This is a genomic window from Streptomyces sp. NPDC025784 (assembly GCF_055558435.1).
The window spans coordinates 227953-455435 of record NZ_JBVHMN010000002.1; the positions used below are offsets into that span (position 1 = coordinate 227953).

197 protein-coding genes, 6 tRNA genes, 1 pseudogene and 1 riboswitch (2 of these 205 only partly in view) are annotated in these 227483 nt (G+C 71.9%); of the genes and pseudogenes, 85 read left to right on the top strand and 119 right to left on the bottom strand.

Translation table 11 applies throughout. From position 1 onward, the window contains the following. The 6 genes from ACZ4IF_RS07060 to ACZ4IF_RS07085 form a co-directional block, all read right to left on the bottom strand. Positions 1-117: the start of an SRPBCC family protein gene (locus ACZ4IF_RS07060; RefSeq protein WP_028798840.1), read on the bottom strand. Its footprint begins 363 nt before the window's first position; 117 of the gene's 480 nt are visible here — the first part of the coding sequence; the start codon lies at positions 115-117; its stop codon lies off the left edge, out of view. Between the two features lies 1 nt (position 118). Then, complete coding sequence (locus ACZ4IF_RS07065) at positions 119-376, bottom strand: phosphopantetheine-binding protein (RefSeq protein WP_359487939.1); 258 nt, start codon at positions 374-376, stop codon at positions 119-121. Between the two features lie 25 nt (positions 377-401). After that, positions 402-1649 carry a ketosynthase chain-length factor gene (locus tag ACZ4IF_RS07070; RefSeq protein ID WP_467560316.1) on the bottom strand — a complete coding sequence of 416 codons (1248 nt, stop codon included), beginning with the start codon at positions 1647-1649 and terminating at the stop codon, positions 402-404. Then, positions 1646-2923, bottom strand: a complete 1278-nt coding sequence (locus ACZ4IF_RS07075) for a beta-ketoacyl-[acyl-carrier-protein] synthase family protein (protein WP_467560318.1) — start codon at positions 2921-2923, stop codon at positions 1646-1648. The genes ACZ4IF_RS07070 and ACZ4IF_RS07075 overlap by 4 nt, the downstream gene beginning before the upstream one ends. Beyond that, a complete protein-coding gene (locus ACZ4IF_RS07080; RefSeq protein WP_467560320.1) occupies positions 2920-3402 on the bottom strand; it encodes a cupin domain-containing protein in 483 nt (160 codons plus the stop codon). The genes ACZ4IF_RS07075 and ACZ4IF_RS07080 overlap by 4 nt, the downstream gene beginning before the upstream one ends. A 67-nt stretch (positions 3403-3469) precedes the next feature. Beyond that, positions 3470-4594: a SchA/CurD-like domain-containing protein gene (locus tag ACZ4IF_RS07085; RefSeq protein WP_467560322.1), complete on the bottom strand. Its 1125-nt coding sequence runs from the start codon at positions 4592-4594 to the stop codon at positions 3470-3472. A 235-nt stretch (positions 4595-4829) separates the two neighbouring features. Here ACZ4IF_RS07085 and ACZ4IF_RS07090 point away from each other — a divergent pair, with 235 nt between their 5' ends. Next, positions 4830-6695 carry an FAD-dependent oxidoreductase gene (locus ACZ4IF_RS07090; protein WP_467560324.1) on the top strand — a complete coding sequence of 622 codons (1866 nt, stop codon included), beginning with the start codon at positions 4830-4832 and terminating at the stop codon, positions 6693-6695. A 121-nt stretch (positions 6696-6816) separates the two neighbouring features. On the opposite strand, the gene ACZ4IF_RS07095 is transcribed toward ACZ4IF_RS07090, so the two are convergent. The 3 genes from ACZ4IF_RS07095 to ACZ4IF_RS07105 form a co-directional block, all read right to left on the bottom strand. Next, on the bottom strand, positions 6817-8631 hold the full coding sequence (locus tag ACZ4IF_RS07095; RefSeq protein WP_467560326.1) for an ABC transporter ATP-binding protein: 1815 nt from the start codon (positions 8629-8631) through the stop codon (positions 6817-6819). Between the two features lie 435 nt (positions 8632-9066). Then, a tRNA-Pro gene (locus ACZ4IF_RS07100) sits at positions 9067-9140 on the bottom strand. Positions 9141-9271: 131 nt separating this feature from the next. Beyond that, positions 9272-10195 carry a LysR family transcriptional regulator gene (locus tag ACZ4IF_RS07105; protein ID WP_467560327.1) on the bottom strand — a complete coding sequence of 308 codons (924 nt, stop codon included), beginning with the start codon at positions 10193-10195 and terminating at the stop codon, positions 9272-9274. Positions 10196-10266: 71 nt separating this feature from the next. Between ACZ4IF_RS07105 and ACZ4IF_RS07110 the strand changes: the two genes are divergently transcribed. Beyond that, positions 10267-11154 carry an SDR family NAD(P)-dependent oxidoreductase gene (locus ACZ4IF_RS07110; protein WP_467560329.1) on the top strand — a complete coding sequence of 296 codons (888 nt, stop codon included), beginning with the start codon at positions 10267-10269 and terminating at the stop codon, positions 11152-11154. A 73-nt stretch (positions 11155-11227) separates the two neighbouring features. On the opposite strand, the gene ACZ4IF_RS07115 is transcribed toward ACZ4IF_RS07110, so the two are convergent. The 4 genes from ACZ4IF_RS07115 to ACZ4IF_RS07130 all read right to left on the bottom strand — a co-directional run bounded on the left by ACZ4IF_RS07115 (position 11228) and on the right by ACZ4IF_RS07130 (position 15277). Next, entirely contained in the window at positions 11228-11995 is a 768-nt protein-coding gene (locus ACZ4IF_RS07115; RefSeq protein WP_467560331.1) for an NPP1 family protein, read from the bottom strand. Between the two features lie 240 nt (positions 11996-12235). Continuing rightward, positions 12236-13666 carry a hypothetical protein gene (locus tag ACZ4IF_RS07120; protein ID WP_467560333.1) on the bottom strand — a complete coding sequence of 477 codons (1431 nt, stop codon included), beginning with the start codon at positions 13664-13666 and terminating at the stop codon, positions 12236-12238. 295 nt (positions 13667-13961) lie between these two features. Beyond that, positions 13962-15047 carry a maleylacetate reductase gene (locus ACZ4IF_RS07125; RefSeq protein WP_467560335.1) on the bottom strand — a complete coding sequence of 362 codons (1086 nt, stop codon included), beginning with the start codon at positions 15045-15047 and terminating at the stop codon, positions 13962-13964. Beyond that, positions 15044-15277: a dioxygenase gene (locus ACZ4IF_RS07130; protein ID WP_467560337.1), complete on the bottom strand. Its 234-nt coding sequence runs from the start codon at positions 15275-15277 to the stop codon at positions 15044-15046. The genes ACZ4IF_RS07125 and ACZ4IF_RS07130 overlap by 4 nt, the downstream gene beginning before the upstream one ends. A gap of 317 nt (positions 15278-15594) precedes the next feature. Here ACZ4IF_RS07130 and ACZ4IF_RS07135 point away from each other — a divergent pair, with 317 nt between their 5' ends. Next, complete coding sequence (locus ACZ4IF_RS07135) at positions 15595-16131, top strand: NUDIX hydrolase family protein (protein WP_095937919.1); 537 nt, start codon at positions 15595-15597, stop codon at positions 16129-16131. 64 nt (positions 16132-16195) lie between these two features. On the opposite strand, the gene ACZ4IF_RS07140 is transcribed toward ACZ4IF_RS07135, so the two are convergent. Then, a tRNA-Pro gene (locus tag ACZ4IF_RS07140) sits at positions 16196-16272 on the bottom strand. A 100-nt stretch (positions 16273-16372) separates the two neighbouring features. Between ACZ4IF_RS07140 and ACZ4IF_RS07145 the strand changes: the two genes are divergently transcribed. From ACZ4IF_RS07145 to ACZ4IF_RS07155, 3 genes are all read left to right on the top strand, one after another. Further along, complete coding sequence (locus ACZ4IF_RS07145) at positions 16373-16897, top strand: DUF309 domain-containing protein (RefSeq protein ID WP_467560339.1); 525 nt, start codon at positions 16373-16375, stop codon at positions 16895-16897. A 78-nt stretch (positions 16898-16975) separates the two neighbouring features. Continuing rightward, a complete protein-coding gene (gene cobF / locus ACZ4IF_RS07150) occupies positions 16976-17746 on the top strand; it encodes a precorrin-6A synthase (deacetylating) (RefSeq protein ID WP_467560341.1) in 771 nt (256 codons plus the stop codon). 112 nt (positions 17747-17858) lie between these two features. Continuing rightward, positions 17859-18647 carry an HAD-IIA family hydrolase gene (locus ACZ4IF_RS07155; RefSeq protein WP_467560343.1) on the top strand — a complete coding sequence of 263 codons (789 nt, stop codon included), beginning with the start codon at positions 17859-17861 and terminating at the stop codon, positions 18645-18647. On the opposite strand, the gene ACZ4IF_RS07160 is transcribed toward ACZ4IF_RS07155, so the two are convergent. The 3 genes and pseudogenes from ACZ4IF_RS07160 to ACZ4IF_RS07170 form a co-directional block, all read right to left on the bottom strand. Continuing rightward, a complete protein-coding gene (locus ACZ4IF_RS07160) occupies positions 18636-19409 on the bottom strand; it encodes a sulfite exporter TauE/SafE family protein (RefSeq protein WP_467560345.1) in 774 nt (257 codons plus the stop codon). The genes ACZ4IF_RS07155 and ACZ4IF_RS07160 overlap by 12 nt on opposite strands. Positions 19410-19484: 75 nt before the next feature. Further along, positions 19485-19732 (bottom strand): annotated as a pseudogene (locus ACZ4IF_RS07165) (AMP-binding enzyme); the annotation flags it as partial. A gap of 90 nt (positions 19733-19822) precedes the next feature. Further along, positions 19823-21010 carry a thiolase family protein gene (locus tag ACZ4IF_RS07170; protein ID WP_467560347.1) on the bottom strand — a complete coding sequence of 396 codons (1188 nt, stop codon included), beginning with the start codon at positions 21008-21010 and terminating at the stop codon, positions 19823-19825. Between the two features lie 307 nt (positions 21011-21317). On the opposite strand from ACZ4IF_RS07170, the gene ACZ4IF_RS07175 reads away from it, so the two are divergent. Then, complete coding sequence (locus ACZ4IF_RS07175; RefSeq protein WP_467560349.1) at positions 21318-22130, top strand: SAM-dependent methyltransferase; 813 nt, start codon at positions 21318-21320, stop codon at positions 22128-22130. A gap of 89 nt (positions 22131-22219) precedes the next feature. On the opposite strand, the gene ACZ4IF_RS07180 is transcribed toward ACZ4IF_RS07175, so the two are convergent. Beyond that, positions 22220-22789 carry a MarR family winged helix-turn-helix transcriptional regulator gene (locus tag ACZ4IF_RS07180; protein ID WP_467560351.1) on the bottom strand — a complete coding sequence of 190 codons (570 nt, stop codon included), beginning with the start codon at positions 22787-22789 and terminating at the stop codon, positions 22220-22222. Between the two features lie 198 nt (positions 22790-22987). On the opposite strand from ACZ4IF_RS07180, the gene ACZ4IF_RS07185 reads away from it, so the two are divergent. Next, complete coding sequence (locus tag ACZ4IF_RS07185) at positions 22988-23536, top strand: YceI family protein (protein ID WP_467560353.1); 549 nt, start codon at positions 22988-22990, stop codon at positions 23534-23536. Between the two features lie 162 nt (positions 23537-23698). On the opposite strand, the gene ACZ4IF_RS07190 is transcribed toward ACZ4IF_RS07185, so the two are convergent. Further along, positions 23699-23772: transfer RNA gene (locus tag ACZ4IF_RS07190), tRNA-Pro, on the bottom strand. Between the two features lie 151 nt (positions 23773-23923). On the opposite strand from ACZ4IF_RS07190, the gene ACZ4IF_RS07195 reads away from it, so the two are divergent. Further along, a complete protein-coding gene (locus tag ACZ4IF_RS07195) occupies positions 23924-24625 on the top strand; it encodes a transketolase (protein WP_467560355.1) in 702 nt (233 codons plus the stop codon). Positions 24626-24648: 23 nt separating this feature from the next. Further along, entirely contained in the window at positions 24649-25560 is a 912-nt protein-coding gene (locus ACZ4IF_RS07200; RefSeq protein WP_467560357.1) for a transketolase family protein, read from the top strand. A gap of 49 nt (positions 25561-25609) precedes the next feature. Here ACZ4IF_RS07200 and ACZ4IF_RS07205 read toward each other — a convergent pair whose 3' ends face one another. From ACZ4IF_RS07205 to ACZ4IF_RS07270, 14 genes are all read right to left on the bottom strand, one after another. Then, entirely contained in the window at positions 25610-27025 is a 1416-nt protein-coding gene (locus ACZ4IF_RS07205) for an MFS transporter (protein WP_467560359.1), read from the bottom strand. A gap of 120 nt (positions 27026-27145) precedes the next feature. Continuing rightward, positions 27146-27505: an MmcQ/YjbR family DNA-binding protein gene (locus tag ACZ4IF_RS07210; protein ID WP_467560361.1), complete on the bottom strand. Its 360-nt coding sequence runs from the start codon at positions 27503-27505 to the stop codon at positions 27146-27148. Between the two features lie 30 nt (positions 27506-27535). Continuing rightward, on the bottom strand, positions 27536-28096 hold the full coding sequence (locus tag ACZ4IF_RS07215) for a GNAT family N-acetyltransferase (protein ID WP_467560363.1): 561 nt from the start codon (positions 28094-28096) through the stop codon (positions 27536-27538). Further along, positions 28093-28653: a helix-turn-helix domain-containing protein gene (locus tag ACZ4IF_RS07220; protein WP_467560365.1), complete on the bottom strand. Its 561-nt coding sequence runs from the start codon at positions 28651-28653 to the stop codon at positions 28093-28095. The genes ACZ4IF_RS07215 and ACZ4IF_RS07220 overlap by 4 nt, the downstream gene beginning before the upstream one ends. Positions 28654-28714: 61 nt before the next feature. Then, entirely contained in the window at positions 28715-29620 is a 906-nt protein-coding gene (locus ACZ4IF_RS07225) for a LysR family transcriptional regulator (protein ID WP_467560367.1), read from the bottom strand. Positions 29621-29651: 31 nt separating this feature from the next. Next, a complete protein-coding gene (locus ACZ4IF_RS07230) occupies positions 29652-30845 on the bottom strand; it encodes a glycine C-acetyltransferase (protein ID WP_095937904.1) in 1194 nt (397 codons plus the stop codon). Positions 30846-31005: 160 nt separating this feature from the next. Beyond that, a complete protein-coding gene (gene tdh, locus ACZ4IF_RS07235; protein WP_467560369.1) occupies positions 31006-32034 on the bottom strand; it encodes an L-threonine 3-dehydrogenase in 1029 nt (342 codons plus the stop codon). Between the two features lie 146 nt (positions 32035-32180). Next, the gene (locus tag ACZ4IF_RS07240; RefSeq protein ID WP_467560371.1) at positions 32181-33374 is read right to left on the bottom strand and encodes a Gfo/Idh/MocA family protein; all 1194 of its coding nucleotides are present in this window, start codon (positions 33372-33374) and stop codon (positions 32181-32183) included. Positions 33375-33576: 202 nt separating this feature from the next. Then, entirely contained in the window at positions 33577-34203 is a 627-nt protein-coding gene (locus ACZ4IF_RS07245; protein ID WP_467560373.1) for a GAF domain-containing protein, read from the bottom strand. Between the two features lie 60 nt (positions 34204-34263). Beyond that, positions 34264-34863, bottom strand: coding sequence for a GTP-binding protein (locus ACZ4IF_RS07250; protein WP_345656621.1), 600 nt, complete (start codon positions 34861-34863; stop codon positions 34264-34266). Further along, on the bottom strand, positions 34841-35212 hold the full coding sequence (locus tag ACZ4IF_RS07255; protein WP_028798869.1) for a DUF742 domain-containing protein: 372 nt from the start codon (positions 35210-35212) through the stop codon (positions 34841-34843). Before ACZ4IF_RS07255 ends, ACZ4IF_RS07250 begins: the two co-directional genes overlap by 23 nt. Positions 35213-35214: 2 nt before the next feature. After that, positions 35215-35649, bottom strand: a complete 435-nt coding sequence (locus tag ACZ4IF_RS07260) for a roadblock/LC7 domain-containing protein (protein ID WP_467560375.1) — start codon at positions 35647-35649, stop codon at positions 35215-35217. Between the two features lie 71 nt (positions 35650-35720). Continuing rightward, positions 35721-38246 (bottom strand): ATP-binding protein, encoded by a 2526-nt coding sequence (locus tag ACZ4IF_RS07265; protein WP_467560377.1) that lies wholly within the window; start codon positions 38244-38246, stop codon positions 35721-35723. Positions 38247-38589: 343 nt separating this feature from the next. Then, positions 38590-39807 (bottom strand): MBL fold metallo-hydrolase, encoded by a 1218-nt coding sequence (locus ACZ4IF_RS07270; RefSeq protein ID WP_467560379.1) that lies wholly within the window; start codon positions 39805-39807, stop codon positions 38590-38592. A 428-nt stretch (positions 39808-40235) separates the two neighbouring features. Here ACZ4IF_RS07270 and ACZ4IF_RS07275 point away from each other — a divergent pair, with 428 nt between their 5' ends. From ACZ4IF_RS07275 to ACZ4IF_RS07295, 5 genes are all read left to right on the top strand, one after another. Continuing rightward, positions 40236-41393: an acyl-CoA dehydrogenase family protein gene (locus tag ACZ4IF_RS07275; RefSeq protein WP_467560381.1), complete on the top strand. Its 1158-nt coding sequence runs from the start codon at positions 40236-40238 to the stop codon at positions 41391-41393. After that, positions 41393-43264, top strand: a complete 1872-nt coding sequence (locus ACZ4IF_RS07280; protein WP_467560383.1) for a thiamine pyrophosphate-binding protein — start codon at positions 41393-41395, stop codon at positions 43262-43264. The genes ACZ4IF_RS07275 and ACZ4IF_RS07280 overlap by 1 nt, the downstream gene beginning before the upstream one ends. Further along, on the top strand, positions 43261-44439 hold the full coding sequence (locus ACZ4IF_RS07285) for a glutamate dehydrogenase (protein ID WP_467560385.1): 1179 nt from the start codon (positions 43261-43263) through the stop codon (positions 44437-44439). Before ACZ4IF_RS07280 ends, ACZ4IF_RS07285 begins: the two co-directional genes overlap by 4 nt. Further along, a complete protein-coding gene (locus ACZ4IF_RS07290; protein WP_467560387.1) occupies positions 44436-46490 on the top strand; it encodes an acetate--CoA ligase family protein in 2055 nt (684 codons plus the stop codon). The genes ACZ4IF_RS07285 and ACZ4IF_RS07290 overlap by 4 nt, the downstream gene beginning before the upstream one ends. A gap of 167 nt (positions 46491-46657) precedes the next feature. Continuing rightward, a complete protein-coding gene (locus ACZ4IF_RS07295) occupies positions 46658-47077 on the top strand; it encodes a hypothetical protein (RefSeq protein WP_467560389.1) in 420 nt (139 codons plus the stop codon). A 121-nt stretch (positions 47078-47198) separates the two neighbouring features. On the opposite strand, the gene ACZ4IF_RS07300 is transcribed toward ACZ4IF_RS07295, so the two are convergent. Further along, on the bottom strand, positions 47199-48752 hold the full coding sequence (locus ACZ4IF_RS07300) for an APC family permease (RefSeq protein WP_467560391.1): 1554 nt from the start codon (positions 48750-48752) through the stop codon (positions 47199-47201). A 282-nt stretch (positions 48753-49034) separates the two neighbouring features. Here ACZ4IF_RS07300 and ACZ4IF_RS07305 point away from each other — a divergent pair, with 282 nt between their 5' ends. Continuing rightward, complete coding sequence (locus ACZ4IF_RS07305) at positions 49035-49655, top strand: TetR/AcrR family transcriptional regulator (RefSeq protein ID WP_467560393.1); 621 nt, start codon at positions 49035-49037, stop codon at positions 49653-49655. Positions 49656-49760: 105 nt separating this feature from the next. On the opposite strand, the gene ACZ4IF_RS07310 is transcribed toward ACZ4IF_RS07305, so the two are convergent. The 4 genes from ACZ4IF_RS07310 to ACZ4IF_RS07325 all read right to left on the bottom strand — a co-directional run bounded on the left by ACZ4IF_RS07310 (position 49761) and on the right by ACZ4IF_RS07325 (position 54772). Then, positions 49761-50024 (bottom strand): SIMPL domain-containing protein, encoded by a 264-nt coding sequence (locus ACZ4IF_RS07310; protein ID WP_467561096.1) that lies wholly within the window; start codon positions 50022-50024, stop codon positions 49761-49763. Between the two features lie 173 nt (positions 50025-50197). After that, positions 50198-50983 carry an SGNH/GDSL hydrolase family protein gene (locus ACZ4IF_RS07315; protein ID WP_467561097.1) on the bottom strand — a complete coding sequence of 262 codons (786 nt, stop codon included), beginning with the start codon at positions 50981-50983 and terminating at the stop codon, positions 50198-50200. Positions 50984-51339: 356 nt separating this feature from the next. Further along, the gene (locus ACZ4IF_RS07320; protein ID WP_467560395.1) at positions 51340-52224 is read right to left on the bottom strand and encodes a peptidoglycan DD-metalloendopeptidase family protein; all 885 of its coding nucleotides are present in this window, start codon (positions 52222-52224) and stop codon (positions 51340-51342) included. 4 nt (positions 52225-52228) lie between these two features. Further along, positions 52229-52402, bottom strand: a riboswitch (cyclic di-AMP (ydaO/yuaA leader). Positions 52403-52687: 285 nt separating this feature from the next. After that, positions 52688-54772, bottom strand: a complete 2085-nt coding sequence (locus ACZ4IF_RS07325) for an alpha-galactosidase (RefSeq protein ID WP_467560397.1) — start codon at positions 54770-54772, stop codon at positions 52688-52690. 189 nt (positions 54773-54961) lie between these two features. Here ACZ4IF_RS07325 and ACZ4IF_RS07330 point away from each other — a divergent pair, with 189 nt between their 5' ends. Then, positions 54962-55759 (top strand): tyrosine-protein phosphatase, encoded by a 798-nt coding sequence (locus tag ACZ4IF_RS07330; RefSeq protein WP_467560399.1) that lies wholly within the window; start codon positions 54962-54964, stop codon positions 55757-55759. Positions 55760-55793: 34 nt separating this feature from the next. Here ACZ4IF_RS07330 and ACZ4IF_RS07335 read toward each other — a convergent pair whose 3' ends face one another. The 20 genes from ACZ4IF_RS07335 to ACZ4IF_RS07430 form a co-directional block, all read right to left on the bottom strand. Then, complete coding sequence (locus tag ACZ4IF_RS07335) at positions 55794-55910, bottom strand: DUF6126 family protein (RefSeq protein ID WP_467561099.1); 117 nt, start codon at positions 55908-55910, stop codon at positions 55794-55796. A 32-nt stretch (positions 55911-55942) separates the two neighbouring features. Beyond that, positions 55943-56599: a helix-turn-helix domain-containing protein gene (locus ACZ4IF_RS07340; protein WP_467560401.1), complete on the bottom strand. Its 657-nt coding sequence runs from the start codon at positions 56597-56599 to the stop codon at positions 55943-55945. Between the two features lie 180 nt (positions 56600-56779). Next, positions 56780-58180, bottom strand: a complete 1401-nt coding sequence (locus ACZ4IF_RS07345) for an aspartate aminotransferase family protein (protein WP_467560403.1) — start codon at positions 58178-58180, stop codon at positions 56780-56782. Further along, complete coding sequence (gene dxs, locus ACZ4IF_RS07350; protein ID WP_467560405.1) at positions 58177-60075, bottom strand: 1-deoxy-D-xylulose-5-phosphate synthase; 1899 nt, start codon at positions 60073-60075, stop codon at positions 58177-58179. Before dxs ends, ACZ4IF_RS07345 begins: the two co-directional genes overlap by 4 nt. A 28-nt stretch (positions 60076-60103) precedes the next feature. Next, positions 60104-61261: a flavodoxin-dependent (E)-4-hydroxy-3-methylbut-2-enyl-diphosphate synthase gene (ispG, locus tag ACZ4IF_RS07355; RefSeq protein WP_095937884.1), complete on the bottom strand. Its 1158-nt coding sequence runs from the start codon at positions 61259-61261 to the stop codon at positions 60104-60106. 4 nt (positions 61262-61265) lie between these two features. Then, positions 61266-62288 carry an adenosyl-hopene transferase HpnH gene (gene hpnH, locus ACZ4IF_RS07360; protein ID WP_028798885.1) on the bottom strand — a complete coding sequence of 341 codons (1023 nt, stop codon included), beginning with the start codon at positions 62286-62288 and terminating at the stop codon, positions 61266-61268. A gap of 5 nt (positions 62289-62293) precedes the next feature. Then, entirely contained in the window at positions 62294-62938 is a 645-nt protein-coding gene (locus tag ACZ4IF_RS07365) for a phosphorylase family protein (RefSeq protein ID WP_345655830.1), read from the bottom strand. Next, a complete protein-coding gene (gene shc, locus ACZ4IF_RS07370; protein WP_467560409.1) occupies positions 62938-64941 on the bottom strand; it encodes a squalene--hopene cyclase in 2004 nt (667 codons plus the stop codon). Before shc ends, ACZ4IF_RS07365 begins: the two co-directional genes overlap by 1 nt. A gap of 148 nt (positions 64942-65089) precedes the next feature. After that, complete coding sequence (locus ACZ4IF_RS07375) at positions 65090-66220, bottom strand: polyprenyl synthetase family protein (protein ID WP_467560411.1); 1131 nt, start codon at positions 66218-66220, stop codon at positions 65090-65092. Further along, entirely contained in the window at positions 66217-67635 is a 1419-nt protein-coding gene (gene hpnE / locus ACZ4IF_RS07380) for a hydroxysqualene dehydroxylase HpnE (protein WP_467560413.1), read from the bottom strand. The genes ACZ4IF_RS07375 and hpnE overlap by 4 nt, the downstream gene beginning before the upstream one ends. Further along, positions 67632-67772, bottom strand: a complete 141-nt coding sequence (locus tag ACZ4IF_RS07385) for a DUF6380 family protein (RefSeq protein WP_257005046.1) — start codon at positions 67770-67772, stop codon at positions 67632-67634. The genes hpnE and ACZ4IF_RS07385 overlap by 4 nt, the downstream gene beginning before the upstream one ends. Next, a complete protein-coding gene (gene hpnD / locus ACZ4IF_RS07390; protein ID WP_467560415.1) occupies positions 67772-68722 on the bottom strand; it encodes a presqualene diphosphate synthase HpnD in 951 nt (316 codons plus the stop codon). The genes ACZ4IF_RS07385 and hpnD overlap by 1 nt, the downstream gene beginning before the upstream one ends. Beyond that, entirely contained in the window at positions 68719-69621 is a 903-nt protein-coding gene (gene hpnC, locus ACZ4IF_RS07395; RefSeq protein WP_467560417.1) for a squalene synthase HpnC, read from the bottom strand. Before hpnC ends, hpnD begins: the two co-directional genes overlap by 4 nt. A 357-nt stretch (positions 69622-69978) precedes the next feature. Then, the gene (locus tag ACZ4IF_RS07400; protein ID WP_095937877.1) at positions 69979-70752 is read right to left on the bottom strand and encodes an ABC transporter ATP-binding protein; all 774 of its coding nucleotides are present in this window, start codon (positions 70750-70752) and stop codon (positions 69979-69981) included. Beyond that, the gene (locus tag ACZ4IF_RS07405; protein ID WP_467560419.1) at positions 70745-71674 is read right to left on the bottom strand and encodes an ABC transporter permease; all 930 of its coding nucleotides are present in this window, start codon (positions 71672-71674) and stop codon (positions 70745-70747) included. Before ACZ4IF_RS07405 ends, ACZ4IF_RS07400 begins: the two co-directional genes overlap by 8 nt. A gap of 97 nt (positions 71675-71771) precedes the next feature. Beyond that, positions 71772-72656 (bottom strand): glycosyltransferase family 2 protein, encoded by an 885-nt coding sequence (locus ACZ4IF_RS07410; protein WP_467560421.1) that lies wholly within the window; start codon positions 72654-72656, stop codon positions 71772-71774. Continuing rightward, on the bottom strand, positions 72653-73432 hold the full coding sequence (locus ACZ4IF_RS07415; RefSeq protein ID WP_432188573.1) for a CDP-alcohol phosphatidyltransferase family protein: 780 nt from the start codon (positions 73430-73432) through the stop codon (positions 72653-72655). The genes ACZ4IF_RS07410 and ACZ4IF_RS07415 overlap by 4 nt, the downstream gene beginning before the upstream one ends. Next, the gene (locus ACZ4IF_RS07420) at positions 73410-74471 is read right to left on the bottom strand and encodes an iron-containing alcohol dehydrogenase family protein (protein ID WP_467560424.1); all 1062 of its coding nucleotides are present in this window, start codon (positions 74469-74471) and stop codon (positions 73410-73412) included. The genes ACZ4IF_RS07415 and ACZ4IF_RS07420 overlap by 23 nt, the downstream gene beginning before the upstream one ends. Continuing rightward, positions 74459-75211, bottom strand: coding sequence for a phosphocholine cytidylyltransferase family protein (locus ACZ4IF_RS07425; protein ID WP_467560426.1), 753 nt, complete (start codon positions 75209-75211; stop codon positions 74459-74461). Before ACZ4IF_RS07425 ends, ACZ4IF_RS07420 begins: the two co-directional genes overlap by 13 nt. Next, positions 75208-77004 carry a DUF5941 domain-containing protein gene (locus ACZ4IF_RS07430; protein ID WP_467561101.1) on the bottom strand — a complete coding sequence of 599 codons (1797 nt, stop codon included), beginning with the start codon at positions 77002-77004 and terminating at the stop codon, positions 75208-75210. The genes ACZ4IF_RS07425 and ACZ4IF_RS07430 overlap by 4 nt, the downstream gene beginning before the upstream one ends. 340 nt (positions 77005-77344) lie before the next feature. Between ACZ4IF_RS07430 and galE the strand changes: the two genes are divergently transcribed. The 4 genes from galE (at position 77345) to idi (ending at position 80638) form a co-directional block, all read left to right on the top strand. Further along, on the top strand, positions 77345-78325 hold the full coding sequence (gene galE, locus ACZ4IF_RS07435) for a UDP-glucose 4-epimerase GalE (RefSeq protein ID WP_467560428.1): 981 nt from the start codon (positions 77345-77347) through the stop codon (positions 78323-78325). A 133-nt stretch (positions 78326-78458) separates the two neighbouring features. Further along, positions 78459-79397, top strand: a complete 939-nt coding sequence (locus tag ACZ4IF_RS07440; protein ID WP_467560430.1) for a cation diffusion facilitator family transporter — start codon at positions 78459-78461, stop codon at positions 79395-79397. Continuing rightward, positions 79394-79921, top strand: a complete 528-nt coding sequence (locus ACZ4IF_RS07445; protein WP_467560432.1) for a GNAT family N-acetyltransferase — start codon at positions 79394-79396, stop codon at positions 79919-79921. The genes ACZ4IF_RS07440 and ACZ4IF_RS07445 overlap by 4 nt, the downstream gene beginning before the upstream one ends. A gap of 123 nt (positions 79922-80044) precedes the next feature. Further along, positions 80045-80638, top strand: coding sequence for an isopentenyl-diphosphate Delta-isomerase (idi, locus tag ACZ4IF_RS07450; RefSeq protein ID WP_095937868.1), 594 nt, complete (start codon positions 80045-80047; stop codon positions 80636-80638). 54 nt (positions 80639-80692) lie between these two features. Here the strand turns inward: idi and ACZ4IF_RS07455 are convergent, their stop codons facing one another. Beyond that, positions 80693-81199: an ATP-binding protein gene (locus tag ACZ4IF_RS07455; RefSeq protein WP_467561103.1), complete on the bottom strand. Its 507-nt coding sequence runs from the start codon at positions 81197-81199 to the stop codon at positions 80693-80695. 303 nt (positions 81200-81502) lie between these two features. On the opposite strand from ACZ4IF_RS07455, the gene ACZ4IF_RS07460 reads away from it, so the two are divergent. Continuing rightward, on the top strand, positions 81503-82252 hold the full coding sequence (locus ACZ4IF_RS07460; RefSeq protein WP_467560434.1) for an enoyl-CoA hydratase/isomerase family protein: 750 nt from the start codon (positions 81503-81505) through the stop codon (positions 82250-82252). A 32-nt stretch (positions 82253-82284) separates the two neighbouring features. Here the strand turns inward: ACZ4IF_RS07460 and ACZ4IF_RS07465 are convergent, their stop codons facing one another. Together ACZ4IF_RS07465 and ACZ4IF_RS07470 are read right to left on the bottom strand one after the other, a co-directional pair. After that, on the bottom strand, positions 82285-82920 hold the full coding sequence (locus ACZ4IF_RS07465) for a DJ-1/PfpI family protein (RefSeq protein ID WP_345655794.1): 636 nt from the start codon (positions 82918-82920) through the stop codon (positions 82285-82287). Between the two features lie 28 nt (positions 82921-82948). After that, the gene (locus tag ACZ4IF_RS07470; protein WP_467560436.1) at positions 82949-83902 is read right to left on the bottom strand and encodes a GlxA family transcriptional regulator; all 954 of its coding nucleotides are present in this window, start codon (positions 83900-83902) and stop codon (positions 82949-82951) included. A 112-nt stretch (positions 83903-84014) separates the two neighbouring features. Here ACZ4IF_RS07470 and ACZ4IF_RS07475 point away from each other — a divergent pair, with 112 nt between their 5' ends. Continuing rightward, positions 84015-84881, top strand: coding sequence for an SCO6745 family protein (locus ACZ4IF_RS07475; protein ID WP_467560438.1), 867 nt, complete (start codon positions 84015-84017; stop codon positions 84879-84881). A 167-nt stretch (positions 84882-85048) separates the two neighbouring features. Next, a complete protein-coding gene (locus ACZ4IF_RS07480; RefSeq protein WP_467560440.1) occupies positions 85049-87436 on the top strand; it encodes a Tex family protein in 2388 nt (795 codons plus the stop codon). Between the two features lie 1156 nt (positions 87437-88592). Here ACZ4IF_RS07480 and ACZ4IF_RS07485 read toward each other — a convergent pair. Next, positions 88593-90239 (bottom strand): ABC-F family ATP-binding cassette domain-containing protein, encoded by a 1647-nt coding sequence (locus tag ACZ4IF_RS07485; protein WP_467560442.1) that lies wholly within the window; start codon positions 90237-90239, stop codon positions 88593-88595. A gap of 48 nt (positions 90240-90287) precedes the next feature. Further along, complete coding sequence (locus tag ACZ4IF_RS07490; protein ID WP_467560444.1) at positions 90288-91307, bottom strand: oxidoreductase; 1020 nt, start codon at positions 91305-91307, stop codon at positions 90288-90290. A gap of 66 nt (positions 91308-91373) precedes the next feature. On the opposite strand from ACZ4IF_RS07490, the gene ACZ4IF_RS07495 reads away from it, so the two are divergent. After that, positions 91374-92339: an FAD-dependent oxidoreductase gene (locus ACZ4IF_RS07495; protein WP_467560446.1), complete on the top strand. Its 966-nt coding sequence runs from the start codon at positions 91374-91376 to the stop codon at positions 92337-92339. Positions 92340-92516: 177 nt separating this feature from the next. Here the strand turns inward: ACZ4IF_RS07495 and ACZ4IF_RS07500 are convergent, their stop codons facing one another. After that, positions 92517-93791 carry a M14 family metallopeptidase gene (locus ACZ4IF_RS07500; RefSeq protein ID WP_467560448.1) on the bottom strand — a complete coding sequence of 425 codons (1275 nt, stop codon included), beginning with the start codon at positions 93789-93791 and terminating at the stop codon, positions 92517-92519. Beyond that, the gene (locus ACZ4IF_RS07505) at positions 93788-95752 is read right to left on the bottom strand and encodes a Xaa-Pro dipeptidyl-peptidase (protein ID WP_467560450.1); all 1965 of its coding nucleotides are present in this window, start codon (positions 95750-95752) and stop codon (positions 93788-93790) included. The genes ACZ4IF_RS07500 and ACZ4IF_RS07505 overlap by 4 nt, the downstream gene beginning before the upstream one ends. Positions 95753-95933: 181 nt before the next feature. Between ACZ4IF_RS07505 and ACZ4IF_RS07510 the strand changes: the two genes are divergently transcribed. Continuing rightward, on the top strand, positions 95934-97424 hold the full coding sequence (locus ACZ4IF_RS07510) for a M1 family metallopeptidase (protein WP_467560452.1): 1491 nt from the start codon (positions 95934-95936) through the stop codon (positions 97422-97424). Positions 97425-97616: 192 nt separating this feature from the next. On the opposite strand, the gene ACZ4IF_RS07515 is transcribed toward ACZ4IF_RS07510, so the two are convergent. Together ACZ4IF_RS07515 and ACZ4IF_RS07520 are read right to left on the bottom strand one after the other, a co-directional pair. Further along, positions 97617-98570 carry an adenosine kinase gene (locus ACZ4IF_RS07515; protein WP_467560454.1) on the bottom strand — a complete coding sequence of 318 codons (954 nt, stop codon included), beginning with the start codon at positions 98568-98570 and terminating at the stop codon, positions 97617-97619. Positions 98571-98828: 258 nt separating this feature from the next. Further along, positions 98829-100295 carry an amino acid permease gene (locus ACZ4IF_RS07520; RefSeq protein WP_467560456.1) on the bottom strand — a complete coding sequence of 489 codons (1467 nt, stop codon included), beginning with the start codon at positions 100293-100295 and terminating at the stop codon, positions 98829-98831. Positions 100296-100603: 308 nt separating this feature from the next. Here ACZ4IF_RS07520 and ACZ4IF_RS07525 point away from each other — a divergent pair, with 308 nt between their 5' ends. After that, entirely contained in the window at positions 100604-101302 is a 699-nt protein-coding gene (locus tag ACZ4IF_RS07525) for a MerR family transcriptional regulator (RefSeq protein ID WP_359488084.1), read from the top strand. Between the two features lie 39 nt (positions 101303-101341). On the opposite strand, the gene ACZ4IF_RS07530 is transcribed toward ACZ4IF_RS07525, so the two are convergent. Further along, positions 101342-102067, bottom strand: coding sequence for an SDR family NAD(P)-dependent oxidoreductase (locus ACZ4IF_RS07530; protein WP_467560458.1), 726 nt, complete (start codon positions 102065-102067; stop codon positions 101342-101344). Between the two features lie 134 nt (positions 102068-102201). On the opposite strand from ACZ4IF_RS07530, the gene ACZ4IF_RS07535 reads away from it, so the two are divergent. From ACZ4IF_RS07535 to ACZ4IF_RS07545, 3 genes are read left to right on the top strand one after another with little or no spacing between them, the layout of a single operon-like run. Continuing rightward, positions 102202-103230, top strand: a complete 1029-nt coding sequence (locus tag ACZ4IF_RS07535; RefSeq protein WP_467560460.1) for an ABC transporter permease — start codon at positions 102202-102204, stop codon at positions 103228-103230. Between the two features lie 34 nt (positions 103231-103264). After that, positions 103265-104320, top strand: a complete 1056-nt coding sequence (locus ACZ4IF_RS07540) for a sugar ABC transporter substrate-binding protein (protein ID WP_467560462.1) — start codon at positions 103265-103267, stop codon at positions 104318-104320. A gap of 1 nt (position 104321) precedes the next feature. Continuing rightward, complete coding sequence (locus tag ACZ4IF_RS07545) at positions 104322-105794, top strand: sugar ABC transporter ATP-binding protein (protein WP_467560464.1); 1473 nt, start codon at positions 104322-104324, stop codon at positions 105792-105794. A 139-nt stretch (positions 105795-105933) separates the two neighbouring features. Here the strand turns inward: ACZ4IF_RS07545 and ACZ4IF_RS07550 are convergent, their stop codons facing one another. The 8 genes from ACZ4IF_RS07550 to ACZ4IF_RS07585 form a co-directional block, all read right to left on the bottom strand. Then, positions 105934-106668, bottom strand: coding sequence for an IclR family transcriptional regulator (locus tag ACZ4IF_RS07550; RefSeq protein WP_467560466.1), 735 nt, complete (start codon positions 106666-106668; stop codon positions 105934-105936). 63 nt (positions 106669-106731) lie between these two features. Beyond that, positions 106732-108357 (bottom strand): thiamine pyrophosphate-binding protein, encoded by a 1626-nt coding sequence (locus tag ACZ4IF_RS07555; RefSeq protein ID WP_467560468.1) that lies wholly within the window; start codon positions 108355-108357, stop codon positions 106732-106734. A gap of 146 nt (positions 108358-108503) precedes the next feature. Beyond that, positions 108504-110678, bottom strand: a complete 2175-nt coding sequence (locus tag ACZ4IF_RS07560; protein ID WP_467560470.1) for a 3-hydroxyacyl-CoA dehydrogenase NAD-binding domain-containing protein — start codon at positions 110676-110678, stop codon at positions 108504-108506. A gap of 47 nt (positions 110679-110725) precedes the next feature. Next, on the bottom strand, positions 110726-111940 hold the full coding sequence (locus tag ACZ4IF_RS07565) for an acetyl-CoA C-acetyltransferase (protein WP_467560472.1): 1215 nt from the start codon (positions 111938-111940) through the stop codon (positions 110726-110728). A gap of 21 nt (positions 111941-111961) precedes the next feature. After that, positions 111962-113104 (bottom strand): acyl-CoA dehydrogenase family protein, encoded by a 1143-nt coding sequence (locus ACZ4IF_RS07570; protein ID WP_359488098.1) that lies wholly within the window; start codon positions 113102-113104, stop codon positions 111962-111964. Between the two features lie 15 nt (positions 113105-113119). Beyond that, positions 113120-114133 (bottom strand): LLM class F420-dependent oxidoreductase, encoded by a 1014-nt coding sequence (locus ACZ4IF_RS07575; RefSeq protein WP_467560475.1) that lies wholly within the window; start codon positions 114131-114133, stop codon positions 113120-113122. Then, positions 114133-115269, bottom strand: a complete 1137-nt coding sequence (locus ACZ4IF_RS07580; protein WP_467560477.1) for a CaiB/BaiF CoA transferase family protein — start codon at positions 115267-115269, stop codon at positions 114133-114135. The genes ACZ4IF_RS07575 and ACZ4IF_RS07580 overlap by 1 nt, the downstream gene beginning before the upstream one ends. Positions 115270-115497: 228 nt before the next feature. Beyond that, positions 115498-115878, bottom strand: coding sequence for an MmcQ/YjbR family DNA-binding protein (locus ACZ4IF_RS07585; RefSeq protein ID WP_467560479.1), 381 nt, complete (start codon positions 115876-115878; stop codon positions 115498-115500). Between the two features lie 138 nt (positions 115879-116016). Between ACZ4IF_RS07585 and ACZ4IF_RS07590 the strand changes: the two genes are divergently transcribed. Next, positions 116017-117189 (top strand): saccharopine dehydrogenase family protein, encoded by a 1173-nt coding sequence (locus ACZ4IF_RS07590; RefSeq protein WP_467560481.1) that lies wholly within the window; start codon positions 116017-116019, stop codon positions 117187-117189. 168 nt (positions 117190-117357) lie between these two features. Here ACZ4IF_RS07590 and mmpA read toward each other — a convergent pair whose 3' ends face one another. From mmpA to ACZ4IF_RS07605, 3 genes are all read right to left on the bottom strand, one after another. Then, the gene (gene mmpA / locus ACZ4IF_RS07595; RefSeq protein ID WP_467560483.1) at positions 117358-117504 is read right to left on the bottom strand and encodes a morphogenic membrane protein MmpA; all 147 of its coding nucleotides are present in this window, start codon (positions 117502-117504) and stop codon (positions 117358-117360) included. A gap of 142 nt (positions 117505-117646) precedes the next feature. Then, entirely contained in the window at positions 117647-118348 is a 702-nt protein-coding gene (locus ACZ4IF_RS07600) for an endonuclease V (protein ID WP_467560485.1), read from the bottom strand. Positions 118349-118683: 335 nt separating this feature from the next. Further along, on the bottom strand, positions 118684-119775 hold the full coding sequence (locus ACZ4IF_RS07605; protein ID WP_467560487.1) for a WD40/YVTN/BNR-like repeat-containing protein: 1092 nt from the start codon (positions 119773-119775) through the stop codon (positions 118684-118686). Positions 119776-120056: 281 nt separating this feature from the next. On the opposite strand from ACZ4IF_RS07605, the gene ssgD reads away from it, so the two are divergent. Continuing rightward, on the top strand, positions 120057-120473 hold the full coding sequence (ssgD, locus tag ACZ4IF_RS07610) for a spore wall synthesis regulator SsgD (RefSeq protein ID WP_467561105.1): 417 nt from the start codon (positions 120057-120059) through the stop codon (positions 120471-120473). Positions 120474-120516: 43 nt separating this feature from the next. Here ssgD and ACZ4IF_RS07615 read toward each other — a convergent pair whose 3' ends face one another. Next, positions 120517-121371 carry an isocitrate lyase/PEP mutase family protein gene (locus ACZ4IF_RS07615; protein ID WP_467560489.1) on the bottom strand — a complete coding sequence of 285 codons (855 nt, stop codon included), beginning with the start codon at positions 121369-121371 and terminating at the stop codon, positions 120517-120519. A 96-nt stretch (positions 121372-121467) separates the two neighbouring features. Then, positions 121468-122127: a GOLPH3/VPS74 family protein gene (locus ACZ4IF_RS07620; RefSeq protein ID WP_467560491.1), complete on the bottom strand. Its 660-nt coding sequence runs from the start codon at positions 122125-122127 to the stop codon at positions 121468-121470. Positions 122128-122442: 315 nt separating this feature from the next. Here ACZ4IF_RS07620 and ACZ4IF_RS07625 point away from each other — a divergent pair, with 315 nt between their 5' ends. The 4 genes from ACZ4IF_RS07625 (at position 122443) to ACZ4IF_RS07640 (ending at position 127210) form a co-directional block, all read left to right on the top strand. Beyond that, positions 122443-124110, top strand: coding sequence for an ABC-F family ATP-binding cassette domain-containing protein (locus tag ACZ4IF_RS07625; RefSeq protein WP_467560493.1), 1668 nt, complete (start codon positions 122443-122445; stop codon positions 124108-124110). Between the two features lie 165 nt (positions 124111-124275). Beyond that, the gene (gene ddaH / locus ACZ4IF_RS07630) at positions 124276-125052 is read left to right on the top strand and encodes a dimethylargininase (protein WP_467560495.1); all 777 of its coding nucleotides are present in this window, start codon (positions 124276-124278) and stop codon (positions 125050-125052) included. Positions 125053-125262: 210 nt separating this feature from the next. Next, a complete protein-coding gene (locus tag ACZ4IF_RS07635) occupies positions 125263-126240 on the top strand; it encodes an acyl-ACP desaturase (RefSeq protein WP_467560497.1) in 978 nt (325 codons plus the stop codon). Positions 126241-126346: 106 nt separating this feature from the next. Then, positions 126347-127210, top strand: coding sequence for a hypothetical protein (locus ACZ4IF_RS07640; protein ID WP_467560499.1), 864 nt, complete (start codon positions 126347-126349; stop codon positions 127208-127210). Positions 127211-127308: 98 nt separating this feature from the next. Here the strand turns inward: ACZ4IF_RS07640 and ACZ4IF_RS07645 are convergent. Then, positions 127309-127384, bottom strand: a tRNA-Trp gene (locus tag ACZ4IF_RS07645). A gap of 88 nt (positions 127385-127472) precedes the next feature. Here ACZ4IF_RS07645 and ACZ4IF_RS07650 point away from each other — a divergent pair. Both ACZ4IF_RS07650 and ACZ4IF_RS07655 read left to right on the top strand, forming a co-directional pair. Next, on the top strand, positions 127473-128870 hold the full coding sequence (locus ACZ4IF_RS07650; protein ID WP_467560501.1) for a DUF2201 family putative metallopeptidase: 1398 nt from the start codon (positions 127473-127475) through the stop codon (positions 128868-128870). Positions 128871-129062: 192 nt separating this feature from the next. Beyond that, on the top strand, positions 129063-130799 hold the full coding sequence (locus ACZ4IF_RS07655; RefSeq protein ID WP_467561107.1) for an AAA family ATPase: 1737 nt from the start codon (positions 129063-129065) through the stop codon (positions 130797-130799). 19 nt (positions 130800-130818) lie between these two features. Here ACZ4IF_RS07655 and ACZ4IF_RS07660 read toward each other — a convergent pair whose 3' ends face one another. From ACZ4IF_RS07660 to ACZ4IF_RS07670, 3 genes are all read right to left on the bottom strand, one after another. Then, positions 130819-132147: an SDR family oxidoreductase gene (locus ACZ4IF_RS07660; protein ID WP_467560503.1), complete on the bottom strand. Its 1329-nt coding sequence runs from the start codon at positions 132145-132147 to the stop codon at positions 130819-130821. Positions 132148-132181: 34 nt separating this feature from the next. Then, positions 132182-132253: transfer RNA gene (locus tag ACZ4IF_RS07665), tRNA-Gly, on the bottom strand. A gap of 87 nt (positions 132254-132340) precedes the next feature. Next, positions 132341-132412 (bottom strand) — tRNA-Ala (locus tag ACZ4IF_RS07670). Between the two features lie 488 nt (positions 132413-132900). On the opposite strand from ACZ4IF_RS07670, the gene ACZ4IF_RS07675 reads away from it, so the two are divergent. The 4 genes from ACZ4IF_RS07675 to ACZ4IF_RS07690 all read left to right on the top strand — a co-directional run bounded on the left by ACZ4IF_RS07675 (position 132901) and on the right by ACZ4IF_RS07690 (position 137707). Then, positions 132901-133458: a toxin-antitoxin system, toxin component gene (locus ACZ4IF_RS07675; RefSeq protein WP_467560505.1), complete on the top strand. Its 558-nt coding sequence runs from the start codon at positions 132901-132903 to the stop codon at positions 133456-133458. A gap of 3 nt (positions 133459-133461) precedes the next feature. Further along, complete coding sequence (locus ACZ4IF_RS07680; protein ID WP_467560507.1) at positions 133462-134664, top strand: MAB_1171c family putative transporter; 1203 nt, start codon at positions 133462-133464, stop codon at positions 134662-134664. A gap of 594 nt (positions 134665-135258) precedes the next feature. After that, positions 135259-135597: a hypothetical protein gene (locus ACZ4IF_RS07685; protein ID WP_467560509.1), complete on the top strand. Its 339-nt coding sequence runs from the start codon at positions 135259-135261 to the stop codon at positions 135595-135597. Positions 135598-136309: 712 nt separating this feature from the next. After that, positions 136310-137707, top strand: a complete 1398-nt coding sequence (locus tag ACZ4IF_RS07690) for an FAD-dependent oxidoreductase (protein ID WP_467560511.1) — start codon at positions 136310-136312, stop codon at positions 137705-137707. Positions 137708-137803: 96 nt separating this feature from the next. Here ACZ4IF_RS07690 and ACZ4IF_RS07695 read toward each other — a convergent pair whose 3' ends face one another. Further along, on the bottom strand, positions 137804-138049 hold the full coding sequence (locus tag ACZ4IF_RS07695; RefSeq protein ID WP_359488144.1) for a WhiB family transcriptional regulator: 246 nt from the start codon (positions 138047-138049) through the stop codon (positions 137804-137806). Positions 138050-138322: 273 nt separating this feature from the next. Here ACZ4IF_RS07695 and ACZ4IF_RS07700 point away from each other — a divergent pair, with 273 nt between their 5' ends. Then, entirely contained in the window at positions 138323-139114 is a 792-nt protein-coding gene (locus tag ACZ4IF_RS07700) for a VOC family protein (protein WP_467560513.1), read from the top strand. 187 nt (positions 139115-139301) lie between these two features. Here ACZ4IF_RS07700 and ACZ4IF_RS07705 read toward each other — a convergent pair whose 3' ends face one another. Beyond that, positions 139302-140141 carry a patatin-like phospholipase family protein gene (locus ACZ4IF_RS07705; protein ID WP_467560515.1) on the bottom strand — a complete coding sequence of 280 codons (840 nt, stop codon included), beginning with the start codon at positions 140139-140141 and terminating at the stop codon, positions 139302-139304. A 140-nt stretch (positions 140142-140281) separates the two neighbouring features. On the opposite strand from ACZ4IF_RS07705, the gene ACZ4IF_RS07710 reads away from it, so the two are divergent. Next, a complete protein-coding gene (locus ACZ4IF_RS07710; RefSeq protein ID WP_467560517.1) occupies positions 140282-140947 on the top strand; it encodes a TetR/AcrR family transcriptional regulator in 666 nt (221 codons plus the stop codon). A gap of 114 nt (positions 140948-141061) precedes the next feature. Here ACZ4IF_RS07710 and ACZ4IF_RS07715 read toward each other — a convergent pair whose 3' ends face one another. Continuing rightward, complete coding sequence (locus ACZ4IF_RS07715; RefSeq protein ID WP_467560519.1) at positions 141062-142108, bottom strand: LacI family DNA-binding transcriptional regulator; 1047 nt, start codon at positions 142106-142108, stop codon at positions 141062-141064. A 322-nt stretch (positions 142109-142430) separates the two neighbouring features. On the opposite strand from ACZ4IF_RS07715, the gene ACZ4IF_RS07720 reads away from it, so the two are divergent. Next, positions 142431-143324 (top strand): SH2 domain-containing protein, encoded by an 894-nt coding sequence (locus ACZ4IF_RS07720; protein WP_467560521.1) that lies wholly within the window; start codon positions 142431-142433, stop codon positions 143322-143324. A gap of 60 nt (positions 143325-143384) precedes the next feature. Here the strand turns inward: ACZ4IF_RS07720 and ACZ4IF_RS07725 are convergent, their stop codons facing one another. Further along, a complete protein-coding gene (locus ACZ4IF_RS07725; protein WP_095937828.1) occupies positions 143385-144353 on the bottom strand; it encodes a multicopper oxidase domain-containing protein in 969 nt (322 codons plus the stop codon). Between the two features lie 274 nt (positions 144354-144627). Here ACZ4IF_RS07725 and ACZ4IF_RS07730 point away from each other — a divergent pair, with 274 nt between their 5' ends. The 3 genes from ACZ4IF_RS07730 to ACZ4IF_RS07740 all read left to right on the top strand — a co-directional run bounded on the left by ACZ4IF_RS07730 (position 144628) and on the right by ACZ4IF_RS07740 (position 151479). Beyond that, entirely contained in the window at positions 144628-147057 is a 2430-nt protein-coding gene (locus ACZ4IF_RS07730) for a ThuA domain-containing protein (RefSeq protein ID WP_467561109.1), read from the top strand. After that, positions 147057-149282 (top strand): OmpL47-type beta-barrel domain-containing protein, encoded by a 2226-nt coding sequence (locus ACZ4IF_RS07735; RefSeq protein WP_467560524.1) that lies wholly within the window; start codon positions 147057-147059, stop codon positions 149280-149282. Before ACZ4IF_RS07730 ends, ACZ4IF_RS07735 begins: the two co-directional genes overlap by 1 nt. A gap of 100 nt (positions 149283-149382) precedes the next feature. After that, the gene (locus tag ACZ4IF_RS07740) at positions 149383-151479 is read left to right on the top strand and encodes a HEAT repeat domain-containing protein (protein WP_467560526.1); all 2097 of its coding nucleotides are present in this window, start codon (positions 149383-149385) and stop codon (positions 151477-151479) included. 54 nt (positions 151480-151533) lie between these two features. Here the strand turns inward: ACZ4IF_RS07740 and ligD are convergent, their stop codons facing one another. Continuing rightward, positions 151534-152550, bottom strand: coding sequence for a non-homologous end-joining DNA ligase (gene ligD, locus ACZ4IF_RS07745; protein WP_467560528.1), 1017 nt, complete (start codon positions 152548-152550; stop codon positions 151534-151536). A gap of 74 nt (positions 152551-152624) precedes the next feature. Between ligD and ACZ4IF_RS07750 the strand changes: the two genes are divergently transcribed. Then, positions 152625-153695 (top strand): ATP-dependent DNA ligase, encoded by a 1071-nt coding sequence (locus ACZ4IF_RS07750; protein ID WP_467560530.1) that lies wholly within the window; start codon positions 152625-152627, stop codon positions 153693-153695. Between the two features lie 341 nt (positions 153696-154036). Then, positions 154037-155047, top strand: a complete 1011-nt coding sequence (locus ACZ4IF_RS07755; RefSeq protein WP_467560532.1) for a DUF3048 domain-containing protein — start codon at positions 154037-154039, stop codon at positions 155045-155047. A gap of 30 nt (positions 155048-155077) precedes the next feature. Here the strand turns inward: ACZ4IF_RS07755 and ACZ4IF_RS07760 are convergent, their stop codons facing one another. Continuing rightward, the gene (locus ACZ4IF_RS07760) at positions 155078-155542 is read right to left on the bottom strand and encodes a MarR family winged helix-turn-helix transcriptional regulator (protein ID WP_467560534.1); all 465 of its coding nucleotides are present in this window, start codon (positions 155540-155542) and stop codon (positions 155078-155080) included. Positions 155543-155790: 248 nt separating this feature from the next. On the opposite strand from ACZ4IF_RS07760, the gene ACZ4IF_RS07765 reads away from it, so the two are divergent. The 8 genes from ACZ4IF_RS07765 (at position 155791) to ACZ4IF_RS07800 (ending at position 163160) form a co-directional block, all read left to right on the top strand. After that, positions 155791-156573 carry a CoA transferase subunit A gene (locus tag ACZ4IF_RS07765; RefSeq protein ID WP_359488168.1) on the top strand — a complete coding sequence of 261 codons (783 nt, stop codon included), beginning with the start codon at positions 155791-155793 and terminating at the stop codon, positions 156571-156573. Continuing rightward, complete coding sequence (locus ACZ4IF_RS07770) at positions 156573-157244, top strand: CoA transferase subunit B (protein ID WP_467560536.1); 672 nt, start codon at positions 156573-156575, stop codon at positions 157242-157244. Before ACZ4IF_RS07765 ends, ACZ4IF_RS07770 begins: the two co-directional genes overlap by 1 nt. Then, entirely contained in the window at positions 157241-158443 is a 1203-nt protein-coding gene (locus tag ACZ4IF_RS07775; RefSeq protein ID WP_467560538.1) for a thiolase family protein, read from the top strand. Before ACZ4IF_RS07770 ends, ACZ4IF_RS07775 begins: the two co-directional genes overlap by 4 nt. Positions 158444-158453: 10 nt before the next feature. Then, positions 158454-159224, top strand: a complete 771-nt coding sequence (gene pcaH, locus ACZ4IF_RS07780) for a protocatechuate 3,4-dioxygenase subunit beta (protein WP_359488174.1) — start codon at positions 158454-158456, stop codon at positions 159222-159224. A 2-nt stretch (positions 159225-159226) separates the two neighbouring features. After that, positions 159227-159790 (top strand): protocatechuate 3,4-dioxygenase subunit alpha, encoded by a 564-nt coding sequence (gene pcaG / locus ACZ4IF_RS07785; RefSeq protein WP_467560540.1) that lies wholly within the window; start codon positions 159227-159229, stop codon positions 159788-159790. Beyond that, complete coding sequence (pcaB, locus tag ACZ4IF_RS07790) at positions 159787-161133, top strand: 3-carboxy-cis,cis-muconate cycloisomerase (protein ID WP_467560542.1); 1347 nt, start codon at positions 159787-159789, stop codon at positions 161131-161133. Before pcaG ends, pcaB begins: the two co-directional genes overlap by 4 nt. Continuing rightward, entirely contained in the window at positions 161130-162272 is a 1143-nt protein-coding gene (gene pcaDC / locus ACZ4IF_RS07795) for a bifunctional 3-oxoadipate enol-lactonase/4-carboxymuconolactone decarboxylase PcaDC (protein WP_467560544.1), read from the top strand. The genes pcaB and pcaDC overlap by 4 nt, the downstream gene beginning before the upstream one ends. Positions 162273-162368: 96 nt before the next feature. Continuing rightward, positions 162369-163160 carry an SDR family NAD(P)-dependent oxidoreductase gene (locus tag ACZ4IF_RS07800; protein WP_467560546.1) on the top strand — a complete coding sequence of 264 codons (792 nt, stop codon included), beginning with the start codon at positions 162369-162371 and terminating at the stop codon, positions 163158-163160. Between the two features lie 45 nt (positions 163161-163205). On the opposite strand, the gene ACZ4IF_RS07805 is transcribed toward ACZ4IF_RS07800, so the two are convergent. Continuing rightward, positions 163206-165872, bottom strand: a complete 2667-nt coding sequence (locus ACZ4IF_RS07805; protein ID WP_467560548.1) for an ATP-binding protein — start codon at positions 165870-165872, stop codon at positions 163206-163208. A 260-nt stretch (positions 165873-166132) separates the two neighbouring features. Between ACZ4IF_RS07805 and ACZ4IF_RS07810 the strand changes: the two genes are divergently transcribed. From ACZ4IF_RS07810 to ACZ4IF_RS07820, 3 genes are read left to right on the top strand one after another with little or no spacing between them, the layout of a single operon-like run. Beyond that, positions 166133-167461, top strand: a complete 1329-nt coding sequence (locus ACZ4IF_RS07810) for an MFS transporter (RefSeq protein WP_467560550.1) — start codon at positions 166133-166135, stop codon at positions 167459-167461. Positions 167462-167465: 4 nt separating this feature from the next. Then, positions 167466-168620, top strand: a complete 1155-nt coding sequence (locus tag ACZ4IF_RS07815) for an anhydro-N-acetylmuramic acid kinase (protein WP_467560552.1) — start codon at positions 167466-167468, stop codon at positions 168618-168620. 54 nt (positions 168621-168674) lie between these two features. Then, on the top strand, positions 168675-169622 hold the full coding sequence (locus ACZ4IF_RS07820) for a DUF2510 domain-containing protein (RefSeq protein WP_467560554.1): 948 nt from the start codon (positions 168675-168677) through the stop codon (positions 169620-169622). A 182-nt stretch (positions 169623-169804) separates the two neighbouring features. Here the strand turns inward: ACZ4IF_RS07820 and ACZ4IF_RS07825 are convergent, their stop codons facing one another. After that, complete coding sequence (locus tag ACZ4IF_RS07825; protein WP_467560556.1) at positions 169805-170422, bottom strand: TetR/AcrR family transcriptional regulator; 618 nt, start codon at positions 170420-170422, stop codon at positions 169805-169807. A gap of 282 nt (positions 170423-170704) precedes the next feature. Between ACZ4IF_RS07825 and ACZ4IF_RS07830 the strand changes: the two genes are divergently transcribed. Then, positions 170705-171676, top strand: a complete 972-nt coding sequence (locus tag ACZ4IF_RS07830) for a phosphatase PAP2 family protein (RefSeq protein WP_467560558.1) — start codon at positions 170705-170707, stop codon at positions 171674-171676. Next, on the top strand, positions 171673-172629 hold the full coding sequence (locus ACZ4IF_RS07835; protein ID WP_467560560.1) for a DMT family protein: 957 nt from the start codon (positions 171673-171675) through the stop codon (positions 172627-172629). The genes ACZ4IF_RS07830 and ACZ4IF_RS07835 overlap by 4 nt, the downstream gene beginning before the upstream one ends. 70 nt (positions 172630-172699) lie before the next feature. Here the strand turns inward: ACZ4IF_RS07835 and ACZ4IF_RS07840 are convergent, their stop codons facing one another. Both ACZ4IF_RS07840 and ACZ4IF_RS07845 read right to left on the bottom strand, forming a co-directional pair. Next, positions 172700-173539, bottom strand: coding sequence for an LURP-one-related family protein (locus ACZ4IF_RS07840; protein ID WP_467560562.1), 840 nt, complete (start codon positions 173537-173539; stop codon positions 172700-172702). A 52-nt stretch (positions 173540-173591) separates the two neighbouring features. Next, positions 173592-175643, bottom strand: coding sequence for a phosphocholine-specific phospholipase C (locus tag ACZ4IF_RS07845; protein WP_467560564.1), 2052 nt, complete (start codon positions 175641-175643; stop codon positions 173592-173594). A gap of 324 nt (positions 175644-175967) precedes the next feature. Here ACZ4IF_RS07845 and ACZ4IF_RS07850 point away from each other — a divergent pair, with 324 nt between their 5' ends. From ACZ4IF_RS07850 to ACZ4IF_RS07860, 3 genes are read left to right on the top strand one after another with little or no spacing between them, the layout of a single operon-like run. After that, entirely contained in the window at positions 175968-177032 is a 1065-nt protein-coding gene (locus ACZ4IF_RS07850; protein WP_467560566.1) for an aromatic ring-hydroxylating dioxygenase subunit alpha, read from the top strand. Then, positions 177029-177199 carry a hypothetical protein gene (locus ACZ4IF_RS07855; protein WP_359488204.1) on the top strand — a complete coding sequence of 57 codons (171 nt, stop codon included), beginning with the start codon at positions 177029-177031 and terminating at the stop codon, positions 177197-177199. Before ACZ4IF_RS07850 ends, ACZ4IF_RS07855 begins: the two co-directional genes overlap by 4 nt. Beyond that, positions 177196-178131 carry a PDR/VanB family oxidoreductase gene (locus ACZ4IF_RS07860; protein ID WP_467560568.1) on the top strand — a complete coding sequence of 312 codons (936 nt, stop codon included), beginning with the start codon at positions 177196-177198 and terminating at the stop codon, positions 178129-178131. The genes ACZ4IF_RS07855 and ACZ4IF_RS07860 overlap by 4 nt, the downstream gene beginning before the upstream one ends. Here ACZ4IF_RS07860 and ACZ4IF_RS07865 read toward each other — a convergent pair. After that, entirely contained in the window at positions 178082-178897 is an 816-nt protein-coding gene (locus tag ACZ4IF_RS07865; protein ID WP_467560570.1) for an IclR family transcriptional regulator domain-containing protein, read from the bottom strand. The two genes, ACZ4IF_RS07860 and ACZ4IF_RS07865, sit on opposite strands and share 50 nt — an antisense overlap. Before the next feature lie 186 nt (positions 178898-179083). Between ACZ4IF_RS07865 and ACZ4IF_RS07870 the strand changes: the two genes are divergently transcribed. Genes ACZ4IF_RS07870 through ACZ4IF_RS07885 form a run of 4 tightly spaced genes read left to right on the top strand, consistent with a single transcriptional unit; the run spans position 179084 to position 182479 of the window. Beyond that, a complete protein-coding gene (locus ACZ4IF_RS07870) occupies positions 179084-180055 on the top strand; it encodes an ABC transporter substrate-binding protein (protein ID WP_467560572.1) in 972 nt (323 codons plus the stop codon). Then, positions 180052-180825 carry an ABC transporter permease gene (locus tag ACZ4IF_RS07875; protein ID WP_467560574.1) on the top strand — a complete coding sequence of 258 codons (774 nt, stop codon included), beginning with the start codon at positions 180052-180054 and terminating at the stop codon, positions 180823-180825. The genes ACZ4IF_RS07870 and ACZ4IF_RS07875 overlap by 4 nt, the downstream gene beginning before the upstream one ends. Then, the gene (locus tag ACZ4IF_RS07880) at positions 180822-181640 is read left to right on the top strand and encodes an ABC transporter permease (RefSeq protein ID WP_467560576.1); all 819 of its coding nucleotides are present in this window, start codon (positions 180822-180824) and stop codon (positions 181638-181640) included. Before ACZ4IF_RS07875 ends, ACZ4IF_RS07880 begins: the two co-directional genes overlap by 4 nt. Before the next feature lie 20 nt (positions 181641-181660). Next, positions 181661-182479, top strand: coding sequence for an ABC transporter ATP-binding protein (locus ACZ4IF_RS07885; protein ID WP_467560578.1), 819 nt, complete (start codon positions 181661-181663; stop codon positions 182477-182479). Here the strand turns inward: ACZ4IF_RS07885 and ACZ4IF_RS07890 are convergent. The 16 genes from ACZ4IF_RS07890 to ACZ4IF_RS07965 form a co-directional block, all read right to left on the bottom strand. Next, positions 182451-184598: a discoidin domain-containing protein gene (locus ACZ4IF_RS07890; protein ID WP_467560580.1), complete on the bottom strand. Its 2148-nt coding sequence runs from the start codon at positions 184596-184598 to the stop codon at positions 182451-182453. The genes ACZ4IF_RS07885 and ACZ4IF_RS07890 overlap by 29 nt on opposite strands. An 82-nt stretch (positions 184599-184680) precedes the next feature. Next, entirely contained in the window at positions 184681-186291 is a 1611-nt protein-coding gene (locus ACZ4IF_RS07895; RefSeq protein WP_467560582.1) for a glycoside hydrolase family 13 protein, read from the bottom strand. A 28-nt stretch (positions 186292-186319) separates the two neighbouring features. Beyond that, complete coding sequence (locus ACZ4IF_RS07900; RefSeq protein WP_359488224.1) at positions 186320-187195, bottom strand: carbohydrate ABC transporter permease; 876 nt, start codon at positions 187193-187195, stop codon at positions 186320-186322. After that, positions 187192-188163, bottom strand: coding sequence for a carbohydrate ABC transporter permease (locus ACZ4IF_RS07905; protein ID WP_467560584.1), 972 nt, complete (start codon positions 188161-188163; stop codon positions 187192-187194). The genes ACZ4IF_RS07900 and ACZ4IF_RS07905 overlap by 4 nt, the downstream gene beginning before the upstream one ends. Positions 188164-188171: 8 nt before the next feature. Next, positions 188172-189524 (bottom strand): ABC transporter substrate-binding protein, encoded by a 1353-nt coding sequence (locus tag ACZ4IF_RS07910; protein WP_467560586.1) that lies wholly within the window; start codon positions 189522-189524, stop codon positions 188172-188174. Positions 189525-189678: 154 nt separating this feature from the next. Then, positions 189679-190677 carry a LacI family DNA-binding transcriptional regulator gene (locus ACZ4IF_RS07915; protein WP_467560588.1) on the bottom strand — a complete coding sequence of 333 codons (999 nt, stop codon included), beginning with the start codon at positions 190675-190677 and terminating at the stop codon, positions 189679-189681. Between the two features lie 104 nt (positions 190678-190781). Further along, the gene (locus ACZ4IF_RS07920; protein WP_467560590.1) at positions 190782-191471 is read right to left on the bottom strand and encodes a GntR family transcriptional regulator; all 690 of its coding nucleotides are present in this window, start codon (positions 191469-191471) and stop codon (positions 190782-190784) included. Between the two features lie 109 nt (positions 191472-191580). After that, positions 191581-192582, bottom strand: coding sequence for a proline racemase family protein (locus tag ACZ4IF_RS07925; protein WP_467560592.1), 1002 nt, complete (start codon positions 192580-192582; stop codon positions 191581-191583). A 22-nt stretch (positions 192583-192604) separates the two neighbouring features. Beyond that, positions 192605-193513 carry a dihydrodipicolinate synthase family protein gene (locus tag ACZ4IF_RS07930; RefSeq protein ID WP_467560594.1) on the bottom strand — a complete coding sequence of 303 codons (909 nt, stop codon included), beginning with the start codon at positions 193511-193513 and terminating at the stop codon, positions 192605-192607. A 147-nt stretch (positions 193514-193660) separates the two neighbouring features. Next, positions 193661-195130, bottom strand: coding sequence for an FAD-dependent oxidoreductase (locus ACZ4IF_RS07935; RefSeq protein ID WP_467560596.1), 1470 nt, complete (start codon positions 195128-195130; stop codon positions 193661-193663). After that, positions 195123-195422: a (2Fe-2S)-binding protein gene (locus tag ACZ4IF_RS07940; RefSeq protein ID WP_359488240.1), complete on the bottom strand. Its 300-nt coding sequence runs from the start codon at positions 195420-195422 to the stop codon at positions 195123-195125. The genes ACZ4IF_RS07935 and ACZ4IF_RS07940 overlap by 8 nt, the downstream gene beginning before the upstream one ends. Then, on the bottom strand, positions 195419-196576 hold the full coding sequence (locus ACZ4IF_RS07945; protein WP_467560598.1) for an NAD(P)/FAD-dependent oxidoreductase: 1158 nt from the start codon (positions 196574-196576) through the stop codon (positions 195419-195421). The genes ACZ4IF_RS07940 and ACZ4IF_RS07945 overlap by 4 nt, the downstream gene beginning before the upstream one ends. A gap of 66 nt (positions 196577-196642) precedes the next feature. After that, the gene (locus tag ACZ4IF_RS07950) at positions 196643-197458 is read right to left on the bottom strand and encodes an ABC transporter permease (RefSeq protein ID WP_345655632.1); all 816 of its coding nucleotides are present in this window, start codon (positions 197456-197458) and stop codon (positions 196643-196645) included. Positions 197459-197468: 10 nt separating this feature from the next. Then, complete coding sequence (locus tag ACZ4IF_RS07955; protein WP_467560600.1) at positions 197469-198359, bottom strand: ABC transporter permease; 891 nt, start codon at positions 198357-198359, stop codon at positions 197469-197471. Positions 198360-198368: 9 nt separating this feature from the next. Beyond that, on the bottom strand, positions 198369-199568 hold the full coding sequence (locus ACZ4IF_RS07960; protein WP_467560602.1) for an ABC transporter substrate-binding protein: 1200 nt from the start codon (positions 199566-199568) through the stop codon (positions 198369-198371). A 36-nt stretch (positions 199569-199604) separates the two neighbouring features. Beyond that, entirely contained in the window at positions 199605-200642 is a 1038-nt protein-coding gene (locus tag ACZ4IF_RS07965; RefSeq protein WP_467560604.1) for an ABC transporter ATP-binding protein, read from the bottom strand. Positions 200643-200776: 134 nt separating this feature from the next. Here ACZ4IF_RS07965 and ACZ4IF_RS07970 point away from each other — a divergent pair, with 134 nt between their 5' ends. Both ACZ4IF_RS07970 and ACZ4IF_RS07975 read left to right on the top strand, forming a co-directional pair. Further along, positions 200777-201583, top strand: coding sequence for a FadR/GntR family transcriptional regulator (locus ACZ4IF_RS07970; protein ID WP_467561111.1), 807 nt, complete (start codon positions 200777-200779; stop codon positions 201581-201583). Then, on the top strand, positions 201540-202319 hold the full coding sequence (locus ACZ4IF_RS07975) for a cache domain-containing protein (protein WP_467560606.1): 780 nt from the start codon (positions 201540-201542) through the stop codon (positions 202317-202319). The genes ACZ4IF_RS07970 and ACZ4IF_RS07975 overlap by 44 nt, the downstream gene beginning before the upstream one ends. A gap of 4 nt (positions 202320-202323) precedes the next feature. Here the strand turns inward: ACZ4IF_RS07975 and ACZ4IF_RS07980 are convergent, their stop codons facing one another. Continuing rightward, positions 202324-202986 carry an MmyB family transcriptional regulator gene (locus ACZ4IF_RS07980; RefSeq protein WP_467560608.1) on the bottom strand — a complete coding sequence of 221 codons (663 nt, stop codon included), beginning with the start codon at positions 202984-202986 and terminating at the stop codon, positions 202324-202326. Positions 202987-203208: 222 nt separating this feature from the next. Between ACZ4IF_RS07980 and ACZ4IF_RS07985 the strand changes: the two genes are divergently transcribed. Genes ACZ4IF_RS07985 through ACZ4IF_RS07995 form a run of 3 tightly spaced genes read left to right on the top strand, consistent with a single transcriptional unit; the run spans position 203209 to position 205652 of the window. Next, the gene (locus ACZ4IF_RS07985; protein ID WP_467560610.1) at positions 203209-203859 is read left to right on the top strand and encodes a helix-turn-helix domain-containing protein; all 651 of its coding nucleotides are present in this window, start codon (positions 203209-203211) and stop codon (positions 203857-203859) included. A gap of 32 nt (positions 203860-203891) precedes the next feature. Further along, the gene (locus tag ACZ4IF_RS07990) at positions 203892-204422 is read left to right on the top strand and encodes a toxin-antitoxin system, toxin component (RefSeq protein WP_095937784.1); all 531 of its coding nucleotides are present in this window, start codon (positions 203892-203894) and stop codon (positions 204420-204422) included. A 12-nt stretch (positions 204423-204434) separates the two neighbouring features. Further along, entirely contained in the window at positions 204435-205652 is a 1218-nt protein-coding gene (locus tag ACZ4IF_RS07995; RefSeq protein ID WP_467560612.1) for an MAB_1171c family putative transporter, read from the top strand. 24 nt (positions 205653-205676) lie between these two features. On the opposite strand, the gene ACZ4IF_RS08000 is transcribed toward ACZ4IF_RS07995, so the two are convergent. Continuing rightward, positions 205677-206720: an alpha/beta fold hydrolase gene (locus tag ACZ4IF_RS08000; protein ID WP_467560614.1), complete on the bottom strand. Its 1044-nt coding sequence runs from the start codon at positions 206718-206720 to the stop codon at positions 205677-205679. 383 nt (positions 206721-207103) lie between these two features. On the opposite strand from ACZ4IF_RS08000, the gene ACZ4IF_RS08005 reads away from it, so the two are divergent. Next, positions 207104-207340: a hypothetical protein gene (locus tag ACZ4IF_RS08005; RefSeq protein WP_467560616.1), complete on the top strand. Its 237-nt coding sequence runs from the start codon at positions 207104-207106 to the stop codon at positions 207338-207340. Here the strand turns inward: ACZ4IF_RS08005 and ACZ4IF_RS08010 are convergent. Both ACZ4IF_RS08010 and ACZ4IF_RS08015 read right to left on the bottom strand, forming a co-directional pair. After that, positions 207331-208020, bottom strand: a complete 690-nt coding sequence (locus ACZ4IF_RS08010) for a 4'-phosphopantetheinyl transferase family protein (RefSeq protein WP_467560618.1) — start codon at positions 208018-208020, stop codon at positions 207331-207333. The genes ACZ4IF_RS08005 and ACZ4IF_RS08010 overlap by 10 nt on opposite strands. Beyond that, positions 207968-208867, bottom strand: a complete 900-nt coding sequence (locus tag ACZ4IF_RS08015) for a metallophosphoesterase family protein (protein WP_467560620.1) — start codon at positions 208865-208867, stop codon at positions 207968-207970. The genes ACZ4IF_RS08010 and ACZ4IF_RS08015 overlap by 53 nt, the downstream gene beginning before the upstream one ends. 263 nt (positions 208868-209130) lie before the next feature. Between ACZ4IF_RS08015 and ACZ4IF_RS08020 the strand changes: the two genes are divergently transcribed. The 3 genes from ACZ4IF_RS08020 (at position 209131) to ACZ4IF_RS08030 (ending at position 213303) form a co-directional block, all read left to right on the top strand. Next, entirely contained in the window at positions 209131-210303 is a 1173-nt protein-coding gene (locus ACZ4IF_RS08020) for an ATP-grasp domain-containing protein (RefSeq protein ID WP_467560622.1), read from the top strand. A gap of 142 nt (positions 210304-210445) precedes the next feature. After that, positions 210446-212134 carry a carbohydrate binding domain-containing protein gene (locus ACZ4IF_RS08025; RefSeq protein WP_467560624.1) on the top strand — a complete coding sequence of 563 codons (1689 nt, stop codon included), beginning with the start codon at positions 210446-210448 and terminating at the stop codon, positions 212132-212134. Between the two features lie 155 nt (positions 212135-212289). Further along, complete coding sequence (locus ACZ4IF_RS08030; protein ID WP_467560626.1) at positions 212290-213303, top strand: D-cysteine desulfhydrase family protein; 1014 nt, start codon at positions 212290-212292, stop codon at positions 213301-213303. Positions 213304-213731: 428 nt separating this feature from the next. Here ACZ4IF_RS08030 and ACZ4IF_RS08035 read toward each other — a convergent pair whose 3' ends face one another. The 3 genes from ACZ4IF_RS08035 to ACZ4IF_RS08045 form a co-directional block, all read right to left on the bottom strand. After that, positions 213732-216779, bottom strand: a complete 3048-nt coding sequence (locus ACZ4IF_RS08035) for an alpha-mannosidase (RefSeq protein ID WP_467560628.1) — start codon at positions 216777-216779, stop codon at positions 213732-213734. A gap of 25 nt (positions 216780-216804) precedes the next feature. Further along, entirely contained in the window at positions 216805-218142 is a 1338-nt protein-coding gene (locus tag ACZ4IF_RS08040; protein WP_467560630.1) for a 6-phospho-beta-glucosidase, read from the bottom strand. A 642-nt stretch (positions 218143-218784) separates the two neighbouring features. After that, on the bottom strand, positions 218785-219534 hold the full coding sequence (locus ACZ4IF_RS08045; protein ID WP_028798993.1) for a DeoR/GlpR family DNA-binding transcription regulator: 750 nt from the start codon (positions 219532-219534) through the stop codon (positions 218785-218787). Between the two features lie 126 nt (positions 219535-219660). Here ACZ4IF_RS08045 and ACZ4IF_RS08050 point away from each other — a divergent pair, with 126 nt between their 5' ends. The 6 genes in view from ACZ4IF_RS08050 to ACZ4IF_RS08075 are tightly spaced (at most 45 nt apart) and all read left to right on the top strand, a layout consistent with a single transcriptional unit that may run on beyond the window. Further along, positions 219661-220725 carry a carbohydrate kinase family protein gene (locus ACZ4IF_RS08050; protein ID WP_467560632.1) on the top strand — a complete coding sequence of 355 codons (1065 nt, stop codon included), beginning with the start codon at positions 219661-219663 and terminating at the stop codon, positions 220723-220725. A 45-nt stretch (positions 220726-220770) separates the two neighbouring features. Beyond that, positions 220771-222057 (top strand): ABC transporter substrate-binding protein, encoded by a 1287-nt coding sequence (locus ACZ4IF_RS08055; protein ID WP_467561114.1) that lies wholly within the window; start codon positions 220771-220773, stop codon positions 222055-222057. Between the two features lies 1 nt (position 222058). Next, positions 222059-223021, top strand: coding sequence for a carbohydrate ABC transporter permease (locus tag ACZ4IF_RS08060; protein WP_467560634.1), 963 nt, complete (start codon positions 222059-222061; stop codon positions 223019-223021). A gap of 12 nt (positions 223022-223033) precedes the next feature. After that, complete coding sequence (locus ACZ4IF_RS08065; protein ID WP_359488282.1) at positions 223034-223870, top strand: carbohydrate ABC transporter permease; 837 nt, start codon at positions 223034-223036, stop codon at positions 223868-223870. Next, positions 223870-226884 carry a glycoside hydrolase family 2 TIM barrel-domain containing protein gene (locus ACZ4IF_RS08070; protein WP_467560636.1) on the top strand — a complete coding sequence of 1005 codons (3015 nt, stop codon included), beginning with the start codon at positions 223870-223872 and terminating at the stop codon, positions 226882-226884. Before ACZ4IF_RS08065 ends, ACZ4IF_RS08070 begins: the two co-directional genes overlap by 1 nt. 36 nt (positions 226885-226920) lie before the next feature. After that, positions 226921-227483, top strand: partial view of a LamG-like jellyroll fold domain-containing protein gene (locus tag ACZ4IF_RS08075; RefSeq protein WP_467561116.1) — the start only. Its footprint extends 1279 nt past the window's final position; 563 of the gene's 1842 nt are visible here — the first part of the coding sequence; it begins with the start codon at positions 226921-226923; the stop codon falls past the right edge of the window.

Genomic DNA, 227483 nt, shown 5'->3' on the forward strand with positions numbered 1-227483 from the left:
GTCGACGGACGCGTACTCGCTGAACAGGCGGGGCCAGTTCTCGATGTCGTTGGTCATGTCCCAGACCAGGTCGAGAGGGGCGTCGATGGTGATGCTGTTCTCGGTGTGTCCGGCCACTTCAGGCTCCAGTCTTGAGGGTGGTGTTCACGAGGTCGAGGAACTCCCGCGGCGTCCTGCAGCGCTCCGCGTCGACGGGCAGCGGCCGGCTGTACTGGTTCTCCAGTTCGCCGACGATGCCCAGCAGGCCGAGCGAGTCGAGTCCGAGGGTGCCGAACGGCGAGTCGGACGACTTCGCGAGCTCCATGGGGTCGACGGTTACACCGGCCGCCTTCTTCATCAGCGTGGCCAGTTCGCCGACAGTCACTTCGGTGATCATGTCTGTTCTCCCTTCCCGCCCGGTCCTACCGGGCGGAGTCGCCGCCGCGGCGCACGACCAGCGCCGCGTTGGAGCCCATGAGTCCCCGGGAGAGGACCAGGGCCGTGTGCAGCTCGGCGGGGCGAGCCTTGGAGGTCACCAGGTCGAGGTCGTGGCAGATGTCGAACACGTTCGGAGTGGGCGGTACCTGACCGTGTTCCATGGCGAGCACCGCCGCCGCCGTGTCCAGGACGGGTGCCGCGCAGTAGCTGCGCCCGATCCCGGTCTTGGGGGCCGTGACGGGCACGCGGGTACCGTGCGCGCCCAGCGCGTCGGCGATGGCCAGCGCCTCGGCACGGTCCGCCTCGGGGATGCCGAAGGCGTCGGCGAAGACGACGTCGATCTCCTCCGGCGCGCAGCCCGCTTCGTCGAGGGCTACCCGGATGGCCTGCGCGAGTCCCTCACGGGACTTGTCCCAGCGGGAGGCTCCGGTGAAGGTGGCACCGTGTCCCGCGACGGTGGCCCGGACGGGCGTGCCGCGCTCGCGGGCGTGCTCCTCGTCCTCCACGACGAGGATGGCGCCGCCCTCCGCGGGTACGAAACCGCAGGCACCCGAGGTGAAGGGCCGGTAGGCCCGCTCGGGGTCCTCCACGGTGCTGAGCTCGGGGTAGCCGAGCTGGCAGACCATCGAGTAGGGGGCGAGGGGCGCCTCCGCGGCACCGACGACCACCGCGTCCGTGCCGCGCCTCACCACGCGGGCCGCGAGCGCGATGGAGTCCAGGCCGCCGGCCTCGTCGCTGGCGACCACACCGCAGGGACCCTTGAAGCCGCTGCGGATGGAGATCTGGCCGGTGCTCGCGGCGTAGAACCAGGCGATGGACTGGTACGGGCCGACGAAGCGGGAGCCCTGTCCCCACAGCTTCTGGAGTTCCCGCTGACCGAACTCACCGCCGCCGGACCCGGCCGCGGTGACCACGCCGATCGAGTAGGGCTCCGCGGTGTCTCCCTTTCCGAGCCCGGCGTCCTCGAGGGCGAGGGCGGCCGCGGCCATCGCGAAGTGGCTGAACCGGTCGGTCTGGACGAGGAACCGCTCCTCGATGAGGGCCGCGGCGTCGAAGGTCCGGACCTCGCCCGCGACGCGGAGCGGAAGGTGCCCGCATCCCTCGCGGGTGATCCGGTCGAGTACGCCGAGGCCTTCTCTGACGGACTTCCAGTAGGCTTCGGCGCTCAGGCCGTTGGGCGCGATCACACCGATGCCGGTGATGGCCGCACCCCGGGGGCGCTCAGTGCTCATCTTGTCCTCCCGCTCCTCCCGCCCGGCCCGGTCAGGAGCACCGCGGACTGGAAGCCGCCGAATCCGCTGCCCACGGAGAGCACGTTGTTCAGCTTCCGTGGACGTGCGGTGCGCGGCACGTAGTCCAGATCGCACTCGGGGTCGGGGGTCTCGTAGTTCGCCGTCGGCGGCACCACCTGGTTCTTCAGTGCCAGGACGCAGGCGACCACCTCGATCGCGCCGATCGCGCCGAGCGAGTGGCCCACCATGGATTTGATGGAGCTCATGGGCGTGTCGTAGGCGTGCGCACCCAGGGACCGCTTGACCGCCGCGGTCTCGTGCCGGTCGTTCTGCCGGGTGCCGGAGCCGTGCGCGTTGACGTAGTCGATCAGGGTGGGGTCGAGACGGGCCTGGTCGAGCGTGGTGTCGATCGCCCGGGCCATCTCCAGTCCCTCGCTGGTCAGACCGGTCATGTGGTAGGCGTTGCCGTAGGTGGCGTAGCCGCTTATCTCGCAGTAGATGTGCGCGCCGCGGGCACGGGCGTGCTCGTACTCCTCCAGGACGAGGACGGCGCCGCCCTCACCCATGACGAAGCCGTTGCGGTGCGCGTCGAAGGGCCGGGAGGCGTGCTCCGGGTCGTCGTTGTTGGGCGACGTCGCCTTGATGGCGTCGAAGCAGGCCATGGTGATCGGGGATATCGGGGAGTCGGACGCGCCGGCTATGCAGACGTCCGCACGGCCCTCCTCGACGGTGTGGAAGGCGTAGCCGACGGCGTCGAGTCCGGACGTGCATCCGGTGGAGACGGTCTGGACGGGCCCCTGGGCACCGAACTGCTCGGCCACGACGGAGGCGAGCGTGCTGGGCGAGAACGCCTTGTGCAGCTGCGGCTCGGCCCTGCGGTGGTCCACGTCCCACCGTCGGCCCCGCTCGCTGACCAGGACGTAGTCGTGTTCCAGGCGGGTGGTGCCGCCGACGGCGCTGCCCAGTGAGACGCCCACGCGCCAGGGGTTCTCCTGGCCGGTGTCGAGGCCGGAGTCGCGTACGGCTTCCCGGGCTGCGACGACGGCGAACTGTATGTACCGGTCGGCGTGGTCTCGCAGGTCGGGGTCGAAGCCCTGCTCGAGCGGGTCGAAGTCGCATTCGGCGGCTATGCGCGAGCGCAGACCCGCCGGATCGAACAGCGTGATGCCGCGGGTCGCGGTGCGGCCGTTGGCGAGGAGGTCCCAGAACGCCGTCGCTCCGGTGCCGCCCGGAGCGACCACACCGATACCGGTGACGGCCACCCGCCGGGTCACTTTATGGCCCCACTTCGCTCGGACGGCCGTCCGTTGTCTGGCGCGGACAGGTCCGCTCCGGCGGTGGCCATCGCACGGCCGGACACGGCGTCGTCGGTCTCTTCGGTGTCGACGTGACCGAGGCTCGGACGGGGAGCGAGCGGGCCCAGGTGGAAGACCATGCGGGCTTCGGTGTCGCCGACGTTGCGGAAGCGGTGCCGCATGTTGATCGGGATCAGGAGGCCCTGATCGGGCTGCAGCGCGTAGGCCTCGTCGTCCAGGTCCACCTCCAGCTTGCCGTTGACGACGTACACGAACTCCTCGGAGTACGGGTGGTAGTGCTCGCCGATGCGCTCGCCGGGCTGGATGATGGCCAGCCCCATGAAGCCGCTGGTGGAGCCGGCGGTGGCGGGCGTGAGCATGGCCCGGATGTCGCCGCCGCGCCTGGTGTTGGGCTCTGTCTCGCTCAGGTCCACGATGCGTGGATGCTTCTTGATCATGGTTCTTCCCTCCGGTGTTGCAGTGACGGACGGGTGGGGCGGCCCCGGTGCGGGGCCGCCTTGTCCGTCAGGAGTCGGCCGAGCTGCGGTCGGTGATGGGCAGCATGTCGGCGTGCGACAGGAGACGGTTGATGTTGCGCTCCGTCTCCAGGGAGCCCTCGACGCCGATGGCCGCACCGTCGAGGAGTCGCTCCAGCTCCGCCGCCTTCTTCTGGCCCTTGAGGCCGAGGGAGGCGATGGGGTCGGCGTCGAGGTCGCCCACGACGTCGATCAGACGGACGACGATGTCGTCCCGCTGGAACACGGTGCTGCCGTACACGGGGCTCTTGGGGTCGTCCGCCGCCGCCTCGTCCTGATGGGCGAGGAGCCGGGCCAGGTCCATCCCGCAGCCCCGCTTGGCCGGGTAGAACAGCGCGTGGCGCCGCAGATCGGCCGGGGCCGGCCCGCCGGACACCACGTGGTGCACCGCCGGGAGCGCCGCCCGGGTGAAGAAGACCCGCGCCGAGTCGTCGTCGGTCAGGTCCCGCTCCTGCTCCAGGTACGGGTTGATGGCCTCCTCGACCGCCCGTACCTCCGGCTGCCGCGCCACGTGACGCAGGGCCACGAGCAGGTCTCCCTCGACCTCGACGGCACGCACGACACGGTTGCCGTGCATGAACAGAGAGGTACGGCGCAACCGGGTGGTGTCGTCGACCCGTGCCTCGGGGGACTGGTATCCGGCGAGGATCTCGGCGACCTTCGACTCCGAACCGGGCTTCACGGTGAAAGTGAGGGCGTGGCGTGCCACACCGTCACCCACGCGGGCCTCCACCTGCCTGTCCGGCCTGCCCGGCGTCGTGTCGTGCGGCTGGCCCGGGCTGGTCTCCCGCAGAATGCTGTAGCGCATCGAACGGGTGTCCCGAACGCAGTTGTGCATCGGCCGCACGGTCTCGACGTGCTCCTCGCTGTTCACCCAGGCGAGGAAGGGCGGGGCGCTCTCCCACTCACTGGTGATGAGCCACTGCGAGGGGTTCTCGATCGACTGGCAGAGCTGGTCGCTGATGTGGCCGGGGACCGAAGCGACCTGGTTGCGCATGTGCTCGTACGCGTCCAGGAATTGCTGCTGGGCACCTTCGTACAGGTCCAGCAGCAGGATCACCCGAAGCCTGGAGCCGTCGAACGCCGACTGCGATATGCGTCCCGAAGTGGTCATCCGGCACACCTCTTCTCTTCTTTCACGATTGGTCAGGAACGACCGCCGTACCCGAAAGGCCGGGGTCGCCATGAGCCGATCGTTAGTGGGAGTCCCGAAGTGCGCGAGCCCCACGGTGCGGACGAGTGAACCGCGTGTCATACGGGTGCCCCGACCGCGCGAACGGGCCCGCACAGGGCATGGAACCTGCATCCCCATCCCTGACTCGTGTCGCAGGTGACACTGGAGGCGATCAATGAACCGATTGGAAGAGGCCGGCGAGGTCGGTCACCACACGCCCGTCCTCATCGTCGGCGGATCCCTGGTGGGGCTGTCCACCTCGTTGTTCCTGGGGCGTCTGGGTGTGCCGCACACACTTGTCGAGCGCCATTCGGGGACGTCGATCCATCCCCGCGGGCGCGGCAACAACGTGCGCACGATGGAGCTTTTCCGGGTGGCCGGGGTGCAGCGGCGCATCGAGGAAGCCGCGTCGATCCTGGCCGAGAACCACGGCATCATGCAGACGCCGAGCCTGGTGGGCGATGCCGGTGAGTGGCTGTTCAAGCAGATCGACCCGGGTGGCGGGCTCGCCCGCTTCAGCCCCGCGGCGTGGTGCCTGTGCAGCCAGAACGACCTCGAGCCGGTGTTGCTGCGCAGTGCCCGGGAGCTGGGCGGAGACCTGCGCTACTCCACGGAGTTGATGTCGTTCGAGCAGGACTCGGACGGGGTCACCGCTCGGGTGAAGAGCCGCGAGACGGGCGAGCACACGACGATCCGCGCGGACTATCTCGTCGCCGCGGACGGTCCGCGCAGCCCGATCCGGGAGAGTCTGGGCATCGGACACACCGGCCCGGGTGACCTGTTCCACAACGTGAGCGTCACCTTCACCTCGCGCCGCCTCGCGGACTTCGTCGGCGACCGGCGCTTCATCGTGTGCTATCTGACCAGCGAGAACGCCGACGGTGCCCTGCTTCCGGTCGACAACAAGGAGCACTGGGTCTTCCACGCCCCCTGGCACCCCGAACACGGTGAGACGCTGGAGGAGTTCACCGACGAGCGGTGCGCGGAGCACATCAGGCGGGCCGTGGGCGTACCGGACCTCGATGTGGAGATCACCGGCAGGGCCGCCTGGCACGCGGCCGAGCGGGTCGCCGAACGGTACGGCGAGGGGCGGGTGTTCCTCGCGGGCGACTCCGCCCACGAGATGTCCCCGACCGGCGCCTTCGGCTCGAACACCGGTATCCAGGACGCCCACAACCTGGCCTGGAAGCTGGCCGCGGTACTGGGTGGCTGGGCCGGTCCCGAGCTGCTCACGTCCTACGACGCCGAGCGCCGTCCGGTCGCGCAGGCGACGAGCGCGCGGGCCTCGTCCCGTTCGGTCGAGCACAGCCACCCCGGCTACACGCCCGAGCCGGGAGTCGGCGGCCCCGTGGGCCCGGGTGGTCCCGATGCGGCTGCCGGCCGTGGTCCGGGACGACCGGGCGGACCCGGCGGACCCGGCGCGGCTGCCGGCCGTGGTCCGGGCGGACCCGGCGGACCCGGCGGACCCGGCGGACCCGGTGGACCCGGTGCGGCTGCCGGCCGTGGTCCGGGCGGACCCGGTGGACCCGGTGGACCCGGTGGACCCGGTGGACCCGGTGGACCCGGTGGCGGGATCCTCAACGTGGCGCTGGCCTACCGGTATCCGCGGGGCGCGGTCCTCGGTGCCGACCCGGCGCTGCCGATCGTGCCCGAGGGCATGCGTCTGAACGGCGAGCCCGGCAGCCGCGCGCCCCACATGTGGCTCGACAGCTCCGGTGCGAGGGTCTCCACCCTCGACCTGTACGAGCGGACGCCGGTGCTGCTGAGCGCGGCGGGCGGCGCCTGCGACTGGCACGCCGCGGCGAAGGAGGTCGCGCGGCGGATGTCCGTGCCGCTCGAGTCGTACCGGGTCGGCGCGGGCCCCGACGCGGAGCTGATCCCGGAGGGCGACTCCGACTGGGCCGCGGTCCACGGCGTCACCGCGGACGGTGCGGTGCTGGTCCGTCCGGACGGATTCGTCGCCTGGCGCTCGGAAGGGGCGGTGGCGGACCCCGCGACGGCGCTGCGTGAGGTTCTCGCGGCGGTCCTGGACCGCCGCTGACCCTCGCTCACGCCCTGCGGCCCGACCAGGAACGGGAGGCCGTGCCGGAGCAGTCCGGCACGGCCTCCCGTGTGCGTCCGTACTTGTACGGCCTTGCCCGTGCGGCCCCCGCCTCCCGTGGTCAGCGCAGGTCGGCGCGGGCCGGGTTGTCGTCGAGGAAGCCGCCCGACTGGTGCTGCCACAGCTTCGCGTAGGCGCCCTCCGAGGCGAGCAGCTCCTGGTGGGTGCCCTGCTCCACGATCCGGCCCCGGTCCAGGACGACGAGCCGGTCCATCGCGGCGACCGTGCTCAGCCGGTGCGCCACCACGAGCGTGGTCCGCCCCTCCATGAGCCGCCACAGCGCCTCCTGCACGAGGATCTCGCTCTCCGAGTCCAGCGCGCTGGTCGCCTCGTCGAGCAGCAGGACCGGGGCGTCGCGCAGGATCGCCCGGGCGAGGGCGACGCGCTGGCGCTGCCCCCCGGACAGCTTGACGCCGCGCTCGCCCACCATCGTGTCGAAGCCGTCCGGCAGCGCGTCGGCGAACTCCGTCACGTGGGCCGCCTCGGCCGCGCGGCGCATCTCGGCGTCGGTGGCGTCGGGACGGGCGAACACGATGTTGTCCCGCAGCGTGCGGTGGAACATCGCCGGGTCCTGCGGGACATAGGCAATCAGGCTCCGCAGGTCGGCCTGGCGCAGTCTGCTGATGTCCTGACCACCGATCAGGATCCGTCCGCCGTCGATGTCGGTCATCCGCAGCAGCAGTCGGGTGAGCGTGGTCTTCCCGCCGCCGGAGCGGCCGACGAGGCCGATCTTCGCCCCGCTGCGCACGGCCAGGTCGAGGTCCGCGAAGAGCGGCTCCGCGCCCGCGTGGGCGAACGTCACCTTCTCGAAGCGGACGTCCGAGGCCCGGGACGTCAGCGGTTCCGGCGTCGCCGGGTCGAGCACGGTGGGCGGTGTCAGCAGCAGTGCGGTGAACTGCGCGGCCTCCGTCATCGAGCTCTCCAGGCGGCGGTAGATCTGGTTGAACTCGAACATGATCCGCGTCGCGTTCGTGTAGTACGTGAAGGCGACGACGACGGTCTCCACGCCCTGTCCGCTGCCGCTGAGCGTGACCGCGAGCAGCAGGCCCAGCGCGTTGGTCAGCACGGACATCGGCGCGACGAACGTGTCGATACGCAGGTTGCCGTAGTCCCACGACCGCAGAGTGAGCCGCCGCGACGTCGCGACGCGGGAGCGGTGCTCGGCGGCCTCGCGCTCCTCGGCAGCGAAGGCGCGGACCGTGTCCATGTTCATCAGGCTGTCGGCGACATGGCCGGACACCCGGGCGATCGCCTCCTCACGCTGGTCGACGAGGGTCTGCCGGCGACGGATGAGCGGCGCCGCGCACAGCGCCGTCAGCGCGATCATCAGCAGGAGCCCGACGACGAGCAGCGGTTCGTAGCGCCAGAGCACGACCGACCCGAACAGCAGTGGCACGAACCTGCCCACCACCTGGAAGGTCATCGTGTCGACGAACTCCTCGAAGCGGGAGGCGAAGCTCAGGACCCGCTTGGTCAGCGCCCCGGCGAAGTTGTCGTGGAAGAACGCGGCGTCCTTGGCGAACAGCTCGTCCATACCGATCACGTAGAGCCGCTCGACGCCGTGGGCGGCGAGACGGTTCAGGCAGTGCAGTCCGATGCGCCAGAACGTCTCGGCGAGCAGCAGCACTCCGGCGAAGCCGAGGACGTAGGGCAGTGTGGAACCGAAGCCGGTGTCGGCGTCGTCGGCGATCCGGCCGACGAGCTTCGCGACGACCAGCGGCGCCACGTAGTTGATGCCGATGTTGCCGAGCGCCGGCAGCAGCATGGCGGGCAGCGTCAGCCGCCGGAGCCGGGCCAACTCCCGTCCGTAGTAGCGAAGGGCGAGGAGCACCGAGCCCCTGCCCGGGGAGACCTCGCGCGATTCAGGCGATCCCATCCCAACCCTGTGTCGTCGTGTGGCAGCCCGCCACGGGAGCTCCCGCGGAGCTGCGGTCGCCTCGATGGCCGTGCGGAACTGCGGTCCAAGTAAGCGCCCCTGCCCGGGGCACCCTCCGACCGGCGGGGCACGTCGACGGACCCTTCTCGGGGGCGGCGATGTGCGCGTACAGGCAGGTCGGACATCGCATTTTCCCGCGAGGGCACCTGGTCGGGCCAAGCGTTTTTCTCGGCCATCGGCACCTCACGCTCCGGTGCGTCCACGGGTGGACGGGGGCGAGTTCGCGGGTGTCCGGTGTGTCCGGCCGTCAGCAGTGCGCCGGACGGGGCGATCGCGGCGGGCCCGGGGCGGCGCGGCGGCACGCCCGGCACCAGGCCGGATGACGACGTGCGAAGGGCCCCCGCGGACTTCCGCCCGCGAAGGCCCTTCATGCTGTCGGGACGACAGGATTTGAACCTGCGACCCCTTGACCCCCAGTCAAGTGCGCTACCAAGCTGCGCCACGTCCCGATGCGTACCGCCCGGGTCGCCCCGGGTGATCGTGCAGGTAAACCCTACCGCACGTGCGTGGATGGCCCTGCACACGTCGTGACGGCCGCCTCCGCCGGTCCGGGGCGTGGAACCGTGCGGGCGACGGGCGGTCAGTCCCCGCCGTGCAGGTCGGCGGCCGCGGCCCGCAGTGCCTCGGCCAGGCGCGCCGCCGGTTCCGGCAGGGGACGCGGGAGGCGGGCCAGGACGAGTCGGCGCCGCTCCTCGGGTCCGCCGTGCACCGTCACGATCCGTACGCCGGGCGGGGCGGCCGGAGCCAGTGCGGCGGGCACGGTGGTCAGGCCGCAGCCGGCCGCGACGAGGTGCAGCTTGGCCAGCCAGTCACGGGCGGTGTGCGCGATCTCGGGGCGTTCGTCCAGGCCCGGCCAGACGCCCATGAGTTTCTCCTCACCGGCGGACGGGCCAGCGATCCAGCGCTGTCCGCGCAGGTCGGCGACGTCGACGTGGTCGCTCGCGGCGAGCGGATGGTTGACGGGCACCGCGAGCCGCAGAGCGCGTTCGGTGAGCGTCCGCAGGACCAGCGGGGGCGTCTCCGTGTCGAAGGGACGAAACGGCGGTGCGGAGGCGAGCAGTGCCAGGTCCAGGGTGCCGGCCCGCAGCGCGCGGACCAGGGCGGGGGTGGCGCCCTCCCGGGTGGTGACCGTGATCGCCGGGTGGCTGCGGCGCAGCGCCGCGACGGCGCGGGGCAGCAGGACGGCTCCGGCGCTGGCGAACCAGCCCAGCCGGACGGTCCCGGCCTGGGCGGGCAGTCCGGCGAGTTCCCGGGCCGTCGCGTCGATCTCGTCGAGCACCGTGACGGCGCGGCGCAGTACGACGTGTCCCGCCGCGGTCAGCCGTACGCCGTCCCTGCGCCGTTCCAACAGGGGTGACCGGGCGGCCCGTTCGAGTGAGGCGATCTGCCGGGAGACGGCGGACTGGGTGTAGCCGAGGGCTCCCGCCGCCGCGGTGAGGGTGCCCCGCTCGGCCACCTCGCGGAAGACGCGGAGCGCGACCAGGGAGACGTCGCTGAAGTCCATGACGTTTACGCATACCAGACCTGAGAAGCTTTCGTTGGACGCATGGTCGACGCGTTCCTAGCGTGGACGGCATGACAGAACCACGCATCGCGCTGGTCACCGGCGCCAATCAGGGGCTCGGACACGCCCTCGTCGAAGGTCTCGCCGCTCGTCTGGGCCCCGACGACCTGGTCCTGCTCACAGGGCGGAACGAGTCTCGGGTCACGGACGCGGTCTCACGTGTCGGGCAGGCGGACGCCACCAGGAGCCGGGTGGAGGGCCGGGTGCTCGACGTCACCGACGCGGAGGCCGTCCGACGGCTGGCCACCGAGCTCGCCGGCCGGTACGCGGGGGTGGACATCGTGGTGTCCAACGCGAGCGCGCCGCTCACCCCCGACCGGTCGCAGGCCGAGCAGGCCGACGCGTTCATCGACGTCGCGAACGGGGGCGCGCACGCGGTCCTGCGCTCCTTCGGCCCGGTGCTGCGACCCGGTGGACGACTGGTCGTCGTCTCCAGTTCGCTGGGCACGCTCGGCCATCTCGATCCCCGGCTGCACCACTTGTTCGACGGCGCGTCGCTGAAGGAGGTCGAGGCGGCCGTCGCGTCCTGGCGGGCGGCCGTCCACGACGGCACCGCGGAGGGCCTGGGCTGGCCCCGCTGGATCAACGTGCCGTCGAAGGTGGCACAGGTCGCTGCGGTACGGGCGGTGGCGGCGGAGCGGCGGGACGCCGACCTGGCGCGCGGCACGCTGGTCGCGGCGGTGTGCCCGGGCCTGGTGGACACGGCGCTCTCGCGGCCGTGGTTCGCCGACTTCAGCCAGGCGCAGACCCCCGCGCAGGCCGCGGTCGCGGTGCTCGACCTGCTGCTCGCCGAGAAGGCCGATCCGGCGGCGTACGGCGAACTCGTGCGGTTCGGGGAGGTGCTTCCCTGGCGTGCCGGAAGCCCACCACGGCAGCAGGAGGGTCTCCTGCTGCCGTGACTGGGGTGCGGCCCCGTGACCAGGGGCCGGTGGCGAGGGCACCCGAGGCGCCGACCGCCACCGGCCCCGCCGGTCAGGCGTTGGGGTCGAAGGGGATACCTGCCGGCTTGGCCTTCTCCAGGTGGGAGTTGAAGTTGCCGTCCTTGAGGCCGAAGTGGGCGCTGCCGAAGTCGTAGGCGCTCAGCTTGTCGCGCAGTCCGGCGGGGTAGCCGTTCCAGCCGACCAGGGTGGGGAACTGCCAGGTGTGCTTGTGGTTCTCCGGCGGTTCGTCGTTGGAATTGGCGGGCCGGAAGCAGTGGGTGCCGATGCCGTCCTTGTGGTAGACGACCTTGGGGTGCGTGCCGTCCCAGCGGATCTGGTCACGGCCGTAGACGTTGAAGTCGCCGTGGGCCGAGGTGGACACGTACTTGGCCTCGTTGTCCTGGACCCACACCACGACGTGCTCCCAGTCGTTGCGGTGTCCGCCGAGGCCGCTGCCGGCGACGGCCTGGTCCTTCTCGAAGTAGAGCCCGTACATGATGGCGCACCAGCCGTTGTTGCACTTCTCGCGGGAGTAGCCGTTGGTGTTGTCCAGGTCCCAGGAGTCGTGGCACTGGCCGTTGAGGGCGCCGGACGGCTTGAGCCCGCCGTTGATGGTGCCGTCGGGGCCGATGGCGGGGGTCGGATAGCAGCCGTCGGTGTCGTAGTCGTACGCCGGCTGGAACGTCTGCTCCAGTCCGTCCGCGTTCGCGGGCAAGGACTTCGGGGGGTCGGCGAGCGCGCTGCCGGGGACGGCGACGACCAGCGCGACGGCGCTGCCGAGGACGAACGAGGCCTTGCGGATCCGCGAGCTTCTCTTCACTGCGTCCTCCTGATGGACCGCGGCGTGGGGGCAGGCAGGCCAGGCGGTCATGTTGGCATGCCCAGATCAGCTTTCCAGGGCACATGCGGAAAACACCAGCGTCAGGAGGTGTCCCAGCGATGAAGTGAGGACCAATTGACAGATGGAACAGCCCGGTTGACCGTGCGACGGCACGCGAGGAGCGCCCGGTCCGGCGGCTGTCGTGCCGCCGGACCGGGACGATTGTGACGACCGTTCCGGCTACGCCCTGCCCTCGGCGAGCGTCCACTCCCGGTGCAACGTGCCCAGCGGGATGCTGCGTTGGAGGACCGGAGTGCCGAAGACACTCAGCTGGACGCGCAGCGTGCCGGTCAGGTCCACGCCGCCGTGCACGGACCACGATCCGCCGGACCCGGCACCGGCCTTCGCCACGGACCCCGCCGAACCCCCGGACGCCGCAGCGGAGTTGCCCCCGAAGGCACCCGCGGCCTCGGCGCGCAGATACGGCGCCAGATCGGCGGTGACGCCCACCGTGCCGTACAGGCCGACCGTGGCCTCCGCTCCGAGGGACGCCTTGACGCGGCCCGCCGCCGTGACGGAGGTGCGCACCGGACTGCTCGTCATGTGCGACTCGTCGACCGGAGTCCACCCGTTGGCCGTGCCGAAGGTGCCGCCCGCCTTGAAGTCGCCCTTGAGATCCTGCTCGACGTCGACGGTGACAGTGCCGTCGGCGGCGATCTGGAAGTAGCAGGTCAGGTCGAGGTTCACCACGACGGGGATCGGCCCGACCTGGAGCACGGGGTCGGCGTGCAGCTTGGCGAACGGCACCCGGACCGGGTCGGCGGACGCGGCGGCGCGTCCCTTGAGCGCCCACTTCGAGGTCCAGTCCCCCGAGACGCCGAGATATGCGGCGCCGGGTCCGGAGCCGGCCGCCCCGCCGCCGTAGGAGAAGTCGACCTCGGGCGCGACCTGGACGAAGCCGGAGACGGACGCCGAGGCCTCGGCGGACGCGCCCGCCGCCGTGCCGATCCGGGCACCCACGTCGATGCGCAGGCTGCCGAGCGGGACCCTGGCGCCCTCGGGGCCCGCGTGCACGTTCCCGGTCTTCGCCCACGAGACCTTGACGTCGGGCAGCAACCGGTCGACGTCGAAGGACGCCGGGTCGACGGGCACGGTGCCCTCGGCGTCGTCGTCGCCGAGGAGGGCGTCCAGGGTGCTCGGCGCCGTCTGGACCTCGGTGCCTTCGTCGCTCTCGGCGATCACCCTGGTGACCTTGGCGAGGAGTCCGTCGGGGGCGCCCGGCACGGGGGCACTGGCGATGACGTCGCCGACGGCGGCGCGGTGCGGACGCTCGGGGCTCCCGCCGGTCGGGGACGGCGAGGAAGGGACCTTCCCGCCGGAACCTCCCTTGTCCGGGGTGGATATGACGGCCCGTCGGGTTCGGCTGTCGTAGGACCTCACCTTCATCGAGGTCTTGCGGGCCTTGCCGCCGGCCACACCCGCCCGCGCGACGGCGGTCGAGGTGGCCGCGGGCTCGGGGGCGGCGACCACGGCCGCCGCCGGGCGGTCGGCGCCCGCTGCCGCGGTGCCGGAGGTGTCGGCGCCCCGGGAGTGTCCGGGTGCCGGGGAGGCCGCGGGCTCCGAGGAGCAGCCGACGGCGAGGAAGAGAGCGGATGCGGCGAGTGCGGGCATGACGGCACGCAAGGGCCGCTTGCGCATAGGCAAGTTCAGTCCTGAGGGGTGGGGGGTGACAGTGGATTACCAGCGGGTAACCAGTGGTGAGCCTGTCATGAACCCGTGAAGAACTGCTCCACCTTCGGTCCGTTCAGGGGGTGATGTGCGCCACGTCCCCGACGAGCTGCGACCGAACGGCCCCTTTCGCACCAACCACGCTCGTGCTTACAGCAGTTGACGACCCCTCAGGCCGAGTGCGACGACCGCTCGGGCCGAGTGGGCGACGACCGCTCGGGCAGGCTTCGCCGCGCCCTCAGCGCGACGTCTCGCTCCGCGGGTCCCAGCCCTCGTAGGCCGCCGTCAGCAGCCCCAGCACGCCGTTCGCGGTGACCTCACGGGGGTTGGGGTACGTCTGGGCGGCGGTCTGCGCGGCCGCCACCGTCAAGTCCGCTTCCTTCAGACCGAGTTCCGCGAGGGATTGCGGAGCGCCCAGCGTTCCGGCCAGTTCGCGCAGGGCGCGGGGCACGTCGTCGGCCCCCAAGGCGCGGGACAGCGCCGTGAGCGCGCCGGGTGCCGCGGACGCGTTGTAGGCGAGCACGTACGGGAGGACCACCGTGTGCGTCGCGGCGTGCGGCAGGTCGAAGGTGCCGCCGAGCACATGGCACAGCTTGTGGTGCAGTCCCATCGTGGTGGCGCCCAGGCACGCACCGCACAGCCAGGCTCCGTACAGCGCGCGGCTGCGCGCGTCGAGGTCGCCGGGCGCGGCGGCCACCCGGGGCAGCGCTCCGGCCATCGCCCGTACGCCTTCCTCGGCCATGAGGGAGACGAGGGGCGAGGCGTCGGGTGCGTAGAGCGCCTCCGCGGCATGGGCCAGCGCGTTGATGCCGCTGGTGACGGAGAGCGGGACGGGCAGCCCGAGGGTGAGTTCGGGGTCGTAGACGACGCTGCGGGGCAGCACGGCGAGGGCGCGGCCGGTGCGTTTCACTCCGTGCTCGGTGAGCCCCCAGACGGAGGTCATCTCGGATCCGGCATAGGTGGACGGTACGGCGACCAGCGGGAGACCGGTGCGCAGGGCGATCGCCTTGCCCAGACCGATCGACGAACCGCCGCCCACCGCGACGCATCCGTCGGCGCCCAGCTCGCGTGCCACCTCGACGGCCCGGTCGGCGACCTCCACCGGCACATGCATGCGCGCCTCGGCGTGCACCCCCACGCAGTCGCCGCCCAGCGCGTCCGCGACCGCCCGTGCCGTCGCCTCGCCCCTGCTGCCGCAGACCACGAGCACCCGGTGCAGTCCGAGCCGCGCGACCTCGCCCGGCGTCGCGGTCACCGAGGCCCCGGGCCGGAAGACGACGCGCGCGGGCCTGGTCTCGTACGAGAAGTCGAGGGGGGTGCTCATCGCGGCTCCAGTACCAGGTCGAAGCAGGCGTGCCGGAAGGGGCCGGCCGCCCCGGACTCCCGCGCCGGGGCGACGGCACGTTCCCACTCCCCCGTCGTCAGGTCCGTCCCGCGGGCGACGTCGTGGAGGTGCCGGGTGAGTGCGCCCAGGAGCTCACGCGGCCGCGGATCGGCCGTACGGCCGAGGCTCGTGACGACCGCGCGGGTGATGTCGGTGGTGAATGGCGTCATACCGCTCCCCTGGTCCGGCAGGTCATCCTGCCAGGCATGTGCCGCGGGCACGAGACCGTCCGCGCCCGCAGTTCGAGGGCCGGGGGTCCGTCCTCGCGCGCGGCGCAAGGCGCCCGGCGCGCTCGTGGTCACGGTGCGCCCGGAGCACCCCGGCGTCGCGGACACGATGCGGCCGGAGCGCGGCGCCGTGGGCACGATGCGACAGGGGCACTTCCCGAAGCCGGTGACGTCCGGCGGATCACGATGACATGCTGTTCCGAGCGGCACACGTGACACGGAACACACGAAGCAGGGCACGCTGAAAGTATGATCAACCAATGTCTGACATGACCGAAACCACGCCCGGCTGGCTGGCTCCCGACGAGCTGGAACTGGCCCGCGCCCGCATGCCGATCCTGTACGTCGAAGCGGTACCGGTGCGCGTCGACGACAGCGGCGAAGTCACCCACATCGGCCTCCTGCTCCGCATCGGTCCGGACGGGACGGTCAGCCGCACCCTCGTCTCCGGTCGGGTGCTGCACCACGAGCGGGTCCGTGACGCCCTGCTGCGCCACCTGGAGAAGGACCTCGGACCGGTGGCTCTCCCTCGGGTCCCGGCTTCCCTCCAGCCCTTCACGGTCGCCGAGTACTTCCCGACACTGGGGGTCACTCCGTTCCACGACCCGCGCCAGCACGCCGTGTCGCTCGCCTACATCGTCCCGGTGACCGGCGACTGCCGCCCCCGGCAGGACGCCCTCGACCTGGTCTGGTTCAGTCCCGAGGAGGCGTCGTCGCCGCTGGTCATCGACGAGATGCCGGGCGGTCACGGGGTCCTGCTCAGGCAGGCCCTCGCCCATGTCGGCCGGCTGTCCTGACGGAGACAACGGAAAAGGCCGTCTTCCCATCGCTGAGAAAACGGCCTCCGACCGGCTTCAATGCTGGTCGGGACGACAGGATTTGAACCTGCGACCCCTTGACCCCCAGTCAAGTGCGCTACCAAGCTGCGCCACGTCCCGGTGCCTTCACCCACGGTGACCCGCGTGATCGTGCGAACAGAACTTTACCCCACACCGGGGACTGTTCCGAAGAGGGCGCGGAACGCGCGACAATCGGGACATGAGCGCAGCATCCGAGGCCCGGCAGGACGACGGGCGCGACCGGGACACGGAGGGCCGCGCGCGCAACGCCCGGCCGCGCGACGGCCTCGGACGGCCGCTGCCGTACGGCGCGGACGGGGTGGAACGGCAGCCGGAGGGCGCCGTGCGCACCCCCGAGGAGACCGTCGCCGAGGCGCAGGCACTGCTGGACGCGGGCAAGCCCTTCCACGCGCACGAGGTCTTCGAGGACGCCTGGAAGTCCGGCCCCGAGGACGAGCGCGCGCTGTGGCGCGGTCTGGCCCAGCTCGCGGTCGGGCTCACGCACGCGGCCCGCGGGAACGTCACGGGCGGGGCCCGGCTGCTGCGGCGCGGCGCCGGGGGCACCACGGAGTGGGCTGCCCTGACCGGCCGGGAGCGGCCGTACGGAATGGACCTCGGGGAACTGAGCGCCTGGGCACATGGCGTGGCCACCGAGGTGGAACGCGAGGGCTCGGCGATCGACGCGCGGGAGTCGGCTCCGCGGCTGGCCGGGCGGAGCTCCTGACACCTCCGCCGGGCGGCCCTGCGGGCCGATCCCTGACGCGGTGCGTCCACGGTCGGTGGCGTACGGCAGACTCTGGGTGTGCGAAAGATTCATGTCATCGGGATCGGGGCGGGCGACCCCGATCAGCTCACGTTGCAGGCGGTCAAGTCGCTGAGGAGCACGGACGTGTTCTTCATCCTGGACAAGGGCGAGGTGAAGTCGGACCTCGTCCAGCTGCGCCGTGACATCCTCGACACGCACATACCGGACGGGGCGTACCGACTGGTCGAGGCCCATGACCCGGACCGCGACCGGTCCGCGGGAGGCACGGCGTACTCCCCTGCCGTCGGCGACTGGCGCAGTGCCCGCGCCGCCATCTACGAGCGGCTGATCGCCGAGGAGCTCGGCGAGGACGAGAGCGGCGCCTTCCTGGTGTGGGGAGATCCCGCGCTGTACGACAGCACCATCGGCATCCTGGAGGAGATCCTGGAGCGCGGCTCGGTGGCGTTCACGTACGACGTCGTGCCCGGTGTCAGCAGCGTCTCCGCACTGGTGGCACGGCACCGCACGGGACTGAACCGCGTCGCCCGGCCGGTCCAGATCACCACGGGCCGCCGCCTCGCCGAGGGCTTTCCCGACGGTGTGGACGACGTGGTCGTCATGCTCGACGCCCACCAGACCTTCCGGCAGTACGCCGACGAGGACATCGACATCTACTGGGGCGCCTACATCGGCACGCCCGACGAGATCCTCGCGTCCGGTCCCCTCGCCGAGACGGCGCCGCGCATCGAGCGGTTGCGGGCCGAGGCCCGGGAGCGCAAGGGGTGGATCATGGACACCTACCTGCTGCGCCGGAACCCGCGGGACTAGGGGGCTTCGTCCGGCTCAGCCCGGGTCCGCGACGCCGGGACCGGCGGCATCTGCGGGAGGGCGGCCGGGTCGCCGGGCGGCCGACGGGCCGGCCCGTCGGTATCGTCCAGACATGGAGTCGGTACGCGCGGTTCTCATCGACATCGACGGTGTGCTCACGGTGTCGTGGCAGCCGCTGCCCGGCGCGGTCGGGGCCCTGCGCCGGATCCGCGACGCCGGTCTCCCCGTGGCGCTGGTGACGAACACGACCTCGCGCACGCGGGCATCGATCGCCCGGGCGCTGTCGGACGCCGGTTTCGCGGTGGCCGCCGAGGACATCCTGACCGCGCCCGCGGTGACGGCCGCACACCTCGCGGAGCACTTCCCGGGCGCGCGCTGCACCCTGCTCAACAGCGGCGACATCCTTGAGGACCTCGCCGGCGTCGCCCTGGTCGACGATCCCGGCGTGGTTCCCGACGTCGTCGTCCTCGGCGGGGCCGGTCCCGAGTTCGACTACGCCTCCTTGAACCGAGCCTTCGGGGACCTCCAGCGCGGCGCCCGGCTGGTCGCCATGCACCGCAACCTGTACTGGCGGACCGACAAGGGTCTCCAGCTCGACTCGGGCGCCTTCGTGACGGGGCTGGAGGCCGCCGCCCGCACCGAGGCCGTGATCACGGGAAAGCCGTCGGCCGCGTTCTTCGGCGCGGCGCTCGCACATCTCGGAGTGAGCGCGCGGGAGGCGTTGATGGTCGGGGACGACATCGAGTCGGACGTCCTCGCGGCGCAACGGGCCGGGGTGACCGGAGTGCTGGTGAGGACCGGCAAGTACCTGCCGGAGACGCACCGGGCCGCGAGCGGCGAACCCGACCATGTCATCGACTCGTTCGCCGGCCTTCCGGAGCTGCTCGGGCTAACGCAGTAGGAGTTGCACGCCGCCGACGACGGTCGCAGCGATGACGAGCTGCTCGAACAAGCGCTGGTTGATCCTGTTCACGGCCCACTTGCCGAGGAACGCACCCGGGACGACGAAGACCACGAGGGCCGCGTCCAGCAGCAGCGAGCGGCCGTCGATCAGACCGAGTCCGGCGCTGAAGGGCACCTTCGAGACGTTCACGATCAGGAAGAAGAAGGCGGACGTGCCGAGGAAGCCGAGCTTGCGGAAGCCCGCCGACAGGAGGTACAGCGACATCACCGGACCGCCCGCGTTGGCGACCATCGTGGTGAAACCGCCGAGGACTCCGTAGGAGCGGGCCTTGATGCGACCGGCCCGGCTCGTGACGGCGTCCGGTTCGTCCTCGGTGCCGGCCCGGCGCCGCCGCCACATCGTGACGCCGGCCATCAGCAGCAGGATCGCGCCGATCGAGGTCCGTACGACCGCGTCGTCCGCCCACACCAGGAACAGCGTGCCGACGACCACTCCTGCCGCGACCGCCGGGAACAGCCGCCACAGCGTGGGCCAGTGGGCATGGCGCCGGTAGGTGAGGACCGCGAGGACGTCCCCGGCGATCAGGATCGGGAGCAGCACGCCGGTGGAGGCGCGGGCGGGCAGGACGGCCGCGAAGACGGCGAGGCTGACCGTGTTGGCGCCGCTCACCGCGGTTTTCGAGAAGCCGACGAGCAGGGCCGCGAGGGCGAGCGCGGCGAACTCCCAGCCGGATATGTGCCAGAGCGTCATCGTGTTCATGCGGGAACCGATGCTATGCCCACCTATCCGACCGCCGTAAGGAGCGTCTCGACAGGTGGCACCTGCGCCGGCGGCTCAGTCGGTGTACCGGGCCCGCAGCGCCCGCTTCAGCACCTTCATGCGCGGACCGAGCGGCAGCGCGTCGGTGAACTCCACGCGGCGCGGGTACTCGTGACGGCCCAGGTGGAGCTTGGACCACGTGCCGATCCCGTCGCCGTCGGCGGTCGTACCGGGCACGGGACCAGGACCGCGCACACCTCCTCGCCGTGCAGCTCGTCCGGCAGTCCGATCACCGCGACCCGGGCGACGCGGCGGAAGGGGTGCCCCGTTTCTGATCTCCGCCGGGGGCGGCTGGTGTTCGCTGGTTTCGGACGGGTCGCGCGGCTCCGCCCGCCGGAGCCGCGCACGGGGCTTCAGCCGCGCTCGACCAGGACCGCGCTGCCCTGCCCGACCCCCACGCACATGGTGGCCAGGCCGCGTGCGGCGCCGGTGCGGCGCATGCGGTGCAGCAGGGTGGTGAGGATGCGGGCGCCGGAGCAGCCGAGCGGGTGGCCGAGGGCGATGGCCCCGCCGGTCGGGTTGACGAGCTCCGGGTCGATCCCGAGCCGGTCCACGGAGGCGAGGGCCTGGGCGGCGAAGGCCTCGTTGAACTCGGCCTCCTGGAGGTCGCCGATGCCCCAGCCGACGCGTCCCAGCGCCTTCTGCGTGGCGGGGACGGGACCGATGCCCATGACGTCGGGGTGGACACCGGCCGACGCTCCGGCGACGTAGCGCCCGAGGGACTCCAGCCCGAGGTCGTCCAGGGCGTCCTCGCTGACGAGCAGCAGGCCGGCCGCGCCGTCGTTCATCGGGGAGGCGTTGCCCGCGGTGACCGTGCCGCCTTCGCGGAACACCGGCCTGAGGCGGGCGAGCTTGTCGAGCGAGGTGTCCTCGCGTACGCATTCGTCGGTGTCGACGACGACGCCGTCGGGGCGTTCGACGGGGAGCAGTTCGGCGTCGAAGCAGCCGTTCTTCCGGGCGTCCGCGGCGCGTCGGTGGCTGCGCAGCGCGAACGCGTCCTGGCGCTCGCGCGAGACGCCGTACCGCTCGGCGACCTCCTCGGCCGTCTCCCCCATCGACAGGAGGCCGTGCAGGTCCTTCATCGCGGGATTGACCAGGCGCCAGCCGAGCCGGGTGTCGACCGTCTCGATGCGATGGGGCAGGGCCTCGTCCGGGCGGGGCAGGACGAAGGGCGCCCGGCTCATCGACTCGGAGCCGCCCGCGAGCACGATGTCGGCCTCACCGGAGGCGATGGCGCGGGCCGCGGTCGTGACGGCCTCCAGGCCGGAGGCGCACAGCCGGTTGACGGTGGCACCGGGCACGGACTCGGGCAGGCCCGCGAGGAGTGCGGCCATGCGGGCGACGTTGCGGTTGTCCTCGCCCGCCTGGTTGGCGGCGCCCCAGTAGACGTCGTCGATGCGGGCCGGGTCGAGCGTGGGGAGTCCGGCGACCAGCCCGCGCACGACGGTCGCGGCGAGGTCGTCGGGCCGTACGGAGGACAGGGCTCCGCGCAGCTTTCCGATGGGGGTGCGGCGGGCGGCCGCGAAGTGGACGGGACGCACGACAGGACTCCTGGGGGACGGCGGATCACGCGATCACGGTGTGACGCGGGCGCGGATCACGGGATCGCCGGACCCGCGAGCGCGGGATCTCCGGATCACGGGGACGGCGAAGGGGCGGAAGTAATTAATTAGCACTGCTAGTTTTGCACTATAGACCCGCGCCCGGCCGCCTGGGAAGATCCCGCTCCCCCGGCCCCGGAACATCACCCGGGCCCCTGCCGCCTCGCCGGGATGACACACTGCTCGCACGTACTGCCGAACACCCCCAGGCAGGGCGAACAGGCAGGTCTAGCAAAGGAGTTGCCGCATGACGGGGCCCGAGTCCACCGTGGACCGGATCGACACCAGCAGGCCGCATCCGGCGCGGGTGTACGACTGGTACCTCGGAGGCAAGGACAACTACCCGGTCGACGAGGAGCTCGGCCGGCACATCATGTCGCTCGATCCGGGCGCCGAACGGGCCGCCCGCAGCAACCGCCGGTTCATGCAGCGGGTCACCCGCCATCTCGTCGGCGCGGCGGGGATCCGGCAGTTCCTCGACATCGGCACCGGCATCCCCACGGAGCCCAACCTCCACCAGATCGCGCAGCGCACCGCCGCGGACGCGCGGGTGGTGTACGTCGACAACGACCCGATCGTCCTCGCCCACGCCGGGGCGCTGCTGCGCGGGACCCCGCAGGGCGTGACGGAGTACATCCAGGCCGACATGCGCGAGCCGGAGAAGATACTCGCCGAGGCGCGGCGCGTCCTCGACTTCGACCGGCCCATGGCCCTGTCCCTGATCGCCCTGATGCACTTCATCGCGGACGAGAGCGGCGCGTACGAGCTGGTGCAGACCTTGGTCGAGGCGCTGGCGCCGGGCAGTTGCCTGGCACTGTCGGCGATGACCGCCGACTTCGAGCCCGAGAACGTACGGCGCGGCATCGAGATGTACGCGAAGGGCGGAGTCACCCTCGTGGGCCGCTCGCACGCCGAGGTCGGCCGCTTCTTCAAGGGCCTGGACCTCGTCGAACCGGGCATCGTGTCCGTGAAGGACTGGCATCCCGAGCTCGCGGAGGACGAGACCTCCATCGGCGACGCACCGGTCTCCCTGTACGGCGGGGTCGGCTTCAAGGCCTGACGGGCACCGGTCCGGTCAGCCGCCCGTCGTCGACGGCGGGCGGCTGACGACCGCGCGGCGGGGAGCGGCGGGCGCCGCCGGAACAGCCGTCAGCAGGGCTCCGTCGACTCCTCGCAGGGCGCGTCCACGATGCCCAGCGTGACGAAGGCGCGGGCGAAGGAGGCGAAGCCCTCCTCCCCCAGGGGTTCCACGACACGACGCCGCACCGCGTCGGCGAACACCTTCGCCGCGGTCGTGGCCGTCTCCCGGCCGAGCGGAGTCAGCACGGCATAGGTCACCCTGCGGTCCGAACGGGACGGGCGGCGCTCGACGAGACCGGCGTCGGCCAGCCGGTCGACCACCCCGGTCGTCCCCGCGGTGGAGAAGCCGAGCGTCTGGGACAGCAGCCGCATCGGAGCGGCCCGGTCCGGCGACGCGACCAGGAAGCAGAGCACTTCGAGGGACGAGGGCGGCAGCCCCACCTCGCGCTGAGCCTCGGCGATCAGTTCGTCCGTGAGCTCACGGAACCCCGTCGCCAGGCCGTTCCACCGCTGCAGCAGGTCGGTCTCCTCGGCGCTCGGACACTGCTCCGCCGCGCCGGGACACCCGGCCCGCTCCTTCGGCTGCTGGGACTCCCCCATGCGCTGGCTCCCGTAGTCCGATCCCGAGTCCTCACCCACTTGCCGAGAATACCCCGCCCATCTATTATCTCGCCAGCTACCTAATAGCTGGCGTAGTAGTAGCTGGCGATGTATTCATCATTCAACCGATTGGTACGGGCACCCGACCGCGGCCACCCGGGCCCGGGCCCTCCCGCCCCCTGCATCGGCTCCGGCGCCGCCAGGGCACCGGACCACACACGAAAGGCACGGACGACCATGTCCCACACCACCCCCTCGTCCCGGCCCGGCGCGCTCCCGGACGTCTCGGCGGGTCACTGGACCCTCGACCCGGCAGGCACCACCGTCGGGTTCCAGCACCGCACGTTCTGGGGCCTGTTGAACGTCAAGGGGGTGTTCACCGAGGTCGGCGGGGACGGCGAGGTCCTCGCCGGGGGCGGCGCGCACGGCAGCGTGACCATCGGCGCCGCGTCCCTGGACACCAGGAACGCCAAGCGCGACAAGCACCTGCGTTCCGCGGACTTCTTCGACGTGGAGACGCACCCCTCACTCGTCTTCACCGCCACGGAGGTCACGCCGTCCGACGACGCGACCGTTCACGTCACCGGCGACCTGACCGTGGTGGGCGTGACCCGTGCGCTGTCCTTCACCGCCACGGCCTCCGAGATCTCCACCGACGCGGTCACCCTCACCGCCGAACTCCCGGTGGACCGCGGCGACTTCGGCATGTCCTGGAACCAGGCCGGCATGCTCGGGCCGCTGACCCGCGTCACCATCGCCGCGCGCTTCACCCGCCGCGCCGACTGACCGGAGGCGTCCGCCCGCGCCACGAGTTCGGCCGGGGCCCCCGGCCGGCTCACGCCCTCGCCCCTCGCCCGTCGCCCGTCAGCCGTCGCCGTCGCCGTCGCCGTCGCGGGGAAACGCGAAAAGGGCCCCGCGGGCTCTTGCCCGCGAAGACCCTTCGCACCGTCGGGACGACAGGATTTGAACCTGCGACCCCTTGACCCCCAGTCAAGTGCGCTACCAAGCTGCGCCACGTCCCGGTGCCCGTCTGACCTGGGGTTTCCCCGGGCTGAACGTGCACGGAAACAATACCGCACTCGTGCCTGTGGTCGCGCACCCGTTTATGCGGGTCCACGCCCGGGACGAGTGCGGGTTGACCTGAAGTTTGGTTGAGGTTGCACGATCGTCGGCATGACGATCACAGCGACGCAGCGGTACGCGTACACGGACCTGCCCCGTCTGATGGGGCTGATGACCGGCGACGAGAAGCACGGACCCGCGGCGACGTCGACCATGGACGCCCTGTGGGTGCTGTACGACCGGGTGCTGCGGGTCGCGCCCGACCGCGTGGACGATCCGGAGCGGGACCGGTTCCTGCTCTCCAAGGGACACGGACCCATGGCGTACTACGCCGTGCTCGCGGCCAAGGGGTTCGTGCCCGAGTCGTGGCTGCCCGGGTTCGGCTCCTACGCGTCGCCGCTGGGCCACCACCCCGACCGTGTCCTCGTACCGGGCGCCGAGATCGGCAGCGGGTCCCTCGGGCACGGACTGCCGATCGGCGTCGGAACGGCTCTGGGGCTGCGCGCGCAGGGACTGGACGAGCCCCGTGTATGGGTGCTGATCGGCGACGCGGAACTGGACGAGGGAAGCAATCACGAGGCGATCGCCTTCGCCGGTCCGGCCGGTCTGGAACGGCTCCACACCGTGGTCGTCGACAACTCCTCCGCCAGTCACGCCCGCCCCGGCGGCATCGCGGCCCGGTTCGAGGCGGCCGGCTGGTCCGCCGCGACGGTGGACGGCCGCGACCACGAAGCCCTGTACGCCGCCTTCACGGCCCCCCATCCCGGACGTCCGCGCGTGGTCGTCGCCCAGGTCGAACCGAAGTCGGCCTGAGCCGACGGAAGGACACACATCCCATGGACACCATGCGTGACCGTTTCGCCCCTGTCGTCTCGCGGCTGCTCGACGAGGACCCCCGTGTCGCGGTCGTGCTGGCCGAGATCGGCAAGGACGGCTTCGCGGAGGCCCGGAGCAGGCATCCCGACCGGGTCGTCAACGTGGGCATCCGCGAGCAGTTGCTGATCGGCACGGGCGCGGGCCTCGCGCTGAGCGGGCTGCGTCCCGTCCTGCACACCTTCGCCAGCTTCCTCGTGGAACGGCCCTTCGAGCAGGTCAAACTGGACCTCGGGCACCAGGACGCGGGTGCGGTGCTCGTCAGTGCCGCCGCGTCCTTCGACTGGCCGGCGGGCGGCTTCACCCACATGTCGCCCGGCGACGTGGCCCTCCTCGACACACTGGACGGCTGGACGGTGCACGTCCCGGGGCATCCCGACGAGGCCGAGACGCTGCTGCGCCACGCGGTGGCGGCCGGGGACGACAAGGTGTACGTCCGCCTGTCCGTGCAGTCGAACGCGCAGGGGCTGCCCGTCGACGGGGCGCGCTTCCGCACCGTACGCGAGGGGCACGCGGGCGTGGTCGTCGCGGTCGGTCCGATGCTCGACGCCGCGCTGGCCGCCACGGAGGGGCTCGACGTGACCTTGCTGTACGCGACCACCGTCCGGCCCTTCGACGCGGCGGCGCTGCGGCGGGCCACGGAGACCGCCGGCACCGATGTGGTTCTCGTCGAGCCGTATCTGGCGGGCACGTCCACGAAGGAGGCGGCCGACGCGCTCGCCGACGTGCCGCACCGGGTCCTGGGCCTCGGCGTGGGCCGTCGCGAGCTGCGCCGGTACGGGACGGTCGAGGAGCATGTCGCCGCCCACGGTCTGGACCCGGCGTCCCTGCGGGAGCGGATCGGCGCCTTCCTGGGAGCCCGGGTCCACGGATGACCGGGCGCCCGGCGGCCCGGGTCGACGGGTGAGCCGCGCGCCGGGCGGTTCACACGGCCGGGCGGTCCTCCCGCCGGGCGGCCGCGGCGGACACGGGTTCCGTCGCGGCGGGCGGGCGGGGCAACGGCGGGGGGCCGTCGACACGGACCAGGTTGCGGATCGCGGGCACCGCCAGCAGGGCGGTCGAGACGACGAGGGTCATGACGCCGGCGATGAGCAGCACGTGGTCGGCGCCGAGCGCCGCGGCGGCCGGTCCGGCCAGCGCCTGACCGACGGGCATCATGGCCAACGAGCCCGCGACGTCGTACGCGTGGATGCGGTTGAGGACGTCGGGCGCCACCTGTGTCTGCACGCTCGTCGCCCACATCACGCCCCACAGCGACATGCCCGCGCCGGCCACGACCGCGCCGGCCGACATGGCCGCCACGCCGAGTCCCCATCCGACGGTCGCCGGGAAGAAGGCGAAGGCGAAGAGGGCGAAGGCTCCGGCCCGCAGCATGCGGCGGGGGCGCAACCGCAGCGCGATCAGTCCGCCGATGACGGTGCCGGCGCCGAGGGCCGAGTTGACCAGGCCGTAGGCGCGCGGGCCGTGCTCCTGCACCACCTCGGTGGCCACCAGGGGGACGGTCGGCCCCCAGATGGAGATCATGTAGACGCACCAGATGACGATGACGCCCCAGAGCCAGGTGCGGGATCTGAACTCCCGCCAGCCCTCGGCGAGATCGGCCCTGAAGCTGCCGCTGTGGGACCGGCTTCCGGGGGCGGCCGGGGGCAGCCGGAGCAGGAGCAGGCACAGGGCACTGAGCGCGTAGGTCGCCGCGTGGGCGGCGAAGACCCCGCCGGCGGAGGAGAACGCGACCAGCAGGCCCGCCAGCGCGGGGCCGGCGAGCTGCGCGGCGGACTCGGCGATCCGTATGGCGCCGTTGGCCCCCTGGACGTCGGTGGCGAGGCGCGGCACCGTACTGGCGACGCCGGGCTGGAACACCGCGCCGGCCACGCCGTTGACCGCGCCGATCACACAGATCTGCCAGAGCACCACGTAGCCGGCGAAGAACAGCGCGGCGGCGAGGGACTGGGTGACCAGCCGCACCAGATCGGCGCCGATCATGAGCTTGCGCGTGCTGAACCGGTCGGCGATGACCCCGCCGAAGATCACCAGGCCGGCGAACGAGGCTGCCGACGCGGCCATGGCCAGGCCGACCGCGCCGACCCCGTATCCGTACCGCAGCAGCCCGGCGGCCAGCGCCACCGGGAGCATGGTGTCGCCGAGCCGGGCGAGGGCGCGTGCGACGAAGAAGAGGGCGAAGTCCCGCGACCAGACGGGCGATGGCGCGCCCGCGGGGGCGATGGCGCGACGCCTCCGTTCTCCGGGTCGTGCCTCGCCCCCGCGGTCCGACGGTGCGTCCCGTCCTTCGTCGCCCGGTGCGTCGCCCTGTGATGTCCCGCCCGATGACGTCCCGGCCATCCCGTTCGTTCCCCTCCCCTGACTGCCCATACCCCACCCGTCCCCCGCGGAACCGGGCGCCGTGCGCTCGGCTCACGCTTCCGGATCATGCCACGGGGCAGGGACGTCGCCGGAGCCGTTTCAGTCGGCGGACGGGAGGCCCAGCTCCGGGTGGGCGTCGATCAGCCGGGGCGGTGCCGCCTGGCGCCAGGAGTCGGCGAGGATGTCACGCAGTTCGTCGTCGTCCTCCAGGGCGGCGAGGCGGACCCGCACCCAGGCGAAGCCCGCCTCGTGGTCGGCGATCCAGAACTTGCCGGGCTCGGCCAGGACGAGTTCGTCGCGCTCCTCCTTCGGGCAGCGCACCGCGATGGAGGTCTCGTCCTCCGGGAGCGTGGCGAACATCTTGCCCGCGACCCTGAACGTGGGCATGCTCCACGCGGTCTTCTCCGTCGTGTCGGGCAGGGAGAGGGCGACACGGCGTACGTCTTCGGCTTCCGGCATGGGACGCACCGTAGCCAAAGGCACTGACAATCACGCCTGGATACGAGGTCGAAGGGCCGGTGCGGGTGCCGCCGCCGCCACCTGCTTGTAGTAGATCGTCGTCCCGCGCAGCTCTCCGGACGGGGCCGCCGCGTAGTCGGGGATCGCGCCGATCCGGGTCCAGCCCGCGGAGCGGTAGAGGAACTCGGCGGGACTGTCGGTCTCCGTGTCCAGGTGCAGGAGGGTGACCCCGGCACGGGCGGCGGCGTCCTCGGCGGCGGTCAGGAGCGTGCGGCCGACGCCCTGTCCCCGGCCGTCGCGGTGGACCATCAGCTTCACGAGTTCGGCGCGGTGGCGGCTGTTGGGCTTGTCCGGGAAGGCGAGCCCGACGGTGCCGAGCAGCCGGCCGGCGTCGCGGGCCACCCATACGGCGAGCCGGCCCGCCGACACCGCGGCGGCGCGCTCCTCCCACCAGGCGACGGCTGTCGCCCGGTCCAGCGGCGCGAGGAAGCCGACGGAGGCTCCCCCGAGCACGGTGTCGGTGAGGAGGTCGGCCAGCTCTCCCGCGCAGGCGAGGACTTCGGAGGCGTCCAGGCGGGCGACGGCGGTCACGGCAGCACCACCACCAGGGCGTATCGCACGGCCTCGGGGCCGGGGCAGCGAAAGCGTGTCGGCCCCCACACCCGCAGCCGGAGGCAGTCCCCGGCGCCGAGCCGCTGAACGACGTCCTGAGAGGTCACCTCGAGGGTTCCGTCGAGGACCCAGATGTGCTGCTCCAGGCCGGGTACGGGGGGCCTGTCGTAGTCGATGGCCGCACCCGCCGCGAGCCGTCCCTCGACGAGTTCGCCGCGCAGCCCGGCGTGCGGCGGCGACACCGACCGTCGTACGAAGCCCGAGGACGTGTCCTCCCAGATCGCCTGGTCGGCCGCCCGTACCAGGAGGGCGGGTTCCGGCTCGATCTCGCTGAGCAGCTGCGACATGGTGCGTCCGTAGACCGCGCACAGGCGGTTGAGCTGCGACGCGGTGGGGCTGATCTCGGCGCGTTCGGTGCGGGACAGAGTGGACCGGCTCACTCCGCTGCGCTCCGCCAGCTCGCCCAGGGACCAGCCGCGCTCGGCCCTCAGCTCGGCCAGCCGGGCACCGAGCCGGACATCGACCTCGTCGCCCATGGCGCCTCCCTCTCGCGTCCCTCGTTCGGGATGCTATCCCATATCCGGGACGGCGGCTTTCTCACTCCGCGGTCGCGGCCTCGGTGAGCGCGTCCAGGACCGGCCGGATCAGCGGATGCCCCTCCGCCCCGCGGCGTACGGCCGCGAAGACACGGCGGGTGGGCGCGACGCCGTCGACAGGGCGCACGACCACGCCCGTGAGGTCCATGCCGCGCAGCGCCGAGCGAGGCACGAGTGCGACACCCGCGTCGGCCGAGGCCAGCGCGACGACGGCACGGAAGTCGTCGGAGGAGTGTTCGAGACGGGGCTGGAAACCGGCGTTCTCGCAGGCCAGGACGACGACGTCATGACAGGGGTTGCCCGGGTAGGGGCCGATCCACGGGTCCTTGGCCAGCTCGGCGAGCGGCACCTCGTCGGCGTCGGCGAAGCGGTGGGCGACCGGGACGACCGCGTCGAAGGGCTCCGCGTAGAGCGGGACGTGGGTCAGGCGGGGGTCGTCGGCGTCGGGGGCGCCCCGGTACTCGACGGCGACCGCGATGTCGATCTGCCGGTCGAGCACCATCGGCAGGCTGGCGTCGCCCTCGGCGTCCTGCACCCGGACATGGATCCCGGGGGCCGTGCCGGACAGGCGCGCCAGTGCGGGCGCCACCACCAGGCCTATGCCGGTCGCGAAGGACGCGATGGTCACCGTGCCCGCCGAACCCGCGCCGTACGCGGCCAACTCGGCCTCCGCGCGCTCCAGTTGGGCCAGCACCGCGTTGGTGTGGCCGAGCAGGATCTCACCGGCCGGCGTCAGCCTCACGCCCTTCGCGCCGCGCTCGACGAGGCGGTGGCCCGTCTCCTGCTCCAGCGCGGTCAGCTGCTGCGAGACCGCCGAGGGCGTGAGGTAGAGCGCGGCGGCAGCCGCCGTGACCGTGCGGTGGTCGGCCACCGCACGGAGGATGTGGAGCCGCCGCGCTTCGATCATGCGACCGATTCTCTCAGGTCGCGGGGGTTCCTCAGCCGTCGAGTTCCGCGCGGGCCGCCACGAAGGCGTCCACCGCGCGGTTCACGTCCTCGGTCGAGTGCGCGGCCGACAGCTGCACCCGGATGCGGGCCTGGCCCTGCGGAACGACCGGGTACGAGAAGCCGATCACGTAGACACCCCGCTCCAGCAGGAGCTCCGCCATGCGCCCGGCGACGGCCGCGTCCCCGATCATGACGGGGGCGATCGCGTGGTCGCCGGGAAGGACGTCGAAGCCCTCCTCGGTCATCCGGGAACGGAACAGCGCGGTGTTCTCGGCGAGCCTGATCCGCAGGTCGTCGGCGGACTCCAGCAGGTCGAGCACCTTGAGCGAGGCCGCCGCGATCACCGGGGCGAGCGTGTTCGAGAAGAGGTACGGGCGCGAACGCTGGCGCAGCAGCGCGACGATCTCGGCGCGGGCGGCCACGTAACCGCCGGAGGCGCCGCCGAGCGCCTTGCCGAGGGTGCCCGTGATGATGTCGACGCGGTCCATGACGCCGTGCAGCTCGGGCGTGCCGCGTCCGCCGGGGCCGACGAAGCCGACGGCGTGCGAGTCGTCGACCATGACCATGGCGTCGTAGCGGTCGGCGAGGTCGCAGATCTCCTGCAGCGGCGCGACATAGCCGTCCATCGAGAACACGCCGTCGGTGACGATCAGCCGGCGGCGGGCGTCCGAGGCCGCCTTGAGCTGGGCCTCCAGGTCGGCCATGTCACGGTTCGCGTACCGGAAGCGGCGTGCCTTGGACAGCCGGATGCCGTCGATGATCGAGGCGTGGTTGAGGGCGTCGGAGATGACCGCGTCCTCGGCACCGAGCAGGGTCTCGAAGACGCCGCCGTTGGCGTCGAAGCAGGAGGAGTAGAGGATCGTGTCCTCCTGGCCGAGGAACGCGGACAGCCGCGCCTCCAGCTCCTTGTGCACCTCCTGCGTGCCGCAGATGAACCGCACGGAGGCCATGCCGTAGCCCCAGCGGTCGAGCGCCTCGTGGGCGGCCGCGACGACGTCGGGGTGGTCGGCGAGGCCGAGGTAGTTGTTGGCGCAGAAGTTGAGGACCTCGCCGGGGCGGCCGCCCGCGGTGACGTTCACCGTCGCGGACTGCGGGCTGCCGATGACCCGCTCGGGCTTGTGCAGGCCCGCGGCGCGGATCTCGTCGAGGGTGGCGCGGAGATCGTCGCGTACGGAGTCGAACATAAGGGGCTCCATCAAGTGCAGGGGGCGCAGGTGCAGGGGGCGAGCGGGCCGGAGGGGCGCACCTGTGTCGGGAGGGCGAGCGCGCGGAGGCCCGAAGGGCCGGGCACGGCCGGGCTCCCGGCACAGGCTCGCGCGCCCCGGAGGCGAACCGAGCCGGAGATCAAGCGGTCCAGTCGAGGATGACCTTGCCGCCGCGGCCGCTCGCCGCGTCGGCGAAGGCCGCCTCGTAGTCGCGGAAGCCGTAGCGGCCGGTGATCACGGGGGCGAGGTCGAGTCCGCCTTCGAGGAGGACCGACATGGCGTACCAGGTCTCGAACATCTCGCGGCCGTAGATGCCCTTGATCGTGATCATGGAGGTGACGATCCGGGACCAGTCGACCGGGAACTCCTGGGACGGCAGGCCGAGCATGGCGATCCGGCCGCCGTGCGTCATGTTGGCGATCATGTCGCGCATCGCCTCGGGGCGGCCGGACATCTCCAGGCCGATGTCGAAGCCCTCGCGCAGACCCAGTTCGCGCTGACCGTCGGCGATCGTCGCCTCCGAGACGTCGAGGGCCAGGCTCACACCGATCTTGCGGGCGAGTTCCAGGCGCTCCTCGCTGACGTCGGTGATCACGACGTTGCGGGCTCCCGCGTGGCGGGCCACGGCGGCGGCCATCAGACCGATCGGGCCGGCGCCGGTGATCAGGACGTCCTCGCCGACCAGCGGGAAGGACAGCGCCGTGTGCACGGCGTTGCCGAAGGGGTCGAAGATCGCGGCGACGTCGAGGTCGACGGGGACGCGGTGCACCCAGACGTTGGACGCGGGCAGGACGACGTACTCGGCGAACGCCCCGTCGCGGCCGACGCCGAGGCCGACCGTGGCCCGGCAGAGGTGACGGCGTCCGGCCAGACAGTTGCGGCACTTGCCGCAGACCAGGTGGCCCTCGCCGCTGACCCGGTCGCCGACCTTGATGTCGGCGACGTCACGACCGGTCTCGACAACCTCGCCGACGAACTCGTGGCCGAGCACCAGGGGCGTGCTGATGGCCTGCTGCGCCCAGCCGTCCCAGTTGCGGATGTGCAGGTCGGTGCCGCAGATACCGGTCCTGATGACCTTGATCAGTACGTCTCCGGGGCCGGCCTGCGGCTCCGGGACGTCCGTGAGCCAGAGTCCGGGCTCCGCCTTCTCCTTGACCAGCGCCTTCACGCGACGGCTCCTGTGGGTGAGATTCCCGGGGCAGGGCACGCCGAAGGAGCCCGGTCCGGGGAGAGGGGTGAATTCCCCGAGAAATCTGCCGTACGCAGGTGCTCCGGGTCCATCGAGGTTTTCTTAAGCGCGGCCCCAGCTTTCCTTCACGCCTCCGCGCGGACCTGTCCCCGCTCGAAGTAGGCGACCAGTTCCGGGTCGAGCGGGGGCACGTCGAGCGGGGTGCCGCCGTCCCGCAGCGACTGCGTGGCACGAAATCCCGCCGCCACCGCCATGCGCGCGGCGACCGGGGAGGTGTCGGTACGCCCTCCGTCGCGGACGAAGCGCAGGAACTCGTCGATCAGCAGGGGGTCCGCGCCACCGTGCTCGGCGTCCTCGTCCACCGCGGGCACGGGGTACTCGGCGTCGGCCCGGTCCCGCTGTCCGGAGCGCATGCTGTTCCAGACCTTCACCACGGCGCCTGGGCCGTCCCCGAAGTTCTCCAGACGCCCGGCGTCGCCGATGACGGTGTAGTTGCGCCAGTAGTCGGGGGTGAAGTGGCACTGCTGGTAGGCCGCCAGCACGCCGTTGTCGAGACGCATGTTGACCAGCGACACGTCCTCGACGTCGATGACCGGGTTCAGGGAGCGCTGGGTGTGCGCGGGCCAGTGACCGTCCTTCGTGTACCAGTCGTCGGTCTTGGGCTCCCCCGGCGCCCGGCGGTGCGGGTTGTCGCCGTACACCATGAGGTCGCCGAGCGCCTGCACCCGTTCGGTGAAACCGTCGGCCAGCCAGTGCAGCACGTCGATGTCGTGGGCGCCCTTCTGCAGCAACAGGCCCGTGGTGCACCGCCGTTCGGCGTGCCAGTCCTTGAAGTACCAGTCCCCTCCGTAGCCGACGAAGTGGCGCACCCACACGGTCTTGACCGTGCCGATCTCGCCGCGCACGACGATGTCGCGCATCAGACGGATCACCGGCATGTGGCGCATGTTGTGACCGACGTACAGGCGGGTGCCCGTCTCGAAGGCGGTGCGCAGGATCAGGTCGCAGCGCTCGATCGTGATGTCCAGGCGCTTCTCGACCAGGACGGGCTTTCCGGCACGCAGCGCCCGGCAGGCGATGTCGGCGTGGGTGTGGTCCGGGGTGAGGACGAGCACGGCGTCGACGTCGGGGTCGTCGACGACCTTGTGGTGGTCGTCGACGGTACGGACGCCGGGGACGCGGTCGGCCGCGCGGTCCCGCAGTGCCGGATCGTGCTCGGCGACGACGGTCACGCGTGAGCCCCGGCCGGGGCGGTGGGCGACGCGTGCGAGGGAGCCGCGCAGTCCGAAGCCGAGGGCACCGAGACGCAGATCGGTCATGGCGTGCCTTTCCGTGCGGTGTCGAGGAGGTCCGGGCGCAAGCGTTCCTCGGCGGGGGCACGCTCAACCTCCCACGGAGCGCCGGGATTCGACCGCTGCGGGCCCCGAGGCGCCGGGATTCGACCGCTTCCGGGCGGCGCGTCACCCGCGTCCTTCGTGGGCCGTGTCCCCGACCGCCTCCGCGCCGCGACGCCGAGCACCGTCACAGGGTCCGCCCGTCCTCCCGCCGTCCGATCTGCTCGACGAGTTCCGCGGCCATCGCCTTGATGGTCTCCAGGCCCGCCTTCCCCCACGGGCGCGGCTCGACGTCGACGGCGCAGATCGTGCCGAGGGCGATGCCGGTGCGGTCGATGAGCGGGGCTCCGAGGTAGGAGCGGACGCCGATCTCGTCGACGACCGCGTTGCCGGCGAACCGCGGGTAGTCGCAGACGTCCTCCAGGACGAGCGCCTTGCGGCGGACCACCACGTGGGGGCAGTAGCCGAAGTCGCGGCCCCGGTAGCGCCCGGCGGCGGGGTCCGTGCCGGGCTCGGCGGCGCCCGTGGTCGTCGCGACGCCGTCCCCGGTGTCCGGCACGGTCGGCGCGACGCCCGTCACGTTGCCGTCCGGGGTGTGCAGTCCGGCGAAGAACTGCCGCTGTTCGTCGATGAAGTTGACCATGGCGTACGGCACCGCGGCGACGTCCGCGAGGCGGTCGGCGAAGGCGTCGAAGGCGGGTTCCGCGTACGTGCCCAGCCCCAGCAGACGCAGCCGCCGCACCCGGGCCGGTGCGTCCTTGTCCTCCGGCGTCAGCAGCAGACGACCGGCCGGACGCGGCGGGTCGTAGCTCATCTGCGTGCTCCGTGGCTCGGGAATGGCGTCATGCGTGGGCTCCGTGACGTGGCGGGTGCGTCATGTGTGGGCCCCGTGGCTCGGGGCGTGGGAGGGGGCGTGGGCGAGCAGATGCCGGACCAGGGTGAGCAGGGTCTGTACGCCCGAACTGGAGATCCGGGCGTCGCAGCGCACCACGGGGATCTCGGGGTCGAGGTCGATGGCCGCGCGCACCTCCTCGGGGTCGTAGCGGTAGGAACCGTCGAACTCGTTGACCGCGACGATGAATCCGAGACCACGCTGCTCGAAGAAGTCGACGGCCGCGAAGGAGTCCTCCAGACGGCGGGTGTCGGCGAGGATCACCGCGCCGAGCGCGCCTTCGGAGAGCTCGTCCCACATGAACCAGAACCGCTCCTGCCCGGGGGTGCCGAACAGGTAGAGCGTGTGTTCCGGGTCGAGGGTGATGCGCCCGAAGTCCATCGCGACGGTCGTCTCGACCTTGTTCTCGATGCCGTCGAGATTGTCGGTCGCGGCACTGACCGTGGTGAGCAGCTCCTCCGTGCTGAGCGGTGCGATCTCGCTCACCGCTCCGACGAAGGTCGTCTTGCCGACCCCGAACCCTCCCGCCACCAAGATCTTCAGCGCGGTGGGGAACGGGTCAGAGCTGTCGTCGTAGTCCATCGAGCACTGCCTCCAGAAGAGACCGGTCAGTGGGGTTGTGGTGGAACTCCGGGGGCTTCGTGGTGAGCGCCCCGCAGTCGACGAGGTCGGACAGCAGCACCTTGGTGACCACCGCCGGAAGCCGTAGGTGGGCGGCGATCTCCGCGACCGAGACGGGTGCCCGGCACCGTTCCAGTGCCTGGGTGTGCTCGGGGCCGAGGTAACCGAGGGGGGTCGCCCCGGTGGCCATCACCTGGGACAAAAGGTCGAGCGCGGTCGTCGGCCGGGTCCGGCCGTTGCTGACCGTGTAAGGACGCACCAGGCGTCCGGCCGCGTCGTCGAGCCAAGGCCCGTCCCCGGCCGCGGCCACGCTCAAGGCCTCATCGCCGGGGGTTCGACGGAGTGCTGCCGGGGCGCGGTCATCAGGTAGGGGCGGACGCTCTTGACCAGCATCGCCATCTCGTAGCCGAGCACCGCCGCGTCGGCCTCGCGTCCGGCGAGCACGGCGAGACAGGTGCCGGAGCCCGCGGTGGAGACGAACAGCAGGGTCGAGTCGAGTTCCACGACGACCTGTCGTACGTCGCCGCCGTCCCCGAAGCGGACACCCGCGCTGCGGCCGAGGGAGTAGAGGCCGGAGGCGAGCGCCGCCATGTGGTCGGCGCTGTCCGGGTCGAGACCGTGGACCGACTTCACGAGTCCGTCGCAGGACAGCAGTACGGCGCTCATGGTGTGGGGCACGCGCTGTACGAGTCCGCTCATCAGCCAGTCGAGGTCGGACACGAGGCCGGTCGGCGCATCGCTCGCCATGGTGGATCGACTCCTTGGGGTACGAAGGCCTGCGGGAGCGCAGGAGGTGGGGGTGGTGGTGAGGGGGCTGGTCATCCGGCCGGAGCGCTCCCGTCGTGCCGGGGAGCGAGGTCGGATCCGGGCATCGGCAGGGTGTGCCGTGTCCCCTGTGTCTCGTGCGGTTCCGGCGCGTACGTCGAGTGTCGTGTCCCGTACGGTGCCGGCCCGTGCGCGGTGGGCGCTTCGGCCATGTGTGCCGTGGCCGGCTCCTCCGCGAGCCCGCTGCGGATGCTCGTGGACTCCGCATGACCGGTGTGCGCGGACTCCGCATGACCGGTGCCCGCGTTTCCGTGGTGCGGGTGGCCGGCGCCGGTGCTCCGGAGGTCCGCCCGGCCGACGCCCGTGCTCCGGAGGTCCGCATGGCCGACGCCCGTGTTCCCGAGCTGCGGGTGGCCGGCGCCGGTGTTCCCGAGATCCGTGGAACCGGCCTCCCGGACCCAGCGGCCCACGTTCCCGACGTTCGCGTGTTCCGCGCCCGGGTTCACGGGAACCGCGGGGTGGTCGCCGCCGTCCCCACGACCCTCGCTGCCGAGGCCCCTGTGGTGGGCGTCCGCGCTGCCGCGGTCCGCACGACCGGGACCCGCGCTGCCGAGGCCGGCGTAGCGGTCGCCGCCGTTCCCGGGAACCTCGCTGCCGAGACCCGCGTACCGGTCGCCGCCACTCCCGGGAACCCCGCTGCCGAGACCCGTGCCGCCGAGGCCTGCGTGGTGGTCGCCGCCGTTCCCGGGACCCGCGGCGCCCGCTGCGTGGGGCGTCGGCAGGTCCGTGGCGACCAGGTCCAGGTGCGGCCGGTCCGCGGGTGGTTCCTCCCCGCGTGCCCCCTCGGCCTGCGCGGCCTCCGCGAGCCCGATGCCCCGCTGGAAGGCGGCCATCAGCCCCGGGTCGTGGCCGGCGACGAACTCGGGATCCTGGCGCGGGGCCGGCCCGTCACGCAGTTGGGGCGCGATGTGCTCCTGGGCCCGCCGCCTGGGCAGTTGGGGTTTGCCCATGGTGCCGCGCACGGTCCCGACGCGTGGCGTGGGCGGCGCGGTGACGTTCTCCGCGACGGCGCGCCGGTCCTCCGGGCGGATGCCGGGCACGGCGTCCGCCGGGTTGGGCCGCGCCGCCCGGGTCCCGCGTACGGGAAGCGGTGCGGGGGCACCTCCGGGCCGGGCCTGCGGGACGCGCGGAGGCGGGTGCTCCCGCTGTGCCTGCCGGGGCACGGGCGCCCCCACCCGGGCACCCGCGGGTGCGGGCTGCGCGGCCGGACCCGCCGGTGCGGGATGCGGGTTCGGGTCCGTCTGCGCGGGGCGCGGTCCCCTTCCCGTGGCGTCGAGCCGTCCCTGCGGCAGCGCCGCCGGCTCGCCCGGGGCGCCGCCGAGCAGCTCCTGCGGGACGACGAGCACGGCCTGGACGCCGCCGTAGATGTTGCTCTGGAGGCGGACGTGGATGCCGTGCCGCCGGGCCAGTTGCGAGACGACGTACAGGCCGATCCGGCCGTCCTGGAGCAGGCTGGCGACGTTGACCTGGTCGGGGTCGGTGAGGAGCGCGTTCATCTTGTTCTGCTCGTCCACGGGCATGCCGAGGCCGCGGTCCTCCACCTCGACGGCGAGGCCGGAGGTGACGAGGTCGGCGCGCAGCAGCACTTGGGTGTGCGGGGCCGAGAACACCGTGGCGTTCTCGACGAGTTCGGCCAGCAGATGGATGACGTCGGCGACCGCGTGCCCGCGCAGGGTGCCGTCGATCGGGGGCACCAGTTTGACCCGGGAGTACTGCTCGACCTCGGCGATCGCGGACCGCAGCACCTCGGTCATGGAGACCGGGTTGCTCCACTGGCGGCGTGAGACGGCGCCGCCCAGCACGGCGAGGTTCTCGGCGTGGCGGCGGATGCGGGTGGCCAGGTGGTCGACGTGGAAGAGGCCTTTGAGCAGGTCGGGGTCCTCGATCTCGTTCTCCAGCTCGTCGAGGATCGAGATCTCCCGGTGCACGAGCGACTGGAGGCGCCGGGCCAGGTTGACGAAGACCTCGACCTTCTGTTCGCTGCCCGTCCGGCTGGAGAGCTGGGCGGCCTGCACGACCGCGGCGACGGCACCGTCGTGGGCACGGGAGAGGTCGGCGGCGAGCAGATCGAAGTCGTCGGCGTGCGCGGGGGGTTGACGACGCGTCTTGCGCGCGGGCGGGCTCTCGCCCCGGCGCAGTCCTTCGACGAGGGCGCGCAGTTCGTTCTCGGTGCGGGCGCTGCTGCGCCGCAGTGCGCCGACGCGGTCCCGTACGGACCTGGCGGCGCGGCCGGCCGCGACGGCGGCGATCAGGATGCCGGCCAGGGCGACACCGCCGGCCCCGGCGAGGACGGCCCACAGGACGAGGCCGGGCCGGGTTCCGGTGGAGCGCACGATGAACAGGACGGCCGCGCACGCGCTCAGGGCCACGGCGGTCGGCGGCAGCACCGCGAGGCGCAGCAGCTGGGGCCGCAGATGCGTCTCGGGCTGCGACGGGGCGGTGTGGGCGACCGGCCGTCCGTGCCGCCCGCCGCCCTCACGACGGTCTGCGCGTGCGGCCGGTGCGCGAAGGTGAGACATCGGCGTCCTCGTACTGGTACGTCGGGGCATGGGGCTCCCGCGGGTCCGCGACTCGGGCGTGCGCCATCGCGGTGTCGGTCGGGAGAGCCGAAAAAATCGGCCCCGCGTCGCCCGACGGCAACTGACAGTAGTCGCCAAGCCATCATGTGCGGTGGGCAGTTGACAAAGTCCCCCGGCCGACGTCCCGCTCTGGTATGAGGCGTCGTACGACCGACCGATAACCCCCTCGGACACGCGTTCCCCTGGCGCCTCGATTCGATCGAAGCTGGTCAGAAGCGGTCGCAAACAAACGGCGAGGGCCGGGGAGCGATGCGCTCCCCGGCCCTCGCCGTCGATACGAATGTCAGCCCGCGGGCACCGTCTCCGGCTCTCCGGTGCCCTCCGCCGCACCCTCGCCGACGTCACCCGGCGTATCGGTGCGCTCGTCCCCGGCGGCGGGCCAGCCACCGGCCGGTGCGGCGGCCACGCCCCGCCACCAGGGCTCGGCCGGAACCGTCTCGGCCGTCGGCTCGAAGGGCTCGCCGGGGCGGGGCAGCGCGGCGCGCGCGCCCATCGCGCGCGCGGCGGCGATCGTCCCCTCACCCGGCTCCGCCCACGGGTGCGGGGCCAGGTTGAACGTGGCCCAGTGGATCGGCAGCATCACACCGGTGGGCTGCCCGCCCTGGAGGTCCAGATGGGCCCGCATGCCCTCCTCGGGCGTCATGTGGATGTCGGGCCAGAACTCGCTGTACGCGCCGATCTGGATCATGGTGGCGTCGAACGGGCCGTGCTCGGCGCCGATGTCCTTGAAGCCGTCGAAGTACCCCGTGTCGCCGCTGTGGTAGATCCGGTGCGCGTCGCCCTCGACGACCCAGGAGGCCCAGAGGGTGTGCTGCGTGTTGCGCAGGCCACGCCCGCAGAAGTGACGCGCCGGAGTGGCGGTCAGGGTGATGCCGCCGACCTTCGTCGACTCCTGCCAGTCCAGCTCGCGCAGCCGGTCGGGCGAGACGCCCCAGTGCTCGAGATGCGCTCCGACGCCGAGCGGCACCGCGAACAGGGTGTCCGTGCCGGCCAGGGCCTTGATGGTGGGCAGGTCGAGGTGGTCGTAATGGTCGTGGGAGATGACGACCACGTCGACCGGGCCGAGCGCGGCCAGCGGCAGCGGCACCGGGTGCAGCCGCTTGGGTCCGGCGAAGGCGAAGGGGGAGCAGCGCTCGCCCCAGACGGGGTCGAAGAGCACGCGGTGCCCGTCGATCTCGGCGAGCACGCTGGAATGCCCCATCCAGGTGAGCCGCAGCCCGCTCGGCGCGGGCCGCGCGAGGTCGGCGAGCGTCGTCGCGTGCACCGGTACCGTCCCGGTCGGGGTGCGGTGGACGCGCTCCTCCGAGCGGAAGTAGACCTTCGCGAACTCCAGCATCGAGCCGTCGGGGCGGGTCCGGGCACGCTCCGGATTCTGGAAGACACCGTCCGCGAAGTTCGGGGACCGGCGAATGCGCTCCAGACGCTCACCACCCGGATCCGCGCCGAAGGCGGCGGGCCGCAAGGTGCGGAGCCCGGAGCTCAACGTACGGAAACCGGTCACGGATACCTCCAGATGGAGTCGGTCAGGCTTTTCATTATGGTCGTCGCCTCTGACAGCGCCGGGTCGCCTCTGTCACAGCGGGATGTCCACCGGCCTCGTTCTGCATCCCTCAACCCCACCGCGCACGCACTTCTTCCGCGCGAGGGAACCGTACTCGACCACGGGCCGACGAAGTCGCCCCCGGGGCACCGCACCGCGTACATCGTGAAGTCACCGGGCCCGCTCCCTCCGCACCGCCCGCCGCCCGGGGGTGCGAGGACGTCTTTTACTGATCCATCGTTCAGTACGTTGACACGGCGAGAGATCACTTCCGATACTGACTGATGATTCAGTAATCGTCCGCCGGGCCCCAGGGATCCCCGGTCCTTCGGCCCTCCGGTCCTCCGATCACCCCCGGCCCCGTCGCCCCGTCCGCACCTGGAGGCACCATGTCCGACCTCCCCACCGAGCTGGTCCCGCTCAGCGCGCAGCAGCGCGACATCGTGGAACTGACGCGTTCCTTCGCGCGGGACGAGATCCGTCCGCGGGCCCGCGCGGTCGACGAGGCCGACGTCGAGACGCCGTGGGACCTGTGGCGCAAGGCCGCCGAGGTCGGGATCACCGGCTTCATGCTGCCCGAGGAGTTCGGCGGTGGCGGCTTCACCGACGTGTTCACCCAGGTCCTGGTGCAGGAGGAGCTGTGCGTCGGTGACCTGGGCATCGGCAATCTGCTGTGCTCGAACGGCTTCTTCGCCGATCCGGTCGTGGAACTCGGCACCGAGGAACAGCAGCGGGAGTGGCTGACGCCGCTCACGGGCCCCGGCACCCCCATGACCGCGCTGGCGACCACGGAGCCGGGAGCGGGCTCCGACGCGGCCTCCATCGTCACCACGGCGCACCGCACCGGCACCGGGTACCGCCTCAACGGCCAGAAGGCGTGGATCTCGAACGCCGGCGAGGCGGAGCAGTACGTCGTCTTCGCCAAGACCGACCCCGCGCGGCGCGCCGACGGGGTCACCGCGTTCCTGCTCCGCAAGGACACCGAGGGCGTCTCCTTCGGGGAGCCCATGCGCAAGATGGGGCAGCGCGCCATCGTCTGCCGCGAGATGTTCCTGGACGACGCGCACGTCCCGGCCGAGCACCGGCTCGGCGGGGAGGGCGAGGGTTTCCGCGGGCTGATGCGCACCTTCGACATCTCCCGCACGGTCCTCGGCGCGGCGGCGACCGGGGTGGCGCGGGCGGCGTACGAGTACGCGCGCGACTACGCCCGCACGCGTCGGCAGTTCGGCAGGCCGATCATCGAGCATCAGGCGGTCGCCTTCCGGCTGGCCGACATGCGCACACGCGTGGAGCAGGCCCGGCTGATGACCTGGCGGGCCGCCAAGCGCCTCGACGCCGGCCTGGACGCGACCGCGGAGGCGGCGATGGCCAAGCTGACGGCGTCCGAGACCGCCGCCTGGTGCACCTGGGCCGCCGTCCAGACGCTCGGCGGCTGGGGCTACTCACGGGAGTACCCGGTCGAGCAGTGGATGCGCGACGCCAAGCTGGAGGAGATCGAGGAGGGGACCTCGGACATCATGCGGCTCGTCGTCTCGCGGAGCCTGTGATGACCGGACCCCTCAGCGACGGCGTGGCCGCCGTCGGCGGCGCCGGCGGCGCAGCGCCCGTCCCCGGGGACGAAACATCCGTCCCCGTCCCCGTCCCCGGGAGCGAAACACCCGTCCGCCTCCCCGGGGGCGAGGCACCCGTGCGCCTCACCGGCGGCGAGGCGCTCGTCCGGGCCCTGTCCGCGCACACCGTGACCCACGTCTTCGGCATCCCCGGGACGCACAACCTGGAGATCTACCGCCACCTGTCCGCGTACGGCATCCGGCACACCCTGCCGCGCCACGAGCAGGGCGCCGGGTACGCGGCCGACGGGTACGCGCGCGTGACGGGGCGAGCCGGCGTGGTGATCACGACGACCGGGCCCGCGCTGCTGAACGCGGCGGCAGCCGTGGGGCAGGCCTACTCCGACAGCGTGCCGCTGCTGGTCGTGTCGCCGGGCATGCCCCTGCGCCACCCCCGGCTCGCGACCGGTCTGCTGCACGAGATGCGCAGCCAGACCGAGGCGATGCGCGGGGTGGCGGCGTTCAGCCACCGGGTCTCCTCGGTGGCGGAGATCGACGCGGCCGTGGCACGGGCCTTCACGCTCTTCACCGCGCGGCGGCCCCGCCCCGTGCACATCGAGGTGCCGCTGGACCTGCTGGAGACCGCCGAGGAGGCCGGGCCGGTACGCCTCGCCCCGGCCGTCGCGCCCGCCGCGCCCGGCGCGGGAGCCGTACGCGAGGCCGCCGAGGTGCTGGCCTCGGCACGCCGTCCGGCGCTCGTCCTCGGCGGCGGGGCACGCGGCGCGTCCGCGTCGGTTCTCGCACTCGCCGAGCGGCTCGGCGCGCCCGTCGTCACGACGGCCAACGGCAAGGGGATCGTCCCCGAGCACCACCCGCTGTCCCTCGGCGTCTCGTTGCACAGCCCGTCCGTCCAGCGGTGGCTCGCGGCGTGTGACGTGGTGCTGGCGGTGGGGACCGAGCTCGCCGAGTCCGACCTGTGGTCCCCGCCCCCGGCCCTCGGCGGCACGCTGATCCGCGTCGACGTGGACCCGGACCAGATGTACGCCGGTGCGGCCGCCGACGTGGAGATCGTCGGGGACGCACAGGTCTGCCTGCGCGCGCTGCTGCCCGAGGTGACGGCGCTGCTCCCCGCCTCTCGCGGGCACGCGCGCGTGCCCCTCGGCGGAGAACCGGGGTGCGCCCCTGCCCCCGAAGGGGACACCCGCCGGCCGGCGGACGGCGTGCCCGCCCTGGTTCCGGACGCCCCGGAGCGAGGCGCAGCGGTCCCCGACGACACGGAGCCCGCCCGCGCGGCGCGGCTCCTGCGGGCGGCCCGCGACGCCGAGACCTCCGCACGCGACGCCCGGTGGCTGCCGTATCTGCGGGCGGTCCGTGCCGTCCTCGCCGACGACGCGGTCATCACCTCGGACAGCGCCCAGTGCTGCTACTACGGAGCCCTCCCCCACCTCCCGCTTGGCCCCGAGGGCCGCTATCTTCACCCGACCGGCTTCGGCACGCTCGGCTACGCGCTGCCCGCGGCGATCGGCGCCAAGGTGGCGTGCCCGGATCGCCAGGTGGTGGCGCTCAGCGGCGACGGCGGCCTCCAGTTCACGGTGCAGGAACTGGCGACCGCGGCGCAGCTCGGGCTTCCCCTGCCGGTGCTGGTGTTCGACAACGGCGGCTACGGAGAGATCCGCGACGAGATGGCCGCGCGGGGTGACACCCCCACCGCGGTGGATCTCGCGCCGGTCGACCTGCCCGCCCTGGCCCGCTCCTACGGAGGGCAGGGCACGCGCGTGCGTGACCCGCGGGAGCTGACGACCGCCCTCACCGAGGCACTGCGCACCCCCGGCCCCACCCTGATCACCATCCCCGAGGAGACCCCATGACCGCCCCCCTGATGTCACTCACCTGGACGGACCACGTCACCGGCCGCCAGGGTTTCCTCGTGGTCGACCGGCTGGTGCGCGGCGTCTCCAGCGGCGGTCTCCGCATGCGCCCGGGATGCACGCTGGACGAGGTTGCCGGGCTCGCCCGCGGCATGACCATGAAGGAAGCGCTGCACTACAACCCCGAGGGGCGCTACGTCCCGCTGGGCGGCGCGAAGGGCGGCATCGACTGCGACCCCCAGGACCCGGCGGCGTACGGCATCCTGGTGCGCTACCTGCGCGCCATGCGCCCGTACATCGAGCGCTTCTGGACCACCGGTGAGGACCTCGGCCTCACCCAGGACCTGGTCGACCGTGCCGTCGAGGAGGCGGGGCTGGTCTCCTCCATCCAGGCCGTGTATCCGCTGCTCGACGACGAGGCCACGGCCCGGCGACGGCTCGCGGACGCCTTCGCGGTCGAGGTCGACGGCATCGGGCTCGACGAGTTGGTGGGCGGCTGCGGTGTCGCGGAATCGGTGCTCGCGGCGCTGGACCGCGCGGGGGTGCCGTACGCGGGCACGCGGGTGGCCGTGCAGGGGCTCGGCACCATGGGCGGCGCCACGGCGCGCTTCCTGTCGCGCGCGGGGCTGCGCGTGGTGGCCGTCGCCGACGTCAAGGGCACGATCGCCAACCCCGAGGGCCTCGACGTGGAGGCGCTCCTCGCGGCCAGGGACGTGTACGGGACGGTCGACCGCTCGGCGCTGCGGCCCGTCGACCGTGAACTGCCGGGCGACGCCTGGCTGTCCGCCGACGCGGAGGTCCTGGTGCCCGCGGCCGTCTCGTACGCGATCGACGGCGCGAACCAGCGGCGGATCACCGCGCGCTGGATCGTCGAAGCGGCCAACATGCCCGTGCTGCCGGAGGCGGAGGAGTCGCTCGCCGCGCGCGGGGTCACCGTCCTCCCGGACGTCGTCGTCAACTCCGGTACGAACGCCTGGTGGTGGTGGACGCTGTTCGGTGACATCGGCGCCGACGCGGACGAGGCGTTCACGTACACAAGGCGTTCCATGCGCGCCCTGATCGACCAGATGCTGGCCCGCGCCGAGGCCGACGGGACGACGCCGCGGGCCGCCGCGCACGCCATCGTCACCGATCGGCTGCCGGTGATCGCCGAGCGCTTCGGGTGGTACGGATGACGGCCGAGGCGCCGTTGGCCGCCCTCTTCGACCCGGCCTCGGTCGCCGTGGTCGGCGCGTCCGGCAACCCCGAGAAGTGGGGTTACTGGCTGGCGAAGGGGGCCCTGTCGGGCCGTGGCCGCCGGTCGGTCCACCTGGTGAACCGACGCGGCGGCAGCCTGGACGGAGTGCCGTTCAGGCCCGCTCTGACCGGCCTGGCCGACGCACCGGAACATGTCGTCGTGGCGGTGCCCGCAGCGTCGGTACGGGCCGTCGTCGCGGAGGGACTCGCCGTCGGCACCCGCTGCTTCACCGTCATCAGCGCGGGCGGCGGCAGCTCCGAGGAGCGGGCGCTCGCCGAGCTGGTGACCGGTGGCGGGGCCCGACTGCTGGGCCCCAACTGCATGGGACTTGTCGACGCGAGCACGCAACTTCGGCTCAGCTGGGGCGAGTTCCCGGTGGGCGCCGTCGGTCTGGTGTCACAGAGCGGGAACCTCGCCCTGGAGATCGGCCGTCTCCTCGCACGCGCGGGGCAGGGCTTCTCCCGCTTCGTCTCGCTGGGCAACCAGCGCGACATCGACGTGGCGGACGCGCTGGAGGCCCTGGTCGCCCATGACCCGACGCGCGTCATCGCCGCGTATGTCGAGGACTTCCGCGACGGGCGCCGCCTCGCCCGCGTCCTCGCGGCCGCGCATGACGCCGGCAAGCCGGTGCTCCTGCTGACGGTCGGCCGGAGCGCGGCCTCGGCGAGCGCCGCCGCCTCCCACACCGGCGCGCTGGTGAGCCCGTACGCCACGGTCGCCGCGGTGTGCCGGGACGCGGGCGCCCTGCTGCTGGACTCGGCGGGCGAACTGGTCGACACGGCGGTGTGTCTCCTGTCGGGGGCCGCTCCCCGATCCGGCACGCACGCGTACCGGGTCGCCGTCGTGGGCGACAGCGGCGGTCAGGGCGCTCTCGCCGCCGACGCGTGCGCCGTACGCGGCCTCGACGTGCCCCGTCTGTCCGCGCGCACGGCGCACGAGGTGTCGGCGGCGCTGCCGCCCGGGGCCGGCCGTCTCAACCCCGTCGACCTCGCGGGCGCCGGCGAGGCCGATCTCGGTACCTACGCGCGCGTGGCCCGTGCCCTGCTCCACGGCGGAGACGCCGACGCGGTCGTCCTCACCGGGTACTTCGGGGACTACGCGAGCGCCAACCCGGCCCAGGCCGGGCGGGAGTGCGAGGTCGCGGGTGAACTGGCCGACGCCGCCGACGCGTCGGGCCGTGCCCTGCTCGTGCACACCATGGCCCGGGACACGCCCGCGCTGGCCGTGCTGCGCGGGCGTGGGGTGCCCGTGTACGAACGCATCGAGCAGGCGGCGACGGCACTCGCCGGAGTCGCCCGTCTGAGGACGAAGTGGGCAGCCCCGGAGGCGCTTCAGGATCCGCCCCCTGCCGCGCCCACGGTGGCCGACGGCTCCTACGAGACCGTCCGCGCGCTCCTGTCCTCGCACGGACTCCGCTTCCCGGCGACCCGTTTCGTCACCTCCGCCGACGAGGCGGTCGCCGCGGCACGCGACATCGGGTTCCCGGTGGTGCTCAAGGCGATGGGCCCGGCCCACAAGACCGAGGCGGGCGGAGTGGCCCTCGGCCTCGCCGACGCGGACAGCCTGCGTGGAGCGTTGTGGCGGATGCGGACCGCGACCGGTGCCGGCCGATATTCCGTCGAGGCCATGGTGGCGCCCGAGCACGCCCATGAGCTGATCGTGGGGGTGCGCCGGGACCCGGCCTTCGGTCCGGTGGCGATGGTGGGCGTCGGAGGCGTCACGGCGGAGCTGCTGGCCGACACGGCGCTCGCGCCGGCCCCGCTGACGGCCGCACGCGCGCGTGCCCTGCTCGCCGAGCTGCGGCACGCACCCCTGCTGACCGGCTGGCGCGGTGCGCCGGCCGTGTCCCTCCGGGCCGTCGCGGACGCCGTGTGCGCGGTGGCCCGAGCCGCCGCCGAGCATCCCGAGCTCGCGGAGCTGGAGGTCAACCCACTGCTGGCACACCCGGGCGGGGCGATCGCCCTGGACGCCCACGGAGTCCTGGCCTAGCCAGGGGGTGTCGTTCGGATCAGGCCGGGTCCGCGACGCCCGGCACGGCACCCCAACGGCCATTCCCTGCCGGGAATTGAGGCGCGGGCGGGCCGCGAGCAGAGTCGTGACATCGCGAGAACCCGCCGGCCGCCGCGGCCGGTGCACCGACCCGCACGAGGAGCATCATGCCCGCCTTCGACGCGCAGGACCTGATCGAGCGTTACATCGGCGTCTGGAACGAGCCCGACCCCGAGATCCGCCGCAAGACCGTCCACGACCTCTGGGCGGAGGACGGCCTGCACGTCCTGCGCCCTCCGCAGGAGATGCACGACCGGGCGGTGGCCCTGGGCTTCGGCACCGCCGTCCTGGAGGCCCGCGGCCACGAGGAACTGCACGCGCGCGTGACCCGCGCGTACGAGGAGTTCGTGGCCCCGGGGACGTACCTCTTCAGGATCCAGGAGCCCGCCCGCGTGCTCCGGGACGTCGTCACGTTCCGCTGGGAATCCTTCGACCGGGGCGAGGACCGGGTGACGGGCGGCGGACTGGAGTTCCTCGTCCTCGGCGAGGACGGCCGCATCCAGGCCGACTACCAGTTCGTCGACTGATCACGCGGAGCCGCCGGAACCGGCCGGACCGGGTTCGGGCCGACGGGTGCGGTCGGTTCCGGCGGCGCGCGACGCGCACCGGCCGGTTCCGCTCCGGCCGGCCGGTTCCGGCGGCCCCCCCCTAGCCCTTCTCCCGCCGGGTCCGCGCACCCGCCGCGTAGCAGGCGACCCCGATGCCCACGAACAGCACGAGCGGCACCACCTGGCTGAGCGTGTACTGCAGCCGCTGCCCCGCGAAGGACTCGGGGAGCGAGTCCGCGGCGCTGCCCGCCGTGCCGAACCAGCCGACACCGAAGCCGGGCCAGACGAGCACCACCACGGTGAAGGCCACGAACACGGTGGCCAGCGCGCTGACCAGCCGGGCGCCGAGCAGCCCGCCCGGCACCGAGTACGGCCGGGGAACCGAGGGGTACTTGCGGCGCAGCACGGCGAGGCTCGGGAAGGTGATCACGTACGAGATGAACGTCGTGCAGATGGTGAGGCCGAGGCCCGCCGCGAAGTACTTCTCGCCGTCGCCGCCCGTGAGGTTGAGGGCGACCACGAAGAGAACCGAGGCGAGGACGGCGGAGAGCATGTTCACCCGGACCGGCGTCCCGTGTTTCTCCGAGATGTGTCCGAGCCAGGCCGGTCCCGCGCCGTCCGCGCAGGCCACCGCCTGCGCCCGGTGGGCGCCCATGGCCCAGGTGACGCCGGAGGTGAGCAGACCGACGACGAGTCCTGCCGCCGCGATGCCGCCGAAGACGGCACCGGCTCCGGTCAGCGTGACGGTGCCGTCCGCGGCGATCGAGCCTCCGTAGACGGTGAACACGGCCTTGCAGGCGTCGATGAACCCGCCGAGGCTGCCGATCCGTTCGCCCGGCAGGACGAAGAGGATGCCGAGGATGGGACCGCCGTAGAGCAGCAGCGCGGCCAGCCCGGAGCGCAGGATGGACAGCGGTATGTCGCGTCGCGGGTTCCTCATCTCCTCCGCCGCCGAGCTGGGCAGTTCGAAGCCGACGTAGTTGAAGATCAGGACGGGCACGAGGGCGACGAATCCGGTGTACGTGGGGGTGAAGTCACCGGCGGGCAGGGCGTGGACGCCGTGCCGGACCGCGTACACCGCGACGGAGACGAGGAAGAAGCCGAGCAGGACGATGCGGGCCACGGCTCCGGCGATCGGCACCCACTTGCCGATCCGCACCGACTGGACGACCGCGAGGGCGCCGCCCCAGATGAACAGCATCCCGGCCGCGTACTTCCAGAGCCCGGGCAGCGGGGTGAAGAACTCCTCCCAGGTCGTCAGCGCGATGATGCACAGACTGCCGCCGACCCATACGGGGTTGGAGATCCAGTACAGGAGCTGGTTGACGCCGGCGGCCAGCCGTCCGAAGGCGAGGCGCGTCCAGACGTAGGGGCCGCCCTGCACCGGGAAGGCGGAGCCGAGTTCGGCGACGAGCAGGCCGTACGGGAGGAAGAAGGCCGGCGCGAGGATCGCCATCCAGGTCAGGCCCTCGGGCCCCTGGGCGGCGACCGAGCCGATCGTGTCGAGGCCGACGAGGGTGCAGATGAGGAAGAACAGCACGTCGAGTCGGCGCAGGTCCTTGCGCAGTCGGGAACGCTGTTCGCCCCAGCCCTCGGAGAGGTCGGGCGGGTCGGGTTCGGGCCGGGGCGTCGGGGTGCTCGGTGCTTGGGTCACGATGGACTCCTGCGGCGCTACGGGGACGTACGGACGGGGCACACATCGCCTTGACACACGCCTACTGACTGAATGAACAGTCAGTAGTTGCCGTACTGTGGTCCCCGTCGCGCGACGGTGTCAAGGGGTCCGACATCAGCGGGCCGGGCGGGCCACGTGCCGCGGGCCGGGCGCCGGGGCGGGGGGACGCCCGGCCGAGGATGTCGCGTTCGCACTCCCGAAGGGGCCCCGCAATGGCGCCCTGCGCCCGCATCACCGGGGGCGAGGGACTAGGGTTGCGGCGTGGCGAGAGTGCGTTTGAGCGTGGCGGAGCGGCGCGAGGAGTTGCTGCGGGCCGCCGTCGAGCAGATCGAGGCGCGGGGTGTGGCGGCGGTGCGGATCGCCGATGTGGCCTCGGTGCTCGGGGTGAGCAACGCGCTGGTGCTGTACCACTTCTCGACGAAGGAGAAGCTGGTCGCCGCCGCGTTCACCTACGCGGCCGAGGACGACCTCGCCCATCTGCGCAAACTGCTCGGCCGGCGCACGACCGCGCTGCGCCGGCTGCGAACCGCGGTGCGCTGGTACGCGCCGACCGGGCAGGCCAAGGGCTGGCGGCTGTGGATCGAGGGCTGGGCCGCCGCGCTGCGCGAGCCCGCGCTGCGGGAGGTCACGCGTGATCTCGACAAGCAGTGGAAGGCCGCGCTCACCGAGGTGATCGCGGAAGGCGTGGCCGCGGGCGAGTTCCACTGCCCGGACCCCACCGGCGCGGCCCTGCGGCTCACCGCGCTGCTGGACGGTCTTGCCGTCCAGATGACGGCGTACGCGGGCGCGGTGTCACGGGCGCGCACCCACGAGTGGGTGGACGAGGCCCTTGCACGCGAACTGGGCCTGGAGCGGGCCGCGTTGGTGGCGGCGGTGCGCTGAGCCCCGCCCGCGAGCGGTCGACGGTGCACGCCCCGCCTCGGCGTACGACTGCCCCTTGAACGCGCCGGCGGCGGTGTCGCAGCCGCAGCCGTCCTCGGCGTCGGCTCAGCCGAGTTCGTACACCGCCGTGACCGTGATCGTGTCCCGGATCTCTCCGGGCGCGACCGGCACCGCCCCGCCCTGGTCGAAGGCCGCCGCCGCGATCGGTACCGGACGGGACTCGCCGCCGCCGTCCTCGGTGAGGGACACCAGTCGGCCGAGCCGGTGGCCGCCCAGGCGCGCGTACTGCAGTGCCTTCTCGTGCGCGGCCTCACGGGCGGCGGTGTGCAGCGGGGCGGGGTCGGCCACCTCGAAGACGACGGACTGGATGCGGCCCGCGTCCCGGCGGGCATCGAGGTCTCCTTCGGGCCCCGCCCCTCGGGACCCGGGGGCGGTTCGCGGTCATCCCGGCACCGCGTGCCGCGCTCCGCCCCACGCCACTCCCGCGCTGTCACCTCACTGGTCGAGCCACCGTCGGCGGACTCCGCCGGCGTCGGTGCGGCTCAGGCGACCGCCTCTATGCGCATCTTGATGTCGTCCGGGGAGAGGGAGCCCTTGGCGGCCACATGGTCACCCGACGACTCGCCGCGCAGCCGGCGCCCGATCCACGGGACCAGGTACTCGCGCGCCCAGTGGATGTCGTCGCGCCGCACTTCGAGCGTGCCGCGGGGCGGCAGCGGCGGCCAGGGCTGGTCCGGGTCGGCCGGCACGTCGAGACCGAGGACCTGACCGGCGCGGAGCGCCACCCGGGTGTGCCCCTCGGGCGAGAGGTGCAGCCGGTCGCCGTCCCAGGCACGGCGGTCCTGAACCGTCTTCAGGGACCAGAGGTCGAGCACGGGGCAGCCGTAGCGGTCCGCGATGGCCCGCACGTGTCCGTTGTACGTGGCGATCTTGCCGCGCAGGTGCTTGAGCACGGGCACGCCACGGGTGTCGAAGCCGGTGGTCACCATGACGGTGCCGACGGCGGAGGTGAGGTCGGCGATCGCGCGCTCGAAGCGCTCCGCGACCTCGTCGGGGTCGGTGCCGGGCCGGATGATGTCGTTGCCGCCCGCACAGAAGGAGACCAGGTCCGGGGCGAGTTCCTTGGCGCGCCCGAGCTGGTCCGCGACGATCTGGTCGAGCAGTTTCCCGCGCACGGCGAGATTGGTGTAGTTGAAGTCGCCCTCGGCGCGCCGGTCCGCGAGGAGCACCGCGAAACGGTCGGCCCAGCCCACGAAGGCCCCGTCCGGACCGGGGTCGCCGACGCCCTCGGTGAAGCTGTCCCCCACCGCCACGTACGACCCGATCACTGATCTGTTGTCACTCTTCGAATCGTCTGCCACGTCGGGCCATGATTCACCTTTCGATGTGAGCTACGCGACCGTAAGGAAGGGTTGACGGATGGTGAGATAAGACACTCGTCAAGTATTGGTCAATCCGGAATAGGGCCCTGATCAGGAGCGTTGACCGAGTCCGCACGTGGAGGACCGCAATCCGGCACCGGTGGCGCCGTATTGACGTGCCGACGCACCGAAGGCCGGACCCCGGGGATCGGGGGTCCGGCCTTCGGAGGCGGTCCTGCCTCGTGGACGTCGGGTCCCGCCGTCAGGAGCGGGACCCGGCGTCCGTGGCAGGAAGCGGCGGGCGCCGGGGACTGCGGGAGGTGTCAGCCGACGGCGACACCGTGCGAGCGCAGGTAGGCGACCGGGTCCACGTCGGAGCCGTAGTTCGGCGTGGTGCGGATCTCGAAGTGCAGGTGCGGTCCGGTGACGTTGCCCGTCGCGCCGGAGAGGCCGACCTGCTGGCCGGGGGTCACGGCCTGGCCCGCGGACACGGACAGGGCCGACATGTGGGCGTACTGGGAGTACTTGCCGTCGGCGTGCTGGATGACGACCTGATTGCCGTAGGCGCCGCCCCAGCCGGCGGAGACGACGGTTCCGGCGGCGATGGACTTGATGGTGGTGCCGGTCGGGACCACGAAGTCGACGCCGGTGTGGTAGCCGCTGGACCACATGCTGCCCGCCACCTTGTAGGAGGTGCCGACTCTGCCGCCCGCGACCGGCAGCGTGTAGCCGGAGGAGCTCTTCGCGGCGGCCTGGGGCGCCGGGGCGCCGGCGGTCTTCGCGGCCGGGGCGCCCTCGGTCTTCGCGGCCGGGGCGGACGACTGGGTGGCCCCGGCGGACACGGCCTTCGCGCCGATCGCCAGCTTCAGACCCGGGTGGATCAGCGCCGGGTCGCCGCCGATGGCCGAGCGGTTGTCGGAGTACAGCTTCTTCCAGCCACCGCGGACGCTCTGCTCGGCGGCGATCTTCGCGAGATAGTCGCCGGCCTCGACGCGGTAGGTCTTGGTACCGGCGACCTTCTTCGCCGCGACGGGAGCGGCGGTCACGACCTTTTCCGCCTTCTGCGCGGCGGCGGCGGGGGTCGCGGCATGGGCGCCCGTGGCGCCCAGCAGGGGCAGCGCGAGTGCGGCGCCACCGGTTCCGGCAACGGCGATCGAGCGGGCGAAGCGGGGGGACTTGGGACGGCGGTGCTTACCCTTCGCGGGCATGACGAGTTCCTCTCCGGCGCCTGCGAGGTGAGCTGTCGGGTGCGGGCTGGAGATGCCCGGCCACGCGTGTGCGTGGCTGTACCCCTAGCCGTTCCGGAGACCGGAACAGGCATGGAACCTTGGGTCCCCCGCTCCTGCCGCGTGCGGGTCTGTGTGCGGATTCCGGCCGGCGGCAGGATTGGGCGTCCGTCCGGAGTGAGGGCGAACGTAAGCGAGACGAGAGCGCGGCCACAAGCAGGTGATTTTTTCGCGCGCCCACCTTTCTTGATCCATGTCGGAAATGCCCGTCACACTCCGTGAAGAGATGATCTTTTGCCCGGCCCAACAAGCCCGTGGACACGGGCGCGTTGCGAAAAGCCGGCTGCGACGCATCGTCACGAATATGACGCTGCTCACGCGACCCAGCGCACGGCTCCCCAATCCAGGGCCAGTTGGAACGAAGGTCCTGATTTCGACAGAACGGTCATATGCGACACAGTCGGATGACTACGGCATCGAGGTCTCCCCGCAGGCCCGTCCGCAGTCCGTGGTGCAGCAGCACGGCACCTCGATGGATTTCGCCCGTTTCACGGCATTCGTACCCTTGTGTCGCGTCGAGTCCGCGCAGTCGGAGCGGAGCGGCCGGCTCGCCGTACCGCTGGGCCTGGAGCCAGGCGAGCACCACCGTCTCGTCGCCGTGGACGTACTGCACGGCGCTCAGGCCGCCCTCCGGAGGGCGGAGACGGTAGAGGTCCCCGCGCTGCACGACGGGGCGGATCTCCTTGTAGAGGCCGATCCATTCCCGCGCCTCGGCGAGCTCCTCCTCGCTCCACGCGGACAGGTCCCCGCCGATGCCGAGCACCCCCGCCATCGCGCTCACGAACCGCGGACGCAGGGTGCTCACCCGGCCGTTGAGCTGGGTGTTCGGGCTGTCGGTGACCCAGGCGGCCATGATCCGTGCGGGATGGATCTGACTGATGCCGTACTGGATGGCGAGCCGGTCGAGCGGGTCGGTGTTGTCCGACGTCCACACCTGGTCCGTACGGGCCATGATGCCGAGGTCGATCCTGCCGCCACCGCCGGAGCAGGACTCGAAGGAGACACCGGGGTGCGCGGCCCGCAGCCGGTCGAGGAGGGCGTACAGGGCCCGCACGTGCTCGACCCACAGCTTCTGCGGATAGGGCTCGCCGGGCCAGCCCGCGTCCGTGAAGCAGCGGTTGAAATCCCACTTCACATAGTCGACCGGCGCGCCGGAGAGCAGCCGGTCGAGCTGCTCCCACAAATACTCCTGGACGTCCGGGCGGGCCAGGTTGAGGACGAGCTGATGGCGGTACTCCGTCCTGGTCCGCCCCGATTGGAACTGGACCCAGTCCGGATGCGCGCGGTACAGCTCGCTGTCCGGATTGACCATCTCCGGTTCCACCCAGATCCCGAACTCCATGCCGAGCGCGTGGACATGGTCGGCGAGCGGCTTGAGCCCCGCGGGGAAACGGTCCGGGTTGGGCGTCCAGTCGCCGAGCCCGGCCCGGTCGCCGGTGCGCGCGCCGAACCAGCCGTCGTCGACCACGAACAGCTCGACACCGATCTCCGCGGCCCGCCGCGCCAGCGCCATCTGCTGGTCCTCGGCGATGTCGAAGGTGGTGGCCTCCCAGGAATTGAAGAGCACCGGACGGTCCCGGCCGGCGTCCGGGACGACGTGCTCCCGCTGGTAGGCGTGCCAGGTCCGGCTCGCCCCGCCGAATCCGCCGGCGCTCCAGAGTCCGGCGAAGACCGGGGTGGTGAAGGACTCCCCCGCCTCCAGGCGCAGCAGCCCCGAGTCGTCGTACCCCGCGCCGCCGGTGATCTGCACCCGGGCGTCGGGCAGCTGCGCCACGGCGATCCGCCAGGACCCCGACCAGCCGAGAGCGCATCCGTACACCTCGCCGCTCTCCTCGGTGGCCTCGGTGTCCAGCGCGACCCAGGGCAGGTGCTGGTGCCCGGTGTGGCCGCGCCGACTGCCGATGACCTTCTCCCCGTAGGTGAGGGGGGAGCGCACCAGCCGGGACTCGGCCGCCCACCGGCCGTGCAGCTGGGACAGCCGCCAGCCGTCGCGCTCGGGCAGCGTCCAGGTCGCCGAGTCGGCGCGCAGCAGCTCCACGGGAGGTCCGTCGTTGTCCAGGGCGGCCCAGCGCTCGATCACGTCGCCGCGCATGCGGTAGTGCAGCGTGATGCGGAGCCCGGAGTCCGCGAAGCACAGGGCCAGCTCGTCGTCTCCGTGCCCGTGACCTGTGTCACCGGCCCCCTCGAACCGCCACTCGGTCCCCCGGCGTTCCTCGGTCCGCACGGAGAGGGCGGGGCGCACGAAGCGGGGCCCGCCCTCGACCGGGTACTCCTCACGGCCGTCGAGCAGCGACTCGAAGGGCCGGTACGGCGGTGCGGGCAGCGCGGCCAGCGACTCGGCGTCGGCGAGCGAGATCCGCGGGCCCCAGTGCAGGTGGAGCAGTTCGTCGAGGTCGGTGAGCCGCACCGCGTAGCTGCTCGTCGGCCCCGAGAGCAGCCAGGTGCGACCGTCCGCGCCGGTCTCGATCATCAGTCCCCCACGGATCCGAACGGCCACGGTCAGACACCGACATGTTCCCGGCGGCCGTGCCCCGCGGGCAACGCCTGTGGACAACTCATTGCCTCAGGAACCCATGTCGTATGGTCGAGAGCGCAACCCGTCGACACACGCCACCGGGCAGGACCTGGCGGCGCCGGCGGCCGAATGTGAGGAGTTCACGTGACGCAGCAGGTCCCGTCGACCGAGCCCGAGCTGGCCGGAGTGCGCAACTTCCGGGACGTGGGCGGCCTGCCCACCGTCGACGGCCGGCGGGTGAAACAGGGTCGGCTGTTCCGCAGCGGCCACCTCGCGCACGCGACCGAGAAGGACGCCACCTTCCTCTCCTCACTGGGCCTGCACACGATCTTCGACTTCCGTAACGCCTCGGACCAGAAGCTGGAGGGCCCCGACGTCGACCTCCCGGGCGTGCGGAACGTGAACCTTCCGCTCACCGACCCGGCCGACGGCGCCGAGTTCTGGAAGATGGTCCGTGACGGCGACCTCGACCAGCTGCGCGCGATCCTCTCGGACGGCAAGGCCGCGAACCGGATGGTCGTCTCCTACCGCACGATCATCAAGGAGCGCACGACAGAGCACTCCCAGGTGCTGCACGCGCTGGCCGAGGACAGCGTGCCCGCGCTGATGCACTGCGCGGCGGGCAAGGACCGCGCGGGCCTGTCCATAGCCGTGACGCTCCTCGCCCTCGGTGTCGAGCGCGACGCGATCGTCGCCGACTACCTGGAGTCGAACGCCAAGCACCGCCGCTACAAGGTGCACCGCAGCAGTTCCTCCCCCTCCGCGTACTCCCCGGAGGTCATGGAGCTGCTCAGCCCGCTGTTCGACGCGCGCGCCGAGTACCTCACGGCGGCCTTCGAGACGATCGAGGAGACCTGGGGCGGCGTCGACACCTACCTGGAGCAGGCGCTGCGGGTCACCCCGCAGGTGCGGGACCGCCTGCGCGAGCGCCTGCTGGACTGACGCGGCCCCGGGCCGGCCCTCCGGCCCGGCACGTCTACTGGCTCTGCGCGCCCAGCGTGAAGAGCAGATAGATGAAGGCCGCGAAGAGGTGGCCGACAGCGACGTAGATGATCAGCCGCACCCACAGCGCACGGGGGAACTTCTCCTCCATGGACTTGCGGGGCCTGGGCGGTGTGGGTTCGGTCATGACGGCTCTCCCGGGGTGAGGTGTCCCGCCACCGGGCCGAGGCACAGCGCGGCGGTCGGACTCTGCAGCAAGGTGTGTACGAAGAGGATCTCGGCCCCGCCGGGGTCGGCGGCGGCGATGCGGTGCGGGGTGAGCGAGTCGAAGTGCGCGCTGTCCCCCGGCCCGAGCGTGTGCGCGGTGTCCCCGAGTCGCAGTCTCAGTCGCCCGGTGAGGACGTACAGCCACTCCTCGCCGGGGTGGACGCGCACGATGTCGCCCTGCGAGCCGTGCGGGACGTGCACCCGCAGGGCCTGCATGCCGCGGCCCGGGGCCCCGGCCTGCCAGTACGTCCAGCCGCCGGCCGGTGTCGGCTCCATGTCGGCGGCGCGCACGATCGCGTGCCGCTCGGCGACCGTCTCGCCGAGGAGCTCGGAAACCGTCGTACCGTAGACGCGGGCGAGCGCGAGCAGCATCGGGAGCGAGGGCTGGCGCTGCCCGGTCTCCAGACGGGAGAGATGGGCGGGTGACAGCCCGGCCGCGCGGGACGCGGCCTCCAGCGTCAGGGCGGCACGGCGGCGCAGTTCGCGCAGCTGGGGCGCGACGGCGGGGAGCTCGGCGGCAGTCCCCTCTGCCGCCTGCGGAGCGGAAGGGTCGCTACCCTCGACAGGGTTCATGCCCTCCATTGAGCCGCACCGTTACCTCTGGGGCAAATTTCTTGCCTCTGAGGCAAACACCACCCGGCCCCGCGCACCGGCGGCGGGCTCGTCGTGGGAGCCCGCCGCCGGTACGGAGTGCCCGGCGCGGTTCGGCGAGCACCCTGGTACGGAGCGCCCGGCGTGGTTCTGCCGGCGCCGCTAGCGGTTCGCCACGGCCTGCTTCACCAGCGTCTTGCCGAAGTCCCACATCAGGCCGCCGCCGCTGTGCGCGTCGTCCATCACCGCGGTGAAGGCCTCCACGAAGCGGTCCACGTCCCGCTCGTCGACGATCAGCGGCGGGATCAGTTTGATCACCTCCAGATGATCGCCCGAGACCTGGGTGAGGATGCGGTGCCGCTGCAGCAGCGGCACGACCACCATCTGGGCGAACAGCCCCTTGCGGGCGGCCTGCAGCATGGTCCAGCGGCTGCGCAGCTTCAGCGACCTGGGGCGGCCGAATTCGATGCCGATCATCAGCCCCCGGCCGCGTACGTCACCGAGCAGTTCGTACCGGTCGACGAGCGCGCCGAGCCGGGACTTCAGCTGCTCCCCCGTGGCGCGTGCGTTCGCCACGATCTGCTCGTTCTCCATGACGGACAGGACCGCCAGCCCCGCCGCCATGGCCTGCGCGTTCGCCCCGAAACTCGCCGAGTGGACGAGGACCCGGTCCATGGACGAGTAGACCTTCTTGAAGATCCAGTCCTTGCCGAGGGTGGCGCCCACCGGCACGTATCCGCCGGACAGGGCCTTGGCCACGCACACCAGGTCGGGCTCGACCCCGTCCTCGTGCTGGTAGGCGTAGAAGTCCCCGGTCCGCCCGAGCCCGGTCTGCACCTCGTCCGCGATGAGCAGCGCCTTGTGCTTGTGCAGCAGCTCCTGGGCGGCGCGCAGGTAGCCGGGCGGTGCCTCGTGGACGCCCTTGCCCTGGATGGGCTCGACGATCAGCGCGGCGACGTCGCCCTTCTTCAGCTCCCGGGCCAGCGCGTCGAGGTCGCCGAGCGGGACGGCCGTGTCGGGAAGCAGCGGTGCGAAGCCGTCACGGAAGCCGTCCTCGCCGTTCACCGACAGCGAGCCGGTGGTCAGCCCGTGGAAAGCGTGCGAGCAGTACAGGACCCGCGGCTTCCCGGTGGCGTAGCGGGCGAACTTCAGCGCGGTCTCGACCGCCTCCGTGCCGCTGTTGCCGAAGAACACCCGGTCCAGGTGCGGGCTGTGGGCGAGCAGCCGCTCCGCGAGCAGGCCCGGCAGCGGCTGGCAGTCGAAGCGGGTCAGGTCGGCGAGCGAGGCGTCGAGGACGTCGTGCAGCGCCTTGCGGACCACGGGGTGATGGCGGCCCAGGCCCATCACCCCGAACCCGGCGAGCATGTCCAGGTAGTCGTTGCCGTCCGCGTCCCAGAAGTGCGCCCCCTCGGCGCGCTCGTAGACCTTGTCGAAGCCGATGGTGTGCAGCATCCGGGGGAGCTGGTGGTTCAGATACTTGCCGTGCAACTCGTAGCGCTCGGCTCCGCGTTCGGCGAGGAGCGCGCCGAGGTCGAACTCCCCCTTCGCCGCTGGTTCGGTCATTCCTGTTTCTCCTTGGAGAGCTCTTCCTTGACGGCCAGTCCGGCACTGATCCGCCCGGCGATCTCGACGGGCGTCAGGCCTATGTCGGCCAGCACCTCACCGCGCTTGGCGTGCGCGAGGAACTGCTCCGGGATGCCGAACCGCCGTACCGGGACGTCGACCTCCGCGTCCCCGAGCGCCAGCGCGACCGCCGCGCCGACCCCGGATGCCCGGCTGTTGTCCTCGACGACGGCGACGAGCCGGTGCTCGGCGGCCAGCCCGGGCAGCGACGGGTCGACGGGCTTCACCCAGCGCGGGTCGACGACCGTGCAGCCGATGCCGCGTGCCTCCAGGAGTTCGGCGGCCTGGAGGCAGACCGGCGCCATCACCCCGACGGCCACGAGAAGGACCTGCGGTGTCCCCTCGGCCCGGTGCAGGACGTCCAGCCCGCCCACGTGGCCGACCGCGGGAATCGCGGGGCCGACCGATTCCTTGGGGAAGCGGACGAGCGTCGGCGCGTCGTCGACGGCGACCGCCTCGCGCAGCTGGGCCCGCAGCTGGTCGGCGTCGCGCGGCGCGGCGATCCTGAGACCCGGTACGACCTGGAGGATCGACATGTCCCACATGCCGTTGTGCGAGGCGCCGTCGACCCCGGTGACACCGGCCCGGTCGAGGACGAAGGTGACACCGCAGCGATGCAGCGCGACATCCATGAGGAGCTGGTCGAAGGCGCGGTTGAGGAAGGTGGCGTAGACGGCGACGACGGGATGGAGACCGCCGGTGGCGAGTCCGGCCGCGGACACCGCGGCATGCTGCTCGGCGATCCCGACGTCCCACACCCGGTCGGGGAACCGCTCGGCGAACTTGCCGAGTCCGACGGGGTGCAGCATGGCCGCCGTGATCGCCACGACGTCGGCGCGCTCCTCCCCGATCCGCGCGATCTCGTCGCCGAACACGGAGGTCCAGGACGGTCCGTTGGAGGGGGCGAGCGGCTCGCAGGTGAGCGGGTCCATCACGCCGACCGTGTGGAAGTGGTCCTCCTCGTGTGCGAGCGCCGGCTCGTAGCCGCGGCCCTTCTCGGTGAGGCAGTGGATGAGCACAGGTCCGTGGAAACGTTTCGCGCGGCGCAGTGCGGACTCCACGGCGCCCACGTCGTGCCCGTCGATCGGCCCGACGTACTTCAGGCCGAGGTCCTCGAACATGCCCTGCGGCGCGAACGCGTCCTTGAATCCCTTCTTCGCGCCGTGCAGCGACTCGTAGAGGGTGTTGCCGACGACGGGCGTGCGCTGCAGCACGTCCTTGCCCCAGGCGAGCACCTTCTCGTAGCCGTCCGTCGTGCGCAGTGTCGCGAGGTGGTTCGCGAGGCCGCCGATGGTCGGCGAGTAGGAGCGCTCGTTGTCGTTGACGACGATGATCAGCGGGCGGTCCTTGGCCGCGGCGATGTTGTTGAGGGCCTCCCATGCCATACCGCCGGTGAGCGCGCCGTCTCCGATGACGGCGACGACATGGCCCTTCTCCCCCTGCACCTGACGGGCCTTGGCGAGCCCGTCCGCCCAGCCGAGCGCCGTGGAGGCGTGGCTGTTCTCGATGACGTCGTGCTCGGACTCCTCGCGCGACGGGTAGCCGGACAGGCCGCCCTTGCCGCGCAGCTTGGAGAAGTCCTGACGTCCGGTCAGCAACTTGTGCACATAGCTCTGGTGGCCGGTGTCCCACAGGATGCGGTCACCGGGTGACTCGAAGGCCCGGTGCAGCGCGATGGAGAGCTCCACCACCCCCAGATTGGGCCCAAGGTGACCGCCGGTCCTGGCGACCGCGTGCACCAGGAACTCCCGTATTTCTTCGGCCAGTTCACCGATCTCCGCCTCGGCCAGCGCCTTCAGGTCGCGTGGTCCCCGGATGTTCTCCAGAATCGTCACGCTCGGGCCCCCTCTCGGTCCGTGCTGATCAACTCACGGTGACGGCCGGTTCCCCGGACCCGACGCCGTCGTTCTCCATCTGTTCGGCGATCTTCATCGCCTCCTCGATGAGGGTCTCCACGATCTTCGACTCGGGCACGGTCTTGATGACCTCGCCCTTGACGAAGATCTGCCCCTTGCCGTTGCCGGAGGCGACCCCCAGGTCCGCCTCCCGCGCCTCACCGGGGCCGTTGACGACGCAGCCCATGACCGCGACGCGCAACGGGACCTCCATCCCCTCCAGACCGGCCGTGACCTCGTCGGCCAGCTTGTACACGTCGACCTGGGCCCTGCCGCAGGACGGGCACGAGACGATCTCCAGACGGCGCTGCCGCAGCCCGAGCGACTCCAGGATCTGGATACCGACCTTGACCTCCTCGGCCGGCGGCGCGCTCAGCGACACCCGGATGGTGTCCCCGATGCCTTCGCTCAGCAACGCCCCGAAGGCGACGGCCGACTTGATGGTCCCCTGGAAGGCGGGGCCGGCCTCGGTCACGCCGAGGTGCAGCGGGTAGTCGCACTGCGCCGCCAGCTGCCGGTAGGCGTTGACCATCACCACGGGGTCGTTGTGCTTCACGGAGATCTTGATGTCGCGGAACCCGTGCTCCTCGAAGAGCGACGCCTCCCACAGCGCCGACTCGACCAGCGCCTCGGGGGTCGCCTTGCCATACTTCTGGAGCAGCCGCCTGTCGAGCGAGCCGGCGTTGACGCCGATGCGGATCGGGGTCCCCGCGTCCTTCGCGGCCCGAGCGATCTCCTTCACCTTGTCGTCGAACTGCTTGATGTTGCCGGGGTTCACCCGCACCGCCGCACAGCCGGCGTCGATCGCGGCGAACACGTACTTGGGCTGGAAGTGGATGTCCGCGATCACCGGGATCTGCGACTTGCGGGCGATGGTCGCGAGGGCGTCGGCGTCGTCCTGCGTGGGACAGGCGACGCGGACGATCTGGCAGCCGGACGCGGTGAGTTCCGCGATCTGCTGCAAGGTGGCGCCGACGTCCGACGTACGCGTCGTCGTCATCGACTGCACCGAGACGGGTGCTCCGCCCCCGACCGCCACCGGTCCGACCTGGATGCGCCGTGAGACACGGCGCTCCGCGATCGCCCGGACCGGCACCTCGGGGAGGCCCAGGGACACGGCGGTCACGTCGTCACCCGCGGCTTTCCGTGAAGGTCTCACGGGCGGCACGCAGGGACTCCTTGAGGGAGCCCATGGTGGCGAGCACCGCGGTCGGCTCGTAGCCGCAGTGGGCCATGCAGTTGGCGCACCGCTCGTCCCTGCCGCGGCCGTAGGCGTCCCAGTCGGTCTCTTCCAGGAGCTGCTTGTACGTCTGCACGTACCCGTCGCTCATCAGGTAGCAGGGCTTCTGCCAGCCGAAGAGCGAGTAGCTGGGGATCGCCCAGGCGGTGCAGGGGAAATCGACCTTGCCTTCCAGGAAGTCCAGGAAGAGGGGGCTCTGGTTGAGCCTCCAGCGGCGCCGGTTGCCGCCGGCGAAGGCCTTCTTGAACAGCTCCCGGGTCTGCTGGACGCCGAGGAAGTGCTCCTGGTCGGGCGCCTTCTCGTAGGCGTAGGCGGGCGAGAGCATCATCTCGTCCACCTTCAGGTCGTCGTTGAGGAAGTTGAGGACCTCGATGACGGTCTGCGGGGTGTCCGTGTTGAAGAAGGTGGAGTTGGTGGTGACCCGGAAGCCGCGTCGCTTGGCCTCCTTGATCGCCTCGACCGCCTCGTCGAAGGTGCCCTCCTTGGCCACGGACTCGTCGTGCCGCTCCCGCAGCCCGTCGATGTGCACGGCCCAGGCGAAGTAGGGCGAGGGCTTGAACTTGTCCATCTTCTTGCGCATCAACAGCGCGTTGGTGCAGAGGAAGACGAATTTCTTCTTCGCCACCAACTGCCTTACGATCTCGTCGATCTGAGGGTGCATCAGCGGCTCTCCGCCGGCGATGGACACCATCGGCGCGCCGGACTCCAGTACCGCTCCCACCGCCTGGGCCACGGGCATGCGCTGCTTGAGCACACCCGCGGGATGCTGGATCTTTCCGCAGCCCTCGCACTTCAGGTTGCACGCGAAAAGCGGTTCCAACTCGACGAGCAGGGCGAACTTGTCCCGCTTCCTGAGCTTCTGTTCGAACAAGTACGCAGCGACCTTCATGGACTGCCGAAGTGGCATGGCCATCTGGCTCACCTCCGAGGGAGCAGCAAAGAACGGTGCCATTCAAAAAAAGCGGGAAGAAGGGCACGAAGAACACGGAAAGCTGATATTCCACCGCGCACCGTGCCGATACGGACGAGTTCATGTTCCGGAGCGTCCACGACCACCCGGACGGCCGCAACCGGGCGCACACCCACCCGAACGGCGCTGAGCAGCGTCGACGCCGACTCCATGTCGACCGCGATGGAGCCGGTCGCGAGCAGATCCGACCGCTCGTGACCACGGACGACGTGATCGGAGCCGGTGAGCGGCCCCGTGTGGACGGTGCGCCCCGGCACGGCGCGCACGAGTTCCCTGACGAGCAGGTCGGTGCCCACGCACGGGGTCGTGCCGTGCGGGTCCCGGGTCTCCTCGGCGACGACCAGGTCACCGGGGTGCATACCGGGGGCGAGCCCCGCGCAGAAGCCGGTGGCCAGGACGGCGGCCCCGCGCAGCGCCGGGTCGGCGAGGACGCGGGTGACCGACCGTTCGGCGGCCTTGGGCCCCATGCCCGTGCGCAGCACGGTGACGGGCCCGCCGGCTCCGGTCCGGTCGCCGCTGCGCAGCGCGAGGTGCTCGATGCCGAGCGCGCAGGCGATCAGCAGCGGTGCCGGGCCGGACGTCGTCGCGCTCATCAACCCCCCTTGACCCCGGCGAACGGTTCGCCGTGGACATAGCGGCCGAGCGCGGTGAGGGGGAAGACCTGTCGGTAGAGGTGGTAGTTGATCGAGAAGTCCCACGGGAAGCCGGTGCCGGTGAAGTACGGCTCGTCCCAGGAACCGTCGGACAGCTGGGTCTCCGCGAGCCAGGCGACCCCGCGCTCCACCGTCTTGGATTCGCGCTCCCCCGCGGCCAGCAGGGCGAGCAGGGCCCATCCCGTCTGGGACGCGGTGGACGCGCCGCGACCGCTCCACTCGGCGGCCTCGTGGTAGGAGCGCAGATCCTCGCCCCAGCCGCCGTCGTCGTTCTGGACGGTTTCGAGCCAGGACACGGCCCGGCGGATCGCCGGGTGGGACCCGGGCAGCCCCGCCGCCACGAGCGCCGGGACCACCGACCCGGTGCCGTAGACATAGTTGACGCCCCAGCGCCCGAACCAGGAGCCGTCCGCCTCCTGTTCCGCGAGCAGCCATTCGATGCCCCGGCGGGTGCGCGGATCGTGCGCGAGTCCCTCGACGGCGAGCATCTCCACGACGTGCGCGGTGACGTCCGCGGACGGCGGGTCGATGACCTCTCCGAAGTCGCAGAAGGGCAGCCGGTTGGGGAAGGAGCTGGTGTTGTCGACGTCGAAGGCGCCCCAGGCGCCGTTCTTCGACTGCATGCCGAGGTTCCAGCGGACCCCCCGCCCGATGGCCTTCTCCACGCGGTCCGGGTCGTGGTGCCTGACGCGGCGCAGCGCGAGCACGACCTCCGCGGTGTCGTCGATGTCTGGGTAGTTGTCGTTGTGGAACTCGAACGCCCAGCCCCCCGGCGGCAGTTGGGGACGCTTGACCGCCCAGTCACCGGGTCGGACGATCTCCTCGCCGAGCATCCAGTCGGCGGCCTTGACGAGCTGCGGGTGATCGGCGGGCAGCCCCGCGTCGGCGAGCGCGATGGTCGCCAGGCAGGTGTCCCACACGGGCGACTGACAGGCCTCGATCATCCTGGCACCGTCCTCGCGCCACACGGCGAAACGGTCCAGCGACGCGAGCCCCTCGCGCATCACCGGGTGTTCGAGGTCGTAGCCCAGCAGGTGCAGGGCGATGACCGAGTACACGGCGGGCGGCTGGATGCCTCCCCAGCAGCCGTCGTTCTCCTGCCGCTCGATGATCCAGCGCGCGGCGCTGTTCATCGCCGCGCGGCGCAGCATGCGCGGTGCGACCTTGCGGTACTGGTGCAGGGCCTTGTCCAGGCGCTGGAAGGCGCCGTCCCAACTCGCCACGGGGGCAAGGGGCCTGACGGGGTTGGGGTCGCGGGCGTCGGTGTGCAGCTCGTCGAGCGGGAAGGGCGCGGGCCGCACCGGCCGCTTGGCCGACACGATGGTGAGCGGCACGATCGTCTGCCGTGCCCAGCAGCCGAAGTCGTAGATGTTGAGCGGCATCCACTTCGGGAAGTAGATGAGCTCGGGCGGCAGTTCGGGCAGGTCCTCCCACTTCCACCAGCCGAACAGGGCCAGCCAGATCCGGGTGAAGACGCGGGCCGAGGCGATGCCTCCGCGCTCACGGATCCAGGCGGCGGCCTTCGCCATGTGCGGGGCGTCCGGGGCGTCGCCGGCCAGCCGCAGGGCGACGTACGCCTCGATGGTGGTGGAGAGTTCGCCGGGACCGCCGTAGAAGGTGGCCCAGGTGCCGTCCTCGCGCTGTTCGCCGCGGATGAAGAGGCCGGCCGCGTGGGTGGTGGACTTGTCCAGGATGCCGAGGAACTGCCGCAGCAGCAGGTCCTCGGCGTCCATGGTGACGTTCGTCTCCAGGTCGCCCTTCCACCAGCCCTCGGCGTCCTGGCGTGCGAGCAGGAAGTCGGTGGCGTGCCGCATCGCGCGGGTGGCGGCGTCTCGGGTCTCGACTGTCCCGGCCGCCTCGGGGGTCGTCTCGTGCTGGATTTCGCTGGCCGAGGCAGCGCGGGGCGGCAGGGCCCCGGTGCTTCCGTCGGTCGTCGCTGTCATGGCTTCCCCTTCGTGCAGTGGTATGTCTCTGCTGTGGGTCCGCCGTCGGCCGGTGCGTCGCTCCATGGCGATGCCCCTGCCCGGAAGATCACTGGGCTCGGGGTCGCACCGGCCGGCGACTACGCGAGGTGTATTCGACCGATAATGATCATCTCTTCCGTACGACGACGAAGTCGGCGAGCGCCACGAGCTGGGCCCGGACCTCGTCGGGCATCTGGACCGCGTCCAGCGCCTGGATGGCGATCGTGTGCTGGCGGCGCGCCTCCTGGGCCGTCCACTCGCGGCCGCCCGCCTCCTCGATGAGCGCCGCGCGTGCGGCGAACTCCTCCTCGGAGAAGTTCTCGAAGTCGCTGGCCTTCGCGTCCTCGGCGAGGAGCCGGCCGAGCCGCTCGGAGGCGGGCCCGCCCGCGGCGAGCGCGGCCACCACCGGCAGGGACTTCTTCCGCTGGCGCAGATCGCTCCAGGTCTGCTTCCCGGTGGCCTCCGGGTCGCCCCAGATGCCGAGGAGGTCGTCGACGGCCTGGAAGGCCAGGCCGAGGTGGTAGCCGTACTTCTCCAGCGTGTCGGCGGTGAAGTCGTCTGCGCCGCCGAGGACCGCGCCGATGGAGCAGGCACAGGCGAGCAGGGCGCCCGTCTTGTTGCCCTCCATCTCCAGGCACTCCTCGACGCTGACCCGGTCGCGGTGCTCGTACGAGATGTCCTGGGCCTGACCGTCGATCAGGGCCCTGGTCGCGGTGGTCAGACGGCGGGTGGCACGGCCCGCCTCTACGGTGCCGAGCTCCAGCAGGATCTCGTTGGCCAGGGCGAACAGGGCATCGCCGACGAGGATGGCCTGGGCGGGGCCGTGCACCTTCCAGACGGTGTCCCGGTGGCGGCGCTGCTCGTCGCCGTCCATCAGGTCGTCGTGCAGCAGCGAGAAGTTGTGCACCAGCTCGACCGCGACCGCGCCGGGCACGCCCACCTCGGGGGCGGCACCGGCCGCCCGGGCGGAGAGCACGGCGAGCGCGGGGCGCACGGCCTTGCCGCCGTCGCCGTCCGCGGGGTTGCCCTCGGCGTCGATCCATCCGAAGTGGTAGGCGGCGACGGTGTCCATGGGCGCCGCCAGGCGGTCGACGGCCGCCCGGAGGACCGGTGTGGCCAGGGTCCGGCCGCGCTCCAGGAGCGCGGTCACGTCCACCGCGTCGGCAGCCGTCTCGGCCGGGGGCACAGTGGGCACAGTCTCTCCTCTTGTTGCGGTACCGGAGGTGCGGGGACCTGCCGTGCTCTGGTCGAGCGTCATGCCGCCTCCTCGAAGACTCCGAGGAGGTGATCGCGGGGCCGGCCCAGGGCGCCGAGCGCGGCGCCCGCCGCACTGACGCCGCTGCGGACCGCACCCTCCATGGTCGCGGGCCACCCGGTGGCGGTCCACGCTCCGGCCAGGTACAGGCCGGCTGCCTTGGTGCGGGCGCCGGGCCGAAGGCGGCCGACTCCCGGGGTGGGGGCGAACGTCGCGGTCCGCTCCCGGGTCACGAAGAAGTCCTTCACGCCGGCGCCCCGCGTGGCGGGCAGCAGCCGCTCCAGCTCGGGCAGGTAGCGCTCGCGCAGGTCGGCGACGGGTGTGTCGATCTCCTCCTGGGCGGCCGACTGCGACAGCGCGAGGTACTGGCCCTCGCGCAGCCCCGACGCCTCGGTCCGGTCGAAGACCCACTGCACCGGGGAGCCGAGCGCGGCGAAGAACGGCTTGCCGAGCACCTTCCGGTCGTAGACGACATGGACGTTGAGGATCGGGGCGGTGCCGATCTCCAGGAGCCGCTCCGGGGCGTCGAGCGCTCCCTCGGGCAGCAGATCGTGGGTCTCGCGCTGTGGCACGGCGAGGACGACCGTGTCGGCCTCGATGCGCTCGCCGGGAACCTGAACGTCCCAACGCCCGTTTCCGTTGGGGGAGATGGAGGTGACGCGTGTACGGACTTCGGTACGGACGCCCGCGGAGTCGAGCGCCTTGCGGGCCAGGGTGTCGTGCAGTTCGCCCAGCGGGACGCGTGCCCAGCCGATGTCGGCCGCGCCCGGGTCGGACAGCAGACCCGTCTTGAACACCATCGCGGCGAGCCCGAGCGAGGCGTCCTGGGCCACCGCGTTGAGGGTGGCGACCCCCACGAGGTCCCACAGTGCCTCGACGGCACGACTCGACTGACCGTGCTCGGCGAGCCAGCTGCCGAAGTTCTGCGCGTCGAGCGCCGGATCGGCGAGGTCCAGGCCCTTCAGCGCCAGCGCGGCACGCCCGACCTTGGCGCGCTCGGCAAGTGACAGATGCGGGTAGGTCGCGAGGCTGCGCGCGAGATGCAGGGGCACGGGCAGCGCGGTGCGGCCGAGTCTGCCGAGCCGTCGTCCCGGCTTGCCCTCGGCATCGAGAACGGGCACGTCGAGACGATCCTGCAGGGGTGCGAGCGAGGCGGCGTCGACGCGGTCGAGGAACCAGCGGTAGGCGGTGCAGCAGCGCAGGTACACATGCTGTCCGTTGTCCACGGTCAGATCGCCGCGCTGGAAGGAGAAGGCCAGCCCGCCGAGGCGCGGACGCCCTTCGAGCAGGGTCACCCGGACCCCGGCGTCGGCGAGCGCGAGCGCGGCGGTGATCCCGGCGAGCCCTCCGCCGACCACTACGGCGGCCGCCCCCGCGGGGGGGCCCGGAGTGTCCGCGGACTGCGTGACGTCGCTCATCGTGCCCCCTCCCCTGCGGCCGCGCCGCGATGGTTGAGCGGTGCACGGTCGGCCGTCTCAGTCAGGGACGCCGCTCGGCTCCGGAGGGTTGCGCGCCGCTTTTCGCCGCCGGCGTCACCTTGGCCCAGATTGTCCATCAGACGCGCCTCCTGACGGCGCGCCGGGACACATGGCGGGCGTCGAGGCCGGACAGACCACGTACGGCGACGTACGCTTTCTCGCGTCCGGGGAGCGAGACCCGGCCGCGCAGCACCGCCTCGGGCTCGCGCTCGATCCGGTCGAGGAGCCGGCGGTAGATGCCGGCCATGGCGGCGACGCACGCGCCGCTGCGCCGGTCCAGCATGGGCAGCAGCCGGTATCCCTCGGCGAAAAGGGTGCGGGCCCGACGCACTTCGAAGTGCACGAGGCCCGCGAAGTCGGAACCCTCCGGTGGGTTCGGTCCGTCGAACCCGGCCGAGCAGCCGAACTTGGCGAGGTCGTCGGCGGGCAGATAGGTGCGTCCTCCCGCGGCGTCCTCCCGGACGTCCCGCAGGATGTTGGTGAGCTGCAGCGCGAGCCCGAGCGTGTCGGCATACTCCGGCGCGCGCTCCGCTCCGCGCGCCCCCGGTTCCGTACCGAACACGCCGAGCGAGAGCCGGCCGATCGCCCCGGCCACGCACCGGCAGTAGATCTTGAGGTCGTCCCAGGTCTCGTACGTCTCGCCGCGCACGTCCATCAGCACGCCGTCGATGAGTTCGTCGAGGCCGCCGAGCGGCACCGGGAAGGCCTCGGCGGTGTGGGCGAGCGCCACCGCGACCGGGTCGGTGTCGTCCTCGTCCACGGACCCCGCGCGGACCCGCGCGAGCAGCGCCCGGGTCTCCTCCAGGCGCGCGCTCTTCACGTCGGGCGCGAGCGCGCCGTCGCCGATGTCGTCGACGCGTCGCGAGAACGCGTAGAGCGCCGACATCGCGCGGCGCTTCGGCGTCGGCAGAAGCCTGATGCCGTACGCGAAATTACGGGCCTGCTGACCGGTCACTGCCTCGCAGTAGCTGTACGCGGCGAGTACCGGTGCGGACACGTGTTGTTCCGACTCCACGGTCCGGATCACCCCTCTCCTCGCAGAGTCACTCCCACCTCGCGCAGCAGCTGGAGCTTGCCGGGCTTGGGCGGGCCGGGAAGTACGTCGTATTCGGCGGCGGCGATCGCACGGATCGCCGCCCTTCCCCCCGCAACGAACCCCGCGAGCAGCAGCTTCAGCCTGCCGTGGACGCTACCCACGAGGGGGGTGCCTTCATTCAGGAGGTTCATGGCGCGTTCTGCTTCGTATGCAACCAGTGCGCGCACCGATGCGCCTGCTGTGGGTGCGGCGAGGTCCGCCTCCCGCACGTGGAACCGCTTCATGTCCTCGGCGGGCAGGTAGACACGGTCGCGGCCGAGGTCCTCGGCGACGTCCTGGAGGTGCTCGACGATCTGCAGCGCGGTGCACACCGCGTCGGAGTGGCGCACCCGCTCCGGCGTCGACGTGCCGGTGACGGAGAGGACCAGGCGGCCGACGGGGTTGGCGGACAGCTCGCAGTAGGAGACGAGGTCGTCGTAGGTCTCGTACCGCGCGACGAGCTGGTCCTGGCGGTTGGCCGCGATCAGGCCGAGGAAGGGCTCGGGGGTGAGGGCCGCGCGGCGGACGGTCGGCTGGAGCCGGCGCAGCAGCGGATGACGCGGGGTCGAGTCGAACACACGGTGAAGATCGGCCTCGAAGGCGTCCAGCATGCGCAGCCGGTCCCCGGCGTCCTCGGGCGACACGCCGAGCAGGCGGGCGTCCGCGCCGCCCGGGGCGAGGTCGCCGTCACCGATGTCGTCGACGAGCCGGGCGAAGCCGTACACGGCCATCAGGTCGACACGCCAGGCCTTGGGCAGGAAGAAGGGCGCCACGGGGAAGTTCTCGTCCGCGGCCTTGTCGAGGGTGCCGCGCTCCGGGTCTCCGGTACGCGCCGTCCCGGCTTCGGTCACCGCTCGCCACCCGGCGCGGGGACGGCGCACGCGTCACGGAGCTGGAGAGTTCCCGTAGCCATTGCCGTCACATCTCCCGTTCTACACTGCCGACCCAACACTGCCCATTTCGGACACGCCGCCCGAAGGTCCGCGCGGCGCGCCGGTGCCGGTGTCGCGCATTATCGCCCCACTTGCCGCGAATCAGCACCCGTACAGCTTACGTTGTACAACGCTGCATGGTCCGTCGGGGTGTCCTGCACATCACAACAACACACCGATTGACGTCAAGATTCCTATGCGCAGGCGGAGTTGACGTTTCCTTTGCAGACGCAGGGCCCCGCCGAAGAGTTCCGGCGGGGCCCTGGGCGAAATGGGCTACTTGCCCGTGAACTTCTCGTACTCCTTGAGGACCTCTTCGGTCGGGCCGTCCATGCGCAGCTCACCGCGCTCCAGCCACAGCACGCGGTCGCACGTGTCACGGATCGACTTGTTGTTGTGGCTGACGAGGAAGACCGTGCCGGCCTCCTTGCGCAGCTCACGGATGCGGGCCTCGGAGCGCTTCTGGAACTTGCGGTCACCGGTGGCGAGGGCCTCGTCGATCATGAGGACGTCGTGGTCCTTGGCCGCCGCGATGGAGAAGCGCAGCCGGGCCGCCATGCCGGACGAGTAGGTGCGCATCGGCAGGGTGATGAAGTCACCCTTCTCGTTGATGCCCGAGAAGTCGACGATGTCCTCGTAGCGCGACCTGATCTGCTCGCGCGACATGCCCATCGCGAGCCCGCCCAATATGACGTTGCGCTCGCCCGTGAGGTCGTTCATCAGGGCCGCGTTCACACCGAGCAGCGAGGGCTGGCCGTCGGTGTAGACCTTGCCCTTCTCGGCGGGCAGCAGCCCGGCGATGGCACGTAGCAGGGTGGACTTGCCGGAGCCGTTCGAACCGATCAGACCGATGGCCTCGCCGCGGTAGGCGACGAAGGAGACGCCGCGGACCGCGTGCACCTTGCGGACGCCGCGCTCCTCGCCCCGCTTGAGGATGCGGCTGAGGGCGGCGGTGGCACTGCCCTTGCCGGTCTTGGCGCCGTTGACCCGGTAGACGATGTGCAGCTCGTCCGCGATGACGGTCGGGATGTGGGAGGTCTGCTCAGCCACGGCCGTACCTCTCTTCAGCCTTCCAGAAGTACACGAATCCGCCGACGGCGACGACCACGGCCCAGAAGACGGCGATGGCCCACACGTGCGGGGGCAGGTTCGAGGAGCCGTACCCGTCGATCAGCGCGAAGCGCATCAGGTCCATGTAGACCGCGGCCGGGTTGGCCTGGAGGGCCCGGGCGATCCACTCCGGACGCCCTTCCAGCATCGTGCTGATCGAGAACATGACTCCGGACGCGTACATCCACGTGCGCAGGATGAACGGCATCAGCTGGGCGAGGTCCGGCGTCTTCGCGCCCATCCGCGCGACGACCAGGGCGAGCCCGGTGTTGAAGAGGAACTGGAGGAACAGCACCGGGAGGATCAGCAGCCAGGACAGACCGGGGTAGCTGCCGAAGCCGATCGCCACGACGAACAGCACGATCATCGAGAAGAGCAGCTGCTGGAGCTGCTGGAGCGCGAACGAGATGGGCAGCGAGGCCCGCGGGAAGTGCAGCGCGCGCACCAGTCCGAGATTGCCGGAGATCGCGCGGACGCCGGCCATGATCGAGCTCTGCGTGAAGGTGAAGACGAACACACCGGTCACCAGGAACGGGATGTACACGTCGTGCGACAGTCCGCGGTTGGCCTTCAGGATCAGCCCGAAGATCAGGTAGTACACGGCCGCGTTGAGCAGCGGGGTCGCCACCTGCCACAGCTGGCCGAGCTTGGCCTGGCTGTACTGCGCGGTGAGCTTCGCCTGCGAGAAGGCGAGGATGAAGTGACGCCGTCCCCAGAGCTGGCGGACGTACTCGACGAGCCCGGGCCGGGCACCGCTGACCGCGAGGCCGTACCGGGCGGCCAGCTCGGCCGCGGAGAGCCCGTCATCGGGCGACGGTCGGTCGCTCACCGCGACTCCGCCGTCATGCGTTGTCTCACTCACAAGTGGAAACTTTCGTCTTCAAGATGCGCACGCTGGTCGGGCGTAGGCATGAGCCAGGGACCGGGGTACGGCCCGAATGCTCTCAGGAACGAGCTTGTCAGATGACAGGAGGTCGGCCCAGTCGAGTCAGCCGCCACACCGTACGCCACTTCATGGGCCGCCGGGACCCGCACGGACTGGTCCAGCCTTCCTTGAATCCGCCGAACCAGGCCTTGAGCGCCGGCCCCGAGGGGCGGCGGGCCAGCGTCAGCAGCATCCAGACGCCCAGATAGACCGGGACCAGCGGCGCGGGAAGGTTTCGGCGTGCGAGCCAGACACGGTTGCGGGCCACCATGCGGTGGTAGACCGCGTGCCGCGAGGGCGCGGTCGTCGGGTGGTACAGCACCATGTCCGACCGGTAGTCGATCATCCAGCCCGCGTCGAGCGCCCGCCAGGCCAGGTCGGTCTCCTCGTGGGCGTAGAAGAACTCGTCCGGCAGCCCGCCGACCTCGGCGAAGACCTTCGTGCGCACCGCGTTGGCGCCGCCCAGGAAGGTGGTGACGCGCGAGGAACGCATCGGGTCGGAGGCGCGCAGCCGCGGCACGTGGCGGCGCTGCGTCCGACCGGTCTCCGGGTCGGCGATGCGGAAGCTGATGATGCCGAGCTCGTGGTCGGCCGCGAAGGCCTGCCGGCACAGCTCGGCGGTGTCGTGCTGGGCGAGCAGGCCGTCGTCGTCCAGGAAGAGGAGGACGTCCACGTCGGTGCCGCCGGGGCCGAAGGCCTCGATGCCGACGTTGCGACCGCCCGGTATGCCGAGGTTCTCGGGCAGCTCGACCGTCCGTACGCCCGCGGGGACGTCGGGGACGGGCGAGCCGTTGCCGACGACGACGACCTCGACCCGGTCGCCGTCCTGCTTGGCGACGGAGTCCAGCAGGGCCCGGAGCTCGTCGGGGCGGTTGCCCATGGTGATGACGACCGCGCCGACCTTCATCGCCGTACTCACTTCAGCCTGCTGGAGGCGAGGATGGACACGAGGTGCAGCACGGTCTGCAGGAGGGCGATCCCGGCGAGCACGGCGGTGCCGAGGCGGGTGAAGAAGAGGTCGCCCCTGACCTGGTCCGCGATCGCGAGGACCAGGATCAGCAAGGACGCCTCGATGCCGAGGATCAGCCGGTGGAACTTGAGCGCTCCGGCGGCCCTGCGGGCCAGCGCCATGCCGGAGGACCGGGGCTCGGACGCGGCCTCCTTGACCGGCGGCAGCCCGCCCTGGTGACGGGCGACCCCGACGAGGTCGGTCTCCGCCTTGACCAGGATCGCGCCCAGGGCGGCCAGGGTGCCGAGGAAGGCCCACAGCCAGTCGATCCGCCCGTCGCCCCACAGGTCCGCGGCACGCAGGCCGAGGCCGACCAGGACCGCCGCGTCCGTCAGATAGGCGCCGACCCGGTCCAGGTAGACCCCGCCGAGCGAGTACTGCTTCTTCCAGCGGGCGATCTCGCCGTCGACGCAGTCCAGCAGCAGGTACAGCTGAACCATCACCACGCCGAGCACGGCGCCGGCGATCCCCGGCACCAGCAGGGCCGGGGCCGCGAGCACGCCGCATACGGTCATCAGGTACGTGAGCTGGTTGGGCGTGATCCTGGTGTTCACCAGGTAGCGGTCGACCCGCAGGGACACCTCACGCATGTAGAGGCGTCCCATCCAGTGCTCACCGCTGCGCCGGTCCTTCACCCCTGGGGGGTGAACGACGGGGCGGAGTTCAGCTACCGATGGCCTTGGCATAGTCGGAGTAGATGTCCTTGATCTGGTCGGTCTTCAGGTCGAGGTGTTCGAGGATCGTGTAGCGGCCGGGCCTGGTCCGGGGAGCGAACTCCACGACCTGGACGAACTCGTCCACGGTGAAGCCGATCTCCTCGGGCAGCACCGGCAGCCCGTGGCGGCGCAGCACCTCGGCCATGTACACGGCTTCCTCGGTCGCCCCCCGCAGGTGCATCGCGAAGGCCGCACCCAGCCCGCACTGCTCGCCGTGGCTCGCCGCGCGCTTGGGGAAGAGGAGGTCGAAGGCGTGGTTGATCTCGTGGCAGGAACCCGAGGCGGGCCGGGAGTCACCGGAGATCGACATCGCGATGCCGGTGAGGACCAGCGCCTCCGAGAGGACCTGGAGGAAGCCGTTCTCCCCGATGCCGCCGGGGTGCCGCAGCACGGCCTCGCCCGCCTGGCGTGCCATGGCCGCGGCCAGACCGTCGATCTTCTCGCCGGTGACCCGGTTGGCGAGCTCCCAGTCGGCGATCGCGTTGATGTTGGAGACGGCGTCACCGATGCCGGCCCGGACGAACCGGACCGGGGCCTCGCGGATCACGTCCAGGTCGATGACGACGGCGATCGGGTTCGGCACACCGTACGAGCCGCGGCCCGCGTCGTTGTCGAGGGTGGCGACGGGCGAGCACAGACCGTCGTGCGCGAGGTTCGTCGGCACCGCGACCAGCGGCAGGCCGACCCGCGCCGCGGCGAACTTGGCACAGTCGATGATCTTGCCGCCGCCCAGTCCCACGACCGCGTCGTAGTGCCCGGCCCGCATGTCACCGGCCAGCCGGACCGCGTCGTCCAGGGTGCCGCCGCCGACCTCGTACCAGGTGGCGCCCGGCAGTGCCGGGGCGATCCGCTCACGCAGGCGCGCCCCGGAGCCGTTGCTGACCGCGACGGCCAGCTTGCCGGAGTGCGAGATGCGCTCGTCGCTGAGCACACCGGCCAGGTCGTCCAGGGCACCCGGGCGGATGTCCACGACGACCGGGGAGGGGATGAGCCTCGTCAGTACTGGCACGCGATCTCACGCCCCTTGGCGAGGTCGTCGTGGTTGTCGATCTCGACCCACTGGACCTCACCGATCGGTGCCACGTCGATCTTGAAACCGCGGTTCACGAGCTCCTGGTAGCCGTGCTCGTAGAACTGCTGCGGGTCGGTCTCCCACACCGTCTTCAGCGCGTCCGCCAGATCGGCGGCGGCCTCGCCCTCGATGAGGGTGACGCCGATGTACTCACCGGTGGCCTCGGACGGCTCCATGAGCTTGGTGATCTTCTGCACGCCCTTGTCGGGGTGCACGACGACCTTCATCTCCTCGTCGGCGAGCTTCTTCACCGTGTCGAGGGCGAGGATGATCCTCTTGCCGTCGCCGCGGGCGGCGAGCAGCGTCTTCTCGACCGAGACCGGGTGCACGGTGTCGCCGTTGGCGAGGATCACACCGTCCTTGAGGGCGTCACGGCCGCACCACAGGGAGTAGGCGTTGTTCCACTCCTCGGCCTTGTCGTTGTCGATCAGCGTGATCTTGAGGCCGTACTTCTCCTCGAGGGCCGCCTTGCGGTCGTACACCGCTTCCTTGCGGTAGCCGACGATGATGCCGACCTCGGTCAGACCGATCTCGGCGAAGTTGCCGAGGGTCAGGTCGAGGACGGTGATGCTGTCCTCCATGCCCGCAGGGCCTACCGGCACGAGAGCCTTCGGGAGGCTGTCGGTGTAGGGACGCAGACGCCGTCCGGCGCCGGCGGCCAGCACGAGGCCGATCATGCGGGTTCTCCTTCATCGTGTACGGCGGGGGCCCCGGAGGACACCCAGAAGCGGATGCTCTCGACGAGCACAAGCAGGGCGACGGCCACGGCGAGCGCCGTGAGCGCGATCTTGAACTGTGTGGCGGCGAGGAGCGCGGCCAGTACGGTGACCAGCAGCGTCCTGCCTTCGTGCCCGCCGATCGCCCGGACCAGCCAGTGCGGGGGCGCGCCGGCGTTTCCGCGGATGCGGTACACCGTGTCGTAGTGATGGTAGGCGACGGCGGCCACCAGGCCGAAAGCCGCCGGAAGTGCTCCGTTCACGTCGGCTTTGGCGGCCAGTACCAGAACGGTCAGGTATTCGGCGGCGCGGTAGAAGGGCGGGACCAGCCAGTCGAGGGCGCCCTTGAGGGGACGGGCGAGCGCCACGGGCGACAGGAGCACGTAGATCACGGCGCCCAGGACCGGCCACCAGCTGCCGTACGGCGCGAGCGCGGCGCCGAGGACGACGAGGGCGCCAGCGGCGAAGGCGACGGCGGCGGGTCCGCGGCGCACCGCCCCGCGGGAGAGGCGGTTCAGCGCCTCGGCGAGGGGGCCGGAGTCGGTGAGGTCGGCGAGCGCCCGGGCCGCGCGGTCCGTGCGCCGCGCCTTGCGGGTGAGCGAGCGCAGCACGCGGCCCGCCGTGGTGTAGCTGGCGGCGAAGGCGCAGCCGACCAGCAGGGCGTAGAAGGTGATCCGCGGGGTGGTCAGGGCGGTGAGCACGGCGATCATCGCCCAGCGTTCACCGATGGGCAGCACTATCATCCGGCGCACCCAGACCGTCCAGCCGACGCTGTCGAGGCGGTCCGACAGGGCCGCGGTGGGGCTCGTGTTGGCGGTGGCGTCGTGGTTCGCCTCGTTGAAGGAGAAGTCGACGACGTGGCGGCAGGTCTGCAGGATCATCGCGCCGAGGGCGAGGGCCCAGACGTCGTCGCCGCCGCGGGCCGCTCCGAGGGCGAGGCCCGCGTAGTAGGCGTACTCCTTGGCGCGGTCGAAGGTCGCGTCGAGCCAGGCACCGAGGGTGGAGTACTGCAGTGAGTAGCGGGCGAGCTGTCCGTCCGTGCAGTCGAGGACGAAGGAGAACAGGAGCAGCAGGCCGGCGGCCACGAAGCCGGCGCGGGTACCGGTGGCGGCGCAGCCCGCGGCGATCAGGGCGGTGATCAGTGAGGCGGTCGTCACCTGGTTCGGGGTGAGGCCGCGGCGGGCGCACCAGCGTGCGATGTAGCGCGAGTACGGGCTGATGCAGTAGGTGGTGAAGAAGCCGTCGCGGGCCTTCACGGCGCTGCGCAGCCGTACGGCCTCGTCGTCCACGGCGGAGACGGCCTGGCGGGCTTCGTTGCGTTCCTGCGGGTCCGCGGGGACGGCGGCGACGAGCGTGCCCAGTTCAGGGCGGTGCACCGCGACGCCGTCGGCGTCCAGCGCGGCGGTCAGGCGCTCGGCGAGATCGTCGGTGGCGACGGCGAGGCCGCCGACGGCGGAGCTCTCGCGGGCCACGGCCCGGGTCAGCGCGCGGCGGGCCTCGGGCTGCACGGATATGGCCCCGCGCAGCGCGGCGGCCGCGAAGCGCGGGTCGGTGAGGCCGAGCCGCAGGGCGTGCAGGTGCCCGACGAAGCGGGCGTCCACGACGGCCACCCGCTGGTCAGCCGGTACGGCGGCGAGCAGTGTCTCGGCTTCGCCCGCGTCGGAGGCGAGCCGCACGTCGAAGCCGAGCGACCGCAGATCGCCCTCGAGCGACGATCCGGGGACCGGCTGACCGGTGAGGATGGCGGTCGACAGCGAACTCACTCCCTGGGTGCCGGCGCGGGGGCACCGGGCAAGTGCGTGATGGGATGCCCCTGCCTGCGGCGGCCGGGCGGCATGTCGGCAGAGGCTATCGGATGAATGGAAGCAGGCGTTCATCACCCGTTCACGGCCCGATCAACCGGTTCTGCCTGGCCGCCTCCGCCGCGATCATCATGGGTGATGCGGGGGCCGCGCCACAAACCGTGCCGGCGGACCGGTGCATTCCGGGTAGCTCGTGCGGCATGCCGCACAACACCCCGGAGCGGACGAGCCGGGCGCCGCCGAGGGACGGGGCAGGAACGGCACCGGTGGGGTCCGCATAGGGTGGGCGTCCATGACATGGCTGATCACAGGCGGAGCCGGATACATCGGGGCACACGTGGCGCGGGCGATGGCGGAGGCCGGGGAGCGCGTCGTCGCCCTCGACGACCTCTCGGCCGGGGTGCCGAGCCGGCTTCCGGAGGGCATACCGCTGGTGCAGGGCTCGTCGCTGGACGGGGATCTGCTGAAGCGGGTGCTCGCGGAGCACGCGGTGACGGGTGTGGTGCACCTCGCGGCGCGCAAGCAGGTCGGCGAGTCCGTGGCCCAGCCGACGCGTTATTACCAGGAGAACGTGGGCGGTCTCGCCACGCTGCTCGACGCCGTCGCCGGGGCGGGCGTGCGGCGGTTCCTGTTCTCCTCGTCGGCGGCCGTCTACGGCAACCCCGATGTGGACCTCATCACGGAGGACACGCCCTGCGCCCCGATGAGCCCGTACGGCGAGACGAAGCTCGCCGGGGAGTGGCTGGTCCGGGCCGCGGGGCAGGCGCACGGGATCGCCACGGTGTGCCTGCGCTATTTCAACGTGGCGGGCGCCGCCGCCCCGGAGCTGGCCGACACGGGCGTCTTCAACGTGATCCCGATGGTCTTCGACCGTCTCACCCGCGACGAGGCCCCGCGGATCTTCGGCGCCGACTACCCGACCCCGGACGGCACCTGCGTCCGTGACTACATTCACGTCGCCGATCTCGCCGAGGCGCACCTGGCGGCGGCCCGGCGGCTGACGGGCGACGTGTCGGGCGACCTGACCGTGAACATCGGGCGCGGTGAGGGCGTCTCGGTCCGCGAGCTGGTCACCCTCATCGGCGAGATCAGCGGTGACGACCGGGCGCCGGTCGTCGAGCCGCGCCGCCCGGGTGACGCCCCGCGCGCGGTCGCCTCGGCCGGGCTGGCCGCGCGGGAGCTCGGCTGGACCGCCCGGCGCGGGGTGCGCGAGATGGTCGAGTCGGCGTGGGCGGGCTGGGTGCTCCATCACCCGCGGACGCCGTCCGAATGATCACATCAGTGCTCTGACCTGCTTATCGTTTCCGCAGGTCAGAGCACATGACAACGGTGTTCAGTGCCGCGTTGCCCGATGCTCCTCACCCGTAGTTCACTGTGATCCCGGGCAGAGCACAGGAGGCAGACCCATGGGGGCCGGACACGATCACGGGCACGCGCACGGCGCTCCCCCGACGGGGACCGCGACAGCGGCGTACCGCGGGCGGCTGCGCGTAGCGCTGTCGATCACGCTCACCGTCATGGTGGTGGAGATCGTCGGCGGCGTCGTCGCCGACTCGCTCGCGCTGATCGCGGACGCCGCGCACATGGCGACGGACGCACTGGGTCTGGGCATGGCGCTGCTGGCGATCCACTTCGCCGCCCGGCCGCCGAGCGAGACCCGCACCTTCGGCTACGCGCGCGCCGAGATCCTCGCCGCGCTCGCCAACTGTCTGCTGCTGCTCTGCGTCGGCGGATATGTGCTGTACGAGGCGATCCAGCGGTTCCTGACCCCCGCCGACACCCACGGCGGGCTGACCATCGTGTTCGGCACGATCGGCCTGGTCGCGAACATGATCTCGCTGACGCTGCTGGTACGCGGCCAGAAGGAGAGCCTGAACGTGCGCGGGGCCTTCCTGGAGGTGGCCGCGGACGCGCTGGGCTCGCTGGCCGTCATCCTCTCCGCCGTGGTGATCATGACCACGGGCTGGCAGGCCGCCGACCCGATCGCCTCGATCCTCATCGGCCTGATGATCGTCCCGCGCACCTGGAAGCTGCTCCACGAGACGCTCGACGTGCTGCTGGAGGCGGCCCCGAAAAATGTCGACATGGCGCAGGTGCGTGCCCATATCCTGGCGCTGCCCGGCGTCGAGGACATCCACGACCTGCACGCCTGGACCATCACCTCCGGCATGCCGGTCCTGTCCGTCCACGTGGTCGTCAGCTCCGACGTCCTGAACGCGATCGGCCACGAGAAGATGCTCCACGAGCTCCAGGGCTGCCTGGGTGACCACTTCGACGTCGAGCACTGCACCTTCCAACTGGAGCCCAGCGGACACGCTGAGCACGAGGCGAGGCTCTGCCATTGACCAGTACTGAACCCACCTCCGTCTGGCGCACGCGCCGGGAGACCGCCGCCGACCGGGGCGCGGTGCACGCCGTGAACGCGGCGGCGTTCGAGCGGGCGGACGAGGCCGACCTGGTGGACGCCCTGCGCGCCGACCAGGAGGCGTGGCTGCCGGATCTGTCGTACGTCGCCGAGGCGCCCGACGGCACGGTCGCGGCGTACGCCCTGATCACCCGTTGTCATGTCGGCGCCGGCGAGGCGGCGGCGCTGGCACCGGTGGCTGTACGGCCGGAGCACCAGCTCAGCGGCGCCGGATCGGCCGTCGTACGCGCGGTGCTGGAGGCGGCACGCGCGCGGGGAGAGCGACTGGTCCTCGTACTGGGGCATCCCGGGTACTACCCGAGGTTCGGCTTCGTGCCCGCTTCGGAGTACGGCATCCGGCCCGGATTCGACGTGCCGCCCGAACATCTGATGGCCCTCGTCCTGGACGGTTCCTCGGTGGTGGCACCGGGCACGATCAGGTATCCGGCCGCTTTCGGCGTCTGACGCGTGCCGTCCGCGGGTCCGGCTCCGTCGCCGCGGAGCGGGACATGCGGGAGTCGCGAAGTGCCGGGAGTGCCGGTTTCGTACGGCAGACTTGGGGCTCGAAGACCGATGCGAAGGATGGGTATGCCGATCACACCTGCCACCGCGACGCACAGTTCGTCGAACGGCACCGTTGAAGCGATCTTGCTGGAGCTGGTCGACGAGGACGGCAACACGATCGGTACGGCGGAGAAGCTCGCCGCCCACCAGGCGCCCGGACAGCTGCACAGGGCGTTCTCGGTGTTCCTCTTCGACGAGCGCGGCCGGCTGCTGCTCCAGCAGCGCGCCCTCGGCAAGTACCACTCCCCCGGTGTCTGGTCGAACACCTGCTGCGGCCATCCCTACCCCGGGGAGGCGCCGTTCGCGGCGGCGGCCCGGCGGACGTTCGAGGAGCTCGGGGTGTCCCCGTCGCTGCTCGCCGAGGCGGGCACGGTCCGTTACAACCACCCGGACCCGGCGTCGGGGCTGGTGGAGCAGGAGTACAACCATCTCTTCGTCGGCATGGTCCAGTCGACGCTGCGGCCCGACCCCGAGGAGGTCGGCTCGACGGCCTTCGTGACGGCGGCCGAGCTGGCGGAGCGGCACGCGAAGGACACGTTCTCCGCCTGGTTCATGACCGTGCTGGACGCGGCCCGTCCCGCGATCAGGGAGCTGACGGGTCCGTCCGCGGGCTGGTGACCCGGAGAGTGCCGTTCGGATCGGACCGGGTCCGTCCTGATCCGGACGACGTCCCTAGACGACGCCGGCAGTGAGCGGCAGGGCGGCCCAGATCACCTTGCCGCCGCTCGCCGTGTGCTCGACGTCGCACACCCCGCCCGATTCCCGGGTCACCTCCCGTACCAGCAGGAGGCCCCGGCCACCGGTCTGCCCGTGGTCGGCCTCCAGGGCGGTCGGGCGGTACGGGTGGTTGTCCTCGACGGAGACGCGCACCCACTCGGCACCGACGGCGACCTCCACGGCGAGCATCGGCGACAGCAGCACCGCGTGCCGGACCGCGTTGGTGACCAGCTCGGAGACGATCAGCAGGAGTCCCTGGACGAGGTCGTCCGAGACGGGTACTCCCTGGCGGAACAGCAGATCACGGACGGCGTGCCGTGCCTGCGGCACCGAGGCGTCGACCGCGGGAGCGGTGAACCGCCACACCCCCTCGTACGGCAGCGGGACGGTCGCTCTCCGGTCCGGAGACACGTTTCCGCCGGCTTCGGGGCTCGGGTCGGAGCCCCGCCCGAGGTTGTCCATCGTCCGGTCGCCACCCTTGCGCTCGATTGTCACCACGCATCGAGTGTTGATAGCGCATCGGTCCATACCTGATGACTGAACAGAAGTCAGCAAGTATCGACGGTTTCTGACCGTCGGCGTATGACACGGTCAGTTGTAAGACTGCTCCTGTCCCCGTTGTGCCGACTTCGAGAACTCTTCGGGTTGTACGGGTATGGCACCGACTCGACCGGCCCGTTCCGGGTGTTCACGCCGTTCACATGCGCCCCGGGGCCACCCCCCTTCTTGATCGCGCATCCGGGGAGTGCGGTTAGCATGCGGCGTATGGAGCCGCAGCTGTTGCACCGCGTCGGCGACGGCGTCGCCACCGTCGTCGTCCACCATCCGGCGAAGCGGAACGCCATGACGACCGGCATGTGGCGGGCGCTGCCGCCCCTGCTCGACGCCTTGAGCGCCGACGACGGCGTACGCGTCCTCGTGCTCACCGGCGAAGGCGGGACGTTCTGCGCCGGGGCCGACATCTCGACGCTGCGCGGCTCCCCGGACGAGGCGCAGGGGCTGGCCGTGCGCGCCGAGGAGGCGCTCGCCGCCTTCCCGAAGCCGACGCTGGCCGCCATCCGCGGCTACTGCGTGGGCGGCGGATCCCAGCTCGCGGCGGCCTGTGATCTGCGGTTCGCCGAGGAGGGCGCGCTCTTCGGCGTGACCCCGGCGAAGCTGGGCATCGTCTACCCCGCCTCCTCGACCCGGCGGCTGGCCTCGCTGGTCGGCCCGGCGGCCGCGAAGTACCTCCTGTTCTCGGGCGAGTTGATCGACACGGAGCGGGCACTGCGCACCGGCCTGGTGGACGAGGTGCTGCCCGAGGGCGAACTGGACAAGCGGGTCGGCGAGTTCACGCGCGTCCTGGCCGGGCGCTCGCTGCTGACCCAGGCCGCGGCCAAGGAATTCGTCAACGGGCGCACGGACCGGGACTCCCACTGGGCGGAGCAGGCGCGCCGTGGCGGCGACACCGCGGAGGGGGTCGCCGCCTTCCTGGAGCGCCGCCGGCCGCACTTCACCTGGACCACGCCGGGATGACGCGGTTGTGCACGCATCCGTTCGGTCTTCGCCTACATCAGGCTGAAACGACTGTTCGTGCGGAACTCCTCGACCAGGTGCGCGGGCGCCTTGTGCGGAGCCCCGGCGTCGTACGGCGGCTGCGGGTCGTACTCGGTCAGCAGCTGGACGGCCTGCGCGTGTTCGTCGCCCGCGATCCGGCCGAGCAGGGTGAGCCCCATGTCGATGCCGGACGAGACACCTGCGGCGGTCACGTACTTGCCGTCGAACACGACCCGCTCCCCGGTCGGCTCGGCGCCGTACTCCTTGAGGAAGTCCAGGGCCAGCCAGTGGGAGGTGGCCCGGCGGCCGTCGAGGAGCCCGGCCGCGGCGAGCAGCAGGGAACCGGTGCACACCGAGGTCGTCCAGGTGCTGGTGGCGTCGGCCGCGCGCAGCCAGTCCAGCAGGACCTCGTTCTCCATCTGTGAGAACTGGCCGGGGCCGCCCGGCACCACCACGATGTCCGGTCCCGGCACCTCGGCCAGGGTCCGGTCCGCGGTCAGCGCCAGCGCACCGGTGTCACTGCGCACGGGTCCGGTGCGCTCGGCGACGAACACGACCTCGGCGTCGGGCAGCCGGCCGAGGGTCTCGTAGGGGCCCACGGCGTCGAGAGCCGTGAAACGGTCGTAGAGGACGATGGCGATCTGCATCGGGATTCCTTTCGATGGGCCGGCCGGATCAGGGTGTGGAGGCCGGGCGGAAGCGACGCCGGTACTCCGCGGGTGCCGAGCCGAGCGCCTTCACGAAGGCGCGGCGCATCGCCTCCGGCGTGCCGTAGCCGCAGGCACGCGAGATCTCCTCGACACCGTCGCCGGTGTCCTCCAGGAGGCGCCGGGCCTGTTCCAGGCGGACACGGTCGACGTACCGGCCGGGTGTCGTGCCGGTCTCGGACTGGAAGGCGCGGGCGAAGTGCCGGGGCGAGAGCCGGGCGCGGGCGGCGAGCGACTCGACGCTCAGGTCGTCGTCGGGATGCTCGGTGATCCACTGCTGGACCTCGCGCAGGGGTTCGCGGCGCGCGGTCTGGGCGGCGAGCTGTGCGCTGAACTGGGCCTGGTTGCCCGGCCGCCGCAGGAAGACGACCAGATGCCGGGCGATCGCGAGAGCCGTCTCGCGGCCCAGGTCCTCCTCCACCAGGGCGAGGGCCAGGTCGATGCCGGAGGTAACGCCCGCCGAGGTGGAGACCCGGCCGTCGCGCACGAAGATGGGATCCGGGTCGACCTCCACGGCGGGATGGTCACGGGCCAGCTTGTCGCAGTAGGCCCAGTGGGTCGTGGCCCGGTGCCCGTCCAGGAGGCCCGCCTCGGCGAGCAGGATGGCACCGGTGCAGACAGAGACGAGACGCTCGGCCCGCGGGCCGTGGTCACGCAGCCAGTCCGTAAGTCGGCGGTCCGGGTGCCGGGTGCCCCGGCCGCCGGGCACGAGGAGCGTGTGCGGGGCGGGTGCGTCGTCGAGCGCGTGGTCCGGTACGAGGGTGAGACCGCTGGAGGTACGTACCGGCGCGCCGTCCGGGGACGCGGTGAGGACGCGGTACGAGCCGCCGTGCCAGGCCTCGGCGCCCGCGAACACCTCCAGGGGGCCCGTGACGTCGAGGCTCTGCACGTCGTCGAAGAGGACGATGAGAACGGTTCGCATGTCTTCGATTCTTGGCCCGCCGGGACATGGCCGCAATGTCGAGCACCCCACCATTCCTGCCATCGCGCCCACAGCGGTTCCCCACGTACCGACCAGTCGGTAACCTGCGGGCATGACCACTCCACTGCCGGAGCGCGCCGGCCGGCGCTGCCACAACGTCCTCAACCCTCTGCACTCGACCCACTACTTCTCGCCCGACCTGGGCCGGGAGATGTCCGCCGTCGGCGTCGAGGACAGCAGGGCCGCGTACTTCGCGGTGCGCGCCGCCGCGCTGGGAGCGGTCGGTCCCGGGACGGTGACGGCGACGTTCTACAACTTCAGCCACGATCTGGTCGCACGGCATCTGCCCCAGGTGTGGCGCACGGTCTCCCCGGAAACGGTGCTCGCGGCACGCACGCGTGCCGTCGACACCACGCTGCGGCGACTGCTCGGCGAGGAGCTCGTCGCCTCCAAGGAGATGGCCGAGGCCGCCGAACTCGCCCTGCGCGCCACCGAGGCCTGCGTCAGGACCGCCCGCCCGCTGTACGCCGGCCACGCCGATCTCCCCGTGCCCGACGCCCCGCACCTCGCGCTCTGGCACGCGGCCACACTGCTGCGCGAGCACCGAGGCGACGGCCATCTCGCGATCCTCCTCGACGCCGAACTCGGCCCTGTCGAAGCCCTGGTGAGCCACACCGCCACCGGCAAGGGCATGGCCCCGAAGTGGGCGCTGTCCACGCGCGGCTGGTCCCGCGACGACTGGGAGGCGGCCTCCGCACGCCTGCGCGACCGGGGACTCCTGGACACCGAAGGCGAGTTGACGGAGTCCGGCATGGCGCTGCGCCAGGACATCGAGGAGCGGACCGACCGGCTCGACCGGGCGCCGTACGAGCATCTGGGCGCCGCGGGCGTGGAACGGCTCACCGAACTGGCCAAGGGCGTCCTCATGACGGCCCTCGCCGCCGGCGCCTTCCCGGGGGACATGATCGGGAAGGCCTGAGCGCCGGTCGGTGTCGGCCCCGCACGGCGCCGACCGCCCGGACGCACCGCGTACGACCGCCCGGATTCTCGACGCGGTGCGCGGCACGACGGTGCCCTGATCCCCTGTTGTCGGCGCCACCTGCCACAATTGCCGCGCAACCTCAGTGGAGAAGGCGGTACGGGATCGTGACGACACCCCTCGTAGGGTCCATCGAAGGCAGGATCGCCGAGGAACTCGGCGTACGGGAGCGGCAGGTCAAGGCCGCCGTCGACTTGCTCGACGGCGGATCGACGGTGCCCTTCATCGCCCGCTACCGCAAGGAAGCGACCGAGATGCTCGACGATGCGCAGCTGCGCACCCTCGAGGAGCGGCTGCGCTATCTGCGGGAGCTGGAGGAGCGGCGCGCCGCCATCCTCGACTCGGTGCGCGAGCAGGGCAAGCTCACCGACGAGGTCGAGGCGCAGATCAGGGGCGCCGAGACGAAGGCGCGCCTGGAGGACATCTACCTGCCGTTCAAGCCGAAGCGGCGCACGAAGGCGCAGATCGCGCGCGAGGCCGGCCTGGAGCCGCTGGCCGATGGCCTGCTCGGCGACCCGGCGGTCCAGCCGGTCGCCGCCGCCACGGCCTTCGTCGACGCCGACAAGGGCGTCGCCGACCCGCAGGCCGCCCTGGACGGCGCACGGGCCATCCTCACCGAGCGGTTCTCGGAGGACGCCGACCTCATCGGCGAACTCCGCGAGCGCATGTGGGTGCGGGGACGGCTCGCCGCGAAGGTGCGCGACGGCAAGGAGGAGGCCGGCGCCAAGTTCGCCGACTACTTCGACTTCGCCGAGCCGTTCAAGGAACTTCCCTCGCACCGCATCCTCGCCATGCTGCGCGGCGAGAAGGAAGAGGTGCTCGATCTCGTCCTGGAGCCGGAGGAGCCCACCGACGGACCGTCGTCGTACGAGGGGATCGTCGCCGGGCGGTTCGGCATCGCCGACCGGGGCCGTCCCGCCGACAAATGGCTCACGGACACCGTCCGCTGGGCCTGGCGCACCCGCATCCTCGTCCACCTCGGCATCGACCTGCGGCTGCGGCTGCGCACGGCCGCCGAGGACGAGGCGGTGAACGTCTTCGCGGCGAACCTGCGCGACCTGCTGCTCGCCGCCCCCGCCGGCACCCGCGCGACGCTGGGACTCGACCCCGGCTTCCGTACGGGCGTCAAGGTGGCCGTCGTCGACGCCACCGGCAAGGTCGTGGCGACCGACGTCATCCACCCGCACGTCCCGGCGAACCGGTGGGACGAGGCCATCGCCAAGCTCGCACGGCTCGCCGCGCAGCACTCGGTCGAACTCATCGCCATCGGTAACGGCACTGCGTCCCGCGAGACCGACAAGCTCGCCGGTGACCTCATCACCCGGCACCCGGAGCTGAAGCTCACCAAGGTGATGGTGTCCGAGGCGGGGGCGTCCGTGTACTCGGCCTCCGCGTTCGCCTCGCAGGAGCTTCCCGACATGGACGTCTCGCTGCGCGGCGCCGTCTCGATCGCCCGCCGCCTCCAGGACCCGCTCGCCGAACTGGTGAAGATCGACCCGAAGTCCATCGGCGTCGGGCAGTACCAGCACGACCTGTCCGAGGTGAAGCTCTCCCGTTCGCTGGACGCGGTGGTCGAGGACTGTGTGAACGGCGTCGGAGTGGACGTGAACACCGCCTCCGCACCCCTGCTCGCCCGCGTCTCCGGCATCACCTCCGGGCTCGCGGAGAACATCGTGGCCCACCGCGACGCGCACGGCCCCTTCCGCGCGCGCACGGCGCTCAAGGACGTGGCGCGCCTCGGCCCCAAGGCGTACGAGCAGTGCGCGGGCTTCCTGCGGATCCGGGGCGGGGACGACCCGCTCGACGCGTCCAGCGTGCACCCCGAGGCCTATCCGGTGGTGCGGCGCATGGTGAAGACGGCGGGCAGCGAGGTGGCGGCACTGGTCGGCAACACCGGGGTGCTGCGCTCGCTGAAGCCCGGGGACTTCGTGGACGAGACGTTCGGTCTGCCGACCGTCACGGACATCCTGAAGGAACTGGAGAAGCCCGGGCGCGACCCGCGCCCCGCCTTCAAGACGGCCACCTTCAAGGAGGGCGTCGAGAAGATCTCCGACCTGGCGTCGGGGATGGTCCTGGAGGGCGTCGTGACGAACGTGGCCGCGTTCGGTGCGTTCGTGGACGTCGGTGTCCACCAGGACGGGCTCGTGCATGTGTCCGCCATGTCCAAGACCTTCGTCAAGGACCCGCGGGACGTCGTGAAGCCCGGCGACATCGTCAAGGTCAAGGTGCTGGACGTCGACATCCCGCGCAAGCGGATCTCGCTGACCCTGCGGCTCGACGACGAGGCCGCGCCTCAGGGCGAGCAGCAGGCCGGTGGCCGGCCCCAGCGGGGCGGGCGGCCGCCGCAGCAGCGGGGACAGCAGCGTCAGGGTCGCGGCGGCGGTGGCGGCGGTGGCGGCGGCGGCTCCCGCCAGGCGCCGGCACCGGCCAACAGCGCGATGGCGGACGCGTTGCGCCGCGCCGGGCTCGTGGACCCCAAGCGAGGGCGGGGCTGACGGTCGCCGGTACGGGGGGCGGGGCTGACCGTCGCCGGTACCGGGGGCGGGGCTGACGGTCGCCGGTACCGGGGCGTCCGGGGCGGGGCCCGGTGGTGGTGCGGGGCGGGCCGTGCCGGGGTCTGCTTGGCGTAGACGCCCGGTGCGGGTGCGGGTGCGGGTGCGGGTGCGAGTCGTGCCGGGGTCTGTTTGGCGCAGGCGCCCGGCGCGGCTGAGGTTCGTGCCGGGGGCAGCCTGCTGGGGCCCCGCACCGAGGCCTGCGCGTTGACGTAGCCCGCGCTGCTGACAGCCGTGCGGGGGCGTGCCTGCTGAGGCGCCCTGCGCTGGTGTGACCCGTGCCGGTGGTCTGCTGCACGAGGAGCCCGGCGCTGCCGAGGTCCGTGCCCAGGCCTGCCTGCTGCGGCGCCCCGCGCTGGTGCTCGGCTCGGGGCGGTTGCGCGGCTCGGCGCTGACGAGGTGCCGCTGCGCCCACCCGTACCGCCCTGGCGGCACGATTGCCCGCAGTCGACGGCGCGGGGCGCCTCGGCCGCTGTGGTCAGCGCTGCTGCCCGCAGCCGGGGCGGGTGCGGGGGCTACGGGCGGTGGCAGTACTCCCGCCGATGCGAGGTCCAGGGCGGTGGGCATGCATCGGACCGGGCCGGAGCCCACAGCCAGGGCGGGCAGGTGGGCAAGCAGGCGTCGGCGGCAGCGGGCCTGCGGCTGGGAACGCCGGTGGGTGGGCATGCATCGGACCGGGCCGCAGCCCACAGCCAGGGCGGGCAGGTGGGCAAACAGACCCCTGCGGCAGCGGGCCTGCGGCTGGGAACGCCGGTGGGTGGGCACGCATCGGACCGGGCCGCAGCCCACAGCCAGTGCGGGCAGGTGGGCAAACAGACCCCTGCGGCAGCGGGCCTGCGACTGGCAGCGCCAGGGGGGTGGGCACGCATCGGACCCGTCCGCAGCCCACAGCCAGGGCGGGCAGGTGGGCAAACAGACCCCTGCGGCAGCGGGCCTGCGGCTGGCAGCGCCAGGGGGTGGGCACGCATCGGACCCGTCCGCAGCCCACAGCCAGGGCGAGCAGACCCCCGGCAGCGGACCCGCGGCTGCGGGCGGCGGGGCTGGGAGGGTGAGCGGAGCTCCGCGGCAGTGGACCCCCGCTACGAACGCCGCGGAGCGGTCACGCGGAGAGTTCCGTGACCTTCCCGGCGGCGACCTCCAGCCGCCGGTTCGTCCGCACCGCGTCCAGCATCCGCCGATCATGAGTGACAAGAAGCAACGTGCCCTCGTACGCGTCGAGCGCGGATTCGAGCTGCTCGATCGCCGGGAGGTCGAGGTGGTTGGTCGGCTCGTCCAGGACGAGGAGGTTGACGCCCCGCCCCTGGAGGAGGGCGAGCGCCGAGCGGGTGCGCTCGCCCGGGGACAGCGTCGCGGCGGACCGCAGGACATGATCCGCCTTGAGACCGAACTTGGCGAGCAGGGTGCGGACTTCGACCGGCTCGGTGTCGGGCACGGCGGCGCAGAACGCGTCGAGCAGCGACTCGGAGCCGTGGAAGAGCTTGCGGGCCTGGTCGACCTCGCCGACGACCACGCCCGATCCGAGCGCGGCGTGCCCGGCGTCCAGCGGGACACGGCCGAGCAGCGCCCCCAGCAGCGTCGACTTGCCCGCGCCGTTCGCTCCGGTGACGGCGACCCGGTCGGCCCAGTCGATCTGCAGTGTCGCGGGGCCGAAGAGGTAGTCGCCGCGTCGCACCTCCGCGTCGCGCAGGGTGGCGACGACCGCGCCGGACCGCGGTGCCGCCGCGATCTCCATGCGCAGCTCCCATTCCTTGCGCGGCTCGTCGACGACGTCGAGCCGTTCGATCATGCGCTGGGTCTGCCGGGCCTTGGATGCCTGCTTCTCGCTGGCCTCGCTGCGGAACTTGCGGCCGATCTTGTCGTTGTCGTTGCCGGCCTTGCGCCGTGCGTTCTTGACGCCCTTGTCCATCCAGGAACGCTGCATCTGGGCGCGGCCCTCCAGCGCGGCCCGCTTGTCGGCGTACTCCTCGAAGTCCTCGCGGGCGTGCCGGCGCGCGGTCTCGCGCTCCTCCAGGTAGGCCTCGTATCCGCCGCCGTAGAGGGTGATCTGCTGCTGTGCGAGGTCGAGTTCGAGGACCTTGGTGACGGTGCGGGTCAGGAACTCGCGGTCGTGGCTGACGACGACGGTCCCGGCGCGCAGCCCGCCGACGAAGCGTTCGAGCCGCTCCAGGCCGTCCAGGTCGAGATCGTTCGTGGGCTCGTCGAGCAGGAAGACGTCGTAGCGGGAGAGCAGCAGCGAAGCGAGTCCGGCCCGGGCGGCCTGGCCGCCGGACAGGGAGGTCATCGGCTGGTCCAGGTCGACGGCGAGCCCGAGGGAGTCGGCCACCTCCTCGGCCCGCTCGTCGAGGTCCGCGCCGCCGAGTGCGAGCCAGCGCTCCAGGCTCGCCGCGTAGGCGTCGTCCGCGCCGGGCGTTCCGTCGACGAGGGCCTGCGTCGCCTCGTCCATCACCCGCTGGGCCTCGGTGACCCCGGTGCGGCGGCCGAGGAACGCGCGGACGGTCTCGCCCGCGCGCCGCTCGGGCTCCTGCGGCAGGTGCCCGACGGTCGCGGAGGGCGGCGACAGGCGCAGCTCGCCCTGCTCCGGGGTGAGGAGTCCGGCGAGCAGCCGCAGCAGGGTGGACTTGCCGGCGCCGTTGGCACCGACGAGCCCGATCACGTCGCCGGGCGCGACGACGAGGTCGAGCCCGGCGAAGAGGGAGCGGTCGCCGTGGCCGGCGGCGAGGTTCTTGGCGACGAGGGTGGCAGTCATCAGGACGCCGATCCTAACGGGCCGTCCTGCCGTGCCGCGCCGGAGATCTCAGTGGGCCATCGCCTCCACCAGCACGCTTCCCGAGGTCCTGGCCACGATGAACGACTCCCCCTTCACCGCTTTGGCGTCCAGTGCGACCCGGTGGCGGCCCGCCTCCAGGATGCCGTCGAAGACGTCGTGCGTGTGGGTGCGGGAGAGCCGGTCGAGCCGGTACGCGGTGAGCTGGACACGGCACGTGGAGGTGACCTCGATGCCTGCCTCCCCGTCGGCCGCGACGAGACGGGTGAGCCGGCGCTGCTCCCGCGGGCTGCGGTCGAGCGCGTGCTCGATCTGGGCGACGAGGAGGGGGACGATGGGGGCGAGTCCGTCGACGTAGGCGACGTCGACGGACGCGTTGCGGAACGACGCGCGTACGGCGGCCCGTTCGGGTTCGCCGACGGTCCGGCCGAAGACCACGGCGCCGTAGGCGCGCAGTTCGTCGGCGGGGACGTCGGCGGCGTCGCGGGTGATGTCGGCGCCGATGCCGATGGTGCGCAGGGCGGCGGCGAGCCGGGCGAGCAGGGCGACCCGGGCGCCGATGAGCAGGACGCGGCGGCGGGGTTCCGAGTCGCCGCCGAGGAGGGAGTGGAGAGCGCTGCGGTATTCGGCGCCGCGGAAGCGGAACGGCCCTATGCCGTGGTAGCCGTTGAGTTCGAGATCGGCGGGTTCACCGGTCTGCCAGGCGAAGTCGCGCCACACGTAGTCGTCGTCGTCCCGCTCGATCACGGCGGTGACGGCGCCGCATTCGAGGCTCGCGCACTCGGGGCAGCCGTAGATGATGTAGCGGTCCCCGTCGAGCGGGGCCTCGGCCTCCAGGAGAAGGCTGCGCACCTGGGCGGTGAAGATCGCGGGTGGCACGTCGGAGGCGAGCGGGGACACCGCGTCGAGGTCGGAGAGGCGGAACAGCAGCGGACGGCCGTCGACGATGAAGTCCACGAAGTCCCGGTGCACTTGGTAGTCACCGTTGGCGAGGACTCCACCGGCACGCATCGCCGGTGCCAGGCCGAAGGTCGCGTACTCGGCAGACATGCTGTGAGTATTCCCGCACTGAGGGTGATGTGAGCACGGCATGACGTATTCCGCTAACGTCCCCGCGTGGAGAGCGCTCGCAGTGGTGATGTGATCGTGGTCGGCAGCGGGGTCGTCGGTCTGACGACGGCGGTCGTGCTGGCCGAGGACGGCGCGCGGGTACGGGTGTGGGCGCGCGAGTCCGCGCAGCGGACCACCTCGGCCGTCGCGGGCGCCCTGTGGTGGCCGTACCGCATCGAGCCGAAGGAGCTCGCCCGCGCGTGGGCCCTGCGATCGCTGTCGGTGTACGAGGAGTTGGCCGGGCGTCCGGAGGAGACGGGCGTACGGGTGGTCGAGGGTGTACTCGGTGAGACACGGCTGGACGAGCAGGCGTCGTGGGCCGGCGAGCGGCTCGCAGGGCTGCGGGCGGCGACGTCCGCGGAGTACGCGGGGCAGGGGCTGTGGGCCCGGCTGCCGCTGATCGACATGCCGGTGCACCTGGGGTGGCTGCGCGAGCGGTTCCTGCGGGCGGGCGGGGTGATCGAGGAACGCACCGTGACGGACCTGGCAAAGGCGGCGGCTCCGGTCGTCGTGAACTGCACCGGGCTCGGCGCTCGGGAGCTCGTGCCCGATCCGGCGGTGCGCCCGGTGCGGGGGCAGCTGGTGATCGTGGAGAACCCGGGAATCCGCGAGTGGGTCGTGTCGACGGACGCGTCCGCCGGGACGACGACGTATGTCTTCCCGCAGCCGGACCGGGTGGTCCTGGGCGGCACCACCGACGAGGACGACTGGTCCCTGGCGCCGGACCCGGAGGTGGCGGCGTCGATCGTCGCGCGGTGTGCGGCGCTGCGTCCCGAGGTGGCCGGGGCGCGTGTGCTCGACCACCGGGTGGGGCTGCGGCCGGTGCGCGACGAGGTACGGCTGGAGCGCGAGGTGCTGCCGGACGGCAGGGTCCTGGTGCACAACTACGGGCACGGTGGCGCGGGAGTGACGGTGGCGTGGGGGTGTGCGCGGCAGGCGGCCGGGCTCGCGCACCCGGCCGCCCCCGCGTGAACGGCCACCTCGGTGGAAGCGGCCACCACCGTGGGAACAGCTGCCTCCGTAGGGGAACGGCCGCCCCCGTAGGGAAGCGGCCACCCCCGTAGGGGAACAGCCGCTTCCGTAGGGGAACAGCCGCCCCATGGAAGCGGCCCCCGGTGGAAGCGGCCGCCCCCGTGGAAGCGCCCGCTCTCAGCAGTCCGGCGCGGGTTGCGCGGCGGTGAGGTGGTACGGCGCGCGCTCGTCGAGGAGAAGGGGGACGAGGGCGCGCAGGGACTGGCGCAGCGGGACGAGCACGCCGTCGGCGCCGCGCCGTACGCGGACGCCGTGCAGGGCGAGTTCGTCGCCGACGTCCGCGTACTGGTCCGCGGTGAGCCGGTACCCGCAGGGCGGGTCCTGGATCACCTCGGCCGGTTCGGCCGGGTCGTTGTCGGCGCCGCCGAGGTAGACCGGGCCGGTGTCGCGGTGGCCCGCGGCGCGGGCGGCGGCGGTGGCCTCCTCGACCTGCCCGCCCCGCTCCCGGGTGAATCCGAACAGTCCGCCCAGTGCGGCGAGCTGGGACCGGACCCGGCGACGGTTGTTCGCGGGTTCCGCGCTGTCGTCGAGCGGTTCCACCCGGCTCTCGACGAGCAGGCCCACGGAGTGTTTGACGCCGGACATGTTCCGCAGGATGCGTTCCTGTCCGTCGCCCGCGGTCTGCTTGACGGGATCGCCGGTCACGGGGTCGGTCCAGATGCCGTACGTGCCGGTCGAGTACCCGCCGGCCCGGGCGGCGGGCCGTACGTACTCCCCTGACAGGGTCTGCGCCTCGTCGTGAACGGCCTCGTCCGTGTTGAGGTTGCGCGGCCAGAGGTCGAAGAGGTCCTTGTCGTAGTACTTCGGGGTGGCGCCGTACTCGTGGAGGTCGTAGACGACGTCGGGTCTGCGGTCGCGCAGCACCGCGGCCGTCGCGCGGGCCTCGGCGGTCGTGAGGGCGAGGTGGTCCCGGTTGATGTCGACGCCGTCGGCGTTCCCCCGGGTGTCGGCGGCGCGGCCGTCGGGATTGGCGGTGGGCAGGACCAGCACGGTGGTGCGATCGAGCAGGCGCCGGGCCGGCCCGTCCTCGGCGAACGCCAGGTCGCGGACCGTGTTGAGGCACGCCTCGCGGCCCGCGGGTTCGTCGCCGTGCTGGCTGCACACCAGCAGCACGGTCGTGGGCGTGGGGTGCGTGCCGACACGGACGAGCCGGAGGGGGCGGCCCTGTCCGGTCGTTCCGATCCGGGTGACGGAGACCCTGTCGCTCGACCGGTCCACGGCGGCGAGGAAGTCCCGCTCCTCACGCTCACCGGTCCAGCGTGCTCCCCCGCTGCGTTCGAATCCGGTGCGCGGCGGGGTGTCGGCCGCGTGTGCCGGCGCGGTCAGCAGGGGCGCCGCCAGGGCCGTGGCGGTGACCGCCACGGCCAGGGCGCGTGCGCGTAAGGCGCTCAACGGGCCTCCCCGGGCACCGGGAGCGCGGTGCGGGGCGCGCCCACGCCGTCGAGGACGGACGGGCGGTGTGCCGTTGCCTTCGCGCCCGCCGTCGCCCGTGCGAAGGCGTCGGAGCCGCCGACCAGCGGGACCCTGGCCGAGGTGCGGGGCAGGTCGAGGGTCAGGGTCGGTGTGCTCGACGGGGGGTCGATGAGGTCCTTGTCGGTGCCCGCGACGATCAGTGCGAGCCGGTGTCCCTCGGGCACGACGTGGTCGGTGGCCGCCAGGTCGAGCGTGATGGTGTAGGCGCGGCCGGGGGTCAGGGGGACGCCCTTCGTGTCGGAGGCGTAATTGCCGAGGTCGGCCCAGCCGCGGCTGAACACCGTGTAGTCGACGTCGGTCCTCTTCGCCTCGGTGCTCCTGAAGCAGGCGCTGTCGCCGGCCGTGCTCGCGCCCCAGCAGGTGCGGTCGGTGAGGGTGGTGATGCCCTCGCCGCCGGCCGCGTAGTCGCGGATGGTGTCCGGTCCGAGGTCGACGAGGACGGCGGAGAGGTGGGCCGTGGACGTGGTGGGGGTGGCGGTGACGGTCACCTTGGAGGAGCCGGACAGCCTGAGGTCGCGGGTGAGCGGCTCGGTGACGAAGCCCGCCTTCTCGGCGGTCGGCGCGTCGATGTGCGCGGCCCAGTCGGTCTCGCTCAGCGCCGGGTTGTCGGTGAAGGTCTCGGTTCCGGAGCCCGTCCGCAGGCCGAGGGTGCCGACGCCGGCCTGGGTGCCGGTGTCCGGCCGCAGGGTCGTCGTGCTCGTGGCGCGCGGCGGCCAGACGCTCGACGTGACCCACTGGTCGGGGTGCCGTTCGATGTCGGCCATGGGTTCGTCGTCGATGCCGTTGTCGTAGCCGAGGAGTTCGTGGTCGAACCAGCGGTGCAGAGTGTCGGTCCAGGTGGCGCGGCGGAAGTCGAAGGGGTCGACGTGGCCGGTCTGGGAGAGCCAGATCTTGCGCTCGACGCCGTTCCTGGCGAGGGCGTCCCACCACTGGCCGAAGTGCTTGGTGCGAACGTTGAGGTCCTGCATGCCGTGGATCAGGAAGACGCTGGCCCTGACCTTGCCGGCGTCCTTCACGTAGTCGCGTTCGGTCCACAGCGGCGTCCAGTCGCCGGTGCGCGGCGCCTGGTCGACGAGCTTGTGCTGCACGGCGGCGCACTTGGCGCGGGCGTCGGGGCTGTCGACGTAGTCGGAGAGCCAGTCCGGGCCCGAGTCGTAGAGCGGGGCGCCCTTGGCGAAGTAGTAGTCGTACCAGGAGGAGATGGCGCTGATCGGCACGATGGTCTTCAGGCCCTTGACGCCGGTGGCGGCGACGCCGTTGGCGATGGTGCCGTCCCAGCTCTTGCCGATCATGCCGGTTCTGCCGTTGGTCCAGGTGGCCTTGGCCGAGGTGGTGCCGGTGCGCGTGGTGTACGCCCTGGCCCGGCCGTTCAGCCAGTCGACGACCGCCTTGGCGGACTGGATGTCGGAGCGTCCGCCGACGTCCACGCAGCCGTCGGAGCGGTTGGTGCCGGCGAGGTCGACACCGACGAAGGCGTAACCGCGCGGGACGAAGTAGTTGTCGTAGAAGAGCGGCATCTGGACAACGTTGCCGTTCGCGTCGTACGTCTTCTTCTGGCTCTCGTTGCCGCGTCCGCAGCAGGAGTAGTACGGGCTGGCGTCCATGATCACGGGTATCTTGCGGCCCTGCCGGGCGAGTTCGCGCGGCCGGACGACGTCGACGGCGACACGGTCCGTCTTCCCGTCGCCGTCGCCGTCGAGTCCGGTGTCGACCCAGACCGATTCGCGGATCGCGTTCTCGTACGAGTAGACGGGGGTGCTCTCGCGCGGGGCGCCGTGTGCAGCGGCGGGTGCGAGGAACGAAGCCATCAGGGCGGCCGTGGCGGCCGTCGCGAGCGATCTCCAGGTCGTGAAGCGCATGCGGCGCACTGGTATCGGCATGCGCGGAAGGTACCCCGGTCGACTCCGGTGCAAAAGAGGGTCGGTGAAAGGCCCATGAGGCACCGTCAGTCATGTCGGCCGAATGGCGATCGTGTGACAGGGGTGGCTGTGGACACGCCTCGGGCACAGGGACTGAATAGGCTCCGGACAGACTTCATGCCCCTACCACTTGGAGCTTGACGTGCACCGCAGACTCATCGCCCCGGGCGCGCTCGCGGCCTCCCTGCTGCTGGCGATCCCGGCATCGGCGGCAAGCAGTTCCCCGGGGGCGCCGGGCATCGGCGACCCCTACTACCCGGCCTACGGCAACGGCGGATACGACGTCTCGCACTACGACCTGCGGCTCACATACCAGCCGCGGACGGACGAACTGGAGGGAACGGCGACTCTCCTGGCCACCACCACGCAGGACCTGTCACGGTTCGACCTGGACTTCCTGCTCGACGTGAGCGAGGTGCGGGTCAACGGCGCGAAGGCGTCGTTCGCGACGTCCGGGCAGCACGAGCTGGAGATCACCCCGGCGAAGCCACTGCCCAAGGGGACGCCGGTCACGGTCGTCGTCCGGTACAGCGGGGTGCCGTCCACGAAGAGCGCGTACGGCTTCTCGACCTGGCACCGCACCCCCGACGGCGCGGTCGCCGCGGACGAGCCCGAGGCGGCCTGGTGGTGGTATCCGAGCAACGACCATCCGCTGGACAAGGCGACGTACGACGTGTCGGTGGCGGTGCCCGACGGCACTCAGGCCATCTCCAACGGCACGCTCCAGTCGACGAGTTCGCGCCTGGGCTGGACCCGCTACAACTGGCGCTCGAACAAGCCGCAGGCGACCTATCTCACCACGCTCGCCGTCGGGAAGTTCGACATCACCACGGGCACGTCCGAGGGTGGTGTGCCGGTCGTCAACGCGTACAGCCAGGACCTCGGCGACAACGACGGTGCGGCGCGGGCCAGTGTCGAGCGGACCGGGGAGCTCGTCGACTGGCTGAGCGGCTACTTCGGGCCGTATCCCTTCAGTTCGGTGGGCGGCTACGTGCCCAACACGACGACCGGGTACGCGCTGGAGACGCAGACCCGCGTGTACTACAGCCCCAAGCAGTTCGCGAACGGCTCGAACACGTCCGTCGTCGTGCACGAGCTGGCGCACCAGTGGTACGGCGACGACGTGTCGCTGAAGGGCTGGAAGGACATCTGGATCAACGAGGGTTTCGCCCGCTACGCGCAGTGGCTGTGGTCGGAGCACGAGGGCGAGGGCACGGCCCAGGAGCTCGCGGACTACGTGTACGCCTCGCACCCGGCGGACGACGCGTTCTGGACGGTCGAGCCCGGTGACCCGGGCCCGGACGACCAGTTCGACATCGCGGTCTACGACCGGGGCGCCCTCGCCGTGCAGGCGCTGCGCAACGAGATCGGGGACGACGCCTTCTTCGCCGCCCTCAAGGGCTGGCCGAAGAAGCACGCGTACGGCAACGCGTCGGTCGACGACTTCCGGAAGTACGCCGAGCAGGTGTCCGGCAAGCCGCTCGCCGCGTTGTTCGACACGTGGCTGTTCCAGCCCTCGAAGCCGGCCGTGTCCGCGGCGCGGGGTGTGTCCCTCGCCCGGGGCGAGAGGGTTCCGTCTCGGCCCAAGTCGTGGAAGCGGATCGCTGCGACGGACTCCGTCCACGGCCGCTGAGTGACGCCGGGCCGGTCGCTCGGCCCGGCGCCAGGGCGTTTCGCTGCCCGTCCGCCCCTCTGCGGGCGGACGGGTACGCGCCGCTCCACGGCGGCCGGTGCCCTTCGCGCCCGGCCGGGGGCCACCGCCCGGACGCGCGCCTGCGGCTCCGCGGGGGGCCGAGCGCGCCGTTCCCCGCGCCCCTGACGGGGCTCACGCGCCGGGGACGGTCGCCGTGGTTGTGGTGACGCCCTGGTCCTCCAATTCCGTGACGCGGGACAGGAGTTCGTCGCGGCCGATGGCGTCGGCCCGGGTCGAGGGCACCGTGCAGGCGTATGCTCCGGCCACCACGCCGTACAGCGCGCACCGCAGTGGCGGTTCCCCGGCGAGCCGGCCGAAGAGGAAGCCGGAGGCGAAGGCGTCGCCCGCGCCGTTGGAGTCCACGACCGGTGCGGGAGGGGTGACCGCGGGGATGTGGGTGACCTCGCCGTCCACGAGCAGGTACGCGCCGTCCGCCCCGGCGGTGGCCGCCACGACCTGGGCCCGGCCCCGTTCGACGATCCGGCGCATGGTCCGCTCGGGGTCGGCCAGCGCGGTGGTGGACAGGAAGACGACGTCCGCGGCATGGGCGAACGGCTCGTGGTACGGGTTGTCGCCGTCCCAGTTGTGCAGGTCGGTCGAGAGCGTCAGGCCCGCTTCGCGCAGTACCGGCAGGGTGGCGGAGCACGGGTGGGTGATGACGACGTGGGCGTGGCGGCTCGCGCCGGCCAGCGCGCGCACCGTCTCCTCGGGCAGCCGGTCCGTTTCCCTGGAGCGGCTGTCGTCGTACAGCGACAGCCTCCGTCCCCGCGGGTCGACGAGATTGACCGCCCGCTTGGTGCCGCCGGGCTGGAGGACGTCGGTGAGCGGGATCCCGCGGTCGCGGTGGAGGGTCCGGACGAGCTCGCCCTCGTGGTCGTCGCCGATCATGTCGAGGTGGTGCGTGCGCAGGCCCAGGGCGTGCACGCCGAGCGCGACGAAGTCCCCGCTCTGTCCGGCCCGGGTCTCGATGCCGGGCCGGATCATGTAACTGTCGGCGAACGGGAGCGGCAGTTCGGGGACGTGGACGATCGTGTCCACGCCCGCGCCTCCCAGGACGAGGACGTCGATCTCGGGGCTGCTCATCATGGGTGTTCCTCTCGGCTCCGCGCTCGGTCGGCTGCGCATGTCGGCACGTGAGTCAAGCAGCGCCGCGACAGTCCCGGCAATGACTTGCTGCATCTTTCTGCAAGTAATTGCGGGCGGAACGGGCCTGCCGGGAGCAGGAGTTGATCAAGGGTGGCGGTCACGGCCGGTCGACGTACGAGAAATGGCGTCGTCCCGCACATACGAGATGTGCGGGACGACGCCATCGCGGCGGGGCCACCGTCGGTGGCCGCCGGGCCGCTACTTCATGAGCTCGCCGAGCTCCCGGTCCTCGGCCTGCGAGACGCGGCGCCGGACCGCGAACCAGCCACCGACCAGCAGGGCCCCGATCACCGGGACGAGCAGGAGCGTCTTCCGGCCGACCTCGGGGTCGTTCCACATCAGGCCGAGCACGGCCACCAGGAAGACCACGGTGACGATCTCGGTGAACGGGCTGCCCGGCAGGCGGAACGAGGGACGCGTCACCAGCCCCTCCCTGGCCCGGCGGACGAACATCAGGTGGCAGATCATGATGATCACCCAGGTGCTGATGACGCCGAGCGACGCCACGTTCAGGACGATCTCGAAGGCCTGGCTCGGCATCAGGTAGTTCAGGCCGACACCGAGCACGCACACCGCGCAGGTGAGCAGGATGCCGCCGTACGGCACCTGGCTGCGGTTCATCCTCGCGGTGAACCTGGGGGCCGATCCCGCCGAGGCCATCGAGCGCAGGATGCGGCCGGTGGAGTACAGGCCGGAGTTCAGCGAGGACATGGCGGCCGTGAGGACGACCAGGTTCATCACGTCGCCGGCGGCCGGGATGCCGACCTTCGACAGGACCGTGACGAAGGGGCTCTCGTCGGCGGAGTAGACGGACCCGGGCAGCAGCAGCGCGAGGAGCACGACCGAGCCGACGTAGAAGAGTCCGACGCGCCACATGATCGAGTTCACCGCGCGCGGGACGACCTTCTCCGGTTCGGCGGTCTCGCCCGCGGCGACACCGACCAGTTCCAGCGCGGCGTACGCGAAGATCACGCCCTGCATGACCAGGACGACCGGCATCACACCGTGCGGCAGGAGCCCGCCGTGGTCGGTGATGACGCCGACCCCCGGCGTCTGGCCGCCGACCTGGTGCTGCGTGGCGAGCAGGAAGATGCCGATCAGCATGAACGCGACGAGCGTGGCGACCTTGACGATCGCGAACCAGAACTCCATCTCGCCGAAGATCTTCACCGAGATCAGGTTCACGGCGAGGACCACGGCGAGGGCGATGAGCGCCAGCACCCACTGCGGGATGTCGGTGAAGAAGCTCCAGTAGTGCGTGTAGAGCGCGATCGCGGTGATGTCCGCGATACCGGTCGTCGACCAGTTCAGGAAGTACATCCACCCGGCGACGTAGGCGCCCTTCTCGCCGAGGAACTCGCGCGCGTACGACACGAAGGACCCGGAGGAGGGCCGGTAGAGCACCAGCTCACCGAGGGCGCGCACGACGAAGAAGGCGAAGATGCCGCAGACGAGGTAGGCGATGGCGAGTGCGGGGCCCGCGTTGTGGAGGCGCCCGCCGGCTCCGAGGAAGAGTCCGGTGCCGATCGCGCCACCGATGGCGATCATGTTGACGTGGCGGGCCTTGAGGTCCTTGCTGTAGCCGGCGTCGCCCGCATCCGCGGGCGCGCGGGTCGCATCGGTGAGGGATGCGGCCTTGGCCGTGTCTACGGCTTCCTTGGTCACGGGTGGATCTACTCTCTGGTGCGCCCGACGCACCGGGGCTCGGGTGTCCGGATGTGCCACGGTCCGCGCCTCCTGACGTGGTGCGGACCAAGGCGTCACCTTCCCGGAGAGATCACGGGCATGCGATGACGCATGCCACACAGCGGAACTTCTCACATCGTGATCAAAGGAAGCAAAAGCGGCGATCAAGGCGATATCGGGCCTCGCGAGCACTTTCACAAGGTCGGTGAGACAGTAATACTGTTGCACCGTGTCCTCGTCCGTCCCGAAGGGCGGGCGCCGCACCACCCGGAAGGTGAGGACCTGCCATGACCACGGACACCGAGGAGTCGACGCTCACCGTCGACGAGCTGGCCGCGCGGGCAGGCGTCACGGTCCGGACGATCCGCTTCTACAGCGCGAAGGGCCTGCTCCCGCCGCCCGTGATCGGCCCGCGGCGCGTGGGGCACTACAGCCGGCAGCACCTGGCCCGGCTGGCTCTCATCGAGGAGTTGCAGCACCAGGGCATGACGCTGGCGGCGATCGAGCGCCATCTGGCACAGCTGCCACCCGGCCTGAGCGCCCACGACCTGGCCATTCACCGCGCCGTGGTGGCCTCCTGGGCACCCGACGCGGTGGAGGTGGTGACGCGCGAGGAGCTGGAGCGGCGGGCCGGACGGCCTCTCGCGGACGAGGACCTGGACCGGCTGACCGCCATGCAGATCGTCGAGCGGACCTCGGACTCCTTCCGTGTGGATCCGGCGCTGCTGCGGCTCGGCGTGGAGCTGCTGGACGTGCCCATCGCCCACGAGGCGGTCCTCGCGGCGCGGACGGTCCTGCTGGAGCACTCCCGTGCGGCGGCCCGCGAGCTGTCCGCGCTGCTGCGCGACGCGGTGGGCGAGCAGGAGTCCGTCGCGGCGGTGAAGTCGCTGTCCGCGCACATGGAGCCGCTGGTCGTGCAGGCCCTGCTCACCTCGTTCCAGCGCTCGCTGAAGGAGGAGCTGCGGGAGTGGCTCAAGCAGTCCTGACCTGCCCCTGCTCCCCCGCCCGGAGGTCGGGCGGTCCGGTCACAGGCAGGCGGATCCGCCGGCCACGTCGAGGGTCTGGCCGGTCAGGAAGCCGCTGCCCGGGTCGACCACGTAGAGCAGTGTGGACAGCAGGTCGGACGGTTCCTGGGTCCTCGGCACGGCCTGCTGGGCGCGCACGTGCTCGAAGCCGCCGCCCGTTCCGACGGCCCGTGCGGCGGTGGCCGTGCGCACCATGCTCGGCGCGATCGCGTTGACCGTGATGCCGTACGGGCCGAGCGCCGACGCCAGCGCGCGGGTGAAGCCGATCAGACCGGCCTTCGAGGCCACGTACGCGACCATCGTCGGCGGCGCGGTGAGGACGGCCGCCGACGTGATGTTCACGATCCGGCCCCAGCCCGCCGCCTTCAGGTACGGCAGGACGGCGCGGGTCACCAGGAACGGCCCCTCCAGGTTGACGCGCATGATCCGGCGCCACTCCTCGGGCGTGGTCTCCTCGAAGGCCGACTCCGGATAGACGCCCGCGTTGTTGACGAGCACGTGCAGCGTGCCGAACCGGTCGACGACCTGCTCCAGTGCCGCCGCGACCTGATCCTCGTCGGTGACGTCGGCGACGAGTTCCAGGTAGGCCGGCACCCGCGCCGCCGTCCGTGGCTGCGGCACCACGTCGATCCCCGCGACCCGGTATCCGCACCCGGCGAGCGCGACGGCGAACTCCTGCCCGAGGCCCTGTGCCGCTCCGGTCACCAGGGCGGTACGTGTCTCCATACGCCGAGTGTGATGATCCGTCAGGCGCTCGGCAAGGGTGCATTTCACTCGCCGGAACGGGCCTGTTGCCCCGCAGGTCCGCGAGGCCCACGCTGCGGGCGACCCCCAGCGCCAGCCGTACGGGAGCCTGCCCGATGACCGAGACCGAGCGTGCCGTGGACGGCGCGGAGCGTGCCCGCGACAAGGGCGGCTCGCGCCGGCGGCCCGGGGTGCTGCGACACCGCCTGGTCCGCGACGAGTTGGGCGTGCTCGTCGTGCTCGCGCTCCTGGTCGCCGGGATCGGCATCCCCTATCCGGACTTCCTGGCCGGCGACAACCTGCTCAGCACCGCCCACAACTCCGTCTACATCTCGCTGATGGCCTGCGGGATGGTGTTCGCGCTCGCCATGCGCGAGGTCGACCTCTCGGTGGGCGGCACCTATGCGATGTGCCTGGTCGTCGGAGCCCTGCTGATACGCGACGGCACGGCGCCTTGGCTGGCGGTCCCGGTGGTGCTGGTCACCGGAACCTTGCTCGGCGTCCTCAACGCCCTGGTCACGACGCTGCTGGCGCTGCCGTCGTTCATCGTGACGCTGGGGACCCTCATGCTCTACCGGGGTGTCGGGCTCGCGCTCGCCGACGGCAGGCAGATCACCGATCTGCCGCTCGACGACTCGTTCTTCACCCTGGCGGGCGGTGACGCGGCGGGCGTTCCGTTCGCGCTGTGGGTGCTGCTCGCGGTCGTCGTGACGCTGACGGTCGTGCTGACACGGACGCGGTTCGGGGCACGGGTGCGGGCCATCGGGTCCAACCCGGACGCGGCCGAGTTCAGTGGCATCCCCGTCGTCCGCACCCGCGTGCAGGCGCTCGCGCTGTCCGGGCTGACCACGGCCTGCGGGGCAGCGCTCGCCCTCGCCTTCTACGGCGCCGGCGACCCGACGCTGGGCCAGGGGTACGAGTTGCAGGCCATCGCCGCGTGCATCATCGGCGGCACCCCGCTCGCCGGGGGACGCGGATCCGTGGTCGGTGCGGTGGCCGGGGCGATGATCCTCTCCGTGGTCGCCTCCGGGCTCGTGTTCTTCGAAGTACCCATCAACTGGACGTCGTTCGCGACGGGTGGAGTGATCCTCGTCGCGGTCGCGGCGGACAGCGCACTGCGCCGCACCGGACGCCGGCGCCGCTGACGTCCCGACCGACCGGAACCACCTGGAGGCCGCGATGCACCCCCGACGACGTACGCTGCTCGCCCTGCCCGCCACGCTGGCCCTGCTCGCCGCCGGCTGCGGCAGCGGATCCGGCGGCGACGGCAAGCTGCGCATGGGGATCGCCGTGGCCAACATCAGTCTCAACTTCGCGCACGAGATGGTCCTCGGTGCCGAGAGCGCAGCGGACCACGCGGGCGGGGTCGACTTCAAGGCGGTCGGCCCGCCCAACACGGACGGACCCGCCGAGGTGCAGCTCTTCCAGAACCTGACGACGCGCGCCGAGGACGGCATCGTCCTGGAGAACCTCGATCCGCCGATCTTCACCCGGCCCGCGGCACGCGCCGTCGACCGGGGCATCCCGATCGTCGCCCTGGACACCTCCCCGACCGAGGGCAGCAAGGTCGGCTTCTACGTGGGCAACGACAACTACGCGCTCGGCGAGCTGATGGCGAAGGAGGCGCTGAAGCGGCTCGGCGGCGACCCGCGGGGTCAGATCGTGATCGGCGTGCCCAATCCCGGGACCCCGGTGCTGGACAACCGGGCGAAGGGCATCGCGGACACCTTCCGGAAACAGGCCCCCGGGGTCAAGGTGCTCGGCCCCTTCCAGACGTACAGCGACCCCGGGCAGAACTACAGCTCCTGGTCCGCGCAGGTGAACGCGCACCCCAAGGCGCTCGCCTTCCTCGGCGTCGGCGACGCCGACAGCTACAACCTCGCCAAGATCAAGAAGGCGGAGCAGGGAAAGTGGCTGACGGCGGGGTTCGACGTCGACCCCAAGACCCTCGACGCGGTCGCGGACGGCTCGAACTTCGTCACCATCGACCCGCAGCACTTCCTCAAGGGCTACCTGTCCACGGCGATCCTCATCGAGGCCGTCCGCGACCACGACGGCAAACTGCCCGAGGGCTGGTTCCTCTCCCCCGGCGCCGTCGTCGACCGGTCGAACGTCGACGCGATCATCGCGCGCCAGAAGTCCGCGCGGGCCGCGTACGACTGGTACGCGCCGACCGTCGACAAGCTCCTGGGCGACCAGCGGGCCCAGCTCAGGCCTATGCGGGACGCCCGCTGAGATGGCCGGTGCCGAGATCCTCAGCGCGCGGGACCTGGTCAAGTCGTACGGCGGGGTCCGGGCCCTGGACGGGGCGGGGATCGGCCTGCGCGGTGGCGAGGTCCACGCCCTGGTCGGGGAGAACGGAGCGGGCAAGTCGACGCTCGTGCGGATCCTGTCGGGCACGACAGCGCCCGACGGCGGGACGGTACGGCTCGCGCCCGGGGCGACACCGGACGAAATCGCCGTCGTGTCACAGGAGTTGAGCCTGTTCCCCGATCTCACCGTCCGGGAGAACCTCTATCCGCACCGGCCGCCCCGCCGTCGGGGCCTGCTCGACCGTGGTGCCATGGACCGTGCCGCACGGCCGGTCCTCGCCGAACTCGGCGTGGACGTCACCCCTGACCGGATCCTCGGCGAACTCTCGCTCGCGGACCGCCAGTTGACGGAGATCGCGCGGGCGCTGCTGCGACGGCCCAAGGTGCTGGTGCTCGACGAGCCGACCTCCGCGCTGCCTGCCGCCGCCGTGGACCGCCTCGAACTCGTCCTGCGCACCCTGACCGGCCGGGGCATCGCGGTCCTGTACGTCACCCACTTCCTGGAGGAGGTGATGCGCTTCGCGCGGCGCGTCACGGTGCTGCGGGACGGGCGCGTCGCGCTCGCGGGGGCGCGGCGGGCCGATGTCGACGTACCGGAGCTGGTGACGGCGATGCTGGGCAGTCGGCCGCCCGCGCCGTCGCGCCGTGAGCGCGCCCTCGCCGACGGTCCGCCGCCGGTGGTGCTCTCCGGGGTGAGCGTGCCCGGCCGGCTCGCCGACGTCACCTTCACCGTCCGCGCGGGCGAGGTGGTGGGGGTGGCCGGGCTTCAGGGCTCGGGCCACCTGGCGGCGCTGGAGGTGGTGTGCGGGCGCGCGGCGGTCTCGGCGGGGCAGGTGGACGTGGCGGGCCGGGGGCTGCCGGGCTCGCTGCGCGCCGCCGTCCGTGCGGGGGTCGCCTTCGTGCCCAGCGACCGCAAGCGGTACGGGCTGATGGCCGACCGTTCGGTGTGGGAGAACACGACCGCGGTGAGCTGGCTCGCGCTGGGCCGCGGCGGGATGCTGCCCACACGGTCCGAACTGGTCGCGCGGACGGTCGAGTCGACCGGGCGGCTGCGGCTGCGCGGCGGGCCGTACGACCGCGTGGCCCGCCTCTCGGGCGGCAATCAGCAGAAGGTCGTCTTCGCCAAGTGGCTCGCCACCGATCCGCGTGTCGTCGTCCTCGACGATCCGACCCGAGGGGTCGACATCGGCGTGCGTGCCGAGATGCACCGGATCGTGGACGAGCTGGCGGCGGGCGGTGCGGCGGTCCTGGTCGCCTCCACGGATCCGGCGGAGCTGACGGAGGTGTGCGACCGCGTGCTGGTCTTCGTCCGGGGGCGCCTCTCCGGCGAACTCCACGGCGGGCACCTCACGGAACACGCGCTGGCGGTGGCCGTGCAGTCGGGGGTGACGGGGTGAGTCCGCCGGGCGGGGCCCACCCGGTCCTCGCCCGCTCCGCCCCTGCCCCTCCCGTACCCGGGGCTGCGCCCCGGACCCCGCTCCTCGAACGCCGGAGGGGCTGAACCTCTGCCGCCCCGGCGGCGGGGCGAGTGCTCGTTCACGCCGACAGCACCCGGGTGAGGGCCCGCGCCGCCGCGCACACCTTCGAACCGAGGCGGTCCATGTCGAGGCGACGGGTCCCGCCGGTCACGGAGATCGCGGCGATCGGCCGCGCCCCGCGCCCGTACACGGGCGCGGCGACGGCCGAGACGCCCACCTCGGCCTCCTCCAGGTTCACCCCGTAGCCCCGCGCGCGCGTGGCGGCGAGGTCGCGGGCGAGCTGCCCGGGCAGTACCAGGGTGCGCGGGGTGAGGCGGGGCAGAACGCTCCGCGGCGGGCGGGGATCATGGGCGAGGAAGAGCTTGCCGGTGGCGGTGCAGTGCGCCGGCAGCCGCCCGCCGGTGCGCGAGACGATCGGGGTGGCACGACGGCCGGTGATCTTCTCCAGGAAGAGGGTGTCGGGCCCGTCGGGCACGGCGAGGTGCACGTTCTCGTGGGTCTCCCGGTGCAGATCGCCCAGGTAGGGCAGCGCGGTGTCCCGCAGCTCCCGCGCGGACGGCGCGGACTGGCCGAGCACGAAGAGGGCGAGCCCGACGCGGTAGCGGCCGTCGGCGGTGCGCTCGACGAGCCCGAGCCGCACCAGTTCCCCGAGCAGACGGTGCGCGCTGGGTTTGGGCAGCCCGGTGCGCAGGGCCAGCTCGGCGAGGCTCAGCGCGTCCGCGGACTCCCCGCAGGCGCGCAGCAGTGCCGCGCCGCGCGCGAGCACCGACTTCGGTGCCTGACCGTCCGTCATGGACCGATGGTCGGGCGCCGGGGGCCGGTTGACAAGGTCCGGGTCGCTGTGAGGCGGCGACCGCTATCGAAGCGGTACGTCGACGAGCAGGGGCCGGCTCGTCTCCCCCGCGGCGGCGACGAGTTCACGCAGATGGCCGGCGCTCGCCGCCCGGACCGCGTCGACGCCGAAGAACCGGGCCGCCTGGGTGAAGTCCAGGTCGCCCAGTTCCGTTCCGGGGCAGGGGCCGTGGCCGCCCATCGCGCGGTAGGTGTCCTGGAGGGTGCGGTAGGCGCCGTTGCCCATCACCACGAAGAGCACCGGTACGGCGCAGCGTGCCGCGCTCCACAGTCCCTGGAGGCCGAACAGCGTGCATCCGTCGCCGAGGACCGCGACGACCGGGCGGCCCGGCTCGGCGAGCGCCCGGCCTACGGCGGCCCCGATCCCCCATCCGAGGCCGCCGCCGACGGTGTGCAGGTAGCTTCCGGGACGGTCGAGGCGTACGAGTCGGCGCAGCAGCAGTCCGACGGTGATGGCCTCCTCGACGACCGCGGCGTGCGGGGGCAGTCCGTCGGCCACGGCGTGCGCGGCGGCCCAGGGCGCGAGCGGCGCCGGGGAGTACTGGGCGCGGGCGGCGGCCTCGGTGCGCTCCCGTTCGGCCGTGTGCCGCTCGCCCGCTCGCTGTGTCCTGGCCTTGGCGGTGTGCGCGGGCACCCGCTCGCGCAGCAGCTCGGCGAGCCGGTCGAGGGAGGGGCCGAGGGCGCCGACGAGTCCGGCGTCGGCCGGGAAGTTGCGGCCGATCTCGTCCGGGTCGGAGTCGAGCTGGACGACGGCGACGCCGGGCGGCAGGGCCGGCCCGGGGCTGTAGTGGTGCGGTGTGAACGCGTGTGCGCCCGCGACGAGGACGGTGTCGTACGGAGCGAGGGCGTCGCGGATCGCGTCGTGGCGCGGCGGGAGCATGCCCGCGTACAGGGGGTGGGTGGTCGGGAAGTTGAGGCAGTCGGCCATCGGCTGGTGGTGGACGGGGGCGCCGCAGGTCTCGGCGGCACGCACCAGTGCCGGGACGGCCCGTTCGCGGCCCACGGCGTCCCCGGCGACGATGACGGGGCGGGCGGCGGCGCCGATCAGTGCGGCGGCGCGGTCCAGGCCGGCGGCCGGGCCGGCGGCAGGGGTGGGGGTCCGGGCCGGGACGTCGACCTCGGTGTCCTCGGTGAGCAGGTCCATCGGCACCGAGAGGAAGACGGGTCCCGCGGGCGGCCGTACGGCGAGGGCGAAGGCGCGGCGCACGGCGAGCGGCAGGTCACGGGCGTGCTGGACGTCGAGGGCCGCCTTGACGGCGGGCCGGGCGAGTCCGACGAGGTCGCCCGAGAGCATGGGGTCCTGCTGGAGGTGGCGGCGGTCCTGCTGGCCGGCGGTCACCACCAGCGGGGTGCGCGAGCGGCGGGCGTTGAGCAGACCGATGAGCCCGTTGGCGAGCCCGGCCGCGATGTGCAGGCTGACGAACGCGGGCCGCCCGGTGGCGCGGGCGTATCCGTCGGCCATGGAGACGACGGCGCCCTCGTGGACGCCGAGCACGTACTCGGGCGCGTCCTGCTCGGTCATGAGGGCGGCGAGGACAGGCAGTTCGGTGGTGCCGGGGTTGCCGAAGACGCGATCCACGCCCTCGCCGCGCAGGATGTCCAGCAGGGCGTGGGCGGGGCTGCGACCCATGGGAGCTCCTCGGTGGGGGCGGGGACCGGTTCGCGGTCAGCGTCCGGTCCCCGCCCCCGGGGAGCAAGTCCCGCATACCACTCAGCGGTACGTCGGGTACGGCCGGGGCGGCGGGTGTGCGCGGCTGCTCGGGCGGGTGTGTGCGGCTACTTGTCGCTGAACCGCTCGCCCTTCGCCGCCTTCTCGACGAGCAGCGCGGGCGGCGTGAACCGCGTTCCGTAGCGGTCGGCGAGCTCGCGCGCGCGGGCCACGAAGCCGGGCAGCCCGCCTTCGTAGCCGTTGATGTACTGGAGGACGCCACCGGTCCAGCCGGGGAAGCCGATGCCGAAGATGGATCCGATGTTGGCGTCGGCGACGGACGTGAGGACGCCTTCCTCCAGGAGCCTGACGGTGTCCAGCGCCTCGGAGAAGAGCATGCGCTCCTGCATGTCCCGGAAGGGGATCTCGTGTCCCGCCTTGGTGAAGTGCTCGCGCAGGCCGGGCCACAGCCTGCCGCGCCTGCCGTCCTCGCCGTACTCGTAGAAGCCCGCTCCGCCGCTGCGCCCGGTGCGGCCGAACTCGTCGACCATGCGGTCGATGACGGCCTCGGCCGGGTGCGTCTCCCAGGTGCCGCCGGCCTCCTCGACGGCCTGCTTCGACTCCTTGCGGATCTTGCGCGGCAGGGTGAGCGTGAGCTCGTCCATCAGGGAGAGGACCTTGGCGGGGTAGCCGGCCTGTGCGGCGGCCTGCTCGACCGACGCGGGCTCGATGCCCTCGCCGACCATCGCGACGCCCTCGTTGATGAAGTGGCCGATGACGCGGGAGGTGAAGAATCCGCGGGAGTCGTTGACGACGATCGGGGTCTTCTTGATCTGGCGCACCAGGTCGAAGGCGCGTGCCAGTGCCTCGTCGCCGGTCCGCTCGCCCTTGATGATCTCGACGAGCGGCATCTTGTCGACGGGCGAGAAGAAGTGCAGGCCGATGAAGTCGTCCTGCCGCTCGACGCCTTCGGCGAGGACGGTGATCGGGAGGGTCGAGGTGTTGGAGCACAGCAGTGCGTCCGGCTCGACGATGTTCTCGATCTCCTGGAAGACCTTGTGCTTGAGCGAGGTGTCCTCGAAGACGGCCTCGATCACGGCGTCGCAGCCGGCCAGGTCGTTCGGGTCGGCGGTGGGCGTGATGCGGGCGAGCAGTTCGTCGGCCTTCTGCTGGGTCGTACGTCCCCGGGAGACGGCCTTGGCGCAGAGCTTCTCGGAGTAGGCCTTGCCCTTGGCCGCCGCGTCCGCCGAGACGTCCTTGAGGACGACGTCGATGCCGGCGCGGGCGCAGGAGTAGGCGATGCCCGCGCCCATCATCCCGGCGCCGAGGACGGCGACCTTGCGGACCTGGCGCGGCTCGATGCCCTGGGGCCGGTTGGCGCCGGAGTTGACCGCCTGGAGGTCGAAGAAGAACGCCTGGATCATGTTCTTCGAGGTCTGCCCCGTCACCAGCTCGGTGAAGTAGCGGGCCTCGATGACGAGCGCGGTCTCGAAGTCGACCTGGGAGCCCTCGACCGCGGCGGCGAGGATGTTGCGCGGGGCCGGGTAGGGGGCGCCGCCCAGCTGCTTGCGCAGGTTGGCCGGGAAGGCGGGCAGGTTGGCGGCGAACTTCGGGTTGGACGGCGTGCCGCCCGGGATCTTGTAGCCGGGCTTGTCCCAGGGCTGCTGCGACTCCGGGTTGGCGTCGATGAAGGCGCGCGCCTTGGCGAGCATCTCCTCGGGGGTAACCGCGACCTCGTGGACCAGGCCGTTCTCCAGGGCGCGCTGCGGGGAGTACTGGGTGCCCTGCAGCAGCACCTTGAGGAGGGCGTCGGTGATGCCCATGAGGCGGACGGTGCGGGTGACGCCGCCGCCCGCGGGCAGCAGGCCGAGGGTGACCTCGGGCAGGCCGATCTTGGAGCCGGGCGCGTCGAGGGCCACGCGGTGGTGGGAGGCGAGGGCGATCTCGTAACCGCCGCCGAGCGCCGCGCCGTTGATGGCGGCGACGACCGGCTTGCCGAGGGTCTCGATGCGACGCAGGCAGCCCTTGATGTCCGTGCCCAGGTCGAAGGCCTGCTGGGCGTCCTCCGGACCGGCCTTGATCATGTCCTTGAGGTCGCCGCCCGCGAAGAAGGTCTTCTTCGCGGAGGTGTAGATGATGCCGCGGATGGAGTCCTTCTCGGCCTCGACGCGGTCGGCGATGGCCGCGATCGATTCCTTGAAGGCCTGGTTCATCGTGTTGGCGGACTGGTTGGGGTCGTCGAGGACGAGGGTGACGACGCCGGTCTCGTCCTGTTCCCAGCGGATGGTGGTGCTCTCGGTCATGGGGAGGGTCTCCGGTCTCCGTTGAAGTCTGTCGGTCCGCTGGGGAGTTACAGGCGCTCGATGATGGTGGCGATGCCCATGCCGCCGCCGACGCACAGCGTGGCGAGGCCGTAGCGCTTGTCCTGGCGCTCCAGTTCGTCGACGAGGGTGCCGAGGATCATCGCGCCGGTCGCGCCGAGCGGGTGGCCGAGGGCGATCGCACCGCCGTTGACGTTGACCTTGTCCAGGGACAGGCCCATGTCCTTCACGAAGCGCAGCACGACGGCCGCGAAGGCTTCGTTGATCTCGACGAGGTCGATGTCATCGATGGTGAGTCCGGCCTTGGCGAGCGCCTTGCGGGTGGCGGGCGCGGGGCCGGTCAGCATGATGGTGGGCTCGGAGCCGGAGACCGCCGCGGAGACGATCCGCGCGCGCGGGGTGAGTCCGTAGCGCTCGCCGACCTCCTTCGAGCCGATGGCCACCAGGGAGGCTCCGTCGACGATGCCCGACGAGTTGCCCGCGTGGTGGACGTGGTCGATCTCCTCGACCCAGTGGTACTTCTGCAGGGCGACCGCGTCGAAGCCGCCCAGTTCGCCGATGTCCGCGAACGACGGCTTCAGCTTGGCCAGCGAGTCGGCGGTGGTGCCGGGGCGCAGGTGCTCGTCGTGGTCGAGGACGACGAGCCCGCTGCGGTCCTTCACGGGGACGACGGACCTCTCGAAGCGGCCGTCCTTCCAGGCAGCGGCGGCGCGCTCCTGGGAGAGGGCGGCGTACTCGTCCACGTCGCGGCGGGAGAAGCCCTCGATGGTGGCGATCAGGTCGGCGCCGATGCCCTGCGGCACGAAGTTGGTGGCCATGTTGGTCATCGGGTCGGCGAACCAGGCGCCGCCGTCCGATGCCATCGGCACCCGCGACATCGACTCGACGCCGCCCGCGAGCACCAGGTCCTCCCAGCCGGAACGGACCTTCATCGCGGCCATGTTCACGGCTTCCAGGCCCGAGGCGCAGAAGCGGTTCTCCTGGACGCCCGCCACCGTGTCGGGCAGTCCGGCGGCGATCGCGGCGATGCGGGCGATGTCGGAGCCCTGGTCGCCGACGGGACCGACGACGCCGAGCACGATGTCGTCGATGGCGGCCGGGTCCAGGCCCGGGAAGCGCCGCTTGACCTCGTGGATGAGCCCGACGACCAGGTCGATGGGCTTGGTGCCGTGCAGGGCGCCGTTCGCCTTGCCGCGGCCGCGCGGGGTGCGGATCGCGTCGTACACGTACGCTTCGGTGCTCACTGGTAAGCCTTTCGAGGAGGGTTAGCCGAGCAGGGAACGACCGATGATCTCCTTCATGATCTCGGTGGTCCCGCCGTAGATGGTCTGGATACGTCCGTCGGTGAAGGCCTTCGCGACGCGGTACTCCGTCATGTAGCCGTAACCGCCGTGCAGTTGGAGACAACGGTCAGCTACCCGCTTCTGCAGCTCGGTGGCCCACCATTTGGCCATCGAGGCGTGCACTGCGTCGAGTTCGCCGTTCGCGTGGTCGACGATGCAGCGGTCGAGGAAGGTGCGGGTGACGGCGCACTCGGTGGCCATCTCGGCTATCTCGAAGCGGATGTGCTGGAGCTTGGACAGCGGCCTGCCGAAGGCCTCGCGTTCCTTGACGTACTCCGTGGTGATCTCCAGGAGGTGCTCGGCGGCGGCGATCCCGGCGACGGCTATGGCCATGCGCTCCTGCGCCAGGTTCGTCATCAGGTGGACGAAGGCGCCGTTCAGCTCGCCGAGGAGGTTCTCCTTGGGCACGCGTACGTCGTTGAAGAACAGTTCGGCCGTGTCCTGCGCCTTCTGGCCGATCTTGTCGAGGTTCCGGCCGCGCTCGAAGCCCTCCGTGCCGCGCTCCACGACGAGCAGGGAGAGTCCGTGGGCGCCGCCCTCGGGGGTCGTCCTCGCGACGACGACCACGAGGTCGGCGAGGATGCCGTTGGAGATGAACGTCTTGGAGCCGTTGAGCAGCCAGTGGTCGCCGCGGTCCTCGGCGTGGGTCTTGATTCCCTGGAGGTCTGAGCCGGCGCCCGGTTCGGTCATGGCGATCGCGGTGATCAGCGAACCGTCGCAGAAGCCGGGCAGCCAGCGCCGCTTCTGTTCCTCGGTGCCCAGGCCCGTCAGATACGGTCCGATGATGTCGTTGTGCAGTCCGAGCGCGAGTCCGGAGGCGCCCGCGCGCGTGAACTCCTCGGCGAGCACGGCACTGTAGCGGAAGTCGGTGTTGCCGCCGCCTCCGTATTCCTCGGGGACCGCGAGTCCGAGCAGGCCCTGCCGTCCTGCCGCGCGCCAGGCGTCGCGCGCGACGATGCCGTCCTTCTCCCACTGTTCGTAGTGGGGCAGCACCTCCTTGGCGAGGAAGGTGCGCACGATGTCGCGGAACGCGTCGTGCTCGGCGGTGAAGATCTGCCGCTTCATGCGGGAAACGCCCTCCTAGAGCCAGCTCTTGACGGTTTCGATGAGGCGGGCCGGTTCCGGGCCGACGGGGATGACGTTGAGCATGGTCACCCCGGCCTCCCGGAAGGCCTCGACGCGCTCGCGGACGTAGCTCTCGGGCCCGCACAGCGACATGAGTTCGCAGAACTCGTCGGGGACCGCGGCCTCGGCCTCCTTCTTCCGCCCGGACAGGTACAGCTCCTGGATGAGGCGGGCTTCCTTCTCGTAGCCGTAGGCCACCGCGAGGTCGTTGTAGAAGTTCTTCCCGGGTGCGCCCATTCCCCCTACGTAGAGGGCGATCCTGGGGCGTGCCAGGTCGCGGGCGGCCGCCGCGTCCTCACCGATGGCGAGCAGTCCGCCCGCGACGGTCCGCAGCGGGCCGAGAGCGGGGTCGCGGCGCGCGGCACCCTCGGCCAGCGCGGTGCCCCACACCTGGTGGGCCTTCTCGGGGATGAAGAGTGTGGGCAGCCAGCCGTCGGCGATCTCCGCGGTCATCCGTACGTTGGCGGGGCCGAGCGAGGCGACGTACAGGGGCACGTCGGGCCGCACGGGCTTGGTGAGGATCTTCAGCGGCTTGCCGAGGCCGCCGGGGCGCGGCATGTCGGTGATGCCGTGGTGGTCGATCACCTCGCGGCGCAGGATGCGGCGGGTGAGTTCGACGGCCTCGCGGGTCCGGCCGATCGGCCTGTCGTACGCCTTTCCGTGCCAGCCCTCGACGACCTGCGGGCCGGAGGCGCCCAGTCCGATGGCGGCGCGCCCGCCGGAGATCGCGTCGAGCCCGGCGGCGGTCTGCGCGATGAGCGCGGGGGTGCGCGAGTAGACGTTGAGGATCGCGGCGCCGATGGTCATGCGCTCGGTGCGGGCGGCCAGGTAGCCCATGATCGTGGGCGAGTCGAAGCCGTAGGCCTCGGCGACCCAGACGGCGTCCAGGCCCGCGGACTCCAGAGCGGCCACGTCGTCCACGGCCTGCCGGGGGTCGCCCGCGTAGTCGAGCGGGAGGGAGAGCTCCATCAGTCGCCGTCCTTCATGAGGTGGGGCAGGCCCCAGTCGCGGGCCACGTCCGCGGTGTCGGCGCCCGGCTGGGCGGGACCTCCGCGGACGGCGGTGTGGGTGAGGGAGAAGCGCGGTGCGGGCGCCGGCTGGGTGATGCCGCCGTGGTCGACGAAGGTGCCCCGCGCGGCGAGGTGGGGGTGCGCGGGCGCCTCGCGCAGCGAGAGGACCGGTGCCACGCAGGCGTCGGAGCCCTCGAAGACGGCGGTCCACTCGTCGCGCGTACGGGTACGGAAGCGGGCCGCGACCTCTTCCCGCAGTTCCTCCCAGCGGGCCAGGTCCTTGCGGGCGCCGGCGAGTTCCCCGATGCCGAGCAGGGTGACGAACTCGTCGTAGAACTGCTGCTCGAGGGCGCCCACCGCCATGTACTGGCCGTCGGCCGTCTCGTAGGTCCCGTAGTACGGGCAGCCGCCGTCGAGGAGGTTGGCGCCGCGGCGGTCCTGCCAGCCGCCGGCGGCGAGCATGCCGTGGATCATCGCGGAGAGGTGCGCGGCGCCGTCGACGATGGCCGCGTCCACGACCTGTCCGGTGCCGGTCGCGCGCGCGTGGTGGAGCGCGGCGAGGACGCCCACGACGAGGTAGAGCGAGCCGCCCGCGTAGTCCCCGACGAGGTTGGCCGGGACCGCGGGCGGCCCGCCCGGTGCGCCGATCATGCCGAGGGTGCCGGTCAGCGCGATGTACGCGATGTCGTGGCCGGCGCGCTGGGCGAGCGGGCCCTCCTGTCCCCAGCCGGTCATCCGGCCGTAGACCAGTGCGGGGTTGCGGGCATGGCAGGCCTCGGGGCCGACGCCGAGGCGTTCGGCGACGCCGGGGCGGTATCCCTCGACGAGGACGTCGGCACGCTCGATGAGATCGAGGACGTGGGACGGGCCGTCCTCGGCCTTCAGGTCGATAATCACCGACCGCTTGTTGCGGTTGGTGATGTCGTACTCCGGGTCGATCGCCAGTCCGGGGCCGCCCGGCCGGTCGACGCGGACGACGTCCGCGCCGAGGTCGGCGAGGAGCATGGCGGCGAACGGTCCGGGACCGATGCCCGCCAGCTCGACCACGCGCACCCCGGCGAGCGGGCCGTGTCCCGGCCTTCCTGCCTCTGCCATCGAGCCCCCAGCACTGTGACACCACTGATGTGACATCAGCGATGTTAAGAACGTGTTCCACGTCGGGCAAGCCCCTGACGAGCAAGCGCTTAGTCTAGTTTCCCGGCGCCCGATCATGACGTAACAGGACGAAGACGCCCACGCTGGACAGCGTCGTGGCGCCGGAGGACCGCCCGGAGGGCCGTACGGACGGGTCCGCGAGTCGAGTGCCGCCGCCGGGCGGCACCGTCAGCGCCGGTCCAGCTCCGCGACCGGCTTCTTGGGTGCGACGACCCGGTAGCTCTCCTCGACCCAGTCGCACAGCAACCCCGCCGCGGGGGCACCGGACTCCTCCAGGGGTATGCGCACCCACCCCGATCCGCCCAGGCCGTACGCCGCGGGCTCGGCGCCCGGGGAGGTGCGGGCATGCGCGTGCGCGGTGTCGTCCGCGAGCTTGAGCGTGAGGCCCAGTGGGTGACTGCCGTCGTCCGTGCCGAGGAAGACGAACACCTTCCGACCGGCCTTCGCCACGGCCTCGCCCCAGGGGAACTCCTCCACGGCGCCCGGCAGCCCGAGGGCGAACTCGCGCGCCTTCTCCCACTTTTTCAGGGCGCTTTTCGGAACGGTCACGGTCACCTCCGGCCTCTTCGCCCGACCTCGTCGTCCGGCTGCTCGTTCCTCACGCTAGCCTCAGCCACCGACAACGGCGCTTCGCGTACGGCAGCGGGGGCACCGCCCGCTCCGGTGCGGCCGAGAGTAGGGAATGTCATGAGCAGGCTGAACGGAACGGAGCGGACCTACGACGTCGTGCTCTACGGAGCGACCGGGTTCGTCGGGACGCTGACTGCGGAGTACCTGGCCGCCCACGCGCCGGAAGGGCTGCGCTGGGCGATCGCCGGGCGCAGCACCGAGAAGCTGGAGCGGCTCAGGGAACGGCTCGGCGGCGGCCCCGACGTCGTGCGGGCCGACGCGGACGATCCACAGGCGCTCAGGGAACTCGCCGGCCGCGCGCGCGTGGTCGCCACGACGGTGGGGCCGTATCTCCACCACGGCCAGGAGCTGGTGGCGGCCTGCGCGGACACCGGGACCGACTACGTCGACCTGACCGGTGAACCCGAGTTCGTGGACCTGATGTACGTCCGGCACGACGCACGCGCGCGGGAGACCGGCGCACGGCTCGTGCACGCCTGCGGCTTCGACTCGATCCCGCACGACCTCGGCGCCTACTTCACCGTGCGGCAGCTGCCCGAGGGCGTGCCGCTGCGGGTCGACGGATTCGTGCGCTCCGAGGCGATGTTCTCGGGCGGCACCTTCGCCTCGGCCCTCAACCAGTTCGCCCGCGGGCGGCACATGGCCGCGGCGGCGCGCGACCGCCGGCGTCACGAGCCGCGGCTGATGGGCCGGCGGGCACAAGCACCCCTCGGCGCACCACGGTTCGCCAAGGAGGTCGGTGCCTGGGCGCTGCCGCTGCCGACGATCGACGCGCAGGTGGTGCAGCGGTCCGCGCGCGCCCTGGAGCGCTACGGGCCCGACTTCCGCTACCGCCACTACGCGGCGGTCGAGCGGCTGCCGTTCGTCGTGGGCGGCGTCGCCGCCGTGGGCGCGGTCTTCGCGGCGGCCCAGGTGCCGCCGGCCCGCCGCTGGCTGTCCGACCGGATCAAGCCGGGCGAGGGGCCGAGTGCCGAGCGGCGCGCGAGGAGCTGGTTCACCGTGCGGTTCGTGGGCGAGGGCGGCGGCCGTCGCGTCTTCACGGAGGTCTCCGGCGGCGATCCGGGCTACGACGAGACCGCGAAGATGCTCGCCGAGTCCGCGCTGTCCCTCGCCTTCGACGAACTGCCGAAGACGTCCGGGCAGGTCACCACGGCGGTGGCGATGGGCGACGCGCTGACGGAACGGCTCCGCCGCGCCGGGATCACCTTCCGCGTCGCGGCCACCCGCTGACCGACGGCCCGGACCGGGACCGATCCGTCCCCGGTGCGGGACCGGATCGGTCTGGCCCGGCCGGACCCGGATCGATCCGGACGGCCGTCGTGCCGGGACCGGCCGTGCCGACGGCCGGAGCCGGTTCGTTCCGCGCGGCCGGTCGTCGGCCGACCGGCCGGAAAGCGGTCAGAAGGTCCACCCGGTGACCGTGTAGATCATCCCGCAGATCCAGGCAAGTCCGGCGACCGCGGCGAGGACCAGTGCGGCCGTCACCGCCCGCTCGACGGGCTGGGCGGGAGCGGCGGCGGGCTTCGGTGCACGATGCGTCGTCATGCGCCCGAGCCTGCCGGGCGCCGCGGTGCCGAGACATCCGTACAGCTACTCAGACGGGCCCCGGGCCGATACTGGGTACCGTCGCCGGGGAGGCCCGGGAAGGCCGCCGTACCGGCGCGGTCGGCCGGAAGGCCGTGCCCCGTCAGGGAGTTGCCTCCTTCAGGGCCCGCCGGCAGAGGGAGTCCGCAAGCCGCGTGGACTCCGGCAGCCGGTACTCGGGGGTGAGCGCGAGCGTGTGCGCACACGCGTTGTCGAGGCCGACCCGATGGCCCACGGACACGAACACCGGTTTGACGCCGTCGCGCGTGCGCAGGGCGCGGCCGACCTCCTCCTCGCCCGTGGGTCCGTGCGCGAGCAGCGGGGACGAACTGCCGCGGAGGGCGGCGGGTTCGTCGTAGGAGAAGGTGAAGGGGTTCTTGGCGACGCCGATCGTCGGCAGCCCGGTGAGGACGCCGAGGTGGCCGGCCAGGCCGAAGCGGCGCGGGTGCGCCCGGCCGTATCCGTCGCAGACGACGAGGCCGGGCGCGCAGGGCAGGGCGTCGAGCGCGGCGAGCACCGTCGGGATCTCGCGGAAGGCCAGCAGCCCGGGCACGTACGGGAAGGAGACCTGTCCGACGGCGGTGGCCTCGGCGACGACCGCGAGGCTCGCCGCGTCGAGCACGACGGCCGCCGCGACGACGAGGTCGCGCTCGTCGTCGTAGGCGACGTCGACGCCCGTCACCCTGCCGGTGCCCGGCGGTGGCCCCGCCTCGTCGAGCACCACCCGCTCCCGCAACTCGTCCTGCACCGCACGGGCTTGCTCCTCGGTGGCGGGCCAGCCCGCGGGAATCCTCACACTCGTCATGGTGGTCACGAGCCTAGGGGGTTTCGTTCGGATCGGCTCGGATCGGGCCGCGGCGTCCGGTGCGGTGCCTCGCAAGGCGGAGGATCACCCGGGCGCCGGGCGTACTCGGGTGGTCCGACAACGCGGCGAGGTGCCGTGCCTGGTGTCGCGGACCCGATCCGGTCCGAACGAAACCCGCCAGGCGGCCACCGGGCGGCCCGGGCGTTCAGGGGTGCGCCCGGCGGCCGGACCCTCCGTCGGTCGTGCCGGTCGTGCCGGTCGTGCCGGTCGCGCCCCGAGCCGCTCCCGCCGGTGACCGGACCGACTCGGGTGCGCGGCAGGCCTGGTGGCACCGCTCAGTGCTCCAGCCGGGCCACCCGTCCCTTCTCGCCCGAGGCCCAGCAGCCCAGGTCGGGGGTGCAGTCCACGGTGTCGTACGAGCCCGTGTCCAGGGTGCGCCAGGTGCGGCCGCCGTCCGTCGTCAGGTCGGTGCCGGTGGGACCGACCGCGAGCGCGGCGGTGCGGCTGTGCGGCAGCCAGGTGACACCCGAGCGGTAGGCGGGCGGAGGGTGCGCGGCGGGCGTCCAGGTCCGGCCGCCGTCCGGGGTGGTGGCCGCCGCCTGCGGTGAGGCCTGGTCGGCGCGGTAGTCGCCGCCGACGGCGAGGCCGTGGGTGCGGTCGCGGAACGCGACGGCGAACACCCCACGCGCCGGGTCTCCGGCCGGGATCGGCGTGTCGGCCGCGGTCCAGGTCAGTCCGCGGTCCCGGGAGTGCAGCACGCGCGCGCGTACGCCTCCTCCGGTGGCCAGCCACACGTCCCGCGGCCCCGAGCCGACCAGGCACTGCCCGCTCGCCGCGAAACCGGCCTCGCCGTCCTGCGCGGCGGGCATGCCGTCGGCGGGCAGCACCTTCCAGGAACGGCCGCCGTCACTCGTCGACAGAATGCGGAAACGGCCGTCCACCGGGTCACTCATCGCCAGGCCGTGGCGCCGGTCGAGGAAGGTGATGCAGTCGTAGAAGGCCTTCGCGTCGGTGTTGCGGAACGACTCCGTCCAGGTCGCGCCGCCGTCGTCGGTGCGCAGCACCCGGGAGGCCTCGCCCTCGCCGATGGCGAGCACCACCGCACGGCGCGAGTCGAACGCCTCGATGTCCCGGAACTCCAGGTCCGCCGCGCCGGGCGGCGACACGTTCCGCCAGTGGGTGCCGCCGTCCGTGGTGCGCAGCACGGTGCCCTTGGAACCGGCCACCCAGGCCGTGTCCCGGCTGACGGCCGAGAGCCCGCGCAGCCGCACGTCCGTGCCGCTGTCCTTGAGTTCCCAGTGCGGTGTCTTCGCGTCGCCCCGCGCCTGGGCGGGCACCGCCCCCGCGAGCGCTGCGGCGAGTGCCGCCGCGCACAGTCCCACGGTGACCGTCCGACTCGTACGCCTCGACTTCCCCAAGCCCCTCATGGCGGGCGAAGCTAGCCCACTCCCCCGGTGCCGTCCAGATGGCCTTCCGCGGGAACCTCGGGACCCCGACCGAGTGTCCTCCCGGTTGTCCGGTGAGCGCGTGCCGGAGCCCGGGGGGCCGGGGCGACGGGGGGATCACGGGGTGGGCCGCCACAGCACATGGATTCGGTGACAGAGGTCACTCGGGTCCCAGGTGCACGCAGTGGCTCATTTCTTCGTCTCTTTCCATGACCGGCCTCATTCGCCCGCAGTCCGTCCAGTCGTCACAAGGGAGCAAGGCGTTGTCCACCCTCATCGAGCAGCCCGTAGAGGCCCGCCTCGTCGCCGCCGCGCCGCGGATGCCGAGCATTCCCGCCACGCTCCACTACGACCGGAGCGATCCGTTCGCCGTGCGCATGTCCTTCCCCGCCCCCGCCACGCTGGAGGGTGTGGACGTGTGCTGGATGTTCGCGCGCGAGCTGCTCGTCTCCGGGCTCGAGGATTCGGTGGGCCACGGCGACGTGCGGGTGCGGCCGTACGGCTACGACCGCACCGTCCTGGAGTTCCACGCCCCCGAGGGCACCGCCGTGGTGCACGTGCGCTCCGGTGAGGTGCGGCGCTTCCTCCAGAGCACCATGGAGCTGGTGCCGCTCGGTCTCGAACACCTCCAGGTGGACCTGGACCACGATCTGGCGGAGCTGATGCGGGGCACCTGCTGAGACCGGCACCCCGCGTCGGGGTGCCGGCCGCAGGGCGCCGCCCTCAGCGGCCCCCGTCCATCAGGGCATTGAGCTCCGCGTAGTCGAAACCGCCGGTCAGCGAGTCGTAGGTCCCCGCGCCCAGCAGCTCCCGCGCGGCCCGGAGGACCACGGCATGTGCCGCCTGCGCGATGCTCGAACCCGCGCTGACCCGCGCCACGCCGAGTGCGGCCAGCTCGGAGACCGTGGGTGCTCCGGGCCCCACCAGGATGTTCAGCGGGCCGTCGACGCCGTCGACGAGCGCCTTGACCGTCACCGGGTCGACGACTCCCGGTACGAAGACGCCGTCGGCCCCGGCGGCGAGGTAGGCCGCGGCCCGCTCCAGGGTCTCGTCGATGCCGCCCGCGCCCCTCAGATACGTGTCGATGCGGGCGTTGACGTACAGCGGCACGTCCGCCGCGTCGGCGGCCGCGCGGGCCGCCGCGATGCGTTCCGCCTGGTCGCCGACCGGACGCAGCGGGGCGCCGCCCTCGTACAGCGCGTCCTCGATGTTCACCCCCACGGCACCCGCCGCGAGCACGGCGCGGACCGTGTCCCCGACGCCCCGCGCGTCCCGTGCGTATCCGCTCTCGATGTCCGCGCTGACCGGAACCCGGACCGCGGCGGAGACCCGTGCGACGGCGCCGAGCGCGGCGTCCCTGTCCAGCCGGTCCCCGTCGGGCCTGCCGAGCCCCCAGGCGAGCCCCGCGCTGGTCGTCGCGACCGCCGGTGCGCCCGCCTCCTCGACGATCCGGGCACTCGCCGCGTCCCAGGCGTTCGGCAGGACGAGCGGACGACCGGGCACGTGCAGGGCGCGAAAGGCCGCGGCGGTCTCGCGCAAGGAACCGAGCCGCGCACCGGTGAGATTCGTGTTCGTCATGACGGCAACTCAAACACGGGGCGCTGCAGAGGAGCTGGCAGGAATTCGACATGTACGTGAGGGCTGGAGTCCGGGCGCCGGGAGCGTACGGCCGCCTCAGCGTCCGGGCGCCGGCGACGCGACGGCCAGCGCGTCACGGACCTCCCGGACGGCCTTCATCAGGGACGGTGTCCCGGCGCCGGCGCGGTCGGCCAGTTCGTCCACGCGGCCCGAGGGGACCTGCCGGCCGTCCGGCGGCGCCGGTGTGCGCAGCCCGGCCGCGGCGGCGAGGACGACGAGTGCCGCGTCACGGCCGGGGACCTCGGCCGCGGGCAGCGGGCCCGCCAGCACCTGCCGGGCGCGGGCGTGCAGCGCCTCCACGGCGGGAACCCGCTCCAGCCCGTAGTCCACCGAGGAGAAGAGGCCGAGGACCCGTCTTCGCTCCGCCCGCAGATATCCCTCGGCCGCGAGCTGCGCGCGCACGGCGTCCAGGGTGAGGCGTGCCCGCGACGAGACCCACTCGCGCCATGTCCGCGGGCGGGACTCCGCGACGAGTTCGAGGAGCTCGTCGAGGACGGTGTCCCCGGTGCGGGAGTCGGCGTCGGCGGGGGTGACGATGCCGCCGTCGTCGACGAGCAGTCCCCGCCCGGCGAGGTCGGCGAGGGCGCCGGCGCGTACCAGGCGGTCGAGACCGGGCGCGTCGCCGAGGCCCGGTTCCCCGGGGTCCTGGGCGAGCAGGTAGAGCCGGGCGGGCAGCGAGAGGGGGCCGTTTCGCACGGAATCTCCCTGGGTTCGTCGGGGCGACGTTAATCCTTTGACAGCGTCCGCGGCCGCCCCTACGGTGTACAGCGGTTCTGTTGCCGTCGAATGGAGAAGGACGTTGCTCGTCTGAGGTCTGAGACACCGCGTCACACACAGCCGCTTCCTGTCGGCATTCGTGTGCGCAGCGTGCGACCTCGGCGTACGAGCCGTCCTCCGGTACCGGACCTTCCCTGATCTCTCCTGAGCGGGGCTCCCTCCGAACCGGATCGTCGTCACCTCGCGGTGTCCCCACGCGTACCCACGACCGCATCCAGCAACCGCGAGGCCCTCATGTCTACCTTCCCCGCTTCCATCACCTGTACCTCCCTCTCCTTCGCCTGGCCCGACGGCACCACCGTCTTCGACGGGCTCCAGGTCGCCTTCGGCCCGGGCAGGACGGGTCTCGTCGGTGTCAACGGGTCAGGGAAGTCGACCCTGTTGAAGCTGATCGCCCAGCAGCTCTCCCCCACGGACGGCACCGTCCGGATCGCGGGCGAGGTGGGCCATCTGCCGCAGAACGTCACCCTCGACACCCGCCTGCGGGTGGACGAGGCGCTCGGCATCGCCGGGATCCGCGCCGCGCTGCACGCCATCGAGGCGGGCGACGTGGCGGAGGAACACTTCGACACCGTGGGCGACGACTGGGACGTCGAGGAGCGCGCTCACGCGACCCTCGGTGAACTCGGGCTCGGCCACATCGGGTTGGACCGCACGATCGGCGAGGTCTCGGGCGGCGAGTCGGTGCTGCTGCGACTGGCCGCGCTGCTGCTGCGCCGCCCCGACGTCCTGCTGCTCGACGAGCCCACCAACAATCTCGATTTGTACGCACGACGGCGGCTCTACGCGGCCGTCGAGGCCTGGTCGGGGGTGATGGTGGTGGTCAGCCACGACCGGGAACTCCTCGAACTGGTCGACCAGATCGCCGATCTGCGGTCCGGAGAGGTCACCTGGTACGGCGGGAACTTCTCCGCCTACGAGGCGGTGCTCGCCGGCGAACAGGAGGCGGCGGAGCGCATGGTGCGCGTCGCCGAGGCCGACGTGAAGAAGCAGAAGCGTGAACTCGTTGACGCTCAGGTCAAGTTGGCCCGCCGCAAGCGGTACGGCCAGAAGATGTTCGAGCAGAAGCGCGAGCCGAAGATCGTGATGGGTGCGCGCAGGCGGGCGGCGCAGGAGTCCGCGGGCAAGCACCGCATCATGCACGAGGAGCGGCTCACGGAGGCGAAGGGGCGTCTCGACGAGGCGGTGGAGGCCGTACGGGACGACGACGAGATCCGCGTCGACCTGCCGTACACGGCCGTGCCGCCGGGCCGCGGCGTACTGACCCTCCAGGACCTGGACATGCGGTACGGCGCGCGGGTCGTCGGCGGGCTCGACCTGCGCGGGCCGGAGCGGATCGCGCTGATCGGACGCAACGGCTCGGGCAAGACGACGCTGCTGCGGACGATCGCCGGGGAGCTGGACGCGGTGTCCGGAGAGGCGCGCGCCCATGTGCCGCTGCGGTTCCTGCCCCAGCGCCTGGACGTGCTCGACGACGAGCGGACGGTCGCCGAGAACGTGGCCCGCTACGCGCCGGCCGCGACCAACAACCGGATCCGGGCGCGGCTGGCCCGGTTCCTGTTCCGGGGGGCCAAGGCCGACCAGCTCGCGTCGACGCTCTCCGGCGGCGAGCGTTTCCGGGCCGCGCTCGCGGCCCTGATGCTGGCCGAGCCGGCCCCGCAGCTGCTGATGCTCGACGAACCGACGAACAACCTCGACATGGCGAGCGTCCGGCAGCTCACGACAGCTCTGGAGTCCTACGAGGGCGCCCTGATCGTGGCGAGCCACGACATGCCGTTCCTGGAGTCGGTCGGGATCACCCGCTGGCTGCTGCTGGAGGGAGGCGAGCTGAAGGAGATCGCACCGGATTCCGTCGGGTACTCCGTCGGGGCGGAACCGGACGAACGGGGGGAGACCGGCTGACGGCGTCCGCGGGGGCCGGGCCGGCGACGCAGCCCACCGGGCCGGGCGAGGAGGCCGACCGGGCCGGACATGGGGGCGGACCGGCCAGATGTCAAGGGGTTTCGTGCCGCCGGACCGGCGCTGCATGATGAGCGCCGACACCCCCTGCCGATTCGGAGACCCCACGTGCCGAGCCAGAAAGCTCTGATCCGCCGACCCAGCCCTCGCCTGGCCGAGGGCCTGGTGACGCACGTCGAGCGCACGGAGGTGGACGTCGATCTCGCGGTCGAGCAGTGGGAGGCCTACGCGGAGGCCCTGCGCACGCACGGCTGGGAGACCGTGGAGGTGGACCCGGCCGACGACTGCCCGGACTCCGTGTTCGTCGAGGACGCCGTGGTCGTCTGTCGCAACGTCGCCCTGATCTCCCGTCCGGGCGCCGAGTCCCGGCGCGGCGAGACCGCCGGGGTCGAGGAGGCCGTGGCCCGCCTGGGCTGCTCGGTGAACTGGATCTGGGAACCGGGCACCCTCGACGGCGGTGACGTCCTCAAAGTCGGCGACACGGTGTACGTGGGCCGCGGCGGGCGCACCAACGCGGCCGGACTCCAGCAGCTGCGGGCCGCCTTCGAACCGCTCGGCGCGCGCGTGGTCGCCGTACCCGTGAGCAAGGTGCTGCACCTGAAGTCGGCGGTCACCGCACTGCCGGACGGGACGGTGATCGGGTACGAGCCCCTGGTGGACACGCCGTCACTTTTCCCCCGTTTCATGCCGGTGCCGGAGGAGTCGGGCGCGCACGTCGTGCTCCTGGGCGGCGGCAAACTGCTCATGGCGGCGAGCGCCCCGAAGACCGCGGAGCTGTTCGCCGGCCTCGGCCACGAACCGGTCCTCGTCGACATCAGCGAGTTCGAGAAGCTCGAAGGCTGTGTGACATGTCTCTCGGTGCGACTTCGGGGGCTGTACGCCTGACGGGTGAACAGGACACCCTGCCGCCGCCGGGACCTGGACATCCGGAACGGTTCGGGCATACGCCGAGGAGCGTCCACCCCTCGGGGGTACCCCCGCTGATCAGCGGTCTTTACGACGAACTTAACCTACGGCTTCGTAACCTACGGAGTCGTAGCCTACGATGCCGTAGGTTCCGTCCCCGCTCGTTGTACACGTCCCCCTGGAGCACCCGTGACGATCACTTCTCCCCACCTCGCAAGCCCGTCGGCCGCCTGGACCGACGCCCGCCTGCTGTACGCGCTGGAGGAAGTGGTCGAAACCGAGCTCAACCGCCACCTCAAGGTGGCCAAGGACTGGATGCCGCACGAGTACGTGCCCTTCAGCGACGCCCGTAACTTCCCCGGCATCTTCGAGGACGGCGAGGCCTGGGACAAGGAGCAGTCCAAGGTCACCGAGATCGGCAGGATCGCCCTCGTCGTCAACCTCCTCACCGAGGACAACCTGCCGAGCTACCACCACGAGATCGCCACGCTCTTCGGCCGCGACGGCGCCTGGGGCACCTGGGTGCACCGCTGGACGGCCGAGGAGGGCCGGCACGGCATCGTGATGCGCGACTACCTGCTCGCCTCGCGCGCCGTCGACCCCGACAAGCTCGAGGCGTTCCGCATGGCGCACATGAGCGAGGGCTTCGAGTCGGACAACCGCCACTCGATGCTGCACTCCGTCGCGTACGTCGCCTTCCAGGAGCTGGCGACCCGCATCTCGCACCGCAACACCGGTCACCAGTCGGGCGACCCCGTCTGCGACCGCATGCTCGCGCGCATCGCGACGGACGAGAACCTGCACATGGTCTTCTACCGCAACCTGCTGAAGGCCGCGTTCCAGCTGGCCCCCGACCTGACCATGCAGGCCGTGCGCGACGTCGTCGTCAACTTCCGGATGCCCGGTCACGGCATGCCCGGCTTCGAGCGCGCCGCCGCCCAGATGGCCATCGGCGAGGTCTACAACCTGCGCATCCACCACGACGACGTGCTCCAGCCCGTGCTGCGCCACCTGAAGGTCCTGGAGATCGACGGCCTCGGCCCCGAGGGCCTGCAGGCCCAGGAGGAGCTCGGCTTCTTCCTGGGCGGCCTTGACGCGGAGGCCGCGAAGTTCGACGAGAAGCTCGCCGCCCGCAAGGCCCGCATGGCGGCCCGGGCAGCGGGCTGACGCCTTCCGCTCCCGCGGACTCCTGGCTCACGGCCGTGCCCCGGCACGGCCGTGAGCCGTACTTTTTCCGGTGCGGACGCGTGCGTGCCTCGGGCATCATGCGGCCATGCATGACGACAGCACGCCGGACGGGCGGGTCGGGTTCCTGCTGGGGCTGATCGAGGACGAGGACGCCGCACGGGTGCGGCGACGGACCGGCCGCCCGCAGCCCGCCACTCCGCAGGCCACACCGGGCTGGGGGTCCCTCAGCGCGCTGCGCGCCCACCACTCCTGGTGGACGCAGACACCCGTCCCCTCCTCCGTGCTGCTGTGGGTCCTCCAGGAGGACGACCCGGAACTCAACGCCGTCGTGTGGCGGCACGTCTCGGCGGACGACGCGATGCGCCGGGCGATCGTGCACGGGATACCGCACGGCCCCGGCCGCACCCAGGCCGTAGGCGTGGCCGAGCCGTTGAGCCGGGACAAGGAACCCCCGGTACCCGAATCCTTCAGCCTGTTCGGTCTCGTCGGCGCGCTGCGCGCGGCCACCTCGATGAAGCCGGCCAGGCAGGCCGCCTCCATGGTCCTCGGCACCCCCGGCTGGCAGGCGGTCGCCACGGCGGACGCGGAGCGCCCGCTGCCGGGCTACACACGCTGGGCCCTCTCCGTACGTCCCGACTGCCCGCCGGAGTTGCGTGCCCGGTTCGGTTCGCACGCCAAGTTCACCCACCGGCTCAAGCAGGCCGGTGTCATCGACGGACCGGCGCGGTACGCGACCGAGTGGCGCCCGGCGGAGCGGGTCCTGCGGGTGCTCTCCCTGGGCCGGACGCTGTTCCCGACGCGCCTTCGTGAGGCCGAGGACGCTCTCCGGCCGCTCGTGCGGGACCATCTGGGCGGCCGTGACGACGCCTGGGCGGTCCTGGCGCAGCTGGTGGGGAACTACCACGGGACCGTTCCCGAACTGGTCGTCATGGCCGGCGCCATCGCCTGAACCGGGCCCGGCCGGGCGGGTCCCGACGGACGTGACACGCGGGCGGACCGGCGGGTGAGCGGGTGGGCCGCGGGTGTCGGCGGGCCTAAGAAAAGGGGGGCGGGGCGGCCGGATTCGAACCGGCGTGTTCCGGTTTTGGAGACCAGTGCGCCTGCCTCTGCGCTACGGCCCCGCCCTTGGCGCCGAGCCTAATGCCTTGGCCCTGTGTCAGCGGGACCTGGTACCAAGGAGGCACGGGGGAAGATCGGACACGGGGGCGGGTATGACGTACGGAGAGCGCGGGCGGCGGCCGGTCGTCGACCTGGCCGACCGCAGGGCACTGGAACGGTTCCGGCCGGCCGACGCCGAGACCGTCGCGGAGGCACGGCGGCTCAAGGAGGCCGCCCTGTTGGACTTCGGGCTGACGGAGTCGGCGGTCGCCTCCTGGCTGTACGCGAAATGCCACCACCAGCTGGCCACGACGGCGGTGGACACCGCGGCCGTGGTGGCCTCCGGGGACGGCTCGTGCCTGCTGCTGTACAACCCTGACTTCTTCGTCCGGCTCGGCCTGGACGGCGTGAAGTTCGTCCTCTTCCACGAGGCCCGCCATCTGATGCAGCGCCATCTCTTCGCCGGTCCCGAGCTGCGGGCCGACCCCGTGTTCGAGGTGGCCACCGAGGTGTCGGTCAACCATGTGGCGCTGGTGCGGCTCGGCAGCCCCGGTCTGCCCCTCCTGGACGGCCGGCCGACCGGCGTCGACCCGCGCGCGGTGCACGAGTCGTACCGGGCGGACCTGCTCGCGCAGGAGCTGGAGCCGGTCTCGTACGAGGACTTCACCCGGACCGACATGACGGTGTACGGCGAGCTGAAGCGCATGCGGCAACCGCCCGCCCTGGCACCGTCGTCGTGCATCCACCTGGAGTGCGCGGTGCCCGCCGACCAGGAGACCGTCGACGAAGTGGCCTCGTCGGCACTGCTCAACGCGCTGCTCGCGGCGCGCCGCGGTCATGCGGGCGCCGAGCAGGAACTGCTGGACCTGATGGGCCGCACCGAGGACGGCTCGGCGCGGACCGCGAGGATCTGGGGGCGACTCGGCGCCGGTGTGCTGCGCGGCGAGACCGTCGCGACACGGAAGATCGACTGGTGGCAGCGCTGGCTGGTCGACGTGCTCGGCTCCAGACTCCGCGACGGCGAGCGGCTGGTGTACCCGAAGAAGCGCGGTGCGCTGCTCGCCGCGCTCGGTCAGGACCCGATGCTGTCGCGGCGCGGGCCGGTCCGCGACAAGGTGCTCGTCATCGCCTACGACACGTCGGGCTCCATGCCCGACCGCGTGGTCGAGTGGCTCACCGACCTCGTCGGCAGGATCGACGGGGTCGAGGCGTACTGGCTGTCCTTCGACGCGGTGGTCATGCCCTTCGAGCCGGGCGGCCGCGTGCACGGCGGAGGCGGCACCAGCTTCCAGGCCGTCGTGGACTACGTGGAGGGCCGCACCGAGGTCGGCGGACGGCGCTTCGAGGACCGCCCGGACGCCGTGGTGATGCTGACCGACGGGTACGCGCCGCCGATCACGCCCGCCGAGCCCGACAAGTGGATCTGGCTGATCACCGAGGGCGGCAGCGAGTGGCCGGACAGCCACACCCCCGCGATGGCCTGCCATCGCGTCACGACCGGATCGTGGTAACCCACCAGCACAGGACCAGGACTGATGACGACCGCCACCAATCCCGACCCCGGCTCCACCGACCGCACCGTGCCCGCGCGCTCGGCCGTGCCGGCTCCCGCGGACCCCGGCGTGCCCGCGCCCACGCCTTCACCCTCATCCTCGCCCTCATCCTCGCCCTCGCCCTCGCGCCTGGAGGCGTTCATCGACGCGATGATCGACATGGGGCAGACGGGCCAGATCTTCGGCGAGCACGGCATCGGGAAGACGGCGACCTTCTTCTCGCACATCGCGCGCGCCCACCCGGACGCGACGCTGGTCTACGTGCCCGCGGCGAACCTCACCCCGGACGACCTCCTCGTCAACGCGCCGGTGCGGGACCCGCACACCGGCGAACTGGTGCTGCGGCAGCTGGTGATGAGCCAGCTCAAGCCCGGCACACCTTTCGTGCTGCTCATCGACGACTCGCTCCAGGCCGGTGAGACGATCCAGTCGCAGCTGATGCAGATCGCCTGCAACTGGACGCTCGGCGAGCACGATCTGCGTGCCCTGGGCTGCGTCGGCGTCTTCCTCACGGACAACGAATCGCTGGCGGAGACTTCGGCGCGGCGCAGCGACCTCGCGCTGCTGGACCGCATGGTCACCATGCGGATCACCGCGAACGACACGTCGTGGCGGCGCCATCTCGCGGCCAAGTACCGGGCCTGGGACCTGGCTCCGGTCTTCTCCCTCTGGGCGTCCTTGTCCCCCGCGCTGCGGGAATCGCTGTCGCCGCGCACCCTGGACCACGTCCTGGCCTGTGCCGAGGAGGGGTTCCCGCTCCGCTGGGCCCTGCCGCTGGTGGGGGGCGAGCGGCTGCGCCTCGTCGAGCCGCGCGCCGACGGCACCCCGGGCCAGAACCGCACGGCGGAGATCCTGAACCGGATCGCCGAGTACGTCGGTGTGTCCAACCCGTCCACGCTCCCCGACCCCGTGCGTCAGGTGGTGCGGGCGGCGCTGCGCAACCGCTGGACCGTGCTGCTCCAGGGCCCGCCGGGCTGCGGCAAGACGGAGCTCGTCCGGGAGACGGTGCGCGAGGGGCTGGGCCGGGAGCCGCTGTACTTCTCCCTGCCCGTGACCAATGTCGAGGACCTGTGCGCGCCGGTGCCGTCCGCGGACGGCACCCTGGACAGCCTCCTCGCCGCGAACTTCACCGGTCCCGAGCCGAAGGCCGTCGTCTGGGACGAATACAACCGCCCCAAGGACAAGGCGGCGTTCGCCAAGCTGATGGAGATCACCCAGGAGTGGTCGCTCGCGGGGCGCCGGATCGAGAATCTGCGGGCCCAGATCGCGGTCCAGAATCCGCCGTACCACCTGGGCCGCAAGCTCCTGGTCTCCCGCAACAACATCGCGCAGGCGAGCCGGTTCACGGTCTCGCTGACGGTGGAGCCCGAGGACATCCCGGCCAACGAGTGGCTGCTCGCCCGCTACGGCGCCGACGCCGAGACCGTCCTGGAGTGGTGGAAGCACGACATCGACGACGAAGGCCGCGCCTGGATCACCAAGCGGACCCTGGAGCGGCTCGTCAAACTGCACCGGCACGGACTGCCGTTGGAGATGGCGACGGTCTACCTCGGCGACGGCGAGTACGCGCCCGTGCCGCTGACGGCGCTCGTGGACCGGCTGCGCGGACGCCCGGTGACCGGTCTGCGGGAGCTCGCGCGCGAGGCGGACGCCTGGGAGGCCCGGCTGCGCCGCGCGGCGGACCGCTCGGACGAGGGGGCCGACGACAGCGACGTCGTCCACCAGATCCTCGCCAACGCCGAGCTGTCGCAGTTGAAGAAGCACCGCGCGGTGGTGGCCCGGCTGGTGCCGCTCCTGCCGCCGAAGCTGCGCGCCACCTACCTGGTCGGGGCGACGGCGGATCAACAGCGGTTCTGGACGGGGATATTCGTGTCGATGAGCCGCTGAGCACCGGTCCGGCCGGTGCTCACCACTCCGCCTCCCGGTAGTCCTTCAGGAACACCCCGGACACGGGCGCGCCGGCCTCACCGCGCACGATCGGGTCGTACACCCGGGCCGCGCCGTCCACGATGTCCAGCGGTGTACGGAAGCCCGCCCCCGCCATGCGTTCCTTCTTGGGGGCGGGGTTCTCGTCGGTGATCCAGCCGGTGTCCACGGCGCACATGTGCACGCCCTGCTCGGCCAGTTCGGCGGCGCTGGTGCGGGTGAGCATGTTCAGGGCAGCCTTCGCCATGTTCGTGTGCGGATGGCCCGCCGTCTTGTTGCGGACGGCGAAACGGCCCTCGACGGCGGTCACGTTGACGACGTAGCGGCGGGGGTGCGGCGAGGCGAGCAGCAGGGGCAGCAGCCGGTCGCAGAGCAGCGCCGGGGCGAGCGCGTTGACCAGTTGCGTCTCCAGGACCTCGGCCGGATCGAGTTCGCCCAGCCGCGCGGACCAGGAGTTGTCGGGCGAGGGATCGGGAAGGAGCCCGGCCTCGTCGGCCTCGCGCAGGATCACCGGAAGGGCCGACGGGCCGCCCTCCAGGGCCGCCATCGGTGTGAAGCCCGGTGCCGCGCGGACGCCCTCGGGCAGCCCGGGGTGCTCCCCGGCCGCCAGCAGCGCGTAGGACTCGGGGGGACGGCGTACCGTCTGCGCGGCGTTGTTCACCAGGATGTCGAGCGGCTCGCCCTCCTGCCCGAGCTGTTCGCACAGGCCGAGGACCTGTCGTGGGTCACGAAGGTCGACGGCCAGCACGGTGAGCCGGTCGAACCATGCGCTGCTGCCCGGTTCGGCCCGGAAGCGGCGCACCGTGTCATGCGGAAAGCGGCTGGTGACCAGGAGTTCGGCTCCGTCGCGCAGCATCATCAGGGCCAACTGGAAGCCGATCTTCACCCTGCCTCCGGTGAGCAGGGCACGACGGCCGCTCAGGTCGGTGCCGAGCGCGCGCCGGGCGGTGTTGTCGAGGGCGCAGTCCGGGCAGAGCCGGTGGTAGAAGGAGTCGACCTGTCGATAGGACGTCTTGCAGACGTAGCAGGCACGGGGCCGGACGAAGACACCGGCCGAGCCGTCCGTGATGAGCGGCGCGTCCTCCCTGCGGTCGAGCGCGCCCGTCGCGGTGGCGGCCATCGCGGCGGCGTCGGCGGCGGACAGTTCGGCGCCGCGCGCCTTCCGTCGCCGGGTGCGGCCGTCACGGGCGAAGGAGGCGGCGACCTGTTCGGCCCGCAGCCGCACCGGATCGTCGACGGGCAGCGCGCGCAGCCGCCCGACGGTGCGGTGGAACGCCGCCAGTTCCTCGTCGGTGATCCCGCCGCCCATGTGCTCCCGCCCCGCGTGTCCTGCGTGTTCCGTGTGGTCCCGGCCGGATTCGAACCGGCGTATCCGCCTTGGCAAGGCGGCGAGTCTGCCTCTGCTCTACAGGACCCCGTGCGCGCTCGTCCCCTTCCGGGGACTGCCCCGTCCCCGGTCGTGTCCGCGGGCCCGGCGCGGCGGCCCATGGCGGAGGACGTCGCCCGGACGACCGGATTCGAACCGGCGTATCCGCCTTGCCAAGGCGGCGAGTCTGCCTCTGCTCGACGTCCGGGCGCGCCCTCCGGATCCTAACCACAGCGGCGCCCGGACAGCACACCTGTGAGCGCGCTTGTCCGCCCCGCGGGCCCGGCGCCGTGCCGTGCCCTTTTGAACGCGTCCGAGGACGGCCGCACAGGCTCCGGGCTGTCTTCCCGACGCTGTCCCGTGCACCGGGGCGGCACGACAGGATTCAGCCAGCGGGCCACCCGTCCCCTCGTCGCATGGGTCAGCTTTTGTCAGTTTTGATCACCATCACGGTACCCCCCAGGATGTTCCCTTCGGGCCAATTCCCCTGCAGAGTGAGGTCGGATGTGGCATAGCCTGCTGGCTGACCGCCCTCGGGCCCGCCGGCCGTGGGCGTCGGCCATAAGCTGACGCGACGGGCGTCAGGGGTGGGGCCGTCATCGGTGTGCACAGTTCTGCGGACGTCGGCAGGCACAGCGCGAGGAACTCCGGCACGTCGCCGAGGAGTGCCCGCACGTGAGGTTCTTGGGGAGGACAGTGCGCAAAGCGAAGGTCATGCGTCGCCTCATCGACGGGCTCGTCGACGACCTCGGTCTGCCGGTGCCGGCGGAGCCGGATGATCTGTTCGTCGCCCTGGTCGATCTGGTGAGCAGGCGGACGGGCCGGGAACTCGTGCTCCTCCAGGAGGAGTTCCCGTACCGCACGGCCAGCGGCCTGTGGCTCGACCTGCCGGACCGGGACGTCATCGTGGTCGACAAGCGGGCCACCCCGCTGCACAGGCTGGCCATCTTCTTCCACGAGGTCTGGCACATGCTGGACGGCGCCTGCGGCCATCACGTCCCGGGCGGGACCGTGGCCGGCGGACTCCTCCCGGCGCGCGCCGACCTGCCCCGGCTCGACGAGACGGTGCGCAGGGTGGCGGCGCGCACCGAGTTCGACCACCGCGAGGAAGCCGCCGCGGAGAAGTTCGGGCTGCTGGCGGTCACCCGGTTCCGCGTCTGGCTGGAGGGAGAGCCCGACGGCACGCCCCCCGACCGCGGTGAGATCGCCGGGCGCATCAGCGCATCACTGGGCAACCGGCGCCGGAAGGTCTGAGCCGTGGACTCCTCGGACTACTACATACCGGCAGCCGCTCTGTGGCTGTGCCTGGCCGTCAAGCTCCCGGCGCTGCTGAAGGCCTGGCGCGACCCGCTCGTACGGACCGTCTGCCTGGTCATCGCACTGGGCGGCGCCGGTTTCGTCTTCGCGGCTCCCCCGACCATCGCCGCCGTGAACCGCATCAGCGGTGTGCCGAACGCCTCCAGCCTGCTGGTGTACGTCATCATCAGCGCGTTCAGCGCCTCCTGCCTGCTGCTCATCGTCCACTGGCGCGGTGGTCCGCCCGAGTACGTCCAACGCGTCTCCCGGCGCTGGCGGATCGGCTACATGCTGGTCATCACCGCTCTGGTCGCCCTGTTCCTGCTCGGCGACGCCCCGGTGGAACGCCGTACCGACTTCGACACGTACTACGCGTCGGCGCCGTTCATCGGCGAGATGATCCTGCTGTACCTGCTGGCGCACATGACCGCCGCCCTCGTCACCACCGTGCTGTGCTGGCGCTGGGCCCTCCAGGTCCACGGGTGGCTGCGCGCGGGCCTGTGGACCCTGTGTCTCGGCTGGCTGCTGAACCTCTCGTTCAGCTCGCTCAAGCTCGCGGCGGTGGCCGCCCACTGGAGCGGCCAGGACTGGGACATGCTCAGCACCACTCTCTCCCCGCTCTTCTCGGCTCTGGCCGCGCCCTGCGCCACCGTCGGGTTCCTGCTGCCGCTGATCGGGCCCAGGACGGCGGCGGTCGGACGTGCCCTCGCCGCGTACCGCCGGCTCGGGCCGCTGTGGAGCGAACTCAGCAGCGCTTCGCCCCGCTCGTCGCTCGCCGCGCCCATCCCCTGGTACGCCTCTCCGCACGTGCACCTGACACGGCGTGAGGCGGGCATCCAGGACGGGCTGAGCCTCGTACGGCCCCACCTCGACGACGCGGTCCGGGCGTGCGCGCGGTCGACCGCCGAGGCCGCCGGGAGCAGCCGGGCGGAAGCCGATCTCGTGGGCCTCGCCGCCATGGTCTCGGCGGCGGCCCAGGCCACCCGCATCGACCGCGCGGAGACCCCGCTCGTCCCCGGCGACTCCGCCGTCGCGGCGGTGCGCGCGTCCCTGCTGGGCGTCTCGCGCACGCTGCGGACCTCACCCGTCGTCGCGGCGGTGCGTTCCGACGCCGCGAAGTCGTCACCCCTCTCCGTCAAGGATGGCGAGAAGTCCCCCACATGACCTCAGGAATCGGCACGACCCATCCGGTACCGGTGTCCTGTCCGACCCGCCTCGCTCCGGTGTCCCGTCCGAGCCGGACGACTTGCCGGTGCCGGGCGTCCCGCCGACGCCCGGCGTCCTGGGCCCGGACCGCCCGGCCTTCACCCCGGAGGGCCGGTAGGCGGTGGACAGCGGCGTGCTGGTCCGCGTCCCTGGCGTGCTGCTCGTCGTTCTGCTCCTGGCCCTCAAGGTCCGCTCACTGAAGGAGACGCGGCGGGTCCGTCGCGCCGCACCGCCCGGCACGGCCCATGACCGACCCGGCCAAGGGAGTGGACGATGTGCGTCGTGCCACCGTGATCGGCGGAGGCCTGACCGGCATGCTCGCGGCAACCGCGTCTTCCGGGCACCCGACCATGCCGACGGCTGCCCGGTCGTCAATGTCCGGGCGGGCCACGGCACGGCCCCGGGACAGGCGGCCGCCCTCGTCCCCATCGAGGACGGACGCCGGCTCGTCAGCCTCAACGGCACGCAGGGCGGTGAACCCACCTCCCGCGCCGAGGACTTCGTGCCCTTCGCGCTGCGACTGCGCCACCCCCTGGTCGGCCGGCAGATCGAGTGGGCCACACCGCTCACGGAGGTGTCCACGAGCCGCGGCACCGCCAATGGCCCCGCTGCTTCGAACAGGCCCGGCAGTGGCCCGAGGGCCTGGTCCTCCTCGGCGACGCCGTCGCCACCCACAACCCGGTGTACGGGCAGGGGATGTCCGTCGCCGCGCCGGCGGCGTGCCTGCTGCGCGACGACATGCGGCGGTCCGGGGTCTTCGGCACCTGGCTGGGGCGGCGTGTGCAGCGCGCCGTCGCACGCCCGGCGGACGCGTCCTGGGCGAGCGCCACGGCACTCGACGTCTTCCACCCGGGGGCCTCCGAGCAGGCCCCACACCGGCGGACCGGATGATCAGCCGGCTCTCCGGGCGCCTGGCCAGGACGGCCGCGGCCTCCTCGAACGTCGCGAACACGCTCACGCAGGTGACGACCATGGAGGCCGGCACGACGCGTCTGCTGTGGGCCCGACATGCTGTTCGCCCTCGCCTGCGGACCGCTTCGACGGCCCCTGGCGGGCCCGCCTCTGACGGCGGCGGAGAGCCGGCTCCTCGATCCGGTCGGCCCCGTCCGCGCCGACTGACCGCGCGGGGGACCTGGCACATCCGGCGGAAGGGCCGGGTGCCTCGGTCGACTCGACGCGGCTCCAGGGGGCTAGACCGGTTCGTCATCGAATGCCCCGATGGCGCCCCGCGGGAAAGCCACAAGTGCGCGTGGTGTCGGTCGTCCCGATGTGCGCACGGCCTCTCCGGCCTGATCATGAGCCGGGTACGGACCGAAGGGACTGGTGACGATGGCCCGAGCAGACGACGGCACATCCGACACCCTCCCGTACCCGGGCGCGGCCGTGCGAGAGACGGCACGGCACGGAGACGGCACCCCCTCCCCCGCCCGCCACGCCCGGGCTCTCCTGCCGCCGGCGCGATGTCCGCCCGCTTCCGCCCGCGACGGCCGTCACCGTGACGGACATCATCCGCACCATTCCGAACTCCTGCGCCCCTGCTGGCGTTTACTGCCTTCCAGGGGCCTTCACGGCCGAACGGCCGACAGAGAGGGTGCTTCCGCCAATGCCTGAGAGAACGTCCGGTCCACGGCCGTCCGCGCTCGTGATCGGAGGAGGGACGACCGGCATGCTCGCCGCCGCCGTGCTCTCCGACCTCGCGCACGTCACGGTCGTCGAGACCGACGTCCTGCCCGAACAGCCCGCTCCGCGCAAGGGACTTCCGCAGGCCCGGCACGCCCATGTGCTGTGGTCCGGCGGCGTGCGGGCCCTGGAGGACCTCCTGCCCGGCGTCACCGGGGAGTTGATCGCCCGCGGCGCCCGGCGCGTACCGATCATGTCCGGCATGGTCAGCAAGGCGCCCTCCGGCCAGTGGTTCCGGCGGTTCGGCAACTCCCACCACGTCAACATCGTGTGCAGCCGGGACCTGCTCGACGCCACGATCCGCGCCGCCGTGCTCCGACGGCCCGGGCTCACCGTGCGCGAACGGACCGAACTCGTCGGCCTCGAAGGCAGCGCCGACCGCGTGACCGGGGCGCGCGTACGGGGTCCCGGACACGAGGAGACCCTCACGGCGGACCTGGTCGTCGACGCGAGCGGCAGGGGCAGCCGCGCACCGGCCTGGCTCACGGAACTCGGTCTCCCGCCCGTACGGGAGAAGGTCGTCGACGCCGGAGTCGGCTACGCGAGCCGGATCTACCGGGCTCCGGCCGCCGCCGGGGACGACTTCCCCATCGTCAACGTCCAGGCGGACCCCACGCGGCCGCCGGGCCGCGGCGGCATCATCCTGCCCATCGAGGACGGCCAGTGGCTCGTCACCCTGGCGGGCACCAGGGGAGGCCAACCCAGCCGTGACGCCGAGGAGTTCGTCGCCTTCGCCCAGTTGCTGGCCCATCCCGTCATCGGCGATCTCCTCGCGAAGGCCGAGCCCCTCTCCGACGTGGTCACCACGCGGAGCACGGCCAACAGGCGGCGCTACTTCGAGAAGATGCCGGTCTGGCCGGCCGGCTTCGCCGTGCTCGGGGACGCCGTCGCCGGGTACAACCCCGTCTACGGGCACGGTCTGACGGCCGCGGCGCAGAGCGTCGTCGCGCTCCGGCAGGTGCTGGCGGACCACGACCTGGCCGCCGCGGGGACGGCACGACGGATTCAGCGCAGTGCCGCACGCCCCGTGGGTCAGGCGTGGGATCTGGCCGTGGGCCAGGACGCCTTCTACCCGGGCGCCACCGACGAGCCGCCCAGCAGGGCGGAGCGCTTGGCCGCTGCCTTCATCGACCGCGCCGTGGATGCCGGCGCACGCAACCCGCACGCCCTGCGGGCGCTTCTCGACGTGATGAGCATGGAGCGGCCTCCGGCCCGTCTCCTCGCCCCCGACATGCTCTTCCGTGTCCTCCTCGGCCGGAAGGAGCCGCTGTTGGACGCTCCCCCGCTGACGGACGCCGAACGGCTGGCGGCCGGCCTCTGATCACGCCCGGGCGGAGCGGCGTCTCACAAGAGGAGGCGCAACGACCGTAGTGGCGGCGCACCGGGGAGCGCGTCCGCACGACGGACGGGGCGCGGTTCACTCCCGGTTGCGCCGGAGCCCGAGGCGCTCCTTCTCGGAGAGGCCTCCCCAGACACCGAAGCGTTCGTCGTTGCTGAGCGCGTAGTCGAGGCACGCGGGGCGCATCTCGCACATCGCGCAGATGCGCTTCGCCTCGCGCACCGAGCTGCCCGGTTCGGGAAAGAAGAAGTCGGCCCCGGTCTGCGCGCACAGGGCCTGCTCCTGCCAGTCCAGGTCGGCCGCGGTGATCGTTTCCAAGTGCATGGGCATGATCGTGCCGCGGGACGAAAAACGTTCGATCAACGCGGGATCAACGACGCGTTCCAAGGCGCCCGGCGGCCTCCGATGATGGCCCCGTACGGCGCGAGGAGCACGGCGGCGCGCGGGGCCGGCGGTGGGCCGCACGAACTTCGAGGGGCCTTCCACGGCGCTGGAGCGAGCCGCCCGGAGCCCGGCGTGCGCGTCCCGGCGGCGATTGTCAGTGGGCGGTGCCAGACTCGGCAGAGCAGGCAACGGGACCCCTCAAAGGAGGGCATGATGCTCACCACCCGTTTCGTCACCGGCGCCCCGAACTGGCTGGATGTCGGCACATCCGACATCGACGGCGCCATCTCCTTCTACGAGGGCCTCTTCGGCTGGCGGTTCCAGTCGGCGGGGCCCGATGCCGGGGGCTACGGCTTCTTCCAGCTCGACGGGAAGACCGTGGCCGGCGGCATGCAGACCACCGCGGAACAGGGCCCGCCCTCCTGGACCGTCTATTTCCAGACCCCCGACGCGGAGGCCACGGCCAAGACGGCCGAGCAGTCCAAGGGCGCCGTGCTCGTGCAGCCCATGGACGTGATGGGCGAGGGCCACATGGCGATCCTCGCCGACAAGGCGGGCGTGCCGTTCGGCCTCTGGCAGCCGGCCCGGACCAAGGGGCTCGACCTGGCCGGCGATCCGGGCTCGCTGTGCTGGGTCGAGCTGTACACGCCGGACATCGCGGCCGCCGCCGCGTTCTACAACTCGGTCTTCGGATGGGAGACCTCGGCGATGCCGTACCCGGGCGGCGTCTACACCTGCATCAACCCCGCGGGCACCGAGGAGGAGGCGATGTTCGGTGGCATGATGCCGCTGGCCGACGATCCCACCGAGGCGGAGTCCGGCGCGTACTGGCTGCCGTACTTCGAGGTCGAGGACACGGACGCCGTGGTGAGCAGGGCCCAGGAGCTCGGCGGCAAGGTGCGCATGCCCGCGACGGACATGGAGGGCGTGGGCCGCATGGCCAAGCTGGCGGACCCGTACGGGGCACGCTTCGCGGTGATCAAGAGCGCTCCGCAGCAGACGTGACGGCCGCGTCGGGAATCCCGGCGGGCCCCGGCGGCTCCGGCGTGCCGCGAGCGGGTTCGTCGGGGCCCGACGCATCGACGACTCTCCGGGCCTGACGGGTCGGCCCCGGAGGGGCCACCGACCCACCGACCCACCGACCCACCGACCCACCGACCCACCGACCCACCGACCCACCGACCCACCGACGTCAGCCGGACCACACCTCGGCGACGGATTCGGCGAGTGCGACGGCCTGGGCATGCCCGGCGCGGGCGGCGGCCGGGCGGCGGGAGTCGTCGAGCATGTTGCGACCCATCGCGCGGCGCGCGGCGCGGTCCGGCACCAGGAGGCTCACGCGCACGCCGTGCCCCGCCAGTTGGGTTGCCTGGAGCGCGGCACTCGGGTGCGGGCCCACCGCCCGCGGAATCGGGGCGACCGCGACGACGCGCCGATGGTCACGGGCGAGGTGGAGATTGGCTGTCGAACGGCTGCCGCCGTCCATCCAGCGACGGCCCCCCGCGGTGACCGGCGGCCAGACCACGGGCACCGCGCAGCTCGCCGCGACCGCGTCGAGGAGCGTCAGTCCCGAGGAGGCGTCGAACACCTCCAGACTCCCGGTCCGCGCGTCGACCGCCGTGATCCTCAACTCCCGCTCGGGCCAGTGCCGTACGTCGCCCAGCAGGGTGCCCACCGTGTCATGGACCACCGACTCGGGGCCGGTGCGCGCCGTCAGCGCGGCCCTGCCGAGGCGCTGGACCGACCGCCGCGGATCGCGCGAACCCAGCGCCGCCCACAGGAAGCGTGCCGTCTGTCCCCAGGTGACGCCGACGTCGACGGGGTCGGCTCCGGCGAGCTGCCCCCCGTACAGCTCGCCGGGGCCGACGCCCGAGGTGAGCCGGGCCGCGTGGACGGCGCCCGCGGAGGTGCCGATGACGGTGTCGGCGCCCGACACGTCGACTCCGGCCGCGGCGAGTCCGGCGAGCACACCGGCCATCCATGCTCCGCCGACCGCCCCGCCGCCGCCCAGCACCAGTGCCGTGTCCGCCATCACCGCTCCTCGTCCACCCCATGCGGGCCGTGCTCCTCAAGCAGGGAACACGGCCCGAAATGGGGAGCACTCCCCACTTCACCTCTCGACGATATCATCAGTACCGGGGAGTGCTCCCCGGTACTACGAAGGGTGAGGTCATGACCGTCGACGGGAAGGGACCCGGTGCGACACGGCGCAGCGACGCCCGGCGCAATCGGGAGCGGCTCGTCGAGGCGGCGCGCGAACTCTTCGCCGAGCAGGGCCTCGACGCGCCGCTCGACGTGATCGCCCGTCGGGCCGGCGTCGGCAACGCCACCCTCTACCGGCACTTCCCGAGTCGCGCGGCGCTCGTCGACGAGGTGTTCGAGGACGCCCTCACCGCCACCATGGCGGCGGGCGAACGGGCCCGCACCGCTGCCGACGCCTGGGCGGGGCTGGTGGGCTACATGGAATCCGTCTTCGCGGGACTGGCCGCCGACCGCGGCGCCGTCGACCTGATGACCACCGGCCTGGAGGGCGTCACCACGCTGGAGGCCGTCCACGCCCACAACCGGGAGACGGTGGACGCACTGCTGCGACGAGGCCGTGAACAGGGCACGGTGCGCGGCGATCTCGGCACCGAGGACCTCCTCGTCGCGCTGGCCGCGCTCGGCCGCGCCGTCCCCGCGCTGGCGACGACGGCACCGGACGCGTGGCGCCGCCCCCTCGCACTGCTCCTCGACGGGCTGCGCGCCTCGCCCGCCTCCGCGCCGCTGCCCGAGCCCCCGCTCACGGCGGACCAACTCGACGACGTGCTGCGGAAGCTGGGCCCGCACCGGCGGTGACGCCTGCGGTGGCGGGGTCCGTCACCGGTGCCGCGCGGTGATCTGCGGTGCCCGCACGCCGCACCACGTCCGGCAGGGCGCGGAAGGCGGCCGTCGCCCGGATGCGCGCGAGGACTACGCGGAGGCCCGTCGCACCAGCGCGGTCGGCAGGACCACGCCGCCGGACGAGTCCTCCGGGCCGGGCTCTGCGACACCGCGGTCGATGCGGCGCAGCAGCAGCCGGGCCATCAACCTGCCCATTCCCTCTATGTCCTGACGGACCGTCGTCAGCGGCGGGTCCGTCTGTTCGGCGACCGCCAGCATGTCGTCGAAGCCGATCACGGCCACGTCGTCGGGCACCCGCCGCCCACGCTCGCGCAGGACGCGCAACGCCCCGGCGGCGGTCAGGTCGTTCGCGGCGAACACGGCGTCGACGTCGGGACAGCGTTCCAGCAGTTCACGCATCGCCCGCTCGCCGCCCGCGGGCGTGAAGTCGCCCTCCACGACGAGCTCCGGACCGGCGTCGGCCATGACGTCGCGGAACCCGTCCAGCCGGTCGACGGCCGACGTCTGGTCGAGGGCACCGGTGATGTGGGCGATCCGGGTGCGCCCGAGGCCGACGAGGTGCCGTACGGCCTCGCGGGCTCCGCCCCGGTTGTCGCAGTCGACGTACACGGCGGGCACGGCGTCACGGGGACCGTCGCCCCAGCCGGGCCGGCCACCGAACACCGTGGGCACGCCCGCGCCGTGGATCAGGCCGGGCAGCGGGTCGTCGAGGTGCAGCGAGAAGACGAGGGCGCCGTCGACATGTCCCCCGGCGAGATAGCGGCCGACCCGAGCGTGGTCGTCGCGGCCCTCGGTGAGCAGCAGCACGAGCTGTGAGTCGTGTGCGGTCAACTCCTTGCTGATGCCACGGAGCTGGAGGGCGAAGAAGGGATCGGCGAAGACCCTGGTCTCCGGTTCCGCGATCACGACGGCTACGGCGTCGTGGCGCCGGGTGACGAGACTGCGCGCGGCCTGGTTCGGCACGTACCCGAGTTCTTCGACGGCTCGTCTCACCCGCTCGGCGAGCGGCTCCCGCACGCCGTCACCGCCGTTCACGACGCGTGACACGGTGGCCCGGGAGACCCCGGCCCGCTCGGCCACGGCCTCCAGCGTGGGGCGCGACGCTGTCCCGGTCACCTCTGGGCACCTCCTCGGCGGTTGCGGATCAGGATAACCGCGCCGCCGCGACTCGGTGCGAGCGCTCCGCGATCACTCGGATCGGCTCGCGTCCGGACTCCGGACTCCCCACAGCACACCCGAATCGGCCTCGGCCGCGAGGCGGAGCTGCCTGAGGCGAAGTGCCCGACACGCCTGTGGCCGCTCGGTCCAAAGCGCCCAACGCCCCCGCGCCCCATGTCGATCCGCCCGACCGGGGCCCGGACGCGTCGCCACGCGCGAATCCGGTTGCGCCCGTGCCCGCGACGGGCCGAGGATCGCCTCATGACCATGAGAAAGGCCCATGACGCCTGACCGCCCGGCCACCCCGCCGGCTCCCTACGCCCGGCTTCCCCGCGCCCACCGGGACCTGAGCGTCCTGCACAGTACGGTCGACGCCTTCGGTCGCGCCCACTGGCTGCTGTCCGGCGAACCGCCCTCCGGGCGTCGCGCCAAGCCGTACGACGCCGTGGTCGTCACGGTCGAGGACGGCCGGCCCCACGAGACCCGGCTGGGTCCGCTGCGCGCCCGGTTCCCGCTGCTCGACGCACTCCCGGACGGCGGGTTCGTGGTCGCGGACGCCCGCAGCCGCCCCGGCGACGAGCAGGTGCAGGTCCTCGACGCACTGGGACGCCCCTCGTGGACGTTCCGCGTGGGCGACGCGGTGGAGCATCTGCTCACGGACGAGAGCGGTGACCTGTGGGTGGGTCACTTCGACGAGGGCGTGTACGGGGACGACGAACTCGCCCGGCCTGGTCTGCGGCGCTGGAGCCAGACCGGGGAGCCCTTGTGGTCGTACCGCCCGGTGCACGGCGGTGGTGAGATCAGCGACTGCTACGCGCTCAACGTAGGGGCTCGTTCGGCATGGGCCTGCGCCTACACCGACTTCGCCCTGCTGGAGATCGCTCCCGGACGCGGGACGAGAGCCCGCGCGAACCAGGTCTCGGGAGCGCAGGGACTGGCCGTGCACGCCGGCCGGGCGGCCTTCGTCGGCGGCTACGGCGGCGCACACGACCGGCTCGTGGTCGGCCGCCTCACGCACGAGGACTTCGTCGCCGTCGAGGAGGCCCGGCTCGTCCGCCCCGACGGCGGCCCGCTCGGCCGTCGTCGGCTCGTGTCCCGGGGCCGGCGGGTGTACGTCCAGGAGGAGCCGTTCACGGAGTGGACGGTGTTCGACCTCGACGCCTTCCAGGGATGAGCACCCTCGTGGGCGAGGAACTGTGCCGGACCCGGTCCGGGATCCCGTGCGCGGCGTCTCCTAGTGCTCGTGCGCGGCGTGCTCGTGGGGGTCGTACCCGGGGATGGTCCCGTCCGTCTTCTTCACCAGAAACAACCCCACCATTCCCATGTCGGAATGGCTCTGGACGTGGCAGTGGTACATCCAGGCCCCGGCGCCGACGCCCTCCCCCGCGATCACCTGGAAGCCGAAGGAGTCCGCGGGACCGACGATCTTGTTGTCGACGACCCGGCTCGGATCGTCGGGGCCGGTCAGCAGGCCCGTGCGGTTGTCGGCCCAGCGATGACCGTGCATGTGGAACGTGTGGTAGTACTCGCCGTGCGTGATCATGACGAACTCCACGCGGTCCCCCACCGTGGCCTCGAAGTCGGGGCCGGAGTGGGCGGGTCTGTTGTTGATCGTCATGTCGTTGAAGACGATCGTGAAGGTCCGGTCGGGGAGGATGTCGCCCTTGCGGCGGACGATCACGGGACCGTAGAGGCCCTTGCGGATGCCGCCCGTTCCGTGTTCCGTGCCGACCACATGGTCGTGGTAGTGCCAGTAGCCGGCGCTCCCGGGACGCCAGGTGCCGTCCTTGCGGCGGCCGGGTGCGTGGGTGCGCCAGGTGTAGGTGCGGGTGCCGCCCGGCTCGACGTCGCTCTTGTTCAACTTCGTTCCGTCGCTGGAGACTTCGTAGTCGAGGCCGTGGACGTGCAGGCTCGCCGGCACGTCCATGGTGTTCTCGAACTCGATGTGCAGGGTGTCGCCCTCGTCGAGTTCGATCAGCGGCCCCGGGACCGACGCCTTGCCCTTCTCCAGGCCGTATCCCATCTGTCCGTCGGCGAGTTTCTCCGCGTACAGCTTGATGTGCCGGACCTCGCCGCCGGCCGGAGCGGTCCGCACGTCGTCCGCGGCGCTCACGGCTCGCGGAGCCGCCGACAACGATGTCGCAGCGGTCGCGACCGCAGCCCCGCCGAGCAGCATCCGCCGGTTGAAACCGCGTCGGTCCATGCCGAACTCCCCATCCTGGTACGGAATTTACGGAGGCGAACCTGTGAGACGGTAGCCGCACCATCGTCGTTTATCCACACTCAGGACAAAGTTCGTTGAATCGCGGTCATACCTATTGGCGGGCCGCGAAAAGAGGTCTAGCTTCCTTGGCGTTTGCTGTGACCGACGAGGAGTGGATGACCACATGCGGCTCACATCGCATCAAGAGCCATCAGTCCTAAGAGGGTTGAGCGCGAAAAGACGCAGAAGCAGGCGCCGGGCCTGGGCGTCGGCGCTGGCCGCCGGGGCCGTCGCCGCGGGGGTGCTCGCCGCGCCCGCCGCGAACGCGCGCCCGGCCCCGGACCCGTCCCTGACAACGATGTCCATCAAGTCGCCCCCGGGCGGCGCAAATGTGCGAGTGCTGATCTTCTACGGTTCGGCGGCGTCCGGGGACGAGTCACCGGTCGTGAACGCCGGCATCGAGGCGATCGAGAAGATCGGGCTGTCCGGCCCGGCCGCACAGCGCTTCAAGGTCGAGACGACGGACGACGCCTCGGTCTTCACCGACGACACCGAGCTGGGCCGCTACAACGCCGTCGTCTTCCTGACCGGCGGCGGCGACGTGCTCGATCCCGAGCAGGAGGCCGGGCTCGAGGCCTACATGGAGGCGGGCGGCGGATTCGTCGGCATCCACGACGCGGCCCGCGCGGAGCCGTACTCGGACTGGTTCACCGGGCTCATCGGGGCCCGCCCGGCCGGTACGAGCCCGACGGACGTACAGCGTGCCACCGTCGAGGTCGGCGACCGGCAGAACCCCGCGACCAAGGACCTGCCGGTCCAGTGGAAACGCCCCGACCAGTGGCTCAACTGGGTCAAGAACCCGTCGGGCGACGTGCACACGGTGGCCCGGGTCCGCGAGTCGACGTACCGGCCCGGTGCCGGGGCCAACGGCTGGGACCACCCGGTGAGCTGGTGCCGGGACTACGACGGGGGCCGCTCCTTCTACACCGGGATGGGTGGCACGGTCTCGTCGTACGACGAGACCGACTTCCGCACGCACCTGCGCGGCGCCCTGCTCTGGACGACGCGTCTGGCGCAGGCCGACTGCAAGGCGGCGATCAACTCCAACTACAAGGCGGAGCGGCTCACCCAGCCCAACCAGCCGGGCCAGAACGACCAGATCGGCGAGCCGCACGGCCTGGTCACCGCACCCGACGGCCGCGTCCTCTACATCGGCCGCGGTGGCGCCGACTCCTCCCAGCCCGTGATCACCGACTGGAACAACCCCGACGTCGGCAAGGGCAAGGGCGAGATCCACGTCTACGACCCGAAGACCAAGAAGGTCACCCTGGCCGGCGCGCTCACCGTGTTCGGCAACAAGGGCGGCGGCGACGAGCTGATCAAGGTCGAGGAGGGGCTCCTCGGCATCGAGCTCGATCCGCGCTTCGAGCAGAACGGCTGGGTGTACCTGCACTACACGCCCCATTCCCGGATCGACCGCGACACCCAGATGGCCGAGCGCCGGGTGTCCCGGTTCACGCTCGACCTCGCCACGAACAAGCTCGACCTGAACAGCGAGAAGGTCCTCCTCAAGTGGCCGGTGCAGATCCACAGCTGCTGCCACGCGGGCGGCGGGATGGCCTGGGACTCCAAGGGCAACCTGTACATCGCGACGGGTGACAACAACTCCAGTCGCTTCAGCGACGGTTACTCGGGCAACAACCCGGAGCCCAACTACAAGGGCGTGTCGTTCGCGGACGCCCGCCGCACCGCGGGCAACACCAACAACCTCAACGGCAAGATCCTGCGGATCCACCCGGAGCCCGACGGCACGTACACCCTGCCGGAAGGCAACCTCTTCACCGGCAAGGAGACCGCGGAGGGCGGCGGCAAGACGCGCGGCGAGATCTACGTGATGGGCGTCAGGAACCCCGCCAGGATCTCCGTCGACAAGAAGACCGACACCCTGTACGCCGGCTGGGTCGGCCCGGACGCCGGGGCGCCGTCGACGACATGGGGCCCGGCGAAGTACGACACCTTCGCCGTCATCACCAAGGCGAGCAACCGCGGCTGGCCGTACTGCATGGGCAACAAGCAGCCCTACCGGGACCGCAACCTGCCCGATCCGACCAAGCCGCTCGGCTGGTACGACTGCGACCACCCGAAGAACGAGTCCCCGAACAACGACGGGCTCGTCAACCTTCCGCCGGTCACCGGCAACAACATCTGGTACTCGCCCCAGGGCGGCGCGCCGGACTACCCGCGCGACGCGAACGGCGTCCCGTCGTACAAGCAGGAGGAAGCCACCTATCTGCTGCCGTGGCTCAAGGGCGGCGGCCAGGCGGCCATGGACGGGCCCGTCTACCGGTACGACGCCTCGATCGCCGACTCCGGCAAGTGGCCCGCCTACTGGGACGGCAAGTGGTTCGTCGGCGACTTCTACGACTCCGACCAGCCCCGCAACGCGGTGCTCACCGACCCGAGGACGGCCGGGGACGGAGGCCTGCCCGTGCACTCGGAGTCGCTGAAGAAGATCGTGCCGATCGGCAACGACGGCATCAAGAACCTCATGGACTGGAAGTTCGGACCCGACGGCGCGCTGTACGTCCTCGACTACGGCCGCGGCTTCTTCACCTCCGACACCAAGTCGGCGCTGTGGAAGGTCACTTACACCGGCGGCGGTCCGACTCCGGCGGCCGGCCGGCTGGCCAGGAAGGCGGAGTGATGTTCGCACGACGAAGAACGGCACGTCTGTGGACGACCCTGGTGGCGTCCCTGCTGATGGTGCTCGGACTGACGTCGACGTCCGCGGCGGCCGTGACGGCCGCCGTCGGGCGGTCCGAGGCACCGAAGGCGGCCGCCGCCCAGGTCCTCACCTGGACCGCGGGCGACGACATCACCCAGTACGCCTCGGTGCCGCAGACCGCGGTCGCGGGGCCCAGCACGATCGTCTTCGAGAACAGCGCGGCGACCGGCAACACCACGGGGATGCCGCACACGCTGACGTTCGACGTGTCCGATCCCGAGTACAACAACGACGTCCCGCTCAACATCCTGGCCAACCCGAACGACGACCAGGGCGGCAGGCACACGGCCGAGGTGACACTCACTCCCGGCCGCTACCGCTTCTTCTGCACCATGCCGGGTCACGAGCGGATGCAGGGCATCCTCGTGGTCACCGAGGGCGGCGGCTCGGACACCACGGCGCCGGACACCTCGGCGTCCGTGACCGGGGCGCAGAACTCGGAGGGTGCGTACGTCGGTTCGGCCACGGTCGCGGTGAGCGCGACCGACGCCGGTTCGGGCGTCGACCGGATCGAGTACGCGATCGGTGACGCGGGCGCCTGGCAGCCGTACACCACACCCGTGGTCGTCGACCAGGTCGGCACCCACAAGGTCCGCTACCGTGCCGTCGACAAGGCGGGCAACACGGCCGCCGAGAAGAGCGTCGACTTCACCGTGGTCGCGCCACCGACCGACGACACCACGGCGCCGGAGACCTCGGCGACGGTCGGCGGGGAACGCGACGCCGCCGGAGCCTACATCGACATGGCGACGGTGACGGTCTCCGCCTCCGACACCGGTTCCGGCGTCAACACGATCGAGTACGCCGTCGACTCGGGCGGCTGGCAGCCGTACACGGCCCCCGTGATGGTGCACGCGCTCGGTGCGCACCAGGTGCGCTACCGGGCCACCGACAAGGCGGGCAACACGGCCGCCGAGAAGAGCGTCGACTTCACCGTGGTCGCGCCACCGGCGTCGGACACGACACCGCCGGTGACCGGGGCGACGGTGGACGGGACCAAGAACTCCGACGGCGCGTACGTGAAGAGCGCCAAGGTGACGGTCAGCGCCACGGACGAGGGCGGTTCGGGTGTCGCCGCGATCGAGTACTCGCTGGACGGCGGCCCCTATCTGGCCTACTCCGCACCGGTCGTGGTCGACCGGGTCGGGGCGCACACGGTGGCGTACCGGGCGAGCGACAAGGCCGGCAACACGTCCGAGGCACGGACCGTGAGCTTCACCGTCGCGCCGGGCGGCGGGGTCCCCCCGCCGAACTGCCCCGAGTACGACGAGCGGTCGACGGTGATCGTCGGTTCGGTCGACTCGGGTGTACCGAACCGGGTCACCGAAAACCGCTGCCGCATCAACGAGTTGATCGAGGACGAGAAGGAATGGACGTCCCAGGCGCTGTTCCTCAAGCACGTCAGGACCGTCCTCGACCGGCTCCTGAAGGAAGGGGTCGTCGACCAGCGCGAGTACAACAGGATCAACAGGGCCGCCAAGCAGTCCGGGATCGGCAAGCCGGGCCAGACGGAGGGCTACCGCAAGATCTTCGACGGCTCGCCGGAGTCCTTCGCCAAGTGGGAGCAGGTGGGCGGCGGTTCGTTCGGGCTGAACACGGACGGGTCGATCACCTCCGGCACCTCGACCGGCGGGCTCGGCATGCTGTGGTTCCCGCAGCGCAAGTACGGCGACTTCTCGCTGAAGCTCCAGTGGCGTGACGACGCACCCGGCACCGGCAACGCCAACTCCGGTGTGTTCGTGCGCTTCCCCTGGGTCCACGACCACCCGCAGGAGTCGCGCCCCGAGTGGGTCGCCATCGAGTACGGGCACGAGGTGCAGGTGCTCGACCGGCCCGACGGCGACATGTACAAGACGGGCTCGATCTACGGCTTCGACCGGGTGGGCCTCGCCGGTGCGGGCGTCACCCAGAAGGGCACCTGGAACGACTACGAGATCCGGGTGGTCGACCAGCACTACTCGGTCTACCGCAACGGCGTACTGATCAACGAGTTCGACAACACCGGAGGCCAGGAGTTCTATCCGCCGCGCTCGGACGACCCGGGCACGGACGGCCGGCGGTTCGCCTCCGGGTACGTCGGGCTCCAGGTGCACAGCACGACCGATGTGATCTCCTACCGGGACATCCGGATCAAGGAGCTGTGAGGAGGTCCGGGCAACCCGGATCCGCCTGAGCCGTTGTCAGCGGCGTGCGGCATGCTGTGATCAGCGGCAGCCGTACGCCGCTGCCGACGGGGAGGTCTGTGTGTTCACGGGGATCGATGAGGTCGACTGGGCGTCGATGGGCCACGCCTACACCGACTCGGCCACGGACGTGCCCGACCTGTTGTGGGGCCTCGCCTCCGACGACCCGGCCCGCCGCGACATCGCCCTGGACGGCATGTACGGCGCGGTGCACCACCAGGGCGACGTGTACGACAGCACGGTCGCCTGCATCCCGTTCCTCTTCGAGCTCGTCGAGACGCCCACGGTGGCCGACCGGGACGCCGTCGTCGGCCTGCTGCGCAGCATCGCGGGCGAGAAGGAACCCGACCCCGAGGAGCTGGGCGGCCTCTTCGAGGACGAGGAGGAGGACGCCGCGTGGATCCAGCCGTTCCTCGACGCCTCGCGGCTGATCCGGGGGCGTGCCGACCTCTTCCTCGGACTGCTCGACGATCCCGACGCCGAGCTGCGCGCCGCCCTGCCGGGCGCGCTCGCGCATCTGCACGCGGAGCCCACGAAGGTGTTCTCCGTCCTGCGTGACCGGTTGCCGGTCGAGACCGACACCGAGGCCGCCCACGGCCTGGCGCGCGCCATCGGCACCCTGGCCGTCGACCACGCCGAGACGCTCGGCTCCCAGGCCGGACCCGTCCTGCGGGACGTCCTCGACCGCACGGCCGACCCGCAGCTGCGCATGACGGTCCTCGCGCAACTGGCGCGCTGCGCCCCGGACCTGTTGCCGGACAACACCGTGGAAGTGGCCCTGGAGATCATGCGCCTGGCGTACGAGGCGCGGCACGGCGAGTCCGACGAGGAGCCGGAACCCGCACCGGAGCGGCCACGTACCCCCACGATGGTGTCGTATCTGCGGGACCTGGAGGCGGCGGACCGCAAGAGCGTCGACGCCGACCGGGCCGACGATCTGCTGGAGGAGCTGCACCGGGCCCTCGGGGACCGCGCCGATGTGCGTTTCGACCTGCTGAACGGGCAGTTGTGCTCCCAGGACTGGGGACAGCGCGTCGCGGCCGTCCGCATGAGCGGCCTGCTGCTGACGGGCTGGCGCGCACCGAACGACCTGCCGGTGGCCCTGCTCGCCCGGCAGCTCGTGGAGGAGGAACCGGACCTGTCCGAACGAGCACTGAACGAGCTGTCGCACGTGGCGCCGATCGCCCATGTCGTCGCGGACATCCTCGCCGTCTGCGTACGGGAGTGGGACGACGAGTGGGAGCCCGACGGCTGGGAGCGGACGCTCTACGGCAGGGCGCTGGCGGCGCTGGCTCTCCAGGGCGACGAACGGGCCGTGCCGGCGCTGGTCGACGTCATGGCCGAGGGCGGCGACACACCGGAGTATCTGGCCCGGTGGGTGAAGGCGATCGGGGCCGAGGCGGCGGCGCCGCTCGGCCCGGTGCTGCACCGCCGTCTGGCCGCGCTCGCGCCGGGAGCCCACCGCGACAGGAGCCGTCTGATCGACGCGCTGGGCGTCATCGCGCCCGCCCCCTCGCTGGAGCTGCTCGTCGCGATGCTCGGGGCCGAGCAGGGCCGGCAGGCGCGCTGGTCGGCCGCCCAGGCTCTCACCCGGTACGGCCGTGCGGCCGGTGAAGCCGCGCCGCGACTGCGGGAGTCGGTGACGGACGAGGCCACCGCGACGGAGATCCGGCTGGACGCGGCGGAGGCGCTCTGGGCGGTGACCGGTGAGGCGGAGCTGGTGCTCCCCGTCGTCCGTGACGGCCTGGACTCGACCCACTGGTACGGACGGACGGCCGCCCTGCGCATCATCGGCTCGCTGGGCCCCGCGGGCGCGGCGCTGGCCCCGCGCCTGCGCGAGCTCGCCGCCGCGGGCACGAACGTGCCGGCGGCCGTGGCCCTGTGGAAGGTGACGGGCGACGTCGAAGCGGTCCTCCCGGTGCTGCTGCACGAGTGGACGGCCACACCCAGAAGCCGCCCGGCCGCGGCGTCCTGTCTGGCGGGGATGGGCCTGGCGGCCGCTCCCGCCCTCCCGCTGATACGCGCGGAGCTGGCCTCGCCCCGCCGCCACAACAACGACGGCACCACGGGCAATGTGCGCTACGACGTGGCCGAGGACGAGGCTCTGCTGAGGGACTGCCGGACGATCGAAGCGACGTTCGCGGCGCTCGACGGCTAGCGCCTGTCGTCACCTCCCCTCGTCGCGGACCCGAGCCGGTCCGAACGAAGCCCCCTAGCCGTCCTTCTGCCGGGCCCGGCTCGGCTGCACCCGCTTGGGCTCGCCCGGCATCTTCGGGTACTCCGGCGGGTACGGCAGGTCGCCCAGACCGTGGTCGTGCTCGTCGCGGGCGGCGAGTTCCAGCAGGGCTTCCAGGGAGTAGGCGTGGTCGTCCATGTCGGAGTGCACGTCGCCCAGTTCGGCGAAGCGGGCCGGCATGGTCGCCAGGTCGAAGTCGCGCGGCCGGGCGTCGTCCACCTCGTCCCAGCGCAGGGGTGCGGAGACGGGGGCGTGCGGTCGTGGGCGGACCGAGTAGGCGGAGGCGATGGTGCGGTCCCTCGCTGTCTGGTTGTAGTCCACGAAGATCTTTTCGCCTCGTTCCTCCTTCCACCAGGCGGTGGTGACCCGGCCCGGCATGCGGCGTTCGAGTTCGCGCCCGGCGGCGATGGCGGCCCGGCGCACCTGGGTGAAGGTCCAGCGCGGCTGGATGGGGACGAAGACGTGCAGCCCGCGTCCGCCGGAGGTCTTGGGCCAGCCCGTCAGGTCGCCGTACTCGTGGAGGACGGCCCGCAGTTCGTGGGCGGCGCGCACGGCGTCGGCGTAGTCCGTGCCGGGCTGCGGGTCGAGGTCGATGCGCAGTTCGTCGGGGCGGTCGACGTCGTCGCGGCGGACGGGCCACGGATGGAAGGTGAGCGTGCCGAACTGCGCGGCCCACAGGACGGCGGCGGGCTCGGTGGGGCACATCTCGTCGGCGCTGCGTCCGCTGGGGAAGGTGATGTGGGCGGTGGGAATCCAGTCGGGCATGTTCTTGGGCGCCCGTTTCTGGAAGAAGGACTCGCCGGTCACACCGTCCGGGTAGCGCTCCAGGGTGGTGGGGCGATTGCGGAGGGCCCGCAGGATGCCGTCGCCCACGGCGAGGTAGTACTGCGCGAGGTCCAGCTTCGTGAACCCGCGCTCCGGGAAGAAGACCTTTTCCGGGCTGGACAGACGTACGGTCCTCCCGGCCGCCTCGAGTTCCACCGCATCGCCCATGCGAGCCACGGTAGGCGCAGGGCGCACGGCTCGCACACCGGGCGAAGGGCCCCGGCACCGCGCAGAATCGGAGCATGGATCTGCCGGTGATGCCGCCCGTGAAGCCGATGCTCGCCAAGTCCGTGGCGAAGATCCCGCCCGGCATGCACTACGAGGCGAAGTGGGACGGGTTCCGCGCGATCGTGTTCCGCGACGGTGCGGAGGTCGAACTCGGCAGCCGCACCGGCAAGACGCTGACCAGGTACTTCCCCGAGCTGGTGGCCGCGTTGCGGGAGCGGTTGCCGGAGCGCTGTGTGATGGACGGCGAGATCGTGATCGCCCGGGACGGGAGGCTCGACTTCGACGCGCTCACCGAACGCATCCACCCGGCCGACTCACGCGTGCGCATGCTGGCGGAGAAGACGCCCGCGTCCTTCGTGGCCTTCGATCTGCTGGCCCTGGCCGGCGAGTCGCTGCTCGACGTCCCGTTGAGCGACCGTCGGGCCCTGCTGGTGAGGGCGCTGTCCGGGGTGACGGCTCCCGTGCACGTGGCCCCGGCGACCACGGACAGGGAGGTCGCGCAGCGTTGGTTCGAGCAGTACGAGGGTGCGGGGCTCGACGGTGTGGTCGCCAAGCCGCTCACGCTGCCGTACCGGATGGACGAGCGTGCCATGTTCAAGATCAAGCACGAGCGGACGGCGGACGTCGTGGTCGCCGGTTACCGCTTCCACAAGAGCGGCCCGGTGGTCGGGTCGCTGCTGCTCGGCCTGTACGACGACGCGGGCACTCTCCAGCACGTGGGGGTGAGCGCGGCGTTCTCGATGAAGCGGCGCGCGGAGCTGGTCGAGGAGTTGGAGCCGCTGCGGATGACGGACGCCGGGGAGCACCCGTGGGCGGCGTGGACGGACGAGGCGGCGCACGAGACGGCCCGGCTGCCGGGCGCGCCGAGCCGGTGGTCGGGCAAGAAGGACCTGTCCTGGGTGCCGGTGCGGCCGGAGCGGGTGGCCGAGGTGGCCTACGACCACATGGAGAACGGCGTGCGCTTCCGGCACACGGCCCGCTTCCGCCGCTGGCGCCCCGACCGGACGGCCGAGAGCTGCACCTACGGCCAGCTGGAGGAGCCGGTGGGCTACGACCTCGCGGAGATCTTCGGGCCGCAGGACTGACCCCGGACCGTCGGCCTGAGTCGCGGAACCCGGCATCTGTCCCCGGCCCGAGCTCCGGGGCCACCCGGCCGCCCCTCGCCCGTCCCGAGGTCCGGGATCCGCCGCCCATCGCCCCCCGGGTTCCAGCGCCCGCACGCCCTCGGGACAAGCCCCCGGAACCCCTGACTCCGTCCGCTCGCCGACCCGCGGCAGGCTCCACACGCCCCTCTCTCTTGCCTTTTCACCCACTTCACTGAGCCGATCAGCTGATTTAACGCGCACAATCAGAATCGATCGGGTATGGCCATCGATGAACGTATGAACGCACAATCGATGACACAAGACTGGGTGGCACGGTGGGCATGCGACAGACGGCGCCGTTGCGGCGCGGCGCGATGACGGCGGCACTGCTGGCCGCGGCGGTGACGAGCTCCTTGCTGACGGGGTGCACCGGGGGTGGCCACGCGCGCAGCGGGGGCGCCCTCGACGACGGGCGTGCCCCGACACCGAGCCCGATCCCCAGCCCGACCGCGAGCCCGAGCCCCGAGGTTTCGAAGAGCGCCGGTCCGGTGCTCGCCGTGAAGATCGACAACGTGCGTGCGGCCCGGCCCGCGACCGGCCTCGACGCGGCCGACGTGGTGTACGCGGAGCAGGTCGAGGGCGGTCTGAGCCGGCTCATGGCGGTCTTCGCGACCACACTGCCGAAGGCCGTCGGACCGGTCCGCAGCGCACGCGAATCGGATCTGGAGCTGCTGGGCCAGTTCGACGAGCCGACGCTCGCCTTCTCCGGGGCGCAGCACAAGCTGCTGCCGCTGATCGACAAGGCGCCGTTGCACGCACAGTCCGCGGACACCACGCCCGGCGCGTACTACCGGGCGGCGGACAGACCGGTGCCGCACAACCTGTACCTGCGCCCGGAGCGGCTGGTGGCATCGGCACCGGGCGGCGACGCGCTCACCACGGGTTTCCACTTCGGCGCGGCGCCCGAGGGCGGCACGAAGGAGAACTCGCGCACCGTGCGCTACCCCGCGGCCCGGTTCACCTTCACCTGGTCCGACAGCAGGAAGCGCTGGCTGGTGGACATGGACGGGACGCCGACCGTGACCGCCGAGGGCAGGACGGTCGCGCCCGCGACCGTCGTCGTGCAGTACGTGAACGTGCGCAGGTCCCAGTTCCACGACTTCCTCGGGAACAACACCCCGTACACGGAGACGGTGGGCTCGGGCACGGCGAAGGTGCTGCGCGACGGCCGGGCCTACGACGTGAACTGGTCGCGCCCCGACGCGCAGGACGGTACGGAGTTCACCACGAAGGACGGGACGCCGATGAACTTCGCCCGGGGTCAGGTCTGGGTGGTGTTCGCGAAGGCGTGAACGGGCGGGCGCAGGGCCCCGGCGACGGTGTCAGCCCTGCGCGGCGAGGGGCTCCGAGGGGTTGCGGAGCCCCTCCGCGGCGTCCGAGACCCGCTGGATGAGGTCGAAGAACACGGTCTGCTCCTCGGCGGAGAGCGGGGCCAGGAAGACCTGGTTCATGCGCGCGGTGCGGACGGTCAGCTTGCGGTGGGTGCGCATCCCCTCGTCCGTGAGGCGCAGCAGGAAGCGGCGGCCGTCCTGCGGATCGCGCACCTTGTCGAGCAGCCCGCGCCGGCCGAGCCGGCTGATGACCTCGGCGACGGTGGACCGGTCGAGCCCCACCCGCTCCCCCACCGTGCGCTGGTCGAGGCCGGGCTCCGCGACGAGTGCGTTCAGCACGGCGAACTGCGGCGAGGTGATCTCCTCGGAGACCATCGTGTTCCACAGCAGGTAGTGCGCCTGCTGCAGACGCCGGGCCAGGTGCCCGGGGTGGGTGGAGAGATCCACCGCGGCCATGTGCGCTCCTCAGCTCCGTGTACGCGCGGCCCACCGCGCCATACCAGGATCGAAATTCGTTGGTGTACTGAACAATACCTGGCGACCCCGGCACCTGTCCTGTTCAGCAACGAGGCCATCACCTGCGCGTATCAGAGGGGTCTTGACGGACCCCGGCCCGGGTGGCAGCGTGTTCGAAACCTCCAAGAAATAATCAGTGCCCTGACTAACTCGGGCGCTGGACGCTCGGGAGAGATGAGGCTTCACGCATGGACAAGGTGGTCGCCACGGCCGAGGAGGCGGTGGCCGATGTGCCGGACGGCGCGACACTCGCGGTCGGTGGCTTCGGCCTGAGCGGTGTGCCGAACGTGCTGATCGAGGCGCTGTACGCGCGCGGCGTGGGCGGCCTCGGCGTGGTCTCCAACAACTGCGGTGCGATGGACTCCGGCCTCGCGGTCCTGCTCGCCGCGGGTCGGATCGCGCGGGTGACCGGCTCCTACATCGGCGCGAACAAGGAGTTCGCGCGCCAGTACCTGGGCGGTGAGCTGGAGGTCGAGATGATCCCGCAAGGCACGCTCGCCGAGCGGCTGCGCGCGGGCGGCGCCGGGATCCCCGCCTTCTACACCCCCGCCGGAGTCGGCACGCAGGTCGCCGAGGGCGGACTGCCCTGGCGCTACGACGGCCAGGGGGGTGTGGCACTGGCCTCCCCACCCAAGGAGGTCCGGGAGTTCGACGGGACCGAGTACGTGCTGGAGCACGGCATCCGCACCGACTTCGCCCTGGTCCGGGCGGCGCGGGGCGACCGGCACGGCAACCTCGTCTTCAACAAGTCGTCCCGCAACTTCAACCCGCTGGCCGCGATGGCCGGCCGGGTCACCGTCGCCGAGGTCGAGGAGCTGGTCGAGCCCGGGGCGATCGACCCCGACGCGGTGCACCTGCCCGGCATCTTCGTCCAGCGTGTCCTGGCGCTGACCCCCGAACAGGCCGCGGACAAGAAGATCGAGCAGCGGACGGTCACGACGCCCGCGACGGACGGAACGGTGAACCGCTGATGGCCTGGACACGTGAGGAGATGGCGGCCCGCGCCGCCCGCGAGCTGCGCGACGGCCAGTACGTCAACCTCGGCATCGGCCTGCCGACCCTGATCCCCAACCACCTGCCGGCCGGCGTGGAAGTGGTCCTGGAGTCGGAGAACGGCATCCTGGGCACCGGGCCCTACCCCACCGAGGACCAGGTCGATCCCGACCTGATCAACGCGGGCAAGGAGACGGTCACCGTTCTGCCCGGCGCCTCCTACTTCGACTCCGCGCTGTCGTTCTCCATGATCCGCGGCGGGCACATCGACGTGGCGGTCCTCGGCGCCATGCAGGTCTCCGCGCACGGCGACCTCGCCAACTGGGCCGTCCCCGGCAAGATGATCACCGGGATCGGCGGCGCGATGGACCTCGTCCACGGCGCCCGCACCGTCATCGTCGTGATGACGCACACCGCCAAGGACGGCTCCCCGAAGATCCTCCGCGAGTGCGCCCTGCCGCTGACCGGCAAGGCCTGCGTCGACCGGATCGTCACCGACCTCGGTGTCCTGGACGTCACCGACGGCGGACTCGTCCTCGTGGAGACCGCGCCCGGCGTCACCGTGCCGGAGATCCTCGCCAGGACCGACGCCGATGTGCGTGTCGCGGGCGAACTCACCGCACACCACAGCAAGGAGGTCACGTCGTGAGGGACGTCTACATCGTCGACGCGGTACGCACCCCGATCGGGCGCTACAACGGCTCGCTGGCGCCGGTGCGCCCCGACGACCTCGCCGCACACGCCATCCGCGAACTCCTGGCCCGCACGCCGAGGTTGGACCCGGCGCGGATCGAGGACGTGTACTTCGGCAACGCGAACGGCGCCGGTGAGGAGAACCGCAACGTCGGCCGGATGGCCGCCCTGCTGGCAGGCCTGCCCACGTCCGTGCCGGGCGTGACGGTCAACAGGCTGTGCGCCTCCGGTCTGGAAGCCGTCGTCCAGGCCGCCCGGGCCGTCGCCCTCGGTGACGCGTCCGTCGTACTGGCGGGCGGGGTCGAGTCCATGACCCGTGCCCCTCATGTGCTGCCGAAGAGCGACCGGCCCTTCCCCGCCGGCCACGCCGAGCTGTACTCGACGACCCTCGGCTGGCGCATGGTCAACCCGCGGATGGACCCGCAGTGGACCATCCCCCTCGGCGAGTCCGCCGAACTCATCGCCGACAAACACAAGATCGGCCGCGAGCAGCAGGACGAGTTCGCCCTCGCCTCCCACCGCAAGGCCGCCAGGGCCCAGGCCGACGGCCTCTTCGACGCCGAGCTGGCACCCGTGCCGGTCCCCCGGCGCAAGGGCGACCCCGTGCTCCTCGACGCCGACGAGTGCGTCCGACCGGACGCCTCGCTCGCGGCGATGGCGAAGCTCGAGCCGTCCTTCCGCCGGGAGAACGGCACCGTCACCGCGGGCAACGCCTCCCCCCTGAACGACGGTGCCGCGGCCCTCCTGCTCGTCGACGAGGAAGGCCTGAGGGCCACCGGCCGCGAACCGCTCGCCCGGGTCGGTGCGACCGGCGTGTCCGCCGTCGACCCGCAGTACTTCGGCCTCGCGCCCGTCGAGGCGGTCCGCCGCGCCCTCACCAGGGCCGGCAGGACCTTCGCCGACCTGGACGTCCTGGAACTGAACGAGGCCTTCGCGGCCCAGGTCCTCGGCTGCCTCGCCGAATGGCCCGAGTTCGACCCCGCCGCCCTCAACCCGCAGGGCGGCGCCATCGCCCTCGGCCACCCCCTCGGCGCCTCCGGTGCCCGCCTCGCCGGCACCGTCGCCCACCAGCTCGCCCGCAAGGGCGGCGGAACGGGCGTCGCCACCCTCTGCATCGGCGTGGGCCAGGGCCTCGCCCTCGTACTGGAACGATAGGAAGTCGACCATGGCTCTCACTCAGTCGGACATCGACGTCGAGATCAAGGATCTCCAGGACGCCTACGACAAGGCGGTCGCCGGCGGTGCCCCGGTACGCCACCATCCGGTGCGCGACTACCCCCCGTACCGCAGTTCCGTACTGCGCCACCCCAAGCAGCCCCTGGTCGCCGTCAACGGCGGCGACCCCGAGACGGTCGAACTGTCCGGCCCGGTCTTCGGCGTCACCGACATCACCGAGATCGACAACGACCTGACGCGCCGGCACCGCGGCGAGCCGATCGGCGAGCGCATGACCGTGTCGGGCCGGCTGCTCGACCGCGACGGACGTCCGGTGCGCGGCCAGCTCGTCGAGATCTGGCAGGCCAACGCGGCCGGCCGCTACGCCCATCTGCGCGAACAGCACCCGGCGCCGCTGGACCCGAACTTCACCGGCGTGGGCCGGACCCTGACGGACGACCAGGGCCGCTACAACTTCACGACCATCAAGCCGGGCCCGTATCCGTGGGGCAACCACACCAACGCGTGGCGGCCCGCGCACATCCACTTCTCGGTCTTCGGCACGGCGTTCACCCAGCGGCTCGTGACCCAGATGTACTTCCCCAGCGACCCGCTGTTCCCCTACGACCCGATCCTTCAGTCCGTGACCGACAGGGCGGCCCGCGACCGTCTGGTCGCCCGCTACGACCACGCTCTCTCCGAGCCCGAGTTCTCGCTCGGCTACGCATGGGACATCGTCCTCGACGGTCCCTCCGCCACCTGGATCGAGGAAGGCCGTTGAGCATGACCGAGCGGTTGCTCCCCACCCCGTCCCACACCATCGGCCCCTTCTACGGCCACGCCCTGCCCTTCCCCGGCGGCGGGGAGGTGGCGCCCCCGGGCCACCCGGACACGATCACCCTGCACGGATACGTGTTCGACGGCGCGGGCGAACCGATCCCCGACGCCCTCCTGGACTTCTGGCAGGCCGCCCCCGACGGTTCCCTCGACGGTACCGCGGGCTCGATGCGCCGCGACCCGTCGACCGGCGGGTTCCTGGGCCGCAACGGCACCGACTTCACGGGCTTCGGCCGGGTCGCCACGGACGCCGACGGGCACTACGCGCTGCGTACGCTGCCGCCCGGGAACGCCGGACTGCCGTACATCAGCGTGTGCGTGTTCGCGCGCGGTCTGGTGCACCACCTCTTCACCCGGGCCTACCTCGCCGACGGCGCCGACCCGCTGCTCGACTCGCTGCCGCGGGACCGGCGCGCCACGCTGCTCGCCACCGAGGGCTCGCAGCGCACGTACCGTTTCGACGTCCGCCTGCAGGGTGAGGGCGAGACGGTCTTCCTGGAGTTCCGGTGACCGGCTCACCCGACGGGCCGGAGGCGCCCCCCGGCGACCCCGGGGCGCTGCTCGCCCCCGGCCGGGCGGACTCCCCCGCGTCGTCCGCGACGTCGGACAGCGCCGTGCTCCAGGCGCTGCTGGACGCGGAGGCCGCGCTGACGCGGGCCTGGGCGGACTCCGGGGCGGTGCCCGCCGCCGCCGCGGCGGCGGTGTCGGCGGTCCGCGCCCGCGACCTCGATGCCCGGGCCGTCGCCCGGACGGCCCGGGACGGCGGCAACCCGGTGATCCCGCTGGTCGCGCGGCTGACAGCGGCGGTCGGCGAGGAGCACGGGCCGTACGTCCACCGTGGCGCGACCAGCCAGGACGTCCTGGACTCGGCATTGATGCTGGTCGCCCGGCGCACCCGGGACCTGACCGTGGCGGACCTGGAGCGCGCGGCGACGGCCCTGGGCCGGCTCGCCGCGACCCACCGGGACACGGTGCTGCCCGGGCGGACGCTGACCCAGCATGCCGTGCCGACGACCTTCGGCCTGAAGGCGGCGGGGTGGCGGTCCCTGCTGCTGGACGCACGCGACCGCCTCGCCGGCGTCCGGCTGCCCGCCCAACTGGGGGGAGCCGCCGGCACCCTGGCCGCTCTCACCGCCTTCGGCGCCGAGGACGCGCAGGCCCTGGTCGCCGCGTACGCACGGGAACTCGGGCTCGCCGAACCGGCGTTGCCCTGGCACACCCTGCGGACACCGGTCGCCGACCTCGCCGGTGCCCTGGCGTTCACGGCGGGTGCCCTCGGCAAGCTGGCGGCGGACGTCCTCACCCTCTCCCGCACCGAGATCGCGGAGCTCGCCGAGGGATCGGGCGGCGGTTCCTCCGCCATGCCGCACAAGGCCAACCCCGTGACGGCCACGCTGATCGCCGCGGCGGCCCGGCGCGCGCCGGGGCTCGCCGCCACCCTCTACGCGTCCATGGTCGCGGAGGACGAGCGGCCGGCCGGCGCCTGGCACGCCGAATGGGAGCCGCTGCGCGATCTGCTGCGGCTCGCGGGCTGCGCCGCGGAGCAGGCCGTCGACCTGGCGGAGGGGCTTCGGGTGAACGCGGACGCCATGCGTGAACACCTGGGACTCACCCACGGGTTGATCGTCTCCGAGCGGCTGGCCGTCGAACTCGCCCCGGTGCTCGGCCGGGCGCGCGCCAAGGAACTGCTGACAGCGGCCGCGCGGCGGGCCGTCACCGAAGGGCGGCCCCTCGTGGAGGTGCTCGGCGAGGAGCCCGATCTCGAGGACCTCGACCTGGCCGATCTCACCGACCCCACTCGCTACACGGGCTCCGCCGGGGCCCTGACCGACCGTGCTCTGGAGCGACGTTGACCGACCCACTCCTCAATCACCGCGCCGAGGGCCCCGGCACCGCTCCCGCGCTGCTCCTCGGACCGTCGCTCGGCACGTCGTACGCCCTGTGGGACGCCGTCGCGCCGGAACTGTCCGTCGACCACCGCGTGGTCCGCTGGGACCTTCCCGGACACGGCGGTTCACCTGCCGGACTCGTCCACCCCGGCGCGACGGTCGGTGAGCTGGCCGCGCTGGTGCTGGCGCTGGCGGATTCGCTGGGCATCGAACGGTTCGCGTACGCCGGGGTGTCGCTCGGCGGTGCGGTGGGCCTGCATCTGGCGGTACACCATCCCGAGCGGCTCTCCTCGCTGGCGGTGATCTGTTCCTCGGCCCACTTCAACGGCTCCAAGCCGTGGCAGGAACGTGCCGAACTGGTGCGCAGCAAAGGTCTCGCGCCGGTGGCCGCGACCGCCGACGCCCGGTGGTTCACGCCCGGCTTCACCGTGCCCCGGCTGGTGGCCGACCACCGTGCCGCCGACCCGGAGGCGTACGCCGCCTGCTGCGACGCCCTGGCCGCCTTCGACATCCGGGACCGGCTGGAGTCCATCGCCGTGCCGACGCTGCTGATCGCCGGGCGCGAGGACCCCGCGACGCCGCCGGCGCATCTGCGGGAGATCGCGGACGCGGTGCCGGGTGCCGCGCTCGTGGAGATCCCGGGAGCCTCCCACCTGGCACCCGCGCAGTGCCCTGAGGCGGTCCTGACGGCCCTGCGTGCCCACTTCTCGGGCGGGGCCCGACGCGGCATGGAGGTGCGTCGCGAGGTACTCGGCGACGAGCACGTGGACCGCGCGCAGGCCCGGCAGACCCCGTTCACCGCCCGCTTCCAGGACTTCATCTCCCGGTACGCGTGGGGTGAGATCTGGACCGATCCCACGCTGGCTCGCCGCGAGCGCAGCATGATCACGCTGACCGCGCTGGTGGCCCACGGCCACTACGACGAGCTCGCGATGCACGTCCGCGCGGCACTGCGCAACGGACTCACGCCCGAGGAGATCGGCGCCGTGCTGCTCCAGACGGCCGTGTACTGCGGTGTTCCGGCCGCCAACTCGGCCTTCGCGGTGGCGCAGCGGGTGCTGGCCGAGGTGGAGACGGCGGAGGGGACCGCCGGGTCAGGGTGACACCGGCAGACGGAGTGTCAGCGGCACCATGTACGCCCGGCCGCGGCTGCCTGGGCTGAACGCAACCACCTGCGCGCATCCGCGAACGGAGTCGTCGTGTCCACTGTCCTGATCACCGGCGCCACCTCCGGCCTCGGCCGGCACGTCGCCTTCGAGCTGGTCCGCTCCGGTCATGTCGTCCTCGCGCACGGGCGCGACCCGGAGCAGACGCGGGCGGTCGTCGCGGAGCTGCTCGCGGAGGGCGAGGCGCACGGGTTCGTCGCCGACCTCGCCTCGACGGCGCAGGTCCGGCGACTGGCCGAGGAGGTCGCCGCCGCGCATCCCCGTCTCGACGTGCTGGTCGACAACGCCGGTGTGGGCGCCGGTGCGCGGGGCTCCGGCCGCGAGGTGAGCCTCGACGGCCACGAGCTGCGGCGCGCCGTCAACCATCTGGCACCGGTCGTCCTCACCCGCGCGCTGCTGCCCACGCTGCGCGCGAACGCCCCCGCGCGCGTCGTCAACGTCGGTTCGGCGGGGCAGGAGCCGCTGGACTTCGCCGACCCGGAGTTCACCCGCGGCTACGACGGTGTGTCGGTGTACTGCCGCAGCAAGTTCGCCCTGGCGGCGCACACGTTCACGCTGGCCGGGGAACTGGCGGGCAGCGGCGTCTCGGTGAACGTCCTGCATCCGGCCACCTACATGGACACGGCGATGGTCCGGGAGGCCGGTGTCACTCCCTGGTCGACGGTGGCGGACGGCGCGGCGGGCGTGATCGCCCTGGCTACGCGGGACCTCGGGTCGGGCGGATACTTCGACGGGACGAAGCCGTCCCGGGCGCACGCGGCGGCGTACGACCCGGAGCTCCGCGCGCGGCTGGAGGAGACGACGGAGCGACTGCTCGACGCCTGACGGGCGGGGGTCCCGTCCGGTCGGGCGCCGACGCGGTCCGACGGGCTACAGGGTCCTCAGGGCGTGCTCCGCCTGGGTCACGAGTCCGTTCGCGCCGCACGAACGGGCCAGCGCCAGGCCCTTGTTGAGCTCCGTCGTGGAGCGGGACAGGATGCCGTACTCCACGCGGGCCGCCGCGTGTTCGTACTGGCACGGGGAGGCCTCCAGATAGGTGACCGCCTGGGCGGCCAGCCGCACCGCCCGCTGGCCCGTCTCCAGGGCCGCCGCACAGCGCAGCGCCTCGCCTATGGCCGTGTCGGTGCCGAACCGCTCGGCCTGCCGCCGGGCGTCCGCAGCCAATGCGGCGGCGCGTACCGGGTCCTCGGTGGCGAGGGCCCGGGCGAGGTCGAGTGCCCAGGGAGCGAGCACGGTGTTGTGGTGGCCACGCGCCCCGGCGGCCTTCTCCGCCGCCTCCAGTTCGTTGACGCCTTCCTTCGTACGGCCGGCGGCGAGCAGCAGACGGCCGCGCACTGAGCGGGTGTCGGGCAGCACGATCGTGGATGGGTAGGGCGGGGCGAAGCCGTAGCGTTCGGCGATCTCGGCGGCCTCCTGGACGTGGCCGCGGGCGAGCAGCGTGTCGATGAGCCCGCAGGTCGCCGACCAGTACAGGGGAAGACCGCGGCCGACGCGCTCGGCGAGGCGCAGCGATTCGCGCTGGTAGTGCTCCGCGTCGGTGAGGCGGCCCCGCCTGCGGTGCGCGAGTCCGAGGTAGGCGTTGGCCAGGGACTGGTGGCCGCCGCTCCAGCCGGACTTCACATAGGCGCGCAGGGCCTCGCTGAAGAGGCTTTCGGCACGGTCGAGCCGGTCGGCGTACGCGTAGGCGCTGCCCAGCATCAGGAGGAGTTCGACGCCCCACTCGGTGTCGGTCCAACCGAGGCCCGGTGCGAGGCGGCCGTTGACGAGGGCGCGGTCGCACAGTTCCACGACCTCCTCCGCGTTCTCGCCACGGGTCATCGCGTCGAAGCCGCGCAGTATCAGCAGCGCGCGTTCGGAGTTGTCGCGTCCGGTGCAGGTCTGGACGAGTTCGGCGAGGCCGCGGGAGTGTCCGGAGCGTTCCTCGCCGGCGTGGATGCCTTCCCACATGTAGTGGACGGCCTGCAGGCGCATCCGGGCCGGGCCCGGAGGGAGCCGGTCGGCTTCCGCGTCGACCGTGCGGACCGCTTCCTCCAGCTGGTCGTTGTGGAGCAGCGCCTGGGAGAGTCGGAACACGGCGTCGACCCGCACGCCGTCGTCGAGGCCGGGCCGTTCGAGGGCGGCGCGCAGGTGGCCGATCGTCCTGGCGGGGGCGGTCAGCAGGGTGGCGCAGCCCAGTTCGTAGAGGACGCGGGCGTGCACCTCTGGGAGCGGGGGCTCGTCCAGGGCCCGCTCCAGGCACCGCCTGGCCGCGTCGGGCGCGCCGACGGCGAGGTGTTCGCGGGCCGCCTCGCGCATCTGCTCGACGAGTTCGGGGTCGTCGTCGGGATGCACTTCGAGGAGGTGGCGGGAGGCCGCGGCGGCGCCGAGCCCGGACTCGGTGACCGCCCAGGCGGCCTGGCCGTGCATCGCGGTGCGCAGGGCGTCCGGGATGGAGCGGTAGACCGCCGTCGCGATGAGCGGGTGCACGAACTCCAGCTCGCCTTCGGCCACTTGGCCGCTCGCGAGCTCGACCCTGGTCAGGATGCGGGCGGCGCCGAGCAGTTCGGTGCAGCGATGGGCCTCGTCGGTCTGCATGCCGGCGAGCTGAGCGGCGAGGTCGAGGGAGATGTTGGTGCCGAGTATGGCCGCCGCCCAGGCGAACCGGGTGGCGTCGATACCGAGTCCTTCGAGGCGGGCGACGAGCCCGCGGCCACGGGCCGAGCGGTTCAGGTCGCGCAGTTCGGCGGCGGAGCCCTCGGCGGGCTCCAGGTCGCTGTCCTGCACCTTGGCGAGCAGTTCGACGGTTTCGTACGGGTTTCCGCCGGTGACCGCCCACACCTCGCGGCAGAACGGCGCGTCGGCGTGTTCCCCGAGGGTGGCGCGGGTCAGTCCGGCGGCAGCGGCCGGGGTCAGCGCGTTCAGTGTGGCGATCGGGAGGGCCGTCGCGGCGACGGCGTCGAGCAGCCGGGCACTCTCGCCGCTCACCCCGCCCGGCCGGCGGGCGACCACGACGAGGACGGAGAGGTCGTCGAGGCGTTCGGCGAACGCGGCGAGCCAGCGCAGGGTCTCCTGGTCGGCCCAGTGCGCGTCGTCGATGAGCAGCACGAGCGGCCAGTCGCGCCTGGCGAGACGTCGCACCGCGGCGACGAGCCCGTCGCACACGCCCTGCGGGTCGGGCTGCCGGTCACCCGGTTCGGTTATGCCGAGGGCGGGGCCGGCGATGTCGTACCAGTCGCCGAGATACTCGCGCGCCTCCTCCGGCAGCAGCGAGACGAGGGCGGGCTGGAGCAACTGCCGCACGACGTTGAACGGGACGGACGTGACGGTCTCGCCGCCGCGTGCCGACCACACGGCGCAGCCGTTGCTCTCCGCGATCCGGCGCGCCTCGGCGAGGAGGGCGGTCTTGCCGAGCCCCGCCTCCCCGCTGAACACCAACAGGCTCCCCGAGGACGCCGAATCGGCGCGCAGCGCACCGATCGCCTCTTCGAGGGTGGCGACTTCCTCGTCGCGCTCCCACAGGGAAGCCGAGGCGACCGCTCCGGGTCGTGCCTCCGTCATCCCGCTACCTCCCCAGGTCACCCGAACGACGTGCTGGAAACGAGCGTAGCCGCCTGGAAGCCCCGGTGGAGGCGGCTCCGCGGAGCTGTTCCCGAGACGGGTGACAGTGGGGTTCCGGAGGCGACGCCACGGGTCGTCCACCAGCACGTGTGAAAGTTATTGACAGCCGACGGGCCCGGAAATGAAGCTAACTTTCCAACATCAGTCTCCGCCTCCGGCCGGGACCGCCCGGCCCCGGCACGCCCCCGGGAGGAACCGGCATGAGCGCCCCCGCGCACGACCCGGACCTGCGCGCCGCGCAGCCCGAGCACTCCCGAAGAGCACTGCTCGCGGGCTCCGTGGGCAACTTCATCGAGTGGTACGAGTTCGGGGTCTACGGCTACTTCGCGACGGTCATCGCGGCCCGCTTCTTCACCCCCGAGGGCGGCAGCGAGGTCGAGGGCCTGGTCAAGACGTACGCATCGTTCGCACTGGCGTTCTTCTTCCGTCCGGTGGGAGCGGCGCTGTTCGGACGGCTCGGGGACCGGATCGGGCGGCGGCCGGTGCTGATCCTGGTGATCGCGCTGATGACGGTGGCGACGACCCTGATCGGCGTGCTCCCCACGTACGCCACCGTCGGCGCCCTCGCCCCCTGGCTGCTCACCTTCCTGCGCGTACTCCAAGGGCTGTCCGCCGGCGGCGAGTTCGGCGGCGCGGTCTCGGTGATGACGGAGTTCGCCCCGCCGGGCCGGCGCGGACTGTACGGGTCGTGGCAGTCGTTCACGGTCGCGCTGGGCCTGCTGGGCGGCGCGGGCGTGGCGGCGTTGCTGGCCACCGTCCTGGACGCGCGGGAGCTGGAGGCGTGGGGCTGGCGGCTGCCGTTCCTGCTGACACTGCCGCTGGGCCTCGGCGCGCTGTGGCTGCGGCTCCGGCTGGACGAGACGCCCTCCTTCCGGCACGAGTCGGCGGGCGAGGGGGCACGCGAGCGACCTCCGCGCCGCGTCATCGCTCGGGCGATCACGCTCGGCGCCGCGCGCGTCATGGGCTGGGCCGCGGCCGGCTACACCTTCCTGGTCGTCCTCCCCTCCTACCTGCAGAGCAGCCTGAACGCGAGTTTCCGGCAGGCGCTGCTCGCCACGGTCCTCGCCAACCTCGGCTTCGCGGCCACGATCGTCCCGGCGGGTCTGCTCAGCGACCGCGTCGGGCGCCGCCCGGTGATGCTCACGGGCGCCGTCCTGGTCACCGTGCTCGCGGTCCCGCTGCTCGACCTCCTGCAGCATCCCGGGGCGTCGAACACGGTGAAGGGGGCCGCCGTACTCGTGGCGGGCGCCGTCGTCGGGCTGATGGCGGGGCCGGGGCCCGCGATGCTCTCCGAGATGTTCCCGACGAGCGTCCGCTACACGGGCCTGGGACTCGCCTACGCCTTGTCCAATGCGGTGTTCTCGGGCTGTGCGGGGCTCATCATCACGGAGACGATCAAGCGGACGGGGAGCGTGGACATCCCGGGGTACTACGCGGCGGCGACCTGTGCCGTCAGCGTCCTCGCGCTCGCCACGCTCGGCAGGCGCCCGCGTACGCTCGTCAAGGGCCAGGAGATCCAGAGGAGTTGATCAGGTGCGGGTGATCGGCCTGATGTCCGGCACGTCGTACGACGCGATCGACGCGGCGGCGGCCGAGCTGACGCTCGACGGGGACGGTCTCGTCCTGCGCCCGCTCGGGCTCGTCGGCGAGGAGTACGACGCGGCCCTGCGCGAAGCGCTCGCCGAGGCGCTGCCGCCGGCCGCGACCAGCCTGGCCGAGGTGTGCCGGCTGGACACCCTGATCGGGCGGTCCTTCGCGGCGGCGGCCGTGCGCGCCGACCGTGAACTGTGCGACGGGTCGGCGGAGTTGGTCGCCTCGCACGGCCAGACGGTCTACCACTGGACCGAGGACGGGCAGGTCCTCGGCACCCTCCAGCTCGGTCAGCCCGCATGGATCGCCGAGGCGACCGGGCTGCCCGTCGTCGCCGACTTCCGCCCCCGCGACATCGCCGCGGGCGGCCAGGGCGCGCCGCTGGTGAGCCTGATCGACCTGCTGTGGCTGCGCGGCAGGCCGGGTACGCCGGTCGCCCTGAACCTCGGCGGCATCGCCAACCTCACCGCGCCCGACGGCACCGCCTTCGACACGGGCCCGGCGTGCGCGCTCGTCGACGCGGCCGCCCGGGGGCTGAGCGGAGGGAGCCTGGCCTACGACGTGGACGGAGCGCTGGCCGCCCGTGGCAGCGTCCACGAACCCCTGCTGCGCCGCCTGCTCGACGAGCCGTACTACGCGCTGCCCGCGCCCAAGACGACCGGCAAGGAACTGTTCCACCTCGGCTATCTGCGGGACGCCCTGGCGGGTTTCGGGACGCTCACCGCCGAGGACGTCATCGCGACCCTCACCCGGCTCACCGCCCGCACGGTCGCGGACGCGGTGCGCGGGGTCGGGGCCACCGAGGTGATCGCCTCGGGCGGCGGAACCCGCAATCCCACCCTCATGGCGATGCTGGACGCGGAACTGCCGGGTGTGCCGCTGCGTACCTCCGACGAGCTGGGGCTCCCCTCGGACGCCAAGGAGGCGTACGCCTTCGCCGTGCTGGGCTTCCTGACACTGCACGGGCTGGCGGGCACGGAACCGGCGAGCACCGGGGCCCGGCACCCCAGCGTGCTCGGGTCGATCACCCCGGGCCGCGGCGGGCTGCGGCTGCCGCCGCCCGCCGACCGGGCGCCGGTCCGGCTCGTGCTGAAGTGATTCCGGGGGCACCCTCTCATCCGCCTTTCACCCGGGGCTCATACGGTGGGCACCATGACGCAGGCGACTCCTCCCGGCTGGTATCCCGACCCGGGGCAGACCAATGACGCTCCCGCCACCGAACGCTGGTGGGACGGTAATGCATGGACGGACCAGACCCGCCCGGTCGGATCGGCCGCCCCCTGGGGTCCTCCGGCGTACCCCGCGGCCGGACCGTACCCGGCCCCTCCGCAGTCCCGGCCGCGGCGCGGGCTGCGCGCGGCCATAGCCGTCGCCGCCGCGATCGCGGTCCTGGCGGGCATCGGCGGCGGCGTGTACGCCCTCACCAAGGACGACGGCGGCAACGCGAACTCCCAGGGCCCCGCGGGGCCGAACGGCCCGGGCGGCAACGGCGGACCGGGGGACGGCCAGGGCGGACCCGAGGACCAGTCACCGGCCCCCGACCGCTCCGGACAGCCGCGGACCGAGGACGGCTACGCGACCGACGGGCTCAGCGGCATCAGTCTCCCGGTGCCGGACGGCTGGACGGGCCGGAGCATGCAGGCCGGGGCCTCGGTCTCCACGAAGGACACCTACAAGTGTCCCGGCGACACCTCGCAGAACTGCCAGCGGGGCGGCGCCTACTCGGCTCCCGCCCTGGCGCAGGGCCTGAAGGCGACCACGGCGGAGGCGGCGGCCAAGGAGGACATCGCCAAGAACGCCAAGGAGTCGTACGGCGAGGGGTACGGCACGATCACCTCGCACACCGAGCTCGCCTCCAAGGCTGTCACGGTGGCAGGCGAGAAGGGCTACCTGGTCCGCTGGAAGGTCGTGACGAGCAAGGGCGACGACGGCTACGTCGAATCGCTCGTCTTCCCGTCCCCGGTGGTGCCCAAGAGCCTCGTCGTGGTGCGCTTCGGCATCGACGTCAGCTCCAAGGCGCCCGAGCTGTCGGTGATCGACACGATCACCGAGGGCATCAAGGCCGCGCCGGGAGCCGGCGGCAACGGCCAGAACGTGTGACCCTCACCGCTCCGGGGACCCCGCCGGGTCCCGGGAGCGGTGCGGGCTTGGATCGGCCGGGTGGAGCGCCCCTCCGCTCAAGGGGAACCCCACCCGGCCGGGGGGTGCGCGCCGCCCCCGTCCCCACGGTGCGGCGCGGTACAGGCCGACGTCCGGTCATCCCGCGGACGGCGACCTGAGTCTCAGGTCAGGCCGAGTGCGGGCAGCACGACGGCCTCGACGAATTCTGTGAGATACGCCTCGTCGGCGTACCGACCCTCCAGGAGGGGGCGCACCCGCAGCACGCCGAGCAGCTGCGCGGGGATGAACTCCAGCGCCGGATGGTCGGCCGCGATCTCGCCGCGGTCCACCCCGCGCTGGATCATCTCCCTCAGCTCGGCGACCTCGGGTTCGACGAGCGCGTCGCGCAGCGCCTGCTGGAGCTCCCTGTCCTGCGTCACGGCGTGACCGAGACCCTGGAGGAGCTGGGTGCTGTCACGCCCCGACCACTCGCCCGCGGCCCGCGCCGCCGCGCGCAGGTCCCCGGCGAGCGTTCCGGTGTCGATACCGGAGAAACGCGGACAGCGGTTGGCGCGCAGCGCCGCCGCCACGAGCTGAGGCTTGGTCCGCCACTGCCGGTAGAGCGTGGACTTGCTGCACCGAGTGCTCGAAGCCACGCCCTCCATCGTGAGCGACTCGTACCCGCAGGACCGGATGTGGTCGAGCACGGCGTCGTAGAACTCCCGCTCACGCTCGGGCGTGATCTTGGAGCGGCGCGAGGCGACGACCGAGTCCGGTCCGTCCGCGGCCTGCGACGTCATGGCTCTTCTCCTCATTGGATCCGGGCGGTCCGGAACAAGTCCGGACGGAATCCGGCTCGTCTCGGTGGTCGGCTTCACACAGTCTAATCGATACGCCACTGTACCGGTACGGCCTCGTATCGGTACAGTGGCGTATCGGTACACACTCGTATCGGTACACCAACGTATCGGTACACTCTCGTATCGATGAGCCTTGGACAGGACCCACTTCTCTGTCGAGTGGATCCTGTCCTGGGCTCACCGCGCACCACCCAGCAAGACAGTCAGCAAGGGGGCCGGGGGATGAATTCCCGAACCGAGCCTGCAGAGTCCGCCGCGGAACCGGAGCCGCCCGACGCGGCCCTACGCCGGGCGGTGCCCACGGGCACCGCCACCAGGGCGTACGCGCGCGTCGCGGCCGCACTGCCGCGCCCGCGCAAGGGCGGCCCGCGTGTGCACGCGGGCACCGCGCGGGACGGCGCGCGCCGTCCCGCGCCGCCCGACGACGCCTCGGCCCGGCCGCCGCTGCTGCGTGAGCTGCTGCTCGTCGTGGGCCTCTTCGTCGTCTACAAGGTCGGCCGCCAGCTCGCCACCGGCCACACCGACGAGGCCTTCCGCAACGCCGGCCACGTATGGGACCTGGAACGGGCCGTCCACCTCCCCGGCGAAGGCGCCGTCCAGGGAGCGCTGCTGCACAGCGACACCCTGGTGCACCTCGCGAACACCTACTACGCGACCGTCCACTTCCCGGCGACCGCGGCCTTCCTGATCTGGCTGTACCTGCGGCGCCCCGTCCACTACGTGTGGGCCCGTCGGATCCTCGCCGCGGTGACCGCCGCCGCGCTCGTGGGACACCTCGCCTTCCCGCTCGCCCCGCCGCGCCTGCTCGACGCGGCGGGCCTCGTGGACACCGGTCAGGTGTACGGCCCCACGGTGTACGGCGCGCACCCGGCGACCGACTCGATGGCGAACCAGTTCGCGGCCATGCCGTCGCTGCACTTCGGCTGGGCGCTGATGGTGGCGATCGGGCTGATCGCGGCCACCCGCTCCCGATGGCGCCGGCTCTGGTTGCTGCACCCGCTGCTCACCCTGCTGGTGATCGTCGGCACGGCGAACCACTACTGGCTCGACTCGATCGTCGCGACCGCTCTGCTCGGCGGCGCCCTCGCGGTGATCCACCTTCCGCACCGGACGGCGACGACCGCGGGACGCACCCAGGAGCGCGCCGGTGAACCGCTGGCGGACCTGCCGGAGCTCGTGGGGGCGGGGCGATGAACGCGACCGTCACCGCCGTCGTCCTGTCCCTGTTCTCGGCCGTCGCCTACGCCGCGGCCGCCGTCGCCCAGGAGCGGCTCGCCGCCCGGTCCGCCGGATCGGGCACGCTGCGTCTGCTGGCCGGCGGCGCCTGGTGGTGGTCGGTCGTGCTCAACGCCTCCGCCGCGCTGTTGCACGTCGCGGCGCTCAAGTACGGCACGCTCACCCTGGTGCAGCCGCTCGGCGCGCTCACGCTCGTGGCGGCGGTCCCGCTCGGCGCGCGCATGGCGGGGCGGCGGGTCAGCGCGGTCGAATGGCGGGGCACGACGCTGACCCTGATCGGTCTGGCGGCACTGCTCCTCACGGCGTCAGGACCGGCGCCCGACGACGTGTTGAGCGTGCCCGAGGCGCTGGCCGTCGCCGGTACGACGGCCGTGCTGATCGGCGGGCTGTCCCGTCCCGGCACCCGGCCGGGTCTGCGGCACGCGACCGCCTCCGGATTCGCCTCGGGCGTCGCGTCGGCACTCACCCAGACGGTGACGGTGGCCGCGACGGACCGCTCGGACTCTCTGCTCAGCGCCCAAGTGATCGTCGTGGCGCTGCTCGTGGCGGCCTTCGCGGCAGGCGGACTGCTGCTGTCGCAGACCGCCTACCAGGGCGGTCTCGGCGCTCCGCTCGCCGTGGTGACGCTCGCGAATCCGGTGGCCGCGGTGGTGATCGGACTGTCCCTGCTCGGCGAGCGGCTCCAGGGCGGCGCCGCCGGGATGCTGCTGGCGCTCGCCGGAGCGGGGATCGCGGCCTGGGGCGTGGTGACGCTGTCGCGCTCGGCGCCCGAGCCCGCGGCCCCGACGCACGACGCGGTGGACGACGACCACCCGGTCGCCGCGGTGCTGGCACTGGAGTCCGGACCGGCCGCGTACGAGCCCGCGTTGGTGCCGAAGCAGCCCGACCCGGGACATCTGACGACGCTCTAGCCCCCAGGGGTGCCGGAAACGACGGAAGGGCGGTTGCGGGATCCCGCAACCGCCCTTGTGCGTATCGGACTCAGCCCAGACCGCGGGAGTCCTGCTTGAGCGCCGTGTCCACGGTCAGCGCCGTCGCCACGACGAGGCTCAGCAGCGGTTCCGGGAGCTGGAAGTGGATCTGCAGGACGTAGTTGTCCGCGGTGGTGAACATCGTCTTGGCGAGGCCCTCCCAGGTCTTGGTGATCCGGGCCACCTCGTTGTCCGCGTGGTCGACGATCGCGAAGTTCCAGGCACGCCAGTTCTCCGCCTTGATCGCGCCGACCTGCTGGCCGTTGACGTTCATCGCGAAGTTGATCTTCCCGAACATGTTCTGCTGCACGATCTCGCCGACGGGCGAGCCGTCCGGACGGGACACGATCACCCGCGACTTGAGGAACTTCGCGGGACGGGTCAGCAGCAGCTGCGGCTGACCGTGGGCGTCACGGATCTCCAGCCTGTGCGTCATGAACTGGTCGAGGCTGGAGACGAAACGCAGGATCTTCTTCAGCGCGCTCTGCCCGACCTCGGTGACCGCGCCGAGCTGGTTGCCGTGCTGATCCATGACCTTGTACTCGTTGGTCAGCTCGATCAGCTTGGCCTTCTGGTTCACCACCAGGACCGGCTCGGTGAACAGGCTGCCGCCACCGGCGGCGTTGGGCGCGACACCGGCCTGCTGCTGCACCTGACGCTGCACACGCGGGTCGGGTGCGGCCGCGGGCTGCTGCCCGTGGCCCTGGTGCGGCACCTGCGGAGCCGCCGGGGCCTGCTGGTCCGCATTCGTGTGGTCCGTCCACTGCGAACCGTCCCAATAACGCAACGTCTGGGGCGCCCCGTGCGGATCCGGGTACCAACCTGCAGGAGTGTTCGAATGCGTGGTCACCGGGGCACACTACCGTGAGATGGCCGGAATTCAACCGGCGCCCGGGTAACCATCAGACGGTCACGATCGCCGGGTCGCTGACACCGGGTCGGCCGTTCTCGACATGTCCGGCGAATCGCCGCAGGAAGCCCGCGTCCGCGTCCGACACCACCGTCAGGTCGTACCAGCGCTTGCTCGACCGCAGGTCCACCGTGTGCTTCACGGTCGCACCGGGCCGCACCTTGAACGACCGCGGACCCGTGCCGTAGCCGTCGGTGAGCTTCAGACGCACCGTGCCGGAGCCCTTGTTGCTGAAGGTCAGCTCCAGGTCGTCGCCCACGTGGCGGGCGGTGACCTCCGGGCCCGCCGTCCGGCCGGGACCCTTGAAGGTGCGCAGGAAGCCGTTGGGGCCGTGCACCGTGAGGTCGTACGAACCGTTCGAGTAGGCCGAGTTCCAGGTGTCCGCGACCGTCCGGCCCGCCTCGGTGGTGTACGTCCAGGGGCCGTCGGTGCGGTTCCCGGAGGTCACGAGGAAGGCGGCACCGGCCTTGGCGCCCGAGCCGAAGGTGAGCGTGAAGGTGCCGGCCGCCGTGTCCGCCGCTCCGTCCACCAGGGGCGCGTACTTGAGCGGGCGGGCCGGGCGCGAGCCGCGCTCCTGCTTGGGCAGCGCCGGGTTCGCGGGCGGCGTGGGCACGTAGTCGGGGTGGCGGTCACGGTCCGGCGGGCGGTAGCCCTCGGTGTCCGGCAGGGCCACCGGCTTGGTGTCCCTGCGGGAGAAGTCGAAGGCCGAGGTGAGGTCACCGCTGATCGCGCGCCGCCACGGCGAGATGTTCGGCTCGTGCACCCCGAAGCGGCGCTCCATGAAGCGGATGACCGAGGTGTGGTCGAGCGTCTCGGAGCAGACGTAGCCGCCCTTGCTCCAGGGCGAGACGACGAGCATGGGCACCCGCTGGCCGAGACCGTACGGTCCGGCGGCGTGGCCCGCGTCCCCCTTGAAGAGGTCGGGACCGACGTCGACGGTCGACTTGCCCTGCGCGGCCGACTGCGGCGGGTACGGCGGCACGAGGTGGTCGAAGAAGCCGTCGTTCTCGTCGTACGTGATGAACAGGGCCGTCTTCGCCCACACCTCGGGCGCGGAGGTGAGCGCGTCCAGGACCTGGGCGATGTACCAGGCGCCGTAGTTGGCGGGCCAGTTCGGATGCTCGGTGAAGGCCTCGGGCGCGACGATCCAGGAGATCTGGGGCAGCTTGCCGCCCTTCACGTCGGCCTTCAGCTGGTCGAAGAAGCCCTCGCCCTTGCGGGCGTCGGTCCCGGTGCGGGCCTTGTCGTAGAGGGGGTCACCGGGCTCGGCGTTGCGGTACTGGTTGAAGTACAGCAGCGAGTTGTCGCCGTAGTTGCCGCGGTACGCGTCGGAGATCCAGCCCCAGGAGCCGTTCGCGTCCAGGCCGTCGCCGACGTCCTGGTAGATCTTCCAGGACACCCCCGCCGCTTCGAGGCGCTCCGGGTAGGTGGTCCAGTCGTAGCCGGCCTCGTCGTTGCCGAGGACGGGCCCGCCGCCCTTGCCGTCGTTGCCGGTGTATCCGGTCCACAGGTAGTAGCGGTTGGGGTCGGTGGAGCCTATGAAGGAGCAGTGGTACGCGTCGCAGATGGTGAAGGAGTCGGCGAGCGCGTAGTGGAACGGGATGTCCTCGCGGGTCAGGTAGGCCATCGTGGTCGCCGACTTGGCCGGCACCCACTTGTCGTACTTGCCCTTGTTGAAGGCGGTGTGTCCGTCGCTCCAGCCGTGCGGCAGGTCCTGGATGAAGGCGAGCCCCAGGTCGTCGGCCTCCGGCCGGAAGGGGAGCACGTCCTTGGTGCCGTCCGACTGGTGCCAGACCGACTTGCCGCCCGAGGTCGTCGCGGGCCGCGGGTCGCCGAAGCCGCGGACGCCTCTCAGCGAGCCGAAGTAGTGGTCGAAGGAACGGTTCTCCTGCATCAGGACGACGATGTGCTCGACGTCCTCGATCGTGCCGGAGCGGTGGTGGGCGGGAAGCGCCGCGGCACGCTGGATGCTGTCGGACATCGCGGTGAACGCCGCGGTACCACCGGCGAGTTGGAGGAATCGGCGCCGATTCACTTGGCTCATGAGTGGGTGACCTCTTGTCCTGACGGGCCGGTCGGCCGAACGGTGAGTGATTGTGCGCGGTTGGAGTGTTCCAAGAGCACCAAACGTCAGGGAAGGGTCCTGTGGCTCCCACGTGAAAGTCGGCGGTACGTGAGGCGAACGGTTTCGGACAGGGCGTCAGACCGTCCTCCCGAGCGGTCCATGACCCCGCGGAAGGGTCCGGCGGACAGTCGGGCGACGAACCCTTCCGCCTGACGGAAGAACCCTTGCCGCACTGTGGCGGGCGTCACGAATCTGGTGCGCAGGCGGGGCGACGAGGCCCCGCGTCTCAGGGACGGGAACGCCATGCCTCACATGACCGCTTTCGCCAGGAACCAGTGGTACGTCGTCGCCTACTCGCACGAGGTCGGGCGTGAGCTGCTCGGCCGGACCGTCCTCGGTGAGCCCCTCGTCCTCTATCGCACCGAGGACGACGGGACGGCGGTCGCCCTGTCCGACCGCTGCGTGCACCGCCGTTACCCGCTCTCGGAGAGCCGGCTCGACGGCGACCGGATCGTGTGCGGGTACCACGGGTTCACGTACGACACCACGGGCGCCTGCGTGTACGTGCCGGGGCAGAAACGCATACCGCGCACGGCCCGGGTCGCCTCCTACCCGCTGGTCGAACAGGACTCCCTGGTCTGGGTCTGGATCGGGGACCCGGCGCTCGCCGACGCGGGGACGATCCCGCGCGCCCGGCACCTCGACTCCCCGGGCTGGGTCACGGTCCGCGGGATGGAGCCCATCGACGCCGACTACGGTCTCCTCGTCGACAACCTGCTCGACCTCTCCCACGAGACGTATCTGCACGGCGGCTACATCGGCACGCCCGAGGTGGCCGAGACCCCGATCACCACCGAGGTCGACGAGGGCGCCGGCATCGTACGGGTCAGCCGGCACATGGACGACGCCGAGTGCCCGCCCTTCTACGCCCGCTCCACCGGGATCGAGGGGCGCATCACCCGCTGGCAGGACATCGAGTACCACGCACCGTGCCTGTATCTGCTGCACAGCCGGATCGCACCGGTCGGCGTGCTGCCGGAGGCGGACGGCAGCGACCCGAACGGCTTCCACACCGAGATCACGTACGCGATCACGCCGTCCGGCGACGGCAGCGTGTACGACTTCTGGGCGGTCTCCCGGGACTTCGCTCCCGACGACGAGGAAGTCACCTCCTTCCTGCACGACTTCAACCACACGGTCGTGATGCAGGACGTGGACGCGCTCAACCTGCTCCAGAGGACGCTGGGTTCGGAGCGCTCCGGCTATCAGGAGCTCAGCATCAACATCGACACCGGCGGACTCGCGGCCCGCCGCATCCTCGCCCGGCTGGTCGAGGAGGGCGACAAGCCGGTGGAGCGGGTCCGGTGACCGGTCCCACCGGGCAGATCTACCGCATCGACTGGCTGCCGGGCACGGACCTGCTGCACGGCACCTGTCACTGCGGCGCCGAGCACACCGCGCACGACCCGGTCGAGATGTGGGAGTGGATGCTCGCCCACCCCGACGGACACACCCTCCGAGGAAACGAGCGATGATCTTGTACGAAGCGGAACTCGTCGTCGGGCTCCGGGAGTCCGTGGCCGACGGCGTACTCGCGCTCACCCTGCGCCACCCGTCCGGCGCGGAGCTTCCCCCCTGGCGGCCGGGCGCGCACGTCGACGTCGTGCTGGGGCCGGGACTGGAGCGGCAGTACTCGCTGTGCGGCGATCCGGCCGACCGCGGCGCATGGCGGATCGCGGTGCTGCGCGAGGCCGGCGGCCGCGGCGGATCGGCCTACGTGCACGGCCGGCTGGCCCCGGGCGACCGGGTCCGGGTGCGCGGACCACGCAATCACTTCGCGCTGGAGCCCGCGTCCGGCTACCGGTTCGTCGCCGGCGGCATCGGCATCACACCGATCCTGCCGATGCTCGCCGCGGCGGAGGCGGCGGGAGCGGAATGGACGCTGCTGTACGGCGGGCGGACCCGGGCGTCGATGGCGTTCGTCGAGGAGCTCGGCCGGTACGGCGACCGGGTGCGGATCGCGCCCCAGGACGAGACCGGGCTGCTGGACCTCGGTCCGGCGCTGGCCGCGCTGCCCGCGGGCACGCTGGTCTACTGCTGCGGCCCGGAGCCGCTCCTCGACGCGGTGCAGGAACGCTGTCCCCCGCGGCTGCTGCGCGTCGAGCGCTTCCGGCCGAAGGAGGCGGAGCCGGGCGGGAACACGGAGTTCGAGGTGGTCCTCGGACGTTCGGGGCGCACGCTCGTCGTGGCGCCGGACGTGTCCGTCCTCGACACCGTGCGCGCGGCCGGCGTCGAGGTGCTGTACTCCTGCGCCGAGGGCACGTGCGGCACCTGCGAGACGGACGTCCTGGAGGGGGTGCCCGATCACCGGGACTCCGTGCTGACCGAGGCGGAGCGGGAGGCGGGCGAGACCATGCTCATCTGCGTGTCGCGCTGTCGCGGGAAGCGGCTCGTGCTGGATCTGTGATCCGGAGGTCGGCCTCGATCGCCGCCACCGTGGCCAGCAGGTGCGGCAGCAGGTCGCGGCGGACGGACTCGACGGAGTTGCGGGTGGCGTGCACGGGGATGTTCACGGCCGCCACCACCTCGCCGTCCCGGCCGCGCACCGGGGCGGCGACCGAGCGCAGCCCCTCCTCCAACTCCTGGTCCACGATGGCGTATCCCTGACGCCGCACGCGGTGCAGTTCGGCCCTCAGCTCGTCGGCCGACACGATCGTGCGGGCCGTGAGGGGCCGCAGGTCGGCCCGGGCGAGGCGGGCGTGGGTCTCCTCGTCCGCGCGGTGCGCGAGGATCACCCGGCCCACGGAGGTGACATGGGCCGGGAAGCGGGTGCCGACGGTGATGGCGGCGGTCATGATGCGCCGGGTGGGCACGCGGGCCACGTAGACGATGTCGTCGCCGTCGAGGACGCACAGCGAGGACGACTCCCCCACCCGTTCGGCGAGTTGCTCCAGGTGCGGTTGCGCGATCTGCGGCAGGGAGAAGCCGGAGAGATAGGCGTAGCCGAGTTCCAGCACACGCGGGGTGAGCCGGAAGGTGCGGCCGTCGCTGTGGACGTACCCGAGGTCGACGAGGGTCAGCAGGAAGCGGCGGGTCGCCGCCCGGGTCAGGTCGCAGGCGCGGGCCACTTCACTGAGCGTCAGTTCCGGCTGGTCGGCGTCGAAGGCGCGGATGACGGCGAGGCCGCGTTCGAAGGACCGGACGAAGTGGGGCGCGCGGGCTGCTGCAGGCATGGTCGCCTCCAGAGGGACGTCGGGGCGCGCTCTCCGCCGAGCGGGCGAGCACACTCCACTAACTGTCAACAATATTGTCAGCCAGAGCCATTGACCCGGCCGTACGGGAGTTCTACCTTCGCGCTGAGCACCATTGTGCGGTGTGCGCACAGCCTGTCGGAACACCTCGTCTGCACAGGAGGAGCCATGCGTCGTCTGCTTGCCTCGCTCGCGGCCGGAACCTTCCTGGTCGCCGCGTCGGCCTGCGGCTCGTCCGACGGCGGTGGCGCCTCGGACAAGAACGCCTCGTCCGGCGGCACCACGACCGTCAAGGTCGGCATCATCCCCATCGTCGACGTCGCACCGCTCTACCTCGGCCAGCAGAAGGGCTTCTACGCCAAGCGGGGGCTGAAGCTCTCCATGACGACGGCGCAGGGCGGCGCGGCCATCGTGCCGGGCGTCGTCTCCGGCCAGTTCCAGTTCGGCTTCAGCAACATGACGAGCCTGATGATCGCCCAGTCCAACAACGTGCCCGTGAAGGCCATCGCCAACGGAGTCGCCTCGACGGGCGTGGCGGGCAAGGACTTCGGCGCCATCACGGTGAAGAAGGGCAGCTCCATCAGGTCGGCGAAGGACCTCGAAGGCAAGAAGGTCGCCGTCAACACGGTGAAGAACATCAACGAGACGGCGGTGCGCGAGTCGGTGCGCAAGGTCGGCGGGGACCCGTCCCGGGTGAAGTTCGTCGAGCTCGCCTTCGACCAGATGCCCGCCGCCCTGGACAGCGGGCAGATCGACGCCGCGATGGTGGTCGAGCCGGCGCTCGCCACGGTCAAGAGCCAGGGCGGCACGGAGATCGCCTCGTCCCTGGTCGACGTCGCGCAGAACCTCACCGTCGCCATGTACTTCACCTCGGCGCAGTACGCGCAGAAGAATCCCGGCGTGGTGAAGAAGTTCCAGGAGGCCACGGCCGAGTCCCTGGCCTACGCCGACGCCCACCCGGACGAGGTCCGGCAGATCGTCACCACCTACACGAAGATCCCCGCCGCCGTGCTGGAGAAGGTGACGCTGCCCAAGTGGCCGGCCGAACCGAACCGCGCCTCGATCGAGGCCCTGGAGAAACTCGGTGCGCAGGACGGTCTGTTCAAGACGGAGCCCGACCTGGACAAGCTGCTGCCGTGAGGGGAGCGACCACCGCGCTGGGCGCCGCCGGGCTCGCGGCCTTCCTCGCCCTGGGCGAGGCGGTGCCGCGGCTCGGCCTCGTCAAGGAGCAGTACTTCCCGCCGACGAGCCGGATCGCGGGCGCGCTGCGCGACGAGTTCGCCGAGACCGCCTTCTGGACCGCGCTCGGCGACACCCTCACCGGCTGGGCGCTCGGCCTGGCGATCGCGGTCAGTGCCGGGATCCTGGCCGGCGTGCTGATCTCGGTCGTGCCCCATCTGCGCGATGCCACCTCCTCGACGGTCGAGTTCCTCCGTCCCATTCCCTCCGTCGCCCTGATCCCGCTGGCCGTCCTCCTGTACGGCACCGGTCTGCGCTCGGTCCTGCTCCTCGTGGTCTACGCGGCCTTCTGGCAGGTCCTCGTCCAGGTCCTGTACGGCGTCCAGGACGTCGACCCGGTCGCCGACGAGACGGCCCGCTCGTACGGGCTCGGCACCTGGGCGAGGGTGCGGCACGTGCTGTGGCCGACGGCTCTGCCCTACGTCATGACGGGCGTCCGGCTGGCCGCGGCGGTGGCGCTCATCCTCACCGTGACCGCCGAACTCGTCATCGGCGCACCGGGGCTGGGAGCGCGCATCGCCGTCGCGCAGACCTCGCAGGCCGTGCCCGAGATGTACGCGCTGATCGTGGTGACCGGTCTGCTCGGGCTGCTGATCAACGTGGGTGCCCGCACGGTGGAACGGCATGCTCTGGCCTGGCACCAGTCGGTGCGCGGGGAGGTGACGGTGTGAGCGAGGTCCCCGTCGGCCGGGCGCGGCCGGGAACCTGGCGCAGGGTCCTGCTCCGGCTGCTGTACGCCGTCGCCCTGCCCGTGCTCCTGGTCGTGCTCTGGTGGTTCGCGTCCGACGACAGCACCGACGTCTACTGGCCGCCGCTGCGCACCATCCTGAAGACCTTCCCCGACGTCTGGACCGGCGAACGGCTCCGCGGCGACCTGCGGCCCAGCCTGCTCAGGCTGCTCGGCGGCTACACGGCGGCGGCCGTCACCGGGGTGGCGCTCGGCACGCTCATCGGCTCCTACCGCCGGGTGCGGGCCGTGTGCGAACCGGTCCTGGAGTTCCTGCGGGCGATCCCGCCGCCCGTCCTCGTCCCGGTCATCATGCTGTTCGCGGGCATCGGCGACGGCATGAAGGTCGCCGTGATCGCGAGCGGCTGCCTCTGGCCGATCCTGCTCAACACGGTCGAGGGCGTACGGGCGGTCGACCCCGTGATGGCGGAGACGGCACGTTCGTACGGCATCACGGGCACCGCCGAACTGCGCGCCCTGGTGCTGCCGGCGGCGAGCCCGCAGATCTTCGCCGGACTGCGCCAGGCCCTGTCCATCGGGATCATCCTCATGGTGATCAGCGAGATGTTCGCGGCCAGCAACGGCCTCGGCTTCGCCGTCGTCCAGTTCCAGCGCGGCTTCGCCATCCCCGACATGTGGACCGGGATCCTCGTCCTGGGCCTGCTCGGCTTCGTCCTCTCGGTCGTCTTCCAGCTGATCGAACGCCGGGTGCTCGGCTGGTACCACGGTCTGCGCGCGTCCTCCCGGCGGTCACCGTGATGCTCGCGAAAGGGCGGTCCATGCAGGAGCTTCTGGTCGTCTCCGGCCTGCGGAAGGTCTACGAGGGGCAGGGCCGCCGGGTGGAGGCGGTCCGCGATCTCACGTTCACCGTGGCGGCGGGCGAACTCGTCTGCCTGGTCGGCCCGTCGGGATGTGGCAAGACCACGCTGCTGAAGTGCGTGGGCGGACTGCTGGCGCCGACGGCGGGCGAGGTGTCGCTGGCCGGCAGCCCGGTCTCGGGCCCGCCGCCCGGGATGGCGTTCGTGTTCCAGGAGTACGGGCGCAGCCTCTTCCCGTGGATGCGGGTCCGCGAGAACGTCGGGCTGCCCCTGAAGCAGAAGGGGCTGAGCAAGCAGCGGCGCCGCGAACTGGTCGAGGACGCACTGGAGTCGGTCGGGCTCGCGGACGCCGCGGGCGCCTATCCCTGGCAGTTGTCCGGTGGCATGCAGCAGCGCGTGGCCATCGCCCGCGCGCTGGCCTACGAGCCGGACGTGCTCCTGATGGACGAGCCGTTCGCGGCGGTCGACGCGCAGACGCGCGCCGATCTGGAGGACCTGGTGCGCGGGCTGTGGCGGCAGCGCGGGATCACCGTCCTGTTCGTCACGCACGACATCGACGAGGCCGTCTACCTCGGACAGCGGGTGCTGATCCTGTCCGGCTCCCCCACGGTCGTCCAGGAGCAGCTGAAGGTCGATCTGCCGGACGAGCGGGACCAGTTGCACACACGGGTCTCTCCGCGCTTCGCCGAACTGCGCACGCATGTGTACGAGCAGATCCAGGCGGCGAAGCGCGGGGAGCCGGACGACGACCTCAGGAAAGATACGCCTCCACTTCGCTGAGCTGGGCCGCGGGCCAGCCCGTGTTGTCGGTCACCTGGAGACGCAGATACCGCAGGTTCGTGCCGGCGGGCAGCGTCACGGTGACGGTGTTGCCGGTCGCGGGGTCGAAGCGGTAGGCCTTGGACGCCACGACCGTGGAGTACGCCGATCCGTCGGTGCTGCCCAGCACGGACAGGGTCTGTGTGCGGGCCTGCCAGGCGGACGCGGGCGGCAGCTTGAGGACGAGACGGCGGGTGGCGAAGGCGGAGCCCAGGTCGGTCGTCCAGGACTGCGGGAAGGCGTTGTTGGCGGATTCCCAGTAGCTGTTCGCGTCGCCGTCGACGGCCTTCGCGGGCGTGTAGACGTCCTGCGAGCCGGTGGCGGTGGCCGGACGTCCCCCGGCGAGGTTGCGTGCCGGATCGGGGTCCGGGTTCCCGGTGCCGGGCCGGGGCCAGGTGGAGCAGTCGCTCCAGGTCGAGTCCCAGCCGGAGTTGCCGCCGCCGTCGGTCAGGGTGAAGGGGCCCGAGCCGGTCGGGTAGGGGCAGTTGTAGATGCCCGCCGAGCCGACCCCGGTGGCCTTGACGTTGCTGAATCTCGCGGCGCCCTGGGACTCGGCCTGGACGACCACCGTGCCGGTCCGGTCGACCGTGGCGCCGTCGACCCTGATGTTCTTCGTCGCGTATCCGCGGCCGCCCCCGGACACGAACTCGAAGGCGCTGTAAGGGCTGTCGGTGATCGTCGTGCCGGTGATGTCGACGGTCGCCTCGATGGCGCTGTCGTAGGAGTCGACGCGCAGCGCGCCCATCGGGTGGTTCCAGTTGGGGTTGATCGCACCCGCGCGGACGAGGGTGTTGCCGGAGACGGTGATGGTTCCGGCGAGCGGGGAGAACGGGTCGAGGAACTTCTGGTTGGAGATGGCGATGCCGCTGCCGAGTGCGTTGGTGTCGGAGACGAGGTTGTTCCTGACGGCGATGTCGGTGCCGCCGTAGACGGCGATGCCGTTGGCGAGGTTGGGCTGGCTGATGGTGTTGTTCTCGAAGCTGCTGTCGACGTCGGGGGCGTGGAGCGACCACATGGCGAGTGCGTCGTCGCCGTTGTTGCGCAGGAAGTTGTTGCGGACGCGGACTCCGCGCGCGTTGCCGTTGAGGTTGAGTCCGTCGGCGGTGGTGTCGAGGATGCGGTTGTCCTCGACGACGAGGTTGTCGTTGTTGCCGGTCAGCCACAGGCCGACCTTGAGGTGCTGGAGCCACATCCCGGAGACGCTGGAGCCGGGTCCGAGCGAACCGTTGACGAAGTTGTCCGGGTTGGAGTCCACGCGTTCGGTGACCTCGCCGATGACGGCGAAGTCCTTGAGGTGGACGCCGCCCGACGAGCTCGTCTGGTCGATGAAGCGCGAGGTGCGGACGACGGAGTACCAGCTGCCGGCGCCCTGGAGCGTGACGTTCTGGACCCCGCTCAACGAGGACGTGATCCGGTAGTCGCCCGGCGGGATCCAGACGACGCCGCCCCGCGCCGCGGAGATCGCGTCCCGGAAGGCCTGCGTGGAGTCGCCCTGGCCCCCGGGGTCCGCGCCCTTGTCGGTGACGGACACCGATCCCGCGGGACGGGCGCCCGCCGCCGCGACCTGCTCGAAGTCGGCGACGTCCACGGTGACCTGCGTGGACGTCGCCTGGAAGGCGACCTTGTCGCCCTCCTGCACGTTCTGCCCGAGCAGCAGGCGCGCGTTGTCGAACAGGTGGTGCGTCTTGGCGCCCGCGATCCAGGAGGTGTCGACGTAGGAGTACTTGGAGGTGACGGGGAGCGTTCTGGAGATCTTCGTGCCGTTGACGTACACGTCCAGCGAGCCCGACTGGCCGTCGGGGACGCTGTAGGAGACGTTCACCGCGTTGGCCGCCCGCGGCACGGCGAACTCGACGCGCTGCCCGGCGGTCAGCCGTACGGCCTGCCGTCCGGAGGCCTCCGAGGCCAGGGTGCCCTGGGTGTAGTCCGGGCCGATCCTCGTGCCCGTGGAGCTCGCGGACTCGGCCTCCACGGAGGTGAAGGGCAGGTCGGCGCCCGCCGCCGCCGCGGCGGAGTGGGCGGTGGTGGCGCCGAGCATGCCGGCGGCGAGAGCGACGGCGGCGGCGCACGCCAGTGGCATGCGCCTGACAGTTCTGTTCCTGTGCATGTGCTGATCCCTTCGAGGTGGGGGTGCGGGGACAGCGATGCGCCGTCCGACGGCCTCAGGCGCGCAGCCAGGCCGCCGTGTCCTGCGGGAGCAGCCCGTCCGCGTCGAGCGGGCCGCTGCCCAGCAGCAGGCGGGTGTGCGGGGGGAGGGCGACGGGTCCGGCGGTGAGGTTCACGACGCAGAGCAGCCCGTCGGTGCGGGCGAAGGCGAGGACGCCGTCGGGTGCGGGCAGCCAGCTGAGCGGTCCGTCGCCGAAGCCCGGTTCGCTGCGGCGGATGCGGAGCGCCGCGCGGTAGAGGCTCAGCATCGAGCCGGGGTCCTCTGCCTGGCGGTCGGCCGCGTACGCGGGCCAGTCGGCGGGCTGCGGCAGCCATGGTTCGCCGCCGAACCCCGCGTGCGGTGCCCCGGCGGTCCAGGGCAGCGGCACCCGGCAGCCGTCCCGGCCCGGGTCGGTGCCCCCGGAGCGGAAGTGCATCGGGTCCTGGATGCTGGCCGTCGGCAGTTCCACCTCGGGCAGGCCGAGTTCCTCGCCCTGGTAGAGGTAGACGGAGCCGGGCAGGGCGAGCGAGAGCAGGGCCGCGGCCCGCGCCCGCCGGGTGCCGAGGGCCAGGTCGGTCGGGGTGCCGAAGGCCTTGGTGGCGAAGGCGAAGGCGGTGTCGGTGCGGCCGTAGCGGGTGACGGTGCGGGTCACGTCGTGGTTGCACAGCACCCAGGTGGCGGGGGCGCCGACCGGGGCGTGCTCGGCGAGGGTCTCGTCGATGGAGGCGCGCAGCCGTGCCGCGTCCCAGGGGCAGGACAGGAAGGAGAAGTTGAAGGCGGTGTGCAGTTCGTCGGGGCGCAGGTAGCGGGCGAAGCGCTCGGTGTCGGGCAGCCAGACCTCGCCGACGAAGATGCCGTCGTAGGCGTCGGCGACCGCGCGCCAGGAGCGGTAGATGTCGTGGAGCTCGTCGCGGTCGACGAACGGGTTCGGGTCGCGGTCCTCGACGAAGTCGGGCAGCTGGGGGTCCTTGGCGAGCAGCGCGGCCGAGTCGATGCGCACGCCCGCGACGCCCCGCTCGAACCAGAAGCGCAGGATCTCCTCGTGCTCCTGACGGACCGCGGGGTGCGCCCAGTTGAGGTCGGGCTGCTCGGGGGTGAACAGATGGAGGTACCAGTCGCCGTCGGGGAGCCGGGTCCACACGGGTTCGGCGGAGCCGGCGAACTGGGACGGCCAGTCGTTGGGCGGGATGTCGCCGTGTTCGCCGCGTCCGGGACGGAAGTGGAACAGTTCGCGTTCGGGGCTGCCGACGGGGGCGGCCCGGGCGGCCCGGAACCAGGGGTGCTGGTCGGAGACGTGGTTGGGCACGATGTCGACGAGGGTGCGGATGCCGAGTTCCCGTGCCTCGGCGATGAGCTTCTCCGCCTCGGCGAGCGTCCCGAAGGCCGGGTCGATGGCACGGTAGTCGGCGACGTCGTAGCCTCCGTCGGCCATCGGTGAGAGGTACCAGGGGTTGAACCACAGGGCGTCCACGCCGAGTTCGGCGAGGTACGGCAGTCTGGCGCGCACGCCCGCGAGGTCTCCGGTGCCGTCGCCGTCGCCGTCCGCGAAGCTGCGGACGTACACCTGGTAGATGACGGCGGAGCGCCACCAGTCGCTTCGCGTGCGGGCAGGGGAAGGCTGTCCCACGGTGAATGCCTTTCTGGAGGGGGTGTCGTCAGCCCTTCGTGCTGCCCGCGCTGATCCCGGCGATGATGTGCCGCTGGAACACCAGGAACATCGCGACCATGGGGATGCTCGCGATCACCATCGCGGCGATGAGGACGGTCAGCGGGATGTTCTGGGACAGCTGGACGAGTGCCACGCTGATGGGCTGTTTGTCGGTGTCGGAGAAGACCATCAGCGGCCACAGGAAGTCCTGCCAGACGGCGACCAGGGCGAAGATCGACACGACTCCCAGGACGGGACGGGACATCGGCAGCACGATCGACCACAGCGTGCGCAGCCGTCCGGCGCCGTCGATCTCGGCGGCCTCCAGGACGTCTCGCGGAATCTGGTCGAAGAAGCGCTTGAGCAGGTAGAGGTTGAAGGCGTTGGCCACGGCGGGCAGCCAGATGCCGAGCGGGTCGTTGAGCAGGCTGGTGTGGATCAGCGGCAGGTCCGCGACGGTCAGGTACTTCGGGACCACGAGCGCCTGCGCGGGGACCATCAGGGTGGCGAGGATGCCGCCGAGGATCACCTTGCCGAAGGCGGGCCGCAGTTTGGACAGGGCGTAGGCCGCCGCCGTGCAGAACACGAGTTGCAGCAGCCAGGCCCCCGTGGCCTGCACCACCGTGTTCCACAGGTGGGTGGGCAGGTCCATCAGGTCCCAGGCGTCGGTGTAGCCGCTCAGGTGCCAGGCGTGCGGTACGAGGGTCGGCGGGGTGCGCACCACCTCGTCCGGCGACTTCATGGCGCCGGTCACCATCCAGTACACGGGGAACAGGAAGGCGAGCGCGAACAGCAGGACGACGCCCGTGAAGACGGTCCAGTAGACGGCCCGGCCGCGCGGACGGGCCAGGGTGAGCGGCGAGACCAGCGTGCGAACGCTCATGCGTCCTCCCCGGTGGAGCGCGTCAGCCGCAGGTACCCCGCGGAGAAGACGCTGAGCAGCAGAAGGAGCATGACGCTCAGGGCGCACGCCCCTCCGAAGTCGTTGTAGAGGAAGGCGTACTTGTAGATCAGGTAGAGCACCGTGACCGTCGCGTTCTCCGGGCCGCCGCCGGTGATCACGAACGGCTCGGTGAAGACCTGCATGGTCGCGATGATCTGGAGGAGCATCAGCATGAGGATGACGAACCGGGTCTGCGGGATCGTCACATGGCGCACCCGCTGCCAGATGTTCGCGCCGTCCAGTTCGGCCGCCTCGTACAGCTCGCCGGGGATGCTCTGGAGCGCGGCGAGATAGATGAGGACGGTGCCACCGAGGTTGGCCCAGGTGGCGACGATCACCAGGGAGACCAGGGCGGTGTCGGCGCCGTTGGACCAGTTCGAGGTGGGCAGGTGCGCGAACCGCAGCGCCTCGTTGGCGAGGCCGGCCCCGGGATCGTAGAACCACTTCCACAGCAGTGCGCTGACCACCGGCGGGATCATCACCGGCAGATAGACGACGACCCTGAAGAAGGCCTTCGCGTGCCGCAGTTCGTTGAGGACGAGCGCCATCAGGAAGGGGACGGCGAAGCCGATGAGCAGAGCGAGCAGGGTGAAGGTCAGGGTGTTGCGCCAGGCCGCGCTGAACTCGGGGTCGTGGAAGACCCGCGTGAAGTTGGCGGTGCCGACCCATTCGCCGCCGGAACCCGGCGTGTACTTCTGGAAGGCGATCACCACCGCGCGGATCGCCGGGTACCAGGAGAACAGGGCGAAGCAGAGCAGTCCGCCGATCAGGAAGGCATACGCCCGGGACTGTTCGGCCAGGCGCCGGCGCCACGGTCCCCCGGTCCGGCGCCCGGCCCGGCGGGGCACCCCCTCCGGCACGCCGAGGACGGCCGGAGGGGGTGCCGCGGGCTTCGATGCGGTCTTCATGGACGCGGTCAGCCCCGGGCCAGGATGGAGTCGATCTTGCCGGAGGCGTCCTTCAGCAGCTGGTCGACGTCGGCGTCCTTCTTGGTGAGGACCGCGGAGACGGCGCCGTCGAGGACGGAGTAGATCTGCTGGGCCTGCGGCGGCTCGATCTTCATCTGGAGGCTCTGGTTGCCGTCGAGGAAGGCCTGGTAGTTCTCGACGGGGACGTTGGCGTTGGCCTTCTTGACCTCCTGGTCCTTCGCGTCGGCGGCGCCGGTGAACAGGCGTGGCTCGGGCAGGCCCACGGGCGCGTCGTTCTGCTTGGCGCGGGCGTAGTCGCCGAGGAAGCCCTTGCCGGGGGTCAGGAACATGTGGTCGAGCCACTTCAGGCCGGCCCGGATCTGCGCCGGGGTGTCCTTCTTGTTGAACATGTAGCCGTCGCCGCCGATGAGCGTGCCCTTGCCACCCGGCATCGGGGCGAGCGCCAGGTCCTTGTAGTTGCCGCCCTTCTCCTTCACCAGGATCGGGATGTTGTCCGGGGCGGAGAGGTACATGCCGAGCTTTCCGGAGCCCATCATCTGCTGCACGTCGTTGATGACGAGGAGCTGCTTGCTGCCCATGGAGTTGTCGCTCCAGCGCATGTCCTTGAGGTTCTGCAGGACGGCCTTGCCCTCGGGGGTGTCGATGTTCGCCTTCTTGCCGTCGGCGCTCACGACGTCACCGCCCTGCGAGTAGAGCTCGGCGGTGAAGTGCCAGCCTCCCTGGTTCTGCGCGCTGTAGTCGGCGTAGCCGACGGTGCCCTTGCCGAGCGCGGCTATCTTCTTGGCGTCGGCGCGCAGCTCCTCCCAGGTCGCCGGGGGCTTGTCGGGGTCGAGGCCCGCCTGCGCGAAGAGCTTCTTGTTGTAGATGAGGCCCATCGAGTAGCCGGTGCGGGGAACGCCGTAGATCTTGCCGTCGACGGTGTAGATGTCGCGCAGCTGCTGCTGGATGGTGCTGTAGCTCTTGAGCTCCTTGACGTAGCTGGTGATGTCGGCGGCCTGGTTGACGTCGACCACGTGCTTCGCGTCGGTGAAGTACGTGTAGAACACGTCCTCCATCTGGCCGCCGGCGAGCTTGGCGTCGAACGTCTTGGGGTCCTGGCACGGGAACGCGTCGTGCGTGACGACGTCGATGTCCGGGTTGGCCTTCTCGAACGCCTTGACGTCGGCCTCGAAGAACGAACGGTCGACCTTGGCGCTCTTGGGCGGCATGCAGTTGACCGTGATGCGGGTCTTGCCACCCGCGGATCCGTCGTCGCTTGAGCCGCAGGCCGTGATCGCGGTCAGGGCGAGGGCGGAGGCCATGAGCGTGGTGCTGGTGCGGCGGAACCCGGGACTTCTCATCGGTGGACCCCTCTTGGGCAGGCGCAGGGAAGGCCCACGGCGCCGCACCCGAGTGGTGCGGCGTCCGTGTCTGGCGCCGCACACTCAAGCACCGCCGACATTGCGACGCAAGATCTCGCGCAGAATCTGTAATTATTCGACAGCCACTCGGCTCTCAGTCGCGGGGTACTTGCGCGGTGGACCCTCGCACCACCAACTCCGGCTCGAACAGCAGCTCTTCGGGAGTGACGCTGGTCCCGCCGATCTGCGCGTTCAGCAGTTCCACGGCCGCCCTGCCCATCGCCTCGATGGGCTGGCGGACGGTGGTCAGCGGCGGCTCGGTGCAGTTCATGAGCGCGGAGTCGTCGTAGCCGACGACGGACACCTGCGCCGGCACGTCGAGCCCCTTGCGCCGGGCGGCCCTGACGACGCCGAGCGCGAGCGGGTCGCTGGCGCAGATGAAACCGGTGATCCCGCGGTCGATGAGCCGGGAGGCCGCCGCGTGCCCGCCCTCGATCGAGAACATGGCGCGGGCGATGTGCTCGTCGGGCAGATCGGGGGCGAGCGCCCGCGCCGCCGCCAGCTTGCGGCCCGAGGGGATGTGGTCGGCGGGTCCGAGCACGAGGCCGATCCGCTCGTGTCCGAGCGAGACGAGGTGCCGCCAGGCCTGTTCGACCGCCACGGCGTCGTCGCAGGACACACCGGGGAAGCCGAGGTGCTCGATGGCGGCGTTGACCAGCACCACCGGGATGTTGCGGTCCGCGAGCTGCCGGTAGTGGTCGTGCGGGGCGTCGGCCTGCGCGTACAGGCCGCCGGCGAACACCACGCCGGAGACCTGCTGCTGGAGCAGCAGGTCCACGTAGTCCGCCTCGGAGACCCCGCCCTTGGTCTGCGTGCACAGCACCGGGGTGAGGCCCAGCTGTGCGAGTGCCCCGCCGATCACCTCGGCGAACGCCGGGAAGATCGGGTTCTGGAGCTCGGGCAGGACGAGGCCGACGAGCCGGGCACGCTCGCCGCGCAGTTGGGTGGGCCGCTCGTAGCCGAGGACGTCCAGCGCGGACAGCACCGCCTGCCGGGTGGCCTCGGACACCCCGGGTTTGCCATTGAGGACCCGGCTGACCGTGGCCTCACTGACCCCGACCTTCTTCGCCACCTGAGCAAGTCGTCGCGTCATGCGCGCAAGAATAGCGCAAGAAATGCAAACGGTTTGCGTGGAGGGGGATCCCGGTCCGCCGCGGCCGCCTCGGCTCCGGGCCGCCCACGCGGCGGGCTACCGGCTCAGCGAGCCGCCCACAGCCCGCGGACATGCCCGAGGTGACGTGTCATCACCTCGCGCACGGCGGCCTCGTCACGGGCGAGCAGCGCGTCGAGGAGCTCCAGATGCTCCTCCGCGGACGCCTCCAGACGGCCGCTCTCGGCCAGGGCGTTCAGACCGTAGAGCCGGGAGCGTTTGCGCAGGTCGCCGACGACCTCGACGAGGTGGGCGTTGCCGGCGAGCGCCAGCAGGCCCAGATGGAAGCGGGTGTCCGCCTCCACGTAGGCGATGAGGTCGCCGGCCGCCGCCGCGGTCACGATCTCCCGGGCGGCCGGGCGCAGGGCGTCCAGGGACACCGGGTCGGCGGTGGCGGCCAGCCCCACCGTGGTGGGGATCTCGACGAGCGAGCGGATATGGGTGTACTCGTCGAGCTGCCGCTCGGAGACGACGGTGACCCGGAACCCCTTGTTGGGCACCGTGTCGACCAGACCCTCCTTGGCGAGATCGAGCATCGCCTCCCGCACGGGCGTCGCCGACACCCCGAAGCGGGCAGCCAGCGTGGGCGCCGAGTAGACCTCTCCGGCGCGCAGTTCACCGGCGATCAGCGCGGCCCGCAGCGCGTCGGCGACGCGCTCGCGGTAGCTGCTCCTCTTCCCGCCGAGCGTGGGCAGGACGGGAGCGGCGGAGGGTGCGCTGCTGCGCCGGTCGGCCATGGGTTCTCCTCGTACGGGCCGCGCGTCCACCGCCGGCAGGTGCCATGTCACGTACTACGGTCCCCAGTATCTACGCGGCGGCGGGCGCTCCGACGGCGAGGGGCCCGGTTCACAGGACGAAACCCGCCGGGAAGGGGTCGGTGGGGTCGAGCAGGTACTGGGCCGTTCCCGTGACCCAGGCACGGCCCGTGAAGCTGGGCAGCACCGCCGGAATCCCGGCGACCTCGGTCGTGCCGAGCAGCCGTCCGGTGAAGCTGGTCCCGATGAAGGACTCGTTCACGAACTCGGTGTGCAGCGGGAGTTCTCCACGGGCGTGCAGCTGGGCCATGCGCGCGCTGGTCCCCGTGCCGCACGGCGAGCGGTCGAACCAGCCGGGGTGGATCGCCATCGCGTGCCGCGAGTGACGGGCGGTGGCTCCGGGCGCGTACAGATGGACGTGGTGGCAGCCCCGGATCGACGGATCCTCGGGGTGCACGGGCTCACCCTCGGCGTTGATGGCGTCCATGAGCGACAGGCCCGCCTTCAGGATGTCGTCCTTGCGCGCCCGGTCGAAGGGCAGCCCGAACTGCTCCAGCGGCAGGATCGCGTAGAAGTTGCCGCCGTACGCGAGGTCGTAGGTCACGGTGCGGCCGTCGGCGAGCGTGGCCTTGCGGTCGAGGCCGACGGAGAACGACGGCACGTTCCTGAGCGTGACCGCGCGGGCCGCGCCGTCCTCGACCGCCACCTCGGCCACGACGAGACCCGCCGGCGTGTCGAGCCTGATGGTCGTGACCGGTTCGACGACCTCGACCATGCCGGTCTCCACGAGCACGGTGGCCACCCCGATGGTGCCGTGCCCGCACATCGGCAGATAACCCGAGACCTCGATGTAGATGACGCCGTAGTCGCAGTCGGGACGGGTCGGCGGCTGGAGGACGGCCCCACTCATCGCCGAGTGGCCCCGCGGTTCGTTCATCAGGAGCTGTTTGATGTCGTCACGGTGTTCGCGGAAGTACAGCCGCCGCTCGTTCATGGTGGCGCCGGGGACCGTGCCGATCCCTCCGGTGATCACCCGGGTGGGCATGCCCTCGGTGTGCGAGTCGACGGCGTGCAGGACGAGTGTGCTGCGCATGGCTCTCCTCGGGGTCGGGGGCTCAGCCGTGGGTGCGGACGAGTCCGGCGGCGACGGCCTGCTCGGTGGCGGAGCGCACGGCGGCCGCCTGCTCGGGCAGCAGCGGGACGCGCGGCGGACGGACCGGGCCGCCGTGACGGCCGACGACGTCCATCGACAGTTTGATCGCCTGCACGAACTCGACCCGGGAGTCCCAGCGCAGCAGCGGATGCAGCAGGCGGTAGAGCCGGCCCGCGGTGTCGAGGTCACCGTCGACGGCGGCGCGGTAGAGCTCGACACTCGCCGCGGGCAGCGCGTTCGGGTAGCCGGCCACCCAGCCTTTCGCCCCGGCGACGGCGAGCTCCAGCAGGACGTCGTCGGCCCCGATCAGCAGATCGAGTTCCGGGGCGAGCTCGGCGATCCGGTAGGCGCGCCGCACGTCTCCGGAGAACTCCTTGACGCCCTGGACGAATCCGGCGGCGTGCAGCTTGGCGAGCAGTTCGGGCACCAGATCGACCTTGGTGTCGATCGGGTTGTTGTACGCGACGACCGGCAGGCCCGCCCCGGCGACCGCCTCGTAGTGGGCGAGGACGGACCGCTCGTCGGCACGGTAGGCGTTCGGCGGCAGCAGCATCACGGCCCGGCAGCCGGCGTCCTTGGCCTGCTCGGCCCAGCGGCGCGCCTCGACGGAACCGTAGGCGGCGACGCCGGGCATCACGCGTTCGCCGCCGATCGCCGCGACGGCGGTCTCGACCACCTTGGCGCGCTCCTCGGGCATGAGCACCTGGTACTCCCCGAGCGAGCCGTTCGGTACGACGCCGTCGCAGCCGTTCTCGACGAGCCAGGCGCAGTGGTCGGCGAACTTCGCGTAGTTCACGGAGAGGTCGTCGTTCAGCGGGAGTGCGGTGGCGACGAGGACTCCGTGCCAGGGACGGTTCTCGATGGAGGTCATGATCAGGTCCTCTCGGTAGGGTGTGACATTTCACTGACTCTCGGCGCGCCGGTCACCCGCCGGCCGTCTTCCTGTGCACCCGCGGGCGGCTGAGCGCCGCACGAAGTCGGCCCTCGGGCCGGCCGGCCCACCCGGGCCGACGGCGGCTCACCCGCCCTGGTCCACCCCCGGCTCACCGCCTCTGTCTGCCTGCGGATCGTCACCTCGGTCCTCGCGCGGCTCACCGCCTCGGTCCTCCCGCGGCTCACCCGCCCGGGCGAGCACTCCGAGCGGCACCGGCCGGGCCAACAGCCGCCGCGCCGGGGAATGTTCGCACCCGACGAGTCCCGCGACGGCGGGTTCGCACATCCGGCCCTGACACCAGCCCATCCCGGCGCGGGTGAGCAGCTTCACCGTCCGGACGTCACCCGCGCCGAGTTCCGCGACGGCCGTGCGGATCTCCCCGGCCAAGACCTCCTCGCAGCGGCACACGACGGTGTCGTCGGTGACCTGGTCCGTCCAGTGCGCCGAGGGCGCGTACAGGGTGTCGAGCAGCGTGGAGAACGCCCGCCGGCGCCTGCGGGACTTCGCCGCCGGGGCCCACTCCCGCGGGTCGGGCACCCGGCCGGTCAGCCGGGCGGCGATCGAGCGGCCCGCGATGTGTCCCTCGGCGAGGGCCAGCGCCGAGCCGCCCACGCCGGTGGTCTCGCCGGCCGCCCACACGCCCGGCACATCGGTGCGCTGCTCGTCGTCGGCGTACACCCGCAGCCCCTCGACGCGGCAGCCGAGCGACTCGGCGAGGTCGGTGTGCGGCAGCATGCCGTGCCCGACGGCCAGCGTGTCGCACGGGATGCGCCGTTCGGTGCCCGCCTCGACCCGTCCCTCACCGTCGAGCGCGGCGACGGTCACGGCCTCGACCCGCCGCTCGCCGTGGGCCGCCACCACGGTGTGCCGGGGCATGAGCGCGACACGGTGCCGCAGGAGGCGGGCGGTGTACCCGGCGGCTTCGGCGAGCTTGCCCGGCAGAGCCGCCAGCGCCCCGGCCCGGCGCGCGAACGCCCAGGGGTCGGCGGACTCGACGAGCGCGGCCACCTCGACGCCCGCCCCGGCCAGCCCGGTCGCCACGGGCAGCAGCAGCGGACCCGTCCCGGCGACGACAGCGGTCCGTCCCGGGACCACCAGTCCCTCCTTGAGCATCGCCTGCGCCCCTCCAGCGGTCACCACCCCGGGAAGCGTCCAGCCGGGGAAGGGCAGGACCTTCTCGTACCCGCCGGTGGCGAGGAGCACGGCGTCGGCCCGCACGGACGCGGACTCCCGTTGGTCGGGGCCGAGCAGGGCGTGCACGACGAAGTCGTCGGACCGCCGTTCCACGCACCACACATGACGGTCCGGCAGGTGCTCGACGGAGTCCGCCGAGGCGAGCCCGTCGCGCAGCCTCTCCCAGGTGTGCCACTCGTGGTGCAGCGCCTCGGGCCGCAGCGCGCCCAGCGCGGCCGCGGGCCGGCGGTAGAACTGTCCGCCCGCCTGTGCCGCCGAGTCGGCCAGGGTGACGTGGATGCCGCGGGACGCCGCGGCCAGGGACGCGGCGAGGCCCGCCGGGCCGGCGCCGACGACGGCGAGGCGGGGGCGGTCAGTCATCGTGGCCCGTGCCCTCCTGCGTACGGATCTCGTCGCCGGGTCGCACCGGGACCAGGCAGGCCCGCTGGTTGGGGAGGCCGTTGACGGTGACCAGGCAGTCGAAGCAGACGCCGATGCCGCAGAAGACACCGCGCGGACGGCCCGCGCCGCGCGTGGCGCGCCAGGACGTGACGCCCGCCGCCCACAGGGTGGCGGCCACGGTCCGGCCGGGCAGCGCCTCGATCTCCCGGCCGTCGAGGGTGACGGTGAAGGCGGGGCCCGGCCGGGCCCCGGTCCGTCGCAGCGGATTCACGCGGCCTCCTCGGGGAAGCGGTCGGGCCGGAACGGGGTGAGGTCGAGGCCGGGAGCCGCGCCGGTCAGGACCTGCGCGATCAACTGCCCGGTCCCTGTGGCGAGTCCGATGCCCGCGCCCTCGTGCCCGCAGGCGTGCAGAAGTCCCGGGACCCGGGCGTCGGGGCCGATCGCGGGCAGGTGGTCCGGCAGGTACGGCCTGAAGCCCAGGTACGTCCGCAGCGCGCGCACCTCCGCCAGGAAGGGGAAGAGCCGAATCGCGCCCTCGGCCAGTGCCCGGACGACGGGCAGCGAGAACGAGCGGTCGAATCCGACCCGTTCTCGGCTCGCCCCGATCAGGACCGGCCCCGCCGCCGTCCCCTCGACGACGGGCGACGTCTGGAGGGCCGCCGAGTCACTGGCCACGTCGGCGACGTAGTCGGCCGCGTAGACCTTGTGGCGCACCCGGCGCGGCAACGGCTCGGTGACGAGGACGAATCCGCGCCGGGGCAGCACCGGCAGCGGGACGCCCGCGAGACCGGCCACGTCCGCACCCCAGGTCCCGGCCGCGTTCACGACGGCCGGGGCGTGGATGTCGCCCCGGTCGGTGCGTACGCCGCGGACCTGTCCGGCCGGCGCGCGCAGCACCGCGGTCACGGTCCGCCCGGTGAGCAGTCGCGCTCCCGAGGCGCGTACGAGGTGGGCGGCGGCCAGGGCGGGCATCACCTGGGAGTCCTGCGGGTAGTGCACGGCGCCCGCCAGGTCCGGGGCCAGGTGCGGTTCCAGGTCGTGGAGCCGGTCCGCCGCGACCGGCTCCGCCGTGACCCCGGCCGCCCGCTGGCCGTCCGCGAAGGCCTCCAGGGCGGCCAGTTCCCGGGGCGTGGCGGCCACCACCACGCCGCCCTTGGCCTCGTACTCGATCGCCGGTCCGAGTCCGTCCTGTGCGGCGAGCTCGGACCACAACCGCCCGGACAGCAGGGCGAGATCGAGTTCGGGTCCGGGCTCCTTGTCGGAGACCAGCAGGTTGCCCTCGCCGGCGCCGGTCGTGCCGCCGGTCACCGGGCCGCGGTCCACCACGGTGACGTCGAGGCCCGCGCGGGCCGCGTACAGCGCACAGGCCGCGCCGACCATTCCGGCTCCGACGACCACGACATCGCAGGTAAATGGCTTGGCCACGCCAGTACTATGTCACATACTTCTGTGCGCGCACAGGGTGCCGCGGAGAGGATCCCCACGGCACCCTCAGATCCTGCTCCCGGTCGCCGTGTCGGCCGACAGCCGCTGCGCCGCGTAGATCGGGATCACCGAGAGCAGGACGAGGACCGCCGCCACGACGTTGACGACCGGGGCCTGCTGAGGCCGTGTCATGTTGTTGAAGATCCAGATGGGCAGGGTCTCGATGCCGGGTCCCGCGGTGAACGTCGTCACCACGATCTCGTCGAAGGAGAGCGCGAAGGCGAGCATTCCGCCCGCGAGCAGGGCGGAGCGCACCAGGGGGAAGGTGACGTCCGCGAAGGCCCGGAAGGTGTTCGCACCGAGGTCCATGGCGGCTTCCTCGTACGATCCCGCGGTACGCCGCAGCCTGGCCACCACGTTGTTGAAGACGACCACGATGCAGAAGGTGGCGTGTCCGACGATCACGGTGAACATGCCGAGGCCCACACCGAGCGGTTCGAGCACCGTGCCGAAGGCCGAGTTGAGCGCGATGCCGGTGACGATGCCGGGGAGCGCGATCGGCAGGACGACCACGAAGGAGATCGCGTCGCGCCCGAAGAACCGGTGCCGGGCCACCGCGAAGGCGATCAGCGTGCCGAGCACCAGGGCGATGGCCGTGGCGCCGAGACCCGCCTTCACCGAGACCCACAGTGCCGCGCGGGCGCCCTCGTTCTGCCAGGCGGTCGACCACCAGTGGGTGGTGAGGCCGGGCGGGGGCCAGCTCGCGCTGCGGTCCGGGTTGAAGGAGTTGACCAGGACGAGCGCGAGCGGCACGTAGATGATCGCGAAGCCGAGCCCGGCGGCGACGCGCAGCGCGATGCGCGCGGGACGGGAGAGTTGCACTGCGGGCTCCTCAGAGGCTGCTCAGGGCGCCCGTGCGGCGCATCGCGAGCAGGTACACCACGATGACCACGACGGGGACCGTGCCGAGCGCGGCGGCCATGGGCAGGTTCAGTTCGATGTTGGAGTAGACGAGGTTGCCGATGAGCTGGGTCTTGCCGCCGACGATCTGCACGGTGATGTAGTCGCCGAGGCTGAGGGAGAAGGTGAAGACCGAGCCCGCGGCCACGGACGGCAGCACCATCGGCAGCACCACCGAGCGGAAGGTGCGCGCGGGGCGCCCGCCCAGGTCCGCCGACGCGTCGAGCAGGTTGTCGGGCAGCTGCTCCAGCGCCGTGTGGATCGGCAGGATCATGTACGGCAGCCACAGGTAGGTCAGCGCGATGACCGCCGCGGGAAGTCCGAAGCCGGGTCCGCTCAGCCCGAACGGCTCCAGCATCCAGTCGGCGAGTCCGCCCTGGGAGAGGATCAGCCGCCAGGCGTACACCTTGACGAGGTAACTCGCCCACAGCGGGGTGAGGATGGCGACGACGAGCAGCGGACGCCACTTGGGCCTGGCGATCCGGGCCGTGAAGAAGGCGACCGGGAAGGCGATCAACGCGCACAGGGCGGTGACCGCGAGGGCGACGCCGATGCTGCGCAGGATCACCTGCCGGAAGACCGGCGTGGTGAACAGCTCGTGGAAGTTGTCGGTCGACCAGACCTTCACGACCTCGGAGGTGAAGGAGTCGGTCGTCCAGAACGCCGAGACGAACAGCACCGCCAGCGAGCCCAGGTAGAGCACGGCGAGCCAGAGCAGGGGCGCGGTCAGGAGCAGGGACAGCCTGAGCCGCGGCCGGCGGTGCAGGCTCCCGGCGAGCCGCCGGACGGGGGACCGTCCGGCGGTCTGCGCGGTGGAGGTCATGGGTGTCTCTCAGCCCTTGATCTCGGTCCAGGCCTGGACCCACTTCGCGTACGGGACGCACTTGACGTCGGTGCGGCCGTCGAGGCACTGCTCGATGGGCGTGTTCCAGAAGGCGATGTTCTTCCAGTAGCCCTCGTCGGCGGCGTGGAAGGTGTCGCAGAACGACTTGTCGCTGGTCTCGGCGCACGCCTCGGTGTTGGCCGGGGCCTCGCCGAAGTACTCGGCGACCTGGGCGTTCACCTTCGGTGAGATGATCCAGTCCATCCACTTGTAGGCGCAGTTGGGGTGCTTGGCCTCGGCGGAGAGCATCCAGGTGTCGGACCAGCCCGTGGAGCCCTCCTCGGGCACGAAGGCCTTGACCTTCGCGCCCTCGTCCTGCGTGAGGTTGGCGATGACCTGCCAGGTCGTGCCGATCACGGAGTCGCCGCTCTTGAACGCGGAGATCTCCTTGAGGTAGTCGCTCCAGTACTCCCCCACGTTCGCGCTCTGCTTCTTCAGCAGGTCGACGGCCGCGTCGAACTGCTTCTGGTCGAGGGCGTACGGGTCCTTGATCTTCAATTCGGGCCGGGCCGACTTCAGGTACAGCGCCGCGTCGGCGATGTAGATGGGCGAGTCGTACGCGGTCACGTGGCCCTTGTGCGCGGCGGCGTCGTCGAAGACGGCGGACCAGGAGGTGGGGGCGGGCGTGACCTTCTCGGTGTTGTACATCAGGAGGTTGGCGCCCCGGCCGTGCGGGATGCCGTACATCTGGCCGTCGACGGAGTTCCAGCCGCCGTTCTTCAGGCCGCTGAACACGTTCTTGTAGTTCGGCACGAGGCCGGTGTTGACCGGAGCCGCGTCGCCGGAGGCGATGAGGCGCAGCGAGGCGTCGCCGGAGGCGGAGACGGCGTCGTACTGGCCGGTCTTCATCAGTTTGACCATCTCGTCGGAGCTGGCCGCGACCTTGGAGTTGACCTGGCAGCCGGTCTGCTTCTCGAAGTCGCTCACCCAGTCGACCTTCGGGTCGTTGGAGCCGTCCTCGACATAACCGGCCCAGGCGATCAGGTTGACCTGCCCCTCGGTCTTGCCGAGCTTCGACTGCGCCTTCAGGTCGGGCGGGTTGAGTCCGGTGGACGAGGAGGAGCCGCCCGAGTCGGACGACCCGCAGGCGGTGGCCGCGAGGAGCACCGCGACGGCGGCGGCTGCTGGGAGGGTTCGGGTGAGGCGCACGACGTACTCCATACGTGACGGGGACTGAACGTGGGGTCAGCGGGGGTCGGGGACCTTGAAGGCGTGACGGCGGTGCCACTGGAGCCGGACCCGGGTGCCGCGGAGGGCAGCGACGTCCTCGGAGGAGGTCTCCAGGTTCTGCTGGAGGGCGGTGAGGCGACCGCCCGCGTCGAGGTCCACGAGGAAGCGGGTGGAGTCGCCCAGGTAGACGACCTCGACGACGGTGCCCGTGGCGGTGGAGTGTTCCGGCTCGTCGGCGTCGGCGGACTCCTTGAGGACCCGGATCTTCTCGGGCCGGATGCTGTAGGTGCCGGGAGCGCCGACGACCTGCTCCGCCGAGGCCCCTTCGAGGAGGTTGGAGGTGCCGACGAAGCCCGCGACGAAGCCGGTGGCGGGGCGTTCGTAGATCTCGGCCGGGGTGCCGATCTGTTCGACGCGGCCCTGGTTGAAGACGGCGATGCGGTCGCTCATCGTCAGGGCCTCCTCCTGGTCGTGGGTGACGAAGACGAAGGTGATGCCGACCTCGCGCTGGATCGCCTTGAGTTCGACCTGCATCTGCTCGCGCAGTTTGAGGTCGAGGGCGCCGAGCGGCTCGTCGAGCAGCAGCACCCGGGGGCGGCCGACGAGGGCACGGGCGAGTGCCACGCGCTGGCGCTGGCCGCCGGAGAGCTGGGCGGGGCGTCGTTTGCCGAACCCTTCGAGCCGTACGTCGGCGAGCGCTTTGCGGGCCCGCACCAGCCGCTCCGGTCTGGGCACCTTGCGCACCTTGAGGCCGTAGGCGACGTTCTGCTCGACGGTCATGTGCGGGAACAGGGCGTAGTCCTGGAAGACGGTGTGCACGTCCCTCTCGAAGGGGGCGAGGCCGGTGACCTCCTGACCCGCCAGTTCGATGCGGCCGGCGGTCGGGGTCTCGAAGCCCGCGATCATCCGCAGCACCGTCGTCTTGCCCGATCCGGACGGGCCGAGCATCGAGAAGAACTCGCCGTCGGTGATGTCCAGATCGACTCCGGCCACGGCGGTCGTCTCTCCGAACGCCTTCCGCAGGCCCTGGAGCCGGATCGCCAATCCCTGCATGGGTGGGGAACCTTTCTGGTCCATGTCCACGTTGAAACACTGTCCGGAAAGATATGAAGTCATAGTTCAAAGCTCAAGACCCCCTTAGAGTAAAGGTTGAGTCAACGCACGAGGTGGTGACCGTGAAGCAACACATGGGCGACGGTGTCCGCAGAGCCGTCTTCACACCCGTGGACAACCGCGCCCGGGTCGAGACGGTGGTCCGCAGGCTCGGCGACGCCATCGAGCTCGGACTCCTCGCCGACGGGGAGCAGCTGCCCGGCGAGATGGAGCTGGCCGGGCAGCTCGGCGTGTCCACGGTCACCCTGCGCGAGGCGCTGATGGCGCTGCGGCAGCAGGGACTGGTCACCACGCGCCGGGGCCGCGGCGGCGGCAGCTTCGTGTCCCTGCCCGAGGTCCCCGGCGAGGAGCGGCTGCTGGCCCGGCTGGCCGGCTGGAGCACCGAGGAGCTGCGCGATCTCGGTGACCACTGGGCGGCCGTCACGGGGGCGGCGGCCCGGCTCGCCGCGCAGCGCACCGAACCGGCCGACCTCCAACCACTGCGACGCACCCTGGAGGAGCTCGCGTCCGCCGAGGACGCCGCCGCGCGCAGCCGCGTCTACGGCCGCTTCCACGTCGAACTCGCCGCCGCCGCGCAGTCCGCCCGGCTCACCCGCGAACAGGTCGCGCTCCAGACGGATGTGGGCGCACTGCTGTGTCTCGTGCTCGGGGACGACGAATATCGTGAAGAAGTCGCCGACCGTCACCGCTCCGTAATCTCGGCGGTGCAAGATGGGGCCCACGAATCGGCCAGAACGCTGGCCGAGCGGTGCGTCCAGGACTCGACGGCGCGGCTCATCGCCCTCCGCCTCGCGATGCCGCGCACCACGTCCGGTCCCCGTCCGCTGGAGGGCACCCATGAGCAGGAGCCCCGGCCGGGTCGGCGCCACGGCGACGCTTGACGCGACACCGCGGGCGGCCGTCGCCGCGCAGGTCCGCTCCACACTGGAGGCCGTCTTCGAGGCGGTCGCCGAGACCCGCGCCGACACCGCGGCCCTGCTCACCCGGGTCGCCACGCGGGGCGACCGGCCCGCCACCGTCGACCTGGCGGCACTGCGCCCGGGACTCCATCTGCGCCTCGCCCGGCAGGAGTTGGTGTCGGGCGCCGGGTTCGTCGCGGCGCCGGGGCTGCTCGCCGACGTACCGGCGTGGCTGGAATGGTGGCAGACGGGCCCCGACGGCGACGTACGACCGCTGCTGCTCGACCTCGACCCGCGGCACTCGGCGTACTCCGACTACACGCACTGGGACTGGTTCGCCCTCCCCCGCGACACCGGACAGCGCGCCGTCGCCGGGCCCTACGTCGACTACCTGTGCTCCGACGAGTACAGCCTGACGCTGTCGGCGCCCGTGCACGTGGAGGGCCGGTTCGTGGGGGTCGCCGCGGCCGACGTGTATCTGCGGCACTTCGAGGCGGCGGTCGTCCCGCTGCTCCAACGGCTCCCGGGTCCCGCCCACTTGGTGAACGCCCGCGGCCGGGTCGCCGCCTCCGCCGACCCCAGCCACCTGGCCGGCTCCCTCACCCGGGGGCCGGACTTCGGGGCCGTCCTCGCGGCCGGGCGGAGCGCGCGCTTCGAGGGGCTGCGGCTGGTGCCGTGCGACGGCGTACCGCTGGTACTCGTGACACCGGACGACTGAGCGCTCAGACCGCCCGCAGCTCCGCCGCGCCGTTGCGCGTGGTGCGGGACTTGCGCGGCCCGCCGCCCGGCAGGGACCGGCCCGCGTCCCGCAGGACCAGGGTCATCCGCGTGTACCCCATGTCCCGCAGGGTCTTGGGGGTGTCGTCGACGATCCGGCAGTCCGTACGGCCCCAGCGGGGATCGGGGTGCACCAGGGGACGTACGGCGCCGTCGTGCTCGACGGCGTCCGGGCCGACCGCGCGGATCCAGTGGGGCAGCCCGTGCCGGAAGGCGGCGTCCATGATGGGGTCCTGGGCGATCTCCCGGCGGATCGACTGGAGGCCGCGGTCCTGGCCGTGCCGCTCCACGGCGGCGGCGAAGTGCGCCAGCATCGGCAGGCACCAGCTCGACTCGTGCTCGCCGAGAACCGTGCTCGCGTCCGGGTGAAACAGCACGAACCGCAGGAAGTTGTCACTCGGCATGGCCGTCGGATGGGCTCCGACGCCGCCGAAGAGTGTCTCGAACGCCGCGTTCGACAGGACGACGTCCCAGCGGTGGTCGAAGACGACGGAGGGGAACTGAACGGCTTCGAGGAGGGCTGCGTAGTCCTGGAGGTACGCCTGAGCTTCGACGGTCTCGGGGACAGGTCGCGGCTGGGACCGCTGCCTTCCTGCCTGGTACGCCATCGGGAGGTCACCCCTCTTGCCTCTGCGGCCTTCACGCGGCGCCCCGATCCTGCTGCCCAGGGCACAGGCGTGTCAACTATCGTGGCATTTGGCGACCGTTGACGGCTGAATCTCGCCACAGTTGTGGCGAGACCTGGATGTGAGTTCGACCGAGGGGCTAGTCTCCCGTTGGTTCCTGACCTTCTTGAGAGCGACCTGTAGAGAGACGTAGGAGATCTGTCGGTGACGGATGGCTTCGAGGTTCCGGGCGCCACGGCGACGGTTCTGCTGCAGGCCGTCGTGACCCGGGTCAGCGACCTGGCCAACAGGCTCGGCGTCCAGCTCTCCGAGGTCTTCGACATCCAGCGCCTGTCCGCCGGTTCCGGCGTCCCCGAACCCGTGGTGAAGGCCCTGCTGAGCGGCCGCCACGCCGGCGAACCCGACCTCCAGGCCCGCTTCCTGCAACGACTCGACCTGCTGCGCCGCACCCGTCTGAAGCCCAACGGACGCCGCTACACCCAGCAGGAGATCGCCGACGGCGCCGGCATGTCGCGCCAGCAGGCGGGTGCCCTCATCAACGGCGACCGGCGCCCCACCATGGAGCACTGCGACGCCATCCAGCGCTTCTTCCGGGTGCACGCCGGATTCCTCACGGCCGAGGACTCCGAGGCCCTCGTGAGCGCCCTCCAGCGCTCGGAGCAGGAACTCCTGCAAAGACTCGCCGACCGCGAACGCGCGGCGGCCGCCGCCGACCCACTGGAGCGGCTGCTCCTGGACCACGGCGTCCGCGGAATCGCCTGGCGGGCCGCGCAGTTGCCCACCGACCAGCACCGGGACAAGGTCGCCGAGTGGCTGGACATGCTCCTGGAGAGCGTCAAACGGCCAGAGTCGTGAGCCGGGGGAGAACTGTGGGCATCGGAAGGGAAATGCGCCGCCTGTGCGGCGAGTTGGTAGCGGAGCTGTCGCTCCCGGCACCGGCGGAACCCGCCGAGCTGTACGCGGCGCTGTGCGGCGCGATGAGCAGACGCCGGGGCCGCCCCGTCCAGTTCCGCACCGCCGCCTTTCCGCCCGGCACCGCGAGCGGACTCTGGCTCGACATGGCCGAACAGGACCTCGTCGTCATCGAGGAACGTACCGCGCCGGACCACCAACTCGTCATCCTGGGCCACGAGCTGTGGCACATGAAGGCCGGGCACTGCAGCCACCACGTCGAGGGCGCCGCCGTCGCAGCCCGTTTACTGAGCGACGGCGCCGACCTCCAGGAGACCGTCCTGAAGGTGGCCGCGCGCACCCGCTTCGACATGGACGACGAGAAGGAGGCCGAGAGCTTCGGCCTGCTGCTCGCCAGCAAGTGCCGTACCTGGCTCGCCGGTTCACCGCTGCGCGGGCCCGTGCAGCGTGACGGTCTGGCCGGCCGCATCGAGGCGTCGCTGGGCTACCGCGGACCACAGGGCTGAAGGTCCCGGAACATGGACGGATCCAGCTACTACATCCCCGCCGCCGCCATGGGTGCCGCCATCGCCTTCAAGGGCCCGGCGCTCCTGCGCGGCTGGCGCGATCCGCTGCTGCGCTCCGTCGGTGTGCTCCTGGCGCTCGCGGGCCTGGTGTTCCTCTTCGCGGCCCCGCCCACCATCGGCAAGGTCAACGAGGTCACCGGGATCCCCAACGTCTCGGCGCCACTGGTCTACTGCCTGCTGAGTGCCTTCAGCGCCTCCTGTCTGGTGCTGATCATCAACTGGCGTGGCGGCCGGCCCGAGGTGACCCGCCGCCTCTCGCGCCGCTGGATCGCCGGATACAGCCTGGTGGGTGCGGCGCTGATCGTGCTCTTCGCCCTCGGGGACGCCCCCGAGGAGCGGCTGCGTGACTTCGACACCTATTACGCGAACACGCCGTTCCTGCGCGAGATGATCGTGCTGTACCTCGTGGCGCTGTCCACCGCGGGCATCGCGATGAACATCATGTGCTGGCGCTGGGCGCTCCAGGTGCACGGCTGGCTGCGGGCCGGACTGGTCATCATCGCGTTCGGCTCGCTGTGCAACATCCCTTACTCGGCGGCCAAGTTCATCGCCGTGGTCGCCCGCTGGAACGGCGGCGACCTGGACGGCCTGAGCACCAACGTGGCGCCGGTGCTGGCCTCCGCCGGAGCCCAGATCACCGCGGTCGGCTTCTGCGTCCCGCTGGCCTGCCAGCGCATCGGGGACAGTTGGAACACCTGGTCGACGTACCGCAGGCTGGGTCCGCTGTGGCGCGAGCTGAAACCGGTCGCCGTGGACGAGGACCGGGCGGTGCGCATCTCCTGGTGGTCCCCCGCCGAACTCCAGGTCACCCAGCGGGAGTCCGACATCCACGACGGCATGCTGAGCCTGTACCCCTACTTCGACTCCGAGGTGCGCTCCGACGCCTACGACGCGGCCGTGGCGGCGGGATCGCCGCCCGCCCGGGCGCAGGCCGAGGCGGACGCGGTGATGGTGACGGCCGCGGTACGGGCCAGAGCCGCCGACCCGGAGGGCAGGGTCATCGGCTCGACGGAGGCCGCCGGAGGGCCGGCCGCCCAGGTCGCGTCCACCGACGGGCCGCGCGACCTGGTGGGCATGTCCATCGCCCTGCGCGAGTCCCCGGTCGTGGCGGCCGCCCGCGGGCGGGCCCCGAGGCGTCCGGAGCGCGACGTCCGGGAGCGCACCAGCTAGACGCCCCCGGGGCCTGGCGGAACCTCATGTGGCGCTGCGTTCGCTCGCCTCGCGCAGGTCCCGCTCCACCGCGCGGTTCTGGGGCGTGTCCGGCCGCCCCACGCTCGTGCCCGGGCGGCCCGCTCGCAACAGCTCGCGCCAGTGCTCACGGCTCCAGTCCGCGGGGGCCGTGGTGGTGGTGAACTCCTCGACCAGGGCCAGGAAGCGTGCCGGGTCGCTGTGGAAGGGGAAGTGGCCCGCGCCCTCGAAGACCTCCAGCCGGCTGCCCGGCATGGCCCGGTGCGCGCCGTGGGCGTGTCTGACGGGCACCACGCTGTCCCGGTCGCCCCAGAGCAGCATCGTGGGCATGCCCTCCGTGAGGTAGCAGCGGTCGAGCATGGTGACCGCCTGGCCGCGCCAGTCGACGACGGCCCGCAGGGTGCGGATGAAGGCGCTGCGGGAGGTCGTGTCGGGCAGCGCGTCCACCAGGGTCAGCAACTCGGGCGCGTCCTGTCCGAGATCGGTGTCGAGAAGGCTCATGAGCCGGGCGAACAGGCCTACTTGCAGGCGCATGCCGGGCAGCCGCAGCGCGGAGAGCATGAGGTGCGCGCCGGGCAGCGAGACCGCACGCAGGACGGGGTTGACCTCGCCGCCGACGCCGCCCGCGCTCACCAGGACGAGCCGTTCGGTGCGCTCGGGGTACTGGTAGGCGAACTGCATCGCGACGCCGCCGCCCAGCGAGTGGCCGACCAGGGTGGCGGACTCGATGTCGAGCGTGGCCAGCAGATCGCGTACGCCGTTGGCGTAGGCGGCGACGGAGTAGTCGGCCCGCGGCTTGTCGGAGGCGCCGTGGCCGAGCAGGTCGGGCGCGATCACCGTGTGGGTGCGGGCCAGGTCGGGGATCAGCTCCGCCCAGGTCGCCGACGAGTCGCCGATGCCGTGGATCAGGACGAGCGCGGGGCCCTCGCCGGCCATCCGGTAGGCGCGTCGGTAGCCGTGCACGACGCGGTGGTGCAGGCGCAGTTCCCCGTCGCCCACGGAGCGCAGGCGCACGGTTCTCCGCGGTCGTCCGAGCGGTGCGTCGGCCACCGGCCCACCTCCTGTCGCCACGCCGCCGTGCGGCGGCTCCCACGCCGTTCCTACGGGCGTCCCGCGTCCTCCTCGGCACACCGTCCGGCCGGCCGGCCGGGCCGCCCGTCAAGCGGTCCGCGCGCCGCCGGTCGCGACTGCGTCCCGCCCGTCGTTCGGGCGGCCGGCACGGTCCCGGGCAGGCGCCGTCCGGCCGTCGCGAGGGCGGCCCCGAGGCTCTCCCCTCCAGCCTAGGGCCCCTGTTCCACAAGGGATTTCCGTGATGTTTCGCCTCCGCTAAGCGGGCGAACCTCCACGTACCGAAACGGGATTGTCAGTGGCGGACGGCAAGCTGGAGTCAGGCAGCACCTGACACGACCAGCCGACCCGGGGAGAGCCGTCCGATGCCGACCGCCGTACTGACCGATCACGAACGCGCCGCCGTGCAGGCCTACCTCCGCCTCCTCCAGACCGTACGAGCCGCCTTCGACGGTCCGCCGGACGGGCGCCGACCACCCGTGGTGCCTCCCGCCGTGCTCGCGGAGGCGGAGCGTGCCCTGGCGGCGGCAGGTCTCGCGGGCAATGAGGAGGCGTTCTTCCGGCTGTTGCAGACCTGGTGCCCGGAGACCACTCAGGCGTGAGGCACGGTGACGACCGTGCCGACCAGGCCCCGTTGGACGGTCCAGCGTCCGTCGAAGACCTCGACGCGCCGGCCGTCCACCAGGGGCCCGGGGACCAGCAGCCGTGCGCGCAGGCGACCCGAGGGGCCCTGGCCCGGGGAGCCGGGGTGCGGGAGGAGGTCGATGTCGGCCTCGGAGAAGTCCAGCCACTTCCCGGTGAGCGGGAACCACGCCTTGTAGACCGACTCCTTGGCGCTGAACAGCAGCCGGTCCCAGTGGACCGCGGGGTGCTCGGCGGCGAGCCGGTCGAGGCGGCCCCTCTCCGCGGGCAGGGCCACGGCCTCCAGGACGCCCTCCGGGAGCGGCTGATGGGGTTCGGCGTCCATGCCGAGGGAGGCCAGGTCGCCGGCGCGGGCGAGTGCGGCGGCGCGATAGCCGTCGCAGTGCGTCATGCTGCCGATCAGGCCGGCGGGCCACTGGGGTGCTCCGCGCTCGCCCGGCAGGACGGGGGCGGGGGGTACCCCGAGCTTCTCCATGGCACGGCGGGCGCAGGCGCGCACGGCGGTGAACTCCCGCCGCCGCTTCGGCACGGCCCGTGTCAGCAGCGCCTGCTCCTCGGGGTACAGGCTCGCGCCCTCGGCCCAGTCGTCACCGTAGCTCTCCACTGCCACGGCCGACTCCGGGAGCAGCTCCTCCATCACCGGCTCCGACCTCCATCGGCAGAATGCGGCGCAGCGTGCCCGGCTGTCCGGGGCGCTTGCGCCATTCTCGGGGATAACCCACGGACACCTCTTCGAAGCGCACGCCCTCGTGCCAGGTGGTCCGGGGGATGTGGAGATGACCGTAGACCATGGCCTCCACACGGAACCTGCGGTGCCAGTCGGCGGTCCGCCGGGTGCCGCACCACATGGCGAACTCGGGGTAGCGCAGGATGTCCGTCGGATGGCGGTCCAGCGGGTAGTGGTTGACCGGGACGGTCGGCAGGTCGTCGGGCAGTTCGGCGAGTCTGCGCTCGGTCTCGGCGACCCGGGCGTGGCACCAGGCGTCGCGGCTGGGGTAGGGGTCGGGGTGGAGCACGTGCTCGTCGGTGCAGACCACGCCCGTTCCCTCGGCGTAGGCCAGTCCCTGCGCCTTGGTCACGCAGCCCTGCGGCAGGAACGAGTAGTCGTAGAGCAGGAAGAGCGGGGCGACGACCACGGGTCCGCCGGGCCCCTCCCAGACGGGGTAGGGGTCCTCGGGGGTGATGACGCCCAACTCCCGGCAGACGGCGACCAGGTGGTCGTATCGGGCGACGCCGCGCAGCTGCACGGGGTCCTTCGGATGGGTCCACAGCTCGTGGTTGCCGGGCACCCAGATCACCTTGGAGAAGCGTGCGGCGAGGGTCTGCAGGGCCCACCGGATGTCGCCGACGAGCTCTCCGACGTCACCGGCGACCAGCAGCCAGTCCTCGTCGGTCTCGGGGTGCATCTTCTCGACCAGGGCGCGGTTCTCGGGGTATCCGATGTGCAGATCGCTGATGGCCAGCAGATTCCCGTGCCCGGCGTCCATCGACCGCACTCTCCGCACCCCCGTAGAAGACGAATGGCAACACAAGAACACATACGCCCGGCACGGGACAAGGATGCCCGGACACGACACCCGGGAAATCCGTAACACGCCCGTAGCCGTACGGGGGGTGCGCGCCCCTTATGATCGCCCCAACACGGCTGCCACGAACCTCTCTTGGCGTACGGCGGCTTGGTGTTCCTCCCTCTCCCTGGCCGGGCACGGCCCGCTCCGCCGTGCCCGTGAACCCCCGAAAGGCGGCCTGCATGGATTTCCGCGTACGCGTCTGGCTCAACCGCACGTACGCGGAGAACGTGTTCTTCATGGATCAGCTGCGAAGTAATCCGCAGGGCCGCACGGTCGAGATCCATGCCACGCACGGCGACCCGGACTCCCCCGTGCTGGCCGCCGCCGACACCGCCGAGCTGGAGCCCGAGGGCCTGTCCCCGCGCGCCTACGTCGAGTACGCCCTGGACCAGTGCGCGCGTCACTCCATAGACGTGTTCGTGCCGGTCCTGCACCAGGCCGCGATCGTGGCCCAGCGCGCCGAGTTCGCCGCGCTCGGTACGGCTCTGCTGGCCCCGCCCCCCGAGGCGGTGGCCGTCTTCCAGGACAAGGCCACCGCGTACCAGGCGGTGCAGGCGGTGGGTGTGCCGGTACCGCCGTGGTGGCGGGTGCGCACCGAGGAGGAGCTCCTCACGGCCGTCGAGACGCTGGAGGCCGCGGGTCACAAGGCCTGCTTCAAGCCGGCGGCCGGAGCGGGCGGAGTGGGCTTCCGCGTCATCACGCGGGCTCCCTTCTCGCTCGCGCACCTCAGTGGTTTCCCGAGCCCCTTCGTGCCGCTGGACCTGGTCGTGGCGGCGCTGCGCGAGGCGGACGAGCCCGTGGACTGGCTGGTGATGCCGCGGCTGGAGCAGCCCGAGGTGTCCGTCGACTGCCTGACCGCGCCGGACGGGCGGGTCCGCATGGCGGTGGGCCGCACGAAGAACGGGCGGCGCCGCGGCTTCACGCTGCACCCGTCGTGGACCGAGCCCGCGCGGCTGCTCGCGGAGGCGTTCGGACTGCACTATCTGTCGAACATCCAGTTCCGCATGTTCGGGGACCAGCCGGTCCTGATGGACGTGAACACGCGTCCGGCCGGCGGTCTGCACCAGCTGGCCCTGTGCGGGGTCAACGCTCCCTGGGCCGCGGTGCGGCTGGCGCTCGGCGAGGAGACGGGCGAGGTGGTTCCGGCATCCCTCGGGAAGGACTACACGGTGGTCTCGGGGCCCCGTGCGGTGCGTCCGGTGTCGCTGCCGCAGCAGCGGACCGAGTCGCCCGTGCCGTCACTGCCCGCCGTGCCGGCCCCGGCCCCGGCCCCGGAGCCCGCGGTCCCCTCCCCCGGCGGGCCGTCCGCGTCGGCCGGCGCGCCCGCGACGACGGCCATCCAGCCCGCCTAGCGTCCCCCTCCCCCCTCCCCCGGCACCTCTACCGGTCTGGACCAATTCTCGCGCAGCGTCTTGACAGCGAGATTGGTCCATACCAACTTGGTTGCGCACCTCTCAGCACTCCCGAACACCCCCATTTCTTCAGGGAGATCGCGTGCGCATCGCAGACCTCAGACGTTCCAGACATCGCTTCCTGGCCCTGCTCGGCACCGCCGCGCTGGCCCTGGCCGGGGCGGTCGCCCTCCCCGGCACGGCGCAGGCCGCCAACATCCTGTCCAACCCCGGCTTCGAGACCGGAAGCCTCTCCCCCTGGTCCTGCTCCGGCAACCTGGGCTCCGTCGTCTCCAGCCCCGTGCACGGCGGCTCCAAGGCTCTCTCGGGAGCGGTGAGCGCCAGTGACAACGCCCAGTGCACCCAGACCGTGTCGGTCCAGCCGAACACGACGTACAGCCTCTCGGGCTGGGTGCGCGGGAGCTACGTGTACCTCGGCGTGGACGGCGGCGCCTCCACCTGGACGACGTCCCCCTCGGCCTACAGCAAGCTGACCGTGTCCTTCACGACCGGCGCCTCGCAGACCAGCGCCAAGATCTACGTGCACGGCTGGTACGCGCAGGGCACCTACAACGCCGACGACATCAGCCTGGACGGGCCGGGCGGCGGCGGTGGCTCCGACACCCAGGCGCCGACCGCCCCCACGAACCTGACCTCCACCGGCAAGACCTCGTCGAGCGTCTCCCTGTCGTGGGGCGCGTCGAGCGACAACGTCGGCGTGACCGGCTACGACGTCTACACCGGCTCCAACCAGGTGCTCACGGTGTCCGGCACCAGCGCCACCGTCAGCGGACTCTCCCCGAGCACCGCCTACACCTTCACCGTCAAGGCGCGGGACGCGGCCGGCAACACCTCCCCGGCGTCCAACGCCGTGTCGGTGACGACGAACGCGGGCGGTAGCGGCGGCACCGGCTTCAAGCAGGCGGCGCCCTACCTGTTCGAGGGCTGGGGCGACCCGCCGAGCCCGACCACGGTCATGAACGCGACCGGCGTCAAGTGGTTCACGATGGCGTTCGTGCTCGACTCGGGCGGCTGCAACCCCGCCTGGGACGGCAACCGGGCGCTGACCGGCGGCGTCGACCAGACCGCCATCAACCAGATCCGCTCCGCGGGCGGTGACATCGTCCCCTCCTTCGGCGGCTGGCAGGGCAGCAAGCTCGGCGCCAACTGCTCCTCGGCGAGCGCGCTCGCCGGAGCCCTGCAGAAGGTGATCGACGCCTACAGCCTCAAGGCGATCGACATGGACATCGAGAACACGGACGAGTTCGAGAACGAGGCCGTGCAGGCGAAGATCCTGACCGCGCTGAAGACGGTCAAGGCCAACAACCCCGGCCTGAAGACCATCGTCACCTTCGGCACCTCGACGACCGGCCCGACGTACTACGGCAACCGCCTCATCGAGCAGGCGCAGTCCCTGAACGCGGGGATCGACGTCTTCACCATCATGCCGTTCGACTTCGGCGGCGGCTCCGACATGTACGGCAACACGGTGAACGCCACCGAGGGGCTGAAGGCCAAGCTGAAGTCGACCTTCGGCTGGGACGACGCGACGGCCTACTCGCACATCGGCATCTCCGGCATGAACGGCCTCTCCGACCAGCAGGAGAACACCACTCCGGCGATCTGGACGCAGATCCGCGACTGGGCGAACTCCCACCACATCGCGCGGCTCGCCTTCTGGGCGGTCAACCGTGACCGGCCCTGCCCCGGCGGCGGCGTGGTGAGCAACTGCTCCGGCATCAGCCAGAGCACCTGGCAGTTCACCTCCATCACCGCGGGCTTCACCGGCTGACGGACCGCCAGGAGGACGGAGCAGGAGAAACAGGTGGGCCGCCCGGACACCCGGGCGGCCCACCGCCGTCCGCACGAGGGCCCCGAGCCGAGGATCCGGGCAGGTCACGGGTTACTCTCGCCGCGACACCGGAACCGTCGGAAAGGCCCGTGGCAATGACGACCGACCGCGAGGACGACACCTCGCCACGCGCCCCGCTGGGCACCTGGCCCACGCCGCTGGAACCCGCGCCCCGGCTGGCCCGCGCCCTCGGCCTCGGACCCGAGGACCTGTGGGTCAAGCGCGACGACCTCACCGGCCTCGGCGGCGGTGGCAACAAGATCCGCAAGCTGGAGTGGACGTGCGGCGCGGCCTTGGCCGAGGGCGCGACGACGCTGGTGACCACGGGTGCGCCGCAGAGCAACCACGCGCGCCTGACCGCGGCGGCCGGTGCCCGGCTCGGGCTCCGCGTCGTCCTCGTGCTGGCCGGGGCACCCGGCGGTACGGCCTCCGGCAACCTGGCGCTCGACGGACTCTTCGGCGCCACGGTCGTCTGGGCCGAGGACGGCGAGCCGCTGGATTCCCGCGCCCGCGGGGTGGTGGAGGAGGAGCGGGCGCGCGGCGAGGTGCCGGCGCTGATCCCCTTCGGCGGATCGAGCGCGCTCGGTGCCCGCGGCTACGTCGAGTGCGCACGCGAACTCCTCGACCAGGCACCGGACCTGGCGACCGTCGTGGTGGCGCTCGGCTCGGGCGGCACCATGGCCGGCCTGGTCGCGCACCTCGGGGCCTCCCGCGTCCTCGGCGTGCACTGCGGCGCCGTAGCCGACCCCGCCGGGACGGTGACGCAACTGGTCGGCGAGCTGTCCGGGACGCGGGGCGTCACCGAGGCCCCGCGGCTGCGGCTCGACCAGGTCGGCGACGGATACGACACGCCTGGCGAGCCGGTGATGAACGCCCTGACCCTGGCCGCGCGCACCGAGGGCATCGTCCTCGACCCGATCTACACGGGGCGGGCGATGGCGGGGCTGATCGCGGCCGTCGCGGACGGCGACATCGCCCCAGGACGGCGCACCGTCTTCCTGCACACCGGGGGGCTGCCCGGCCTCTTCGGCCATCCCGCCACGCTCGCCCGGGCGGGCGCCGCGCTGCTCAGTCCTCCGGATGACCCCGGACACGCGCCAACTGCCTGAGCCTGGGCGGGAGTTCGGCCGAAGGATCCGCGGCCCGGGCGGACCGGTCCGGAGCGCACGGACGACAGGACGAACACCGGTGATTCGACCGGGCGCGGGGCGGGGCGGTGTACCCGCCGTCGGCCGGACCGCCCGGTCCCCGGGGCGAGGGCACCGCGTCCGGGGGCCCTCTGGGCGGCCGCACCGCCTCGGCCATCAGCCTCCCCCGACGCCTCAAGGCCCTTGCCGATCGCGGACCCGCGCGGGTCTCGCACCGTGGCCCCTCTTTCTCGTCGTTCCCCCCGCATCACAGGGGGAAGGACGAACTCCAGGTGCCGCGCGGGGGAACGGGCCGTGGCCACGGCGGGCGTCGGACCCACCGTGACCGGGCCTCCTACCTCTTCCTCAGTACTTCATGGGAAGTGCTGCCACATTCCTGTCGCGCTCGGTCACTTCGTCTCCACGGCCAGCCGCAGGGTCAGCACCTCGAAGGGCCGCAGGGTGAGCGGGACCGCGTTCCCGTCGGTGTCCGCGCGGGAGAGCGGGCGCTCCAGCAGGTCGGTCACCTGGGCCGCGGCGAGCGGGAACCCGGTGCGCAGGGTTCCGGTGGCGCGGCCGCCGCGGGACTCGTAGAGCCGCACGACGACATCACCGGAGGCGTCGTCGGCGAGCTTGACCGCCTCGACGGTGACTCCCTCCCCGTCGACGGAGACGACGGGTTCGGCGGGGCCGTGCGCCTCGGCCGGCCGCAGCGGCAGGTTGAGGGCGTAGCCCTCGGCGACCGCGTCCTCGATGCTCGCCCCGGGCAGCAGGGAGTACGTGAAGCGGTGGCGGCCCTGGTCGGCGCCCGGGTCGGGGACGCGCGGGGCGCGCACCAGGCTGAGCCGGACCGTGGTGGTCGTGCCCCCGTCCTCACGGACGGTGCGGGAGACGTCGTGGCCGTACGTCGAGTCGTTGATGACCGCGACGCCGTAGCCGGGTTCGCCGATGTGCACCCAGCGGTGGCCGTACACCTCGAAGCGGGCTGCCTCCCAGCTCGTGTTGGTGTGCGTGGGGCGCTGGACGTGGCCGAACTGGATCTCGGCCGAGGAGTGCGGGGCGCGGACGTCGACCGGGAAGGCGGCCTTGAGGATCTTCTCGCTCTCGTGCCAGTCGATGTCCGTCTCGAAGTCGACACGGGGGCTGCCGGCCCGGACCGTGATCGTCTGGGTGATCGTCGAGCCCTTGCCGAAGGAGCGGGTGACACGGATCGCGCCGGCCAGCGGGTCGTCCTCGACGACCGTGACCGAGTCGGGCTCCAGGAGGTCCGTGTACCGGTTCTTGTAGTGCTTGTCGATGTCCCAGGCGTCCCAGTAGTTGGGCAGATCGGTGTGCAGGCGGAGCAGGTTGCCCCGGTCCGCGAGGACCTCGCGGTCCGCCCGCAGGTCGCGCACGGACGACAGCGTGCCGTCCTCCGCCACCCGGACCCGGACCAGCCCGTTGTCCAGGACGCGGCCGGACACCGTCACCGGCTGCGGGGGCCGGGCGTCGGCCAGGGGCGCGCTGCCGTTCGCCGGCACCTGTACGTACGCCGGCGTGCCGTCCGTCGTGCGGACCACCTCGGCGCGGTCGTACGGGCTGGTGTTGAAGACACGCGTCCCGCCGGAGCCGAGGGCGGTGATCGCGGCCGTCGTCAGCTCCTCCAGTTCCCGCCCGACGCGGGCGTACTCGGCCTCGGCCTCGCGGTGCACCCAGGCGATCGACGACCCGGGCAGGATGTCGTGGAACTGGTGCAGCAGCACCGTCTTCCACAGCCGGTCGAACGCCTCGTACGGGTAGGCGTAGCCCGGCGCGTGCAGGGCGGCCGTGGTGGCCCACAGCTCCGCCTCGCGCAGCCGGTGCTCGCTGCGCCGGTTGCCCTGCTTGGTGCGGGCCTGGGAGGTGTAGGTGGCGCGGTGCAGTTCGAGGTAGAGCTCGCCGGCCCACACCGGGGCGTCCGGGTACTCCGCGCGTGCCTTCGCGAAGAACGCGTCGGGGTGTTCGACCTCGACCTTCGCGGAGCCCTCCAGGTCCTTCAGCCGGCGGGCCCGCTCCATGATCTCGCGGGTGGGGCCGCCACCGCCGTCGCCCCAGCCGAAGGGGGCCAGTGAGCGGGTGGCGCCGCCCTTCTCGCGGTAGTTGCGCACCGCGAGGGCCATCTCCTCTCCGTTGAAACGTGCGTTGTAGGTGTCGACCGGCGGGAAGTGGGTGAAGATGCGGGTGCCGTCGATGCCCTCCCACCAGAACGTGTGGTGGGGGAACTTGTTCGTCTGGTTCCAGGAGATCTTCTGGGTGAGGAACCATTCGTTGCCGGCGAGCTTGGCGAGCTGCGGGTAGGCGGCGTTGTAGCCGAAGGAGTCCGGCAGCCACACGCCCTTGGTCTCGACGCCGAAGTGCTCGATGAAGAACCGCTTGCCGTGCACGAGCTGGCGGGCGAGGGCCTCGCCACCGGGCAGGTTGCCGTCGGCCTCGACCCACATGCCGCCGACCGGTGCCCACTGGCCCTTCTTCACGGACTCCTGGATGCGGGCCCACACGTGCGGATGGTTGTCGCGCACCCACTCGTACTGCTGGGCCTGCGAGCAGGCGAACACGAACTCCTCGTACTCGTCGGCCAGCGACGTGACGTTGGAGAAGGTGCGGGACGTCTTGCGCTTGGTCTCGCGGATCGGCCACAGCCAGGCCGAGTCGATGTGCGCGTGGCCGACGCCGGAGACGATGTGGGCGCTGGCGTGGGCGGGCTTCGACAGCACCGGCTCCAGGGCCGTGCGCACGGCGGGCGCCGAGCCGGGGATGTCGTCCAGGTCCAGCAGGTCCAGGGCCCGGTCGAGCGCGTGCATGATCTCGTGCCGGCGGGGGTCGTGCTCGCCGAGCTCCAGCATCAGTTCGCGCAGTACCTGGATGTCGAGGTCCAGGTGCCAGACGTCCTCGTCGAGCACGGCGATGTCGGCGCGCCTGAAGGTGTACAGCGGGCGGTCGCCCGCCGTCAGCACATCGCCCAACGGGGTCGGCCCCGCGAAGTCGTTGGCGAGGATGTCGGGGTTGGAGGCGGCCTCGACGAGGTACTCGACCGGCTCCCCGCCGACCGCCGGACGGGCGATGGGGACGTACTGGTTGAGCGGGTTGACCGCCTTCAGCGGTGTGCCGTCGGCGAGGTGGACGAGGGCCTCGGCCTGGTTGCCGGGCCAGTCGCCCACGAAGCCGAGGTCGATGACGGCCTCGACGCGTCTGCCGGCGTACTCGGCCGGCACCTGCCCGCGCATCCGGAACCAGGTCGTCCCCCACGGCGGGCCCCACGGGGTGTCCATCGCGAAGGGTTCGTACGGGGCGGCCGCGGCCTCCTCGAAGGGCACCGGCTCCCCCGGCGCCTGCCACGCCTCCACCACGAGGGGGACGGTGGCGGCGTAGGTCGCGGGCTTGATGCGCTGGTCGTGGATGCGCTCGACGCGCTCCTCGATGCGGCGGCGTTCGTCATGCATGGCCGTACGTCTCCTCGCTCGGTCTCTACTTCAGGTAACCCAGGCCGGGGTGCGCGGCGGTGTAGCCGTCGACCAGCCGGTGTGCCACGTTCACGGAGTCCACGAGGGGGTGCAGCGCGAACGCCTTCACCGCCGTCGTGCGGGATCCCGACTCGGCGGCCGACAGCACCTCCCGCTCCACCGCCTTCACCGCGCACACCAGGCCGGTGGCATGGTCCGGCAGCGGGTCGACGGCGACCGGATGCGCGCCGTTGGCGTCCACCAGGCAGGGCACCTCGATGACGGCCGCGTCGTCGAGGACCGCCAGGGTGCCGCGGTTGCGGACGTTGAGGATCAGCGTGGTGCGCTCGTCGCGGGCGATGGCCCGCATGAGGGCGAGCGCGACCTTCTCGTAGCCGCCGGAGAGGTCGTCGGCGTCGCGTTCGCCCGCGCCGGCCGCGTCCCGGTTCTCCGCCATGTAGGTGGCCTCGCGTTCGGCGCGCGTACGGTTCCAGGCGCTCAGCGCGGCGGCGTCGGGGTGCGTCATCTCCTCGTAGAACCCCGCCTGCTGGTCGCGCAGGAAGGCGCCGCGCGTCCGGTCCGCCTGCTGGTAGGCGCGGACGGTCTCGCGGTTGAAGTAGTAGTAGTGCAGGTATTCGTTGGGGACGGCGCCCAGGGACCGGAGCCAGTCCGGACCGAAGAGCCGCCCCTCCTCGAAGGAACCGAGCAGCTGCGGGTCCGCGAGCAGGCGCGGGAGTTCGTCGCGGCCCGCGATCCGCAGACCCCGTACCCAGCCGAGGTGGTTGAGCCCGACGTAGTCGATCCACGCCTCGCGCGGGTCGGCGCCGAGCACCTTCGCGATCCGGCGGCCGAGGCCGACCGGCGAGTCGCAGATGCCGATGACGCGGTCGCCGAGGTGCCGGGCCATCGCCTCGGTGACGAGGCCGGCCGGGTTGGTGAAGTTGATGACCCAGGCGTCGGGGGCCAGCCGCGCGACGCGGCGTGCGATGTCGTCGGCGACGGGCACGGTGCGCAGTCCGTACGCGATACCGCCCGCGCCGACCGTCTCCTGGCCGAGGACGCCTTCGGCGAGCGCCACGCGTTCGTCGTCCGCTCGTCCCTCCAGGCCGCCGACGCGGATCGCGGAGAAGACGAAGTCGGCGCCGCGCAGGGCTTCGTCGAGGTCGGTGGTGACGGTCACCTCGGGTGCGTCCGGTACGCCCGCCGCCTGTTCGGCGAGCACCCGCGCGACGGCGGACAGCCGTGCCGGGTCCAGGTCGTGCAGCACGACCCGGGTGACGCGTCCCTCGGCACGGTCCCCGAGGAGCGCCCCGTACACGAGCGGCACACGGAATCCTCCGCCGCCGAGAATGGTCAGCCTCACGCGATTACCACCTTTGCGAGTTCTGCGAGTTCTGCGCGCCGGGCACGCTCGGCGTGCCGGACGCGTTCCTGCCGGTACGACACGTTCGGTGCGGGCCGGGCGGGGCGCCCGTACGGTGTCGGCCGCGCGTGGCGGCCGTACGGCGCGGTCCACGCATGGCGCCCATACGGGGTCGGCCGCGCACGGTGCCCGTACGGCGCGGGCCGCGCGTGGCACCGGCACGGCGTAGGCCGCGCGTGCTGTCCGCACGGCGCGGGCCGGGTGTGGCGCCCATACGGTGTCGGCCGCGCATGGCGGCCGTACGGTGCGGGCCGCACACGCCGCCCGGACGACCCATCGCGCACGTGCCGCCCATGGCGGCCGTCGGGCGCGGTGAGGCCGTGCCGGCTGTCCGGCGCGCACCGTCCGTTCCGGCCGTCCGGCGCACGCTGCCCATGCCGACCGTGGGGCACACGCCGGAACCGGCCGTCCGGCGTGTGCCGCCCGTCCCGGGTGGGCCACATGCCGGGCACGCCGTGCGCCTCGCCCGCGCCGGGCACGCCGTGGGCGCCGGGCATGCCCGGCGCCGTACCCGCGGGCCGCCACGCGTTCCCGCGGCGGGCGTTCACGGCAGGGCCCGCGCGGGGGGTCCGTGGCCGGGGCTCATGCCACCACCACCCGCACGCCCGCCTCCTCCAGCGCGGAACGTGTCGCCGCGTCCACCGGCGCGTCGGTCACCACCATGTCCAGCTCCTCGGGTCCGCAGACCTTGGCCATGCCCGTGCCCGGGAACTTGGCCCGGTCGGCGAGCAGGACCACCCGCTCACCCGCCCTGATCATGGCGCGCTTGACGGGCACCTCGACGACGGTCGTGTCCATCACCTGGCCGCCGGGCCGCACTCCGCTGGTGCCGAGGAAGAGCCAGTCGGCGTGCAGCTGGCGCAGGTTGTCCTCGGTGAGGAAGCCGACGAGCGAGCGGTACTCGCGTCGGACCATGCCGCCGAGCAGCACCAGCTCTATGTCCTCGTCGTCCGCGAGTTCCTCGTAGACCACCAGGTTGCTGGTGATGACGGTGATCCGGCGGCCGTGCAGCTGCCGGGCCAGCCGGTAGGCGGTGGTGCCGATGTCGAGCAGCACGGACTCGCCGTCCTGGATCATCGACGCGGCCTGCACGGCTATGGCGTCCTTCTCGGGCACGCGGACCTCGGCCACCTCGGCGAAGGGCTGGTCGCCCTCGTCCACGACCGCGCCGCCGTGCACCCGCGTCAGCAGGCCCTCCTCCTCCAGCTTCACCAGGTCACGGCGGACCGTGGCGGGGCTCACGCCCAGCTGTTCGGAGAGGTCGGTCACGGCCGCGGGACCGCCGGAACGCAGGGCCCGCAGGATGAGTTGATGTCGTCGCTCTGCCAGCACGCCCTGAACAATAGTCGTCATCTTTCTTCATTTCCATGCTCTGTTCTGCTCGACTCTTGCCAAATTCCTTGGCGGCGCGCACGATCCTGTGCACCGCTTGCAGACTTTTGACGAGAGGACGTGCCCGTGGGCGACGAACGGCCCGATGTCCTGCTGACCGGTCTGCTCTTCTACGACCTCGTCCTGACCGGACTGGGCAAGCCGCCGACGCCGGGCGAGGAGATCTGGACCGAAGGCATGGGCGTCAGCCCCGGAGGCATCGCCAACCTGGCGGTGGCGGCGGCGCGTTACGGCCTGCGCACCTCCCTGGCCACGGTCTTCGGCGACGACGCCTACGGCGCGTACTGCCATGACGTCCTCGCCGGCCAGGAGGACGTCGACCTCACGCTCTCCCGTACCGCGGACGGCTGGCACACCCCGGTCACCGTCTCCCTGGCGCTCCCTCGGACCGGGCCTCCCGCCCCCGCGGGACACGCCCCCGTCCACGACCGCGCCCTGGTCACCCACGGCCAGGAACCGCCCCACTCGCAGGACGCGCTGATGAGCGACCCGCCTGCGGCGCGCACCGCGCTCGTGCACATCGAGGCGGAGCCGCGCGCCTGGCTCGCCAAGGCGGCGGCGAACGGCACGCAGATCTACGCCGACGTCGGCTGGGACCCCACCCAGCAGTGGTCGCACGAACTCCTGGACCAGCTCGCGCTGTGCCACGCCTTCCTCCCCAACGAGGCCGAGGCGATGGCCTACACGCGCACCGGCAGCGCGGCCGCCGCCCTGAGCCGGCTGGCCGAGCTGGTGCCGGTCGCGGTCGTCACCCGCGGCGGCGACGGCGCGATCGCCGTGGACCAGACGACCGGCGAGTACGCCGAGGTGCCGGCCCTCGACATCGATGTCGTCGACCCGACGGGCGCCGGAGACGTCTTCGGCGCGAGCTTCGTCGCGGCGTCGCTCGGCGGCTGGCCGCTGGAGGAACGGCTGCGCTTCGCCGTGCTCGGCGCCGGGCTCTCCGTGCGACGGCACGGCGGCGCCCTGGCCGCGCCCGGCTGGTACGGCGTCGACCGCTGGTGGCGCTCCGTCGACGACCCCGCACTGCGGCGCGCGTACGGCTTCCTGGCGGACCGGATCCCTGCCGACCCGGGCCCGCCCGTCCCGTACGCGCCCGTGACCCCGCCCGGCCCCGCCCGGCGGCACTGACCCCTCATGCGAAGACCCGAACAGATCCGAAAGGCGGTGGGAGCGGTGCGGCTCTCACGAAGAGGCCTGCTGCGCGCGGGCCTGGCCGGTACGGCCGCCACGGCGCTCGGCGGCCTGGCGACCGGCTGTGCCGTTCCGACCGGCTCGACCGGCCGGAACATGGTCCTGTGGTACTGGAGCGGCGGACTGAGTCCGAAGGTCGTCCAGGACGCCAAGGCCCGCTACGACGACTCGATGAATCTTCAGGCCATCCAGATCGGCGGCTACTACCGCTCGAAGCTGATGACCACGATGACCGGGCGCGCCCACATCCCGGACATCGCCGGGCTCAAGGGCGAGGACATGGCCTCGTACCTGCCGAACTCCGACCAGTTCGTGGACCTGCGCACGCTGGGCGCGGCGCGGTACCGGGACCAGTACCTGCCCTGGAAGTGGGATCAGGGCATCGCCCCGGACGGCTCGATGGTGGGCTTCCCCATCGACTGCGGCCCGGTCGCCCACTACTACCAGCCGGCCGTCTTCGAGAAGGCGGGGCTGCCCCACGAGCCGGCGGACGTCTCCGCGGAACTCGACACCTGGGAGAAGTTCTTCACCGCGGGCGAGCAGCTCAAGAAGCGTCTGCCCGGCACGTTCATCCTCACCGACGCGCTCAGCGTCTTCGGCATCTCCGTCAACCAGTCGACCCGCCGGTACGTCGACGAGGACCGGCACTTCATCGGCGACCAGGAGCATGTGCGCACCGCCTGGGACCGGGCGGTCGAGGCCACCCGCCGCGGACTGGTCTCGAAGATCGTCAACGGGACGCCGGACAACATATCCGCCACCGAGCGGGGCCTGCTGCCCAGCCAGCTCAACGCCTCCTGGGCGGCCGGCGACATCAAGCTCAACACACCGCGGACCAAGGGCAAGTGGCGGGTGGCTCAGTGTCCGGGCGGACCGTCCAACATCGGCGGCTCGTTCCTGTCGATCACCAAGGCCTGCCGGGAGCCGGAACGTGCCTTCGAGCTGATCACCTGGATGCTCGACGCCGAGAACCAGGCCCAGGGCTTCGTCGACTCGGTGCTCTTCCCGTCGACCCCCGCGTCGTACGGCATGAGCAAGTTGCGCGAACCCGACGCGTTCTTCGGCGGCCAGATCACGATGGACGTCTTCGGCCCGGCCGCGCGGAAGATCCCCGTCGCCTTCAACAGCCCCTACGACATCGCGCTCGGCACCCCGATCAGCGACGAACTGCGGAACTTCTCCGTGCTCGGCAAGGACCCGGACAAGGCCTGGAAGGACGCCATGAGCAGCTGCCGGCGCATCGCGGACCATGTGGGGGTGAGCTACTGACATGGCTACCGCACCCGTGGTGGAGACGCATCCGGCGCCCGTGGCCGCCGCACCCGCTCCGCACCCCAGGAAGGGCGTGCTGAGCCACTGGCGGCTGTACGCCGCGATCTCCCCCTTCTATCTGCTCTTCCTCGCCTTCGGTCTGATCCCGGTCGGCTTCTCGCTCTATCTGTCGTTCCACCGCTGGGACGGGCTGGGCACGATGGAGTACGCGGGACTGTCGCAGTACCGGTACCTGCTGGCGGACGGCCAGTTCTGGAGCGCGATCGGGAACACCGTCGTCATCTGGGCGCTGGCCACCTTCCCCATGATCTTCCTGGCGATGGTCACGGCCGTGATGCTCAACTCGGCGGTCCGCTTCAAGAACGTGTACCGCTTCGCCTTCTTCCTGCCGAACGTCACGTCGATCGTGGCGGTCGCGATCATCTTCGGTTCGGTCTTCTCCACCAACTTCGGCCTGGTCAACGCCCTTCTGCAAGCCGTCGGTCTCGACCAGGTGGCCTGGCTGAACACACCCTGGGGCATCAAGGTCGCCATCGCCACGCTGATGACCTGGCAGTGGACCGGCTACAACGCGATCATCTTCCTCGCCGGTCTGCAGACGATCCCGAGCGAGCTGTACGAGGCGGCGCGGATGGACGGCGCCGGGCCCGTACAGACCTTCTTCCGGATCACGCTGCCGCTGCTGCGCCCGGTGCTGCTCTTCGTGCTCGTCATCTCGACGGTCACCGGGCTGCAGAGCTTTTCCGAGCCGCAGGTGCTGCTCCAGACCACGGACAACAACTCGTCCTTCGCGGGCGGCCCCGGACACGCGGGCCAGACCATGGTCCTCTACTTCTTCCAGCAGACCTTCGACAACAACGACTTCGGGTACGGCGCCGCCGTCGCCTGGGGCATCTTCCTCGTCGTCGTCCTCTTCTCGATCGTCAACTGGCGCCTGGTGCAGCGCCGGGGCGAAGAATAGGAGCCCGCCACCATGGCATCCATCAAGGGTTCACGGAAGCGGGGCGTCGCGCTCCACCTGGTCCTGGTCGTCGGCCTGCTGATCTCGGTCTTCCCGTTCTACTGGGCCGTGATCATGTCGACGCACGCCTCGACGGAGATCTTCTCCTACCCGCCGAAGCTGCTGCCGGGCTCGCACTTCGCGGAGAACGTCCGCCATCTCTTCGACAACGTCGACTTCTTCGGGTCGATGGCCAACTCGCTGCTGGTGGCGGGCACGGTGACCGTCCTGGTGCTGTTCTTCGACTCCCTGGCGGCCTTCGTCTTCGCCAAGTTCCAGTTCCCCGGCCGCCGGTTCCTGTTCGCGCTGATGATGGCGATCTTCATGGTGCCGGCGCAGCTCCAGGCGATCCCGCAGTTCGTGATCATGGCGAAGCTGGGCTGGATCGGCTCGATGACCGCGCTGGTCGTGCCGGCCGCCGCCAACGCGTTCGGCATCTTCTGGATGCGCCAGTACATGCGGAGCGCCATCCACGACGAACTGCTCGATGCCTCGAAGCTCGACGGCGCCGGGTTCCTGCGTCAGTACTGGCACGTGGCGCTCCCGGTCGTCCGGCCCGGCCTCGCCTTCCTCGGCATCTTCACCTTCATGGGCCAGTGGAACGACTACGCCTGGCCGCTGATCGCGCTGACCGACCCGCACAACGTGACCCTCCAGGTCGCCCTGTCCCAGCTCAACGGCGTCCACGGCACGACCGACTACGGGATGGTCATGACGGGCGCGCTGCTCGCCCTCCTCCCGCTGCTGGCCGTCTTCGCGATCGGCGCCAAGCAGATCATCGGCGACCTCGGCAAGGGGGCCGTCCGTTGATGCCCGGTCCGACGGCCGACGGCACGCACGCCCTCGATCCGCTGATCGCCCTGCGCCCCTGGGAAGCACCCGAGGTGACCTCCTGGGGGCGGCTGCCGATGAACGCCGTGGACCGGCGGGCGGGTGCGCTGTCGCTCGACGGCGACTGGCGCTTCCAGTTGCTGCCGGCCCCCGACGCCTCGCTCGGCGACTGGGCCCGGATCGAGGTCCCCGGCGCCTGGACCGTGCAGGACACCGACGACCTCCCCCAGTACACCAACTTCCGTATGCCGTGGCGCGAGTTCCCGCCCGCGTCGCCCGCCGCCAACCCGTCGGGCGTGTACGAGCGTGACGTGGACGTCCCCGCCGAGTGGACCGGTCGCCGCATCGTGCTCCAGGTCGGTGCCGCCGAGAGCGTCCTCCTGGTCCATGTCGACGGGCGGCCGGTCGGCGTCTCCAAGGACTCGCACCTCGCGGCGGAGTTCGATCTCTCGGAGGCCGTCCGTCCCGGACGGCGCGCCACCGTGCGGCTCACGGTCGTGAAGTGGTCGGACGCCTCGCACATCGAGGACCAGGACCAGTGGTGGCACGGCGGGATCACCCGCTCGGTCCTGCTGTACGCCACCGATCCGCTGTACCTGGCGGACGTGACCGTGCGGACGCGGCTCGACGGAGAGCTGCGGGTGGACTGTCAGGTGCGGCAGGCTTCCGGCGCGCTGCCCGAGGGCTGGTACGTCACCGGCGAGCTGGACGAGCAACTCCTCCGCCAGGACCCGGAGTTCGACCGATTGAACGCCGAGGACGGGCGCGTCTCCGACTTCCTGGGCGAGGCACGCCTGTCCACGGTCGTGCGCGGCGTCCGGCCGTGGACCGCGGAGACGCCCGAGCTGTACGGCTTGACCGTACGGCTGCACCGCCCCGACGGTTCGGTCGCCGACACCTCGCACCACCGCGTCGGCTTCCGCGAGGTAGGGATCCGCGGCCGTGACCTGCTCCTCAACGGCGAGCGGATCTACATCCGGGGCGTCAACCGGCACGACTTCCATCCGCTGACAGGGCGGACGGTGTCGTACGAGGACATCCGCGCGGACCTTGAGCTGCTGAAGCAATTCGGGTTCAACGCGATCCGTACCGCCCACTACCCGAACGACCCGACCCTCCTCGACCTCGCCGACGAGCTCGGCTTCTACATCGTGGACGAGGCGAACATCGAGGCGCACGACCACGCGCACGAGATCGCCGACGACCCGCGCTACACCAGTGCCTTCGTGGACCGTGTCGCGCGGATGGTGCTCCGCGACAAGAACCACCCTTGCGTCATCATCTGGTCCCTGGGCAACGAGTCCGACTACGGCGCCAATCACGACGCCGCCGCGGGGTGGCTTCGCCGCCACGACCCGACCAGGCCGCTGCAGTACGAGGGCGCGGCCAAGCTCGACTGGGCCGCCACGACCGTCGCGTCCGACATCGCCTGCCCCATGTACGCGCCCATCGAGGACTGTGTCGCGCACGCCCTCTCCGGGACACAGACCAAGCCGCTGATCCAGTGCGAGTACTCGCACGCCATGGGCAACAGCAACGGCACGCTCGCCGACCACTGGGCCGCCATCGAGTCAACCCCGGGGCTTCAGGGCGGTTTCATCTGGGAGTTCTGGGACCACGGCATTCTCCAACGCGTGAACGACGGAAGACCGGCCGGACGCGGTGGCGCCGGGCTGTATGGCAACGGTGTCGCGGCGCCGGGTCACCGCTGGGCGTACGGCGGTGACTTCGGCGAGGCGATCCACGACGGCGCGTTCATCGCCGACGGGGTCGTCTTCCCCGACCGGACCCCGAAGCCGGTGATGTACGAGCACCGGGAGATCGCGGCGCCGGTCGTGCTGACGAACTTCCACCACGAAGGGCTGGCCATCGCCAACCGCCAGCACTTCCGGGGGCTGGAATGGCTGGCCGCCGAGTGGGATCTGTCGCTCGCGGACGGCGGCACGCTGACGGCTCCGGCCGAGCTGCCCCACGTGGGCCCCGGCGAGTCGGCCACGGTTCCGCTGCCCTTCCCGCTGCCCGAGGACGCCGGCGAGGCGTGGCTGACGCTGCGCGTGACGACGGCGGACGACGAGCCCTGGGCGCCGCGCGGCACGGTGGTGTGCCTGCCGCAGGTGCGGCTGTGGTCGGCGGCCGACATGGAGGACGACTTCGAGGGCGAGGACGACCGCGGGGACGAGGACGACCGCGGGGACGAGGACGTCTCCCGGGACGTCCCCACGACGGGCGAGCCCGTCGACATCGACGAGGACGGGCTCCTCGTTCATCCGCTGCTCACCGCCGCCCCCGTGCTGTCCCTGTGGCGTGCACCGACCGACAACGACGAGCTGGGCGGGATGGCGGCGCGCTGGCGGGAGTGGGGCCTCGACGCGCTCGTCCGCGAGCTGGTCGACGTGCGGCGCGTCGGCGCGCGCGTCACCGTGCTGGCCGAGTACGAGACCGGCGCGGGTACCGTCCGCCACGAGCAGACCTTCACCCCCGTCGAGGGCGGCCTGCGGATCGAGGAATCGGCCGAGCTGCCGGAGGGACTCGACGACGCGGCGCGGGTCGGCAGCGTCTTCGAGACCGTCGCCGGACTCGGCCTCTTCGAGTGGTACGGGCCCGGGCCCTGGGAGAGCTATCCGGACCGGTTCTCGGGCGCACCCGTGGGACACCACTCGGCCCCCGTGGACGAGCAGTTCACGCCCTATCTGCGCCCGCAGGAGAGCGGGGGCCGTCATGCCGTGCGCCACTTCACGCTGTCTGCGCCGGACGCCACGGGTCTCGCGGTCCGGCTGGACGAACCCTGCCAGGTCTCGGTGACCCGTTACCGCGCCGAGGACCTGGCCGCCGCCACCCACCACGACGAGCTGGTGCCGCGGCCCGGCAGCGTCGTACACCTCGACGCCGCCCACCGCGGCCTCGGCACCGCCTCGTGCGGGCCGGACACCTCCGCCGCCCACCTCATCAAGCCCGGCACCCACAACTGGGCCTGGACCCTGCGCATCCTCTGACCGTCTCGCGCCCCCGTTTTCCCCCATGGAGCAGACATCTGCACTTCACATGACCAGGCGACGGAAGCCGAGCAGGCCGACGCCGGCAGACGCAACTTCCTGCGGGCCACCGCGCTGATCGGAGCGGCGGCCACCACCGCGGTGGCACTGCCCGCGACGGCGCAGGCGGCCTCGCGCGAGACGACCTGGCGGCCCGACCCGGAAAGCCGCCGCTTCACCCTCGCCGTCATGCCCGACACCCAGTACCTCTTCGACGGGCCGAGCATCAACCCCGCGCCGATCGAGGCATCGCTCCGCTACCTCCTGGAGCACGGCAAGGACGAGAACATCGTCTTCCTCTCGCATCTGGGCGACCTCACGGAGAACGGCACACAGGTCGAATGCGACGCCGCGGGCAAGGCGTTCGAGCTCCTCGACCGGCGTGGTGTGGGCTACAGCGTGCTGGCGGGCAACCATGACATCAGGTCGTCCACGGACGACCAGCGGGGCGCGACTGCGTACCTCGACGTCTTCGGGCCGCAGCGCTTCGCGCACAAGCCCACCTTCGGCGGTGCCTCGCCGGACGGCTACAACACCTTCCACCTCTTCACGGCGGCCGG

What these genes read in the sequence shown, in the direction of transcription:
- ACZ4IF_RS07365 (WP_345655830.1), bottom strand. Translation starts at nt 62,938, where the DNA reads ATGAGCGCGACGACGTCCGGCCCGGCACCGCTGCTGATCGCCTGCGCG.
- ACZ4IF_RS07160 (WP_467560345.1), bottom strand. Translation starts at nt 19,409, where the DNA reads ATGAACACGATGACGCTCTGGCACATATCCGGCTGGGAGTTCGCCGCG.
- ACZ4IF_RS07690 (WP_467560511.1), top strand. Translation starts at nt 136,310, where the DNA reads ATGCCTGAGAGAACGTCCGGTCCACGGCCGTCCGCGCTCGTGATCGGA.
- ACZ4IF_RS07460 (WP_467560434.1), top strand. Translation starts at nt 81,503, where the DNA reads ATGGAGCCGCAGCTGTTGCACCGCGTCGGCGACGGCGTCGCCACCGTC.
- ACZ4IF_RS07975 (WP_467560606.1), top strand. Translation starts at nt 201,540, where the DNA reads ATGAGCAGGAGCCCCGGCCGGGTCGGCGCCACGGCGACGCTTGACGCG.
- ACZ4IF_RS07220 (WP_467560365.1), bottom strand. Translation starts at nt 28,653, where the DNA reads ATGGGCGACGAGGTCGATGTCCGGCTCGGTGCCCGGCTGGCCGAGCTG.
- ACZ4IF_RS07990 (WP_095937784.1), top strand. Translation starts at nt 203,892, where the DNA reads ATGCGCCGCCTGTGCGGCGAGTTGGTAGCGGAGCTGTCGCTCCCGGCA.
- ACZ4IF_RS07575 (WP_467560475.1), bottom strand. Translation starts at nt 114,133, where the DNA reads ATGGAGCTCTCCCTCCCGCTCGACTACGCGGGCGACCCCCGGCAGGCC.
- ACZ4IF_RS07275 (WP_467560381.1), top strand. Translation starts at nt 40,236, where the DNA reads ATGTCCGACCTCCCCACCGAGCTGGTCCCGCTCAGCGCGCAGCAGCGC.
- ACZ4IF_RS07890 (WP_467560580.1), bottom strand. Translation starts at nt 184,598, where the DNA reads ATGCCACTGGCGTGCGCCGCCGCCGTCGCTCTCGCCGCCGGCATGCTC.
- ACZ4IF_RS07590 (WP_467560481.1), top strand. Translation starts at nt 116,017, where the DNA reads ATGAGCAGGCTGAACGGAACGGAGCGGACCTACGACGTCGTGCTCTAC.
- ACZ4IF_RS07955 (WP_467560600.1), bottom strand. Translation starts at nt 198,359, where the DNA reads ATGACCTCCACCGCGCAGACCGCCGGACGGTCCCCCGTCCGGCGGCTC.
- ACZ4IF_RS07230 (WP_095937904.1), bottom strand. Translation starts at nt 30,845, where the DNA reads ATGTTCGACTCCGTACGCGACGATCTCCGCGCCACCCTCGACGAGATC.
- ACZ4IF_RS07205 (WP_467560359.1), bottom strand. Translation starts at nt 27,025, where the DNA reads ATGGCCGGGACGTCATCGGGCGGGACATCACAGGGCGACGCACCGGGC.
- ACZ4IF_RS07090 (WP_467560324.1), top strand. Translation starts at nt 4,830, where the DNA reads ATGAACCGATTGGAAGAGGCCGGCGAGGTCGGTCACCACACGCCCGTC.
- ACZ4IF_RS07225 (WP_467560367.1), bottom strand. Translation starts at nt 29,620, where the DNA reads ATGATCGAAGCGCGGCGGCTCCACATCCTCCGTGCGGTGGCCGACCAC.
- ACZ4IF_RS07295 (WP_467560389.1), top strand. Translation starts at nt 46,658, where the DNA reads ATGCCCGCCTTCGACGCGCAGGACCTGATCGAGCGTTACATCGGCGTC.
- ACZ4IF_RS07660 (WP_467560503.1), bottom strand. Translation starts at nt 132,147, where the DNA reads ATGGGCGGCGGGATCACCGACGAGGAACTGGCGGCGTTCCACCGCACC.
- ACZ4IF_RS07155 (WP_467560343.1), top strand. Translation starts at nt 17,859, where the DNA reads ATGGAGTCGGTACGCGCGGTTCTCATCGACATCGACGGTGTGCTCACG.
- ACZ4IF_RS07110 (WP_467560329.1), top strand. Translation starts at nt 10,267, where the DNA reads ATGACAGAACCACGCATCGCGCTGGTCACCGGCGCCAATCAGGGGCTC.
- ACZ4IF_RS07750 (WP_467560530.1), top strand. Translation starts at nt 152,625, where the DNA reads ATGGATCTGCCGGTGATGCCGCCCGTGAAGCCGATGCTCGCCAAGTCC.
- ACZ4IF_RS07915 (WP_467560588.1), bottom strand. Translation starts at nt 190,677, where the DNA reads ATGACGCGACGACTTGCTCAGGTGGCGAAGAAGGTCGGGGTCAGTGAG.
- ACZ4IF_RS07455 (WP_467561103.1), bottom strand. Translation starts at nt 81,199, where the DNA reads ATGGACAACCTCGGGCGGGGCTCCGACCCGAGCCCCGAAGCCGGCGGA.
- ACZ4IF_RS08030 (WP_467560626.1), top strand. Translation starts at nt 212,290, where the DNA reads ATGACGACCGACCGCGAGGACGACACCTCGCCACGCGCCCCGCTGGGC.
- shc (WP_467560409.1), bottom strand. Translation starts at nt 64,941, where the DNA reads ATGACAGCGACGACCGACGGAAGCACCGGGGCCCTGCCGCCCCGCGCT.
- ACZ4IF_RS07935 (WP_467560596.1), bottom strand. Translation starts at nt 195,130, where the DNA reads ATGACTGACCGCCCCCGCCTCGCCGTCGTCGGCGCCGGCCCGGCGGGC.
- ACZ4IF_RS07570 (WP_359488098.1), bottom strand. Translation starts at nt 113,104, where the DNA reads ATGAAGCGGCAGATCTTCACCGCCGAGCACGACGCGTTCCGCGACATC.
- ACZ4IF_RS07245 (WP_467560373.1), bottom strand. Translation starts at nt 34,203, where the DNA reads ATGAGCTACGACCCGCCGCGTCCGGCCGGTCGTCTGCTGCTGACGCCG.
- ACZ4IF_RS07905 (WP_467560584.1), bottom strand. Translation starts at nt 188,163, where the DNA reads ATGAAGACCGCATCGAAGCCCGCGGCACCCCCTCCGGCCGTCCTCGGC.
- ACZ4IF_RS07900 (WP_359488224.1), bottom strand. Translation starts at nt 187,195, where the DNA reads ATGAGCGTTCGCACGCTGGTCTCGCCGCTCACCCTGGCCCGTCCGCGC.
- ACZ4IF_RS07805 (WP_467560548.1), bottom strand. Translation starts at nt 165,872, where the DNA reads ATGACGGAGGCACGACCCGGAGCGGTCGCCTCGGCTTCCCTGTGGGAG.
- ACZ4IF_RS07560 (WP_467560470.1), bottom strand. Translation starts at nt 110,678, where the DNA reads ATGACCGAGAGCACCACCATCCGCTGGGAACAGGACGAGACCGGCGTC.
- ACZ4IF_RS07250 (WP_345656621.1), bottom strand. Translation starts at nt 34,863, where the DNA reads ATGGACTACGACGACAGCTCTGACCCGTTCCCCACCGCGCTGAAGATC.
- ACZ4IF_RS07540 (WP_467560462.1), top strand. Translation starts at nt 103,265, where the DNA reads ATGCACCCCCGACGACGTACGCTGCTCGCCCTGCCCGCCACGCTGGCC.
- ACZ4IF_RS07755 (WP_467560532.1), top strand. Translation starts at nt 154,037, where the DNA reads ATGCGACAGACGGCGCCGTTGCGGCGCGGCGCGATGACGGCGGCACTG.
- galE (WP_467560428.1), top strand. Translation starts at nt 77,345, where the DNA reads ATGACATGGCTGATCACAGGCGGAGCCGGATACATCGGGGCACACGTG.
- ACZ4IF_RS07830 (WP_467560558.1), top strand. Translation starts at nt 170,705, where the DNA reads ATGAATTCCCGAACCGAGCCTGCAGAGTCCGCCGCGGAACCGGAGCCG.
- ACZ4IF_RS07885 (WP_467560578.1), top strand. Translation starts at nt 181,661, where the DNA reads ATGCAGGAGCTTCTGGTCGTCTCCGGCCTGCGGAAGGTCTACGAGGGG.
- ACZ4IF_RS07625 (WP_467560493.1), top strand. Translation starts at nt 122,443, where the DNA reads ATGTCTACCTTCCCCGCTTCCATCACCTGTACCTCCCTCTCCTTCGCC.
- ACZ4IF_RS07550 (WP_467560466.1), bottom strand. Translation starts at nt 106,668, where the DNA reads ATGACGGACGGTCAGGCACCGAAGTCGGTGCTCGCGCGCGGCGCGGCA.
- ACZ4IF_RS07820 (WP_467560554.1), top strand. Translation starts at nt 168,675, where the DNA reads ATGACGCAGGCGACTCCTCCCGGCTGGTATCCCGACCCGGGGCAGACC.
- ACZ4IF_RS07555 (WP_467560468.1), bottom strand. Translation starts at nt 108,357, where the DNA reads ATGGGTCGCAGCCCCGCCCACGCCCTGCTGGACATCCTGCGCGGCGAG.
- ACZ4IF_RS07290 (WP_467560387.1), top strand. Translation starts at nt 44,436, where the DNA reads ATGACGGCCGAGGCGCCGTTGGCCGCCCTCTTCGACCCGGCCTCGGTC.
- ACZ4IF_RS07615 (WP_467560489.1), bottom strand. Translation starts at nt 121,371, where the DNA reads ATGACGAACACGAATCTCACCGGTGCGCGGCTCGGTTCCTTGCGCGAG.
- ACZ4IF_RS07285 (WP_467560385.1), top strand. Translation starts at nt 43,261, where the DNA reads ATGACCGCCCCCCTGATGTCACTCACCTGGACGGACCACGTCACCGGC.
- ACZ4IF_RS07265 (WP_467560377.1), bottom strand. Translation starts at nt 38,246, where the DNA reads ATGTCTCACCTTCGCGCACCGGCCGCACGCGCAGACCGTCGTGAGGGC.
- ACZ4IF_RS07810 (WP_467560550.1), top strand. Translation starts at nt 166,133, where the DNA reads ATGAGCGCCCCCGCGCACGACCCGGACCTGCGCGCCGCGCAGCCCGAG.
- ACZ4IF_RS07925 (WP_467560592.1), bottom strand. Translation starts at nt 192,582, where the DNA reads ATGCGCAGCACACTCGTCCTGCACGCCGTCGACTCGCACACCGAGGGC.
- ACZ4IF_RS07385 (WP_257005046.1), bottom strand. Translation starts at nt 67,772, where the DNA reads ATGGACAATCTGGGCCAAGGTGACGCCGGCGGCGAAAAGCGGCGCGCA.
- ACZ4IF_RS07640 (WP_467560499.1), top strand. Translation starts at nt 126,347, where the DNA reads ATGCATGACGACAGCACGCCGGACGGGCGGGTCGGGTTCCTGCTGGGG.
- ACZ4IF_RS07240 (WP_467560371.1), bottom strand. Translation starts at nt 33,374, where the DNA reads ATGACCGATCTGCGTCTCGGTGCCCTCGGCTTCGGACTGCGCGGCTCC.
- ACZ4IF_RS07085 (WP_467560322.1), bottom strand. Translation starts at nt 4,594, where the DNA reads ATGACCACTTCGGGACGCATATCGCAGTCGGCGTTCGACGGCTCCAGG.
- ACZ4IF_RS08070 (WP_467560636.1), top strand. Translation starts at nt 223,870, where the DNA reads ATGCCCGGTCCGACGGCCGACGGCACGCACGCCCTCGATCCGCTGATC.
- ACZ4IF_RS07530 (WP_467560458.1), bottom strand. Translation starts at nt 102,067, where the DNA reads ATGGAGACACGTACCGCCCTGGTGACCGGAGCGGCACAGGGCCTCGGG.
- ACZ4IF_RS07835 (WP_467560560.1), top strand. Translation starts at nt 171,673, where the DNA reads ATGAACGCGACCGTCACCGCCGTCGTCCTGTCCCTGTTCTCGGCCGTC.
- ACZ4IF_RS08015 (WP_467560620.1), bottom strand. Translation starts at nt 208,867, where the DNA reads ATGGACGCCGGGCACGGGAATCTGCTGGCCATCAGCGATCTGCACATC.
- ACZ4IF_RS07105 (WP_467560327.1), bottom strand. Translation starts at nt 10,195, where the DNA reads ATGGACTTCAGCGACGTCTCCCTGGTCGCGCTCCGCGTCTTCCGCGAG.
- ACZ4IF_RS07260 (WP_467560375.1), bottom strand. Translation starts at nt 35,649, where the DNA reads ATGGCGAGCGATGCGCCGACCGGCCTCGTGTCCGACCTCGACTGGCTG.
- ACZ4IF_RS07065 (WP_359487939.1), bottom strand. Translation starts at nt 376, where the DNA reads ATGATCACCGAAGTGACTGTCGGCGAACTGGCCACGCTGATGAAGAAG.
- ACZ4IF_RS07325 (WP_467560397.1), bottom strand. Translation starts at nt 54,772, where the DNA reads ATGATCGAGACCGGCGCGGACGGTCGCACCTGGCTGCTCTCGGGGCCG.
- ACZ4IF_RS07700 (WP_467560513.1), top strand. Translation starts at nt 138,323, where the DNA reads ATGCTCACCACCCGTTTCGTCACCGGCGCCCCGAACTGGCTGGATGTC.
- ACZ4IF_RS07375 (WP_467560411.1), bottom strand. Translation starts at nt 66,220, where the DNA reads ATGACGCTCGACCAGAGCACGGCAGGTCCCCGCACCTCCGGTACCGCA.
- ACZ4IF_RS07415 (WP_432188573.1), bottom strand. Translation starts at nt 73,432, where the DNA reads ATGCCAAGGCCATCGGTAGCTGAACTCCGCCCCGTCGTTCACCCCCCA.
- ACZ4IF_RS07490 (WP_467560444.1), bottom strand. Translation starts at nt 91,307, where the DNA reads ATGTCTGCCGAGTACGCGACCTTCGGCCTGGCACCGGCGATGCGTGCC.
- ACZ4IF_RS07580 (WP_467560477.1), bottom strand. Translation starts at nt 115,269, where the DNA reads ATGGCAGAGGCAGGAAGGCCGGGACACGGCCCGCTCGCCGGGGTGCGC.
- ACZ4IF_RS08005 (WP_467560616.1), top strand. Translation starts at nt 207,104, where the DNA reads ATGCCGACCGCCGTACTGACCGATCACGAACGCGCCGCCGTGCAGGCC.
- pcaH (WP_359488174.1), top strand. Translation starts at nt 158,454, where the DNA reads ATGGCTCTCACTCAGTCGGACATCGACGTCGAGATCAAGGATCTCCAG.
- ACZ4IF_RS07865 (WP_467560570.1), bottom strand. Translation starts at nt 178,897, where the DNA reads ATGCCTGCAGCAGCCCGCGCGCCCCACTTCGTCCGGTCCTTCGAACGC.
- ACZ4IF_RS07920 (WP_467560590.1), bottom strand. Translation starts at nt 191,471, where the DNA reads ATGGCCGACCGGCGCAGCAGCGCACCCTCCGCCGCTCCCGTCCTGCCC.
- ACZ4IF_RS07175 (WP_467560349.1), top strand. Translation starts at nt 21,318, where the DNA reads ATGACGGGGCCCGAGTCCACCGTGGACCGGATCGACACCAGCAGGCCG.
- ACZ4IF_RS07125 (WP_467560335.1), bottom strand. Translation starts at nt 15,047, where the DNA reads ATGAGCACCCCCCTCGACTTCTCGTACGAGACCAGGCCCGCGCGCGTC.
- ACZ4IF_RS07535 (WP_467560460.1), top strand. Translation starts at nt 102,202, where the DNA reads ATGACCGAGACCGAGCGTGCCGTGGACGGCGCGGAGCGTGCCCGCGAC.
- ACZ4IF_RS07095 (WP_467560326.1), bottom strand. Translation starts at nt 8,631, where the DNA reads ATGGGATCGCCTGAATCGCGCGAGGTCTCCCCGGGCAGGGGCTCGGTG.
- ACZ4IF_RS07340 (WP_467560401.1), bottom strand. Translation starts at nt 56,599, where the DNA reads ATGAACCCTGTCGAGGGTAGCGACCCTTCCGCTCCGCAGGCGGCAGAG.
- ACZ4IF_RS07145 (WP_467560339.1), top strand. Translation starts at nt 16,373, where the DNA reads ATGAGCGCAGCATCCGAGGCCCGGCAGGACGACGGGCGCGACCGGGAC.
- ACZ4IF_RS07650 (WP_467560501.1), top strand. Translation starts at nt 127,473, where the DNA reads ATGACGTACGGAGAGCGCGGGCGGCGGCCGGTCGTCGACCTGGCCGAC.
- ACZ4IF_RS07850 (WP_467560566.1), top strand. Translation starts at nt 175,968, where the DNA reads ATGCCTCACATGACCGCTTTCGCCAGGAACCAGTGGTACGTCGTCGCC.
- ACZ4IF_RS07965 (WP_467560604.1), bottom strand. Translation starts at nt 200,642, where the DNA reads ATGCAGGGATTGGCGATCCGGCTCCAGGGCCTGCGGAAGGCGTTCGGA.
- ACZ4IF_RS07070 (WP_467560316.1), bottom strand. Translation starts at nt 1,649, where the DNA reads ATGAGCACTGAGCGCCCCCGGGGTGCGGCCATCACCGGCATCGGTGTG.
- ACZ4IF_RS07970 (WP_467561111.1), top strand. Translation starts at nt 200,777, where the DNA reads ATGGGCGACGGTGTCCGCAGAGCCGTCTTCACACCCGTGGACAACCGC.
- ACZ4IF_RS07710 (WP_467560517.1), top strand. Translation starts at nt 140,282, where the DNA reads ATGACCGTCGACGGGAAGGGACCCGGTGCGACACGGCGCAGCGACGCC.
- ACZ4IF_RS07930 (WP_467560594.1), bottom strand. Translation starts at nt 193,513, where the DNA reads ATGACCTCCATCGAGAACCGTCCCTGGCACGGAGTCCTCGTCGCCACC.
- ACZ4IF_RS07130 (WP_467560337.1), bottom strand. Translation starts at nt 15,277, where the DNA reads ATGACGCCATTCACCACCGACATCACCCGCGCGGTCGTCACGAGCCTC.
- ACZ4IF_RS08035 (WP_467560628.1), bottom strand. Translation starts at nt 216,779, where the DNA reads ATGCATGACGAACGCCGCCGCATCGAGGAGCGCGTCGAGCGCATCCAC.
- ACZ4IF_RS07720 (WP_467560521.1), top strand. Translation starts at nt 142,431, where the DNA reads ATGACGCCTGACCGCCCGGCCACCCCGCCGGCTCCCTACGCCCGGCTT.
- hpnE (WP_467560413.1), bottom strand. Translation starts at nt 67,635, where the DNA reads ATGAGCGACGTCACGCAGTCCGCGGACACTCCGGGCCCCCCCGCGGGG.
- ACZ4IF_RS07080 (WP_467560320.1), bottom strand. Translation starts at nt 3,402, where the DNA reads ATGATCAAGAAGCATCCACGCATCGTGGACCTGAGCGAGACAGAGCCC.
- ACZ4IF_RS07910 (WP_467560586.1), bottom strand. Translation starts at nt 189,524, where the DNA reads ATGAGAAGTCCCGGGTTCCGCCGCACCAGCACCACGCTCATGGCCTCC.
- ACZ4IF_RS07335 (WP_467561099.1), bottom strand. Translation starts at nt 55,910, where the DNA reads ATGGAGGAGAAGTTCCCCCGTGCGCTGTGGGTGCGGCTGATCATCTAC.
- hpnH (WP_028798885.1), bottom strand. Translation starts at nt 62,288, where the DNA reads ATGGCCATGCCACTTCGGCAGTCCATGAAGGTCGCTGCGTACTTGTTC.
- ACZ4IF_RS07655 (WP_467561107.1), top strand. Translation starts at nt 129,063, where the DNA reads ATGATCGACATGGGGCAGACGGGCCAGATCTTCGGCGAGCACGGCATC.
- ACZ4IF_RS07765 (WP_359488168.1), top strand. Translation starts at nt 155,791, where the DNA reads ATGGACAAGGTGGTCGCCACGGCCGAGGAGGCGGTGGCCGATGTGCCG.
- ACZ4IF_RS07425 (WP_467560426.1), bottom strand. Translation starts at nt 75,211, where the DNA reads ATGATCGGCCTCGTGCTGGCCGCCGGCGCCGGACGGCGTCTGCGTCCC.
- idi (WP_095937868.1), top strand. Translation starts at nt 80,045, where the DNA reads ATGCCGATCACACCTGCCACCGCGACGCACAGTTCGTCGAACGGCACC.
- ligD (WP_467560528.1), bottom strand. Translation starts at nt 152,550, where the DNA reads ATGGGCGATGCGGTGGAACTCGAGGCGGCCGGGAGGACCGTACGTCTG.
- ACZ4IF_RS07505 (WP_467560450.1), bottom strand. Translation starts at nt 95,752, where the DNA reads ATGCCGATACCAGTGCGCCGCATGCGCTTCACGACCTGGAGATCGCTC.
- ACZ4IF_RS07870 (WP_467560572.1), top strand. Translation starts at nt 179,084, where the DNA reads ATGCGTCGTCTGCTTGCCTCGCTCGCGGCCGGAACCTTCCTGGTCGCC.
- ACZ4IF_RS07475 (WP_467560438.1), top strand. Translation starts at nt 84,015, where the DNA reads ATGACCACTCCACTGCCGGAGCGCGCCGGCCGGCGCTGCCACAACGTC.
- ACZ4IF_RS07825 (WP_467560556.1), bottom strand. Translation starts at nt 170,422, where the DNA reads ATGACGTCGCAGGCCGCGGACGGACCGGACTCGGTCGTCGCCTCGCGC.
- mmpA (WP_467560483.1), bottom strand. Translation starts at nt 117,504, where the DNA reads ATGACGACGCATCGTGCACCGAAGCCCGCCGCCGCTCCCGCCCAGCCC.
- ACZ4IF_RS07440 (WP_467560430.1), top strand. Translation starts at nt 78,459, where the DNA reads ATGGGGGCCGGACACGATCACGGGCACGCGCACGGCGCTCCCCCGACG.
- ACZ4IF_RS07600 (WP_467560485.1), bottom strand. Translation starts at nt 118,348, where the DNA reads ATGACGAGTGTGAGGATTCCCGCGGGCTGGCCCGCCACCGAGGAGCAA.
- ACZ4IF_RS07760 (WP_467560534.1), bottom strand. Translation starts at nt 155,542, where the DNA reads ATGGCCGCGGTGGATCTCTCCACCCACCCCGGGCACCTGGCCCGGCGT.
- ACZ4IF_RS07980 (WP_467560608.1), bottom strand. Translation starts at nt 202,986, where the DNA reads ATGGCGTACCAGGCAGGAAGGCAGCGGTCCCAGCCGCGACCTGTCCCC.
- ACZ4IF_RS07515 (WP_467560454.1), bottom strand. Translation starts at nt 98,570, where the DNA reads ATGATGAGCAGCCCCGAGATCGACGTCCTCGTCCTGGGAGGCGCGGGC.
- ACZ4IF_RS07135 (WP_095937919.1), top strand. Translation starts at nt 15,595, where the DNA reads ATGTCTGACATGACCGAAACCACGCCCGGCTGGCTGGCTCCCGACGAG.
- ACZ4IF_RS07465 (WP_345655794.1), bottom strand. Translation starts at nt 82,920, where the DNA reads ATGCAGATCGCCATCGTCCTCTACGACCGTTTCACGGCTCTCGACGCC.
- ACZ4IF_RS07770 (WP_467560536.1), top strand. Translation starts at nt 156,573, where the DNA reads ATGGCCTGGACACGTGAGGAGATGGCGGCCCGCGCCGCCCGCGAGCTG.
- ACZ4IF_RS07525 (WP_359488084.1), top strand. Translation starts at nt 100,604, where the DNA reads ATGACCACGGACACCGAGGAGTCGACGCTCACCGTCGACGAGCTGGCC.
- ACZ4IF_RS07705 (WP_467560515.1), bottom strand. Translation starts at nt 140,141, where the DNA reads ATGGCGGACACGGCACTGGTGCTGGGCGGCGGCGGGGCGGTCGGCGGA.
- ACZ4IF_RS07185 (WP_467560353.1), top strand. Translation starts at nt 22,988, where the DNA reads ATGTCCCACACCACCCCCTCGTCCCGGCCCGGCGCGCTCCCGGACGTC.
- ACZ4IF_RS07200 (WP_467560357.1), top strand. Translation starts at nt 24,649, where the DNA reads ATGGACACCATGCGTGACCGTTTCGCCCCTGTCGTCTCGCGGCTGCTC.
- pcaG (WP_467560540.1), top strand. Translation starts at nt 159,227, where the DNA reads ATGACCGAGCGGTTGCTCCCCACCCCGTCCCACACCATCGGCCCCTTC.
- ACZ4IF_RS07320 (WP_467560395.1), bottom strand. Translation starts at nt 52,224, where the DNA reads ATGCCCGCGAAGGGTAAGCACCGCCGTCCCAAGTCCCCCCGCTTCGCC.
- ACZ4IF_RS08020 (WP_467560622.1), top strand. Translation starts at nt 209,131, where the DNA reads ATGGATTTCCGCGTACGCGTCTGGCTCAACCGCACGTACGCGGAGAAC.
- ACZ4IF_RS07545 (WP_467560464.1), top strand. Translation starts at nt 104,322, where the DNA reads ATGGCCGGTGCCGAGATCCTCAGCGCGCGGGACCTGGTCAAGTCGTAC.
- ACZ4IF_RS07605 (WP_467560487.1), bottom strand. Translation starts at nt 119,775, where the DNA reads ATGAGGGGCTTGGGGAAGTCGAGGCGTACGAGTCGGACGGTCACCGTG.
- ACZ4IF_RS07120 (WP_467560333.1), bottom strand. Translation starts at nt 13,666, where the DNA reads ATGCCCGCACTCGCCGCATCCGCTCTCTTCCTCGCCGTCGGCTGCTCC.
- ACZ4IF_RS07195 (WP_467560355.1), top strand. Translation starts at nt 23,924, where the DNA reads ATGACGATCACAGCGACGCAGCGGTACGCGTACACGGACCTGCCCCGT.
- ACZ4IF_RS08065 (WP_359488282.1), top strand. Translation starts at nt 223,034, where the DNA reads ATGGCATCCATCAAGGGTTCACGGAAGCGGGGCGTCGCGCTCCACCTG.
- ACZ4IF_RS07470 (WP_467560436.1), bottom strand. Translation starts at nt 83,902, where the DNA reads ATGCGAACCGTTCTCATCGTCCTCTTCGACGACGTGCAGAGCCTCGAC.
- ACZ4IF_RS07735 (WP_467560524.1), top strand. Translation starts at nt 147,057, where the DNA reads ATGTTCGCACGACGAAGAACGGCACGTCTGTGGACGACCCTGGTGGCG.
- ACZ4IF_RS07860 (WP_467560568.1), top strand. Translation starts at nt 177,196, where the DNA reads ATGATCTTGTACGAAGCGGAACTCGTCGTCGGGCTCCGGGAGTCCGTG.
- ACZ4IF_RS07210 (WP_467560361.1), bottom strand. Translation starts at nt 27,505, where the DNA reads ATGCCGGAAGCCGAAGACGTACGCCGTGTCGCCCTCTCCCTGCCCGAC.
- ACZ4IF_RS07485 (WP_467560442.1), bottom strand. Translation starts at nt 90,239, where the DNA reads ATGACTGCCACCCTCGTCGCCAAGAACCTCGCCGCCGGCCACGGCGAC.
- ACZ4IF_RS07725 (WP_095937828.1), bottom strand. Translation starts at nt 144,353, where the DNA reads ATGGACCGACGCGGTTTCAACCGGCGGATGCTGCTCGGCGGGGCTGCG.
- ACZ4IF_RS07345 (WP_467560403.1), bottom strand. Translation starts at nt 58,180, where the DNA reads ATGACCGAACCAGCGGCGAAGGGGGAGTTCGACCTCGGCGCGCTCCTC.
- ACZ4IF_RS08060 (WP_467560634.1), top strand. Translation starts at nt 222,059, where the DNA reads ATGGCTACCGCACCCGTGGTGGAGACGCATCCGGCGCCCGTGGCCGCC.
- ACZ4IF_RS07995 (WP_467560612.1), top strand. Translation starts at nt 204,435, where the DNA reads ATGGACGGATCCAGCTACTACATCCCCGCCGCCGCCATGGGTGCCGCC.
- ACZ4IF_RS07280 (WP_467560383.1), top strand. Translation starts at nt 41,393, where the DNA reads ATGACCGGACCCCTCAGCGACGGCGTGGCCGCCGTCGGCGGCGCCGGC.
- ACZ4IF_RS07845 (WP_467560564.1), bottom strand. Translation starts at nt 175,643, where the DNA reads ATGAGCCAAGTGAATCGGCGCCGATTCCTCCAACTCGCCGGTGGTACC.
- ACZ4IF_RS07695 (WP_359488144.1), bottom strand. Translation starts at nt 138,049, where the DNA reads ATGCACTTGGAAACGATCACCGCGGCCGACCTGGACTGGCAGGAGCAG.